Source organism: Burkholderia sp. 10_S31, assembly GCF_056930375.1.
The window spans coordinates 2,793,323-3,021,202 of record NZ_JBXOWK010000001.1; the positions used below are offsets into that span (position 1 = coordinate 2,793,323).

The window sequence follows — 227,880 nt, forward strand, 5'->3', positions numbered from 1 at the left end:
AACACGAATGCTTCTCATTTGCAATTAAATTACTTAGAATGCCACCTGAAAACAAATCGTAATAATTCCCGGCGGCATGCACAGTTCCGTAGCACACCGTCTCCGGGGCCACACTGCGAGGTCGAAGCGCACCATGAAGTCCCGTACCGAAGAGCCGAAGCTCGGCAAATTCACCACCTTGTGCAGCGTGCTCGCCGCGAGCCCGGCGTTCGCCGACGGCACGCCGCCGCCCGCCCCGGTCGGCACCGAGGGCCATCTCGCGCCGATCGAGATCCAGGGCAGGACAGAGCACAGCTACAAGGCCGACTTTTCCGCATCCGCGAAATTCACCGCCCCGCTCGTCGACACGCCGAAATCCGTCACCGTGATACCGCAGGAACTGATCCAGAGCAGCGGCGCGGCAACGCTGACCGAAGCGCTGCGCACCGTGCCCGGCATCACGTTCGGCGCCGGCGAGGGCGGCAACCCGCTCGGCGATCGTCCGTTCATCCGCGGCTACGACACGCAGGGCAGCATGTTCGTCGACGGGATGCGCGACACGGGCGCGACCACGCGCGAGATATTCAACACCGAGCGCGTCGAGATCACCAAGGGCTCCGACGGCGCGTACGGCGGCCGCGGCGGCGCGGGCGGCAGCATCAACCTGATCACGAAAGCACCGCACCTCGGCACGACCGCCGCCGCGAGCGCGGGCCTCGGCACCGACCGCTACCGCCGCTTCACCGCCGACGGCAACTGGCAGTTCGCCGATCATGCCGCGTTCCGCCTGAACCTGATGAGCCACAACAACGACGTCGCCGGCCGCGACGCCGTCAACAACGCGCGCTGGGGCGTCGCGCCGTCGATCGCGTTCGGCCTCGGCACGCCGACGCGCGTGACCGCGAGCTACTACCACCTGCAGACGGACGACATGCCCGACGGCGGCATTCCGTACTTCTACACAACGTCGAACAAGCCCGCGAACGTCGACACGATCTATCCGGCGCCCGTCGACCGCCACAACTTCTACGGCCTGATCGACCGCGACTTCCGCAAGACCACGTCCGACATCAGCACGATCAAGATCGAGCACGACATCACGCCCGGGCTGACGGTGCGCAACACCACGCGCTACACGGAATCGACGCAGGACTACATCTGGACGCAGCCGGACGACAGCCAGGGCAACGTAGTGAACGGCAAGGTCTGGCGCCGCAACAACAATCGCAACAGCTCGATCAACAGTCTCGCGAACCTGACCGAACTGTTCGGCGAATTCCGCACCGGCCCGTTCAAGCACGGCTTCACCACCGGCATCGAGCTGTCGCGCGAATGGGGCAAGCGCGATTCGTACACGGTCGCGACCGACAAGGGCACGATCTGCCAGAAAGGCATCGGCGCGCCGTCGGGCTACAACTGCACGAGCCTGTGGTCGCCGAACCCGAACGACCCGTGGGCCGGGTCCGTCACACGCAACAACGACTATGCGCATGCACGCACCACGACCAAGTCGATCTACGGCTTCGACACGATCGAGCTCACGCCGCGCTGGCAGGTGAACGCCGGCGTGCGCGTCGACGACTACTCGACCCGCTTCACCGACACCCGGGCGAACGGCGGGAAGACCACCACGCGCGACGACACGCTCGTGAACTGGCAGGCCGGCCTCGTGTTCAAGCCCGCGCGCAACGGCAGCCTCTACGCGTCGTATGCGACCTCGTCGACGCCGGCCGGCATGCTGCTCGGCGAAGGCAGCGAAACGCAGTCGCTCACGCCGGGCCGCGGCGGCGTCGGCCCGAACGCCGATCAGATGGCGCCGGAGAAAAACCGCAGCATCGAGCTCGGCACGAAGTGGAATGTGCTCAACGACAAGCTGTCGCTGACCGCCGCGCTGTTCCAGATCGACACGACGAATGCGCGCGTGACGCTGCCGAACAACCAGTACGCGATGGTCGGCAACAAGCGCGTGCAAGGTCTCGAACTCGGCGTCGCGGGCCAGATCACGAAGCAGTGGCAGGTGTTCGGCGGCTACACGTACATGAAGAGCGAGCTGCGCGACAACGGCAAGGACGCCGCCAACAACGGCCACCGCTTCCCGAACACGCCGAAGCACAGCCTGACGATGTGGTCGAACTACGACGTGACGCCGAAGTTCACCGTCGGCGGCGGTGCGTTCTACATGTCGGAAGTGTTCGGCGATCCCGCGAACCTGCGCGCCGTGCCGTCGTACTGGCGTTTCGATGCGATGGCGCAATACCGGATCAACAAGAAGCTCGACCTGCAGCTGAACGTGAACAATCTGTTCAACCGCACGTACTTCGATCAGGCGTATCCGGCGCACTACGCGTCGATCGCACCGGGCCGCTCGGCGTTCGTCACGCTGAACGCGCGCTACTGATCGATGGAAGCCGTATCGCTGAAGGCGCTGGCGTCGGTATCGCCGCGCGAGTTCGCCGCCATCCTGGCCGGGCCGCCCGAGCGTGCCGTCGCGTGGGTCGCGGCGGCGGCCGACCACGGCATCGTCGACGCGCAGGCCGTCTACGGACAGTACCTGCTCGACGGGCGCGGCGTCGCGCGCGATCCGGCTGCCGCATTCGGCTGGTTCCGGCATGCGGCGCAAGCCGGCCACCCGATGGCGATGAACATGCTCGGCCGCTGCTACGAGTTCGGCTGGGGTACGGCCGCGTGCGCGCCGGTGGCCGTGTACTGGTACCGGCTCGCCGCGCAGGCAGGGCTCGACTGGGGCATGTACAACTACGCGACGGCGCTCGCGCTCGGCAACGGCGTCGACGAGGATCGCGCCGCCGCGCTCGACTGGCTCCAGCGTGCGGCCGCGCTCGGCCATGCGAAATCGATCAACCTGATCGGCGGCTTCTACGAGGATGGCTGGGTCGTGGCTGTCGATACCGACATCGCGTTCGACCACTATCGCCGCGCGGCCGAGGCCGGCGACTTCCGCGGCCAGTTCAACTACGCCCGGCTGCTGGGCGAGCGCGGGCGCATCGACGATGCACTCATGTGGCTCGCGCGCGTGCCGGCCACCGCGACACCAGCGTTCGTCGCGAAGATGGTCGCGTATCTCGCGTCATCGCCGGTCGACGCTTTTCGGACGGCGGCAATGCAACTGCAGCCGCACGCCACGACCATGGAATCCGCAACATGATGCTTCACATCCCCGAGGTCTTGACCAAGGCACAGGTCGCGCAATGCCGCGACCTGCTCGATGCCGCCGAATGGATCGACGGCAACGCAACGTCGGGTGCGCAATCGGCGCTCGCGAAACGCAACCGGCAATTGCCGGAAAGCTCGCCCGTCGCGCGTGCGGTAGGCGATGCGATCGAGGATGCGCTGGCGCGACATGCGCTGTTCTTTTCGGCAGCGCTGCCGCTTAAGGTGTTTCCGCCGCTGTTCAATCGCTACGAAGGCGGCGAGACGTTCGGCACGCATGTCGACAACGCGATCCGGCTGCTGCGCGGCACGGATTTTCGCGTACGCAGCGATCTGTCGGCAACGCTGTTTCTCGAGGAGCCCGATGCGTACGACGGCGGCGAGCTGTGCGTGGAAGATACGTATGGCGTGCATCGCGCGAAACTGCCGGCAGGCGATCTCGTGCTGTATCCGGCATCGAGCCTGCATCGGGTGACGCCGGTCACGCGCGGCGAGCGCGTCGCATCGTTCTTCTGGATCCAGAGCATGGTGCGCGACGATGGCGACCGCACGCTGCTGTTTCAACTCGATACGCAGATTCAGGGGTTGTCTGCGGAAAAAGGCGCGACGGATCCGACGGTCATTTCATTGACGGGGATTTATCACAACCTGTTGAGGAAGTGGGCGGATGCGTAGGGTGAACCGGTAAAGCCGTTGCCGTCACGGAAAACGCCGGCCGAGACCGTCCCGCTCGTCGCTTGCATCAGGTCGCCACGCCGGCCTAAAATGACCATCGTCAAATGACCATGCTCATATCATGATGCCACACGCTCCCGTCTCCAAATCCGAATTCAAGGCTCGCGCACTCGAGTACTTCCGGCTCGTCGAGGCGTCAGGCGAAAGCCTCATCGTCACCGATCACGGCAAGCCGACGCTCGAGATCCGGCCGTACCACGCCCGCGAAGCTCAGCCGTTGGACATATTGCGCGGCTCGGTCATGCGCTACGACAATCCTCTCGATCCGATTGCGGATGATGATTGGGAGGCGTCGCGGTGATCGTGCTGGATACGCATGCATTGGTGTGGTGGGTGGCGGGCGATCCGTCGCTCAGCAAGAAGGCCAGAAGCGCGATCGATCGCGCGCGCAATGAGGGCACGCTCGCCGCGTCCGCGATCTCCGCATGGGAAATCGCGATGCTGGTGCGCAACGAGCGCCTCGCGCTGACGATGGACGTCGATGCGTGGCTCGCGACGGTCGCTCAGATCGATGGCATGCGCTTCGTGCCGATCGACGCCGACATCGCCGCAAAGTCCACCGCCCTGCCCGGCACGTTCCACAAGGATCCGGCCGATCGCATGATCGTTGCGACCGCACGGCGGCTCGGCGCGCCGCTGGTCACGCGTGACGAAAAGATCCGCGCTTACGCACACGTCAAGACACTTTGGTGACGGTCATATACGCGTCGGCCGAATCGCAACACGGGCACCCACGGCCGCAATTCGACAGGCGATTCGTCTGATCGAACCGAGTGCGATGGTCGCACGAAACCGTCAACTACCGCTCGGCGCTCTACCACGCACCTGTTTCACGAATTACGCGTCCGAACGGCGGCATTGGTCGTTCGGTAACCGCTATTGGGCCGCAATACAACGCGAATCGCACGCCGTTTACGGCCCAACCGACGAAAGCACGCGCACCGAAGCCCCCACCGACATTCTTTCCGGCTGCCATGCCCGCGCATCGGTAACATCCGCACTTGCCGATCCCCGCCCGCTCCCGCACAATCGGGCCACCTGCCTTCCTCCCCCGCGCCGATGTCCTATGCGTCACTCGCCACCGGCGTCCTGCTCGCCGGCGGTCTCGGTCAACGCTTCGACCCAAGCGGTCTGCACAGCAAGCTGCTCGCGCTGCTTCCCGACGGCACGCCCGTTGCGGTCGCGGCCGCGCGCCATCTCGCGGCGGCCACGGCCGACGTGATCGCCGTCGTGCGTCCCGGCGCCGAAAAGCTCGCGATCCTGTTGAACGAAGCCGGCTGCCAGGTCGTCTATGCGCTCGACGCGACGCGCGGCATGGGTGCAAGCCTTGCAGCCGGCGTGCGCGCCACGCCGGAAGCAACCGGCTGGCTGGTCGCGCTCGGCGACATGCCGTGGATCGCCGCGCCCACCTACGAAGCGGTCACGCGCGCCCTCGACGCCGACGACGCATCGATCGTCGCCCCCGTGCATCGCGGCATGCGCGGCCATCCGGTCGGTTTCGCCGCGCACCACTACGATGCACTCGCCGCGCTCGACGGCGATGCCGGCGCCCGTGCGCTGTTCGCCAGCGCGCCGGTGAACCTGCTCGACGTCGACGATCCCGGCATCCTGCGCGACGTCGATACGCCCGCGGATCTGCGCTGACATCGGCGCCCGCCAGCCGCATCGTGCATCGCGGATGCCTGTCGTCGCGCGAGCCGGCGCGACACCTGCAGAAGCTCGCATGTCGCCGCCAATCCGCATGCCGCCACGAGAATCGCGCTGCAAAGACCCGCCCGATTGCCTATAACGGAGACGAGGCGCATCCGCCGCGCCACCGCCGTCACGCATTGCGCGAGTTCCCCATGGACCACACGACCCCGATGCCCGAGCCCCCGGCCGACCCGAACCGCGATCCGGAAGACGATCCGCTGTCGCCACCGCCGCCGGGGCATCCTCACGACAACCCGCAGCAACCGGACGGACCGCCGAGCAAGGACCCCATTTAGCCGCGCATCGGCAGCCGTCGCATTGGTCGGCGCGTTCCCCAAACGGACGCGGAACCACGCGCCGGACGCGCCTGCCGCTACACCACCGCGCTTTCCCGCGCGGCGCGTACCTCGTACGTCTTCAGATGGTTGTACGCGATTCGCAGCAGCGACAGCGCATCCGCCGCCTGCGGGTCGCGGCGCGCGAGCAGGTCGCCGATCACGTGATCAGCCTCGACCCGCGCGCGGTTCTCGACGTCGCGCAGCATTGACGCGGTCAGCGGCGATGGCGTCAGCACCATCCGCTGCATCCGCTCGACCGCCGCCGGATCGGGCCGATAACCGTTGTGCGCGGCGATCGCATTGCATTCGTCGAGCATCGTCTCGAGCAGGCGTCGACCGTCCGGCGCGGCGAGAATGTCGCCGATCGAACCGCGAAACAGCGACGTGCTCGCCGCGAGCGTCGCGAGAAACACCCACTTGTCCCACATCCGCGCGGCAATGTCGTCGCTGAGCGTCGCATCGAAGCCCGCGCCGCCGAGCACGTCGGCCACCGCGCGCACGCGCGCCGATGCGCCGCCGGCGAGTTCGCCGAACGACAGCCCGTGCGTGTCGTTCAGGTGCACGATCCGCTGCTCGCGATCGAGCGTCGCCGCGATCACGCACAGGCCGCCCAGCACCTGCGCGGCACCGAACCGATCGCGCAGCACGTCGAGATGGCGCATCCCGTTGAGCATCGGCAGGATCAGCGTCGACGGCCCGACGAACGGCGCGAACGACGCAATCGCATCGTCGAGGCTGTAGGCCTTGCAGCTCAGCAGCACCAGGTCGAACGGCGCGGCCGCATCGCTCGCGCGCACCGTCTGCACGTTCGCGAGCGTCAGGTCGCCGCGCGGGCTGCGGATCAGGAGCCCGTCGCGCGCGAGCGCGGCCGCGCGGCCGTCGCGCACCAGGAACGTCACGTCGCGCCCCGCCGCCGCGAGCCGGCCGCCGAAGTATCCGCCGACCGCGCCGGCCCCCACCACCAGAATTCTCATCGATGCCTCCTTTCGGCTTTCGGGTTCGTTCGACGTCGCCGGCCCGCGCCCCGCCGTCCGGGCACGATGCGCAGCCGTCATCGCCCGACAGTATAGCGATGCTGCATATGTATATGCATAGATACCCATGGCGGGCTCGACGGTATCGCCCGGTTGCCCCCGGTTGACGTTTCTCAGGGATTTCCCGCCTACGGCAACGTGCGTTGCGCGCCGTCAAAGAGTTATCCCGTCACGCCGTCCCGGCGCGCTTGTTCGACCGACCAACCTCACTACCCATGCGCACCCTTTCCCTGAACCAGAAACTCGCCTCGATGATCGTCATTCTGTGGCTCGGCCTGCTCGTGATCGCCGGCATCGGCGCGTGGCAGACGCGCGCGTCGATGATCACGGATCGCCGCGACCAGCTTGCGTCGCTGGTCGCGCAGGCGACGAACGTCGCCGATCATTACTACAAGCTGTCGCAGCAGAATGCGTTGCCGGAAGCCGACGCAAAGCAGAAGGCGCTCGAAGCCATCGCCGCGATGCGCTACGGCACCGACGGCTACATCTCGATCAACGACTCGAAGCCGGTGATCGTGATGCATCCGATCAAGACCGAACTCAACGGCAAGGACGTGTCGAATTTCGCGGATCCGAACGGCAAGCACCTGTTCGTCGAGATCGTGAAGGCCGGCAACGAGGAAGGCGGCAAGGGCTTCGTCCAGTATCTGTGGCCGAAGCCGGGTGCCGACAAGCCGCAGGACAAGACCAGCGCGGTGCAGCGCTTCGCGCCGTGGGACTGGTATCTCGTGACGGGCATGTACATGGACGACGTACGTTCGGCCGTGCTCGCGAGCATCGGCCGCTGGTTCGCGATGACGGCCGTGCTCGGCGCGATCGCGACGGCCGTGATGGTGCTCGTACTGAAAAGCGTGCGCGCGAACCTCGGCGGCGAGCTCGAAGTCGCGCTCGACGCCGCACAGCGGATCGCGCAGGGCGACCTGACCGCGCGCGTGGACGTGAAGCACGACGATCGCGGCAGCCTGCTGCATGCACTGCAGACGATGCAGAGCGGGCTGATCGACATGGTGTCGCGCGTGCGGCTGGGCACGGAGAACATCAACGTCGGCGCAAGCGAGATCGCGTCGGGCAACACCGACCTGTCGCAGCGCACCGAGGAACAGGCGGCCGCGCTCGTGCAGACCGCATCGAGCATGGACCAGATGACCGCGAACGTGAAGCAGAACGCGGACAGCGCCGCCCAGGCCGCGACGCTTGCCAGCCAGGCCGCGCAGGTCGCGACGCGCGGCAGCGAAGTGGTCGACGATGTCGTGCGCACGATGAACGAAATCACCGACCGCTCGCACAAGATCGGCGACATCATCGGCGTGATCGACGGGATCGCGTTCCAGACCAACATCCTCGCGCTGAACGCGGCCGTCGAAGCGGCGCGCGCGGGCGAACAGGGCCGCGGCTTCGCGGTGGTCGCGGCCGAGGTGCGCTCGCTCGCGCAACGCTCGGCGACGGCCGCGAAAGAAATCAAGTCGCTGATCGTGTCGTCGAACGAGACCGTCGAGCACGGCGCGACGCTCGTCACGCACGCGGGCGAGACGATGGCCGAAATCGTGCAGTCGGTACGGCGCGTCAACGAGATCCTCGACGAGATCAGCCATGCGTCGCGCGAGCAGAGCGCGGGGATCGAGCAGGTCAACCGCGCGGTGGGCGAGATGGACCAGGTCACGCAGCAGAACGCGGCGCTCGTCGAGGAAGCCGCTGCCGCCGCGCATTCGCTGCGCGACCAGGCCGAAGCGCTGCGCGACGCGGTCACGCGGTTCGCATTGCCGGCCTGACATCAGCCGAGCCGAGCGAACTCCCCGCCTAACCCGGCGGAGTTCGCCTGGCGGGCCGACACCGCGCGGTGCCGGCCCCGGCCTGCGCCTCTCCCGCGCCTCTTTCGCACCTACCCCGCGCCGGTTGGCCGGCTCACGGCTTGGCGCCACCGAACCCCAGCCCCGCCGCCCGCTGGACCAGCTCGATATCGTTGGTCACGCCGAGTTTCTTCATCGCGCTGACCTTCTGCGCACTGACCGTCTGCTTGCCCTTGTTCAGCCGCTGCGCGATCGTCTTGATCGGCACGCCGGCCAGATAAAGGCGAATCACCTCGATTTCGCGCGTCGACAGTTTCACCGGCGGCTGATCGTGTTCGACGAGCGCATCGAGCGCGCGCCGGACGAGCGGCGACAGGTAGCGCCCGCCGCTGTAGCTCGAATGGATCGCGGTGACGATGTGGCCGACTTCGTCGAACTTGCTGACAAGGCTCGCGCGGCCTTGCGCGAGGATCGAGCGGAAGATCAACGGATTCTCGTTCCCGACCAGCGCGACGATCCCGATGTTCGGACGCGAGCGGCGCAACCAGTCGAACAGCGCGAGGCCGTCCATCTGCGTGTCGCGGCCGATCGCATAGTCGACCAGCGCGATATCGCAGTCGATGCTGCCCAGCGCCTCGACCAGTTCGCCCGGCGTCCGGGAGACGCCAACGAGATCGATCGCGCACATGCCGCCGGCAATGTGCTCCACGCCGGCCAGCGTCAGCGGCCAGTCGTATGCGAAAACTGTGCGAATACTGAATTTCCCCATGCGCAATTCCAGAAGGTTCGCCGGGCCGCGTGACGCGAAATGCGTGCGCGGCCGGATCGGCGTTGAATCGACAGTCGGGATATTTTTATCCCGACCGTTATTCTAGGAAGCGGCGCGCGGCCGGGATATCGGACGACGTATAGATTGGCCCGCAGGAACGTAATACGAGTTTGATATTTGCACCGGTCCGACCGATCGGCGGCAGCCTGAGTCGGCCGGACGGCCGACATCGCACGCGGCACGGGCCGCACGGACGGCCCACGGGGTAAAATTGCGGCCTTTGCATGCCACTCCGGGCGACCGGCCGCGCGCCCCGCCCGTTCGCCACGCTTCCTCCATGACCGAATCCGATCTGCAATCCGACGACACCACCATCCACGAAGACGGCCTCTGGCGCGACAACGGCTGGATGGCCCGCATCATCAAGAACGAAGACGACGACGGCTGGGCCGTCGAGATGATCAAGGACGGCGAAGCCGAGCCCGCGCTCGTCGGCCCGTGGACGATGGGTCGCGACAAGAAGAACCCGAAGCCGATGGACGCGAACGCGTTCCGCACGCTGGTAAAGACCGCGACCGAGGTGCTGATGCGTCACGAGCAGCAGCGCCGCGCGATGCTGCACAAGGAAGTGACGGTCCAGGACGACGACGGGCAGGATGTGTCGGTGACGCTCGACATCGTGCCGGACGAGTTCGAGCCGTATGCGCAACTGAAGGCGTTCGACCCATACGGCGAGCTGCTGGCCGACGCGAAGGTGTCCGCCGGGTTCAAGCTCAACAAGGCCAGCGCCGCACGCTGGGTCGAATCGGGCTTCGAACGGCCGGCCTGACGCCACGGGCCGGCGGCCGCGCGATGCGAGGCCGCGTGCCGCGCGGGCGCAACCGGCGTCAGTCGTGCAGGCCGTGCGCGATCATCAGGCGGTACAGCGTCGCGCGCGAAACCCCGAGTTCCGTCGCGGCGTCGGCATACTGGCGCCGATGCCGCAACAGCGTTTCCTCGATCGTGCGCCGCTCTGCCTGCCGGCGCGCGTCGACGAGCGTCGGCGGCCGGTGCGACGTGTACTGGTTCAGTTCGAGATCGACGGCCGAGATCAGCGGGCCGTTCGTCATCACGACCGCGAAGCGGATCCGGTTGATCAGCTCGCGCACATTGCCTGGCCACGCATAACTGTGGATCGCCTCGATCGCGCACGGCATGAAGCCGCGAATCCGGTGCGAGGCGTCGTCGCGATAGCGCCGCAGCACGTGGTCGGCGAGCAGCATGATGTCGCGGCCGCGCGCGCGCAGCGGCGGCTCGTCGATGCGCAGCACGCACAGGCGGTAATACAGGTCCGCACGGAATCGCCCCGCCTGCATCGCGGCCTCGAGATCGACGTGGGTCGCGGACACGATCCGCACGTCCACCGGAATCGACGCGTGCCCGCCGAGTCGCTCGATCTTGCCCTCCTGCAGGAACCGCAGCAGGCTCGCCTGGCTCTCGAACGGCATGTCGCCGATTTCGTCGAGAAACAGCGTGCCGCCGTGCGCGGACTCGATGCGGCCGATCTTGCGCTGGTGCGCGCCGGTGAACGCGCCGCGTTCATGACCGAACAGCTCGGCCTGCAGCAGCGTCGACGGGATGGCCGCGCAATTCACGGCGACGAACGGCGCGTCGGCGCGCGACGAATGCTGGTGGATCGCCGCCGCGGTCAACTCCTTGCCGGTGCCGGATTCGCCGGCGATGAACACCGTGGCCTCGGTGCTCGCGACCTTGCGGATCGTCGCGAACAGGCGGCGCATCGCGTCGCATGCGCCGATCATCGCACCGCCGGGCGGCGCGGCATCGGCATCCGGTTCGCTTTCCGCCAGTTTCAGCATCCCGTACGCATGGCCGACGAGATAGCCGATCGTCGTGTAGGCCGTCGCGTTGCGCACGTAGTCGAAGCAGCACTGGCGGATCAGGCGCGCGATGGTGGCGTCGCGCAGCCGCTCGTCATCGGCGAGCGCGACCCAGCCGATACGCGGATCGCGCAGCAGCGCCTCGAACGATGCGACGTCGGGTGACGCGAAATCGCCAAAATCGACGACGCCCGCATGCAGCCGGTTCGTCTTGACGAGATTGAGTGCGTCCGCAACGGACTTCGCGCGCCATACGTCCCAGCCGCGCGATGCGAGACAGTCGACGAGCTCCGCGTCGGGATGCTGCGACAGATAGACGAGCGGGCGCGACGGCGCGGTGTGGTGAGCCCGGACCGCGACGAACGGCGGCGCGCATGCGGCCCGTTCCCGCTCCTGCGGGCCTGACAGTCTGATCGGACAGCAATGGTTCACGATGACCTCATTGCATAGGGTTGTCCGGCGGAGTGGGCGGCGCGCTGCGCGGCGGGCCTCCCTGTCCGCGCTGCGCTGCCTGCGTGTCCGCTCGGGAACGTTTCGTTATCGGCAGAACACGACACGCTGCGTATAGATCTGCGGTTCGACGACGGGCCGCGCGGCCTGGTTGAGCTCTTCGCGGTAGGCACGGTAGGTCTTGCCGTTCACCGTCACTTCCGTCGCGGGCGCCGTCTCGATCGTGTTCAGCCCCTTGCGTTGCCAGTCGTCGACCCGCGCCGACGCGGACAGGCTCGACTCGCCGGCGATCTTCTGCGTGATCGCGCTGCTGTCGCTCCACGGCTGGGTCTGCATGTCCTCCGCGTGCTGCATCGCGCCGACCGTCTTGCCGGTCGGGGTCGGCCCGCGCTGCGCTTCGAACGGCGCGCCGCGGCCGTACACCGGCGATCGCCACGATGGCGCGTGTCCTTCCTCCGGCATCATGTAAATCATCTGCGGATCGCCGACCATCATCATCGGCACGCATGCCGTGTTGTCCGGGCGGCCGAGCGTCGTCAGCGCCTGCTGGACGCTCGCGGCGTTCGCGAGGGTCTGCTCGCTCAGGATGACAAAGACCGCAGGGTTCTGGAAAACCGACTGCGCGGCGGCTTGTGTGCCGCACAACAGCAGAGCGACCAAAAAGATCCTCATGATTGAGGCCTCCTTGTACCCTCGTCAGGCAAAAAGAGGTGTTGACCTCGGGGATGGGACCAACACCCGTCAAACTTGCGACGTGCGTCGCGCAGCGGATTCCGGCTACTCTCGTGCGACCGGCATGCCGATCGCACGAGAGCCGGGCCCGCAGGCTCACGACGACGTGCTCGTCGAGATGACGGTCGGGGCCGGCATCGCCGGTACGGCCGGGGTAGCCTGCTGGTCGACCGTAGCCGCCGCCGGATCGGACGCGGCCGGCATCTCGGCCGACGGTGCGGGCGCGGCAGCGGATTCGACCGCGTCCGTCGCCTTCGCGTCGGCGGCCGGCGTGTCGGCCGCAGCAGCCGCTGCGGCAGGCTGCGCGGCTTCCGGCGCGGGCGCTTCGGCTGCTGCCTGCGGAGCCGGTTCGGCAGCCTTCGCATCGATCGCGGGCGCTGCTGCGTCGGCAGCCTGCGGCGCGGCGTCGGTCGCGGCCGGTGCGGCTTGCGCGGTGTCCGGCGCCTTCGCGTCGGCATCCGGCGTTGCCGCGGCTTGCGCTGCGGTGTCGGCTGCAGCCGGTGCCGGTTCAGGCGCCTTGTCGGCAACTGCCGGCACGGGTTCCGGCGCCTTCGTGTCGACCGCCGGCGCCGCTGCCGCTTGCGCGGCGGCGTCGGTTGCGGCCGGTGCGGGTTCCGGTGCCTTGTCGGCAACCGCCGGTGCGGGCTGTTCCGGCGCCTTGTCGGCGACGGCCGGCGCTGCCACGATCGCGGCAGCAGGCACCGCGCTCATCGCGGCCGGTGCGGCGGCGGGCACGGCGCTCACCGCCGGTGCGGCTGCGGCAACCGGTGCGGCTGCGACAGCCGGTGCGGCGGCAGGCACGACGGCAGCGGCTTGCGACGCCTTCACGGCGGCTGCCTGCGTCGCGGCAGGCACCGCGCTGACGGCCGGCATGGCGATCGACGGCGCGGGCACCGGCACCGGGATCGGCGCCGTCTGGACCGCGGTCGTCGCCACCGGGCGCGTCTGCACCGGCGCGGCCGCGTCGAGCGGCGGCAGGCCCATGCGGTTGCGCACGATCGGATCGCGATACTTCACGTCGTCGGCCACGGTCGCTTCGGCGGAAGGTGCCACGTTCGAACGTGCGAGCGGCGCGGTCGTGCCCGGGCACAGGTGTCCGGTTGCCTCCACCGCGCGCCGGTTCGCATCGCTCTGGCAGAGCAGCGCGAGCGCGACGTCGGTCAGCCCCATCGCGCGGAATTCACGCGCATCGAGACGACGCACGCATGCCTGGTCGACCAGGGTCGTGCCGCCGGTCGCGCCGAACCCCGGGAACGACACGCCGACGCTCACCGAACCCATGCAGGTATCGGACAGCGTGGTCGTGAGGCCGGGCGCCTGGATCGCCGGGTTCGTCTTGATCGTCTGGGTACCCGAGTAGTTGACGTTTTCCGATGCCTGGGTGTTGTACGGGTTGGTGCCGGGCGAACCGGCCGACTGAAGCGCGCTCACGCCCTGCGGCGTCACGTTCGAGCCGCCGCTCGTGGAGGACGGCATCGTCAAGTTGACCTGCACGCTCGAATTGCCGCTGCTGCGAACCCCGCTGCTGCTGGTGGCATTGCCGCCGCGCGAGCTCGTCGTGTTCGTGTTCATGCTCGAGCCGCCGCCCTGGCTGATCGCAGTCGAACCGCTTGACGATTGCGAACTCGAGGTCGAATCCGCTGTTTGCGCTTGGGCACCGATCGTGGCCATCGCGAACATTGCCGCACATGCCACCCTGATCTTGTTGCTGTTCATTTCACTCTCCGGACGAGGTTTGACCTCCCACCCAGGCAACCGTACTAATTCCCCTGAATTCCTTCAGCTTTGCCCGCTTCCCCGAACTGCTTCCAGCCGCTACCCAGCTGGGACCATGAGCCGCCCGACATTCCCGGCCATGCCTGGGAGTCCGGTGTGCCGATGGCACTGCCCGACGAAAGCGTTTGTTGTTGTGACGGGTTGGTTGTAGGGTTTGACGTCTGCAAATTTGATTGCACGTCCTCGGCAGCACGGTCAGCGCCATATGCCGTCAGAGACGCGAGCATCAGAGCGGCGGCAATCAGTTTCTGCTTCATGCCAACTCCTTACTTGAACAAAAGCGCGAGAAAAGAGACCAGAGTCGCTGGGAAACTGGTCCCCCCGCACCTGTCTATTGACTGCTTCCGGTCGCGCTCGAACTGCCCTGGCTTCCGCCCGATGCGGACGGCGAGCCGGCCGGACCGGTACTCCACACGGTGGACGAGTTGATGTGATTCGAACCCGCGATCGCGCCGGACCCGCCCATGCCCGTCAACCCGGTGGCCCCAGCGTTGGCAATACCCTGGTCGTTCCCACCCGAGGCCGTGTAGTGGTTCGCGCCGAGTACGATCGTGGCGGTCACCCCTCCCGACAGCGCATTCGCGTTCTCGTTCGTGCTGCTGTTTCCACCGTACGAGCCTGCGGCACCGATACCGCCGCCTGCCGCGAACGCGCCCCCGTTCGAGCCCCAGCCGCTGGCCGTCGAAGTCGAGTTGTGAAAGGCGGTTGCCGTGCCGGTGGAACCAGCGGGTGTCACGGTACTTCCTGCATTCGCGCCAGCGACCGAATTCGAATTGCTCGTATAGCTGCCGGAGCCGATCAGTACCGAACCGGAGACACCCGCTGCAACGGATTGCGTCTGGTTGGTCGTGGTCGATCCGGCGGCCAGTACGGCCGACGATAGGACGGTAAGCGCTGTCGCTAAAATGACTTTGGCTTTCATAGCAATCCCTTGCTCTGAGAAGGTTCGGCGGTGGCGGAGCCGGGTCTGCCCCGATCGAGCGGAACCCGGCATCCGCGCCGCCAGCCAATGACGAACGCTACGCGCCGCGGCTTAGTGGTGATACGTCCAGCCGATCGAGCTGGCATTCGCACCGCTGTTGCCGCCCGCTTGTGCGCCGCCAAAGCCGAAGCCGCCCACCGTCGACGTTTGGGTGTGGTTCGTGTACGAGATCGAACCGCTGCCCGGGCCTCCGGCAATCGCGCCGGCTGCGCCGAGTGCGGCACCCGAATCGGTCGCAGTGAAGTGGCCGAACCCGGCGACCCCGGCCATCGTCGAACCGCCGCTCGACGAGCTGGTGCTCGACACCGTGCCGCTGCCGGCGAATGCTGCACCCGAAACTGCCAGCACTGCTGCTGCAATCAGAAGCTTCTTCATGGTCGACTCCATAACGGCGTGGACGGAACAAGCAAGGAAAGCTGCACGCCTTCAACTTCCCTGCCTTGAGCAATCCTCAAAAAATAAGGATCACTATCAAATTACAAAAAATAGATTCACCGATAATTCGATATACCGCAATTTCGGCCAGTCGAATTTTAGGTTCGTATTTTTTAGTTTTCCGAACTTTTTTATAGGTATTTTCGATAATTACTATCGATTTTTAGATTATCGGAAAACAAATTGCCTCTCACACCCGAAAACGTGCATTCGCCGTTCGGGATTAATTTTTTCGATATTTTGCTCACACGGAATGCCGGCACATGGCATCCGATTCAGCGATCGAAAATACGTGAATATGGTTTTGCACCGCAAATGCAGCGCCATCGAAAACATGCGAGTTATCGTGGCTATAACAGGCCTGCATTACAGTCAGGCGGCATCGCTTCTCCCTGAACTACCGACCAACGATCTGCCGGGCAATCCGGCCGACGAGCGTTCGAGCTAATCTGGACAGCGCCGGCATGCGCCCGGCGCAATCGATACGGCCCTGCACGGTCGAAGACGATTCGGCGTCAAGCTGTCCGGCACGAACAGCCCGGTCCTTCCGGACGAACCGAATGAAAGGAAGCACCGCTGTCGGCCGGTTGCCGTGCGGAGCGCGCGGATGTGGGGAAACCGGCAGCGACGAACCCGCGACGCTGGCACTGCATCGCAAGTCGTACCCCAAGCTGTCTGACTACCCCATGAGTGCGCAAGGAATGCGCGGATCAAGATACCGCTTCTGGTCTTCATTGCCGTTTCCCCGACTGCTTATTGACGAGTTGGCCGCCCCCCATCTTTGTTGCTTCAGGTCGACCGCTCGCCGGTACGTCCAATACCGCAAGCGGCATGCCACGCATGAATCCACCGACCTTTGCGCGTCGCGACCCGCCTGCGTCGCCCCGTCATCTCGCCGAAACCCGCGCTTTTTGTTTCAGGAATGTATCGCAACAACGGCCGGCGACATGCATCGATCCTTGAATGCCACGAAGCAATGCCGGAAAGGCCGTCGAATACGGTGCATCGGGCCTCGTGAAAGGCACAGTTGAACGGGTGTTTCAAACTTGAGAATGCACGTCGCATATTCCGGTCGATGCGCGTTTTTCCGCCCGCGAAGTGCCTGCTGTGCCCGATTCGACGGCGTTTCGGTGCCGCGCCGAGCACGCATCGAATCGCGCGACATCCGTTTTCGCACGCCGACGCGACGGGCATCGAGGCGCTGCCGGATGTGCGTACCGCACAGAGCCCGCCACGCGTTTGATTCATCCGTGAAAATACCGACGGGATCAAGCGTCGAGCGACAACGCGAACGAGCGACAAAAAAGCAGATTCAGTTCGGGCCAGCACGACTTTCATCCGCCCGCATATTTGTGAAAAACCTGTGACGCTTGCGCACCGCCCTTCAATACGCCTGGTCCATCTTTACTTTTCTCATTCGACTCGCCGACAGCCGATGCCGGCGACCGTCGCGTTTCAATGCGCAAATCCCGCTGGCTTCACGCCGGATCGGACGACGCGCGATACGCGGAGGAAACATTTCCGAATGGGGACATCGACCGCAATTCTCATCGCTGAAACATGCTCGTGCAACGCTGGATTTACCACTGGAAATCCGCCGTAATACGATTTTTTTGCGCATTTCGACAGGCCGCTTCGTACCGGGCCGAAAAATGCCGCATCCGTGCGCCAGATCGCAGGATTCATGCGTGAAACCGAAGCGCATGTGCAGCGCGGCTGCGCGGTATGCGGCCCGGATGCAGCATGCAATTGGCGTCCCTGGCATGCCGATTGCTCGAGATTCGATTTCGATGTGCGCCAGTGCGACCCGCGTGCGGGGCCACGAATCGCCGCGTCGTTCCGGAAAACGACCGCCATCGCAACATGGCCGACACCGCAGTTACGTGCCGAGCAGTTCCTTCTTGCGCAGGTGCACGACGTCGCGCATCGGCGGCGCACCGAACAGCCGGCTGTATTCGCGGCTGAACTGCGACGCGCTTTCGTAGCCGACGGTCGCGGCCACCGAACCGACGTCGCCGCCCTGCCGCAGCAGCAACCGCCGCGCCTCGTGCAGCCGCAACTGCTTCTGGTACTGCAGCGGGCTCAGCGTGGTCACGTGCTTGAAGTGATGGTGTAGCGACGACACGCTCATGTTGACCGCCTGCGCGAGCGTGTCGACGCGCATCGGCTCCGCGTAGTGATCGCGGATCCACTCGATCGCGCGCGCGATCCGGTGCGTCTGGCTGCCCGCGACGGCCATGTGCCGCAGCCGCGTGCCCTGCCCGCTCGTCATCAGCCGATACAGCAATTCCTTTTCGATCAGCGGTGCGACCACCGGAATGTCGGCTGGCGTATCGAGCAGCCGCAACAGCCGCAGCGCGGCATCGAGCAGCGGCGGCGTCAGCTCGGTAAGCGCGATGCCCTCGCCTTCGGGGCCCGCGTCGGGTTCCGGCAGCCGCATCTCGGCCGCGAGTTCGACGATGCGCTGCGGATCGAGCGTGAGCGACAGGCACAGATAAGGCGCGTCCGGCGACGCCTGCGTGACGCGCGAGAGAATCGGCAAGTCGATCGACGCAATCAGGCAATTCCGCGTGTCGTATTCGTAAGCCTGGCCGGCCACGATCACGCGCTTCGCGCCCTGCGCGGCGATCACGAGCGCGGCGCGCGACACGCCGCAACCGAGATCGACCGGATGCGTATGCCGGTGCAGCATCAGTGCCGGCACGGCCGTCGAGTGGGAGCCGTCCGCGGGCGCGAAACGGCCGATCAGCGATGCCAGCTCGCGCCGCCCGGATTCGCGCGACGCCGCGATATCGGTCATGTCCATGACGGATTCCTCGCTTGATTTCCCTGAATCGCGGGAGCATAGCGAATCGCTCGCCGCCGCGCCGGGGATTTGCAGGATTGTTCAATAAATTTGCAGGATTGGGTAGCCGTAAAGATCGACCGTTCGCGCACACTGCCACCTGATCCGGCGCATGCCGGGTTTTCCCCACGGAGACAAAAAATGCCCACCACGTTTGTCCTGAACGGCAAGAGCGTCACGCTCGACGCCGATCCGTCGATGCCCGTCCTCTGGGCGATCCGCGAACACGCGGGGCTGACCGGCACGAAGTTCGGCTGTGGCATGGCGCAGTGCGGCGCCTGCACGGTCCATCTCGAAGGCCAGGCCGTCCGCTCGTGCGTGCTGCCGCTCGCCGGCATCGCGGGCAAGCACATCACGACGATCGAAGGGCTGCAGAGCAAGCCCGCGCAGGCCGTGCAGGCCGCCTGGGTGAAGCTGCAGGTGCCGCAGTGCGGCTATTGCCAGTCCGGCCAGATCATGTCGGCCACCGCGCTGCTCGAACAGAATCCGAAGCCGACCGACGCCGACATCGATGCCGCGATGAACGGCAACATCTGCCGCTGTGCGACCTACGCCCGCATCCGGGCCGCGATCCACGACGCGGCCACGACGCTGGGAGCCTGACCATGACGATCGAACTCGACAATCCCGGTTCGGTACGACCGTCGCGCCGCACGTTCCTGAAGGCCGCGGGCGCCGCGGCCGCCGTCAGCCTGACGATCGGCTTCGAATGGGCCGGCCTCGGCCGCCGCGCGCTCGCCGCGACGGCACCTGCCGCCGATTTCGCGCCGAACGCGTTCCTGCGCATCACGCCCGACGGCGCGGTCACGGTCATCGCGAAGCACGTCGAGATGGGCCAGGGCGCATACACGGGCATCGCGACGATCGTCGCCGAGGAGCTCGACGCGGACTGGTCGAGCGTGCGCGTCGAAAGCGCGCCGGCCGATGCGAAGCGCTATGCGAACCTCGCGTTCGGCACGATGCAGGGCACGGGCGGCAGTTCGGCCATGTCGAACTCGTGGCAGCAGCTGCGCGAAGCGGGCGGCAAGGCGCGCGCGATGCTCGTGTCGGCCGCGGCGGCCCGCTGGAAGGTGCCGGCCGGCGAGCTGACCACCGCGAACGGCGTCGTCACGCATGCGAAGAGCGGCAAGACGGCCGCCTACGGCACGCTGGTTGCCGACGCATCGAAACTGCCGGTGCCCGACAAGGTCACGCTGAAGCAGCCGGCCGATTTCAAGCTGATCGGCCATCGCATTCCGCGCGTCGACGCGTCGGCCAAGTCGAACGGCACCGCGCATTTCACGCTCGACACCACGTTCCCCGGCATGCGCGTCGCGCTGTTGCAGCGCCCGCCGCGCTTCGGCGCGACGGTCAAGTCGTTCGACGCGACGGCCGCGAAGGCCGTGCCGGGCGTCGTGGCGGTCGTGCAGGTGCCGCACGGCGTCGCGGTCGTCGCGACCGGCTTCTGGGCCGCGAAACAGGGCCGCGACGCGCTGAAGATCGACTGGGACGAAGCGAACGCCGAAAAGCGCGGCTCGGACGAGATCATGCGCGAATACCGGCAGCTCGCCGCCAAGCCCGGCGCGTCGGCGCGCAAGGACGGCGATGCCGACGCGGCGATCGCGGGCGCCGCGCGCAAGGTCAGCGCGACCTACGAATTCCCGTATCTCGCACATGCGCCGATGGAGCCGCTCGACGCGGTCGTCAAGCTGACGGGCAACAGCTGCGAGATCTGGGCCGGCGACCAGTTCCAGACGGTCGACCAGGGCAACGCGGCCAAGGTTGCGGGCCTGAAGCCCGAGCAGGTGCAGATCCACACGCTGTACGCGGGCGGCAGCTTCGGCCGGCGCGCGAACGCGTGGTCGGACTACGTGGTCGAGGCCGTGTCGATCGCGAAGGCGCTCGGCGCGGACGGCAAGCCAGTCAAGCTGCAGTGGACGCGCGAGGACGACATCCAGGGCGGCTTCTATCGCCCGATGTACTTCCACAAGCTCGACGCGGGGCTGACCGCGGACGGCCGGCTGGTCGGCTGGCGTCATCGGATCGTCGGCCAGTCGATCCTCGCCGGCACGCCGTTCGAGCCGTTCATGGTGAAGAACGGGATCGACGCGACGTCGGTCGAGGGCGCGGCGAACCTGCCGTACGCGGTGCCGAACGTGTCGGTCGAACTCACGACCACCAAGGTCGGCCTGCCCGTGCTGTGGTGGCGCGTGGTCGGCAGCTCGCACACCGCGTATGCGGTCGAGGCGTTCATCGACGAAGCCGCGCACGCGGCCGGCAAGGATCCGTACCAGTTCCGCCGCGACCTGCTCGCGAAGGAGCCGCGGATGCGCGCGGTGCTCGAGCTGGTCGCGCAGAAGGCCGGCTGGGATCCGGCAAAGCCGCTGCCGAAGGGCCGCGGGCGCGGGATCGCGGTAGCCGAGGCGTTCAAGAGCTATGTCGCGCAGGTGGCCGAGGTGTCGGTCGACGCGGACGGCAAGGTGAAGGTCGAGCGTGTGGTGTGCGCGGTCGACTGCGGGATCGCGATCAACCCCGACATCGTCGCCGCGCAGATGGAAGGTGGCATCGGCTTCGGGCTCGGCGCGGTGCTGCACAGCGCGATCACGCTGAAGGACGGCCAGGTCGAGCAGCGCAACTTCGACGGCTACCACGTGCTGCGGATGGCGGAGATGCCGAAGGTCGAGGTGCATATCGTGCCGTCGGCGGAGGCGCCGACCGGCGTCGGTGAGCCGGGTGTCGCGCCGATCGGGCCGGCGGTCGCCAACGCGATCTTCGCGGCGACCGGCAAGCGGCATTACGTGCTGCCGTTCGATTCGGGCGATCACGCGAAGGCTTGACGGGCGGAAAGGCGGAACGCTGGGCCGGCCGCGTAACGGGAACGTTGCGCGGCCGGTTTTTTTGTATCGCGCGACCATCCGCCGCCCGGAATGCGATGCGACAGCCCGGATCGCTTACTCCTGTTCGACTTCCGGCCACAACCTAGGGAAAAGAAATCGAAGTGCCGCAAGCGGCAGCCCGAAGGAAAGCTCGCCGCGGTGAGAAGGAGAAGTCAGAAGCCCGAAATCGAGCAGCGATCGAACGATGCGGCGCGCCAGCACGTCGCTTACACCAAGCATCTGCGTGAATTCCGCGCGCGTGACGGCACGACGCAGCGCCACGAATTCCATGGCCAACGCTGCGGTTTCCGCCTTGATGACCGATTTTTCCGAGCGGATGCTCCAAGGATTGAATTCCAGGTAACGTAACAGGTCCAGCATACGCGCCGTCACGCCGTCGAACGCTGTCATATGGACCATGAATCCGACCTGATCCGCACAGCAGTCCAGAAAGAACCGGGCGAACTTGACGAGCCCTTCCTGCGACAAGTTGCCCCGTCCGTCCAGATCGTTGCGTCGAGTCTGATCGGCTTCGCTCAGCCTCGCGTAATACTGCTCATGCTCGCGCGCCAACCCGCGAAGCGGCGACCACAGCCCATGGGTGAGATCGGCGGCACGGAATCCAAGATGCGAATGCAGACGCGCCACCCGGCCGTTACCATCCATGAACGGATGCACCCATGCCAGGCGATGATGCGAGCAAGCGATCCCGATCACTTGATATTCCTTCGGACGGATACGCGCGTAACGTGCCGCCCAGGCCTGAAGCAACGGCTCGATCATCTCCGGCTCCGGCGCCAGATGGCGTCCGACCGTCACACGCGACCGCCGAAGCTCGCCGGGAACAATGATTTGTCCACCCTCGGCGAGTCGTTCATCCGCAGGCAAACAGGAAAAGAACCGCGCGTGGATGGCCGAGATTCGCGCGGGCTCGAACAGCGCGGCGACCGAAAGGGCTGCCCATTCTTCCTCGAGCGCCGCTTCCGTTGCGATATGCGCGACCGCGAAGCGTTGCTTCCTGCGCTCGACGATATCGGACGAGTAATCGCGATGAAGCGCGGCCTCGATCCTGGCCGGGGTCGTATGCTGGCCTTCGATCTTGTTCGTGTAGTACGAATTCATTGCGCGTAACTGGGGAACGAGCGCGCGGGCCAATGGCGTATCCCTCACTGCGAGCAATCGCTGCGACGCATCAACGAGTTGCCCGGCCTGGTCAAGCAGCGGATCGAGGACACGGTCCTCGGGAAACAGCGGTTCGAAGGTAGCAACTGTCGTCATGCTTCGCCGTAGGGTTCTATGTAGGGTTTGATGTAGGGTTTCAAGTCGCCAATTTTAGCAACTTATATCCATGATTTATATGAAATTTTCTCAATACCGAGTCGGGTTTTATGTAGGGTTCCATGTAGGGTTTTTTGCTGGAACGCGCAGCACGCGGCGCGGCGGGCCGGCGACTCGTCATCGGCTCGTCCCCACGTTACGCCCCCCGTAACGCCCGTAACGTTCCCCATCGATGCTACGTAACAATCCTTCAATATTGCTCCGACCCTTCCGAAGCCGGCCACGCGCCTCGCGTTAAAAATTCTTTTAGATTCAAGGCTGGCGCGCCGCCCGCCTCGTCACCCCGTCCTTCGTTTCCCCCCAGTCCATCCCTGGCCCGGAAGTTGCGGTACATGACCTGCAAACACTCCTTTACGGACATGCGAGGGCCAACATGGATTGCAAATACCTGTACATCGACAACATAAAAATCAACTTCGTGCGCCGCACGATCGAAATCGACAACAAAGTCGTCGACGTCACGCCGCGTGAATTCGATGTCGTCGAATTCCTGCTCGACAACATGAACAAGATCGTGCCGCGGCAAGCGATCCAGGAAGCGGTCTGGGGCCGCGAGCTCGGCGTGTCGTCGCGCACGCTCGACACCCACATCTCGCGCATCCGCTCGAAGCTGCAGCTCGATCACGACAAGAACCTGCGGATCATCCCGATCTATGCAGTCGGCTATCGCCTGGTGCTGTTCGGCGCGGCCATGACGCACGTCGAGCGCCACGACGTGGCGCCGATCCTGCGCGCCGCCCCGCAACTGGCGCTAGCCGCCGACTACGTGTAACGCGTAGCGACGCTCACCCGCGCGCCGCCTGCCCCTGCGCGGCGCGCCGGCAAGCCTCCCCTCGCCGCGCCGCGCATTCGACGTGCGGCGCCTCGCGGCCCGGCACGCCTGCCCGGCCGCGACACGACCGCCGCCTCCGGGCGGCGGTCGCATTTGGGCGGGCGACGCCGCACGCGGCCACGCCGCCGCGCAACTGCCTTCGTAGCTCGCCGCCGCTGGCGCGTCCGCCGGATGCGCGCGACTACGGATTCCGGCGCGGCGCGCGACCGGTGCCGTCCCTACAATCGACGCAGCAGCCGCGCGCCTTCCGCGCCGCCGGCCACAACAACCCGTCGAACCAACGCCGAATCCGCCCTGATCCCGCCCGTGCCTGCGCTGTCCCTGACGAATGCCGACGCCGGCGACGCCGCGAACCGGGCGCCGCCCGCCGCTGCCAGCCCGGCCGTCGCCGCGCCCGCCATCGCGCCCGCGCCCGCGCCCGCGCCGGTCGCGGTCGCGCTCGACGCGTCGCCCCACCTGCCGCGCCTGTCCGCCGCCGCCGCGCGCGGGCTGTCGCATGCATACGGCGCAACGGCCGCGGTGCCGGTCACGCTCGGCGAACACGCGTACGAGGTGCGCTGGCGCGTCGATGCCGAACCGGCCGCCGACGCGCATGCGTACCGCTTCGTCGTCGGCCCGGCCGCCGGCTCGCTGTGGATCGACCCGGTCGCGGAAGGCGAGTGGCTCGGCGACGCGGCCGACCCGGCCGTGCCGGCCGTGATCCGCGCGGCGCTGCTCGCCGACCTCGCCGCGCCGCTCGCGACCGTGCTGCAGGCCGCGACGCGGCAGCGCGTGGAATTGCTGCCACCTTCGGCGAGCGTGCCCGCGTGGCGCACCGCGCCGGCCGCGCTGCGCTTCGAGCTGCGTCGCGCCGACGGCGCATGGCGCTGCCATGGCGCCCTGCTGTTCGATGCGCCGGATGCGCTCGCGGTGTTCTTCGCGACGCCGGCCGCCGCGCGGCCCGATACGCGCGCCGCCTATGCGAGCCTGCCGGTGCCGCTGGTATTCGAGATCGGCCGGACCGAGCTGACGACGGCCGAGCTGGCCGACGTCGTCGGCGGCGACATCATCGCGATCGAGCGCTGGCGCGCGCACGAGCAGAACCTGCTGTGCGTCGCGCGGGTGCCGGCCGCGCCGGCATGGGAGATCACCGGACGGCCGTCGGGCAACCGGCTGACCGTCGAACGAATCAGGGAGATGCCTTTGGAACCGACCCGCACCGACACCCCGCCCGCGACCGCGCACGAAGCGTCGCCGGACGATGCGCCGCGCTCGCTCGACGGCCTCGCGGTCGACCTGCGTTTCGAATTGCCGCCCACGTCGATCCCGCTCGGCGAACTCGGCGCGCTGCAACCCGGCGCGGTGATCGAGCTGCAGCAGGGCATCAACCAGAGCGTGATCCATCTGGTCGCGAACGGGATGCTGATCGGCACCGGCCACCTGATCGCGGTCGGCCAGAAGCTCGGCGTGCGCGTCGTCACGCTGACGCAGCCCGCGCCGCGCGAGCGCTGAACGATGGGCAGCCTGCCGAATCCGGTCGCGCTGATCGCGGTGATCGCCGCGCTCGGCATCGCGCCGTTCGCGGCGCTGATGGTGACGAGCTATACGAAACTCGTGGTCGTGCTCGGCCTGCTGCGCTCCGCGCTCGGGATCCAGCAGGTGCCGCCGAACCTCGTGCTGAACGGCATCGCGCTGATCCTGTCGCTGTTCATCATGGCGCCGGTCGGGATGTCGATCCGCGACGCGCTGCAGTCCCGCCACTTCGACGCATCGGGGCAGCTGTCGACCGCCGATATCGGCGTGCTCGCCGATGCCGCGCTGCCGCCGATCAAGGATTTCCTGGTGTCGCATACGCGGCAGCGCGATCGCGAATTCTTCGTGCGCACCGCGACGTCGGTCTGGCCGAAGAATCGCGCGGACGGCATCAAGGACGACGACCTGCTCGTGCTGGTGCCGAGCTTCACGCTCGCCGAGCTGACCAAGGCATTCCAGATCGGTTTCGTGATCTATATCGTGTTCATCGTGGTCGACCTGCTGGTCGCGAACATCCTGCTCGCGCTCGGGATGCAGATGATCTCGCCGACGACGATCTCGGTGCCGTTCAAGCTGCTGCTGTTCGTCGCGCTCGACGGCTGGTCGCTGCTCGTGCACGGACTCGTGCTGTCGTATCGCGTGGCGGGGGCGGGATGAACGCGCGCGGCCGGCGCTCCGCCGTTGCGAGCCTGTGCGCGCTGATCGCGACGCTCGCACTGGCGCTCGCCGGGGCGGGCATGCAGCCGCGCAGCGCGCACGCGGCCGGCAGCGCCGCAGGCTTCGCGCAGCTCGCGCGCGCCTGCGCGCCGAACGTCGATCCCGACACGCTCGCCGCGCTGGTACGCACCGAGTCCGGTTTCAATCCGTATGCGATCGGCGTGGTCGGCGGCCACCTGACGCGCCAGCCCGCGTCGCTCGACGAAGCGCGCGCGACGGCGAGCGAGCTGGCCGCGCGCGGCTTCAGCTACAGCGTCGGCCTCGCGCAGGTGAACGAGCGCAATTTCGCGAAATACGGCCTCGACGACACGACGATGTTCGAGCCGTGCCGCAACCTGCGGGCGGGCGGCGCGATCCTGACCGAATGCTTCGCGCGTTCGTCGAACACCGGCCGCGCCGCGCAGGCCGCGTTGCGCGCGGCGCTGTCGTGCTACTACAGCGGCAACTTCACGACCGGTTTCTCGAGCGGTTATGTGAGCCGCGTCGTCGCGAGCGCGCAGCGCAACGCGCGCGAAGGCGGCGTCGAGCCGATTCCGGTGGTCAGCGATACGCCGCCGCCCGCGCGACAACGGCGCATGGACGCCGTCGCGACCACGCCGCCCGAGCGCGCGCGACGGCTCGCGTCGCCGGCGGCATCGGCCGACGCGCCGTCGTGCCATGCGCGCCCCGTCGTGATGATGTGCCGCGGGTTGCCGGCGAGCCAGGCGAAGCGGCTATGCGTACGGTGTCTCGATCAGTGACCGAATGATCGCGCGCGGCACCGCAGGCCCGCGTTCGTGCCGTTTTCAGGGGTCCGAACGACGCGGCGCGGCGGCACCGCCGCACCCCGCGCCCGTCTCGTAGCCCGCGCCGCGCCGGTACGCTGGCCGCCTCGCCCCGCTACGAAACAGCGGTATCTGCGCCGCAATGCGCGTCCGTACACTCGAACGATCGCGTCGCGACGTGCAGGGCGTCGTGCGTGCCGCGCATCGCGCGGTTCAACGGAGACGAGCATGCTGTTGATCGACGGATTGGGACTGGGTGTCAACTGGCAGCGCTTCCTGTCGGAAACGCTGAATCCGGTCGTCGCACCGCCGCCCCCGCCTCCCCCTCCGCCGAAGAAGGACGATCCGGCCGCGGGGCCGGCGAACCCCACCGCCGCACCGCCGATTCCCGTCAGCGCGTCGCTCGCCACCGATCCGTCGAAGCCGACCAACGCGGAGATCACGTCCGCGACGTCGCTGACCCAGAGCATGGCCGCGCAATATACGGCGCCGCCGCCCGACATCACCGTCGAGAACGACAAGACGCGCGCGGTGCAGAAGGCGATCCAGGACGCGCAGACGAAGTACGACAACGCGTCGCAGACGCTGCAGGGCGCCCAGAACGTCCTGCACCTGGTCAATCGCGACCCCGAGTCGACGGCTGACGACCGCAAGACCGCGCAAGCCGACTACGCGAAGGCGCGCACGTCGGCCGACACCGCGCAGCGCGAGCTGAACGTGACGACCGACGCCGGCTACATGATCCTGTACGGCGAACAGGCGAACGCCGACATGCCGGCCGGGATGAAGATCGACGATTCCGGCAAGGTGACGGACCCGGGCGACGCGCAACACGCGGCCGACCAGCAGTTCAAGACGCTGCTGGCGGCATTCCCCGATCACGCGAACGATCCGAACTGGGTGCCGCAGGCAAGCGACTGCAAGAACCCGCTGCAGATCCGGCTCTACGACGATTGGCAGACCGCGAGCGCGAAGGCGGCCGTCGGCGCGTCGAAGTACTACGCGGACGTCGCGAATTCGAACCTCGCGTATACGCAGTTCCAGTCCTATCTCGCCGATCCGGACTACCAGGCCGCGCTCGATGCGGGCGTCGGCCGGCTGAACGACGCGCTGCAGCCGCTGGAGCTGCAGGTCACGATGCCCGATGCGCCCGCTTCGCGGGACGACGCACAGCAGGCCGTCACGTCGGCCGCGAAGGATGCGAACTATGCGAATGCCGCGTACGGCGCGGCCAACGACAGCCTGACGCTCACGAACGCCCAGCAGCAATACGATTCGGCCCGCGGCAAGGAAGGGCCGACGGTGATCGTCCCGAATGCGGTGTCGAACGCGAAGACCGCGCTCGCCCGCGCGCAGACGGCCGCGAACACGAGCGGCGGCTATCTGCAGATGCTGTCCGCGCAGCGTCAGGTCGACACGCTGCAGGCCGACTATACGAACAAGCAGGACGCATCCACCGCGTGGCACAAGGACAATCCGCACGCGATGATCAAGGATCCGCAGGTCGATCTCGACCTCGGCGACGCGTATGCGAAGCTCGACCAGGCAAAGCAGCAGGCAAGCATCGCGCACGATGGCTTCGTCGCCGCGTACGGCGCGACGCTCGCGCAGCAGTACGACGATCAGGCATCGCAGATCAAGGCGCGGGTCGACGCGCAATCGCCGTTGACGAAGCCCACGCTCCCGTCGCTGCTGCTGACGCCGTCGCTGTCGACCGCGAGCGGCCGGCCGCCCCTGCCCGCGTCGTCGCCGTCGACGGCAGCGTCCGCCGCCCCCACCGGCACGCCGGCGCTGCCGAGTGCGTCGCCGCTGCAAGCGCCGATGTTGTCGAGCGCGAACGGCACGTCGTCGCTGCCTGCATCGCCGCTGCTCGACAGCCCGTTCCTGCTGCCGCAGTCCGCGCACCCGTCGGCCGCGCCGACCGGCCCGACGATGCTCGACGTGAAGCGCATGCAGGTGGCCGTGGGCGCGATCCGCGCGGCCGACAGCCGGTTGTCGGATTCGGTCAACGAGCGCGCGACCCAGGCCGCGCTGTCGCAGGCGCGTATCCAGCAGACGCAGGCGAAGAGCACGCTCGCGTCGGTGCAGCAGCAGTACGACGACTGGGCGGCTGCGAATCCGCCGCCCGTGCGCTTCCGCTATGTCGCGGGCGACGACATGATTCCGGCGCCGTCGATGCCGCGCCCGAACCTGTACCAGGACCAGCTGGACAAGGCGAAGGCGGCCGTCACGCAGACGGACAACGCGGTGCAGCGCCTGCAGTTGCTGAGCGAGACGTCGCACCAGCAGGTGCTGATGGACCAGTTCGACGCGGGGCTCGACGAACGGCTGCGCTACGCGGCGTCCGGCTCGGACGCCGAGAAGGACTACACGAAGGCGCTGCACGATTTCTACGAAGCGCATCGTGGCGAGTTGTCGAACTCGCTGCTCGACGCAGCGAGCGCGAGCACGAACAACGGCGGCACGATCGCGTTCGGCAAGCTGACCGACAACGAGCAGCGCAACCTGATCGGCGTCGCGCTCGGGATGCAGCCCGACGTCCAGAACGACGCATCGTCCGGCGACGGTTCTGATGCCGTATCGCCACTGAAGGACGACGTCGCGCGTTTCACCGACAAGGACAAGCTGTCGACGATCAACGGCGTGCGCGACAAGTTGCTGTCGATCGGCGGCGGCGCGACGACGCAGGTCAGCGTGCTGCCGATGGTGTATGCGGCGAAAGATGCCGGCATGACCACGAGCGCGCTCTTCAAGGTCAGCGGCAAGGACGGCACGCAATACGTCGACGAGACGGCGAGCACCTACGACGACATCAACGACTACATCGACAACAACGAGCTGTCGAAGGACGGGACCGTCGATATCGCGACCGGCCACAACGCGGACGGCACGCTGCAACTCGTGTCGAGGGCCGCGCATCATGAAAGCGGCTTCGACAGTTTCCTCAATACGCTGACCAGCACCGGCCTGAACATCGGCATGATGGTCGGCGGGATGGCACTCGAAGGTCTCGGCACGCTGCTCGACGGCACCGGCATCGGCGCGATCGTCGGCGTGCCGCTGAACATCCTCGGCGCGGGGATGATGTACACGGCGATCGGCGCGACGATGACGAGCGCCGGGCTCGACCTGGCAAACCGCGCGGAGCACGGGCGCAGCCTCAACCCGTTTACCGACGCGGGCGCGCGGGCGGACTTCATCAATCTCGTGCCGATGGGCGCGGCAGGCGCAGCGAAGCTCGCCGGCAGCAAGCTGTTCACGCGCGCGGTGACCGCGCTTACGCGCACGCCGAAAGTCGCGTCGGTGCTGGCCACGGGCGCGCGGACCACCGCCGTCGTGACGGGCGTGGGCGGCGCGGTCGAGGCGTTCGGCGAAGCCGGCTACGACTATTTCGTCACCGGCGACAAGAAGGCGGCCGGCGAGGAACTCAAGTCCGGGCTCACCAACGTCGCGCTGATGGCCGCGGGCGGCCTCAAGGAGCGCGCGGTGACGTCGGTGCGCACGCGCACCGGCCGGCCGGTGCCGATCCGCGGGACCGACGGCAAGACCGTCACCGTCGACAGCCAGACGATCGGCCGGATTCTCAACGGCGCCGACGCGTCGTCGCTCGCGGCCGGCCGCACCCGCGTGACGCTCGACGGCGAAGCCGTCAAGGTGTCGCCGGACGGCACGCTGCGCGTGGGCGACAAGGTGCTGACCTACGACAACAAGCCGATTCGCGTGCTCGACCGCGCATCGGCCAGGCGCTTGCCGCCCGGCGAATCGGTGGTGCTCGGCGAGGACGGCACGCTGTCCGTCGTGTCGGCGTCGCCGAAGAACTGGACCAACGGCACGCGCGTCGACGACGTGACCGGCACCGGCGAGCGCATGTCGTTCGGCCCCGAAGGCGAGATGAGCGTGACGCCGAAGATCGTCGCGAAAGCCCCGCTCGACATCCTGCAGCATGTGCTCGACCAGGCGAGCGACGCGTACCGGCAGACGGCCGCCAGCACGCAGGCGCCACGCCGCCTCGCGCAAACGGCGGCCGAAGGCGAGACCGCGAGCGTGTCCGCCGACGCACGCAGCACGCGACGCACCAGCGAGGCGCGCGCGCGCGTCCAGCAGCAGCGCGACGAAACCGATGCCGAACGCAGCACCACCGCGAGCACGAATCGGCGCAGCGCCGACACGCAATCGATGCGCTGGCGCCCTGTCGAGACCGACGACGCGACCGGCCCCGGCACGCGTGCGGAGCCGGACGGCGCGCCGCCGCGCGTCAACGCGAAGGTCATCGACCTGGCGGACGATGCGAGCGCCATGCGAACGGCGACGTCCGACCCGGCCGGCATCGCGGTGCCGCGCGGGCCGAGCGCCGAGCCGATGGAAGTCGGCGATCGCACGGTCTACGTCGTGCGCAGCGGCGCGACGCCTGACGCGCCCGGTGCGCGGCCGTCCGCGCCGCGCCCGCAGGATCTCGAGGAACCGGTGATCGTCGTTGCCGGCGAGCACGACGCGGCGCTCGCGGCCGAACTCGCGAACCGCTGGCAAAAGCCCGTCTATGCGGCCGCGCCCGACGCGTTCAACGCGGACGGCCAGTTGCACGCGCAGGCGCGCGTGCTGCGCTTCGATCCCGCACCGGAAACGGCCGCGGCGAACGAAACCGGCCTGCCGGCCGGCGTCGCGCCCGACGAAGCGTCGCCGTCGGCGCCGCGCGCCGCCGCCGCCGCCGCCGCCGCCGCCGCCGCCGCCGCCGCCGACAACACGGTGATCGTACTGGCCGGCAAGCGCGGCCCGAACGAACCGGCGATGCCGCGTACGGCCGCGCCTGCCGAGCCGGTCAATGCACTCGACGGCGTGTTCAGCGCGCCGAACCGCGTGCTCGTGCTCGTCAAGCCGGATCGCCCGGGCGCGCCCGAGCGCGCGGCGGAGCGCGACACGACCGCCGCCGATCGCGGCCCGCGCGCGCCCGGCACCGCCGACGGCAAGGCCGCGCGCGCGCCGGCGGGCGGCGAGCGTCGCACTGCGGCGAACGACGACATCGGCCTCGCCGCCGCGCACCCCGAAACGACGGAAACCGCACCGCCCGACCACGGGGCATCGAATCCCGGCTGGATCACGCGGATGCAGATGCGCTTCGGCGGCGCGGCGCTGCCCGAGGCCGCGCAGGCGCTCGCGATGCAGTCCGGCACGCTCGCGACGCAGTTGCGCATGCTGCAGGACGCCGGCTGGCGCGTGACGCTCGGCAAGCGCGGCGGCGGCAGCCGCATCAATCCGCGCAAGCGCCGCGTGACGATCGACGGCGCCCTCCAGCATCCTGGCAGCATCACGTACACGCTCGCGCACGAGGCACGGCATGCCGTCGAGGCAATGGCCGGCGTGCTGAACCTCGACTACGGCAACCGCAGCCGCTTCACGCGCAAGGCGCTCGAAGCCGAGGCGCGCGCGCAGATCAACGCGTTCGAGGCGCGCTACGAGATCCAGCTCGCGGGCGGCGGCGACATCGCCGCGCACGTGCGCCTGCCCGATGCGATCGAGCGCGAAGGCGCCGCATGGCGCGCGCCGTCACACGACTACGCGGGCACGGTCGGACGCCTCGTCGACGCCTTCGCCGATTCGCCGGTGTCGGGTCGCGACGGCGAGACCTACCGCGACTTCTACGACGACGTGTGGTCGCGCCAGAAGCGCCGCGGCGGTATCCCGCGCCGGATGCCGGCGCCGCAGACGCGCGAGACCGGCGACGCGCCGCGTGGCGTGCGCAGCTTCGACGACCGGGTCGCATGGAGCCGCGCGCATGCCGAATACGCATCGCCGTTCGGCGACGGGCCGGTGCCTGCCGTGGCCGACCTGCAGGCGGCCCGCAGCCGCCACTTCACGATGCTGCAGGACGAAGGCGTGCTGATGCTGCACGCCGACACGCTGCCGGACGGCACGCTGCTCGCCGGCGGGCGGCCGGCCGGCGTACACGAATACGCGCTCGACCAGGCGCCGGCGTTCCTCGTGCAGGACGGCTATTCGATCGTGCTGTCCGCGAAGCACGGCGGCGATGCCGCCGCCGCACAACTCGCGAACCTGTGGCAGCGCCCGGTGTATGCGCCGCCCGCGCACGCCGTGGGCGAGCGCGCGGCGCTGCTCGACACCGGCGTGTTCCGCCGCTACGACCCGGCGCCCGCGGCACCGCACGACCTCGGCCCGCTCGCGGCCGATGCCGAAGGCGTGCACGTCGAAGGCAGCCCGGCCGCGCGGATCGACGTCGAGCGCCACGTCGGCGAACTGCTCGGCTCGGGCGGCGAGAAAACCGTGTTCGCGCTCGGCCACGATGCCGCGCTCGCGGTCTACGACACCGGCCCGCATACGTCGGAAGGCCGCCAGATCGAAGCGGCAATCGACGAAAGCATCGCGCTCGACGACCTCGCTTCCTACGGGCTGAAGACCGTGGCGATGAACGGCCCGTTCTCCGCGCTGAACCGCGTCGCGGTGCTGTACCGGCCGCTCGGCGTGTTCCACAGCTTCGGCTTCGAGACGGGCGCGCTGCCGCGCGTGGTGTCGCGCGCGGCGCTCGAGCACATCCGGCAGATTCGCGACGTCGTCGAAAGCACGGGCATCGGCTTCGACCTGCAAGGCATGTTCACGCACGACGGCGATTTCCTGCTGAGCGACCCGGGCCCGATCGGCATGGGCGCGGGCGAGCACTTCACCGCGCTGCAGCGGCTCGCGGTGATCGAGCGCGCGCTGACGCAGGGCCTCGAGCGCGGCAACATCGAACTCGCGCATCCGCGGCTCGCCGAAACGCCGGCGCCCGATGCGTTCGTGCAGAAGCCGTCGGTCATCACGCGCGTGCGGATGCGCTTCGGCGGCGCGCCGCTGCCGAAGGAAGCGTACCGGCTGATCGACGCATCGAGCCTGCTGTCGCAACAACTCCGGCTCGGCGGCGAGGCCGGCTGGAAGGTCGTGCGCGGCAAGCCGGGCGGCGGCAGCAAGATCGATACACGGCGGCGGCGCGTCACGATCGACGGCGGCCTGCAGTCGGCGGGCTCGATGGTCTACGTCCTCGCGCACGAAGCACGCCACGCGGTCGAGGCCGCGACCGGCACGCTGGGGCTCGACTACGGATCGACGCAGCGCTACGTGCGCTCCGCGCTGCTCGCGGAAGCGCGCGCGCAAGTCAATGCCTTTGCGGTCCGTGACGAGATCCGCGCGAACCTCGGCATCGATATCGGCAGCCACGTCGCGCTGCCCGACGCGATCGCGAACGAATACGGCCGCGCGCGGGCCGGCGACGCCGCGTCGATCGCGCGCCTCGCCGACGCGTTCGAGCACGCACCCACGTCGCTCGACGGCGGCGTGACCTACGGCGAACTGTATCGACGCCAGGCGCAGGCCGCGCAGCGCGCCGGCGTCACGATGCCGGCCCCCGCGCGCGACACGGCCGCCACGCTTGCCGACGAAACGGCATGGTCGCGCGCGCGGCCCGTGAAGGCATCGCCGTTCGACGGCAAGGCGGCAGCCGGCGTCGACGCGCTGACGCTCGACCGCTCGGGCCCGCTGTCCTACGATCGCGACGGCGGCATCGTGATCGTGCATGGCGTCACCGACGCGCAAGGCCGCCTCGTCGATCCGGACGGCAAGCCGTACACGCCGGTCGAGGTCACGCTCGCGCACCGCTCGGTGCTCGGCCTGCCCGGCTCGTCCGTCATCCTGTCGGCGCGCAACGGTCGCGACGCCGCGGCATGGCTCGCGAACATCTGGCAGCGCCCCGTCTACGCACCGCCGACGATCGCGGTCGGCTTCGGCGCCGAAGCGCGGCTCGGCCACACGAACGCGTGGCTGCGCTACGATCCGGCGCCGCACCAGCGTCCGGACCTGGGCCCGCTCGACGTCGACGGCAACGGCGTCCACGCGAGCGGCGATCCGGGCGCGCGCCTGCCGGTCGAGCGCTTCACCGGCGCGGCAACCGGCGCGGGCATCGAGAAGACCGTGTTCGAACTGGGCCGGCACAACGCGATCGGCCTCTACCAGGGCACGGACAATCGCGCGATCCTCGGCCACATCGAATCGATCCGGCTCGAACAGGAAGGACTCGCGGCGCTGCGCGCGCACGGGCTGCGCACGCTCACGGTCGGCGGCCCGTTCGCGGCGTTCGATCGCGTGGCCGTGATGTACGCGCCGTTCGCGTCGCTCAGCAGCCACGACGTGATGGCCGGCGTGCTGCCGTCGCGGGTCACGCGCGACGCATTCGCGCAGCTCGACCGCGCACGCGACATCACCGCGCAGCACCGCCTCTACTACGACTTCGAAGGCGTGTTCGACGCACGCGGCGACTTCTATCTGAGCGACCCGTCGACGGTCATGGCCGATGCGCCGAAGCTGAACGTCGAAGGGATCGTCCGCGAGATCGGCACGCTGCGCGTGATGCTGGAGGACGGCATCGCGCGCGGCGCGATCGAGCTCGCGCATCCGGGCATCACCGAACACCTGCCGCCCGACGCGTTCGTGCAGAAGCCGTCCGTCATCACGCGGATCCGGATGCGCTTCGGCGGCGCGCCGCTGCCGAAGGCGGCGCATGCGCTGGTCGACCGCTCGAACCTGTTGCGCCAGCAGCTCGCGCTTGCGGACGAGGCCGGCTGGAAAGTCGTGGTTGGCCGCGCCGGACGCGGCAGCCGGATCGATACCGCGAAGCAGCGGATCGTGCTCGACGGGCAGTTCCACGGCACCGGCACGCTCGTCTACACGCTCGCGCACGAAGCACAGCACGCGGTCGAGACGATCACGCACCGGCTCGGGCTCGATCGCTCGTCTCCCGAAGCGCTGACCGACAGTGCGCTGATGGCCGAAGCGCGCGCGCAGGCGAACGCATTCGCGGTGCGCCGCGAGATCCTCGACGACGCCGGTATCGACATCGCGAAGGACGCACGCCTGCCCGACGCGATCGCGCGCGAGGCCGACCGCGTGACGCCTGGCGACGAAGCCGGGCTGCGCCGTCTCGCGGCCGCATTCGGCGACGTCGCACCATCCGTGCCGGGCCACGCGACTTATCGCACCTACTACGCGAGCCAGGCCGACACGATGCATGCAAGCGGCATGCCGCGCGAGATGCCGGCGCCCGCGCCGCAGCCGGCGTCGAACGCGCCGGTCCCTGCCGCGACGCCGGACGCCGCGAGCCGGCAGCATGCGCTCGATCATCTCGCGTCGCACGGCAAGCGCGACCTGATCCGTATCGACGGCTCGCAGCTCGCGTCGCTCGCGCAGATGAAGGACGCGTTCGGCACGAACGCGTACGTGCTGATCGCCGAGCATGAACAACGGCCGGCCGATGCGGTCGATGCAAGCCATCCGCAGCCGAAGTTCGTCGCGAGCCTGCGCACCGACGAGAACGGCACGTTCGTCGACAAGGCCTCCGCCGATCCGGCCGTGCCGATTCGGGACGAGGTCTATCGTGCGCTGAAGGACAACGGCACCGCGGAGCGCGCGGACGTCGATTTCTACGTGTCGCCCGTTCCGCTCGCGGAACTGCGCGAGTATGGCGGCGCCGCGCGCATCACGGCGCGCAGCGACGGCCGCGCATGGGAAGCCGAGCAGGCGGCGGCCGCGCCCGACGCGAACGTCGTCACGACGTTGAAATCGCTCGTCGATGCACCGCGCTTTCGCCGGCCGAAGCAGGCCGCGAAGGCAGCCGGCGACGGCGCGACGCTTTACGCGATCGACAAGAAGACCGGCAAGGTGCTCGGCTACGCGACGCGCGACGCCGCGCACGACTGGACCTATCACGAGTCGACGTCGCTCGGCGACGCGACGATCGCGCCGCGCGAACTGGGCGCCGCGTTCCGCAGGCGTGCGCGCGACCTGTCCGGCGGCCGGCGCGGCGTGCGGTTCGTCGTGACGGACGTCGCGCACGACACGGTCGAGCGCTACGGCGGCTTCGCGCCGGCGGAAATGCGCAAGGCGCTCGGCGACGAAAAGGCGCCCGTGCAGAAACTCGGCACGCGCGTGCAGCGCGGCCTCGCGAAAGCCGATCCCGGCGTGCGCCGCAAGATCGCCGAGATCGAGGGCGCCGACAGCCCGTTCCTGCCGCCGAAGCTCGTCCCCGACAGCGAGCAGCTCGCGGTCGACTTCAGCGGCGCGAACACGCTGCACCTGATGCGCGCGCTGGAGCTGAAGGCAATCCCCGGCGATCACTACGTGTACGTGTACGAGACCGACCATCCGGTCGCCGAATCGCTGCATACGCGTCGCGGCATCATCGCGATCCACGACGGCAATGCACGCTGGTACGACGACGCCGAGCAGCTTCGCGACCAACCGGATGCGGGCCGCCCGCTCGACGAGATGCCGCTCGGCCGTGGCCCGTTCGGCGCGAACCAGCACTTCCTGCTGTCGACGCTCAAGCCCGAAGCGTTCGACCCGCGCGCGATCGCCACGCAGAAGGCCGCGCTCGCGCAACGCCTCGCGCAGCTGCTCGACGAAAAGTCGTATTTCGACGCGCTGCCGCAGAAGTTCGACCTCGCGACGCGCTGGATCCGCACGCAGATCGCCGGCCAGATCGATCGCGTGAAAGCGGCGCAGGCCGACCTCGCCGCCGCCCAGCAAGCCGCGCGGCAGGCCGCGCAGCCCGCTGCCGGCGGCGCGGCCACCGGCCCCGCCGGCCGGATGCGCAATGCGATACGCGGCAAGGGCGGCAGGCTGCGCGGCCGCCGTGCGGCGAACCGCGCCGCCAACACGCCGGCCACGCCGAAGGCACCGAAGACGCCCGCAGCCAAGCCGCTGACGCTGCGTCCGTACCAGCCGAGCCTGGGTTCGAGCACGGTTGCGGAATGGGTGATGCGCTACGGCGCCGCGAAGGTGTCCGAATGGTTCCCGACGGTCGAGCGCGTGAAGGCGGTCGCCGCGCGCAAGCGCCAGCCCGATGCCGGCGGCCTCGCGCTGAATGACGAGCCGCAGACGATCCTGGCCGACGCGCCGATGTGGAAGGCGCTCGGCAACCGCATCGGTCTCGCGCGCGAGGTGTCGAGCATGCCGTCGCGCGGGCCGGTCGCCGATCCCGCCGGCGATCACAACCGGTTCGTGAAGTGGATGCAGGCGTACGCCACGCGCCACAGTGCTGCGCGCATGATCGACAAGCGCGTGATCCAGGCGTTCGTGCGCGCACCGGCCGAGATCCAGGACCGCGTCGCGCCGATGGCGCGCGCGTTCAACCTGCGCGACGATCCCGCGCTCGCGGTGCGCCAGATCGAGCAATACGGCGGCGCGATGCCCGTCGTGTCGATTCCGGTCGATCCGCACACGCTCGCCGCCGCGCGCGGCGGCAAGCACGATCCGGCGTTCATCCGGCGCGCGCGCCAGTTCGGCTCCCCGATCGGCGCGCGCTACAACGAGGCCGACGCCACGATCACGCGCGAGGCGCCGGACGGCACCACGCGCACGCTCGAACTCGACGACGTCGCGCATCTGCACCAATGGCTCACCGCGTCATCGCGCTACGGCTTCCAGCTTCGTCTCGAAGCGGCGTCGGGCCGCCCGCTCGTGTCCGCGGAGGACCGCCGCACGATCGCCGGCACGAACGACAGCTACGCCGAGTACGCGCGGCTCATGACGTCGTTCGAGACGTGGTCGCACGATCACGCCGGCGAGCCCGCGCCGAACGTGATGCTGAGCTTCCACGGTTGGGACGCCGTGCTCGAACCCGTTCCGGGCGCGGGCCACGTCGAGCTGCTCGATGCGCTGCTCGACCGCAAGGCGATCGACTGGCTGCATGTCGGGCTGTCGTACGGCACGCACGGCGCCGACTTCATCGCGAACCAGGATCTGACGCGCGCGCTGGCGGAACGGATCGTCGACTATTACCAGACCGACCATGACGGCAAATTCGCACGGCTGCACGGCGCCGACGCGCTCACGCGCGTGTTCGAACCGGTGAGCCCCGAGGCATTCGCGAACCAGCAGCAGGTGCTGTTCGCGGAGATCTCGCGTATCGGCAAGTCGAAAGGCCTGTCGGACGATACGCTCGCGACGCTGCGCGGCGAGCTGTACGAACGCAACACGACCGCGCTCGTCAACCAGGCGCGCAAGGCAACCATCGACCACGCGATGACGCAGTGGACAGCGGCGAATCACCCGCCCGCCACGCGCACCGAAAAGCTCGCCCGCCGCTTCGGCGAACGCTGGCTCGCCGACGCCGGCACTCGGGCTCCCGCGCGCGGCACCGTCGTGTCGACCGCCGATCCCGCGGGTCCGCTTGCCGGCAGCCGCGCGTACTGGCAATCGGTGGTCGAGCGCGAAGCGCTGAAGAACGACCCGTCGAAGCCGATCAGCGTCGGCCGGCAGATCGCGGCGAACCCGAAACAGGCGAAGGTGATCGAGGAAATGCAGGCGCTCGCGCAGATCAACGCACTGCGCGTGCACCGACCGTCGTTCCGCAAGGCGGAGCTGTGGAAGTCGATCGGCTTCAGCTCGCTCGTCACCGGTGCGGGTGCGCTCGTGATCGCCGATACGCTCGGCGCGACGCATCTGCTTCGGCAGGACATGCTGGGCAGCGCGACGTCGTCGTTCCTGCTCGGCTCGCGTCTGGGCCGCGTGTTCCAGGTGATGCACCAGGGTGCGGTGCGCAGCCTGCAGGCCGGCGACCCGAAGGCCGCGCAGGCGGTGCTCACGCGGCTCGAAGTGACGCTGTCGCGGCAACTGCGGTCGGGCGCGCACGACTATGGCCAGAACCGGCGCGCCCAGCTCGAGCAGGTATCGAACGAAGCGCGCACGCTGGCCGCGCAGTATGTCGAGCTGAATCGGGTCGGGCTGATGAGCTTCGACGATGCGACCACGCACATCAAGGCGCTCGCCGCGGACGTGCTCGCGCAGATGCAGGGCACCGTCGGCGGCACGTCGCTGCAGCAGCTCCATACCGGCAACCCGCGTCACCTGTTCGGGATCGCGGGCCGCGCCGGCGCCGCGATCACGTCGACCGCCACGCTCGCGGTCGGCATCAGCGGCGTCGTGCACGCGCACGGCGCGTTCGATCTCGCGTACGGCTCGGCCGCCATCGCGAGCGGCGCGTTCGGCGCCACCTATGCGGGGCTCGTCTACACGATCGGCGCGCACCGCGTGAATGCCGACAAGCGCAGCCGCATCGTACGCTTCACCGATTCGGCGAGCGACTTCATGGCTGTCGCGTACGGCGGCCTCGGCACCGGCGTGCAGTGGAGCGGCGGCCATTACGATCTCGCGATCGCGACCGGCGTATCGACCGCCCTGCTGCTCGGCGGGCGCCTGAACACGCATTTCCCGAACGCGACGCCATTGATCAAGAAAATCCCGACGGCCGTCGTGCTGATCCCGGTCGGTGCATTCGCGTACAAGCTGATCGAGAGCTTGTGGACGACGTTCTTCGGGGCGGGGTCCGGATCGTCGAATCAGCCGAAGTCGTCGCAGTCGAATCTCGCGCCCGGCGCATCGCCGAGTGCATCGCCGAGTGCGTCCCCAACGGCATCGCCGAGCGCCTCGCCGACCACCCCGGCGTCGCCGCCGGCCAGCGCCACGCCGTCGCCGTCGAGCACGCAACCGTCGCCGTCACCGCAGCCCTATATCGTCGTCGACGGCGACTCGCTGTGGGTGATCGCGGATCGCCACCGTCAATCGCTGCTCGATGCCGCTCACGTGTCGCGCGCCGACCAGCAGAAGATGTCGGTCGGCCAGCAGGACGTGGCCGCGTTCCGTGAGATCGTGCAGCTCAATCCGGCGGCCGCGGCGGATTCCGCGCACCTGCAGATCGGGTTGCCGCTGAACGTCGGCTGAGCGTCAACCGGCAGGCCGGCGATCCCGGCCGATCCGGCCGACGGCAGCGCGCCGCCTCATCCCGCGCGCTGCCCCTCCAGCCATGCCTGGAACATCAGCACCGTCCACAGCTGGTGCTGCCAGTTCATCCGGCCCGTCTGGTGCTGCCGCCACAGCCGCTCGACCGCCGCCGCATCGAAGAACCCCTCGTCGCGCAACCGCGACGGCTGCAGCAGCGCGTCGGCCCAGTCGCGCAACGCGCCGCGCAGCCAGTGATCGACGGGCGCGCAGAAGCCTTGCTTCGGCCGGTCGATCAGCGCCGACGGCACGTACTGGTCGAGCAGCCGGCGCAGCAGCGCCTTCGACTGTCCTTCCGGCAAACGCACCGACGCGGGCAGCCGCCACGCGAATTCGACGACGTGATGATCGAGGAACGGCATGCGCGTCTCGAGGCTCACTGCCATCGCCGCGCGGTCGACCTTCGCGAGGATGTCGGTCGGCAGGTACGTGAGCGTGTCGATCGCCATCGCCTGCTCGGCGAAGCTCAGGTTGGCGGGCCAGGCGGACACCGTATCGAGCGGCGTCGGCGGCTCCTGCCCGGCGAGCGCGATGCGCTCCGGATGATGCACCGACGACATCAGCAGCCGGTACAGCCCGATGCGGCTCTCGGCCGTCATCACGTGCCCGAGCTTGTGCAGCCGGTCGCCGATGCGGCTCGCCGAATCGCGCGCTTCCACGCCGCCCCATGCACCCTGCGCGACCGCCGCGAGCTGGTCCGCGTGATCGGGGCGCAGCGCGTGCAACGCGGCGGCGATCCGCGCGCGCACCGCCGCCGGCACGCGATGCAGCTTGCGCCACAGGCGCGGCGTCAGGAAGTAGCGCGTATAGCCGCCGAACAGTTCGTCGCCGCCGTCGCCGGACAGGCTCACCTTCACGTGCCGGCGCGTCAGCTCCGACACCAGGAAAGTCGGAATCTGCGACGCGTCGGCGAACGGTTCGTCGTAGATCGACGGCAGCTTCGGCACGATGCCGAGCGCATGATCGGCCGTTACGTAGAGCTCGGTATGCCGCGTGCCGAGATGGCGCGCGACCGCCTTCGCGTAGCCGGCCTCGTCGTAGCCGGCCTCGTGAAAGCCGATCGTGAACGTGTCGACCGGGTTCGCCGACTGCGCCTGCATCAGCGCGACGATCGCCGACGAATCGACGCCGCCCGACAGGAACGCGCCGAGCGGCACGTCGGCTTCCATCTGCCGCGCGACGGCCTGGCGCAGGATCGTGTCGAGCTGCCCGACGGCTTCGTCGGCGCTACCCTCGAACGGCTGCTCGCGGCCCGCCTCGATCGCCTGCTCGAGCGTCCAGTACGCGCGCAAGCGCGGCGTGTCGCGCGCATGCTCGAACTGGATGAAGGTGCCCGGCGGCAGCTTGCTGATGCCGCGATAGATCGTATGCGGCGCGGGCACGCTCGACTGGCGCAGGTACAGGCACAGCGCATCGCGATCGATCGTGCCGTCGAAGCCCGGATAGACGCGCAGCGCCTTCAGCTCCGACGCGAACACCAGTGCGTCGCCGATCCGGCCGTAGTAGAGCGGCTTTTCACCGATCCGGTCGCGCGCGAGCGTCAGCACCCGCGACGCGCGATTCCACAGCGCGAACGCAAACATGCCGGTCGCGCGCCGCAGCGCCGCGTCGACGCCCCACGCGGCGATCGCCGCGATCAGCACCTCGCTGTCGGAGTGGCCGCGCCACGCCGGTGCGCGGCCCGCGCGCTCGAGCTCCGCGCGCAATTCGCGATGGTTGTAGATTTCGCCGTTGAAGACCATGACGTAGCGGCCGCACACGGATGCCATCGGCTGCCGGCCGTGGACCGACAGATCGACGATCGCAAGCCGCCGGTGGCCGAGCGCGATACCCGCTTCCGGGTCGACCCAGAGGCCCTGCGCGTCCGGCCCGCGATGCGCGAGGCTCGCCGTCATTCGCGCGAGCGTGCCGCGCGCTGTCTCCTCATCGAAGGCGACGCTATTCAGAAAGCCGTCGATTCCGCACATTTGATTTGCCCGCCCCTGTTAACCTGTTCCGTCAGCGGCGGCGCAACTTCGTAGCCCGCCGTCCTGCTGACGGTCGAGCCATATTACGAAGAAATAAATCAGCAATAATTCGTGGGTGAACGCCAGCCGAAATCGAAAAATAAAGCGGCGTCAAGCACCGGCACGGCATCCAGGAAAAAACGCACGACCGACGCGCGACGCCGCGTCGTCCGAACCGGTAAGGGATCTGACCCCATCATGCGGCGATTTCAACTCGCGCCGGTCGCCCACTTGAGCAACTGCGCGACCTCGCGGAAGTGCTGCTGCTGGATCGTGCCGTTCTCGGGCGTCGTCTCGTACAGCGCCTGCGCGAGCCCGACGTTCGCGAGCGTCGGGCGCAGCGCGTCGCGCGCGTGCCGCACGATCCGCTCGGCCGCCTCGCCTTCGCCGCGCGCGAGCACCCACGGCAGCGTGCCGATCCCGCCGTAATAGAGCGCGACCGCCACGCGCGGCGAATAGACGACCACCGACGCGAAGCCGATCCGGTCGGGCAGCGACGCGAACTGCGCTTCGCGCGCGAGCTGCCGGCGCTTCGCCTCGATATGCGGATCGCCCTCGTCCTCCTTGTGCTCGCGCCGCACTTCGTCGATCGACATCTTCATCTTCTGGTTGAACTCGTGCCGCTGGTGCACGATGTCGATCAGCGCCATCACGACATAGATCAGCGCGGCCCAGCCGAACAGCAGCATCAGCAGCTTCACGATCAGCGCGAGGATCGACATCGGCCGCGTGAAGCCGGACTGCACCGACGGGTCGAGCGACTCGACGATCAGCCAGCCGAGCGTCGCGACCAGCAGCACGGTCTTCAGCAGCATCTTCGCGAGGTTCACGAGGTTGCGCATCGACCCCATGTTCTTCAGCCCCTCGGCCGGATTGAGCCGCGACAGCTGCGGCACGAGCCGGCTCCACGCCATCACGCCGCCCACCTGCACGAAGCCCGCGAGCAGGCCGGCCAGCAGCCCGGCCGCGACGATCTGCGCGGACAGCATGGCCCAATCGCGCGCGGCGCCGTCGATCAGCACCGCGAGCCGCGCGGACGGATCGGCCGCGCCGGCCGCGTCGAACACGAGCCGGAACAGCGCCTGCAGCCGCGCGAACAGCGTGCCGAGCCCCACCGCGAGCGCGACGCACACGCCCACGAAGAACGCCGACGAGATCGTCTCCGCGCTCTTCGGTACGTCACCTTTCTCGCGCGCCTCGCGCAGGCGCTTCGCGGTCGGCTGCTGGTTCTTTTCGGCCATGGTCGCTCCGGCTCCGGCGGATGCTCACGCGCCGCCGTGCGCGGCGAACAGCGCGCGCAGCAGCGCCATCAATCCGCTGTCGGGGCTCAGCAACGCATGCAGCGCCGCGTACACCACCGGCAGGAACAGCACCATCATCAGCACCGCGAGCGCGCTCTTCAACGGCTGCGAAAATACGAAGATGTTCAGCTGCGGCACCGCGCGCCCGACGAGGCCGATGCCGAGCTCGACGAGCACCAGCACGATGATCACCGGCGCGGCGAGCTTCACCATCCATTCGAAGATCGTGTCGGTCTGCCGCACGACGAAGGTTTGCAGCATCGACGAGAAATCCGGGCCGAGCGAGCCGATCGGCCACCACGCATACGACTGCGCGAACAGCTGCACGAGCACCTGCAGGCCGCCCGCGGTGACGAACAGCGCGATCGCGACGAAATTGAGGAAGCCCGATGTCGGGCCGCCCTCGTGCCCGCCCATCGGATCGAAGAACGCGGCGCTGCCGCTGCCGGTCTGGAAATCGATCAGGTAGCCGACGCCCTGGATCGCGAACAGCACCGCGCTGAACGCGCCCGCGAGCAGCATGCCGACCACCGCCTCCTTCGCGACGAGCAGGCACCACATCAGGAACGGCAGCGCGGCGACCTGGGCCGGGTCGATCACCGGCGCGACGAACGCGGCGATCACGACCGCGATCCCGTTGCGCACGAGGCCCGTGATGATCTGCTCGTTGAACACCGGCACGACGAACATGATCGGCAGCAGGCGCGGCATCACGTAGAGCAGCGGGCGCAGCGTGCCGGCGATGTCGTTGAAGTTCGCGGCGTGGTCTAGCATCGGCGCTCCGCGGCGGCGCGTGCCGTGTCGTCGGCGGGGGCGGTTGCAGCGGTTGCAGCGGATGCAGCGGATGCAGCGGCCGAGTCTATCGTGTCGGCGGCGTCAGTCGTGCCTGTGGTGCCTGTAGCGCCCGCGGTGTCCGCATCGGCCGGTCGCGACGCCATCTCCGCGTCGAACGCCGCGGCCATGTCCGGCTGCCCCGGCGCATGGCCCTCCACGTCGCCTGCCCACACGCCGGCCGTCGCGAAGCGCCGCACCGCGTGCGCGTCCGCGACTTCGTCGGCGTCGCGTTCGACCCGCGCGGCGCGCGCTTGCAGCGCCTTCTCGCCGGCCTTGTCGAGCTTGTCCTCCGCGGCCTTCGCCTTGCGCGCGGCGCGCTGCAGGTCGGCGAGTGTCGCCTCGTGATCGCGATGCACGTGCGTGGCCTCGCTGACCGACGCGTTCGCGACGCCGATATGCCGGTCGAACGTGCGCGTGTCGGCCGCCGCGTTCTGCAGCGCGCGCGCCTCGCGCACGTCGTCGGCGAGCCGCGTCTGGATCGCGGCCTTCGCGGCGACCTGCTGCGCGAGCTCTGCGTGCGCGGCGTCGAGCGCGCGACGGCTCTGCGCGGCGATGCCCTGCTGGCGCGCGGCCGCGACCCGCGCGATCTGGCTGCGCATCTCGCGCACGCGCTTCAGGCGGGCGAGCGTCGCGAGCACGAGACGATCGTCTGCTTCAGACATGGTCGTTCGCGAGTTTCGTCAGCTTCGCGAGCAGCGCGTCGAAGCGCACGTCGTCGTGCGACGCCTGCGCGCAAAATGCGCCGATGGCATCGCGCGCACGCAGCGCGAGATCGCCGAGCCGGTCGCTGCCTTCGCGATACTCGCCGATCTGCACGAGCAGCTCGATTTCCTGGTACTTCGCGATCAGCTCGCGCACGCGCGCGGCCGATTGCTGATGCGCGCGGCTCGCGACCAGCGGCATCACGCGCGACAGACTCGCGAGTACGTCGATCGCCGGATAGCGGTTCGCGAGCGCGATCTTGCGCGACAGCACGATGTGCCCGTCGAGGATCGAGCGCACTTCCTCGGCGATCGGATCGGATTCCTCATCGCCTTCGACCAGCACCGTGTACAGCGCGGTGATCGAGCCCGTCGCACCCTGCCCCGCGCGTTCGAGCAGGCGCGGCAGCACGGCGAACGTCGACGGCGGGAAACTGCGCCGCGTCGGCGGCTCGCCGCTCGCTAGGCCCACCTCGCGCTGCGCGCGCGCGAAGCGCGTCAGCGAGTCGACCAGCAGCAGCACACGCTTGCCCGCATCGCGGAAATGCTCGGCGATCGCGGTGGCGACCAGCGCGGATTTCACGCGCTCCATCGCCGGACGATCGGACGTCGACACGACGACGATCGAGCGCGCGCGCACCTCGGGCGACAGGCTGTGCTCGATGAACTCGCGCACTTCGCGGCCGCGTTCGCCGACCAGCGCGATCACGTTCACGTCGGCCTGCGCGCCGCGCGCGATCATCCCGAGCAGCGTGCTCTTGCCGACGCCCGACGGCGCGAAGATGCCGACACGCTGGCCGACGCCGAGCGTCATCAGGCCGTCGATCACGCGTACGCCGGTCGGAAACGGCGTGTCGATCATCTTGCGTGCGAGCGGATTCGGCGGATCCTGCTGCGTCGATACCCACGCGGCGCCCGTCACCGGCCCGCGATCGTCGAGCGGCCGGCCGAGCCCGTCGAGCACGCGGCCGAACAGCGCGTCGCCGACCGGGAACACATGCTCGCGCCCGGACGGCACGACGGTCGTCTCCGGCGACAGGCCGGCCACGTCGCCGAGCGGCGTGAGCAACGTGGTCTGCCGCGAGAAGCCGACCACTTCGGCGAGCAGCGTCGGCTGGTTCGGCGTGCGCAGCTCGCAGATTTCGCCGAGCCGCGCGCGGATGCCGGTCGCGTTGAGGATCTGCCCGACCGCGTGATTGACGCGGCCCTGCACCGACACCGGCGAGAAGAACGCGAGCCCCGCATCGAGGTCGCCGATGAGGCGGCCGCGATCGAGCGGCGCGGCATCGTCGTCGCTTTCGCGGCCGAACGGCAGCGGATCGTCGAGCGGCGCGTTCATCGCGGCGCGTCGCGACGGATCGCCTGGCGCAGCGCGTCGATCTGCAGATCGAGGCTCGCGTCGATGCGCCCGGACGGCGTCTCGACCGTGCATGCGTGACGTTCGAGCTGCGCGTCCTCGACGATGCGAATCCGTTGCCGGTTCGACTGGCCGGCGAACGCGCGGTCGAGCGCGTCGCGCATCTCGTCCTGCCGGCCGGGCGCGACCCGCACGATCAGGAACGCTTCGTCGCGCACGAGCGGCGCGATCCGTGCGAGCGCGGCCTCGTACAGCTTCTGCGTGCCCATCTCGCCGACGATCGCGCGCACGGCCTTCACGACGATGTCGGCCATCGAATCCTTCATCGACTCCATCGTGCGCGCGGCGGCCAGCGCCTGCGTGTAGGCCTGCGCCGCATGCTCGCGCTGCGCGCGGCGCATCCCTTCGTCGTAGCCGGCCGCCTGGCGCTTGTCGAATTCGCGCTGCGCGTCGGCGACGATGCGCGCGGCCTCGTCGCGTGCGGTCGCGATCACCGCCGATGCATCGAGCAGCGCCGCGTATTCGCGCTCCTTGAGCACCTTGCGCTCGGACAGCAGCTGCAGGTTGTCGCTCGTGATCAGAAAAGCCAGTCCCATGACGCAAGCCTCTCGGGAATCAGAAACAGGAACAGCAACTCGCCGAACTGGTCGCGCTGCGCGCGGTTCAGCCAGTACGGCGCTTCGTCGTCGATCGCGCGATTGAACTTCAGACGCGCGCGCCGCGCGACCGCGTCGCCCGCCACGCCGATGAAATCCGCGAGCAGCCGGCCGCCGCGCGCCCGGATCACGACCGGCAGCGCGGCCGGATCGGCACGCCACGGTTCGAGCGTTTCCGCGAGCGCGCCGAATTCCGGCGCGCGCTCGAGCGCGAGCTCCAGCGCATCGCCGCCGAGCTTCGCCGCGACTTCCGCGCGAATGCGCCGCACGGTGAGCGCTTCGCGCAGCCAGCCGCGATGCAGCAGCAGCCCCGCATACGACGCGAGCTGCTCGAGCGCCGCACCGGGCAGCAGCGCGAGCCGCGCGCACGGATTCGCGACGTCGAAGTCGTGATGGCCGGCCACGCCGTTCGCGTCGAGCAGGTGACGCGCGAGCAGCGTGCGGCCTGCCGGGCCGAACGCATCGGGCGAGCGATAGCGCGCAGGCCACTCGGCCGGCACGCGGGTCACGTGCAGATAGCGGTCCGGCCGCAGGTTGAACTCGCAGACGAGCGCGTGAAACGCCGCCCGCCGCCCGTCGGGCGGCGGTGCAAGCGGCTGCAGCCACGGCAGCGGCGTGGTGTCGGCTGCAGCGCCCGGCGGCAGCGCGTGTGGATCGTTCATGCACCGTCGCGCGCGCCGTCCGGCGTGCGCAGCCCGCCGCCGCCTGAACCGCTTGCGCCGCGCGCCGAGCCGAGCAGCCCGGCCAGCCGCGCGCCGAACATCCCGCGCCGCGCGGCCGACAGTGCGATCACCGCGCAGGTCAGCAGGATCAGCGCGAACACCAGCCAGCCGAGCGGCGAGCGCAGCCGCAGGATGTCCGACACCGCGCTGCCGATGCCGTCCACGCGCGTCGTGCGTGCGGCGGCCGGTTGCAGGAACAGCGATACGTTGTCGTACTGCAGCCCCTCGATGCTGTGCGCGACGAGATCCTTGACCATCGGCGCCATCGCGCGCAGGTCCACGCCGGGCCGGTAGCGAATGTACACCGCCGCCGACGACGGCTTGATCTTGTCCGCGAGCGGATCGTTCTCAGGAATCACGACCTGCACGCGCGCGACCACCACGCCCTCGATGTCCTGCAGCGTGCGCGACAGGTCCTGCGACACGCCATACAGGTAGCGCACGCGCTCTTCGGCCGGCGTCGACACGAGCCCCTGCTTCTGGAACAGCTCGCCGAGGCTCGCATAGCTCGGCTTCGGCAGCCCGTTCGCCTGCAGCACGGTCAGCGCCGGCTGCATGTCGCCGTCGGCGACGCTCACGAGCCACGCGTTGCGATCCGACGTGTCGCGTGCGTCGTTGTCTTTCGACGCGCTGATGCCCGCGTCGCCGAGCACGGCGACCATCTGGTTCGCGTCGCGCTCCGACAGGCCGGAGTAAAGCTCCTTCTGGCAGCCGGCCAGCAGCGCAAGCAGTCCCGCGAGCAGCACACGTGCCGCCCGGCTGCGCCACGCATGCATGCGCGGCGTCGAATCGATCGTCGTCATCGTTTGTCCGCTTCATCGCGCGCGGCCGTTGCCGGCCTGCGCGCTCGTCACTCCTGCGTCTTCAGCACCGTATGCGTGAAGCCGTTCGCCGCCTGCGCGACCGACAGGCTCAACTGGTATTCGGAAATCGTGGTGGTCGCCGTCCACTGGAAATCCATCGCCTGCACCATCGTCATCAACGGATCGCTGCGGTTGTCCGCCATCGACGTCAGCATCTCGGTGCGATGCCTGTCGATGTTCGCGTACCGCGTGTCGAGATCGTTGCCGTACGTGCGCAACCGCTCGACGAGCGACGAATGGTTCGCCTGTGCGGGTGTCGCGGGCGTCATCTGCACCGCCGGCGCCGCATCGGCCGGCGCGCGCGACATCGCGACGCCCGACGCCGACGGCGCGGCCGGCGTCGCGCCCGGCTGCATCAACGCATCGAACTGGCGCACCTGCGCCGGATCGGACGCCGTGCCCGCCTGCTGCGCGGCACCCGCGAGCGCGGCCGCGCCCGGCGGTGCCGCGCCTACGCCTGTTACAGACATGATCATGTCCTCCTTGACCGGCAGAGCCGGGAACGAGCCGGCCGGCACGCGCACACGCCCCGCCGGGTGCCCGACACGGGCGGCCCCGGCATCCGGCGTCGCGCGGCACGGCCGGCGACCGGCGTCATGCGCGGCCGGCGGAACTCAGGTGTTGCGCAACCTGGGCGTTCGCCGTCCCTTCCTGCGCGGTCACTGCGTTGCTGGTTTCGAACGTCGCGGTCGACTGCTGGACCTGGAAGTTGATCTTCGTCAGTTCGAGCTGCGTCTTGGTCAGGTCGTCGGCCTGCTGCTGGACCTGGTTCGTGTTGGTGGCACCGGTCGGGGGGGTACTCATGTTTCGCTCCTTTACGTGAACTGCGTCCCACTTCCGGCGGCGGCCCCATGCCCCGCCGGCGACGTGACGCGCCGCATGCTCGCGGCGTGTCGCGTAATGCGCGCACCGCGCGATACGCGATGCGCAAGTCCTGTCGCGGCGCTAGTGCGCCGCTGGCTTCGATGCGCCGGCGGCCGCAACAGCCGGCGTCGCCGGCGCATCCGGCAACAGCGTCGGCCCCGGCACCGGCTGCGCGACGCCGGCCGCCGCGCCACTCGCGAGCGGCGGCACGGGCGACGCCGGCGCCTGCTCGGGCGCGCTCGCGGACGGGCCGCCGAGCGGCATCGTGATGCGCTGCCCGTTGCGCTCGAACACAACTTCGTCCGGGCCGATCGACACGACGGTCGGCCCTTCCTTCAGCCGCGCACCTTCGAAATAGCGGCTGCCGTCGGCCGTCTCGATGTAGCGCTGGTCGCCGTCGCCCGCGAACACCGTCGTGATCTCCGGAATGCCCGCGACACCGCCAAGCGTCGTCGCCGTGCGCGGCGCGGCGGCATCGGCATCGCGCACGTGGTCGACCACCTCGAGCGCCGGGCGCGCATCCTTCATGTAGTTGCGGATGCGCGGCTCGATCTGCGCGCGCTCGGCCGCGCCCGTCAGCTCGATCCGGCCGCGGCCGAGATAGGTGACCGTCAGCGCCGTGTCGCTGAAATACGTCTGCGCGGTCGCGACGAGATCGCTGACCACGTAGAGGTTGCCGAGCGCCGCGTTGTCGACGCCCGCGACGATCTGCGCGACGCGCTCGCGCGCGGCCGGGTCGCTCACATAGCCCGACACGATCACGCCGTCGTCGTGCGGTGCGACGGCAAGTTCCGGATACGCATGCAGCAGCTGCTGCAACCGGTGCGTGCGCGCGAGCACCGATTCGTGCTGCCACGGCAGGCGCCCCGACCATGCGACGAAACCGTAGCCGAGCGCGCCGAGCAGCACGCCGACCCACAGCGCGACGACCGCGATCACGAGCCGCCGGCTGCCGAGACGGCGCAGCCCGCCCGTGAGCCAGCCGAGCCACGCGGCCTCGCGCGCGGCGTCCGGCGCATCGGCCTCGTCGGGCACCGCGACGCTCGCCTGCGCGTGACGCGCGATGCCGAGCTTGATCGAGCCGACCGTCACGACATCCTGCGGCGTCATCGAGCGGCGGCCCGCGCCGAGCGGCTCGTCGTTGAACAGCACCGGCGCGCCGCCGTCGCCGCCGTGGTTCTGCACCGTCACCGCGAGCGCGCCGACCTGCAGGCACACCTGTTTCGCGCCGATCTCGCGATCGGGCAGGATCACTTCGCAATCGGCCGCGGTGCCGACCCAGTTCGCGCCGCGCGCGAGCGACATCGTGCGGCCGTACATCGGCCCGCTGAGAAAGCACAGGTTCCACGGCGACGCGAGCGCGGCCGACCCGGCCGCCGCGCCGCCAGGCAATGCGCCGTCGCCGTGCGGGTCAATGATGGTCGTCGACATGGGTGGACGCTCCTGCGGTCGTCGCCGCGGGCTGCGACGCCGAATCCAACGGCTGCGGCAGCGCGGGCGGACCGAACTTCGTGCCGGGCAGCGGCGTCGGCGTCAGCGGTACCGCGATGTCGTTGTCCGGCGGACGATACATCGACGTGCCGTTCGGATCGGCCGGCCCGTCCGCGCCCGGGTTCACGGGCGAGCCGTCCGGCGCATACATCGACGCGGTCGTCACCACGCGCGGCGTCAGCAGGTAGAACCGCTCCATGTGGTTGCCCGACTTGTCGGTGTACTTGAACAGGTTGCCGATCAGCGGGATGTCCGACAGCCACGGCACGCCGCTCTTGTTCAGCCGCACCTCGTCGTCGTTGAAGCCCGCGATCAGCAGGCTCTTGCCTTCGTCGATCATCGTCTTGGTGACGATGTTGCGCTGCTGGATCACCGGCACGTTCGACACCGCCTGCCCCGGCACGATGTTGCCGTCCTGGATATCGATCGACATCATCACGCTCTGCGGATTGCCTGAGACGGCGGCCGCGTTGCGGATCGCCTCGTCGACGATCATCGGCGTCACCTTGATGCTGGTGCCGGTCGTCACGCTGTACAGCGACGAATCCTGGTAGCCCTGCACCTGCACGTAGAACTGCGTGAGGTTCTCGAGAATGGCCTCGGTATTGTCGAGCGCGAGCACCTTCGGCTTCGAGCGCAGCTGCGCCTGCCCCTTCTGCGCGAGCGCATTCACGCGCGTGAGCAGGTAGTTGCGCAGCGAGCCGCCGATCGACGCGGTCAGCGCGATGCCGGTCGGCATGAAGGTGCCGGTCTGCCCGGTCTCCGACGCGCCGATGCCGAACGTGAGCGGCGGATTGCCGGCGCCGTTGTACTGCGTGTTGCCGTTCAGCGGGTTCTGGCCGTTGCCGATCTGCACGTCGCCGTGCGTCGTGTGCAGGCGCCAGTCGATCCCGAGGCTGTCGAGCGAATCCTCGTTGATGTCGATGATCGTCACGTTGATCTCGACGATGCGCGGACGCTCGTCGAGCTGGTCGATCAGCGACTGGTAGCGGTACATGTTCTCCGGCAGGTCGCGCACGATCACCGCGTTGATCGCCGGATCGGCGACGATCTGCGGCAGCGTGTCGCCACCACCTCCGGCCGAGAACGGCGAGAAGCCGCCGGCAGCGCTGTCCGTGCCGCCATAGCCGCCCTGCCGCGGGCCGCCGGACATATCGGGGAAGTCGAGCCGCGGCACCGCGATCGTCAGCCCCGAGCCGAGCTTGACCTGGCGCGCGGCCTGCCCGAGCGGCGTGCTCGACGGCGGCGCATTCGTGCCGCCGCCCTTGCCGAACAGCCGGCGCAGGATCGTCGCGACGCCCGGCACCGTCACCTCTTTGCCCGAGCGATTGATCGTGAAGTCGGACGCCCAGCCGTACTTGAGCCGGAACGCGCGGATATCCGCATGCGCGCCGTTCGCCGACGGATCGCCGACCGAGCCGACCGCCTGCCGCACAAGTTCCACGTAGCGGCGCGGGCCGGCCACGTACACGCTGTTCGCGCGGTCGTTGATCACGAGCGTGTAGCGCTTGTCGGGAATCTGCATCGCCTGCAGCGCGCGGCCGATCTCGCCGGCCGCGTTCGGCGGGATCGGGATCATCTGCGTTTGCGACTGATCGGCCGGATCGACGTACAGGAACGAACCGTCGTAGTACCACGTGAGCCCGTAGGTCGAGCAGATCGTATCGAGCGTCTGCTGCGGCGTGCCCGAGAAGCGGCCGCTGATCACGCCGTCCACCTTCGGGTCGACCACGGCCGTCACGCCCTGCGACGACGCGAGCTCGCGAATGAAGTCGCCGATCTTCTTGCCGTTCGCGACGATCGTGAACGGCTTGTTGCGCCAGCGCAGGTCGGCCGCACGCGCCGGCTGCGCGACCGTCATGCACAGCGATGCCGTGAGCAGCGCGGTCGCGCACATGGCGAGCGCGGCCCGTTGCAGACGGTGCGGTTGAAACCGGATCGGGGCGACGCGTCGACGCATCAAAGCACTCCTGTGGAAGAAACGAACATGCGTTCCAGCGCCTGCTGCGCGAAGCGCAGCACCTCGCTGCCGAGCCAGCCGGACAGCAGCACGAGCGCGACCATCACGGCGATCAGCCGCACCGCGATGCCGATGTTGGCGTCCTGCACCTGCGTCACCGCCTGCAGGATCGCGACGACCAGGCCGGTGACGGTGGCGATCAGCACGATCGGCAGCGACAGCAGCAGCACCAGCATCAGCGCCTGCCGGGTCAGGTCGAGGATCGTCGAGCTCGTCATTGCACGACTCCCGGCGTGCGCACGCCGGCGCCCGCACCGAGCGTGCCGTCGTCCGGCGGGTTCTTCACCCACCCGACCGTATGAAGCTGCACGTCCTCCTCGACCTCCTGATACGACAGCACCGCGAGTTCGGGCAGCACCGGCTGCAGGATCGTCTTCACGTAGCGGCGCGCGCCGAGCGCGACCATCACCGCGAGGCGCGCGGTGCCTTGCGGGTTGCCGTGGCCGCCCGGGCCGGCCGTCTGTGTTGCCGTTGCGGCCTGCACGATCGCGCGCACCTGCTCGCCGATATCCTGCTTGATCGCGCTCGACAGCGCGAGGAAATTGCCCTGCTTGGTACGCATCACCGCGTTCTCGATCCGCTCCTGCAGGTTCTGCTCGAACAGCACGACGCGCAGCTGGCGCGCCGCGCCCGCATGCCGATCGGTGATCATCCGGCGCAGGTCGACGCGCACCAGCTCGACCAGTGCAATCACGTCGTCCGGCTCGTTCGGCGCCCACGTGATCAGGCTTTCGAAGATCACGCGCAGGTTGCGGATCGGCACCTGCTCGGCGAGCAGCCGGCGCAGCACCTCGGTCACGCGCTGCAGCGGCACGAGCCGCGTCAGTTCGCCGACGAGTTCGGGGTGCTCGCGGCGCACCAGATGCACGAGCGCCTGCGTCTCCTGGATGCCGAGCAATTCGTCCGCGTGCTGGCGCACGATCTGCTCGACGTGCGCGGCGAGCGCGCCTTCGCTCGTCAGCCACTTGCCGTCCGGCGCCGCGCCGTCGGGCTTGATCCACAGCGCGGTCGCGAACGGGCCGAACGCCTCGGCCGGCTGGCGTTCCGCGCGCTCCGGCAGCGGCGCGACGCCATCCCACAGCAGCCAGCCCGGCTTCAACGCGCCATGCGCGGCGAGCACGTCCTGCAGATAGATGCGGTACGTGCCGGCCGGCGCGCCCTCGTCGTCATTCAGCGTGATGCGCGGAAACACCGTGCCGATATCCGCGTCGACGCGCGCCTTCGCGCTCGACAGCGCGGCTTGCAGCTGCGCGAGGTTCAGCGTCGTGCGCAGGTCGTCCGACAGCGACACCGCGATCAGCGACGTGACGCCCGCCGCATGCGACACCTTCGCGGGCTGGCCGTCGTCGGCCGCGCCGACGCGTCCGGCGATATGAATCAGGTTGAAGCTCGGCGCGGTCGTCTTGCGCTTGAGCTGCGTGAACGCGAACACGCCGAGGCCGACAGCGATCAGCGCGAACGACCACTTCGGGAAGCCCGGCACGACGAGGAAGCCGGCCAGCACCAGCGCCGCGATCAACAGCGCACGCGGATGCGCGCCGAGCTGCTCGCCCAGCTGTTCGCCGAGCTGGCGCTGCCGCGCGTCGCGCGTCGCGACGCGCGTCGTCACGATGCCGGCCGCGATCGATACCAGCAGCGACGGAATCTGCGATGCCATCCCGTCGCCGACCGTCAGGATCGCGTAGCGCTGCAGCGCCTGGCCGATATCCATCCCGTGCATCAGCGTGCCGACCGCGATCCCCGCGACGATGTTGATGAACGCGATCACGAGGCCCGCGATCGCGTCGCCCTTCACGAACTTCATCGCGCCGTCCATCGCGCCGTGCATCTGCGATTCCTGCTCCAGCTTCTCGCGGCGCTCGCGCGCCTCGTCGGCGCTGATGATGCCCGCGCGCAGGTCCGCGTCGATGCTCATCTGCTTGCCCGGCATCGCGTCGAGCGAGAAGCGCGCGCCGACTTCCGCGACCCGCTCCGAGCCTTTCGCGATCACGATGAACTGCACGACGGCGATCACGAGGAACACCACGCCGCCCACCACGACGTTATTGCCGACCACGAGCCGCCCGAACGCATCGATCACGTGACCCGCGTTCGCGTGCAGCAGGATCAGCTTGCACGACGCGATGTTCAGCGCGAGCCGGAACAGCGTGGTGAACAGCAGCAGCGCGGGAAACGACGAGAAGCTGACCGCCGACGGCACGTAGGTGGACACCGTCAGCAGCACGACGCTCGCCGCGAGGTTCAGCGAGATCATCCCGTCGAGCGCGACCTGCGGCAGCGGCAGGATGAACAGCGCGACCACCGACACGATGAACGCGGCGAGAAACAGATCGGCGCGCGGCGATGCCCCGAGACGCCGCCCGGACACGCTGCGGCCGGCGGAAAAGATCCGCTGCCAGTCGCGAGGGAGCGCCTTCGGTTCTGCCATCGTGCCGTCGTCCTGTCGTTGTCGCCGGCGGGCGCGGGCCGTCATGCCCCGTGTCGCGCGGACCGTTGAATGGGACGAGTGTAGCGACGCGAAACCGCGTAAAAAGGGACGCGCCTCGTAGCGGCGCGGCGGTTTTCCCGCGACGATCGGATCGGACTACGAAACCCGGCGGCGCCTGCGCGCGCGCATCGCCGGAACCGCTTCCATCGCGCGGCGGGCGCCGCGCGGGCGCAACGGGTCAGGACTCCAGACGGCGTGCGGCGAGATACGCGAGCTGCGCGCGGTTCTGGACGTTGAAGAGTTTTTCGAGCGAACGGATATGGTGCCCGACCTTGTGCAGCGACGTGCGCAGCGCGCTCGCGATCTCCTGGTCGGACAGTCCGTGCACGAGGCGCTCGAGCACCTGCTGCTGCTCGTCGCCGAGCGCGAAGCCGCGCATGCGCGCGATGCGCGCCTCGAGAAACGGCAGCGCGACGCGATGCACGGCGAGACTCACCGACAGCGCGCCGCCGATCACGCGATCGTCGATCCACTCGGTGCCGTGTGCCTCCGAGGTGACGTTCACCGCGACGCGCAGGTCGAGCCGCGGCGCCGACAGGCTGAAGATCACGCCGCTGTTCATTGCATGCGCACGCAAATGGCCGGCCAGCGCGAGCACCTTGCGATCGCCGTTGCCCTGCGCGGCCGACTCGATCTCGTCGAGCCGCCACGCGACCGGAAAGCCGCTCTGCCGCACCTGCGCGAAACGCGGGTCGCTCTCGTAGAGCATCCCCTCGATATATGGCTGCATGAACGTCGCGGGCGCGAGATCGCGCAGCAAATGCGCACACAGGATGCGCCGTCCGATCATCTCGTACGCGCCGTAACCGAGCGTGCTGAAACCGATTTGCCGCAGTCGCGCATGGCATTGCGCAAAATCGACGGGATTCAGGTCGGATTTACCTGGCACAACTTGAATGCCGGTAAAAACGTCGCGATCGAATGCATGAATTTCTTTCGAATAAGCGGCAGCGGCCGCAATATCCGCTTGCGAGAACCACTCGACGCGTGGCGCGTCGTCAGCATAGGTCATGAGGAGCCCACCCTTCCCAATATGTGAACTTGCCCCGTCACGCTTTGGTCTTTTCTTTATGATTTTCTGGTCGTCTCTATAGCGTGGCGAATATGAACCTTTCGTCCGCATTAGTATTACGGCATATTACGCGCACACAGGCATTTTTGTACAATGCCCCCGCGTTTCGTCTGGATGACGATCGGCGCATAGCATAAAGATGCTCGATCGCATCGTCGCGGTGCCGTGCACGACACGGCTGCCGCCACGCGATGCGCGTCGATTCCGAGGGATGGCTCATGTCCGATATTGCATTGCATGAAGAAGCGGTCGCCCCAACCATGTCCCGCCCGCCCCGGCGGACGGTCGCCTGCACCGACGCGTCGAGAGAGCGCCCGGTGCAGGTCGTCTGGTGCGATGACGTCAAGCGCGGCGACATCGCGCAACCGAATGCGCCGAAGCTCGGCGTCGCCGATACGCTCGCGCACGCGCAGAGCACCGCGGAGCGCAACCGGATCGTCGCAAGCCTGCTGCACCTGACGGGCTTCTCGACGTTCGCGTACTTCGCGCTCGAATTCTCGCGGGAGCGCGTCGAAAGTCTCTACCTGCACGAGGCGTTCACGCCGACCACCTATCGCGGCGACTACGTGCGGCACAACCATCACGACATCGATCCGCGCACGCTCGACGCGCGCGTGTGCAACATGCCGATCGTGTGGGACCTGCAGCAGCTGCGCCGCGAACATCGCGAGCGCGACGACGGCCCGTGCGTGACGCCGGCCGCGCTCGACGGTTTCCTGCAGACGATGCAGGACGACGGCATGTGCAGCGGCATCATGTATTCGATGGCCGTGCCCGGCACGCGGCTGCATGCGTTCATGAGCTTCACCGCACCGCGCCGCACGCGCGAGTGGATCACGCCGGCGACGATCGAGCAGGCGCTGTCGATCGGGCTGTCGGTGCACAAGTTCGCGTCGCCGCAACTAATCGCGACGTCGCGCGAACGCGCCGTGAACGGGCTCACGCCGTTCGAGCAGGAACTGCTGCTGGGCATCGCGGAAGGCGCGTCGGACAAGGAGATCGGCCGGCGCCTCGACACCAGCGCGCACAACGTCGACTATCACCTGCGCAAGCTGCGCAAGCGCTTCGGCGTCGCGAACCGGATCCAGCTCACGTACCTGACGTCGAAGCTCGAGCTGATCTGACGCATGCCATTTGCCCGCGTAAACGCACATGCCGGCCTCGCGGGCCGGCATGTGCGCACTTCGACGGATGACGCCGTACGCCGTTACTTCAGCAGCGTCATCTGCACGACCTTGACGATCACGAGACCGACCGCGACCACCAGATAGCCGCGCAGCACGGCCATCCAGACGCGCGTGGCCACCGTCATGTTCTGCGGCTCGAGCGTGTCGAGCGGCGGCATGCGCCACGTGTCGCGCAGCGTGCGGTCGATGCCCGGCTCGACGACACGCTTGTTGCGGCGGATCAGCACCGTCGCGAGATAGCCCACGATCGCGAGCACCGTGCCGCCGACCAGCACGTCGACGATCGCTTCGCCGCTGATGTCCGGATACATCACCGATGCGGTCAGGATGATCGACAGCAGCACGAGCACCCAGACCACCGCGCCCGTGAACACGTTGAGCTTCGTCGAATTGACCCACGGGCCGAGCACCTGGCGATCATTGCAGAGCACGAGCAGGAACACCGTCGCGCTCGGCAGCAGCACGCCCGCGAGCGTCTGCACCGCTTCGGTCAGCAGGCCGAGCGGGCTGCCCGGAATCAGCACGAGCGCGGCAGCGGCCGCGACGATCCCGAAGTAGACGAGATAGAAACCCTTCGCATCCGACACACCGCGATGCAGCGAATGGCGGATCTTGAACACATCGCCGATCGCGTACGCGGTCGACAGCGACACCGCCGCCGCGCCGATGATGCACGCATCGAGCAGCGCGACCGCGAACAACGTCGCGCTCGTGCGGCCCGCATACTTCTCGAGGCCCGCGATCACGCCGCCCGCGTCGGTGAAGTTGCCTGCTTCCGAATGGCCGCCGAACAGCGCGGCGCTGAAGCCGATCATCGCGACCGCGCCGATCAGCACGAACGCGATGCCGATCCACAGATCGACCTTCTCGTACTTCATGAAGCGCGGCGTGATGCGCTTGTCGATCACATAGCTCTGCTGGAAGAACAGCTGCCACGGCGCGACCGTCGTGCCGACGATGCCGATCACGAGCAGCATCACGTCGGACAGCTTCGCATGCGCGGGCCAGTTCGGCACGAAGAAGTCGCGCGACATCTGCGACACCGGCGGGTGGATTGACACGAGCACCGGCACCAGCAGCAGGCTCAGCACACACAGCCCGATCGCGAACCGCTCGAAGCGCCTGAAGTCGCCGGTACTCACCGCGGCCATCGTCAGCGCGGCGGCCACGCACACGCCGGCAACCTTCGGGAGCCCGAAGAAAGCCAGCACGAACGTGATGCCGATGAACTCGGTGACGATCGTCAGCGCATTGAGCAGGAACAGGTCGATCACGCTGAACGCACCCCAGAACTTGCCGAAGCGCTCGAAGATCAGGCGCGCATGGCCGACGCCGGTGACCGCGCCGAGGCGCAGCACCATTTCCTGGTTCACGTACAGCACCGGCACGAGCAGCAGCAGCGTCCACAGCAGCGTCGTGCCGTAGTTCTGGCCGGCCTGCGTGTAGGTGCCGAATGCGCCGGCATCGTTGTCGCCGACCATCACGATCAGGCCGGGGCCGACGATCGCGAGCAGCGTGCGCAGGCGTGCCCACCATGTGCCGCGTGCGGCGGTGTCGTGATGCGAGATCGTGCCGAGGGCACCGCGGATGTCGCCCAGGTGGGCTTCGTCGAGCACGGCGCTGCGTTCGACGGCGATCGGTGGAGAGACGTTGGATGGCGTGGACATGATGAATTCCGTACGGCTGGTTTTTTTATCCGGCCAAGCGTGTGGCCTTGGCATACGCGCGCGGAACGGGCCCGCATGCGCATGCCGAGACGCGCTCGGCGTGTCGGTTCAGTCGAGCAGCGATTTCAACCGGGCGAACCAACGGGAGAACACGCGCGGACGCGCGTCGAGCATCAGCATCGCGTCGTAGTGCGGACGCGAGTGCGCGACCTGCGGGAGATTCGACAGCAGAAGGCCGAAGTTCATGGTCTGGCTCCTGGCGGCGACGGCATGCGTGCCGGCCGCGTGGTGGGCGCGGGGCCAGTCCGGGGCCTGAACGGCGTGTCAGGCTAGTCGGCCGGCGTGTCCCTGCGACCCGGGTTCAAAAGGGTCTGTTGGTGCAACGGGCATAAGGGACAACTGTCACTGTCGTTCATGGCGGCTCCTGTGCGGTGTTCCGGAGAACACGATTGGCCGCCGTCCGGCGCACGGACCGCTGTTCGGGTGCATGCGACACGCATGCGCGAACGCGGCCGCGCACCGGGCGGCGGCGAAACCGGACGGCGCATGCGCAAACGCATCACGCTAACCGGCGCGAATCAGGGTGCACGTAGGGAGTTGCTGCGAAATTGCTGCTGCGCGCACCGTTTGCCTGGGGGGACAAACGGCGGCTTCGATGAGGCGCGGACGTCGGTCGCTCAGGCGGAAACTTCGTTCGAAGATCGACTACTGCAGGCGTCCAAGGCGGCGGCCCCAAGAGTGAAGATGGCGGATTCTATGGACCGGCCGAAACGGAAGTCAACCCTTTGGAACGCCTTCCGGGGAATATTTTTTCGGGCACGCACGCGCTGAAAGATTTGCGCCCGGAATGACGCGCCGCAACCTTTCAACGCGCGAGCGGATGGGGAGCACCGATGCGTGTGAGCAACAGTCGCCGCGAGCCGGCGCCGGAAGGCTGTATTGCGCGTCGGCCGCCCCCCCGCTGCCGCTGCAATGCCGTCGCGATATGCGCAAGAACGACGTTTTTTGCTTGCACCGCAGCAAAACTCGCGACTACAATCCGCCCCGATTCATCAAGGGAGTCCCTCCGTGGACACATGCTCCAGTTGCAGTTCGATGCCGGTCCAGGCCGGCCAAGCCATCGCGAGATAGCAGCCAGCATGTCATTGCCGCTAGCTCGCATTCGTCGGGTTAGCGCGCTTCCTCCCGGGCCGGCATCGCCGGTTCGTCCGTCGCACGCTCCGTTACGTTCCAACCGCCGATCGCAGGCCGCGCCATGCGCCCGCGCTCGATCACGTCGTCCCGCATTCGCGGGACCGGACGGAGGTACGTCATGTTCTTTCAATCGTTCGCGGTCAGACTCAAGCAACTCGTACACGTCGCATGCGACCGCTCGGTCGTTTCGGCCCTGTCGCCGCTCGCCCGAACCTTCAGCAACTGGCGCGGCAGCGCGCTCGCGCACACGCCGGCGGCACCGCGCCCGCTCGACTGCGCGCTGGTCGGGGCGATGGCGGCCGCCGTCGCGCTCGTCGCGCTGCTCTGCACGGCCGCGTCGCGCCTCGGCTTCACGCAGGTATGGCGTATCGGCGGCTGGTTGCCGTAAACGTCGGCGCCAAGCGGCCGGGTATCCTCCGCGCCGCCCGTGCCTATGCCAGCGCCTCACGCCGTCCCTTATTTCGCCAGCCAGACAACCACACAATCAAACAACGGAGCCCGCATGAAACATCGCTTCGAACCCACGCCGCGCAAACCACGTCTCGATGCGCTCGCGACGCTTCTGCTGTCGCTCGCCGCCGCACCCGCATTCGCGCAATCGTCGTCGCCGGCCACTGCCGCCGAACCGACGGCCGGTGCCGGCGACACCGCCGCCGCCCCCGCACCGGCCGCCGATGCTGCCGCGCCCGCCCCCACCGGCTTTTGGGAGCGCTCGAACCTGCTCGGCAACATGGGCGGCCTGCGCGACGTGCTCGGCGACCACGGCGTCACGCTGAGCCTGCAGGAAACCGGCGAATACCTGTACAACGCGGCGGGCGGCACGAAGCGCGGTGGCGCGTACCAGGGCCTCACGCAATTCGGCTTCAACGTCGATACGGAGAAGGCGATCGGGCTGCCGGGCGGCACGTTCAACGTGTCGGGGCTGCAGATCCACGGCACCAACCTCACGCAGCGCTATCTGCAGACGCTGCAGACCGCGACCGGCATCGAGGCGAATTCGACCACGCGGCTGTGGGAGCTCTGGTACCAGCAGGCCTTTCTCGACGGCAAGGCCGACGTGAAGGTCGGCCAGCAGAGCGTCGACCAGGAATTCATGGTGAGCCAGTACGCGACGACGTTCATGAACGCGACGTTCGGCTGGCCCGTGCTGCCGGCAACCGACCTGCCGGCCGGCGGCCCTGCGTATCCGCTGTCGTCGCTCGGCGTGCGGCTGCGCGTGAAGCCGGCCGATGCGTGGACCGCGCTGGTCGGCGTGTTCGACGGCAACCCGGCCGGCCGCAGCGACGGCGACGCGCAGGCGCTGAACGCGCACGGCACCAACCTCAACCTGCGCAGCGGCGCGTTCGTGATCGGCGAACTCCAGTACGCGCTGAACGCGCCGCCCGCCGATCCGAAAGCGCCGCAACCCGCCGGCCTGCCGGGCACGTACAGGCTCGGCTTCTGGTATCAGTCGCAGCATGCGAACGATCCGCGCGTCGGCACCGACGGGTTGTCGCTCGCGAATCCTGCGAGCAACGGGATGCCCGCCACGCATCGCGGCAACTACGGTTTCTATGCAGTCGCGGATCAGATGGTATGGCGGCCGTCGGCCGACAGCCCGCGCTCGGTCGGCGTGTTCGCACGCGTGATGGGCGCGCCGGGCGATCGCAACGTCGTCGATTTCGCGGCGAATGCCGGTGTCACGCTGAAGGCGCCGTTCGTCGGACGCGACGACGATACGGCCGGCCTCGCGGTCGGCTACGCGAAGATCGGCTCGCATGCGCGTGCGCTCGACGGCGACACCGGCGCATACACGACGCCCGGCTATCCGGTGCGCCGCGCGGAAACGGTGATCGAGGCGACCTACCAGTACCAGGTCACGCCGTGGTGGCAGTTGCAGGCCGACCTGCAGCACTTCTTCCGGCCGGGCGGCGGCATCCCGAACCCGAATGCGGCCGGCGCGCGCATCGGCGACGAAACGGTGGTCGGCGTGCGCACGACGATCACGTTCTGACGCACCGCGCATGCGACGCGGGCCGGACTCCCGCTTGCGCGGCGATCCGGCCCGTTGCGCATTCACGTGCCCGCGTGCGGCGCACGCGGCCCGTCACTCGCCGTACAGCCCGAGCAGTTTCAGCGTGACGCCGTTGGTCCAGCCGAAGCCGTCCTGCAGCGGATATTCGCCGCCACCGCCGCCGCCCTCGCCGGCCCCCTCGACCACGTACTTCTCGACGAGCTTGCCTTCGGTCGCATACACATGCTTCACGTCGGTCAGGAAGCGCGTGCCGATGTCCTTCGCGAGCGCCGGTTCGCCGTAACGGCGCAGCCCGTCGAGCGCGATCCACTGCAGCGGCGCCCAGCCGTTCGGCGCGTCCCACTGCTGGCCCGTGTTCTCGGTCGTCGTCGCGAGGCCGCCCGGCTGCAGCAGCGTCTTGCGCACCTCGCGCGCGGTCGCCTTCGCGCGCTCGGGCCATGCGACACCGGTGAACAGCGGATACAGCGCCGCGGCCGTCACGCTGTCGCGCGGCTTGCGCAACTGCCAGTCGTAGTCGCCGTAATAGCCGCGACGGTTCCACAGATAGTGGTTGATCGCGGCCGCGCGGCGTGCCGCCCGTCCGGAAAAGTCCGCGACGCATGCAATGTCGTGCGTGACCGTGCAGCCCTTCACGATCGTCCTCTCGAGATGGAACATCAGGCTGTTCAGGTCGACCGGCACGATCGACGTCGTGCGGATCGTCGCGAGCGTCTTGCCGTCGCCGAACCAGCGCGAGCTGTAGTCCCAGCCGCTTTCGGCGCCCGCGCGCAGGTCGCGGTACACATCGTTCGCGGGGCGATTCGGCACGGCCTTCGCGGTCGTCACGTCCTCGAGGTACGACTCGTCGCGCGGCGTATCGCTCGCATCCCAGTAACGGTTCAGCACCGCGCCGTCCGGCATCGCGACCACGTGGCGCGCGGCTTGCCCGCGCGGCGTCGTGGTTTCGCCCTGCATCCAGTACGCATGCTCCTTGCGCAGCGCCGGCAGGTATTTCTGGTAGACCTTGTCGCCTTCGGCCTGCGCGGCGAGCGTAACCATGTATGCGAAGAACGGCGGCTGCGAGCGGCTCGCGTAGTACGTGCGGTTGCCGTTCGGGATGTGGCCGATCGTGTCGATCAGATAGGCGAAGTTGTCGAGCATGTCGTCGACGAGATCCTCGCGCCCCGACACCTGCAGTCCGAGCATCGTGAAATAGGTATCCCAGTAGTAGCCTTCGCGGAACCGGCCGCCCGGCACCACGTACGGCTTCGGCATCGGGATCAGCGAGCTGTATGGCGGCACCGTCGTGCTGGTACGCGTGAGCTGCGGCCACAGCCAGTCGATGTGCTCGCGCAGCGTCTGGTTCGCGGGCGGCGTGACCCCGCCTTGCGGCGGCGGCGTGAAGTGCTGGTCGACGAACGTCTTCAGCGAGAAGCCCGGCTGCGACTTCTGTTGCTGATACAACTGCACGATCGTCGCCGGATCGGTATCGGCCGTCGCATCGACGAAGGTCTTCTGGTCGGGATAGAGCTGCGCCGTTTGCACCGCGACGAACAGGTCGCCGTAGAGCTGGCTCGGCGGCGGCAGCGTGCTGCCGGAGGCCGGGTTCGCGAGCGCCGCCGACGCCGGCACGGCCGACTGCGCGGCCGCATGATTCGCGCTGTCGGCTTGCGCGGCGCAGCCGGCGACGGCCAGGTATGCGATGGCCATGACGGCGGCCCAGCGCAGGCGCGGTGCGACTACGGACACGGACGGATGCGAGGCAGGATGCGATGCGGTCGATGCGGCACGACGTGACGTCATGACGTGTCCCCTCCTTTCGATGGTAAGTGGATCGGCAGGGGTCTCGTTCGCGCGTGCGCTCGTCTCGATGGCCGTCGATCGATGCGCGTCGTTGTATTCCGCAGATGAGTTCCGACTGTCGCATGAAACGCGCATCGCACGCAAGTTTCGGTTCCGTGCCTGCCCGGCTGCGTCATATGTGACGTCATGCATTGCGACGGCATGGCAGTCGTCTCTTTTTGCCGGCGCGGCAACAGGAACGACTGTTGCAACATGCGGAACAAGCGTTGTCTCACGTGACGCGACGACCACATTGTGGGCATAATGGCGCCTTTACCGCGCGCCCTGCCCATGTCGCCCGTCTTTCTAGCACCGCTCATCGTTGCCTGTGCGTTGTTCATGGAAAGCGTCGACGCCAACATCATCGTCACCGCACTGCCCGCGATGGCGAGGGACTTCGGGCACAATCCCGTCACACTGAACATTGCGATCACGGCCTACGTGGTCGGCCTCGGCGTATTCATCCCGATCTGCGGATGGCTCGCCGACCGCTTCAGCGCACGCTCCGTATTCCGCACCGCGATCGGCATCTTCGTCGCCGGCTCGCTGATGTGCGCGGCCTCGAATTCCCTCGGCGTGCTCACGTTCGCGCGCTTCGTGCAGGGCGTCGGCGGCGCGATGATGGTGCCTGTCGGCCGGATCATCATCTTCCGCGCGGTGCCACGCTCCGATCTCGTGCGCGCGATGAACTACCTCGCGATTCCCGCGCTGTTCGGGCCCACGGTCGGGCCGCTCGTCGGCGGCTTCATCACGACCTACCTGCACTGGCGGATGATCTTCTTCATCAACGTGCCGATCGGCATCTACGGGATCTACCTCGCGAGCAAGCACATCGCGAACACGCACGAGCCCGATCCCGGCCCGCTCGACTGGTTCGGCTTCCTGCTGTCGGCGAGCGGCGCCGCGCTGCTGCTGATGGGCCTCACGCTGATCGACGGCTCGCTCACGTCGCGCACGAATGCGCTCGCGATGTGCGCCGCCGGCGCGGTGATGCTCGCACTCTACGTGCCGTACGCGCGCCGCAAGGAGCGGCCGGTGCTCGACCTCAGTTTCCTGAAGATCCCGACCTACCACGCGAGCGTGGTCGGCGGCTCGCTGTTCCGCATTGGCCTCGGCGCGGTGCCGTTCCTGTTGCCGCTGGCACTGCAGGAAGGCCTCGGGATGAGCGCGTTCCACTCCGGGCTGATCACCTGCGCGTCCGCGCTCGGCGGCGCGATGAGCCGCTCGACGGCCACCCATACGCTGCGCCGCTTCGGCTTTCGCACGGTGCTGATCTACAACGCCGCGTTCGCGGGGCTCGCGATCGCCGCTTACGGCCTGTTCCATCCGGGCATGCCGACCTGGGCGATCTGGACGATCGTGCTGGTCGGCGGCATCTTCCCCGCGCTGCAGTTCACGAGCCTGAATTCGATGATCTACGCGGATATCTCGCAGGCCGACGCGGGCCGCGCGACGAGCCTCGGCAGCGTCGTGCAGCAGATGTCGCTCGGGCTCGGCGTGACGGTCGCCGGCCTCGTGCTGCACGTGTCGCACTGGCTGCAGGGCCATCAAACGATGGTGTGGTCGGATTTCTGGCCCGCGTTCGTCGTGGTCGGGCTGTGTTCGTTCGCGTCGATTCCGATCACGCGGCGGCTGCCGCTCGGCGCCGGCGACGAAGTCGCGCGCGGCAAGCGGCAATGAACGAGCAAGGCCGGCGGGAAAAAACAGGCGGCTGAAAAAACCGGAAAACAAAAAAAATCAGCGGACATCCACACGGGGCCGGTGCACAGCCGCATGGATGTCCGCTCAGGGCTCCGGGTCTCTCGTTGGGGGTTGAGAATCCCGGATCTGCTTCCTGCGTGCCATGGACATATGTGCGTCGGAAGCGGAATCGTTGCGCGCACATTTCGTCGCGCCATGTCTGCACTATAGGGAAGGTCGCGCCGCGCATCTGTCAAGCATTGTCAGACGCGGTGCGTGCGCAGGTCGCACACGTGCGCCGCTTTCGCGCTAAAGTGGTGCCCGACCGCCACCCTCAGCCGCCGCTCCGATGCTTACGCTCTCGCCCGCCGCCGCCCGCGCGCTGCATCTCGCCGCTCAGGGCCTGCTGACCCCGCCCCGCCGCAAGGCCACCAAGGCCGACGTGCTCGACACGATCCGCCGGATGGCGCAGTTGCAGATCGATACCATTCACGTCGTCGCGCGCAGCCCGTATCTCGTGCTGTTCAGCCGTCTCGGCGACTTTGCCCCGCAGTGGCTCGACGAACATCTCGCCGAGGCACGCCTGTTCGAATACTGGTCGCACGAAGCGTGCTTCCTGCCGGTCGAGCAATTCGGGCTGATGCGCTACAAGATGCTCGATCCGTCGGGGATGGGCTGGAAATACGCGGCCGAATGGCACGCGCAGAACCGCGCGGACATCGAGCAACTGCTCGCGCGGATTCGCGACGAAGGCCCCGTGCGGTCGGCGGATTTCGCTCGCGAGGACGGTGTGAAAGGCAACGGATGGTGGGACCGCAAGCCCGAGAAAAAGCACCTGGAAGTGCTGTTCACGACCGGCGAGCTGATGGTGTCCGAGCGCCGCAATTTCCAACGCATCTACGACGTGCGCGAACGCGTGCTGCCGGGCTGGGACGATGCGCGCGACCTGCCGCCGCGCGATACGGTGCTGCCCGCGCTGCTCGACTACACATGCCGCGCGCTCGGCGTCGTGCGTGCGGACTGGGTGGCCGATTACTACCGCCTGCCGCGTCGTTCGTACCGCGCAGAGCTCGACCGGCTCGCGGACGCGGGCGAACTGATTCCCGTGGAAATCGCCGACTGGAAGGAGCCGGCCTACGTGCATCGCTCGTTCGAAGCGCTGCTGCCGGCCGCTGCGGCCGACACGCTGCGCTCGACGGTCACGACGCTGCTGTCGCCGTTCGATCCGGTGGTGTGGGACCGCCGGCGTGCGTCGACGCTGTTCGGCTTCGACTACACGATCGAGTGCTATACCCCCGCGCACAAGCGGCGCTTCGGCTATTTCTGCCTGCCGGTGCTGCATCGCGGCCGACTGATCGGGCGCGTCGACGCGAAAGCGCATCGCGCGCTCGGCACGTTCGAGTTGAAGGCGGTGCATGTCGAGCCGGGCGTGCGATTCGGCACCGGGCTCGCGGCCGACGTCGCGAAGGCCGTGAAGAAGCTCGCGGCGTGGCATGGCACGCCAGAGGTGACGGTCGCGCACGCGCCGCCCGAATTGACGAAGGCGCTGGCCGGCGCGTAAGCCGGTGGAATCGCGCCGAGCGGCGGCGATGCGCGGGCCGCTTGCTCATATCCAACAGCGCGCGCGTTGCCAGCCACGCTCTGCCGCTCTGCCGCTCAGTCGCGCAGCTTGCGAAACCGCGGGGTGCCGTCCGGCAGGTTCTCGTTGAACATCGCTTCCGGCCGCACCCACAGGCCACGCGCATGCGGCCACAGATGCTCGTACACGACCACCGATTCCTCGGTTTCGGAATGACGGGCGACGCCGATATAGCGATACAGCCCGCCCTTGTAGTGACGATGCGTGGCGAGTTGTTCGGCTTCCTGTTCGGTCATGATCTGCTTCCCTTCGGCAAAAACGAAAGCGCGTATTGTATGCGCTCGCCTGCACTCGCCGCGCGTCAGCGTTTCGCGTAGATATCGGGGCGCCGGATCTCCATCAGCCGCTCGGGGTCCGCTAACGGCCCGAAACCGACCGGCCGGTACAGCTCATGCGCGTCGGTCGTCACGAGCATGATGCGGCGCAGGCTTTGCACCATCGGCTGCGCGAACACATGGTCGATCAGCGCGCGGCCGTAGCCGTTGCCGCGTTCGGACGGCAATACGAACACGTCGCACAGGTACGCGAACGTCGCGTGATCGGTCACGAGCCGCGCGAACCCGACGAGGCGGTCCTCGACATACGCGCCGAAGCACAGCGAGCCGTCGATCGCACGCTCGACGACATCGCGCGGAATGCCCTGCGACCAGTACGCGTCGCGATGCAGGAAATCGAAGATCGCGTCGATGTCGAGTTCGCGCTTGTCGGTGGAAAATCTCAGCGTGGCGGGCGGGGCGTCGGGCACGTCGGCTCTCCGGGAGGATCGGGGCGGAGCAGCAACGATAGCGCGGTGTGGGGTGGGCCACAAGCGACGCCCAGCCCGACACGGGCAATATCCCGTACAACACATCCACCTGTGCCACACTTGTACGGCTTATAGTACAAGTGAGGAAAATCATGCGCACGATTCACTTTTCGGATGCCCGCGGCAATCTGAAGACGGTCATCGACCAGGTCGTCGACGACGCCGACGTGACGCTCATTACGCGTCGCGACGCGCCGAACGCGGTCATCATGTCGCAGGAATACTATGACAGCCTGATGGAGACGGTTCACCTGCTCCGCTCGCCGGCCAACGTCGCCCACCTCGAACGCTCGATTGCGCAATTGCGCAAGGGCAAGACGAAAGAGCACAAGCTGACGGGGGACGATGAATGAGCGTACGCCGCGTGCTCTTTACTTCCGACGCGTGGGACGACTACGTTTATTGGCAAGACCGCAAGACCGCAAGACGCTCAAGCGCATCAACCAGCTCATTCGCGAAGCCCAACGTGCGCCGTTCGAAGGCATAGGCAAACCCGAACCACTGAAGGCCAATCTGTCCGAGTTCTGGTCGCGCCGCATCGACGATACGAACCGTTTGGTTTACGAAGCGGACGATCTTCAGATCAGCATCGTGTCCTGCCGCTATCATTACGAGTAGCGTCAATCCTCCCGCCCTCTCGTCACCCGCTTACGGCGCCGGCAGCGGCCGGGACGCCACGCTCGCTTGCTCGTCGCTACCAGTCAGGCAACTGAACCCCGCGCGATGATCTTCGGCGGCGACTCAACTATCTCGCTTCGCCGCAGGCACAACTGATCTTGCAGCAACGGGGGGCCGATTCGGTGATATCGTCGCCTGCTCGATCAACCTCCCGCATCGCTTCATGCCCTATCGACTCATCGCGTTCGACTTCGACGGCACGCTCGCCGATTCGCTCGACTGCTTTCTCGCGGCGTTGACGGAGGCATCACGCATGCACGGCTTTCGCGATGCGACGCCCGAGCTGCGCCCTGCGCTGCGCGGCATGTCTGCACGCGAGATCATCCGCGCGCTCGAGGTGCCGATGTGGAAAGTGCCGCGCGTGACGATCGACATGCGGCGGCTGATGCGGCCGCGCATCGCACACGTGACGCTGTTCCCCGGCGTCGACGCAACCTTCGACGCGCTCGCCGCGCGCGGCATCCGCATCGCGATCGCCACGTCGAACACCGAGGACATCGTGCGCGACCGGCTCGGCCCGCACGCGAGCCGCTGCGTCGATACGTTCGCGTGCGGCATTCCACTGTTCGGCAAGGCGCGCCGGCTGCGCGCGCTCGTGCGCGAAGCGGGCGTGCAGCCCGCCGACGTGCTGTACGTCGGCGATGAAATCCGCGATGCCGAAGCGGCACGCCGCGCGCGCGTCGCGTTCCAGGGCGTCGCCTGGGGTTACACGGCCCCCGACGCGTTGCAGGCGCATTGCGCGACGCCATTGCTGCCGAGCCTCGACGCATTGCTCGATCGCGTGTGACGGTGCCGCGCGAATCGCTCGTTCGACTCGACGCGTCGTGAAGTAACCACGGATGCCCTGCACGCACGACGATGAAACGCCGATGACATGCGGGCACATCGCATCGGTTAAATACGCGTCGCGCACGCAAGAATTGCCGCCGCGATGCACGCGACAAGTACGCACTACCTGTCCGCACGCGCACGCATCGATTCGTCTTACCAACCGTTACACAAACCACAGCGCGGTTGCACCTGCTACCGGATCGCTCTCCTAGAATCAGTCGGGCCGGGAAACACTTCGAACGCCGCCGCGGCAGAGCGGCAATCGAGCCCGGCCCGGGCGCGCCCGGTCTCTCGCACAGCTGCGGATCACGCGATCCGCCCGTTAATCAGAGCCCCGATCGAAAGGAGGTCCCATGAACCGCTTTCCCCAAATCTCGCGCCTTGCACTGTCTGCCGCTGGCCTGCTTCTCGTCGCCGTGACGGCGACCGCGCAAACCGCGCAACCGGCGCCTTCCGCACCGGCCACCACCACGCAAACACGCATCCACGAAGCCGACCAGACGTTCATCACGGACGGCACGAAAACCGTGTCGACGCAGCACGACGCCGCGCGCATCGCCGATTCGCGCACGTCGGACAGCCAGGTGAAGGCATTCGCGCAACGCGTGTCGACCGACGATGAGAAGATCATCCAGGCGATGCGCGCGGCCAGCCCGCGCGGCATCGACGTGCCGGCCAACAATCCCGACACGACCGTGCTGGACAGCATCAAGAACCTGCGCGGCGCGGAATTCGACAAGGCGTACATCGAGCAGGTCGCGCTCGCCGGCCAGCAGAAGACGATCTCGGCATTCCAGGCCGAAATCGCGTCGGGCCGCGACACGAAGCTGAAGGAAGTCGCACGCCAGGCGCTGCCGATCCTGCAGGCGCACTACGCGGACGCGCAGAAGCTCGCGCAGCGTCATCACCTCGCATCGGCGCAGTAACGCGATGCACCGCCGCGCATCGTGCGCGGCACCCCGCTTCCCCCCGTCGCGTCGCCGTCCCCCTCTCCGGCGGCGCGACGCACATCCCGCACGCGATATGCGACCGACGTTACGTCGCGAGCTTCGCTTTCAATCGTTCGCTGACTTCCGGCCATTCGTCGTCGATGATGCTGAAGCGCACCGAATTGCGCTTGCGGCCGTCGGGCATGATCCGTTCGTGGCGCACGATCCCTTCCTGCTTCGCGCCGAGCCGCAGAATCGCCGCGCGTGATGTCTCGTTCAGCTCGTCGGTCGTGAACTGCACGCGCACGCAGTGCAGCGTGTCGAACGCGTATGCCAGCAGCAGCCATTTCGCTTCGGTATTCGCGTGCGTGCGCTGCGCCGATTCGCTCAGCCACGTGTGACCGATCTCTAGCTTGCGGTTCTTGCGGTCGATCTTCCAGAAGCGCGTGCTGCCGATCGCGCGGCCCGACGCACGCTCGACGATCACGAACGGCATCACGGTGTCGGCCGCGCGGCCTTGCAGTGCGCTGTCGAGATACGCGTCGACCGTGTCTTCTCCCGGCACGACCGTGACCTTCAGGTTCCACAATTGCCCGTCCGCGGCGGCATCGAGCAGCGCCTGCCGGTCGGATGCCTCGAGCGGCCGCAGTACGATGCGCTCGCCCGTGAGTGTCGGTTGTTCGACAGAAGATGAAGCGTCGGTCATGACGGGTTCCGTTTCCGTGAAGAGGAGGATGACGCTGCGCGCAGCGACACGCCATCATACGGCGAGCGTCAGCGCGGCAGCGCAGCGAGCCGCTCGCGAATCGCCTTCGCTTCGTCGCGCAGCGCATCGGCGAATGCGTCGACGAGCAGGCTCTTCGGCCGGTGCTCGGGCACGATCACGCTGACGCGGTATGGAAACGAGCGCGTGAGCGGCCGCACGTGCAGGTCGCGCCCGACGAAATCGAGCGCGGTCAGCGGATTGACGATCGCGGCGCCGAGCCCCTGCCGCACGAACGCGCACACCGACACGGCCGATGGCGTCTCGACCACCGAACGCGGCGCGACACCAAGCTGCGCGAACGCCTCGTCGATCAGGATCCGGTACGGGTCGTTCAGCGACAGGCTCACGAACGGACGATCGGCGAGATCCGCGAGATCGATCGCGCGCTGCGCGAGCAGCGGATGGCCGTCGGGCAGCACGCACACCTCGTCGACTTCGAGCAGCGGCGTGAGCACGGTACCGGCCGGCGCGACGTCGTGCTCGGTCAGCCCGAGATCGTAACGCTGCGCGGTCAGCCACTCTTCGAGCACCGGCGACTCCTGCGTCGCGACCGACACGCTGACACCCGCATGCGCGCCGTGAAAGCGCCGGCAGGCGCCGGGCAGGATCGCGTGCGAAAACGCCGGCAGCGCGATCACCGACAGCTGCCCGTCGCGAAACTCGCGCAGCCGCGCGGCCGTCGCCGCGACGCGCTCGAGCCCCACATACGCGAGCCGCACGTCGTCGAACAGCGTGAGCGCGGCCATCGTCGGCCGCAGCCGGCCGTGCGAACGCTCGAACAGCGCGAAGCCGACCACCTGCTCCATCCGCGCGAGCTCGCGGCTGATCGTGGGCTGCGACGTGTAGAGCATTTCGGCCGCTCGCGTCGTGCTGCCGGTGACCATCAGCGCGCGGAAGACCTCGATGTGCCGATGTGTGAGCATGATCTTCTATATCAGAAATGAATCGAATGTCGAAAAACATGCATTTTACTGTATAGGCGTTCAGGCGCATCATCACGCTATCCGTTCATTCGATCAGACTCATCCGCCATGTCCCTCGATTCCCGCCAGCTCGCGGCGCTCGCGCAGCAATACGGCACCCCGCTGTGGGTGTACGACGCCGACGTCATCCGCGACCGCATCGCCCAACTGCGTCAGTTCGACGTGATCCGCTACGCGCAGAAGGCAAACTCGAATCTGCATATCCTGAAGTTGATGCGCGACGAAGGCGCGTGCGTCGACGCCGTGTCGCTCGGCGAGATCGAGCGCAGCCTTGCGGCCGGGTTCAGTCCGGCAGGCGAGCCGGAAGGCGTCGTGTTCACGGCCGACCTGATCGACCGGCCGACGCTCGCGGCCGTGCTGAAGCACGGCGTGACCGTGAACGCCGGCTCGCTCGACATGCTCGCGCGCGTCGGCGAGCATGCGCCCGGCCATCGCGTGTGGCTGCGCGTGAACCCCGGCTTCGGCCACGGCCATAGCAACAAGACCAACACCGGCGGCCCGCAGAGCAAGCACGGGATCTGGATCGACGACGTGCCGCGCGCGATCGAGATCGTGCGCCAGTATGGCCTGAAGCTGGTCGGCATCCACATGCATATCGGCTCGGGCGTCGACTACGGCCACCTGTCGCAGGTGTGCGATGCGATGGTCGACCTCGTCACGTCGCTCGGCCACGACATCGAAGCCATCTCCGCCGGCGGCGGGCTGTCGATCCCGTATCGCGACGGCGAACCGCGCGTCGACGTCGGTCACTACTTCAGCCAGTGGGACGCCGCGCGCAAGCGGATCGAACGGCATCTCGGCCACGCGGTGCGCATCGAGATCGAGCCGGGCCGCTTCCTCGTCGCCGAGGCCGGCACGCTCGTTACCGAAGTGCAGGCCGTGAACCACCGGCCGAAGCACGACTTCGTGCTGATCGATGCGGGCTTCAACGACCTGATGCGTCCGTCGATGTACGGCAGCTACCACGCGGTGTCCGTGCACACGCACGACGGCGCGCTGCCCGCGGGCCGGCCGCTCGTCGACATCGCGATCGCGGGGCCGCTGTGCGAGTCCGGCGACGTCTTCACGCAGGACGCAGGCGGCGTGGTCACGCACCGCAAGCTCGCGCAACCGCAGATCGGCGACCTGCTGTTCCTGCACGATGCAGGCGCGTACGGCGCATCGATGTCCTCGAACTACAACAGCCGGCCGCTCGCGCCGGAAGTGCTCGTCGATCGTGGCACGCCGCGGCTGATCCGCCGCCGGCAGACGATCGACGAACTGCTCGCGCTCGAAACGTTCGAGTAACACGCGCCTACGCGCCGCGTCCGACGCACCGGACGCCAACGGCCAGGCTTGCCGCTACCGGCATGCCTGGCCGTTTTGCTTTTCGGCGGTTGCCCTCAGGGCAACCGCACGCGCATGGCGTAGCACCGGATGCTGCGCACCCCGTGCAACCGCAGCAGATCGCATGCATCGCACTCCAAGCAGGGAGAAAAACATTCCACGCCACGCGGAAAGTCCGTGCATTTTTGGAAGCACTTTCCTTTTTGACAAAACTAAGATTGCCCTCAGTCGTTCAGCATTTGCGTCGCCGGATACGCATCGACGATGCAGCCGGCCTACCCCACTCGCAAGCCGCACGGGCACTCATGAACACGATGCTTGAACTCTTCGCCGCGCACCGTTACGCCACCGCGCGCGAACGCCTGCCGTAACGCATCGCGGCAAACGGCTCGCGCCGTCTCTCGCCGCTCCCTTTCCCGCGCCGCATTCCACTGCGGCCCGCTTCCCGCCCACGGCGACGCCGCCCGTCGCCGCGGATACGTACGCCCAAAAATTTCGACAACGACGTTTCGACAACAACCCGGAGACAACCATGAAGCCCTTCACCCCGACGCTCAAGCAAACCCTCGCCGCAGCCCTCCTCTGCGTGGCCGCCACGGCATCGCATGCGGCGGACCTGCTCGACACCGTCAAGCAGGCCGGCGTGCTGAAGATCGCGCTCGAAGGCACGTACCCGCCGTTCGACTACCGCAACGCCGACGGGCAGCTCGAAGGGTTCGACGTCGACGTCGCGAAGGCGGTCGCCGCGCGGCTCGGCGTGAAGCCGCAATTCGTCACGACCGAATGGAGCGGGATTCTCGCGGGGCTGCAGGCCGGCAAGTTCGACGTGATCGTCAACCAGGTCGCGATCACGCCGTCGCGCCAGCAGGCGCTCGACTTCAGCACGCCGTACGTGTATTCGTCCGCGCAACTGCTGCAACGCCAGAACGACACGCGTGCGTTCAAGTCGCTCGACGAGCTCAAGGGCAAGAAGGTCGGCGTGACGATGGGCAGCAACTACGTCGATCTCGTGAAGACGGTGCCAGCGGTCGATCTGCAGGTCTATCCGGGCACGCCGGAGAACCTGCGCGACCTCGCGGCGGGCCGCATCGACGCGGCAGTGAACGACCGCCTGATGCTGAGCTACCTGATCAAGAACTCGCACCTGCCGTTGCGTCCCGGCTCCGTGCTCGCCGGCGGCGAGGACCGGATGGGCATCCCGTTCCGCAAGGGCAATCCGAAGTTCGCGAAGGCGATCGATGACGCGGTCGCGTCGCTGCGGCAGGACGGCACGTTGAAGAAGATCTCGATGCAGTGGTTCGGTGCCGACACGACGAAGCCGATCGCGCAATAACGCAACCATCACGCGCCCGCGCGCACGAACGCGCGGGCGGCCCGCCGACACCTCGGCGGCACACGACACACAATCAGGAGACACGCGATGGAAGCACTCGATCTGGTCATTCATACCCTGCCCGTGATGGTGAAGGGCGCGCTGCTCACGCTGAAGTTCGCGGTGGCGTCGATGGCGCTCGGCCTCGTCGTCGGGCTCGTGGTCGCGATCATGCGGATCGGCAGCAACCGGCTCGCGTCCGGTCTCGCGCAGGGCTACGTCAGCCTGATGCGCGGCACGCCGCTGCTCGTGCAGATGTTCGTCGTCTACTACGGGCTGCCCGATCTCGGCATCACGCTCGACCCGACGACGGCCGGCATCTTCACGCTGACGCTCAACGCCGGCGCGTACCTGTCCGAAAGCATGCGCGGCGCGATCCTCGGCATCAGCCGCGGGCAATGGGCGGCCGCGCACAGCCTCGGCCTCACGCACGTGCAGACGCTGCGCTACATCGTCTGCCCGCAGGCGCTGCGCCTCGCGGTGCCGAGCCTCGGCAACACGCTGATCAGCCTGATCAAGGATACGTCGCTCGTATCCGTGATCACCGTCACCGAGCTGCTGCGCTCGACGCAGGAAGTGATCGCCGCGACGTTCCAGCCGCTGCCGCTGTACCTCGCGGCCGCCGCGATCTACTGGGTGCTGAGCACGCTGCTCACACGGCTGCAGGGCCGCGTCGAGACGCGCCTCTCGCTGCCGTCCACGCATTGAGCATGCGTACGTCATCCAACCCGAACCTCAACCACGGAGAATCCATGATTACGCTCGACAACGTATCGAAGTGGTATGGCAAGCATCAGGTCCTTTCGGCATGCAGCGCGGCGGTGTCGAAAGGCGAAGTGGTCGTCGTCTGCGGGCCGTCAGGCTCCGGCAAGTCGACGCTGATCAAGACGATCAACGGTCTCGAGCCGTTCCAGAAAGGCAGCATCGTCGTCGACGGCACGCGGCTCGGCGATCCCGCCGCGAAACTCGCGCAACTGCGTGCGCGCGTCGGCATGGTGTTCCAGCATTTCGAGCTGTTCCCGCATCTGTCGATCACCGACAACCTGACGCTCGCGCAGGTCAAGGTGCTCGGCCGCCGCAAGGACGAGGCAATCGAGAACGCGATGAAGCTGCTCGATCGCGTCGGCCTGAAGGCCCATGCGAACAAGTATCCGGGGCAGTTGTCCGGCGGGCAGCAGCAACGCGTCGCGATTGCGCGCGCACTGTCGATGAACCCGGTCGCGATGCTGTTCGACGAGCCGACGTCCGCGCTCGACCCCGAGATGATCAACGAAGTGCTCGACGTGATGGTCGAGCTCGCGCGCGACGGCATGACGATGGTGTGCGTCACGCACGAGATGGGTTTCGCGAGGAAGGTCGCGCATCGCGTGATCTTCATGGACCAGGGCGCGGTGGTCGAGGATGCGGCGAGCGACGCGTTCTTCGCCGCGCCGCGCTCCGAACGCGCACGCGACTTCCTCGACAAGATCCTGCACTGACCGTGCGGCGGTCTCGCTCCGATTTGACTGACTTTCAAAGGACGACATCTTGAACCATCTGCATTCGACCGACACCCTGCTCGCTCACGAAGGCCGCTCGCACGGCCAGCCCGGCTCGCCGGTGAACCCGCCCGTGTATCGCCAGTCGACGCTGCTCTTTCACGGCACCGACGCGCTCGACGCGGTGCGCGGCACGCCGCTCGCATACGGACGTCACGGCAGCCCGACCACGCGGGCGCTCGAGAAGGCGCTCGCGCGCCTCGAAGGCGCGCACACTGCGCTGCTCACGCCGAGCGGGCTCAGCGCGATCACGACCGCGCTGCTCGCGGTGCTGAATCCCGGCGACCACTTGCTGATGGCCGATTCGGTGTACGACCCGACCCGCTCGTTCTGCGACGAGACGCTCGCGCGCCTCGGCATCGAGACGACGTACTACGATCCGTCGATCGGCGCCGGCATCGCGTCGCTGATGCGGCCGAACACGCGCGCGGTCTTTACCGAATCGCCGGGCTCGCTGACCTTCGAGGTGCAGGACATCCCCGCGATCTGTCGCGTCGCGCACCAGCACGGCGCGGTCGTGCTGCTCGACAACACGTGGGGCACGCCGCTGAACTTCCGCTCGTTCTCGCACGGCGTCGACGTGTCGATTCACGCGGCGACCAAATACATCGCCGGACACTCCGACGTGCTGATGGGCGTGATCCTGACGACCGAAGCGCTCGCGCAGAAAGTCACGCGTTGCTACCGGCAGCTCGGCATGACCGTCAGCGGCGACGATGCGTATCTCGCGCTGCGTGGCCTGCGCACGCTGTCGGTGCGCCTCGAGCGCCACCAGCGCAACGCGCACGTGCTGACCGAATGGCTCGCGCGACAGCCCGAAGTCGCGCAGATCCTGTATCCGGCGCGGCCAGGCGATGCCGGCCACGCACTGTGGCAGCGCGATTTCACGGGTGCATGCGGATTGTTCGGCCTGGTGCTGCAGCCGCAGCCCGACGAAGCGGTACGCGCGCTGCTCGACGGCATGACGTGCTTCGGGATGGGCTACAGCTGGGGCGGCTTCGAAAGCCTGATCATCCCGTCGAATCCGTCGCGCCACCGTACCGCGACGCAATGGCAGGCGGCCGGCCCGCTGCTGCGCATTCACGCGGGGCTCGAGCATCCGGACGACATGATTGCCGACCTCGACGCCGGTTTCGCCAGGATGCGCGCCGCCGTGGCCGCACTCGCGGAAGCCTGAAATCGGTCGACGCCAGCCGCGTCATCCCGCGCTCCCCTTTTTTTCAACGTTCGACCACCACTGATAGCGAGGCCATCATGAAAGACACGCTGTTCATTCTCCGTCCGGGCTTTTTCAAGGACTCCGAAGGTCCGTTCTACTGCGGCGACTCGGTTGCCGTCGAAGGGCTGCTGAGTTTCTATCCGCAACTGCGCGACGCCGTCGCGGTCGAGTATATCGACGCACCGCGGCCGCGCCAGCCGATCGTCGCGCTGATCGGCGAGGACAACCAGTCCGCGCCGGTGCTCGTGCTCGGTGATGCGCAGACGCCGAAGGACGACGCGGTCGCGATTCGCGAACACAACGGCCGTCGCTTCATCGATTCGCCGGCCGATATCCGGCGCTATCTGTCCTCGCAATACGGCGTCGCGCACGTCGCGTAAGCATGCCGGCGCCCGCTGTCGACGGGCGCCGCCGAACGGGACGCGCGGCCGGCGCGGCCCGTTCGCCGCTTCCGGTCCGCACGTCGCCACGCGCGCCATGTACTCGGCCACGCGGACTCACCGCTACCGATGATCGGCCCGGGCACCCCGCCCCCGGCCGGACGACCTTCAACGCAACACGACACCGGATGCCGGCACGCACCGGAGCCCGCCGCGGCCCGCGTCAGCCGGGCGAACTGCCGGCAGGCGCGAACGCGAATGCAGCCGGTTCGGACGGCACGTGGCGCGCGAGCCACAATGCGGCCTCGGTCCGGTTGCTCACGCCGATCTGGCGAAACAGCGCGTACAGATGGTTCTTGATCGTGCCTTCCGCGACGTTCAGCACGCGGCAGATCTGCTTGTTCGACTTGCCTTCGGCCAGCAGCCGCAGCACGTCGCGCTGGCGCGGCGTGAGGCGTTCGAACGCGCGATCGTCGCCAGCGGGCACACCGCCCGGGCGCGCCTGCGTCGCGCCGCCGTCGTTCGGCGGCACATAGATCGCGCCGGCCGCGACCCGGCCGAGCGCGTCCGCGAACTCGTCGGCGCTCGCATGCCGGTCGATGATGCCGGCCGCCCCTGCCAGCAGCGCATCGGCGATCGTGCGGCGGCACACGGCGGCCACCACGCACAGCCACGGCGCGCCGGCAAACGTCTCGTGCAGCAGGTGCGGCCAGCTCGGCCGCGCGGCGTGCTCGTCGCATTCGATCGTGATCGCCTCGACCGTCTCGGGCAGCAACGCGTCGCGCAAGCGCAAAACGTCCTCGGGACAGCGGGCCGACCACACATGCCAGTTGACATCGCGTTTACACAGTACGTCCGCCACGCCCGCGACGAACAACGGCGGGCTATCGATCATCAGAACGTTCATTGCGCGGTTTCCTCGAAATCGGGATGCTCGGTTTAGGTTTTTTTGCTTCCCTACCCGGCGTTTTTTTTACCGCTGTTTTCCGCACCGCGCACTAGGCCCGTCGCTCCGTGACGAATGGCCTAATTCGTCCACGCCGGACCCCGCCACGCATGCCGATGCCCGTCGCGGGCCGGCCCGGGCCGCCGGTCGTGACGGACGTCATATTTGGTAAACGTCTTCAATTTCCTAACGTGAATAACGACAGCGAATTTCCGTTGTCTTCGACACGAAGAGGAGTTTATTCATGGACGCGAATTTCATCGGTTCAGTGATTAACGCTTTACCCATGGACCAAATGATCGCCGGCCCGTTAAAAGCGATGATCAGCGCGCAGACGCAGGCTGCGAAGAGCTACGCGGATTTCCTGATGCAGGTCTGCATCCAGGGCGGCAAGGCGGTGGCCGTCCAGTTCGACTACGACGAGACGCTGGTCGACGAAAGCGGCGTATCGAAGGGTGTCGTGCAGAAGACCATGCGCATTCCGCTGCTCGCGGCGATCGTCCACCCGATCATCGCGATCGAGGAAGGCACGATCGACTTCGAGATGGAGATCACGCAGTCGGAGAAGTCGTCGTCGTCGACCGAGGCCGGCGGCGAATTCCAGGCGAAGCTCGGCTGGGGGCCGATCAGCGTGAGTGTGTCGGGGCGCGTGTCGCACAAGGCGGAGCAAACGCGCAGCACCGATACGCGCGCGAAATACTCGATCCATACGCAGGTGAAGCGCCAGTCGCCGCCCGAAGCGCTGATGCGCGTGATCGACTTCCTGACCGAAGCCGCGACCAAGCCGGTCGTCACCGAAGGCAACGCGAAGGACGTGAAGCCGCTGCCGGCGACGCCGACCGACGGCAAGCTGGTCGGCGATGCGTCCGGGTCGGACGCCAAGGCCGCCGCGTCTGCCGCCGGTGCCGGTGCGGATGCCCAGCAGCCGGCGCACGCGTAAGCGCGCGGGCCGGCCATGTTCAGGCTCTTCAGGCGGTCACGCCGCGCGGGCGGCGGCGGGCACGACGACGGGGACGCGCGTCCGGGCGGCGGCAACCCCCGGCAGGAACCAGACGGGCCGGTCCCGCCGACGGCCGCGCCGGCAGCGGGCAACGCCGGCGCGAGCGCGGATGCCGCCGCACCGGCGGCGATAGCCGCGGATCCGGCGCGCCGCGTGTCGCCGGATGGCGCTGGCGGGCCGGCCGGCGCCGCATCGGGCACGAGCGACACGCCGGGCGCCGAGCCCGACGCGTCCGCCGGCAGCTTGCCGCCCGCGCCTCCCGCCCCACCGGCGCCCCCGGCCCCTCCGCCCGGCGCGCCGGCCGACGATACGCGCCCGCCGCCGCGCGGCATCGCGCTCGACGAGATCGCACGCGGGATGCAGCATGCCGCCGCCGCCGCGAACCAGTTGCTCGCGCACCAGTACACGGCCGTGCTCGACCAGTTCTTCGACCTGCGCGACGACGGCCTGCTCGCACCGCGCGAGGTCACGGTCGCGCTCGACGCGGAGCACACGATGCCGGTGCCGCTCGTCGCGCTCGCCACGCCCCGCGGGCTCGCGCTCGACCGGATGGTCGTGCACCTGACCGTGCGCGGCGACTTCACCGAGGCGCTGCCGGCCGGCGGCGTCGCGGGTAACGACGACCAGCGCGGCCGCTTCTACGTGACGTTCGCGCCGCGTTCCGGGAAAAAGGACGCGCAGGGGACCACGCGGCAACGCGACACCGAGCACATCGACATCGAAATGCAGTTCGCGGCGCTGCCGCCGCCCGAAGCGATCATGCGCGTGATCGACGAATACACGCATCACCTGGTGCCGCGCGCACGGCCGGGCAGCAAGGAGAACGACGATGGCGACCCAGCCTGAACGCACCGGCGCGCAAGGCATCGCGCTGATCAAGCAGTTCGAGGGGCTGCGGCTCTCGCGCTATCTCGATGCGGTCGGCAAGCCGACGATCGGCTACGGGCACCTGATCCTGCCCAACGAGCGCTTCACGCGGACGCTTACGCCGGCCGAGGCGGAGGCGCTGCTGCGGCGCGACCTGCGCGGCGCCGAGCTGAACCTGCGCAAGCTGCTGCACGTGCCGGTCACACAGCAGCAATTCGATGCGCTGATGTCGTTCGTCTTCAATCTCGGCGCGGGACGGCTGCGCTCGTCCACGCTGCTGCGCTACCTGAACGCCGGCGCGAGCGCGCGCGCGGCCGACCAGTTCCTCGTCTGGAACAAGGCCGGCGGCAAGCCGCTCGCGGGGCTCACGAAGCGCCGCCGTGCCGAACGTGCGCTGTTTCTGTCATGAGCGCCGTGACGCCGCACCGGCCGAACGTCACGGGTCGCCGCGCATGTCGTTCGCGCCATTTCGCATGACGTCGGCTGCCCGTAAGCTGAAACCGTCGCTGAAATCTTGCCGCACCTGATCCGTTCCAATCATTCGTCATTTGCCACTCGTCACGACAGGAGTCCCGCATGAACGTCATTCGCTCGCCAGGCCCCACGATGCCGCCGCGCCTCGTCGTCTCGCATGCGACGCGCCGCACGCCGGGCGCCGCCTGCGTCGCCGTCGCCACCGCGGCAACGGCCGCGCCGCACGCCCTCGTTGCCGCCGCCCCGTTGCCCGCCTATGCGGCGGACCTGCAGCGCACGTCGGGGGCGGGGTTGCCGCGCGACGCACGCGGCACGCCCGATCAGGAGCAAATGTCATGAACATCAAGCTCCGCTTCATCAATCGCTCGAACGACTGCGGCAACAGCGAGGTCGTGCTGTTCCAGCGCGACGTGATCCCCGATCTCGACGCATTCGCGATCGCGTGGAAGGTGATCCGCTATTGCGGACGCGACTGCTTTCATCCGTTCGACTACTCGACCGATATCGACGTCGCGCTCGGCGACGAGCACGGCAACTTCTCGCCGCGCGTCACGGCACCCGCCGGCGTGCGCTTCGTGGTCGACGCGCAGCCGACCGGACGCGGCCGGCTCGTGCCCGACCCGGCCGACGCGCCGGGCGGCGACATCGAGGTCGTCAACCGGATGCGGCGCGGCGCAGTGAACGTCAACGCGTTCAGCGCGGGCCGGCTGATCGCGGTGAAGGAAGCGGTCGTGCCCGGGCAAAAGGCAGTGTTCCGCTTCACGCCGGCGCTATGGATCGGCGTGGCGTCGCAGGTGCAGGAAAGCCGCGCGCTGCACGCGGCGGTGATGTCGAGCGCGAACACGCTGCTGCCGCTGGCGGGCGTGGCCGCGGCCGACATCGTGATGATGGGCGGCGGCACCGGCACCGACGCGCAGCCGTTCGCGTTCGTGCTCGAACACATCGTGCGCGCATAGCGTCGCCCGACACGGCTTGGACCGGCTTGACGGCACGGCTTCACGGCCGGGCCGGCGGGAAAGGTGTGCGGCAGACCGACTGCCGTTTTTTCAAACTCAAGGAGCAACGACGTGGATATCCAACTGAACCTGATCAACCGCTCGAACGACGCGAACAACTCGAGCGTCGTGATCTTCCAGAAGAACGTGGCGACCGACTTCGACGAACTCGCGATTGCTTGGAAGGTGATCCGCAATTGCGGCCAGGGCGACAACCATCCGTTCAAGTTCCCGATGACGATGAGCGTGAGCGCGAGCGATAGCTGGGGCAACTACATGCCGCAGCAAATCGCGGCGAACGGCCAGGTGTTCCAGGTCGTGCGCTCCAGCTCGGGCGACGTACTGCAGCTCGGCAGCGACCCGGGCGCGAGCTCCGAGGTGCAGGTACGCAACGACCTGCCGGCCGGCGCGATCAACGCGACGATCTACAAGGACGGCAACGCGCTCGCGCGCAAGACGTCCGTCGCGCCGGGCCAGAAGGCCGTGTTCCAGTTCAAGCCGACGATCTGGATCGGCGTCGCGTCGCAGATCGAACAGGGCGCGCTGATGAACTCCGCGGTGATCTCCGACATCAACACCGAACTGTCGCTGCTCGGCATCGCGAGCGCCGACATCGTGATGACCGGCGGCGGCCCGGGCCCGCGCTCGATGCCGTTCACGTTCCGGCTGGAAAACGTGGTGATGGCGTAACGGCCCGTGCGCCGGCGATGCACGGCCGGCGCCCACTCAATCAGTTATCCAAAGCAAAGCAAGGTGACTCATGGACATCAATCTCAACTTCGTCAACCTGTCGAACGACGTCAACAACAGCCAGATCGTGATCTTCCAGAAGAACGTGTCGACGGACTTCGACGAGCTCGCGATCGCGTGGAAGGTCATCACCAACTGCGGACGCGGCGACAATCATCCGTTCGTGTTCCCGATGCTGACGACCGTCTCCGCGAGCGATGCCGACGGCAACTACATGCCGCAAAAGCGCGCGGACAACGGACAGGTCTTCAACGTGTCGCGCTCGACATCGGGCAACGTGCTCGCGCTGGCCGGCGCGGCGCCGACGTCGCGCGAGATCCAGCTGCGCAACGACCTGAGCCAGGGGGCGATCACCGCGTCGGTCTTCAAGGACAACCGGCTGCTCGCCAACAAGACGGGTATCGTGCCGGGCCAGAAGGCCGTGTTCGAGTTCAAGCCGACGCTGTGGATCGGCACCGCGTCGCAGATCGAACAGGGCGCGGTGATGAATTCGGCCGTGCTGTCCGACATCAACACCGAACTGTCGCTGCTGGGGATCAAGAGCGCCGACATCGTGATGACGGGCGGCGGCGGCGGCACCACCGCGACCGCGTACCAGTTCCGGCTCGCCAACGTGGTGATGGGGTAAACGGCGCGCGCGCGACGGCGAACGGGTCGCGCCCGTCGCGTCGTCGCGCGGGCGCGGTGCGTGAATCAGCCCGCGCGCTGCACGGGCGCCATCTTCGAGAAGTACTTCGCACCCGCGACGCAGCCGACGACCACGACCGTCACGACGAGCATCGACGGCGGCACCGTCTCGTGCAGCAGCCCGGCCGCGAGCAGGAAGCCGAAGAACGGCTGCAGCAGCTGCAGCTGGCCGACGCCCGCGATCCCGCCGAGCGCGAGACCGCGATACCAGAACACGAAGCCGATCAGCATGCTGAACAGCGACACGTACGCGAGCCCCCACAGCGCGGCGGCGTCGACGCCGTCGAACGTCGCGGGCCACGTGAACCACGCGAGCGGCAGCATCACCGGCAGCGACAGCACGAGCGCCCACGAGATCACCTGCCAGCCGCCGAGCTGGCGCGACAGGCGCGCGCCTTCCGCATAGCCAAGCCCGCACGCGACGATCGCGGCCAGCATCAGCGCATCGCCCAGCACCGCCGCGCTGCCGCCGTTACGCAGCGCGAACGCGGCCACCGCGCCGCTGCCGACCAGCGAGAAGATCCAGAACGGCAGCCGCGGCCGTTCGCCGCCGCGCCAGACGCCGAATAGCGCGGTCGCGAGCGGCAGCAGCCCGACGAACACGATCGCATGCGCGGACGTCACGTGCTTGAGCGCGAGCGCGGTCAGCAGCGGAAAACCGACCACGACCCCGAGCGCGACGACGATGAGCGACGCGGTTTCCGCACGCGTCGGCCGTTTCTGCTTCAGCGCGACGAGCAGGCTCAGGCCGAGCACGCCGGCGATCGTCGCACGCGCGAACGTGAGGAACAGCGGGTCGAGCCCCTGCACCGCGACGCGCGTCGCCGGCAGCGAGCCACTGAAGATGATCACGCCCAGCAAGCCGCTGAGCCATCCGTCGGTCGTCTTTTGCACGGTAAATCCTGGTCGAAAAAAGGTGGATGACCGATGATCCGCCGCCCGCGAAAAGCGCGTAAGCTACAGCCCAATACAATTCGGACAAACTGTACTGGACAACTGGCCGTACAGTTCCTTCTCGCCATGAACCGCTCCGTGCCGAACCCCGCTCCGCCCGCGCCGTCGCGCACGCGCGTGGAAACCGTGATGGACACGCTGCGCGCGCGGATCGCGAGCCGCGCGCTGATGCCCGGCGCGCGCGTGCCGTCGATCCGGATGATGGCCGACGCGCTGCACGTATCGAAATCGACCGTCGTCGACGCCTACGAGCGGCTCGCGAGCGAAGGCGCGCTCGTCGCGCGGCGCGGCTCCGGCTTCTACGTATCGGGCCACGCACCGCCGCTTGCGCTCGGCGAACTCGGCCCGCGCCTCGATCGCGAACTCGATCCGCTGTGGCTGTCGCGCCAGGCGCTCGAAGCCGCGCCGAGTTCCGTGAAGCCCGGCTGCGGCTGGCTGCCGTCGTCGTGGCTGCCGGACGAGAGCCTGCGCCGCGCGCTGCGCGCGGTGTCGCGCGACGAACCCGACGCGCTGACCGACTACGCGACGCCGCTCGGGCTGCCCGCGCTGCGCCAGCAGCTCGCGTGGCGGCTCGCGCAGCACGGCGTCCATGCGGAACCCACGCAGATCATGCTGACCGACGGCGGCACGCATGCGCTCGATCTCGTGTGCCGGCTGCTGCTCGAGCCGGGCGACACCGTCGTGCTCGACGATCCGTGCTACTTCAACTTCCAGGCGCTGCTGCGCGCGCATCGCGCACGGATCGTCAGCGTGCCGTACACGCCGAACGGCCCCGATCTCGCGCGCTTCGAACAGGTGCTCGCCGAACACCGGCCGCGGCTCTACATCACCAACTCGGCGCTGCACAACCCGACCGGCGCAACGCTCGCGCCGCCGGTCGCGCACCGGCTGCTGACGCTGGCGGCCGAGCACGGCCTGCTGATCGTCGAGGACGACATCTTCGCGGATTTCGAGAGCACGCCCGCGCCGCGCCTGGCGGCATTCGACGGGCTGTCGCGCGTGGTATCGATCGGCAGTTTCTCGAAGACGCTGTCGGCCGCGATCCGGTGCGGCTATGTCGCCGCGCGCCCCGAATGGATCGATGCGCTCGTCGACCTGAAGCTCGCGACGTCGTTCGGCAATGCGCAGATCGGCGCGAACGTCGTGCATCGGCTGCTGGTCGACGGCACGTACCGGCGGCATCTCGACAGCCTGCGGGCGCTGCTGGCCGATGCGATGGGCGAAACGATCCGACGGCTCGCGCGCGCCGGACTCGGAATCTGGACGGAACCGCGCGGCGGCCTGTTCGTGTGGGCCGAGCTGCCCGACGGGCTCGATGCCGCACGCGTCGCACGCCATGCGCTCGACCATGATGTCGTGCTCGCGCCGGGCGATGTGTTCAGCGCATCGCACAGCGCGACATCGTTCATGCGCTTCAACGTGTCGCGCTGCAAGGGGCCGGCGGTGTTCGATGCGCTTGCTCGGGCGATGGAGGCGGCGCGCCGCGCCGCGCGCGATACCGAAGCGCCGCCGGAGGCGACGCAATCGCACTCGAACCGCGTCTCACTCGATGTCACCGGCCGAATCTGACATGATCAGGCGCTCCGGCGCGCTCGCCCGTGCTCCGCGCGACGCGACGTAGTACAGCAGGCCCGGCACGACGATGCCGACGATCCACGACACGTCGACGCCACCCAGCGCGTCGACCCACAGCCCGGTATAGAACCCCGTCGCGACAAACGGCATCTGCACGAGTACGCCGATCGCGTAGACAGCGATGCCCACGGCGTTCCAGCGGCCATACCGTCCGTCAGGGTCGAACAGCGCCGGCACGTCGTAATGTTCCCGGGTGACGCAGTAGTAGTCGACGAGATTGATCGCGCTCCACGGCGTGAAGAACACGAGCAGAAACAACAGGAACGACGAGAACGCTTTCAGGAAATCATGCTGCCCGGCCAGCGCGATGCCGCTCGATGCGGCGACGCTCAGCAGCACGAACGCGATGCGGGTACGCGGCGAGATCTCGCGCCGCCCACCGAAGCCGGTCAGGATCGCTGCGACCGACATCACGCTGCCATACGCGTTGAGCGTCGTAATCGTCAGCTTGCCCAGCGCGATCGTGAAATAAAGCACGGCCGCGATGGCGCCCGTCGCACCGAGGCCGACGATGAAGGCGACCTCGTGTCCCGAGAAGCGGTCACCGGCGAGCGCGGCGGCCAGCACGCCGAACGTCATCGACACCTGTGCACCGATCACGGTGCCGCAGAACACGGCGGCAAAGGTTTTCGCCGGCGACGTCGTGCGTGGCAGATAGCGGGAGTAGTCGGCGACGTAGGGTCCGTAGGCGATCTGCCACGACGCGGACAACGACACTGCAAGCAGGAACGATGCGAGCGTGAAGTGACGATTCGCCAGCAACGCTGCGAACGCGTGTCCTTGCAACAGGCTCGCGAACAGATACAGGAATGCGAGCGTGCCGACGATGCTCGATACGCGCCCCATCGCATGAATCGTTCGGTAGCCGAGGCCGGTGAGCAGAACGACGAGCGCGGAGAAGATCAGGATCGCGCTGGTATGGCCAACGTTCAACAGTTCCGCAATCGCCTGCCCGGCGAGTACCGTTCCGCCCGCAGAGAATCCGACATACATCACGCAAACGAGCATGAGTGGCACGATCGCGCCGTACACACCAAACTGCACGCGGCTGGAGACCATCTGCGGCAGCCCGAGCTGCGGCCCTTGTGCGCCGTGCAGCGCCATCACCGCGCCGCCGAGTACCTGGCCTGCCAGCAAGCCAACCAGCGACCAGAACACGTCGCCGCCGAGCACCACAGCCAGTGCTCCGACAACGACCGCCGTGACCTGCAGATTCGCGCCGAACCACAGGGTGAACTGACTGAACAGGTTGCCGTGGCGCTCGGCTTCGGGGATATAGTCGATCGAGCGGCGCTCGATCAGCGATGTATTGGCGACAGGTAAAGCGGTACGTTCCATGCTCGGCTCCTGACCGGTGGAAAACTGCGCTTGTGGGTCGCTCGGACCGCCGACATCGGGCCAGGTCGACGGCATGCGATGACATGCCCGCATGCTCGTCGACGACGGCCGGCCGGTGAAGCGGACACGGTCCTTCGCGGGGGTTGCGCGCCAGTCGCGACGACACGGCGTGCGTGCAGGATCGGTCGATCCTGACGATTACGGAAATCAGACCGACGCGGTCAGCGCCGGAACAAGCTCGTTCAGGTCGCCGACCAGGCCGTAATCGGCCACGCTGAAGATCGGCGCTTCCGGATCCTTGTTGATCGCGACGATCACCTTCGAATCCTTCATGCCGGCCAGATGCTGGATCGCACCCGAGATGCCGACCGCGATGTACAGCTGCGGTGCGACGATCTTGCCGGTCTGGCCGACCTGGTAGTCGTTCGGCACGTAGCCGGCATCGACTGCCGCGCGCGAGGCGCCCAGTGCTGCCGACAGCTTGTCCGCCAGCGGCTCCAGCACCTTCGTGTAGTTCTCGCCGCTGCCGAGGCCGCGGCCGCCCGACACGATGATGCTCGCCGACGTCAGCTCCGGACGGTCCAGTTTCGTCACTTCACGGCTCACGAACTGCGACTTGCCGGCGTCGGCTGCCGCTTCGATCTTCTCGACCGATGCGCTGCCGCCTTCCGCTGCAACCGGATCGAAGCCCGTCGCACGCACCGTGATCACCTTGATCGGATCGCTCGACTGCACTGTCGCGATCGCGTTACCCGCGTAGATCGGGCGCTCGAACGTGTCGGCCGAATCGACCGCCGTGATGTCCGAGATCTGCGCGACGTCCAGCTTCGCGGCGATACGCGGCGCGATGTTCTTGCCGTAGGCGGTGGCCGGCGCGAGGATGTGCGAGTAGTCCTTCGCGATGTTCAGCGCGGTCGCTTCGACGTTTTCCGCGAGGCCCGCTTCGAGCTGCGGCGCGTCGGCCAGCAGCACCTTCGAGACAACCGCGATCTTTGCTGCGGCGTCCGCTGCGCCCTGTGCGTTGTGGCCCGCGACCAGCACGTGGATGTCACCGCCAATCTTCGCCGCCGCTGCCACCGTGTTCAGCGTCGCGGCCTTGATCGACGCGTTGCCCCCCAAGGGGGCTTCCTTCGGGGCGTCGCACTCTGCAATCACCAGAATCGTCATTTCTTTGCGCTCCCTCTTACAGCACCTTGGCTTCGGTCTTCAGCTTCTCGACCAGCGTCTTCACGTCCGGCACCTTCACGCCGGCTGCGCGCTTCGGCGGCTCGACCACCTTCAGCGTCTTCAGACGCGGCGCGACGTCCACGCCCAGGTCTTCCGGCTTCACCGTTTCCAGCGGCTTCTTCTTCGCCTTCATGATGTTCGGCAGCGTCACGTAGCGCGGCTCGTTCAGGCGCAGGTCGGTGGTGACGACTGCGGGCAGTTGAAGCGACAGCGTTTCCGCGCCGCCGTCGACTTCGCGCGCAACGGTTGCACGGCCGTCGGCGATCGTCACCTTCGATGCGAACGTCGCTTGCGGCAGGTTGGCCAGCGCAGCCAGCATCTGGCCCGTCTGGTTCGAATCGTCGTCGATTGCCTGCTTGCCGAGGATCACCAGCTGCGGCTGCTCCTTGTCGACCAGCGCCTTCAGGATCTTCGCGACAGCCAGCGGCTCGACGCTGTCGCTCGACTCAACGAGGATCGCGCGATCCGCGCCGATCGCCAGCGCCGTACGCAGCGTTTCCTGCGCTTGCGCGACACCGACCGACACCGCGATCACTTCGGTCGCCACGCCAGCCTCCTTCAGGCGCACGGCTTCTTCCACCGCAATTTCGTCGAACGGGTTCATCGACATCTTCACGTTCGCGATGTCGACACCCGTGTTGTCCGACTTCACGCGGATCTTCACGTTGTAATCGACCACTCTTTTCACTGCCACCAGCATCTTCATCATTCGTCTCCTTGTTCGGTTGCATTTGCCGTCACGCAAGCATCGTGCGGGCAATCACCGTGCGCTGGATCTCCGACGATCCTTCGTAGATCCGCAGGATGCGTGCGTCCCGCACCAGTCGCTCGATCCGCATTTCGCGCGTGAAGCCGTACCCGCCATGAATCTGCAATGCAGCATCGGTCACGAACGCCACCATCTCCGACGCATACAGCTTCGCCATCGACGCCATGTCCGTAAACGGCTCGCCGGCTGCACGCCGCGCCGCGGCCTGCAGCGTCAGCAGCCATGCAGCCTCGAGTTGCGTCTTCATGTCGGCGAAGCGCCATTGCAGCCCCTGCTTGTGCGCGAGCGGCTCGCCGCCGACGTGACGCTGCTTCGCCCAGTCGATCGCATCGCCAAGTGCCGCCTCGGCAATACCGAGGCTCGTCGCCGCGACATCGAGACGGCTGTTGTCCAACACCTTCATCGCCGTGCGGAAACCGCTCCCCTCGTCGCCGAGCCGGTTCGACGCCGGCACCCTGCAGTCGAACGCAACCTCGTGCGCGGGTGCGCCGTGAATGCCCATCAGCTTTTCCGGTGACGACACCGACACGCCGGGCGTATCGCGATCGACGATGAATGCGCTGATTCCGCGCGTACCGAGTTCCGGTGCGGTTTTCGCATAGACGACGATGAATTGGGCGGCATCGGCATTCGAGATGAAATGCTTGACGCCACGAATGCGATAGTGGTCGCCGTCGCGGACGGCCTGCGTCGTCATGCCGGCCGGATTGGAGCCGGCCTGCGGTTCGGTCAGCGCGAATGCGCCCAGCTTCGCGCCGCTCGCGGCATCCGGCAGATAGCGGGCACGCAACGTGTCGTCGCCACCGATCAGCACGGAGTCGGTCGCCAGATAGTGGGCGCCGATCATCGACGAGGTCGCCGCGCACGCGCTCGCGATCTCGGCCAGCGACAGGATGATCGCGGCAGGTGACGCGCCAATTCCGCCCCAGCGCTCCGGCAGGTTCATCCCCATCACGCCGAGCTCGGCCAGCGCCGGCATATAGCGTGTCGTCGACGTTTCGTCACGATCGACTTGCGCGGCGTACGGTGCGAGTTCGGCTTGCGCGAAGCGGCGGATCGCGTCGGCGATTTCGAGGTCGGCGTCGCCGACGCCCAGTCGTTTAAGCATCGTTCATCTCCTGATGGGTTTCGGTTTGTCGTGCAGACTCGGCAGCGCCGGTGACGACCGTTTCGGCTGCCGCGTGAACGACGCCGGCCTTCACGAGTGCGGAGATAGCCGCATCGTCGAGACCAAGCACCCGTCCAAGCACCGCGCGCGTATGCTCGCCGAGCTGGGGTGCACGCGTCGTACGCGTGTCGGGATAGGCGGAAAATTTCAGCGGCTGGGCAGGCAACCGGATCGGCGAGCCGTCGGCCGCGACCGTATCGACGAGCAGGCGTCGCGTGCGCGCCTGTTCGCTTTCGAGCGCTTCCTGGATGTTCCGGATCGGCGCGACCGGAATGCCCGCCGCGCCAAGCATCTCGTTGACCTCGTCGACCGAACGCGTCGCGCTCCACTGCTCGATGCACGCACGCAATGCCGCCTCGTGTTCGCAACGCAATGTGTCGGACGCGAAACGCACATCGTCGACCAGCGTCGGATGGCCGATCGTGTCGGCAAGCAGGCCGAACAGTTTGTTGTTGAGTACCGCGACGATGAAATGTCCGTCCGCCGCACGATAGGCGCCGAACGGCGCGGAAGTCGGATGGCGGTTGCCGACACGCCGCGGCGCCACGCCGGTGGTCGCGTAACGCGCGACGAGCGCAGCGGTCAGGCTCATCGTCGCATCGAACATCGACACATCGACGTGCGTACCCTGACCAGTACGATCGCGTGCGACGAGCGCGGCAAGCACGCCCCATGATGCAAATATCCCGCTGACCACGTCGGATACGGAATCGCCGACGAGCGTCGGCTCACCATCCGGCGCGCCGGTCGCGTCCATCAGCCCGCACATCGCCTGCAGGATGATGTCGTACGCCGGCCGGCTCGATTCGGGGCCGGTCTGCCCGAAGCCCGATACGCTCGCATAGACCAGCGCCGGGTTGCGCGCCGACAGTGCCGCGTAGCCGATCCCGAGCCGATCGGCCACGCCGGGGCGGAAATTCTCGACGACGACATCCGCATCCGCGCACAGCGATTGCGCAAGCGCCCGTCCGTCAGCCGTCTTCATGTCGATCACGACACTGCGCTTGTTGCGATTCATCGCGCCGAACAGCCCGCTCTCGCCGTTCGCGAACGGGCCGATTGCGCGGTAGTCGTCGCCGGCGGGCGGCTCGATCTTGATCACGTCGGCGCCGAGGTCGCCGAGCAGTGCCGAACACAGCGGCCCCGCCAGCACCCGGGAAAAGTCGATCACGCGTATGCCGTCGAGCGGCAGCCTGGACATAGTCACGGCATCTTTCTCCTGAAGGTCGGGCCGAGTCGGCCGATGCGGTGATTCTGTTCGAGCAAGGCAATCAGATAAAATATCGGAATAAATTAACACCTATAAGATTTTCATATGGGTAGGTCCGACATGGCTCTGTCGCTGAGACTGCTTCGCTATTTCGTCGCGGCCGCGGAAGCGGGCAGCACGACCGCGGCCGCGCTCCGGCTCAACGTGTCGCAACCGTCGATATCGGTGGCGATCCGCGAACTCGAAGCGCTGTTCGACGATCCACTGTTCACGCGCGGCGCGGGCACGCGGATGACGCTCACGCATTTCGGCGAGCGCAAGCTGGCCGAGGCACGTCAGTTGCTTGCATCGGCGTCGGCGTTCGCGACGGACGATGTCGGCGACGAGCCGGGCGGCGTCGTGCAGATCGGCATCTTCAGCACGATCGCGCCGGTCTATTTGCCGCGCGTGCTCGAGCTCGCGCAGCAGCGTCATCCACGCCTCGAGATCCGCTTCGTCGAAGGTGATCTCGCGCAGCTCGACATGGCACTGCACAAGCAGCAGATCGACTTCGCACTGATGTACGACGTCGGCTTGCCCGAAGACATCGAGCGCGAGTGTCTCGCCGAATTGCGGCCCTATGCGCTCGTGCCGGCCGGGTCGGTACTTGCCAAGCGCAAGCGTGCGATTTCATTGCGCGATCTCGCCTCTCAGCCGTTCATCCTGATCGACCTGCCGCATAGCCGCGACTTCCTGATGGCGCCGTTCTGGCAATGTGGCCTGTCGCCGAATGTCCGCTATCGCGCGGTGTCGATCGAACTCGTACGCGCGATGGTCGCAAGCGGGCTCGGCGTGTCGCTGCTGATCACGCAAAGCCCGGCGGTCACGCGCTCGCCGCTCGTCGTTGAATGCCCGATCCGGGAGTCGACCGTGATCCAGCCGCTGGTGATCGCCCGACTCGCGCGTGCGGCGCGGACCCGCGCGTCGGAAATCGCGGCGACCTGCGTACGCGACGCGGTCGCGGATGCGATGCGCACGCGCACCGGGCTTTGAAACGGGACTGCCGGCTGAGCGGCGCAACGGCATCGCAGCCGAACGCCCCTGTCGCAAGGGCGACGCGAACCTCCACCGCATCGCCCGCCGGCCCCGGCCTACGCCTCGCCGGCGTGCGCCCTCGCCCGCACCTCGGCGAACGTCGTATCGACCAGCATCCGTCCCATGTCGAACACTGTTTCGAGCGCATCGTCCCACTCGCCTTCGAGCACACGATCGTCCCACGCGACCGGCAGCGTCGCCGTCCGGTACTCGCCCGTGCGCCGATTGCGCAGCAACGTCAGCCGCCCCTTCTTCGAGCGCTTGCCCTGATCGGTGACCGGATCCTTGCGAACGTCGTGCCACACGCCGTCGCGCCGGATCGCCGAGCACTTCATCGCGAAGCGCTGCGTATCGCGGTTCACCTGCTGCAGCAACGCGCCGCCCATCCCGAACACGACGTTGCCGGCCGCATAGCCCGCGTCGTCGAGCGCGATGAGGATCGCTTCGATCGACCGCTCGTCGACGCCGTCGCCCTGAATCACGCGCACGCGGTTCAGCACGCGCCGCCCCTTGCCGTTCACGGTCGAGCCGAACGATGCATCGAGTGCGCGCACAGTCTGCAGCACGATCGTCACCGGGTCGCCAGAGTCGGGGCGCACGACGAGCGTCGCGCCCGAATCGATCACTGCCTGGCGCAGCGGCCCACCCCACATTTCAAGTGCGGCGAACAGATCGTAGGAGTCCGACACGACTGAAACGATCGCCCCAGGCAGCCCGAAGCGGGCGATCATGTTCCGGTATGCGTCGGCTTCACGCGCGCGCCCCCACGACGTGATCGTGCTGTGCTCGGCCGCCGGCACCGAATACGCGGCCATCGGCTCGCGATAGAAGCGGTTCGCGGCCAGCACGCCGAGCACCGTGTCCGAACCCATGAAGCTGACGAGGTGCGCCGCGCCGCCGATCGCGGCCGACTCCGCGCTCGACACGCCGCGCGCGCCGAAGTCGTGCAGCTTGAACGGCAACTGCGCGAGATCGTCGTCGGTCCTCTCGAGAAAGCGGCGGATCGTCTGCCGCAGGTGCCAGCTGCGCGTCGCGACCGTCACCGGATACCACACGCGCAGCAGCATCGTCTCCAGATACGACGCGAGCCAGAATACCTTCGGGTCGTCGCATTCGACGGTCATCAGCACGTTGTGCACGGGCACGATCGAACCTTCGGGCACCGCGCGGATCTTCACGGGCAGATAGCCGTCGTAGCGCTCGACGACATGACGCCACCCGTCCTCGTTGAACGGCTCGCCGTGCGCCGCGAAGAAATCGCGCGCGTCGTCGATCATCGCGTGCGTGACTGGCCGGCACAGATATTCCTTCAGCAGCATCTGCAGGCCGAAGAACAGCGTGCGGTCGTAGCGGCCGCCGCGCGATTCGACGTACGAGAACATCGCCTGCGCGTCGGGCGGATATTGCAGGAAGTGGGAAGCCTTGTACGAATCCGTGTTGAGGATCGGATTGGCGAGAACCGCGGCAAAGCCGCCGAGATCGTTTTGCATGGCTAGAGCTCCTCTAGGCCGTTGAAGTGCCGCCGCGTCTGTCGCAGCGGACCGGAATCCGGGGAATCAGCGGATCACAGTTTCCCCAGGAAGTGATACGCGATCTCGAAGTGATCCTCGAACATCACGTTGCGCATCTGCGCGAATTCGTTGAGCGGCACCCAGCGCGCCTTGTCGGCGTCGTCGCTGCCCTTCACGCGCGGCAATTCGCCCGTCGGGAAGTTGAACAGGCACGCGTGCGTGATCGTGCGGCCGCGCAGCGAGCGCGTCGGATGATCGAACACCTGGCGATCCTTGATCGAGCCGCGCAGCACGGGCTCCGGCAGCTTCAGGCCGGTCTCCTCGCGCAGTTCGCGAATGCACGCAGCATCGAGCCGTTCGTCCTGCTCGACGAACCCGCCCGGCAGCGCCCACAGGCCGCGGCCCGGTTCGCTGCGTCGGCGCACGAGCAGGATATGGCCCGAGTGCACGACCACCGCGTCAACCGTCACGAACGTGACCGGATACGGTGCAGCCGACCATGCCTTGCGATAGCCCGCAATGAATTCGGCTTCGGCCTTCAGCTGCGCGAATTCCGGCTGCGTGCGGAAACGCTCGAGCCAGCCGAACACGGGTTCCGGCACCGCCCATTGCACGAAGCTGTTGGTGCGTTCAGCGAAATACTGGTCGCGGATTTCGGTCGCGGAAATGTCCTCGGTCGCATCGACGTCGACAAGCTCCCATTGCGGGAACATCCGCAGGTAATACGAGGTGGCGTCCTTCTCGTGGCCGATCAACCCGACCTTGCGCTGCGCGACGTCGCCGAGCGCGGCGGCCACGGCATCCTGCACCCAGCGCACCCAGTCGCCGTCGTTGTACGTCGAATCCTGCACCGGCGCGATCGTCACGCGCTCGCGCTCGGACGCATCGAGCAGCGAAGCCAGCATCTGGCGGCGCTCGTCGAACGAGAACGGATCCTTGATGGTGCGGGGCTTGTCGGTCGAGCCGATCAGCACGCACACGCGTTCGGCCCGGCTCAGTGCCGACTTCAGCACGTTCAGGTGACCACGATGCGGAGGCTGGAAACGACCAATGAAAACGAGCGCGTCGAAGCGCCGGTTCTGTTGCGTACTCATGAGGCTCCCTCAAGAGATTGAAACGCTTCGGGTCTTTCCCGAAGGTATGGAATCGATCGTAGGGGAATTCCCCGAGAAGGTCAATCGAGCACCGGCTCGACTTGACGAAGTCTGAAGAATTGCGCGGCGCAGGCGGGTTACACTCGATTTCATTCCAATCCGCGCCGTTGCGCCCGCCATCATGAGGATCTCTGTCAGCCGGATCGTCGGCGTCGATCGCAGACGCCTCTTCACGTGGTCGCAGGACTACGCGCGGCGGCTCGTGTGGGACAGCTTCCTCGCCGACGCCTATCTGCCCGACGGGATGACGGCCGACGTCGGCGTCGACGCGTTCTGCCGCAGCCAGTCGGGCGCGACGATGGTGTCGCGCTACATCTCGTACCGTCCACCGCAGGTCGCGGCCGTCGAAATGGTCGACGGGCCGAAGGTGCTCGAGCGCTTCAGCGGCAGTTGGAACTTCACCGAGCGCACGCCGGGCACGACCGAAGTGAAGTTCACGTATCACTTCCGCGCGCAGCCGGCGTGGCTGCGCTGGCTGCTCGAACCGCTGATCGGCGCGTTCTATCTCGTGCAGACACGCCGGCGTCTCGACTCGTTCAAGCGCTGGGCCGAAGCCGAAGCGTTGCCGCACTGAGCGTCGCTCACGCGACGCCGCGCGCCACCTGCTGCCGGACCTGTGCATGCGTGCCGAGCGCGGCGGCGATTGCATCGACCGCATCGGCCGCGCGTGCGGCGCCGCACATGAATGCGTCGACAGCCGCGAAGCCGTGTTCGGGCCACGTATGAATCGTGATGTGCGATTCCGCCAGCAGCACGACACCCGTCACGCCATGCTCGCCGCCGAAATGATGGAAATGCGCGCCGATCACGCGCGCGCCGGCCTGCTGCGCGGCGTCGGTGAGCATCGTCTCGAGCCGCGCGGCATCGCGCAGCAGCGCCGCGTCGATGCCGGCGAGATCGGCCAGCACGTGCGAGCCGAGCGTCGCGCGCGGCGCCGCGACGCTGTCGCGTGCCGTCATTTGTGCGACCCGTACGACGAGTAGCCGCTGCGCGCCGACGAACTGCCCCAGCCGCTGCCGCCCGAACCGCTGCCGCCGATCGACGCGCAGCTGAACAGCGTAACGACGATCAGCCCGTAGATGCCGTAGAGGATATAGCGCATCACGCGTTGCCCCCGTCCGATGCGAAGCTCTTCCACAGCCATTCAGGCAGCCACAGCACGAGCAGGCCGACCAGCACGTAGACGGAGCGGCCGCTGAACGAGAACAGCGAACCCATGTTGAGAATCACGAGGATCGCGCTGAACACGAACGGCAGCGGCGCGAAGCTGTGCGGGTGCTTCGCGCCGAACAGGCCCGTCGACTTCCCGGCGGAACCCGTTGCGGGCGCAACCGCTGCCGCTGCAAGCGCAGGCGTGCCGAAGCGCTCGGCCAGCGCGCTGGCCGACAACGGCCGTGCACGCGACCAGACGATTTCCGCCGCGCTGCGCTCGCGCGTGAGCTTGTCCTTCTGCCAACCGTAGTCGACGATCGACGTGCGGTCGCCGACCTGCACGCGCCAGTTGAACGCACCGACCACGTAGACAACCTCCGAGTCGTATGCCTCGCGCAGTCGATAAGTCTTGCCGCCGTCGGTCACGTCGGACTCGACGCCGATCGTCGGCCAGTGATCGAGCACCTGCACGCGCTCCCAGCGCCCTTCGCTCTGCACGAGCCACAGGAACCCGCGCTTCGGGTTCAGCAGCAGGTATTCGTCCCACGTCTCGTCGTCGCCCGGCACGCGGCAGCGCATCATCCCGATCACCGTGTACTTCACGCCGTCGAACGTGCCGATCGCGCCGAGCTCCAGCGCGCCCTTCACCGCATCGAGCTTGCGCTGCGCGGCGAACACGGTCTGCTGCTCGGCCGTGCATTGCACGCCCGCGTGACAAGTGCCGCACACCACGTAGTCGGCCAAGTTCGGCGCATACGACAGCGACGCGCCACAGCTCGGGCACGCAAACGGCACCATCTCCGCACCGCGCTTCTCGCGCGTATCGTTCTCGGTATCGCGCAGGCCGGTGAACGCAAGCGCATCGAACTCCAGCGCTTCGCCCGTATAGACGGCCGGGCTCCCGCCGTTCGCTTCGGCGTCGGAATAGTCGTACGTCGCGAACGCGTTGCCGGTGCGCAGGTCGACGACGCGCGCCTCCCAGCCGGCATCGACGCGAAACGGCAGCTCGCCGTCGCCGCCCGTGCAGCGCGCGGTGCGCACGTCCGACACGAGATACGCGCGGCCGCCATGATCGATCCGCATGCCGGGTTCGAGCGTGCCGAACGCGGGCCAGGTGCCGCCTGACGCATCGTCGGGCTCGCGCACCGTGATCGCATACTGCCCCGACGCATCCGACAGCCAGCCGAACGTGCCGTCGTCGAACACGACATACCATTCGCTCCACGCGCCGGCGTCGTAGGTCATCTGGATGCGCCCGAGCACGGTGAACGTGCGCTTGCCGTAGCGTCCGGCCGTGCCGATCTGGATCGGCGACGCGTCGTCGAGCACCGTGGCCAGCTCGCCGATGCGTTCGACGTCGGCGCCGCGCTTGAGCAGCGTGCTGCGGCAGAACGCGCAGACGGCCATCACGGCCGCCGCCGAGCGAAACTCGACCGGCGCGCCGCACTGGGGGCACGAAGTACTGAACATGCGCGACGCTTACCGGGTGAGCTTCGCGAGGATTTCCGCCTTCGCGCGCGAATATTCGTCTTCGGTCACGAGGCCCTTGTCGAGCAGGGCCTTCAGCTGTTCGAGGCGCTGCACGTAATCGGTCGCTTCCGCCGGTGCGGCAGGTTGCGCAGCGGCGACCGGTGCCGCGACGGGCGCCGGAGGTGCGGGCGGTGCCGGCTGCGCGGCGCCCGCGATCTGGCCGGCCATCGCCTGCCCGATCGCAGCGCCAGCCGCGAGCCCCGCGCCGACACCCGCGATGCCGCCCGGGTTCTGCGCGGCAAGCGGGATCGCCTGAGCGGTCTGGTATTGCGTCGCGCGGGCGAGATCGCCGGCCATCCCCGCGCCGATCCGCAGGTCGAGCGCCTTCTGCAGCTCGGCCGGCAGCGACACGCTTTCGACCGCGAACGCATCGAGCGCGAGGCCGTAGCGCGTGAACACCGGCACCAGCGCCTCGGCGACGCGTTGCGACAGCAGCGTCTGGTTCGCGGCCATGTCGACGAACGGCACGTCGGCCGAGCCGAACGTCGTGCTCATCGCGGTGACGACCAGGTTGCGCAACTGCTGTTCGAGATCGTCGACCGTGTACTGCGCACGCGTGCCGCTCACCTCGCGGTGGAACGCGGCCGCATCGACGATCCGATACGAGTAGATGCCGAACGCGCGCAGCTGCACGAAGCCGAATTCGCGATCGCGGATCGTCACCGGCTGCGCGGTGCCCCAGCGCCGGCCGAGCTGCAGCCGCGTGCTGAAGAAGTAGACGTCCGACTTGAAAGGCGATTGAAAGAACTTATCCCAGTTCTTCAGGTACGTGAGCACCGGCAGCGTGCGCGTTTCCAGCTTGTACAGCCCAGGCTGGAACACGTCGGCGACCTTGCCTTCGTTGACGAAGATCGCGACCTGCGTTTCGCGCACGGTCAGCTGGCCGCCGTACTGGATCTCCTGGTCTTCCATCGGATAGCGCCAGGCCAGCACGCCGTCGGTGTCCTCCGTCCATTGCAGGACGTCGATGAACTGCTTGCGGATAAACGAACCCAGACTCATGTCGATCTCCTCGAGCGCGTGGCGCGTCAGGTCAGGCAGGCGGCATTGATGATGCCGACGACGAGCGACGCGGCGCCCATCAGGCCGCCCATCGCGACGTTGCGATCCTCGATCGCATGGTTCATGCCGGGAATCAGGCGGGTCAGCACCGCATAGGTGACAAGCTGCACGGCCATCGCGCCGACGGCCCACAGCATGACTTCGCCGAGCGTCGAGTTGTGCGCGATGCTGGAGGCGAGCGTCAGGCAGAACCCGATCAGCGCGCCGCCGAACGACAGCGTCGCGGCCGCGTTGCCGTCGCGGATCAGTGCCAGTTCGTCGAACGGGGTGACCTTCAGGTACACTGCCGCGAACACGAAAAGCAGCACGAACGCCGACAGTAAATGAACCGCATAAAGATAGGCACTATTCATTCTTTTCCTCGGATTTTGTGCTCGGTTCGCCGCCCCGTCGCCGGTCGGCCCACGCAGGGCCGCCGCTCGAAAATCCGCGCCAGTATATCCACATTGCCGAACACTGCACAACGGACGCGCCATGCTGCATAAGCGCGCGCTCGTCCTGTCGATCCTCGTGCTCGCGTCGTGCGGGCTCGGCTACGAACTGATCAGCAGCGCACTGTCGAGCTACCTGCTCGGCGATTCGATCCTGCAGTTCTCGTCGGTGATCGGCTGCTACCTGTTCGCGATGGGGATCGGCTCGTGGCTCGCGAAGTTCGTCGAGGACGACGACGTGCTCGACCGCTTCGTCGACATCGAGCTGCTCGTCGGCCTGCTCGGCGGCGTGTCGGCCGCGCTGCTGTTCGCGGTGTTCGCGTGGCTCGCCGCGCCGTTCCGTGCGGCGCTCTACGCGCTCGTGCTCGCACTCGGCCTGCTGATCGGGATGGAAATCCCGCTCGTGATGCGCGCGTTCCAGCAGCGCCGCCAGGCGTTCCGCCATACCGTCAGCGAGGTGCTGACCTTCGACTATCTCGGCTCGCTTGCCGTGTCGCTGATCTTCCCGCTGGTGCTCGCGCCGCGTCTCGGCCTGCTGCGCACGAGCTTCCTGTTCGGGCTCCTGAACGCCTTCGTCGCGCTGTGGACCACGCACCTGTTCCGCGACGAGATCCGCAACGTGCGCGGCAAGCTGATGCGCGCGTCGCTCGTGATCGGGCTGCTCGTCGCCGGCTTCGCGCTGTCGGACCGCATCACGCACTGGGCCGAGCACGGCGTGTACGGCGACGAGACGATCTATTCGGAAACGACGCCATACCAGCGCATCGTGCTCACGCAGTGGCACGACGACATGCGGCTGTACCTGAACGGTAACCTGCAGTTCTCGTCGCGCGACGAGCATCGCTATCACGAGGCGCTGATCCATCCGACGATCGAGGCGCTGCCGTGGGCGAAGCGCGTGCTCGTGCTCGGCGGCGGCGACGGCCTCGCGGTGCGCGAGCTGCTCAAGCACCGCAACCTCGAACAGATCACGCTCATCGATCTCGACCCCGCGATGACGAAGCTGTTCTCGACCTCGGCACCGCTCGTGAAGCTGAACCAGGGCTCTCTGAAGGACCCGCGCGTGCACGTGATCAACGCCGACGCGGTGCGCTGGCTCGAATCGAACGCCGACGTGTACGACGCGATCGTCGTCGACTTCCCCGATCCGACCAACTTCGGGCTCGGCCGGCTGTATTCGGTGCCGGTGTTCCGGCTGCTCGCGCGCCACCTGTCGGAGAACGGCTATGCGGTGATCCAGTCGACGTCGCCGTATTTCGCGCCGCACGCGTACTGGACCATCATCGCGACGCTGCACGAAGCCGGGCTCAACACGTGGCCGTACCACTGCTACGTGCCGTCGTTCGGCGACTGGGGGTTCGTGATCGCCGGCAAGCGCCGCGACTTCACCGTGCCGACGCATTACTCGGTGCCGACGCGCTGGCTCGACGTGCAGACGGCCGCCGAGATGTTCCACTTCCCGGCCGACATGCCGGCGCTGCCGATGTCGCCGAACGAACTCAACGACCAGCCGCTCGTGCGCCGCTTCGACGACGACTGGAAGCACGTGCTGCGCTGATGGATCGCCGCACGTTCCTCGTCACGTCCGCGGCCGCGTCGCTCGCCGCGTGCGGCCGCACCGGCTGGATCGAGACGACGCCGCGCGTCGGCTACCCCGGCATGCGCGAAGGCCATGCGCTGCGCGACCACGCGGCGCTGCCGCCACCGTCCGGCACGATCGAAACCGACGTCGCGATCCTCGGCGCGGGGGCCGCCGGTCTGTCGTGCGCGTGGCAACTCGCGCGCGCGGGCCACAAGCACTTCACCGTGCTCGCGGGCCCCGAATTCGGCGGCAATGCGGCCGGCGGCCGCTTCGGCGGGCTCGGCTATCCGAAGGGCGCGCACTACCTGCCGCTGCCGTCGCTCGAATCCGCGCACCTGCGCGACATGCTCGCCGATCTCGGCGTGATCGAGTCGGCGCCGTTCTCCGTGCAACCCGTGTACGACGAGCGCGTGCTCGTGCATGCGCCCGACGAACGGCTGTTCATCCGCGGCGAGTGGCAGGACGGCATCGTGCCGGCGACCGGCCTCGATACCGACGCGCTCGCGCAGCAAACGCGCTTCTTCGCGTACACGGACGGTCTGCGCACCGCGCGCGGCGCGGACGGCCGCAAGGTGTTCTGCATCCCGATCGCGGAATCGTCGCGCGACCCGCACTGGCGCGCACTCGACCGGCGCTCGTTCAAGCAGTGGCTGCTCGACGAGGGTTACACCGCGACCGCGCTGCACTGGTACCTGAACTACTGCTGCCGCGACGACTACGGCGCGGGCTACGAGCATGTGTCCGCGTGGGCCGGCCTGCACTATTTCTCGTCGCGCGGCGGCCATGCGCGCAATGCGAGCGACGGCGCGGTGCTGACCTGGCCCGACGGGCTGCATGCGATGGTGACGAAGCTGAGCGATTCGATCACCGCGCGCACCGGTTCGAACGCATGGTCGCGGGATGGCTTCGCCGTTCGCGCGACCGAACGCGCGGGCGGTGTGGACGTGCTGTGCGCGCGCATCGCCAGCGACGGTACGCTGTCGACCTTCACGCTGAAGGCGCGGCGCGTCGTCAGCGCGATGCCGCTGTTCGTCGCGGCGCGCGTGTTTGCGCAGCTTTACGCGTACGGTTTCGATCCCGCGCGCGACCTGCCGCCGCGCGCACCGTGGCTCGTATCCAACTTCCTGCTCGACGGGATGCCGGCCGAGCAAGCCGGCGTGCCGCTCGCATGGGACAACGTCGTCTATGACGGCGCGGGGCTCGGCTATGTCGTGTCGACGCACCAGCTGATCCGGATGTCGCCACCGACGCGCTCCGTGTTCTCCGCGTACCAGGCATTGAGCACACGCGCGCCGGACGACACGCGTCGCTGGCTCGCGCAGGCGAAGCCCGATGCGCTGCGCGAGCAGGCGGCAATCGACCTGCAGGCCGTGTACGGACGCGAGCTGTGGAAGCATGCGAGCGCGCTCGAGATCACCGTGCGCGGTCATGCGATGGCAACGCCCGACGTCGGCTTCCTGAGCCGGCCGGGGCTGCTCGCGTTGCGCGAGGCCGACGGCCCCGTCGTGTTCGCGCATGCGGACCTGTCCGGGCTGTCGCTGTTCGAGGAAGCGTCGTACTGGGGCATGCTCGCGGCGCGACGCGTGCTCGCCTGAGCGCCGGTTTGCGGCGCATGCGGCGGCGTGCATTCCGTCATTGCGGCGCCGCCGGCAACCGCTATAATCGCGCGACATTCCGACTGCATTGAGCAGGCCGGCGGTGCCGCGCCATTCGCGGCGCCGTATGCCCTCCTCGACAACAACAATGACACACCGAACCGTTCGACGCCTTCGCCCGTTCGCGCGCGCCGCCGCGCGCCTGCTCGCGTGCGCTCCGCTGCTGGGCACGCCACTGGCGCTGCATGCGGCCGATGCCGCAAGCCCCGACGCGCCGCCCGCCTCCGGCCGCTACATCGTCGTCGACACCGGCCATACGCCGGCCCATCCTGGTGCAACCGGCGCGAGCGGCCGCGTCGAATACCGGTACAACCTCGACCTGTCCACGGCCGTCTCCGAGCGGCTCGTCGCGCATGGCGATCGCGTGCTGCGCACGGCGGCCGACGGCCGCGAAATCACGCTCGACCAGCGTTCGACGCAAGCGCCCGACGCGAACCTGTTCGTGTCGATCCATCACGATTCGATGCAGCAGCAGTTCATCGACGCGGGCCGGCAACGCGAATTCCGCGGTTTCGCCGTGTTCGTGTCGGAGCGCAATCCGCACTACGCGGAAAGCCTGCGTTGCGCGAAGTCGATCGCCGAGCGGCTGGTCGCGGCCGGCGAACGGCCGTCGCTGTATCACGCGCAGCCGATCAAGGGCGAGAACCGCCCGCTGATCGATCCGCAGCTCGGCATCCATCGCTTCGACGATCTCGTCGTGCTGCGCACCGCGCCGATTCCGGCCGTGCTGGTCGAGGCCGGCGTGATCGTCAATCCCGACGAGGAAAAGCGTCTCGCGCAGCGCGAGACGATCCAGCGTCTCGCTACCGCGATCGCGGGCGGGATCGATGCGTGTACGGCGGCCAGGTAAAGGCTGGCGCCGGTCGGTTCAAACGGTTTTCACCCAGTGAGGAGCACTACCATGAAGAAGAAGAATCTGCTCGCATCCTGCGCACTGCTCGCGCTTGCCGTTCCGTTCGCCGCGCAGGCGGCCGGTTGCGGGAAGCCGCGCAGCGCGTTCGATCAGGTGTACTGCAGCAGCAACGAGTTCTCGCAGCTCGACCGCGAACTGAACGACGAGTACGGCCGCGTGCGCAAGCAACTGAGCGGCGACCAGCAGGCGAAACTGAAGACGGGCCAGCTTGCGTGGATGAAGCAGCGCGACGACCGCTGCAGCGAAACGCGCGACGACGGCTATCTCGTGAACCTCCAGTGCGCGATCGACGCGACGCAATCGCGCCTGTCGTTCCTGCGCGAACGCGAGCGCGAATGCTCGAGCACGGGGTGCGTGACGGCGAAGCTCGGCGAGTAAGCGCTGTTCGGGTGCCGTACCGTGAGTCGCCTCGCGGCGCGGCACCTTCCGTGATGCAATACATGGGTCCGGAAAGGCACGGACGAACCGCGCGACGCATCGCGAATAGCCCTCCCGGTGCCGCACCATCACAGAAACCACCGATACTCCCGCGCGCCGATCTCGTTGCGAAAATCCAGCTCCTCCTGCCGCTTGTTCTCGCAATACACCATCACAAACTCACTGCCGAGCCCTTCACGTACCGCCGCGTGATCCTGCATCGCCGCGACGGCCGACAGCATCTCCTTCGGAAAATCGATCCCGCTGCCGCGATCGTCGTTGAGCGGCGCGATCGGCTCGATCCGCGCATCGAGCCCGTGCTCCATCCCGGTCAGGATCGCCGCGAGCACCAGGTACGGGTTCGCGTCCGCGCTCGCGAGCCGATGCTCGATGCGCAGATTGCGCGCATCCGATTCCGGAATCCGGATGCATGCGTCGCGATCCTCGAAGCCCCAGCTTGCGCGGCTCGCCGCGTTCACCATCGATCCGTAGCGGCGAAACGCGTTGTGATTCGGCGCGAACACCGGCATGCAGTGCGGCAGCAGCGCGAGGCAGCCGGCCACCGCATGCCGCAGCGGCCGCTGCCCGTCCGCGGCGAGCAGGTTGCGGCCCGCGTCGTCGTACAGGCTCACGTGCACGTGCATCCCGCTGCCCGGCGCATGCAGGTACGGCTTGCCCATGAAGCTCGCGCGATAGCCGTGCTGCAACGCGACGCCGCGCGTGCTGCGGCAGAACAGTGCCGACCAGTCGGCCGCACGCAGCGCATCGTCGGTATGGCCGAAATTGATCTCGAACTGGCCGGGCCCGAGCTCGGCCGTGATCACCGTCGCGTCCACTCCCTGCTCGCACGCGGCCTCGACCATCTCGTGCAGCACGTCGGAAAACCGTGACAACCGTTCGATGTGCATGTTCGGCTGATCATCGCGGTCGTCGCTCAGGCGGTCGCGCGGATACTGCGGCATCCCGTCCGCGAGCTGCGCGGCGAACAGGTAGAACTCGAGCTCGAACGCGACGACCGGCCGGATGCCGCGCGCCGCGAACCGGCGCAGCACGCGCGCAAGCACCTCGCGCGGCTCGAACTCGATCGGCGCATCGGTGCCGTCGGAGCTGATCAGCATCTGCGCGAGCGGTTGCCACTCCCAGCGCACCGGCTTCAGCGTGCCGGGAATCAGGCGACGCGGCGCGTCGGGGTCGCCGTCGTTGAAACAGTAATCGCCGATCTTGTAGAGGCCGCCCTGCGTGCCGAGCAGCACGCAATTCTGCGGCAGCTTCAGCAGCGAGCCGGACGCGACCTTCTCGAGCGCATCGATCGGATAGCGCTTGCCGTAGAAGTGGCCCGGCAGGTCGAGACAGATCAGGTCGACATAGCGGATCTCGGGATGCGCCTGCCGGAATGCGCGGACCTCATCGACCAGCACGGGAACGACGTCAGCCATGTCTCATCCTTTCCATGTCTTGTATGGCGGTGCCGCGTCGCGGCGAACCGGACTCATCGGCATGCGGCACGTCACATGCCCGATGTCGATCACTACTGCAAACCGGCAACACGGCGCGACGGCCCGTCAGGCCGCCCCGCCGACAACTCAGGTGAACACCCAGATCACGCGCGTCGGCGCATCGCCCAGGTTCGCGTAACGAAACCGCTGGTGCGCGGGCAACTGGAACGCGTCGTTCGGGCCGAGCGTGACGGGCGTGTCATCGCCGTCGATCCAGATCGTCAGCTCGCCTTCGAGCACGAAGCCGCCCTGCTCGTCGCTGTCGTCGACGGAGCGCTCGCCGCTGCTCGCGCCGGGCGCGAGATGGCTCTCGAGGATCGAGAAGCGCGAACGCATGTTCGGCGACACGAGGATGTCCGTGATGCCGGCCGCGTAATACACGGTGCGCCGCTCGTCGGGCCGCGTGACCCACGGCACGCTGCGCGGCTTGCTCAGGCTGTAGAAATACGTGGTCGGCACGCCGAGCGCCTCGCCGATCGCGGTCAGGTCGGCGACCGTCGGGCGCGACAGCCCGCGTTCGACCTGCGACAGAAAGCCGACCGAGCGACCGATCCGTTCCGCGAGATCGTTGAGCGTGACCTTGCGATGCTTGCGCAGATCGCGGATCAGGATCGCCAGACTTTCTATCTCTTCCTGTTCGTTCATGATGGATTCCGGTGTGTCAGACGGTATCGCGCAAACGGTACCAGGCCTTGCCGATCGCCTCCAGCGGCGCGGCCAGGCGGTCGCCGCCGGGAAAGCGCGGATTGCGGATGCGCTGGTACTGCGCGAGCAGGCGGTCGTCGCCGAGCACGGCATCGGCGATCGCACGCGCACCGGCGAGCGTCGGCAGCACGCCGTGTCCCGAGAAGCCCTGCAGCCAGAAGCGCTGGCCGCGGCGGCCGATGTCCGGCGTGCGTCGCATGCTGATGTCGATGTGGCCGCCCCATGCATAGTCGAGCGGCACGCCGCTCAGTTGCGGGAACACCCGTTCGAGGTGCGGGCGCGTCGCCGCCGCGATGTCGGCAGGTATGCCGCCGAGATACGTGCAGCCGCCGCCGAACAGCAGGCGGTTGTCGGGGCTCAGGCGGAAGTAGTCGGGCACGAACTGGTTGTCGATCACGCAGCTGTTGCGCGGCAGCAGCGAACGCGCGACGTCCGGCGCAAGCGGCGCGCTCGCGACCTGGTAGGTGCCGACCGGCAGCAGCCGGCGCGACAGATCCGGATCGAGCCGGTCGACGTACGCGTTGCACGCGAGCACGAGCACGTCCGCGCGCACTTCGCCGTGCGCGGTGCGAGCGATATGGCCACCGGCCGTCTCGCGGCAGTCGAGCACGCGGCTCTGTTCGAAGATGCGGCCGCCGGCCCGCTCGATCGTCTGCGCGAGACCGAGCGCGAGCTTCAGCGGATTCAGATGGCCAGCCTCGGGATCGTAGAGCGCGGCGAGATAGCGCGCGCTGCCGATCCATTCCGGCATCTCGTCCTGCCCGATCACGCGCAGCCGGTCATAGCCCCAGCGCTGCGCCGCTTCGTCGCGGGCCTGCGCGAGCATCGCGACGCGGCGCGGCCGCACCGCGGCCCACAGGCTGCCGGGTCGGTAGTCGATGTCGAAGCCATGACGTGCAGGCAGTTCGCGCACTTCGGCCGCGGCCCAGCGCATGCTGTCCCACAGCACGCGCGCGCCGTCGCGGCCGAGCGAATCCTCGAGCGGCTGCATGTCGCACGACCAGCCGAGCAGCGCCTGTCCGCCGTTGCGGCCAGATGCAGCCCACGCGACGCGGCTCGCTTCGAGCACGACCACGCGCTTGCCCGCGAGCGCGAGGCGCAACGCCGTGTGCAACCCGCTGAAGCCCGCGCCGACGACCAGCACATCGGCATCGATGCGTTCATCCAGTTCCAGGCGCGGCGGGATCGGCGCCGGGTAGGTGCCGGCGTAGTAGCTTGCGACGTGACGGTCGGACTGCACGAACATGCGGGCTCCCGTGAAATTTTCGCCAATCAATTTCATGAAAAATTAGCACGGCAATTTCACGCGAGCAAGTAGAGGATCGCGCGTCGATTCGTCAGGAAAATGAAATATTCGATGTGCGCGCGTCGAACGTCTCATGTTGCGATGCGCCAACTTCCGGCCCATCGCCTCTCAAATCGGATTCCTGATCTTCTGAATGCCGGTGCGTCAATGCGCTACGAAATCGTCGGAAGCGATGTCGGATTGCCACCGACATCGTCGACGACGAGCCTCACTGGTTCGCTCATCTTGCTCTACACTACCGCGCCGAGCGAGACCCGCGTGCATCCGGGCACGGGAAACGACCCGCGCAACACCACGCCCCGCACCGCCGGCTCGCTCGCTCGCTCACAGCATCCAAGGAACATCATGAGCGATTTTCTGCGCGCCCTTTCATGGGACGACCTGCGCATCGTCAAGGCCATCGGCGAAAACGGCACCCTCGTCGCCGCGGCGAACTCACTCGGCTTGAACCACTCGACCCTGTCGCGTCGGCTGGCCGCCGTCGAGCGGACGCTGGATTCGGTGCTGTTCGATCGCCGCAGGGGCGGTTACCTGCCGACGGCTTCGGGCGCCAGTGTGATCGCGCTGGCCGAGCGCATGGAGAAAGAGATCGTCGGCGTCGCGCTCCGCGTGTCGGGGCGCGCGCAGGGTCATGAAGGCGAGTTGCGGATCACCACCAGCGATGCGTTGCTGCTGGACTTCCTGACCCCCGTCATCGCCGATTTCCGGGTGCGCAATCCGGGCGTGCACGTCGATGTGATCGTCGGCAACAGGTCGTTGAATCTCGCGCGCGGCGATTCCGACATCGCATTTCGGGCCACCATCGCGCCGCCCGAGAACCTCGCCGGCCGCAAGATCGCGAACGTCGCATGGGCCATCTACGGGCGCAGGATCGACTACGTCGGCTCGACGCTCGACGTCGACGCACTCTACCGGCGACACTGGATCTCGTACGGAGAAGGCCTGTCGGGGCTCCGCGCGTTCCGGTTCGTCGACGATCATGTCCGGCGGGAAAACATCGTCTACCGGAGCGATTCCGTGGCAGGCGTCGCGGCGGCCATCGCCGCGGGAATCGGGATCGGGTTCCTGCCGTGCATGCACGGCGACGTCTCGGAGAAGCTCGTCCGCATCAGCCCCGTCGAGCCTTCGGTTTCCGACGAGCTATGGGTGCTGACTCATCCGGATATCCGCAGATCCGAACGGGTTCTCGCGTTCATGCGGCATTGCGCCGAAGCGATCGCCGAGCATCGCGACCTCATCGAAGGCCACGGCCCGCGCTTCTGCCATACGCCGGACAGCGATCGATAGCGGACGGCGACGCTCACTCGACACGACGCGTGACCGGTTGCCGTTGCACGGCGATCGTGCCGTCATCCGCAAAAATGCGGAAATGATTCCGCGCCGATGCGTTCCTCCTCGCGAATGGCCGCTGCTAGAGTTTCGGTATGCCGACGACGCGAAGTCATTTCGCCGCCGTCGGCCTTCAGACCAACCATGTGCCATGGTCCGGCCATCTCCGTCATCCTCACCAGGAATGCGTCATGAGCGTCAAAGCGATTGCAAAACCCGCCAGTTCCCTCCTCAGCCCGCACGATCACGCATTGCTTCTGGTCGATCACCAGTCTCAAATGGCGTTCAACACGAAGTCGATCGACATCACCAGCCTGCGCGCCAACGCGGGCATCCTGGCGCGCGCCGCAAAGGGCTTCAAGGTGCCGACGATCATCTCGACGATCTCGCGCGACAGCTTCGCCGGCCCGCTGTTCGACGAGATCACCGAAGTCTTTCCCGATGCGGAAATCACCGACCGCACGACGTCCAACGGCTGGGAAGACGAGCATCTCGTCGCGCGCGTCAACGCCACCGGCAAGACCCGCCTGGTCATCGCCGGCCTGTGGACTTCGGTATGCGTCAACGGCCCCGTGCTGTCGGCGCTCGAGCAGGGTTTCGAAGTCTACGTGGTCACCGATGCCTGCGGCGACTGCACGTCCGAAGCGCACGAACGCGCGATCGAGCGAATGATCCAGGCTGGCGCCCGCCCGATCACGGCGCTGACCTACCTGCTCGAACTGCAGCGCGACTGGGCCCGCACCGAAACCTATGACCTCACGACGGGCATCGCGATGAAGCTCGGCGGCGCGTTCGGTGTCGGCATCCAGTACGCGAAAACGATGTTCGGCGCGCACGAGTCGCACTGATACCGAAGCGATTCCACGAAGCGAAGACGCCCGGATTCATGCCGGTCGCGCCCCATGCGGGCGCGATGCGCCGGCCCTCCGTTGCCCGAGGCGCGGCGCGATCGGTCGCGGTTCGGTCCTTCAAACCGTCCAGCGCCTCGCCCGACGCGGAACACCGCGGCACGCACCGCATGAAACCTATCTCTTGTCGCCAGGCGCCGGCCTCCTGGTTGGCCTCATCTATTCACTGCTCGGCATACGCTCGCCGGCGCCGCCCGCGATCACCCTCGTCGGCCTGCTCGGTATCCTCGTCGGCGAACAGGCCCTGCCGTATGTGAAGCAGCACGTTCATGTTTCTCCAGCCGCCACCGTGTCCTCCACTTCCCCCGCGAACGGCGCGTCAAAAACGCAGGATCACGAATCAATCAGGGAAGGTGGGCACACGCGGCGATGACACCGCGAGCGCAGGCCCATCGATTGCTGGCGCACCGGGTCGTGCCGCCATCTGTGTCTTTTCTCGAACCCGGTCCGGGCGGATAATGAGTGCTTGCATGCCTTGCCGTCGCGGTGCGGGCAACCCGCGCCACGACGGCAAGCGTACGCGGCATTGACGCAAGGAGGCTTCCGCATGACGCAGCCATTCAGACTGGGCGACCACGTCCGCTGGAATTCCGAAGCCGGGTACGTGACCGGCACGATCATCGCGATCCACACACAGGATTTCGACTACAAGGGGCATCGCCACCGCGCATCGCCCGACGATCCGCAATACGAGATCAAGAGCGATCGCACCGACCACATCGCCGCGCATCGCGGCCGCGTGCTCGAACGCATCGACGGCAAGGACGACGCGTGACACTCCCGTTCTACACGATCGGCCATTCGAACCGCACGCTCGACGAATTCGTCGAGATGCTCGATGCGGTCGATGTCGCGCTGCTCGCCGATATCCGGAAGATGACGCGCTCGCGCACGAATCCGCAGTTTAACGAAGCGACGCTCCCCGACGCACTCGCCGCCGTCGATATCGCGTACGAACACATCGCGGCGCTCGGCGGCCTGCGCGGCAAGTCGCGCGGCGTGCCCGACGAGGTCAACGATTTCTGGACGAACAGCAGCTTCCATCGCTACGCCGACTACGCACTGTCGCCCGAGTTTCGAGCGGGCCTCGACCAGCTGATCGCGCAAGGGCACGCGCAACGCTGTGCGATCATGTGCTCGGAAGCCGTGTGGTGGCGCTGTCACCGGCGCATCGTGTCCGACTACCTGATCGCGCGCGGCGAAACGGTGCTGCACATCATGGGCAAGAACCGCGTGGAGCCCGCGCGCCTCACGGCCGGCGCGGTGATCCGGGCGGACGGCACGATCGTCTATCCGGACGTCGAAGGCGATGCGGCAAAGGAAGAACCCGCCGCTCGACCGGACGCGTGACGCGGCATCCGATGCGCGCCCCACGCACGTTGGCGAAATAACGCCATGACGGCATGACGCCATGGCGGCGTGACGTGACGAGACCTGACGCGACAAGCCGCGCCGCCCGCCCCTTCGGCCCCTGGCCCCGCACATCCGACGCCCCGCGCTTGCCCCGATTTGCGCGTCGGCCATCCTGCATTACCATCGAGCGACCACCGCGCGTGCCGGCCCCCGGCATGCGAGCCTACCACCTCAGCACCCCCGCACCGATGCTCGCTCTCATCATCCTCGCCGGCCTCTGGGCCGGCCTGCAGAACGCCCTCGCGGGCGGCGGCTCGTTCGTCACGCTGCCCGCGCTGATCGTATCGGGGATGTCGCCGCTCGCGGCGAACATCACGTCGACGGTCGCGCTGTTCCCCGGCCAGGTCACGACGGGCTGGGCAAGCCGGAACATGGTGCGCGGCGCGGGCAAGCTGCCGTTTCGCGCGCTGTTCGCGATCAGCGTGGTCGGCGGCGCACTCGGCGGGCTGCTGCTGCTGAAAACGCCGTCGTCGATCTTCTCGCACCTCGTGCCGTGGCTCGTGCTGTTCGCGACGGTCGTGTTCGCGTGGGGCAGCTTCTTCCGCAAGCCCGGCGCGGGCACACAGCATCTCGGCCCCGTCACGGCCGCGATCGCGCAGTTCCTGATCGCGATCTACGGCGGCTACTTCGGCGGCGGCATCGGGTTCCTGATGATGGCCGCGCTGACGATGGCCGGCCTGTCGCCGCGTCACGCGATGTCGACCAAAAATGCACTCGCGGGCGTGATGAACGCGTCGGCGGTCGTGCTGTTCCTGAGCTCGCCGCACCTGCACTGGCAGGCGGCCATCGCACTTGGCGGCGGCGCGGTCGTCGGCGGCCTGCTCGGCGCGTGGGCGCTGCACCGCGTGAACGAGCGCGTGCTGCGGATCGCGATCGTCTGCATCGGCACCGCGCTGACCGTCGGGCTGTTCGTCAAGCCGATCTGACGCGCGCCGATCGCGCGCACGGCACGCACGCCGTCGGCCGCGACGCACGCGCAATCGATGGGCAGGCGTCCATGCGGTGAGCGATGGCGGTAATGCGCCCGCCTCGATGTCGCGACCGCCAGGGACGGGCTGGGCGCCCCGCTCGTCAATCCTTGCAGGCGAGCACGTTCAACCGAACGGCCGCACGCCGATCAGCGGCCCGTGCAGGAACAGCGCGAAGACGGCCCACACGACGAGCCCGGCCACGATCGTCACGGCATCGCCCGACAGCCTGCCGGCCGGATAGCGGACGCCGTCGCGGCGGTCGCGCGCGCGCCACACGACGAAATCGACCAGCGACCACACGAAGAATGCGCCGAACAGCACGACCGCATGCAGCGAGCCGTTCGCGAGCAGGTGCGCGATGGCCCACACCATCACGCCGGCCACCATCGGATGGCCGACGAGCGTCTTGATGCGGTTGCGCGGCACGTAGGACGCGGCGATCAGCACGAATGCGATCGCGGTCAGCATGCCGGTGAGGTGCCGCACGCCGGCGGGCGACACCCACAGCAGCGCCCCGCCCTGGCGCGCGATCCCGTAACCCCAGATGATCAGCACGAAGCCGACGATCGACGCGATCGCATAGGGGCCCTTCCAGCGCTTCTCGCCGATCCGCTCGACGGTCGCGGATCGCCAGCCGTCCGCGACGATCCGGATCGAGTGCACACCGAGGAAGATCGCTAAACCGAGAATCAGGACGAGCATCGGCTATCTCCGTCTGGAACGATGAGTGGGGAATCATTCGCGCGGCTTTCGATGCGCCGTTCGCGAGGCCGGCAGCGAGACCGGCTCGGGTTGCGCCGGGCACGGACGCAATCGCGCCGATCATAAACGCCGGGGCCGCCGTTGTGAAGCAGGCGGAATATGCGGTGCGTCAAGCCCGGCGCTTGCGCGCATCCAGCGTGGATCGAAAGAAAGGACGGGAAAAGCGCCGTCGTACGCTCGACGCTACGTGCGCTTGCGCGTCGCCTCCGGTTTCGGCGCCGGCTTCGACTTCGGCCGTGCCTTGCGCTTCGGCGCCCCGGCCAGCAACGCCGCGCGATACGCGCCGCGACACCAGTCGAACAGCGCGCCCGCGTCCTCGAGCACGTCGGCCGGCGTTTCGTAATAGCCCTCGAGCGCAACGGTGCGCGTGGGACGCTCGTACGAGAACGGGCCCATCCCCGCCGCGACGAACGCCGGACGGTTCACGTCGTCGACGCGCAGGAACAGCGACCCGCGCGACATGAAGCCGAACATCACGCCGTCGAGCCGCATCGCGGCGCCGCTGAAGAACCGCACGACTTCCGCCTTGCCGAGCGGCGCGAGCTGGTACGCGATCTCCTCGCCGTGCGCCTTCTCGGATTGCCAGCTCATGCGGGCTCCGTGCAGCGCTGCGTCCACACGTCGAGTTCCGCGTCGTCGAAGCCGACGGCCGCCGCGCTTTCGCGAATCTGCCGCCACGTCGCGCGATCGACCGGGATGCCGTCCGCGCCGCGCGCGGCGCGACTCGCCTCCTCCGGCTCGCCGGGCATCCGCACCGGCGCATCGCCCGCCTGCGGCGACGCCTTCGCCCACGCGACGAACGCATCGGCCTCGCGCTGCCCATCGGCCGCATCGAACGCGTTCGGGTCGATCAGCACCGACAGCATCCCGTTCACGATCGCACTCGTCTTCTGCAGCGTGTCGCCGTACGTCGTATGGCCGCCAACCAGCGCGCCGCCGAAGATCTCGCACATCGCGGCCAGTGCATAGCCCTTGTGCAGCCCGAACGGCAGCAGCGAGCCGAACGGCTGCTCGTGCATGACGGCCGGATCGTCGGTCGGCTGGCCGCGATGATCGATCAGCGACCCGGCCGGCACGCGCTTGCCCTGGTTATGGGCGACACGCGTCTTGCCGTATGCGATCGCGCTCGTCGCGAAGTCGAGCAGCAGCGGCGGCTGGCCCGCGCGCGGATACGCGGCGCAAAACGGATTCGTGCCGAAGCGCGGATCGGTGCCGTGCAGCGGCGCGACCAGCAGGTCGCCCGGCACATTGACGAAGTGAAACGACACGAGCCCCGAACGCGCGCACTGCTCAGCCCAGTGCCCGATGCGGCCGAGGTGATGCACGTCGCGCAGCCCGATCGCGCAGATGCCCATGCGGCGTGCGCGCTCGATGCCTTCGACCATCGCCTCGAACGCGATCACCTGGCCGAAACCGCGCCCGCCATCGACGGTGAGCACCGCGCCGCCGTCGCGGACGATCGACGCGTGCCCGTTCAACTGCAACTGCCCTTCCCGCCACGATGCGACGTAGTTCGGGATCATCCCGATCCCGTGCGAATCGTGACCCGCGAGATTCGCGCCGACCAGGTGATCGGCGACGAGCCGCGCCTCACGCTCGCTGCTGCCGGCCCGCTCCCAGAGTGCCGCGACGAACGCGTGCAGCGGTTCGGCGCGCATGCGCAGCGGTTCGGTATCGGGTGTCGGCAGCGCGGTCATCGGCAAGGCTCCGTCAGGTCGGGTCGAGGTGGGATGGGCAGCAACGGCGCTCAGCGCGCGGACGCGATCACGTCCGCTACCGCCGCGGTGAGCTTCTTCGCGTACGGCACGTGCAGGAACTCGTTCGGGCCGTGCGCATTCGACTTCGGCCCGAGCACGCCGCACACCATGAACTGCGCGGACGGGAAACCGGCCTGCAGCACGTTCATCAGCGGAATCGTGCCGCCGAGGCCCATGTACGCGCAGTCCGCGCCGAAGTGCCGGCGCGACGCGGCGTCGAGCGACGACGCGAGCCACGGCGCGAGATCCGGCGCGCTCCAGCCGGTCGCGGCGCCCGCGTCCGGCTTGAACGTGACCTTCGCGTTGTACGGCGGATCGAGTTCGAGCAGTTCCTTCAGTTGCTGCACGGCCTGCGCGGCGTCGACGAGCGGCGGCAGGCGCAGCGACAGCTTGAACGCGGTGCGCGGACGCAGCACGTTGCCCGCATCGGCGAGCGCCGGCAAGCCGGCCGCACCCGTCACCGACAGCGACGGACGCCACGTCGAATTCAGCAGCGCCTCGCGCGGATCGGTCGTGGTCGGCAGCACCGGCTTGCCGTCCATCCCGCATGCCCACGGCAGCCCCTTCCACACGGTGTCGCCGAGAATCGCGGCGGCGGCATCGGCTTCGCGCACGCGGCTGTCCGGAATCTCGCAATGGAACACGCCCGGCAGCAGGTTGCCGTTCTTCGCATCTTCCAGGCGTTCGAACAACTGGCGCATCACGCGGAAGCTCGACGGCGCGATGCCGCCGTACACGCCCGAATGCAGGCCCTCTTCGAGCACCTCGACCTGCAGGTCGCCGGACACGAGCCCGCGCAGCGACGTGGTGAGCCACATCTGGTCGTAGTTGCCGGCGCCCGAGTCGAGGCACACGACGAGCGACACCTGGCCGAGCCGGTCGCGCAGCGCGTCGACGTACGGCAGCAGGTCGTAGCTGCCCGATTCCTCGCAGGTCTCGATCAGGCCGACACAGCGCGGCCGCTCGATGCCCTGCTCGTCGAGCGCGCCGAGCGCCGCGAGGCTGGCGTAGATCGCGTAGCCGTCGTCCGCGCCGCCACGGCCGTACAGCTTGCCGTTCTCGAACTTCGGCGTCCACGGGCCGAGGTCCGCGCGCCAGCCGTCGAATTCGGGCTGCTTGTCGAGGTGGCCGTACAGCAGGATCGTGTCGGTGCTGCCCGAGCGCGTCGCGGGGGTTTCGAAGAAGATCACCGGCGTACGGCCGGGCAGACGCACGATCTCGAGCTTCAGGCCTTTCACCGGCTGGCGTTCGGCCCACTGCGCGGCATCGGTCACGACCCGTTCGAGATACCCGCGCTTCGCCCAGTCGGGGTCGAATGCGGGACTCTTCGCGGGGATCGCGATGTAGTCGGTCAGTGCGTGGAGGATTTCATCGTTCCACTTGCGCTCGACGAAGGTCACGAGCTTGTCATGGTCGAGGACGGGGGTAGTGTCGACGGAGGTCATGGTGGGGGTGCCTGGATAGGGCTGACGAAAAACCGGATGATACGCCGATGGCCCCGGCCCGGGGCCCTTTCCGCGCCGTTTTCAGGGTCGGTTTCGGGCCCGTTTTCCCTATTGCTCGAACGCGCTGCCGCGCAGCGGATTCATCACCCTATCCGCCCGGCATCCCGCTGCTGATGCCCGGAGAAAACGCGGGGCCGGCCGACGGCCCGCTGCTCGGCTACCTGGAGGCGCTCGAGCAGTACGACCTGCGCTTCCCCAGCTTCACGCACGACACGCACGGCGTCGAAGTCGAGGACGGCGTGTACCGGATCGCGTGCATCAAGGAAACCGCGCACGATACCGACACGCGCCGAGCATGCGCGTCGCGACGCCGCGCCGGCAACACGCGGCCGGCGGCGCGATGCATGAGGACCTGCCGGTTACGCCGGCAGCTGACCAACCCACGCGGCAAGCAGCGCTTCGCCTTCCTCGTCGAGCTTGCCCTTCAGCTCGCCGTACCACGGCGCGATCGCATCGGCCGGCTGCATGGCCTTCAGGATCTCGAGACTGTTCTCGAGGAATGCGGAAAAGAACGGAATGCCGCGCATGTAGAGGAACGTCGAATCGGTGATGCGCACGTGGCCATACACGTCGCGCACCCATGCGAGATGCGGCAGCGACTCGCGCAGGTGGCCGCTTTGCATCAGCGCCGAGATGAAGTTCACGCGCGCGGCGACATCCGACTGCTCGCGCGTGTCGTGATTGACCTCGGCGGCCTTCTGCATCCACGCTTCGCCGCGTTCCACTTCGTCGCACATCACGGAAGTCGTCGCGAGCTGCACCGCGTTGTGCGCGCTCGGCTCGTGCTGGAACAACGCGAGCCAGTACGGAAACGCTTCCGGGTAACGCTTCATCGCCGAGTACGACAGCGCGCACAGACGCGTCGCATCGGCCAGCCGCTCTGCATGCGGCGCGGCGGCCGCGATCGCGGTCTCGTGCCGGCCGGCCTGGAATGCCTTCAGCGCGGGTGCGAGTTCGGGCGCGATGTCGGGGCCATCCTGCCCGGCCGCGTCGGATGCTTCCGGAGCGTCTGGCGCACCGGTCGAAGGTACGGGCGACGCGGCTTCGTCGCGCGGTTTCTTTCCGAACAGCTTTCCCAGCAGGCCCATGGTGATTGTCCTTGTCCTTGTCGTTGTGAGGGATCAATGGCGGCTTCCCGCCGCGGCGCGCGGGATGGGCGGCATGCGTGGATCGGGTCGCCGCACGGCGACCGCCATCTTACGCGCGCTTGAAGTCGACAAGAAATGACCGACGGCCGGGCGCCGCCGATGCAGGGGAAGACGCGACGCTTACGCGTGCGGAGGCCGGACGCCGCGATCCATCCCGCGCCGGTACGCGGCGGGGCTCGTCGCCGCGACACGCCGGAAATGGCGGCGCAGCGACTCCTCGGAACCGAACCCCGAGCGCACGGCAATCTGCGCGAGCGACAGCGCGGGATGCGTTTCGAGCATGTCCTTCGCGACGTTCACGCGCTCGCGGATCAGCCACGCGAGCGGCGACATGCCCGTTGCATCCGCGAACTGGCGCTGCAGCGTGCGCGTGCTCATCGCGGCCTGCGCGGCCAGCGACGCGAGCGTGTGCGGCTCGGCCGCATGCGCGCGCATCCAGTCGATCAGCTTCGCGAGTCGGTCGCTGCCGCCCGGTGCGACCGGGCGCGGCACGAACTGCGCCTGGCCGCCGTCGCGATGCGGCGGCAGCACGAGACGTTGCGCGACGCGGTTCGCGATCGCGCCGCCATGATCGCGGCGCACGAGATGCAACAGCATGTCGAGCCCCGCGGCCGAGCCGGCCGACGTGACGATCTGCCCTTCGTCGACGTACAGCGCGTCGGGATTCACGCGCAGCGCCGGATAGCGCGCCTGCAGGCGCTCGGCATAACGCCAGTGCGTCGTCACGGTCAACCCGTCGAGCACGCCGGCCGCCGCGAGCACGAACACGCCCGAGCAGATCGAACAGAGCCGCGCGCCGCGGCGATGCGCGGCACGCAGCCTCTTCAGCAACGGCTCCGGCGGCAGTTCGTCCGGATCGCGCCAGCCGGGGATCACGATGGTGTCCGCGCGATCGAGCATCGCGAGCCGGTACGGCGCGGCGACCGTGATGCCGCCGGCCGCGCGCACGGGCCCCGGCTCGCTCGCGCAGACCGCGAAGCGATACCAGTCGACGCCGAGTTCCGGGCGTTCGAGCGCGAACAGTTCGACCACGCAGCCGAATTCGAAGGTGCAGAGGCGATCGTAGGCGAGCGCGACGACGAGATGATTATGCATGGCGTGATGTTACCGGAACTTGTCGATCGCGCCACTGCCGGAAAAGCCGGCGAACCGCGATACTGCCCTTCATTCCGGCGCATTCCGCGCCGTCCTTCAGGAGCGCCTTTCATGTCATACGTAACCGACGTCCCCGCCGCCGACAGCGCCGCCGCCCTCGCCCACTTCGAAGCGTCGCTGCGCTTCGAGACCGACTGCTGGGACGTGCATGACGCGTTCGCGTCCGGCGCGCCCGATTTCGTGCTGCTCGACGTCCGGAGTCCGGAACAGTTTGCCGCCGGCCACGTGCCCGGCGCGCGCAACCTGCCGCACCGCAAGATCGTCGCCGGCAAGCTCGCCGACCATCCGGCCGACACGCTGTTCGTCGTGTACTGCGCGGGTCCGCATTGCAACGGCGCCGCGCGCGCGGCGATCCGGCTCGCGCGGCTCGGCCGCCCGGTGAAGCTGATGATCGGCGGCGTTACCGGCTGGCTCGACGAAGGTTTCGTGCTGAGCAACGATGCGCAGCTGGAGGCCGCCGCCGCGCACTGATCGTCATTAAAAACGCAACAATCAATTGCCAGCACACAAACGGAAAAAGCGCGACAATCGGTCTCATTGCAGTTCGGACGGAGCAGCAACATGCAACACGCAGTCCTGATTCAGGTGGCCGGTTCGGTCGCAGCGATCGCGCTCTATTTTCTCCCGGCCGTCATCGCCGACCGGCGCGGCCGGCACGACAAGCTGATGATCGCGATGTTCAACGCCCTGTTCGCATGGACGGGCATCGGCTGGCTGATGACGCTGTACTGGGCATGCCAGCCGAACCCGCAAACCGACGTCGCGCAAACCATCCTCGCGAAGCGCCGCGGCATCAGCATGCGGACCTTCTCCACCGGTCTCGTCGAACGCGTGCAGCGCCGCGTCGCCGCCCAGGAGCAATGGGCCGAGAAGCAAGGTTGCCGTTAAGTCCCGCTTTTCCGCTTACCTCGCCACGCCGAACTTCGGCATCCTGACGTTGGTCGAGGCCCGGTAGTCCCACACCAGCCTGTCGCGCGGCGCGTTACCGCCCGCGTGCAACCATGCCCCGAACGCCCCCGCCGTCACTGCCCGCGCGATCCGCTCGCCCGGGCACGCGTGCGGCCCCGTGCCGAAGCCGAAGTTCGGCCCCGGCGCGCGATCCGGCAGCAGCCGATGCGGCTCGCGATGCACGGCCGGATCCCGATTCGCGGCCGCCAGCACGACCAGGATGACCGCACCGGCATCGACGGTCACGCCTTCGATCGTCGTGCGCGATGCGACGAAGCGGCGCGTGTTCTGTACCGGCGAATCGAATCGGCCAACCTCGGCGACGAAAGCATCGAGCACGGCGGCATCCGGCATCGCGCACTCGCCGCCTGCGCCGGCGGCCGTCGCACCGTCCCATGCGACCAGCACATTGCCGAGCCACGCCGCCGTGGCCTCGCACGTCTGCGACAACAAGCCGACGAGATTCGCGACCAGCGCACCGCTCGCGTGCCAGCCCGCGGCGCCGGCCGCCTGCTGAATCGCCGCAACCCATGAGCCGTCCTGCGCACGTGTATGCGCAACGCGCTCCGTCATCCGCTCGAGCAGTTGCCGCGCGGCTTCGCTTGCGCGGGCCAGCGCCGCGCCGTCGGACAGCGGCGACAGCGCCGCGACGAAGTCGACGACCAGCGCGGCGATGCCGTCGAGCTGCGCAGCGTCGAAACCGAGCAGATCGGCGACCGCGCAAACGGGCACGGTCAGACACCACGCGTTCAACGCATCGGCGTCATGCAACGCGCGCAGCCGGCTGCCGGCGAGCTGTGCGGCACGTTCGCGCAACACGTGGGCGTCGATCGGCGCGAACGCCGCGCGCAGCGCCTGCTTCGGCACGTCGTGCCGCAGTGCGCCATCGTTCATGCGCACCAGTTCGCCGAACAGCGCGCCTGCGGTCGTGCCGCGCAACGCGGGCGGCACCGGCATATCGAGCGGCCTGACACGGCACGCCGGATGGCCAAGCACCGCCGTCACGCTCGCGGCCCGGCTCGCGACCCACAGGCCGAGCGTGGCGTCGAACGCGAGCGGCGGCCCGTCGACGAGCGTCGCGTAGTAGGGATAGGGATCGCGGTGCGTGACCGCGGCAATCGGATCGGTCGGGTTCATGCGTCCAGTATCGGTGTGCCGGGCCGCCGCATGTTTCGGGCTGACGTGAAATGTCGTGGATATTGCGGTGGTGCCGGCACCGCTGCTGCATGGCAACATACGGGCGGCAAGCGGCGCCGCGCCGTAGCGAAGGCGGCGTCAGGCCGCCGACCGGTAGCGGTGCGCCTGCATGCGCACGCGGGCGCGCCCGGCGGAAATCGCGCGCGGCTCGAGCACCACCGTCTCGTGATGAAACATTTCCTGTCGGAAGTGGCCGCTGTCGTCGAACCACTGGCAGATCAGCCAGTCGGCATCGTCGAACACGACCGGCCCGGCATAGGTGACGGTCATGCGCGGCCCGCCGGTTTTCAGCGTCACGACATCGCCGACGCGAAAGCCACTGCGGTGATTGTCTCGGATCGTCATCGCTCTCTCGATATTTTATATATTCATTTTTTTGCGGCCCGCCGACACGGTCGTTTTGACGGTGCCGAAGATTACCAATTCGAAAAATAATCGGCAACTCCTTGAAACGGAAAGGATTCGGTCGAGGAATCGCAACCATAGGCAGGACCGGTGCATCTGGCTGATGATCGATCGCCGGAACCGACGCGGCTTGCGCGCCGGTTCCGGTCGAAAAGCCGGAATGCGGAGAATAAACGATGCAATTCTCGCCGTCGTCGGACTTTAAATGGACGGCGCTTTCGATTGATTACTGTCAATCAGTTTTCGGCTGGAAACGTTCCCATGTTTTATTAGCGGTCATTGTGCAAACGAAACGCGCGAATTGTCCGGCGCCGCAAACCAGCGATCGAGGTCGCGCCCCGACACCGCCGCTTGCGCGAACGTGAACGTGCCGTCGCGCGCCATTTCCGTCGCGGCGCGCAGGAACGCGCCGAGCGCGGCCCGCGCCAGTGCACCGCCGACGCTGACGCGCTTCACGCCGAGCGCCGCAAGCGCATCGAGGCTCAACAACCCGCCTTGCAGCCCCATCACGACGTTGACCGGCGCGCCGACCGCGCGGGTGACCGCTGCGATGTCGTCGGCATCGGTCAGGCCCGGCGCGTACAGCACGTCGGCGCCCGCGTCGCGGTACGCGACCAGCCGCGCGATCGTATCGGCGAGGTCGCGGCGGCCGTGCAGGTAGTTTTCGCAGCGCGCGGTCAGCGTGAACGGAAACGGCAGCGCGCGCGCCGCGTCGACCGCCGCCGCGATGCGCTCGACCGCAGCGTCGTGCGGATAGATCGGCGCATCGGCACGGCCGGTCGCATCCTCGATCGAGCCGCCCACCGCGCCGGCGCCGGCCGCGAGGCGGATCGTCTCGGCAACCGTGTCGGGTGCGTCGCCGAAGCCGTTCTCGAGATCGGCGCTGACCGGCAGGCCGCCCGCGGCGACGATCTCGGCGATGTGGCCGAGCATTTCGTCACGGCCGATCGCGTTGTCGGGCCGCCCTCTCGAATACGCGAAACCGGCGCTCGTGGTGGCAAGCGATTCGAAGCCGGCCATCGCGAGCAGCCGGGCGGAACCGGCGTCCCACGGGTTCGGGATGGTGAAGGCGCCGGAGCGCGCGTGCAGCGCGCGGAAGGCTTCGGCGTGGCGGAACTGCGCGTCGGAATCGGACATCGGTGTCTCCTCGGGACTGGAGACGCCAGCATACGCGCGCGCGGCACCGCGACGGTTCGCGGTGCGGTGAAATGTCGATGTGGATGCCAGGCCCTCGCGTGTGCGGTGCTGCGGTGCTGCGGTGCGTGCTGCGTGGTCCGGCGTGGTCCGGCGTGGTCCGGCGTGGTCCGGCGTGGCACGGTGCGGCACGGTGCGGCACGGCACGGCACGGTGCGGTGCGGTGCGGTGCGGTGCGGTGCGGTGCGGTGCGGTGCGGTGCAGCGTAGTGCGGCGTGGCCCGGTGCGGCGCGCCGCCGCTCAGGAACCAAGCTTCTTCGTCAGGAAAATGCGTGCATGCCTGGCCGGACAATCCGGCAGTTCCCCGAAGCGGATATAACCGCGCTTCTCATGGAACCACCGCGCTTGGCAGTCGAACGTATCGCGCCACGCGCTCTGACAACCGCATGCCCGCTACACGACATACGCCCCCTTCGCATGCAACTCCGCTTCCGTGCGCTCGAGCGCCGCAATCGCATCGCTGCCTTCGAGCGCGAGCAACTGCGCGACCAGCGCTTCGGCCATCGCATGCGCGGCGACCAGCGACGGAAAGAACGACGGGCTGTCGTGCGTGAAGATCAGCTGTGCGTCCGCATGCAGCGCGATCGGCGACACCGCGCTGTCGGTGATTGCGACGATCTTGCTGCCCTGCGCTTTCGCCGCTTGCGCGACGCGCGTCGCCTCCGCCGAATACGGCGCGAAACTGATGATCACGGTCACGCTCTGCTTCGCGATCGTGCGCAGCTCCATCTCGAGCGAGCCGGCGACGCCGTTGAGCAGCGACACGGTCGGCCGGAACAGCCGGTAGCCGTACACGAAACCGAACGCGACCGGATAGCACGACCGGAACCCCGCGACATGCACGTGCGATGCCTTGCGGATCAGCTTCGCGGCATCCGCGAGCGTGTGCTCGTTCTGTGCGGCGGTCGCGGCGAGATTGTGCTGCTGCGCGGCAAGCAGGTCATGCGAGAGCGACGCCTTAGCGTCGGGCTTCACGAGCGAACGCGCACGCTGCGTGAGCGGCTCGGGACGCGCGCGCACGCGCGCGACGCACAGGTCGCGCAACTCGTTCCAGCCGGGGAAACCGAATTGCTGCGCGAGCCGCACGAGCGATGCGGGCTGGACCTGCGCGCGCTGCGCGACCTTGCGCATCGACGAGGTGGCGACCTCGTCGGGATGATCGAGCAGAAATGCAGCGCCCGCCTGGAATTGCGGGCTCAGTTCGGAAAATTGCGCCCGGATCCGGGACGCGAGTTCATCGAAATTGGCAGCCATCTTGGTGGGAACGGGAACCGGTCGCCCATGGTATCACCGGCCCCGCGCACACCGGTCAGCGCAGCACTTCGACGTGGTCGGCGTCGAGCTTCACGCGGCCCGACCATTTGCGCTCGAACTCGCCAGTCACCTTCACTTCGTTCTTGTCGCTGACGGGCTGGCCGGCCGCCCACAGCTTGTGGTCGATCTCGACGTGGATCGTGCCCGTCGCATCGGCGAACTCGTAATCCTCGCCGCCGACGTGCTTGACGATGCGCCCCTGCAATTGCACGTGCTGGTCGTCCTTGCCGTTCGCGAGGAGTTCCTTCACGGTGGTCGTCGTCAGCGCGGACGGTCCGGTGTACTGCGCATGGACGGCGGCCGGCAGCGTCGCGAGCGCGACCGTCAGGATTCTGGCCAGGTGTTTCATGATTGCGTTCCTCTTCTTCGATGTGGTGTCGCGCCCCGTTGAACGCGACGAGCCAAGATTACAGACCGTAAGATTAAGCAACCCTGAAGGCGCGCCGAAGCGACACGGTGCCGCATTGGACAAGTACGAAAGCGCCACCGCCCGCCGGCCGTTAAGCTCGCCCTAAGACACCTGCGCTTATCATGGGAATCCCGGGCGCCCGCGCCCGCCAACAGACACGAATCCATGCGCGTACTGCTCGTCGAGGACGATCCGCTGATCGGCAGCGGGCTCGAACAGGGCCTCAAACAGGAAGGCTTCGCGGTCGACTGGGTCAAGGACGGCGACGCCGCGTCGCTCGCGCTGCGCTCCACCGGCTACGGCCTGCTGCTGCTCGATCTCGGGCTGCCGAACCGCGACGGCCTGTCGGTGCTCGCGTCGCTGCGCCGCCGCGACGAAACCCTGCCCGCGATCATCATCACCGCGCGCGACGGCGTGCCGGACCGCATCGCCGGCCTCGACAGCGGCGCCGACGACTACCTCGTCAAGCCGTTCGTGCTCGAGGAACTGCTCGCCCGCATTCGCGCGGTCAACCGCCGCCATGCGGGGCGCGCGCAAACGACGCTCTCGATCGGCCCGCTGCGGCTCGACCCGATCAAGCACCTGGTCTGGCTCAACGACGACGAAATCACGCTGTCGCCGAAGGAATTCGTGCTGCTGCACGAACTGATGCGCGACCCCGGCGCGGTGATCTCGCGCGAGCAGTTCGAGGAACGGCTGTACAGCTGGGGCGAGGAAATCGAGAGCAACGCGGTGCAGGTGCACATCCACAACCTGCGCAAGAAGCTCGGCCACGACATGATTCGCACGGTACGCGGCGTCGGCTACCGGATCGGTGACGGCGCATGACGAACCTGCAACGCGCGATCGCGCGCTGGCGCAGCGCGTCGCTGCGGCGGCGCCTGTTGACATGGCTGCTGCCCGCCGCATGCGTGATCGGGCTGGTCGCGAGCGCGGGCACCTACTGGGGCGCGCTGCGCGAGCTCGACGATCTTCTCGACGACCAGATGCGCAGCATGTCGAAGCAGATCGTCGTCGGCCCGAACGGCGAGCTGTCGTTCCGCAACCAGGGCGACGGCAAGCACGACTTCGAGGCCGGCGATCCCGACGCCGTACTGCTGCAAGTCTGGCGCAACGGCGCGCTGGTCTATTCGACCGATCGCAAATCGACGCTGCCGCCGCCCGCGCAAACGGGCGTCGCGAGCGTCAACGTCGGCGGCCAGCCCTGGCGTACCTACGTGACCGAACGCGGCGGCACGACGATCCGGCTCGCGCAGGCCCGCCATGCGCGCTGGGAAGCGATCGCCGGCATCGCGGTGCACCTGCTGTGGCCGGTATTCTCGATGCTGCCGGTGCTCGCGATCGGGTTGTGGTTCGGCATCGGCGCGGGGTTGCGGCCGCTGCGCACGATCGCATCCGGCCTGAAGCGCAGGAATGCGAACAATCTCGAACCGGTCGACGTCGCGTCGATGCCGAACGAGGTCCGCCCGCTCGCCGAAGCGATCAACGACCTGCTCGCGCGGCTCGACCGTTCGTTCACGCTGCAGCGCCACTTCATCGCGGATGCCGCGCACGAGCTGCGCACGCCGATCATGGGGCTGTCGATCCAGTCGCAATTGCTGCGGCGCGCCGCGACGTCCGAAGAACGCGAGCAGATCCTCGCGCAGATCCACGCGGGCACGACGCGCCTCGGCCACCTCGCCGAACAGTTGCTGACGCTCGCGCGCCTCGAACCCGATGCGCAGGCGTCCGCCGCGGCATCCACGCCCGTCGATCTCGCCGCGCTGTGCCGCTCGGTCGTCGCCGACCGCACGCGCGTCGCGGATGCGCACCGGATCGACCTCGGCGCGATCGTGTCGTCGCCGGTGATGGCCGCCGGCAATATCGACACGTTGCGCGTGCTGCTGAACAACCTCGTCGACAACGCGATCCGCTACGCGGGCGACGGCGCGCGCGTCGACGTGTCCGCGCGCCTCGACGGCGCGACGCCCGTGCTCGAAGTCGCCGACGACGGCCCCGGCATTCCGGAGGCCGAGCGCACGGACGTATGGGAGCGCTTCTATCGCGGCGAAGGCGCGCAGGCGGCCACGTCGTCGGGTAGCGGGCTCGGGCTGTCGATCGTCAAGCGGATCGCCGAACAGCATCGCGCGACGGTCGCGCTCGGCACGACGCAAGGCGGGCGCGGGCTGACCGTGACGGTGCGCTTTCCCGTGCCGGCCTGACGCGCGCCCGATGTGCGGCTTTTCCACAGATTGTGTTGGCAAGCTTGTGGACAACCCACCGCTAACGGCGACAAGCCATTGATCTGAAAGGATTTGCCGGTCGTGCGCAGCGAATGCGCCAGCCCATCGCACATCGCGTACCGGTCCTTCCCCTCCCGACCCGGTACTGTCCTCCCATTACGGCGACATGCGGCCAATTTGACAACCAGTTGTCTATTGCGTAAACTGGTTGTCAATTCATCGCACATCCCGACCATGACGAAACCCGCCAAGCTGACTGCCGTCGCGCTGTCCGTCTTCCGGCTGAACGGCCTGCTGATCGAATGGGGCAATACCTTTGCCGCGCCGCACGGCCTGACCAGCGCACGCTGGCAAGTGCTGGGCGCCATCTCGATGACGCCGGAAGCCCCGAACATCCCGCAGATCGCCGGCGCCATGGGCATCACGCGGCAGGCCGTCCTGAAACAGATCAACGTGCTGACGGAAGAAGGTCTCGTGCAGCCGCTGGCGAACCCGACACACAAGCGCTCCCCGCTGTATGCGCTGACCGCGCGCGGTGCTGCGGCCTATCAGGCGGTGGTCGAGCAATGGCAACAGCATGTCCGCGACATCTCCGGTCAGTTCAGTTCGGCTGACCTCGATGCGGCGATTCGTGTTCTGTCCGCGATGTCCGATGCGCATGCGCCGAACGGACAAACGTGATCGCACCACCAACCCACTACTCACAGGAGTGCCTGATGCCTCATTTCAAACCGATGGATCCGGCCTTTCCGATCCAGCAGCAGTTCGGCATCGACGCGGCCCCCGTCGTCCTCGTCAACGTCTTCACGCTCGATCCTGCCGATGAAGCCGATTTCCTGGCCGTGTGGAAGGACGACGCCGAGTTCATGAAACGGCAGCCGGGATTCATTTCGACGCAGCTGCATCGCGCGCTCGGCGACAGTCCGACTTACTTCAATTATGCGATCTGGGAGTCGACCGACGCGTTTCGCGCGGCCTTCACGCATCCCGAGTTCGTCGCGAAGCTCTCGGCCTATCCGTCGTCCGCCGTCGCGAGCCCGCACTTGTTCCAGAAAGTCGCCGTGACGGGCATTTGTACCGCGTGAGCCCACGCACGAACCGGGGCCGCGCACGGTTTGCATGCCATGCGTGCCGCCCGATCGCGACGCGGACTTCTCCACAGAAAATGTTGGCAAGCTTGTGGATATCCTGCGCACCGCAACGCTAAGCCCTTGATCCGACAGACTTTGGCACGCGTGATGCAGACGCGCCGCGCGCCGCACCGTCATACGCGCCGGTTCGCCGCACTTCGCATCACGATGCCACGTCGGTGCCCTGCCAATACGCCACGCGATCGTCGCGTCACTTACCCACAGATTTTGTTGGCAAGCTTGTGGATATCCTGAGCAAGCATCGGCTAACCCGTTGATCGGCCAGTGATTCATGCGCCGCGTCACCGTTGCGGCACCGCGCGGGGCCGCCTGCGTGTGCGGCCGGACGATCCGGCGCGACAGCGGCACCTGCCCGCACCTTGACGCCCGCACACGCGACGCGTCACGATCACACGAGCCGCACGCGGCCACGCAGCACGAGACTTCACGCGACGGCACCGCGGGCCGGCCGTTCCGCCCGCACCGGACAACGGCACATCATTCCGAGGAAGACCATGGAACACTTCACCGCAGCGCAGTTGCTCGTCTCGCTCGTGCTCGTCGCGATCGTCGTCTATCCGTATGTCCGCATCGTTCGGCGTACCGGACATTCGGGCTGGTGGATCCTGACGATGTTCGTCCCGGTCCTGAACTTCGTGATGTTGTGGGTGTTCGCGTTCGCGCGCTGGCCCGCCGTCGACGATCGGCAGGGCTGAACATCGAACGGGCGACCGCGCAGGCTTGTCCACAGATTGTGTTGGCAAGCATGTGGATAGCCTGCGCATACCGCGATCAAGCGCTTGATCCGAAAGGCTTTGTCCGCGCCGCTTCGAATGAGGCACGCGGCAGGCAACACGCCGCTCGCGCATCGTCACGCAACGCAACGGGTTGCGTATCGTGCGCGCCATGCCGCTTGTCCACAGATTGTGTTGGCAAGCGTGTGGATAGCCTGCGCATACCACGCACAAGCGCTTGATCCGAAAGACTTTGTCGGCGCCGCCTCGAACCGTGCAGGCAGGCCGGCGCAACGCGTGCCGCATGCCATCGCGGCGTTCGTTGCGCGATGAACGCGACCGCTTGCAGCCTTGTCCACAATTTGTGTTGGCAAGGATGTGGATATCCTGAGCATGTGTGACCTAAGTCGTTGATCGCACAACGTTTCGACCGGCTGGTCACGACTGCGGCACGGCATGCATCCGCCGCTTCATCCATCCATCCATCGCACACGCCGTACCGCCCGCTCAAGCGAACGTCGCGACCGCGATGCGCGCAGCGGCTGCGATCACGTCGTCCTTCGCCTTCGCATCGGCACGCGTTTGCGTGTAGTACACGACGAGCACGATCGGCGCGCGCGACGGCAGCCAGATCACGGCCGCGTCGTTCGTCGTCCCGTAGTCGCCGGTGCCGGTCTTGTCGGCCACCTGCGACCCGGCCGGCACGCCCGCGCGAATCCGCTTGTCGCCGACCTTGTTGCCGCGCAGCCATGCGACGAGCTGCGCACGCTGCGCGCTCGGCAACGCATCGCCGAGCGTGAGCACACGCATGCTCGCGGCCATCGCAGCCGGCGTCGTCGTGTCGCGCGGGTCGCCCGGCAACGCGGTGTTCAGTTCGGTCTCCCAGCGATCGAGCCGGAACGTGTCGTCGCCGATCGAGCGCGCATACGCGGTCACCGCCGACGGCCCGCCGATCAGCTTCATCGCCAGGTTCGCGGCCGAGTTGTCGCTGTACTGGATCGCCGCCTCGCACAACTCGGCAACCGTCATCCCGGTGCCGACATGCTTGCCCGACACCGGCGAGTAGTTCACGAGATCGGACTGCCCGATCATCACGCGCTGCTGCAGCAGCCCCGGACGCTCGACGCTCTGCGCGAGCACCGCCGCTCCCAGCATCGCCTTGAACGTGCTGCAGAACGGGAAGCGCTCGCTCGCGCGATGCTGCGCGCGCCGGCCGCTCGCGGTGTCGATCGCGCACACGCCGAGACGGCCGCCCGCCGCGCGCTCGAGCGCGACAAACGACGTTGCGGACGCAACGCCCTGCCCCGCGGCAGGCGACGACGCGCACGCGGTGACGGTCAGGACGAGCGGCGCCGTCGCGGCGGCCAGCAACAGGGTTCGACGTTGCGATGAGTAGGTCATGTCGTGTCTCTCGTGGTGGAATGGATGCAGAACGGCCGGCCGGCGAGACAGCACTATCGTGACTTTACGGTTGCCTGACAAGCAACGATAATTGAGCGCTGCCAAAAGAAATTCTTATGACCAAGCTCCGCCCTCATCTTCCGCTGAATGCGTTGCGCGCGTTCGAATCGTCGGCCCGCCACCTGAACTTCACGCGCGCCGGCCTCGAGCTGAGCGTGACCCAGGCGGCCGTGAGCCAGCAGGTGCGCTCGCTCGAGGAGCGGCTCGGCTGCGCGCTGTTCACGCGGCTGCCGCGCGGCCTCGGGCTCACCGACGAAGGACGCGCGCTGCTGCCGGTGCTCAGCGATGCGTTCAGCCGGATCGAGACCGTGCTCAAGCAGTTCGAGGGCGGGCGCTTCCACGAGGTGCTGACGCTCGGCGCGGTCGGCACCTTTGCCATAGGTTGGCTAATGCCACGGTTGAAGCGCTTCGGCGACACGCACCCGTTCGTCGAGTTGCGGCTGCGGACCAACAACAACGTCGTCGACCTCGCGGCCGAGGGCCTCGATTTCGCGATCCGCTTCGGAGAAGGCAACTGGCCGGCGACGCGCAACGAGCGGCTGCTCGACGCACCGCTCACCGCGCTGTGCGCGCCGGAGATCGCGCGGCGCCTCGCGCAGCCGGCCGATCTCGCGAACGAAACGCTGCTGCGCTCGTACCGCACCGACGAATGGCTCGGCTGGTTCGACGCCGCACAACTCGAACCGTGGTCGGTCAACGGGCCCGTGTTCGATTCGTCGCGGCTGATGGTCGAGGCCGCGATGCAGGGCGCGGGCATCGCGCTCGCGCCGGCCTGCATGTTCTCGCGCGAACTACAGTTGGGCCTGCTCGCGCGGCCGCTCGACATCGACGTGCGCGCGGGCGGCTACTGGCTCACGTCGCTGAAGTCGAAGCCGCTCACGCCGGCAATGACGCTGTTTCGCGACTGGATCGTTGCGGAGGCGGCCGACGCGGCACCGGCCGAATGACGGGACCGGTTTGTCCACAGATTTTGTTGGCAAGGATGTGGATATCCTGGGTACCCGGGACCTAACCCGTTGATCGCGCACGATTTATGGAGACGGTGCACACACCGGGCAGCCGGCGCGCAAGGGGGTCGACGTATCGGCCGCCGCACGCGGGATACTCAACCATCAAGAAGCAATCACGTCAGACTTATCCACAGATTTTGTTGGCAAGCCTGTGGATATTCCGCCAATGTGACACGTAACATCCTGATACAAAAGAAGATTCAGTAGATCAGGCCCCGCAGGTCAACGACGCGGCATCGTTTGCGACCGCGCAGCACGCACTGCGCGTCCAATTCGGGGCCAGCCAGTTCTCCACAGATTATGTTGGCAAGCGTGTGGATATCCTGCGCACCAGCCGGCTAACTCATTGAGCGCACGGGGTTTTGTGTGCGCCGCACAGGATTGGGCAGCACCGGCGCAGGCCATGCGGCCAACGCCGGCACCGCCGGTTCGTCAATGCCGGTCGAGCCCGCCGCGCAATTCGCTCGCCTTGTCGCGCAGCGCCTCGTAGCCCGAGCGCGCATGTTCGGGCAGGTCGGGATCGCCGATCAGCGCGCCGAGCGTTTCGATCAGGCTGAACAGGATGCCCTTCGCCGCGCCCACCGCGATGCTCTGCGACTCGATCGACTTGTGCAAGTGGTCGACCGCCGCTTCCAGATTCTCGAGCTTCTGCTCGCCGTCGTCGGGCCGATTGTCGGTCGTCATCGTAGGTGCCTCCGCCATCGTTCAAGGGTCATGTCACGATTCTATGCCGCTGCGCGCGGACGTGGCACGACATCGCGCAACGTCCGCGCAGCCGGCTACAGCACCGCGACCACCTTCACGCGCCCTGGCTGCGCCGCCGCCGCGACCACCTGCCCGTCGACGCGCCGGAACGTCAGCGACACGGTTTCGTCGCCGACCCGCAGGTCGTCGATGCGCAGCCAGTCGACGCCTTCAGGCAGCGCCGGGCGCTCGACGCGCACCTCGTGGCGTGCCGCGTCGACGCTCACGCCGAGACACGCCTGCAGCATCATGAACGGCGCACCGGCCGCCCATGCCTGCGGCAGGCATGCGACCGGATAGGCCGTCGGCGGTTCGCCGCGCCGCCGCGGGAACCCGCAGAACAGCTCCGGCAGCCGCATCTCGAAGCTCACCGCCGCCTCGAACAGCGCGCGCAACAGGTTCACCGCGGCCGTCTTGTCGCCGTAGCGCGCAAGCCCACGCGCGATCAGCGCATTGTCGTGCGGCCACACCGAACCGTTGTGATAGGCCATCGGGTTGAAGCGCGGCTGGCCGGCCGCGAGCGTGCGGATGCCCCAGCCGGTCTGGAACAGCGCCGAGCCGAGCACGCCGGCCACCGCCGCGCCGCGCTCCGCGTCGGGCAGCCCGAACGCGAGCAGATGGCCCGCGTTCGACGCGAACACGCGGCACAGGTCGCCGTGACCGTCGAGCGCGATCCCGTAGAACTGGCCTTCCGGCATCCAGAACAACGCTTCGACCTGGTCGCGCAGCGTCTTCGCGCGCAGTGCATAGCGCGTCGCATCGGCCGCGTGGCCGCGCCGGTGCGAGCACATCGACATCGCATCGAGCGCCGCGCACGCATACGCCTGCACTTCGACGAGCGCGATCGGGCCGTCGGGGAAGCGGCCGTCCGCGTGGAACACGGAATCGTGGCTGTCCTTCCAGCCCTGGTTCGCGAGACCGCGCTCCGATGTGCGCTGGTAATCGAGCAGCCCGTAAGGATTGCGGTCGCACTTGTCGATCACCCACTGCGCGGCGCGCTCGAGCGCGGGCCACAGTTCGTCGATCAACGCATCGTCGCCGGTGTGTTCGACGTACGCGCCGGCGAGCACGATGAACAGCGGGGTCGTATCGACACCGCCGTAATACAGCGCGAACGGCACCTCGCCCGTCGCGGCCATCTCGCTGCGGCGGAACTCGTGCATGATCTTGCCGGGCTCCGCATCGCGAAACGCGGACGTCTCGCGTGCCTGATGCTCCGCGAGAAAGCGCAGCACGCCGCGCGCGAGCGACGGCTGCAGCCACAGCATCTGCAGCGACGTGATCACCGCGTCGCGGCCGAACGGCGTCGAGAACCACGGAATGCCCGCGTACGGATACGGCCCGGTGTCGAGCTGCGTCGTGAGCAGCCCGAGATCCGCGAGCGACCGGTCGAGCCACGCGTCGAACAGCGGATTGCCGGTGTTGACGCGCGCCATCGACTCGCGTCGCGAACGCATCTCGCGATGCACGCCGACCAGCGCGGTGCGCAGCGCGACACGCCCGCACCCCGGGCCTTCGCCGTCGTGCGCCGGGCCGAGCGTCGCGTCGACGGTCAGGTAGATCGACACGCACGCCTGCGCGGCGATCGTCAGCGTGTAATCGGCACGATCGACCGACAGCGTGTCGGGCGCCGGCGAGAAATGCACGGTCACGTTGCGCTCGACCTTGTCGAGGCCGTCGTAGCGCAGCCGTACCGCACCGGCGTCGACGCGCGGCGCGACCACCGTGCCGCGCTTCGGGCGCTGCGTGCCGCGCACTTCGAACATGTCCTTGAAATCCGCCGCGAACGACAGCGACAGCGGCACCTCGGCCTCGCTCGCGCCGTAGTTCGTCAGCGTCAGCGCTTCATACAGCACGTCGCCCGCGAGCACGCGCATCCGTTCGATGTGGATCACGCCCTCGGGCGTCTCGTGGCCGCCGAGCGGCGGCAGCGGGCGGTTCGTCAGGTGCGCGGTGAACGACGCGTTGTCCGCGCTCGTCGCGCCCGACAGCAGCGACGGCGCGCGGCCGCCGAAGGTCAGACGCCATGTCGACAGCACGCGCATGTCGTCGACGAACAGGCCGTCATCGCGACCGCCGATGTCGCCGAGCGCGTCGCCGACCACGAACGCGTCGCCGGATTTCAGCACGTACTGGTTGTTGCGCGCGAGCGCCTGCGGATCGGCTTCGGGCGCGATGAATGCGGGACCGGACGCTTGGGTCGGGGGGACAGGTGCGACTTGCGGCGCCTGCGTCGTGGTGGCTTCGGCATGATTCGGCATCGATGCTCCTGTGTCGAGACGCAACGCGCAGCGCGCGTCGCGTGTTTCGCACAGGATAGGCCAGAACGGGCCACGTGCGCAGCGACGAAAAAGACGCGCCCCCATGCGGCATTGCCATCGCCGCATGGGGTCGCGAACACGCATATCAGGCGTCGGTCAGAACCTCCACAGGAGGTTGCCGAGCACCGCGTTGTCGCGCACGCCGCTGCCGTACTGGCCGCTGAACGTGAGGCCGAGCGTCAGGCGCCTGGTGATGTTCGCGTCGATACCCGCTTCGAGCACCGCGCTGTCGCGAGCAATCGGCACGCCCGACACCTGGAACGACGTGCCGCCATTCGCGAACGTGAACGCCGACGACGGCCGCACGTTGCCGAACGCATGCCGCCAGCCGACCGTTCCGCGTGCGGTGAACGTGCCGCTCGCGATCGTGCCGAGCTGCGACGCGGCGCGCAGGCCGAGTGTCGAGAAACCGACGTGGGTCGTCTGGCCACCGGCCTGCAGCGCGGCCGCACCGCCGCTTTCCGTATAGCCGTCGGTATGCAGGTTCACATAGGCCAGGCCGGCGAACGGTTCGAGCGCGACCGGCCCGACCGGCAGCGCGTAGCCGACTTCGCCGAACACTTGCGCGGAATTCGCGTTGTAGCCGGCCGAATCGTGATCGGAGAAGCCCGCGAAGCCCGGATAGCGGTTGCTATTGATCCGGTACCACGTGTACGACGCGCCGCCGCGCACGCCGAGCGCACCGTACTGGGCACCGCCGTACAGCGACAGGTAGTAGCTGTTGACCGACGCGGACGAACTCTGGTCGTTGTCGAGCGAGCTGTGCGTGACGCCCGCGGCCAGGCCGGCACGCCACTTGTCGTTGAGCGCCATGTCGGCACCGGCGATGAAGCCCGTCATGCTGCGGTTGATCGTCGACGCGTTGTCGTCGCCCGCGAGCCGGCTGCGGCCGCCGAACGCCTGCCCCCAGACCACCGGCTGATAAGGCGTGCCGCCGTAGCAGCCCTCGCGCGAGCCGATCCGGCGTTCCGGCGGCAGCGTCGGGTCGGCGACGCCGGCCGTGTTGTCGCCGCACAGCGCGGTGCCGCCCGACGACAGCGCGGCGAGCGGCCCCGATCCCGGCGCGAGACCCTGGCGCACGCGATCGGTCACCGCATCGCGCACGTAGCGGCTGTCGAGCAGCAGCATGCTCTTCAGGCTCGCCTGCAGTTCGCCGTCGAGCATCCCGTAGGCCCGGCGCGCGGTGGCCGCATCGGTCGTCAGCACCGTGTCGTACAGCGTGTTGCCCGCGCCGAGCCCGCCGATCGCGGTCGCGACCGCGCGCTGGTTCGGCGTCGTCGCGACATCGGGCAGCGACGTGCCGTTCGCGACGAGCCGCAGGTACACGTGGCCCGGATCGTAGCTGAGCGTCGGCATGAGGAACGCGTAGTTCGAACTCACCTGGCTGAACGTGCCCTGCACGCCCGACGATGCGCTGAGGATCGTGTACGTCGTGCTCGGCTGGTAGCTGGCCTGGTTCGCGAGCACCTGCACGGTGCCACCGTTCAACGTGGCCGTGCCGCTCGCCGCGATGCTGCCGCTCTGCTGCGGCGTGACCGCGACCTGCAGCGTCGAGCCCGGCTGGAACGTGACGTTGCCGGCGACGTTCAACGCCGCGCCCGGCTGCGACGCGGCCGCGAACGCACCGCTCTGGACCACGACGCCGCCGACGGTGCCGATACCCGTCAGCGTCGCGCCGTTCTGCACGGTCACGGTCGACTGGCCGAGCGAACCGTCGACGGCGAGCGTGCCCGCGGCGACGGTCGTCGGACCGCTCAGCGTATTGGTGCCGGTCAGCGTCAGCTGTCCGCTGCCGGCCTGGGTCAGCGAACCGGTGCCGGACAGCACGCTCGCGAGCGTCACGTTGGCGGACTGGTTGACGATCAGTGCGCCGTTGTCGACGACATTGCCGACCACGCTGCCCGACGTGCCGCCGTTGCCGAGCTGCAGCGTGCCGCCCGACGCGATCGTCGTGCCGCCCGTGTACGTGTTGCTGCCGGTCAGCGTCTGCGTGCCGGTGCCTGCGACCGTGAGGCCGCCGGTGCCGCCGATGACCCCGCCGAATGTGCCGTTGCCGCTGCCGTTCAGCGCCAGCGCGTTCGCGCCGAGATTCACGGTGCTGCCGGCCGCCCCCGACAGCGCGCCGATCGTCTGCGCGCCCGACGCGCCGCTCACGTCGAACGTCGCGCCCGTGCCCGCGAGATGCACCGCGCCTGTCGATGCAAGGCTGCCGCCCGAACCGAGCGCGAGCGTGCTGCCGCCGTTGATCGTCGTGCCGCCCGTATACGTGTTAGCGCCCGTCAGCGTTTGCGTACCGGTACCCGCGAGCGTCACGCCGCCAGTGCCGCCGATTGCACCGCCGAACGTGCTGGTGCCGCTGCCGTTCAGTGTCAGCGCGTTCGCGCCGAGGTTCACGGTGCTGCCTGTCGCCCCCGACAGCGCGCCGAGCGTCTGCGCGCCCGACGCGCCGCTCAGGTCGAACGTCGCGCCCGTACCCGCGAGGTTCACCGTGCTGCCCGATGCGAGGCTGCCCCCCGAACCGAGCGCGAGCGTACTGCCACCGTTGATCGTCGTGCCACCGGTATACGTGTTCGCGCCCGTCAGCGTCTGCGTGCCGGTGCCCGCGAGCGTCAGGCCGCCGGTGCCGCCGATTGCACCGCCGAACGTGCCGTTGCCGCTGCCGTTCAGCGTCAGCGCATTCGCGCCGAGGTTCACGTTCGTGCCGGCCGCGCCGCTCAGCGTGCCGAGCGTCTGCGCACCCGATGCGCCGCTCAGGTCGAACGTCGCGCCCGTGCCCGCGAGGTTCACCGTGCTGCCCGATGCGAGGCTGCCGCCCGCACCGAGCGCGAGCGTGCTGCCGCCGTTGATCGTCGTGCCACCCGTGTACGTGTTCGCGCCCGTCAGCGTCTGCGTACCGGTACCCGCGACCGTCACGGCACCCGTGCCGCCGATCGTCCCGCCGAACGTGCCGTTGCCGCTGCCGTTCAGCGTCAGCGCGTTCGCACCGAGGTTCACGGTGCTGCCTGTCGCCCCCGACAGTTCGCCGATCGTCTGCGTGCCCGCTGCACCGCTCACGTCGAACGTCGCACCCGCGCCGGCCAGGTTCACCGAGCCCGTCGATGCGAGGCTGCCGCCCGCACCCAGTGCGAGCGCGCTGCCACCATTGATCGTCGTGCCGCCGGTATAGGTGTTCGCCCCCGTCAGCGTCTGCGTGCCGGTGCCCGCGAGCGTCAGGCTGCCGGTGCCGCCGATCGCACCGCCGAACGTGTCGTTGCCGCTGCCGCTCAGCGTCAGCGCATTCGCGCCGAGGTTCACGTTCGTGCCGGCCGTGCCGGTCAGTGCGCCGATCGTCTGCGCACCCGACGCACCGCCCAGGTCGAACGTCGCACCCGCGCCGGCCAGGTTCACCGAGCCCGTCGATGCGAGACTGCCGCCTGCACCCAGTGCGAGCGTGCTGCCACCGTTGATCGTCGTGCCGCCCGTGTAGGTGTTCGCACCGGACAGCGTTTGCGTGCCGGTACCCGCAAGCGTCAGGCCGCCGGTGCCGCCGATGACGCCGCTGAACGTGCCGCTGGCGATCCCGCCCAGCGTCAGCGTATTGCCGCCGAGGCTAACGTTCGTGCCGGCCACGCCCGACAACGCGCCGAGCGTCTGCCCGCCCGACGCGCCGCTCAGGTCGAGCGTCGCGCCGGCCCCCGCGAGATTCATCGCGCCGGTCGCGGCAAGGCTGCCGCCCGTGCCGATCGCGAGCGTCCCCGCGTTGATCGTCGTGCCGCCCGTGTAGGTGTTCGCACCGGTCAGCGTGGTCGTCGCCGCGCCGTCCTTCACGAGCGCGCCCGTACCGGAAATCGCACCACTCAGCCCGAGTGCGTTGCTGCCGCCGAGCGTCAACGTCGCGCCCGTGCCGAGATCGATCGCGTTGGCGACCGACAGGCTCGCATTCGTATCGAGCGTCGCCGCGCCGCCGACCGTCACCGTGCCGGTACCCAGCGCCGCGTTGTTGCCGAGCACCACGGCACCGCTGTTCAGGTTCGTGCCGCCCGTATAGGTATTCGCGCCGTTCAGCGTCTGCGTGCCGGTGCCCGCGAGCGTCAGGCTGCCGGTGCCGTCGATGACCCCGCCGAACGTGCCGCTTGCCGTCCCGCCCAGCGTCAGCGCGTTGCCGCCCAGACTGATGTTCGTCCCCGCGACGCCGGACAGCGCGCCGAGCGTCTGCGCACCCGACGCAGCGCTCAGGTCGAGCGTCGCGCCGGCTCCCGCGAGATTCATCGTGCCGGTCGCGGCAAGGCTGCCGCCCGCGCCGATCGCCAGTGTCCCCGCGTTGATCGTCGTGCCGCCCGTATAGGTGTTCGTGCCCGTCAGCGTCGTGGTGGCCGCACCGTCCTTCACGAGCGCCCCCGTACCGGAGATCGCACCACTCAACCCGAGTGCGTTGCTGCCGCCGAGCGTGAGCGTCGCGCCCGTGCCGAGATCGATCGCATTGGCGACCGACAGGCTCGCATTCGTATCGAGCGTCGCCGCGCCGCCGACGGTCAGCGTGCCGGTGCCGAGTGCCCCATTGTTGCCGAGGACGAGGCTGCCGCTGTTCAGGTTCGTGCCGCCCGTATAGGTATTCGCGCCGTTCAGCGTCTGCGTGCCGGTGCCCGCGAGCGTCAGGCTGCCGGTGCCGTCGATGACCCCGCCGAACGTGCCGCTTGCCGCCCCGCCCAGCGTCAGCGCGCTGGCGCCAAGGGTCACGTTCGTGCCGGCCCCGCCCGACAGCGCGCCGATCGACTGTGCTCCGCCTGCGCTGATGTCGAGCGTGGCGCCCGGATTGACCAGGTTCACCGTCCCCGTGGACGACAGGCTGCCGCCCGCGCCGATCGCGAGCGTCCCGGCGTTGATCGTCGTGCCGCCCGTGTACGTGTTCGCACCCGTCAGCGTCGTGGTCGCCGCGCCGTCCTTCACGAGCGCACCGGTACCGGAGATCACGCCGCTCAGCCCGAGTGCATTGCTGCCGCCGAGCGTGAGCGTCGCGCTCGTACCGAGATCGATCGCGTTGCCGACCGACAGGTTCGTGGTCGTATCGAGCGTCGCCGCGCCGCCGACCGTCAGTGCCCCCGTGCCGAGCGCCGCACCGTTGCCCAGCACGAGGCCGCCCGCATTCAGCGTCGTGCCACCCGAGTAGGTGTTCGCGCCGGACAGCGTCAGCGTCGCCGCACCATCCTTCACGAGTCCGCCCGCGCCGGCGATCGTGCCGCCCAGCCCGAGATCGGTGCTGCCGGCGAGCGTGAGCGTCGTGCCGGTGGCGACGTTGATGTCGTTCGCGAGCGCCACGTTGGTGGTCGTATCGAGCGTCGACGAACCGTTGACGTTGACCGCGCCGAAACCCAGCGCCGTGTTGCTGCCGACGACGACGTTGCTGCTGTTCAGGTTCGTGCCGCCCGTATAGGTATTCGTGCCGGTCAGCGCCTGCGTGCCTGTGCCGGACAGCGTCAAGCCGCCCGTGCCGCCGATCGTGCCGCCGTAGGTCGTATTGCCGCTGCCGTCGAGCGTCAGCGCATTCGCGCCGAGGTTCACGTTCGTGCCCGCCGCGCCGGCCAGCGAACCGATCGTCTGCGCCCCCGTCGTACCGCTCAGGTCGAACGTCGCGCCCGCACCGGCGAGGTTGACGGTGCCCGTGGACGAGAGGCTGCCGCCCGCACCCAGCGCCAGCGTGCCGCTGTTGATCGTCGTGTCGCCCGTATACGTGTTCGCGCCGGTCAGCGTCGTGGTTGCCGCGCCGTTCTTCACGAGGCCGCCGGTGCCGCTGATCGTGCCGGCCAGGCCGAGATCGTTGCTGCCGCCGAGCGTCAGTGTCGCGCCCGTGGCGAGATTAACTGCGTTGCCGAGCGTCACGTTCGTGCTCGTGTCGAGCGTCGCCGACGCGTTGACGTTCAGCGCGCCCGAGCCGAGCGCCCCGTTGTTGCCGACCACGAGACCGCCGGCGTTCAGGTTCGTGCCGCCCGTGTAGGTGTTCGCGCCCGACAGCGTCAGCGTACCGCCGTCGTTCTTCGTCAGCGCGCCGCCGCCCGTCACCGTGCCCGACAGCGTGAGCCCGGTCGCGCCCTGCACCGTCAACCCGCCCGCGCCGAGATCCACGTTGTTGCTGACGTCGAGCCCGGCGGCACCCGCCTGCAGCGCACCGCCGGTGGCCGTGATCGTGCCCGTGCCGAGCGACGCGTTGTCGCCGATGATCGCGACGCCGCCCGACAGCGTCGCGTCCTGCGCGGACGATGCGCCATTGATCGTCCAGTTGCCGCTCGTGACGTCCAGGTGATTGAAGTTGATGTAGTTGTTGACCGCGATGGTGCCGTTTGCCGACGCGCCTTGCTGCAGCACCAGCGTGTTGTTGCCGCCGGCGCCGCCGTCGACGGTGCCGGTTGCCGCGACGCCGAGCGTGACCGGGCCGACCGTGATGTTGAACGCGCCGCCCGTGCCGCCCGCCGTGTTGACCGACGAGCCCGTCACGGCATTGAACGTGTTGGTGCTGTTCGCGCCCATCGACACGCTGCCGTTGATCGTGCCCGAGTTGGTAAAGGTATTGCCCTGCCCGGGCGTGCCGTTCGAACCGAGCGATACGCGGCCGGTGATCGTCCCGCTGTTCGACATGTTGACCTGGCCGCCGCCGTATGCGGCGACCACGGGCGCGTCCGCGCCGACCAGCGTTGCGCCGACCAGCGGGGTGGAGCCGATCGAACCGGTGTTCGTGATGTTGGAGACGCCGCCCGTGCCGTTCTGGACCGACAGCGCCATACCCGTCACGCCACTGATCGCGACACCGGTCGAGCCGTTCATCGTGCCGTTGTTGGTCACGGTCGTGGTGCTCGCCGCCGCGTTGCCGACCACCGTGCCGCTCGACAGCACGCCGAGGCCGCTGCCGAGCACGGTCGGATCGATGGTGCCGTTGTTGGTCAGCGTGACATTGCTGCCGGTCAGCGACATCGCGGTGCCGCCGACGCCGAGCAGCACGCCGACGCTCGCGCCGGGATTGACCGTGACGTTCAGGTTGTTGGCGCTGTTCGAATAGCTGGGCGCCAGCGGATTCGCGACACCCGAACAGGTCACCGTGGTGCCTGCCGCCGAGCAGAATGCGTACGCGGGAACGATGCCCGCGCCGGACAACGCAAGGAAAACGCCGGTCGGCAACAGGAATCTCGGAAACGACTCTCCACTCTTCTTCGAATGCGCGATATTCATCCTTCCCCCTCGGCATCGGCATGACCGCTGAATCGCGCGACGACTGCGGAAAATCCGGGGCAAAAGCGTGCCCTCCGGCGGTCGCGGTACGACGTCGGTTTATTCGTGAATGAACTACGAGTTAATCGATTCTCGTTTGCGAATGAAAAACTAGCCGGATGACACAACCCTGGCCCCTTATTATTTATGCAGTGATTTTCTGGTTGATTTGATTACCGCCCGCCTTTTGTCAGACAAGGCTAGTTCAAAAGAAGATGGTTTTCCAGTCGATATTCAGCGATTGGAGCCACGCCTGTGTGGTGCGTATTTTTTACTTGATTTTGTGCACCCACAATCGAATCCCGGGATATTCCGGTAATTTCGCGCGATTTCCGGAAAAGGTATCCGAGACTTGCGATCAGTGAAAACACCGATACTTCCACGGGGTCGACAGCAAGATTTGCGTTGCGCGATATGTGCAGGATCACGCCGCTGGCGCAGATAATCGCAGAACGTTTTGATGCGCCGCTCAGGAGCGGAGCATTTTCAAGATCCTGCAGATCACTTTCAAATCCGGCTGCGCCTGAAACCTGCAATCCCGATCGTCGCCATTTATTTGGCGACGACGGTACCGATCCCATCAACGGAGTGGCGCACTTGATGCAGCCTGAAACGGCGAGAAAATCCGAAGCGGGAAAGGATGCGGCATAGATAATCGAAACCCGGCCCGCGTGCGGCAGAAATCGGATAGGCAGCGGATGTTCGCGCGCACTTGCATGTCCAGATCTCGAGATCGAGATCGACATGACGTGCCAAGCGTATCCGGAGACATCGGACGACGTTCGGCATGCTGGAGGGTCGGGGTTCGAAAGACTTTCAAGGAACGTCAACGGGCCGGCGCGGCCGGCGTCAATCCACCGGACACATCGAAAGCCGCCCCATCGCCTCCCCGGCGCCGCGCACCGCGCAGGTGGCAGGCTCGTCGGCAATCCACGCGCTCAGCCCGGTCTCGTCGCGCAGCAGGCGTCCGAGATCTGCGAGCAATGCGCCGCCGCCCGTCAGCACCACGCCGCGCTCGTGCGTATAAATCCGCGTACTCGCTGTTCCAGGGTCGATCGCAACGGGTTGCGCAAACAACTTTCCGAACAGCGGTGTCGACATAGTTAGCTTTTTTGAACAAACCGGCCGGAGCGGCCAGGCCGCAACCCCGCGGCGCGCCTTTGCCGCCCGATCACGGACTTGGCGGCAAATCGTTCCGATGCTTTAGGTAATCCCGATGATTTTTTGCGAAGAAATTTCCGAAAACGCGTTCCGGCACGCGGGCGGCTACGCATCGCCCTCTCGCGTTGCGCTTGTAAAACACGGTAATCTCTCGGTCTTGCCTGCTCCCGGCAGGCGTTCGACGCCCGATCACGCCAGGTATTCCACCATGACAGCGACCGCTTCTCTCCGCTGGCCAGGGGTGCGCCAGCTCGGCACAACGCTCGTTGCGCTCTGGTGCTGCGCCGTTGCCGCGCAGCCCTTGCCGGCCGCCGACACCGTTACCCGCACCGCAACGACGTCCGCTGCCGCCGCACCGGCGGCACCCGCCACGACGGCTGCCGCCCCCGCCGCCACGCCCGTGCCGACCTGCAACGCCGACGGCGGTCCGGCCGGCCGGCCGTCGATCGGCCTCGTGCTGTCCGGCGGCGGCGCCCGCGGGTACGCGCACCTGGGTGTGCTGAAAGTGCTCGAGGAGAACCGCATCCCGATCGACTGCATCGCCAGCACCAGCATGGGCGCGGTGGTCGGTGGCCTGTATGCGAGCGGGATGGCCGCCGACGAGATGCAAAAGCGGCTGTCGGAGGTGAACCTGGCCGACATCGCGTTCGACGTGACGGATCGCGCGGACCTGCCGCAAAGCAGCCGCGAGGACGAGCGCCTGTACATCAACAGCCTGACGCTCGGCTTCGGCAAGAAGGGCGTGAAGGCGCCGGTCGGCCTCGTACAGGGCAACCGGCTGCAGGCGCTGCTCGCGAACTGGACGGCCGCCGTGCCGACCAACCAGCCGTTCGACCAACTGCCGATCCCGTATCGCGCGGTCGCGACCGACCTGCAGACGGGCCAGATGGTCGTGCTGGACCACGGCTCGCTGCCGCTCGCGATCCGCGCGAGCATGGCGATGCCCGGCCTGTTCGCGCCGGCCGAGATCAACGGCCGCGCGCTCGTCGACGGCGGGCTCGTCAGCAACCTGCCGGTCGATACCGCGCGGCAGATGGGCGCGAAGGTCGTGATCGCTGTCGACATCGGCTCGCCGCTGCGTCCGCTCGACGCGCTCGCGTCGCCGGCCGACGTGATGCAGCAGATGGTCGGCATCCTGATCCGCCAGAACGTGACGTCCCAGCGCAAGCAACTCGCCGCGAAGGACGTACTGCTCACGCCCGACCTCGGCGCGCTCGCGTTCACCGATTTCCAGAATGCGAAGCAGGCGATCGCCGCCGGCGCGGCCGCCGCGACCGCGGCGCTGCCGCGGCTCAAGCGCTTCGCGCTCACGCCGGAACAGTACGCGGCCTACCGGTCCGCGCATGCGCAGCCGCTGCCGCCGCCGATCCGCATCACGCGGATCGAGATCAAGACGACCGGCGGCGTGCCCAAGCGTGTCGTCCGCGACGCGCTGCACGTAAGGCCGGGCGACACCTACGATCCGGCGACCGTCAGCCAGGACCTGCTCGGGCTGACGACCGGCGGCAACTTCGAGAGCGTGACGCAGCAGATCGTGAGCCACGGCGACGAGAACGTGCTCGAGATCGATGCGCGCGAGAAATACTGGGGGCCGAATTTCCTGCTGTTCGGCGTCGGCATGTCGAGCAGTTCGACCGACGAGGGCGGCTTCCGCCTGCACGTCGGCTACCGGCGGCCGTGGCTCACCGAATCGGGCCTCGAATTCCGCGCGGATACGACGATCGGCAGCGACCTGCAGTCGGCGCGCGTCGAATTGCGCCAGCCGTTGCCGGCCGCATACGGTTTGTACATTTCGCCCTATGCGGAATATCAGCGCCGCTACGTGAACCTGTACGACAACAGCGGCGAGGTGAAGCTGAACCAGTACTTGATGCAGACGGCGCGCACCGGGCTCGACTTCGGCCTGCCGATCTCGCGACTCGGCGACTTCCGGATGGGTATCGGCTACGCGACCGGGCACGGCTCGCCGAACTACAACCTGCCGTTCCCGTTCGACGACGGCAGCTCGACGCTGATCTGGCCGAGCTTCACGTCGCAGGCGCTGACCGCGCGTGCGCGGCTCGTCATCGATCAGCTCGACGATCCGATGTTCCCGCGCCGCGGCTACTACGGTGAATTCCGTGTCGAACGCTCGCTGTGGTCGCACAACAGCCAGTCCGCGGAGGACCTCGCCGATACGTCCAACTCGCCTTACACCGAGCTCTACGGCAAGGCGATGATCGCGCAGCAGTTCGGCCGGCACAGCGTCAGTGCAACGATCGAGGGCGGCAAGAGCATCGGCGGCACCAACCTGATCAACGCGTTCAACTTCACGCTCGGCGGGTTCCAGCATCTGGCCGCGTATGCGGCCGACCAGCTGACCGGCAACGAACTCGCGTACGGCAACGTGACCTACATGAACCAGCTGATGACGTTCAACGCGTCCCCGATCAAGGCGCTGTCGGTCGGTGCCAGCGCGGAAGTCGGCAACGTATGGACGAGCGGCGTGAAGGTCGGCGGCGGCACGCTCAAGCAGAGCTATACGTTCTTCACGAGCCTGACGACCGCGTTCGGTCCGTTGTACATGGGCGTCGCGCTCGCGCCGGGCGGGCGGCGCAACATCTACCTGCAGCTCGGCCGCACGTATTGACCTCGGCGTGCGGCGGTCGCCGCGGCGCGGCGACCGCGCTGCCCGGTTGCGCCGGACAGGCGCTCAGATCGGCCAGCTGATCTCGAATCGCGCGCCGCCGAGCTCGACCGGATCGACGACCGCGATCCGGCCGTTGTGCGCGTGGAGCACCTGCCGCGTGATCGCGAGGCCGAGCCCGTAGCCGCCGGTGCGGCGGTCGAGGCGCACGAACGCGTCGAAGATCCGCTCGCGTTCGTCTTCCGGTACGCCCGGGCCATCGTCCTCGACGAAGATCGCGATGTTGCCGTGCTCGATCGCGATCCCGACGACGATCTGCGACTTCGCATACTTGCTCGCATTGCGCAGCAGGTTGCGCATCGCGTACGACATCAGCCGCCGGTCCATCTTCACGCGCAGGTCCGACGCGATCGCGATGCGCGACGCGATCGCGCGCTCCGGATACAGCAGCTGCGCATCGCTGACCTGATGCTCGAACCATGCGACGGGCGCGGTCGGCTCGAGGCTCGACTGCAGTGAACTGTATTCGAGCCGCGCATACGTGAGGCTCATGTCGATCAGCTCCTCGAGCTCGGTCACGTCCTGCGCGATGCTCTCCAGCGCACCGTGATATTCGGCGGCCGAGCCCGGTTCACGCAGCATCTCGAGCGCGAAGCGCACGCGCGCAAGCGGCGTGCGCAGCTCGTGCGAGATCCCGTTCGTCAGGTCGCGCTGCGCGGCGATCAGCCGCTCCATGCGCATCGCGAGCGCATTCAGCGTGCGCGCGAGCGGGCCGATGATCACGCTGTGCGACTCCCGCGCACGCGTGTTGAAGCGCCCGCCGGTGAAGTCGATCGCGCGCTCGCGCACCATCACGAGATCGGACCAGACCGGCCGCATCCATCGATATGCAGCGAGCGCGGGCGCGGTGAACACGAACGCGAGCACGATCCAGATATCGCCCGGCAGCGCGTCGAACGCGTGCCACACGACTTCCGGCGACAACACGACGCACAGCGCGAGCGCCGGCACGAGCGCGGTCAACAGTACGAGGCCGAGCAGGTGCAGGTAGGTACGCACGTACAGGCGCGACCAGCTCGGAATGCGGTCGGCGCGCGTGTCGGTCCACGCGCGGCGGAAATGCAGCCAGCGCCATTTGACGTAGCGCGGCGGCGAGAGCGGCGGTGCATCGGGGTGCGAAGGGGTACGTCGGATCATCGCGGCTTCCGGCTATCGTTCGATGCGGGGATCCAGCGGCCGACGGCGTCGCGCCGAGGCGGCGTCATTCCCACGCATGCTTGCTGAACTGGTAACCCTTGCTGCGGATCGTCTTGATCCGCTGCGGGTTGCCCGCATCGTCGTGCAGCTTGCGGCGCAGCTTCGAGATGCGCCCGTCGATCGTGCGGTCGAGGCCGTCGAATTCGACGCCGCGCAGTTGCAGCATCAGGTCGTCGCGGCTGACCACCTCCCCTGCATGGCACACCAGCACCCACAGCAGGTCGAACTCCGCCGACGTGAGATCGGGCGAGCCGCCGCCGGGCAGTACGACCGAGCGGTCGGTGCGGTCGATCGAGAACTGGCCGAACGTGTAGCGCTCCGGCTGCGACGCGGCGCCTTCGGCCGCGCGCGCGGGCGCGCGCCGCAACTGCGCCTTGATCCGCGCGAGCAGGATGCGCGGCTCGACCGGCTTGTGCACGTAGTCGTCGGCGCCGAATTCGAGGCCGAGCAGCTCGTCGAACGGCTCGTCGCGCGCCGTCACCATGATGATCACGCCGTCGTACGCCTTGCGTGCCTCGCGGCAGATCTCGAAGCCGTCCTTGCCCGGCAGGTTCACGTCGAGAATGACGAGATCCGGGCGCATGGACAGGATCGCCGGCACGGCGGCGTCACCATGCAGCACAGTGTCGACTTCATAGTCGTTCTTGCGCAGGTAGCCGGCGATCAGCGTGGACAGGCGGGTATCGTCTTCGACGAGCAGGATGCGAAAAGACATGGGCAACGGTCGGATCATACGGGGAGGCCGCCGCGGCGGCGGCAGGCTTGCGCCGGCTGCCGGCCATCGGCCGAAACGTACCGCATGATACTGCGCCCGCCGATTGCCTGTTTGCCGATCTAGAAAATAAGGGTGCGATGGCCGCCGTGCTTGACGAACCGGCGCCAAAACGGTTCCATACGGGCTCCCCGGAATCCGGGCCGCGCGCCCGCCCTGCCACACGTGATGAACTACCAGCCGATCCTCGAACGAATCCACACCGAACTCGCCCCCTGGATCGGCCAGGGACGCGTCGCCGACTACATTCCCGAGCTCGCGAAGGTGCCCGCCGACAAGTTCGGGATGGCCGTCGTGACGCTTGATGGAAACGTTTACACGGTCGGCGACGCGCATGAGCGCTTCTCGATCCAGAGCATCTCGAAGCTGTTCGCGTGCACGCTCGCGTTCCAGTTGCTCGGCGACGCGCTGTGGGATCGCGTCGGCCGCGAACCGTCCGGCAACGCGTTCAACTCGCTGGTTCAGCTCGAAAGCGAGCGCGGCAAGCCGCGCAATCCGTTCATCAACGCCGGCGCGCTGGTCGTCACCGACGTGCTGTGCCGCCGTTTCGTGAGAGCCGAGACCGCGCTCGTCGAATTCGTGCGGCGGCTGATCGGCGCGATCGACGTCGACTACGATTCGCGCGTCGCGCTGTCGGAGCTCCAGCACGCGGAACGCAACCGCGCGATGGCGCATTTCATGGCGAGCTTCGGCAACATGCAGATGCCGCCCGACACCGTGGTCGACGCGTACTGCCGCCAGTGCGCGATCGAGATGAACTGCGTCGAACTGGCGCAGGCCGCGCTGTTTCTTGCGAACGGCGGCGTCGCGCCCGTCACCGGCGAGCGGATCGTCGACGCGAGTTCAGCCAAGCGGCTGTCGGCGCTGATGCTGACCTGCGGCACCTATGACGCGGCAGGCGATTTCGTCTATCGCGTCGGCCTGCCCGCGAAAAGCGGCGTCGGCGGCGGGATCGTCGCGGTGCTGCCGGGGGAGATGGCCGTATGCGTGTGGGCGCCGGGGCTCGACGCGAACGGGAACTCGCTGGCGGGGACGTTGGCGCTCGAATGGTTGACGACTTATTCGGAGCGGTCGATCTTTTGAAGCGGCGAAGTCAAGCGTGCCTCGATCTGGCGCAACGGCGGCGGGGGAATATCGGCACGCTCGATGGAGAATTCGTCATTCGGCTGCAATCGACGGGTTGAATCCGCAGAGCACAACGGTCACTCGTTTCGAAGATCCGAAAGCTTGTCCTCCCTTAGCGGATCGGTTTCAGCGTTTCAGCAACTGAGCGCCCGGCGCACCACGCGACTGACCTGACTCTAGCCCCGCACCCAGCACGACTTGAGACCCCAATGGCAAGCAATGGTCAGAGATCTCCGCGCACTTCACCGGTTCCCAGCGCGCTCCGCTGCCGGTTGACCTCCGCCCAAAGCTCATCGCTGTCGTCATCGCGCAGCAGGACCATCCAGTCCAGTTGATTGTCGGTCACGCCGAAGTATTCCAGGATTTCCCGGCGAACCGCATCGACGAACTGCGCGTATTCCGGGGTTGCCTCGGCCTGCGCGTGCAAGGCGTCGTATGCTGCATCGTCCGCGTCGCCGCCGTGCTCGTCGATATAGCGCGAGATCCACTGATCTCGTTCGCGGTCGTAATCGGCCTCGGCGCGCATCGCTTGCACAGCCGTGTAGAAATCCAATTGGGCAAACGCGGCGATCGCCGCCGTTGTCGCCTCGTCGAATGTAGTCGTCATTCCATTTCTCATGTTGGTCATGGCACATCATCGCATGGGCCGCGCCCGGGCAGGTGCCGCGAATTCGGACGGTGCAGCACGGCGCCTGGCGCCGACGTTTGGCCCGTGCAAAGGCATCGTGATTGTGAGGTTCACGCGTTCGAGTGCGCCGCTCATCGGGGCCGCTCGGGCGACAGGACACTCATTTTGCTGCACTGCAAGTACAGCGATGGAAACAACCGGGCGCGGCAGATCGCAGAATAAGTTTCGAGCGTATCGACGCGAGCGTCACGCCGGCACTTAAGCGCCAATGTGGGCGCTGGTGGTGAATTGCTCATAAGGGCTGAATGGTCCGTTACCGGCTCACAACGACCCATTTCAGCCCCTCGACCCGGCGAAACCTCAACGGCAGCTTCCAAGGTACTCCGGCCTCTCGCGCAATCAAGCAAAACAGCCGCGGCGGCTTCGCACCGTTGTTGTCACTCGAGGCCTATTGCGTCCTGCATTGGACGAGTGACGACGCGTTTAACACCGCCGACACGATGCTTGATTCGTCGCCTTCCCCGTCGCGCCCAGGTCGATCCATGTCTCTAAAGCGCGGTGAAATCCCGGGCGCCCCGCGAGGGATAAACGGCGGCCACACGCTCGGCGAGCTTGGCATCGTAGCTCGAGTGCACATGCACACGCTTCTTGTCGGGAAACGCATAGACGTATGCTTTGCGCAGCGCGAGCGATGCCTCATGAAACCCGGACAGGATCAACTTCTGCTTGTTCGGGTAGCTGGCGATGTCGCCTGCCGCGAAGATGCCTGGCCGTGAGCTTTCGTAGTACGACGTATCAACGACGATCCGTCCGGCCTGTACGGCGATCCCCCAGTTGGCGATCGGACCGAGATCCGCGACAAGTCCGTAGAGCACGAGCAATTGATCTGCGTCGAGGCACACCGAGCCACCAATCTTGCGAACCTCGATCGATTCGAGTGTCCCCCCGGGCGCATTCAGCCCAGTAATCGTGCCAACCACGAAATCCATCTCGCCCGCCGCGACCGCCTGCTGTAACCGGGCGATGCTCGAGTCCGTCGCGCTGAAGCCGTTCCGTCGATGAACGAGCGTGACGCGCCGCGCGACCGAGCGCAGCGCCAGCGCCCAGTCGAGCGCCGAGTCGCCACCGCCCGCGACCACGACGGTTTTTCCGGCAAAGCCGTTCACGTCGGAAACGCTGTAATGGATGTACCGGCCTTCAAGGAATGCCGCCTCATCGAGTGCCAACCGTTGCGGCACAAACGCTCCGTTGCCTGCAGCAATCAAGATCGCCGCGGTGTCAAACGCATACCCTTTGTCGGTGCGAGCAAGCCATCGACCGCCCTCGAGCGGATCCAGCGTCTCAATACGCTGACCGAGATGCATCGGAGGATCGAAGGGCCGGCATTGCTCGACGAGGCGATCGACAAGATCGCGTGCAGTGCACGATGGTATGCCGGGGATATCGTAGATCGGCTTGTCCGGATATAGTGCGATGCACTGGCCACCGGGGTGCTCGATCCCGTCAACGATCCGGCACGAGAGGCCGATCACGCCTGCCTCGAACGCGGCGAAAAGGCCCACGGGACCTGCACCGACAATCAGCACGTCGGTTCTTAAAGGACTCGCAAGCGAGGAATTTTCCGGTGATGTCACGTGTCCTCCTCGTGAATGTCATGCGGGGCGCACCATTACGCCTGCTTTTTCCGTATCGAGCCGGTACAAACTCGCAACGACGCCATTACCGCACCCGTCGACTACTCAAAGATTCAAGGAGCACGGCCCAGCGGGCTCCAAGCCATCATCGCAAGTATCTATTTATATCATGACGTGATATATATGAGTATGTCGACGTGTAGCAAATCCCTCCGATTTCCTCTCGATACAGCGAGAGCGAGTGATCTATGACGCGATGTGACTGCCGCGGCACCTCCGGCGAAATAGATCCGCCCCGTTTTCCACATTGCGCCCAATTTTTCGCAGAACGGCCATGGTTGCTAGTGTTGGGGGCGCCCGACCAAGACGAACAATGAATGGGGCGCGCGGGTGACCGGATGCTCCGTCTGGAATGCCGTCGGTCTTCAATCGACAGGAACGAAGTGACGGGGAGATGGCGAGCGCGCGCCTGATACGCGATCCGTTCCACAAAGGAGGAACATCGTGAGTGAAACAAGGACGTTTGAAATATTCCGCTACGATCCAGACCGGGATCCCAAGCCGTACATGCAAACGTACGAGATCGAGGTGCCCTCTACTGACAGGATGTTGCTGGATGTCCTTGTCCGGCTCAAGGCACGGGACGAGACGCTCAGCTTTCGGCGTTCGTGCCGTGAAGGCGTGTGCGGCTCGGATGCAATGAACATTAACCGCAAGAACGGGCTCGCCTGCATCGCCAACCTCAACGACCTTCCCCGCCACACGGTCCTGCGTCCGCTGCCCGGGTTGCCGGTCGTTCGCGACCTGATCGTGGACATGACCGCGTTCTTCAAGCAATACCACTCGATCAAGCCCTACCTGATCAACGACACGCCCCCGCCTGAGCGGGAAAGGCGCCAGACGCCCGAGGAACGCGATCAGCTGGACGGTCTGTACGAGTGCATCTTGTGCGCGTGCTGTTCCAGCGCATGTCCCTCGTACTGGTGGAATCCCGATAAATATGTCGGTCCTGCCGGGCTCCTGCAGGCCTATCGCTTTCTGGTCGATTCCCGCGACGAGGGTACGGGTGAGCGGCTGGACAATCTTGACGATCCGTATCGCCTCTTCCGGTGTCGGACGATACTGAACTGCACGGACGTCTGCCCCAAAGGCCTGAATCCGGCCAAGGCAATCGGGGAGATTCGTACCATGCTCGCGCGCCGGACGATCTGAGTGACGCAACCTGACACTGGGATACGGTTATGGCAATGCCACGGGCGACACCGGGGGAATTGATCGACGTTCGACCGCATTCCATCACGCTGTTGCGTTAACCGGTTGAATCCGCAGCCGAACCCAGCCGCCGAAGGCGGCGTGGCACTTTCCCGCGCGGTCAGTGCCGGAGGGATTACATGTCAGTTTATATTGACGGAGTACCAGCACGTTGGCATTCGAGTGGTTGGCGACGTATACGGAGCGGTCGATTTTCTGAACACGCCGAAGTGACTCATGGGAGCGCATCAGTCATGCAACCGGAACACGCTTCAAATCTCGCAACGACTCACCACACAGGCGCGGACACCCGCCCGCACGCGCCGATTCCACCAATCGTGCCGGCGCAAACCGCGCTGGTCGTGATGCACTATCAGACCGACATCCTCGGGCTCTTTCCGTCGGTCGCCCCCGCCCTGCTCGCCAACACGCGCAGGCTGTGCGACGCGGCGCGTGCCGGCGGCATTCACGTCTGCTTCGCCAATCTCCATTTCAGCCCCGGCTATCCGGAAGTCAGTCCGCGCAACAAGAACGGACAAGGGATCAAGCAGCTTGGCCTGTTCGTCGACGACGGCCCGTGCCCCGAGCTCGGGCGGCTGGACACCGAATCGCTGATCGCCGCGCATCGCGCGAGCGTGTTCTTCGGCACCGGCCTGGAGGCGCGGCTCGTCGCGCAGGGTATCGATACGTTGATCCTGGTCGGAATTGCCTCAACTGGCGTCGTGCTGTCATCGGTTGCGCACGCCAGCGACGCGGATTTCCGGCTGTATACGGTGAAGGACTGCTGCTACGACCCGGATCAGGTCGTGCACGAGCATCTGTTCGCGACGGCGTTCGAGACACGCACGACGGTGCTGTCGCTCGCGGACGCGCTGCACTTGCTCGCATAGACGCGCAACGTGCACGCCGCGCGAGCCGGAACACTCCCGGCCCGCGCATCCTGCGCGATCTCCTGCGCGATCTCCTGCGCGATCTCCTGCACGACTTCGCGCGTTACTTCGCGATATACACGCCCGACGTCGGGCACGTCCCCTGCGTATTGCCGTCCGTCACGAGCGACGCCGCACTCGGAAACTGCGACGTCGCATTCGTCTTCACCGCGATCCACGCTTCCGTGAAATAGCTGACGCCGTTGGTCTTCGTGCACTTCAGCGACACCGCGCTGCGCGTATTGCTGCCGAACGCGCCTTCGAACGCGGACAGCAGCTGGTTGCGCGTCACCGTCTTGCCCGCGTTCGCCTGCAGGAATGCGTTGAACGACGTATTGCCGAGGCGGTTGATCATGCCGGTCGCCTGGTTCCAGTACGTGTCGGGCGATGCCGAATTCGAGCAGGTGCCGTGCTTGAACCATTCGTGCTTGTCGAGGCACGACGCCACGCCCGGCATGTACGTCGACAGCGTATTGCGGGTCGCGGTGCTGACCGGATACGCATCCATGCTGCACCACTGGTGCGCGTTGTCGAGATCGACGTCGCTCTGCGGCACGCCGCAGTAGAACGGCTGGTTGCCGTCGTACCGGTTCGGCCACAGGCCGTGCAGCGACAGGCTCGTCGCCGCATACGTGCCGGCGAGGTTCGTGCACTCCGGCGTGTCGTGCGACGCGCAGAAGCCGGGCTCCCACGAAGCCGCGAGCAACAGGTAGTCGTAGCTGGTCTGTGCGACGGCGTGCAGCGAGGCGGATGCGACGGCGAGTGCGGCCGCGGCGCGAGCGAGCGTCTTGAGCATGGCGTTTCCTCGGAAAAGGCTTGCGGTCGCGGGGCGCGCCGCAAGATTGTCGAATGTCTGCCCGCGATTGTTGCCGGCGCAACGTGGCATAACTATGAAGGCTAACGAAATATAACCGTCGTTCCGCAGCCCGTCGTTGCGGAACGCCGACACGGCGTCAGGCGCCACGCGACTATTTCACCGATGCGGCTTCCGATCCCCCCGGCGACAGCGCCGCGCTGTCCTGCTCGCGCCACGCCCGCCGCGACGCCATGATCGCCCTCACGGCCGAGCGCGCGACCTTCCACCACGCGAACGGCCGTGGATCGGCGAGCATGCTGAGCGCGCGTGCATAGTCGAGCGTGAGCCCGGGCGTCCACGCCATCGTCACCGCGCGCTTGCGAATCTGCGCGGCCACCCACAGCTCGGGCGTGAGCAACAGCCGGACGAATGCGCCCCACCCGGCCCGCGTGCCCTTGAGCCGCCACACCGCGCCGTCGAGTGTCGCTTCGAGGGCGTTCGACACGGTGCTCGAGCAGTTGCGGTGCGTGAGGTTGTACGTGACCGTCTGCCGATACGACGACCAGAATGCCTCCAGCTTCGCCGGATCGTAGTTGCGGATCCGCACGCGCACGGTCGACGGACACCACGCTTTCGACTCGGTCGCATAGTCGGGCTGGAACAGGCCCGGCACGTCGTTCTCGCGCGTCGCACGCAGGATCCGCGTGAATTCGTCCGGAGAACGATCGATCTCGACGGCCGGATACAGGCTGATATAGATACCCTCGGGCGACTCCAGCGCCGCATGGCCGGTCGAGATCACACCGTTGACGTCCACCGCGGCGATGTAGCGGTCGATCACCGGATAGCGCTGCGCTTCGGCCTTCGACGTGCCGGTCGGCGTCCACACGTGCACGGTGAGCGCATGCTCGTGGTCGGCTGGCGGGCCGTCCCATTCGGATTGCGTGAAGCGTGGGATGTCGGGCGCCGCGTCGACGTCGGGCACGATCGCCGGCGCCGGCGACGTGACGAATGCGGGGTTGCGCGTCAACCGCCGCACACGCGCGGCGAGGCTCAGCATGTGCATCCCGCCGAACATCAGCAGCAGGCCGAGGCAGTACGGCACGGTGCCCGCATAGTGGGTCGGGTACGGCTGATAGAAGAAGACCGCGAGCAGGATCTCGACGATGCCCCACGCGAACGCGACGTTCCAGCGCCGGTAACGCACCATCCATGCGGACGTGCACTGCAGCAGCCCGTCGACGAGGAACAGCGTGCCGAAGATCATCGACAGCAGGAAGTGGCCGTGATGATGGCCTGCGAACACGAGCCCGGCGGCCACCACGACCGCGATGCCCTTCACGTAGCGCAGGATACGCTGACCGCCGACGCCGCTGCCGGCCACCGCGAGCGTCGCGAGCCCCTCGACCAGGAACAGCCACGCGAATACTTCGATCGGAAAATGCAGCGCGCCGTCGAGCGCATCGATGAAGATGCCGACGCCCGCGGCGACCCATAGCCAGCCCAGCACGGTCAGCCCGCGCCAGCGCGTTCGCAGATATTCGATACCCAGCAGCAGCAAGACCAGTCGTACCATTGCGCCCTCGCATCGTTTTTTCGGGATACGCGCGAGTCACGCGTCTCCTTATATCGTGCCGACCGCACATCGTGCGATGCGGCAGTCGGAAGGCGGTAATGCTGACCGGCGCGTCATGCGTCGACATGACCGATGGCAGCCGGCGCGCGCCGCTCTGGCCGAATAATAAGATATGACGAAGCCAGTTGAAAGCCTCGCGAAAACCACTCGCGCACGGCGCCGACGGCCGCCGGCGCCCGGGCCTGCCACCGGATCCGGTACGCAAGCACGCCACTGCCGCGGCAGATTTCCCGTTCGACAACGCGTGCCGGATACGCGAGAATCGCCGTCCACGGTCGGCATGGGCTTGCGGCTCCTCGCGACGCCGGTCACGGTCGCCGCCGACGGCGTGCTCGTGCTGGGCGGCATCGTGCTCGTGCCGATCGCGGTGCCGGGATCAAGGCGAACGGCGGCCTGCGGATCATGTAACGGCCGCTGCCGACGGTGACGGTCGCCCGCCATGCCCGCATTCGCATCACGAACGCAAACCGGAGCATCGACATGACGCCCTCGCCGCTTCACACCTCGCCGCTCGGCCCGCAGCTGAAGCGCTGGCGCACGTTGCATCGCGTGAAGCAGAGCCATGCGGCCGAACTGTTCGGCGTCGCGCAATCGACGATCTCGCGCTGGGAAACCGGCATCCAGCAGATGTCGCCCGACGAGCGCACGACCGCCGAACGGCTGCTTGCCGCGCGCCTCGATTCGGCCGGCGACCATGCGCTCGCGCGGCTGATCGCGAGCAGCACGGCGCGCATGCATCTCGTGTGCGACCTCACGCATCGCCTGCTCGCGTGCTCGCCGTCGCGCGCGGCCGAGTTCTCGCGACCGCTGCCGGCGTTGCTCGGCACGTCGCTGTGGCGCTATGCGTCGCCGGAGATCGTCCGCATGGAAGCCGCGCTCGACCCGCTCGGCTGGCACGATCGCGCCGGCCCGCCGAGCGTCGAATTCGCGACTGGCGCCAATGCGTCGCGCGTCGTGCCGATCCGCGGCAGCACTTGCCGGTGGACGCGGATGACGCTGTCGGACGGCTCCGCCGCGCGGCTCGTCGAAACGCTGTAGCACGCGCGACCGTCGCCGGGCCCGGACGCGGCACGCATATTTCATGCGTGGACGCAGCGCGTGCGCACGGCGTACGCTTGACGGCTCGATTCAAGCAATCCCGTTGACCATGAACCTCGACACGATTCACGCAAGGCTCGATTTCCTGCGCGAAGCCGAACGCCTGAAAGACGTGCTGCGCAGCGGCCACACGTCGACGGGCCGCGCCGAAAGCACGGCCGAACACAGCTGGCGGCTGTGCCTGATGGCGCTCGTGTTCGCCGATGCGCTGCCCGGCGTCGACACGACGAAGCTGCTGAAACTGTGCGTCGTCCACGATCTCGGCGAAGCGCTGCACGGCGATATCCCCGCGATCGAGCAGGCCGCGCATCCGGACAAGAGCACGCACGAACGCGACGACCTGCTGACGCTGACGGCCGGGCTCGATCGCGCGCTGCGCGACGAGATCGTTGCACTGTGGGACGAATACGAAGCGGCGGCATCGCCGGAAGCACGCGCCGCGAAGGCGCTCGACAAGCTCGAGACGATCCTGCAGCACAACCAGGGCAGCAATCCGCCCGACTTCGACTACGCGTTCAATCTCGGCTACGGCCGGCGCTACACGGACTCGGCGCCGCTGTTCGGCGCGATCCGCGCGATCGTCGACGCGGACACGCAACGCAGAATCGATGCGCGCGGCGACGGCGCGTAAGCTCGCGAAACCGACCGCGCGGCACCGCGCGCGCCGATCGCACAGGACACGCTCACACCCATGAACAAATCGGGATCGACGCGATGCCCGCACTCGACGAGGAACGCAACCGGTCGATGATGGCGATCGTTGCCGCGCAGCGGCAACGACGCATCGCACGGCGCACGCATCATTCACACACCGTCGCCCTGCGCCGCGCCGGCGCGAACGCCACCGCGCTCGCGGTCGCGAGCACGGCCACACCAACCGCGCCATACACCATCACCCAACCAAACCCGTGCACCAGCGCCGCGTGCAGCGCCGTACCGCTCGGGTCTGCCTTGGCGAGCCCCGGTGCGATCGCCTGCGGAGCGTCGGTGCGGCCGGATGCGATCTCCTGCGCCAGCATGCGCAGCGCCTCCGCATCAATCGCCCCCGCGACCCCGGCCTTCAGACTCGCGACGATCCCCGCAACGAGCACGAAGCCCATCGTCGCGATGTTCAGCGCGAGCGAGATCATTCGCGCGCTCATGTCGATGCCCGACGCCATCCCGGCCCGCGAGTTCGGCACCGCGCCCGTCGTCGTGTTCGTGACCGGCGTGTTGGTGAGCCCGAGCCCGATGCCGGCGATCACGCAGCCGGGCAGCATCGTGAGCCAGCTCGCGTCGTCGAGGCCACTGCCGATCCGCATCAGCGCAAAACCGGCCGCGATCGTGAACAGCCCGCCCGGAATCACGACGCCCGGCCCGTAGCGCAGCGCGAGCCGTTCGCCGAACGGCGGCGCGACGAGCGTCGGCAGGGTGTACGCGAGCAGTGCGAGGCCGGCCGTCACGCTGTCGTAACCAAGCGCGACCTGGAACCAGATCGGCAGATAGATCATGAACGGCCAGAAGCTGAAGTTCATCCCCATCGAGCCGAAGATCGCACCGGTGAACGCGCGAATCCGGAACACGGAGAAGTCGAACATCGGCCGCGCGCTCACGCGCTCCGCGACGACAAAGCCGGCCGCCGCGAGCACGGTCGCGCCGAGCACGCCAAGGCCGGCCGTGCTCGCGAGCCCCAACTCCGCGCTTTGCGTGATGTAGAACGCGAGCCCGAGTACGGCGAGCGACAGCGTGACGATGCCCGCGACGTCGAGCGTGCCCGCATGCGGATCGCGCGACTCCTGCACCGCGCCGCCGATCAGCACGAGCGCGACGGCCGCGAGCGGCGCGTGGACGAGGAACACCCACGGCCAGCTCGCCAACGCGACGATCGCGCCGCCGACGATCGGCCCGAAGCCGAGACCGATCCCGAACACGATCCCCCAGATCCCGAACGCGCGACCGCGCTCGCGCCCTTCGCGGAACTGGTGCGACAGCACCGCGATCTGGCAGATCAGCATCGCGCCACCGCTCGCCCCCTGCAGCAGCCGGCCCGCGACCAGCACCGGCACGTTCGGCGCGAGCCCGCACAGCAGCGACGTCGCGCCGAACAGCACGGTGCCGATCACGTACACGCGCTTGCGGCCGAACCGGTCGGCGAGCGTGCCGGCCGCCATCAGTACGGTCGTGCATGCGATCGTGTACGCGTTCATGATCCACTGCATGCCGTTGAAGTCGCCGTGCAGCACGTGTTCGAGCGTCGGCAGGATCACCGGCACGCTCGAGATCTCGAGGCCGAACATCAGCGATGTGAGACAGACGGCCGCGAGCGCGACCGCATTCCTGCGGGGGTCGGATAGCGTCATGCGTATTGCGCGACGGGCCGCATCGGGCCGCGCGCCTCCAGGTGAGAAGGATTCGCCGCGTGCGGCCGGCGACGCACGCTGGGCGGGAGTCGGTACTATAGTGAGAATCCCTCTCCCCATTGACGCATCCATTTCTCCGAACTGGGGAATCACAGGACGCAATCGGCGCAACCCGCTATGACCGACAGACTCGACGGCGTGACGACCTTCGTGCAGGTAGTGGAATCCGGCAGCTTCGCGCTCGCCGCGGAACGGCTCGACATGACGCGCTCGGCGGTCGGCAAGGCGATCGCGCGGCTCGAGAAGCGGCTCGGTGCGCGGCTGCTGCAGCGCACGACCCGCAGCCAGAGCCTGACCGACGACGGCCAGGCGTACTACGATCGCTGCGTGCGCGCGCTGTCGGAACTCGAAGCGGCGGAAGCCGATCTCGATTGCGGCCGCAACGAAGCGCGCGGCAAGCTGCGGCTGAGCGTGCCGCTCGCGTTCGGACACCACTGCGTGACGCCGATCGTGCTCGATCTCGCGCGCAACTATCCGCATCTGCGGATCGACGTGTCGATCACCGACCGATTCGTCGACCTGGTCGAGGAAGGGATCGATCTCGCGGTGCGGATCGGCCCGCTCGCGGACAGCACGAGCCTCGCGGTGCGGCGGCTCGGCACGCAATACGGGAGCCTCGGCGCGGCGCCGTCGTATCTCGCGCGCTACGGGATGCCGCAATCGCTCGACGACCTGAGGAACCACCGGACGATCGCGTATTCGCGCTCGGGCGTCGCGCAGCCCTGGGACCTGCGCGCGCCGGACGGCTCGACGGTGCGCGTCGACATGCAGCACCAGCTCAGCTTCGACGACGTGCAGGCCATCGCGGCGGCCGGCGCATCGGGGTTCGGGATCGCGTGGCTGCCGAGCTGGCTGCTCGATCATTACGTGAAGCGCGGCGAGATGGTCGTCGTGCTCGATCGCTGCTTCGTCTGCGAAGGCGACATCCACGCGATCTGGCCGAAAACGCGCTACCTGCCGCGCAAGACGCGCTGCGTGATCGACGCGCTCGTGCAGGCGGTGCCGCCGATGATCGACCGCCAAGAGCACCCGAGCATAAAGAAGGTGGGTTGAAACCGACGCGCCGCACGGGCGCGTCGGGTCGTCACGACGCGATCACGCCGTGCCGAGATCCACAAGCGGATGCGCGAACAGCTTCCACGGCGACGTGAGGAAATGCCGCACGCGCTCGGCACGCAGCTCGACGAGCGACGCCGGTGCCCAGCGCGGCTTGCGATCCTTGTCGACGAGATGCGCGCGCACGCCTTCGCGGAAGTCGCCCTCCTCGATCGCGCGCGCCACGATGCCGAGTTCCATCCGGAACGACTCGGCCAGCGTCATCTGCCGGCCGCGCAGCAGCGCTTCGCGCGTCACGCACAGCATCGTCGGCGAATGGCCGCCGAGCGCATCGAGCGTCGCCTGCAGCCATTGACGATGTTCGCGCGCGAGCTCGTCGCGCGCGAGATCCTGCTTGAGCGTCGCGACGATCCGCTCGACGGTCGAGCGCCTGTCGAAGTGACGGACGATCCACGCCATCTGCGTATCGAGCGCCGCATGCGGCACGACGTTGCACGGCGGCTCGAACACCTTGCGCAGCGTCGGCAGCACGTCGCCGTCCCACTTGGCGCTCTCGATGCGCGTCTCGAACGTATCGAGCCACGACGACGGCACGCACAGGTCCGCGAGCTTCGCGCTCAGCGCATCGGCGCCCGACAGCATCGCGCCCGTCAGCCCCACGTACAGCTCGAGCTCGACCGGCATGCACGACAGGAAATGCGTCGCGCCGACGTCGGGCACGAGGCCGATGCGCGTCTCGGGCATCGCGATCTTGCTGCGCTCGGTCGCGACGCGCAGCGCCGCGCCTTGCGCGAGCCCCATCCCGCCGCCCATCGTCACGCCGTCCATCAGCGCGACCACCGGCTTCGGGAACGTATGGATCGCGTAGTCGAGCCGGTATTCGTCGACGAAGAACGGCAGCCAGGTCTCGCGCTGCGCGACCATCCGGTGCAGCGCGCGCACGTCGCCGCCCGCGCAGAAACCCTTCTCGCCCGCGCCGCGCAGCACGACCGCGACGATCTGGTCGTCGGTGCGGCAACGCTCGAGGAGCGTGGCCAGCCCGCCGATCATCGAATAGGACAACGCATTGAGCGCTGCCGGCCGATTCAGCGTAATGAGCGCCACGCGGTTCACCACGCGGAACAGCACCTCCGGCGCGGGTTGCGTGAAGCTGTCATGAGTCGTCACCGGCGTGCTCATCGTTGCGGCTCCCCATCGGTGTGCCATTGCGGCGCACGCTTGCCGAGAAACGCGGCCACGCCTTCGCGCGGATCGTTCGTGTCGAACAGGTCGACGAAGCGCTCGCGCTCGACCGCGAGCGCCGCGCTGCGCGGCACGCCGCGGCGCGCGAGGCCGATCAGCTCCTTGCTGTATGCCACCGCATGCGGGCTCTGCCGCGCGACGTTGCGCGCGAGCGCCAGCGCCGCATCGCGCGCCGCGCCGCGTTCGACCACGTCCTCGACAAGGCCGATCCTGAGCGCCGTCGCCGCGTCGACGCGCGTGCCGGCCAGGATGATCTTCTTCGCCCAGCCTTCGCCAACGAGCCAGGGCAGCGTCTGCGTGCCGAGCCCGCACGGCAGCAGCCCGACCGACGGTTCGGGCAGCGCCATCTGCGCGTGCGTCTCGGCGATCCGCAGGTCACATGCGAGCGCGCATTCGAGGCCGCCGCCCATCGCGTAGCCGTTGATCGCCGCGATCGTCACGACGCGCGCGTCGTGCAGCGCCTCGAACGCCGCGCCGAAACGCGCGGCCATCGCACGCGCAACCGCGCGGTCGCCGTCGGCGAACGTGTTCAGGTCGGCGCCCGCGCTGAAGAACTTCGGGCCGTCGCCGGTGATCACGAGCGCGCGCACGCGCGGGTTCGCATTCAAGGCGGCGACGGTTTCCTGCAGCTGCTGCAGCCCGTCGGCGGTAAAGGCGTTCGCGGGCGGACGCTTGAGCGTCGCGCACGCGATCGCGCCATCGTCGACGTAGTCCAGTTCGATCATGAGGCGTCCTTCTTCGTGGCCGGTTGGTACAGGCGGATCACCGCCGAGAAATCGAGTTGCCCGTCGCCGCGGCTGCTCATCGTCTGGTACAGCTGCTGCGCGAGCGCGCCGAGATAGACGGGCTGGCGCGCCTGCTTCGCGGCGTCGTTCGCGAGGCCGAGATCCTTCAGCATCAGGTCGGTGCCGAAGCCGCCGCTGTAGCCGCGCGACGACGGCGCGGTGTCGATCACGCCCGGATACGGGTTGTAGGTGTCCGAACTCCAGCAGCGGCCCGTCGACGTGTTGACGATGCCGGCCAGCACCTTCGGGTCGATGCCGAGCGCGACGCCGAGCGACATCGCCTCCGACACCGCCGCCATCGAGATGCCGAGCACGAGGTTGTTGCACACCTTCGCGACCTGGCCCATCCCCGTCGCGCCGCAGTGGACGATGTTCTTGCCCATGCCGGCGAGCACGGGCTTCACGCGCTCGAAATCGGCATCGCTGCCGCCGACCATGAAGGTCAGCGTGCCGGCTGCCGCGCCGCCGGTGCCGCCCGACACGGGCGCATCGACGAACGCGCCGCCGTGCTCGCGCACGAGCGCGCCGAACGCCTGCGCGCTCGCCGGATCGATCGTGCTCGAATCGATCACGGTCGCGCCGGCGCCGAGGCCGGCCAGCACGCCGTTCTCGCCGGCGAGCACCGAGCGCACGTGCGGCGCGGCCGGCAGCATCGTGATCACGAACGTCGCGCCCGACGCCGCGTCGCGCGGCGAGCCGGCCGCCTGCGCGCCGGCGTCCTGCAGCGCGCGCAATGCATCGGCGCTCAGGTCGAACGCATGCACTTCATGGCCGGCCTTCAAGAGGTTCAGCGCCATCGGCGCACCCATGTGGCCGAGTCCGATAAAACCGATCTTCATTGCGTGTCTCCCATCTCATGCTTCGCTCACGATCGGCACGCCGCGCCGATCGCATGTGTCGTCGTCAATGCAGCCGGATCGTCGTGTTCACCGGGCCGGCCGTCGTGTCGTCGTCGAACCAGCGCGCGGTGACCGTCTTCGTCTGCGTGTAGAACTGCACGACCTGCTTGCCGTACGGGCCGAGATCGCCAAGCTTCGAGCCGCGCGAGCCCGTGAAGCTGAAGAACGGCACCGGCACCGGAATCGGGATGTTGATGCCGACCTGGCCGACGTCGATCTCGCTCTGGAACTTGCGCGCGGCCGCACCGCTCTGCGTGAAGATGCCCACGCCGTTGCCCATCGGGTTCGCGTTGACGAGCGCGATTGCCTCGTCGAGCGTGTCGACTTCCATCACGACCAGCACCGGCCCGAAGATTTCATGTGTGTAGACCGTCATGTCGGGCGTCACGCCCGAGAAGATCGTCGGGCCGATGAAGTTGCCCTGCTCGAAGCCGGCGACCTTCACGTCGCGCCCGTCGAGTTCGAGCTTCGCGCCTTCCTTGATGCCCGCGTCGATCAGCGACAGGATGCGCGCCTTCGCGCCGCGCGACACGACCGGCCCGACGTCGGTGCCGGCTTCGGAGCCCGCGTTGACCTTCAGCGTCTTCGCCTTCGCGACGATGTCCGGCAGCCAGTCGCGTGCGCGGCCGACCAGCACCGCGACCGAGGTCGCCATGCAGCGCTGGCCGGCCGCGCCGAAGCCCGCGCCGACGAGTGCGTTGATCGCCTGCTCGCGGTTCGCGTCGGGCAGCAGAAGCGCGTGGTTCTTCGCGCCCATCATCGCCTGCACGCGCTTGCCGTGCTGGCTGCCGAGGTTGTACACGTGCGTGCCGACGGCCGTCGAGCCGACGAACGAGATCGCCTTCACGAGCGGATGCGTGCAGATCGCGTCGACGACTTCCTTGCCGCCGTGCACGACGTTCAGCACGCCCTTCGGCACGCCGGCCTCGATCGCGAGCTCGACGAGTTCCATCGTCGACATCGGGTCCTGCTCGGACGGCTTCAGCACGAACGTATTGCCGCACACGATCGCCATCGGGAACATCCACAGCGGGATCATCGCGGGGAAGTTGAACGGCGTGATGCCCGCGCACACGCCGAGCGGCTGGCGCAGCGTGTAGGTGTCGACGCCGCCCGCGACGTTCTCCGCGAACTCGCCGAGCTGCAGCGAACCGATCGAGCACGCGTGCTCGACCACTTCGAGGCCGCGGAAGATGTCGCCTTCGGCGTCGGGCAGCGTCTTGCCCTGCTCGGCCGTCAGCGTCTTCGCGATGCGCTGCTGGTTCGCGCGCACGAGATCCTGGAACTTCAGCATGATGCGCATGCGCGCGGCGATCGGCGTGTTCTTCCACGTCGCATACGCGGCGTGCGCGGCCTGCACGGCCGCGTCGACTTCGGCGACGGTTGCGAACGGCACGCGCGCGAGGACCTGCTGCGTCGCCGGGTTGACGATGTCGCGCCACTCGCTCGTGGTGGACTCGACGAAGGCGCCGTCGATCAGCAGCTTGACCGTCGGCACGTCTTGCCCCGTGCGGGGCGTCGGATTCGCGTTCATCGATGCTCTCTCCTTGCAGTGGGCCGTGTAGCGTCATGCGACGCGCGGCCGGTTCAGTTCAGTTGCGGACAACGGCCGCGGCATGCGGCGCGCGGCAGGTCATTTCAGTTCGGCGGCGAAATCTTCTTCCCAGTATTCGCCGGGCATCCGCGTCGTCGCATCGTCGCCGCGCTCGATCTCGCGGCGCCGCAGCTCGACGCGGCGAATCTTCCCCGAGATGGTCTTCGGCAGCTCCGCGAACTGCAGGCGGCGGATGCGCTTGTACGGCGCGAGCCTCTCGCGCGAGAAGCGGAAGATCTCCAGCGCGAGCGCGGGGCTTTCCTCGTAGCCCTGGCGCAGCGTGATGAAGGTCTTCGGCACCGACAGGCGCACCGGGTCCGGGCTCGGCACGACGGCCGCTTCCGCGATCGCCGGATGCTCGATCAGCACGCTTTCCAGTTCGAACGGGCTCAGCCGGTAGTCGGACGACTTGAACACGTCGTCCGCGCGGCCGATGTACACGTAGTAGCCATCGTCGCCGCGCATCGCGATGTCCGACGTGCGGTAATGGCCGTCGCGCATCGCGTGGGCCGTCGCGTCGGGATTGTTCGCATAGCCGGTCATCAGCCCGACAGGGCGCGTCACGTCGGCGCCGATCGGCAGCGCGACTTCGCCTTCGCCGACGGGCATGCCGTCCGGGTCGAGCAGCGCGATCCGGTAGCCGGGCAACGGCCACCCCATCGAGCCCGCGACGACCGGCTGGCCCGGCGTGTTGCCGATCAGGCAGGTCGTCTCGGTCTGGCCGTAGCCGTCACGAATCGTGATGCCCCACGCCTTCTTCACGCGCTCGATGATCTCGGGATTCAGCGGCTCGCCCGCGCCGACGATCTCGCGCAGCTTCACGTCGAACGACGCGAGCGGCTGCTGCACGAGCATGCGCCACACGGTCGGCGGCGCGCACAGCGTGGTCACCTGGTATTTGACGAGCGCGTCGAGCACCGCCTTCGGCTCGAAGCGCGCGTAGTTGAATACGAACACGCACGCCTGCGCATTCCATGGCGCGAAGAAGCAGCTCCACGCATGCTTCGCCCAGCCCGGCGAGCTGATGTTCCAGTGGATATCGCCCGGCTGCAGGCCGACCCAGTACATCGTCGACAGGTGCCCGACCGGATAGGTGCGGTGCGTATGCTCGACGAGCTTCGGCTTCGACGTCGTGCCCGACGTGAAGTACAGCAGCATCGGATCGCTCGCGTGCGTGACGGCGTCCGGCTCGAACGCGGCGCTCGCGGCGTAGCCGTCGTTCATCGCGAGCCAGCCTTCGCGCGATGCGCCGGCGACGATTTTCTGCTTGAGACCGAGATCGGCCTGTTCGAACTTCGCGGTTTCGTTCTCATCGACGATCGCATATTTCGCGCCGCCGATCTGCACGCGATCGCGCACGTCGTCGGCCGATAGCTGCGTGGTCGCGGGCAGCACGATCGCGCCGAGTTTCATCGCGGCGAGCATCGCGTCCCACAGCTCGACACGGTTCGGCAGCATCAGCAGGATCCGGTCGCCGCGCACGACGCCGATGCCGCGCAGCCAGTTCGCGATCCGCGACGAGCGCTCGGACATCTGCGCGAACGAATACGGGTCGCCCGTACCGGTTGCCGCGTCGACGATCCACAGCGCGGGCTTGTCGTTGCCGCGCGCCATCGGGTCGAAGTAGTCGAGCGCCCAGTTGAACGCATCGAGCACCGGCCATTCGAAATCGCGGTAAGCGGTTTCGTAGTCGGTGCGATGGCGCAGCAGGAAGTCGCGTGCGTCCAGGAATGCCTGTACCGTCATCGTGTCGTCTCCGTCTCCAGTCTCCATGCCCTGCGGTCGACCGGCGCATGTGCTGCAGCGCATGCCCGGTTCCCTGTTGCACGGCGCACGGTCACGTCGTTGCGTGCCGCGTTCGCCGCGCTGCCCTCGTGCCATGCTTGCTTACCTGCTGGTCTGTTTGCGTGATTTCCGATGGAGCGAGCGCGACGACTCAAAGCTGCCGCGCGATCACCATTCGCTGCACTTCGCTGGTGCCCTCGTAGATCTGCGTGATGCGCGCGTCGCGATAATGACGCTCGACTTCGTAATCGGCGAGGTAGCCGTAGCCGCCATGAATCTGGATCGCGTCCGAACACACGCGCTCGGCCATCTCGGACGCGAACAGCTTCGCCTGCGACGCCTCCGACAGGCACGGCAGCCCGGCCGTGCGCAGCTTCGCCGCGTGATGCACGAGCAGGCGCGCCGCGTTGATCTGCGTGGCCATGTCGGCGAGCTTTTGCTGGATCGCCTGATGCTCGGCGATCGGCTTGCCGAACTGCACGCGCTCGCTCGCGTAGCGGCGCGCCTTGTCGAATGCGGCGCGCGCGATGCCGAGCGCCTGCGCGGCGATGCCGATGCGCCCGCCTTCGAGGTTCGACAACGCGATCTTCAGCCCTTCGCCGCGATTGCCGAGCAGGTTCTCTTCCGGAATCGCGCAGTTCTCGAACGTGATCGCGCACGTGTCGGATGCGCGGATGCCCATCTTCTTCTCGGGCTTGCCGACGATGAAGCCCGGCGTATCGGTCGGCACCAGGAACGCGGAAATGCCGCGCTTGCCGGCTTCCGGGTCGGTCATGGCAAAAACGATCGCGACCCCGGCACGCTGGCCGTTGGTCACGAACTGCTTCGCGCCGTTCAGCACCCACTTGCCGTCGCGCAGTTCCGCCCGCGTGCGCAGGTTGTTCGCCTCGGAGCCCGCCTGCGGCTCGGTCAGGCAGAACGCGCCGATGATGCGGCCCGCCGCCATCTCGGCCAGCCAGCGATCCTTCTGCGCGGGCGTGCCGAAACCGAGGATCGGCCCGCAGCCGACGGAGTTGTGCACGCTCATCATCGTCGCGCACGCGGCGTCGCCGGCGGCGATCTCCTCCATCGCCAGCGCATAGGCGACGTAATCCGTATACGCGCCGCCCAGCTCCTGCGGCACGATCATCCCGAGCAGGCCGAGTTCGCCGAGCTGCGCGACGACGGCGTCGGGCAGGTGCGCGTCGTGGTCCCACTGCGCGGCGTTCGGTGCCAGCACTTCGGTGGCAAAAGCGCGCGCGGCGTCGCGGATCATCCGCTGGTCTTCGGTGTAAAGCTCGTCCATGGCGCTGCTGTCTCCCGCGGCCGCGTGCCGCGACCGACCTTCTGTTTCGATGCAACAAGTGTAGGCAAGCGCGCGCGACTGTTCGATGCTCGCGCCGCTCATTTACACTGAGCGTTTTTGCCATACCGGCGGCTTCGATGAAGCAGGAAGACAAGGGCACCGTCGCGATCAGCCTCGTCGCTTACAGCGTCGCGCTCGCCACCCGGCGCGGCGTGGCGGCCGAGCCGCTGCTCGCGCAGGCCGGCATCGCGCCCGCGCTGCTCGCGCAGCCGCGAGCGCGGGTTTCCGCACAGCAATACGGCGCGTTGTGGAACGCGATCGCGCGCGCGCTCGACGACGAGTTTTTCGGGCAGGATCGCCACCCGATGCGCAGCGGCAGCTTCATCGCGATGAGCCAGGCCGCGCTGTCCGCGCAGGACGGACTGCACGCGATGGCGCGCGCGGTGAATTTCATGCACTGCGTGCTCGACGACCTGCACGCGGAGCTCGACGCCAATCCGCAGCGCGTGCGGCTGCGCTTCGTGCACCGCAACAGCGCCGCCGCGCCCGCGATGTTCACGTACGCGACCTATTTCATCATCGTGTACGGGCTCACCTGCTGGCTGATCGGGCGGCGCATCCCGGTGCTGCACGCGAGCTTCCGCTGCGACACGCCGCCGACCGATCACGAATATCCGTCAATGCTGTGCGACGACATGCGGTTCAACCAGCCCGATTCGTATGTCGATTTCGATCCCGAATTCGCGACGCTGCCGGTCGTACAGAACGCGAAGACGCTGAAGACGTTCCTGCGCAACGCGCCGGCCAGCTTCATCGTCAAGTACCGCAACCCGAACGCGCTCGCGCAGCGCGTGCGCACGGTGCTGCGCGGGATGCCGCCCGCCACGTGGCCGGGCGCGGGCGGGATGGCCGCTCGACTGCACGTGGCCGAGGCGACGCTGCGCCGCAAGCTGCACCAGGAAGGCCACGCATACCAGTCGATCAAGGACACGCTGCGGCGCGACCTCGCGTTCGAGGCGCTGGCCGATCCGTCGCGCACGATCGCCGACGTCGCGGCCGCCACCGGTTTCGCGGAACCCAGCGCGTTCTATCGCGCGTTTCGCAAATGGAGCGGGCGCAGCCCGGCCGAGTACCGGGAAGAAGCGCTCGCGCGGGGCGGCGGCGCCGGCTGAACGCGCGGCCGGCGGCCCCGCCTTCGCGCTTTCCGCCGAAACCGCCTAATCTTCAAGCATCGGGCCAACGCCCTTTCCGCGAGCCGGACGGCGTGCGGCCGCGCGCCGCCCGGACGCCTCGATGCGTATTCACCGTCATGGGCCGACGTCGACATCTGCATCGCTCGACGGCCGCCCCCGTCACCCGCTGTCCGCGCGGGTCGCGCGCGCCGCGCTGTTCGCGGCGCTGCTCGTCGTATGCGCGGCGGTTGCCGCCCCGCCTCCCGCCGCTGCGCCGGCCGCCGTGCCGCCGGTCGTCGTGATTCCGGTCAATGGCGCGATCGGGCCGGCCAGCGCCGACTTCATCGTCCGTTCGCTCGACCGCGCGGCGCGCGAGCACGCGCCGCTCGCGATCCTGCAGCTCGATACGCCCGGCGGGCTCGACACGTCGATGCGGCAGATCATCAAGGCGATCCTCGGCTCGCCGGTGCCGGTCGCCGCGTTCGTCGCGCCCGGCGGCGCACGGGCCGCGAGCGCGGGCACCTATATCGTCTACGCGAGCCACATCGCCGCGATGGCGCCGGGCACCAATCTCGGCGCGGCGTCGCCGGTGCAGTTCGGTATCGGCGGCGGCGCGCCGGGTATGCCGGGGGCGACGAAGCCGTCGCCGGCCGGGGCATCGGGGGCGGCCGGCGCATCCGCGACGCCCGCCGAACTGCCCAACGACACGCAGTCGACCGAGATCCGCAAGGCGACCCAGGACGCCGCCGCGTACATCCGCGGCCTCGCGCAGCTGCGCGGACGCAATGCCGAATGGGCCGAGCGCGCGGTGCGCGAAGCCGTGAGCCTGTCGGCGAACGAGGCGCGCGCGCAGCATGTCGTCGACCTGATCGCGCAGGACCCGGCCGACCTCGCGCGCCAGCTCGACGGCCGCACCGTAACGACGAGCGCCGGCACGCTGCACCTCGCGACCGCGCATGCGCCGCTCGTCGTGCTCACGCCCGACTGGCGCAGCCGCTTCCTGGCGATCATCGCCGATCCGAACGTCGCGCTGATCCTGCTGACCATCGGCATCTACGGGCTGTTCTTCGAATTCGCGAATCCCGGCTTCGTGCTGCCGGGTGTCGCCGGCACCATCTGCCTGCTGGTCGGGCTGTTCGCGATGCAGTTGCTGCCGATCAGCTATGCGGGCCTCGGGCTCGTGCTGCTCGGTCTCGGCTGCCTCGTCGCCGAGGCGTTCCTGCCGACCTTCGGCGTGCTCGGTTTCGGCGGGATCGTCTCGTTCACGATCGGCGCGCTGATGCTGATCGACACCGACGTGCCCGGCTACGGGATTCCGTGGCCGGTGATCGCGGGCCTCGCGTTCGGTGGCGCGCTGCTCGTCGGCGGCGTGTCGAGTGTCGCGCTGCGCGCGCGGCGGCGGCCGGTCGTGACGGGCGCCGAGGCGATGCTCGGCAGCATCGGCGAAGTGCTCGACGACGGCCTGCATCCGGACCAGCCGCATGGCGCCGCCAGCGCCGCGCCGTCGGCCGCCGGCTGGGCGCTCGTGCACGGCGAGCGCTGGCGCGTGGCGAGCAGCGAGCCGCTCGCCGCCGGCTGCCGCGTGCGTGTCACCGGTCGCCACGGACTGCTGCTCACCGTCGCGCCGCTCTACGACGTGCCGACGCAGGAACAACAACAGCAGGGAGAACCAACATGATGGGTTACACGTTCGGCTTCAGCAGCGTCCTGATCCTCTTCGTCGTGGTGCTCGTCGCATCGTCGATACGCATCTTCCGCGAGTACGAGCGCGGTGTGGTGTTCATGCTCGGCCGGTTCTGGAAAGTGAAGGGGCCGGGGCTTGTGCTGATCATCCCGATCGTCCAGCAGGTCGTGCGGATCGACCTGCGCACCGTCGTGTTCGACGTGCCGCCGCAGGACGTGATCACGCGCGACAACGTGTCGGTGAAGGTGAATGCCGTCGTGTATTTCCGCGTCGTCGATCCGGAGAAGGCCGTGATCCAGGTCGCACGCTTCTTCGACGCGACGAGCCAGCTCTCGCAGACGACGCTGCGCTCGGTGCTGGGAAAGCACGAGCTCGATGCGCTGCTCGCCGAGCGCGAACAGTTGAACGCCGACATCCAGAAGACGCTCGACGCGCAGACCGATGCGTGGGGGATCAAGGTGTCGACGGTCGAGATCAAGCACGTCGACCTGAACGAAACGATGATCCGCGCGATCGCGCGGCAGGCCGAAGCCGAGCGCGAGCGACGCGCGAAGGTGATTCACGCGGAAGGCGAACTGCAAGCGTCGGAGAAGCTGCTGCAGGCCGCGCAGCGGCTCGCGCAGCAGCCGCAGGCGATGCAGCTGCGCTACCTGCAGACGCTGACGACGATCGCGGCGGACAAGAATTCGACGATCGTGTTTCCGCTGCCGATCGATCTGCTGGGGGCGTTGCTGGAGCGGCTGGGGGCCAAACCCGGACAGTGACGGTCGCGCCGATCGCCGTCGTGCGAAATTTCCGAATCACCGGTTCGGAAATCCGGCGCCCCCGCCAGCCGCGGATATCCTGGCCCATACCCTGGGGATTGGCGCATTGGTCGCCACATCCCCCGCTCTAGAGCTCCTCCTCCATTTCCCGCTTCTATTAGGACAAGTCCTCACCTCCCGGTACGCGGAACCGTCTATGATCATTACATTGATCAATGATACATTAAATGCTGACTGAATAACCCGTGACGGCGACGTCGGCGGGCACGTTCCGGATCAGCGCCCCCGCGAAGCATGGGGCCGGAGTAAGCGCTAAAGCGCTAACTCCGGCCGACATTGGAGACGCATCATGACCGACCACCCGCTGCCGGAAGTCCACCTCGACGAACTGCCGCAATTCCGCGCGGTCCAGCAGCTTGCCTACCGCTGCGTCGAGACCGTCGGCGCGATGCTCTACCCCGGCATTACCGAAAAGGAAGCCGCGCGCCTCCTGACCGAATGGCTGCAGGACAACGGCGTGCACGACTGGCTGCACAAGCCGTTCGCGTGGTTCGGCGAGCGCACCGCGTTCGAAGGCTTCTCCGGCGTGAAGCACATGGGCGGTTTCAACCTCGCGTTCTTCCCGAGCAACCGCCAGCTCGAGACCGACATGCCCGTGATCCTCGACGTCGCGCCCGTGCTCGACGGAATCGTCGCGGACGTCGGCTACGCGCACTGCCTCGGCCACAACCCGATCCTCGAACAGCTGCAGGACGACCTGATGGACCATCGCGCCATGATCGTGCGGCTCGTGAAGGAGCGCCGCCCGATGGCCGAGGTCGCGCAGGCGGTCGACGCGCTGTGCCGCCGCCAGGGCGTCGAGCCGCGCCACAAGGCCTATCCGTTCAAGGTGCTCGCGCATCGCGTCGCGAAGATCCACAAGCTGTCGAAGCCGCGCTTCGTCGCGCGCTTCGGGCTGAATGCGACGCGCAACCTGCTGCTCGACCAGGGCCGCGCGGCGAAGCAGCAGGGCTGGTCGCCGCTGTGGTCGATCGACCGCCGCTCCGAACATGCGCCGGTGCCGGGCCTGTGGGCCGTCGAGCCGCATCTCGGCTTCGCCGGCGTCGGTGCGAAATTCGAGGAACTGCTGGTGATCACCGACGACGATGCGTATTGGCTCGACGACGACCTGCCGCACGTGCGCCGCTGGCAGCGCCGCCAGGCCGAACGCGCGCAGGCCGTCGCGGACGTGCCGGCTGCGGCCTGACGCGCACGCGTCGGTCCTTCCCCCCGACTCCCCGCCCCCGAATCCCCTGAACGACGGACTCACGATGCAGCCTCTTTCCGACGAAGCGCCGCTGGCCCTGTTCGAATCGGTTCACAGCGAGACGGCCGTGGCCTCCGGCGACCTGACGCTCGCGGTCAGGACCTGGGGCGACCCGGCCCGCTCGCCGGTCGTGCTCGTGCACGGCTACCCCGACGACAGCAGCGTCTGGCAGCAGGTCGCGCCGCTGCTCGCGCGCAAGCACTACGTGATTGCCTACGACGTGCGCGGCGCGGGCCTGTCCGGCGTGCCGAAACGCACGGCCGACTACCATCTCGCGAAGCTGACCGACGATTTCATCGCGGTGATCGACGCGCTCTGCCCCGGCCGCGCGGTGCACCTGATCGCGCACGACTGGGGCTCGATCCAGGGCTGGGAATTCGTCACGGACCCGCGGCTCGCCGGTCGCATCGCGTCGTACACGTCGTGCTCGGGGCCGTGCCTCGACCACGTCGGCTTCTGGCTGCGCGAGCGCGTGCTGCATCCGACGCCCGCGTCGCTGGCCAGGCTCGGCGGCCAGCTCGTGCGCTCGTGGTACGTGTACCTGTTCCATTTGCCGTTCATCCCCGAGCTGAGCTGGCGGCTGTGGCTCGGTCGCGCATGGCCGGGCCTGCTGCGCCGGGTCGAGAAGACGCCCGCCGCGCCGCGCCCGACGCAGGCCGACGATGGCGCACGCGGTGTGCGCCTCTATCGCGCGAACTTCATCCGCTGCCTGTTCGCGCCGCGCGAGCGCTACGCGCACGCACCGGTGCAGACGATCGTGCCGCTCGGCGACAAGTACGTGAGCCCGGCGCTCTCGGAAAACCTGTCGCGCTGGGTGCCGCAGTACTACCGCCGCGAAGTCGCGGCCGGCCACTGGCTGCCGCTCGCCGATCCCGCGCGCTTCGCGGGCCTCGCCGAGCAGCTGATCGACGCGGTCGAATCGGGCGAAGAGCCGCCCGCGCTCGCGAACGCACGCCGCCGCGCGACCAGCGGCCGCTTCAGCGGCAAGGTCGCGGTCGTCACCGGCGCGGGCAGCGGCATCGGGCGCTGCGCGGCGCTCGCGTTCGCCCGCGAAGGCGCGACCGTCGTCGCGTGCGACATCGATCTCGCAAGCGCCGAGCGCACCGCGCTGCTGCTCGGGCTCACCGGTGCGCAGGCACACGCGAAACGCGTGGACGTCGGCTCCGCCGACGAGATGGAAGCGCTCGCGGCGTGGGTCGGCAGCGAACTCGGTGGCGCGGATGTCGTGATCAACAACGCGGGCATCGGCATGGCCGGCGGCATGCTCGACACGAGCGAGCGGCACTGGGAGCGCATCCTGCACGTGAACCTGTGGGGCGTGATCCACGGCTCGCGGCTGTTCGCGCAGCAGATGGCCGCGCGCGGCACCGGTGGCCATATCGTCAACACCGCGTCGGCTGCCGCGTTCGGGCCGTCGCGCGACCTGCCCGCGTACGCGACGACGAAGGCTGCCGTGCTGATGCTCAGCGAATGCATGCGTGCGGAGCTCGCGGAGAAAGGCATCGGCGTGACGGCCGTGTGCCCGGGCTTCGCGGAAACCGGAATCATGGCGTCGACGCAATACGCGGGCGCCAACGCGCAGGACGAGGCGCGGCTGCGCAAGCGCGCGACGAAGCTGTACCAGATGCGCGGCCTGAAGCCCGAGACCGTCGCACAGGCGATGATCGACGGCGTGCTGCGCAACCGGCCGATCGTGGCGGTCGGCACCGAGGCGCATGCGCTGCGCTTCGTCGCCCGCTTCATGCCGTGGCTCGGCCGGATGCTCGCCCGCGTCAGCATGGCATCGCATTGACGGCACAGGCCGCCGCACAGGAACGGAGACACAGATGACCGATACCGCCGCCTATCACAAGATCAAGGCCCGGCACGTGAAGTTCGACTTCAGCGACACGCCGATCACCTGGGTGCCGAACGACCCGGGCAGCACGCACATCATCAACACGCTGAACCTGCTGTTCCCGGAAGGCGAGCTGTGGTTCTGCCGCGTGTACAACAAGGCGCTGCCGCACATCACCGACGCGCGCCTGCGCGACGAGGCCGAAGGCTTCCTGCGCCAGGAAGCCGTGCATTCGCGCTCGCACGGCGGCGTGCTCAAGCATTACTACGACCGGCACGGGATCGACACGAAGCCCTTCACGCAGAAGCTGAACTGGCTGTTCACGCGCGTGCTCGGCGAGGCGCCGTTCGGCCTGAAGATCGGCCACACGCGCTTCTGGCTGCGGCAGCAACTCGCGGTGATCGCATCGCTCGAGCATTTCTTCGGCTATCTCGGCAACTGGGTGCTCAACGCGCACGGGCTCGACGAAGGCCGCGCCGACCCGACGATGGTCGACCTGCTGCGCTGGCACGGCGCGGAGGAAGTCGAGCACCGGACCGTCGCGTTCGACATCTACAACCACATGGGCGGCAACTATCTGGAGCGCTGCGTGCACATGGCGTTCGTGATCGTGCTGCTGCTCTACTTCATCACGAGCGGTGCGCGGTTCATGTACCGGCGCGACCCGGCCGCCGGCCGCTATCCGGGTTTCGTGCGCGCGTGGTGGAAGGGTTCGCGGCGCGGCCACCTGCCGTCGTTCTGGAAAGTGATCGGCGCGGCGCTGCGCTATTTCAAGCCGGGCTATACGCCGCACCACGAAGGCTCGACCGAGCAGGCGCTCGCGTATCTGGCGCGCTCGCCGGCCGCGCAGGCGGCCGCGCACGGCGGCAACTGGGGCACGACGAAGGGCGCGTGACGGGGTTCACAAGCGGGTTCACAAGCGGGTTCGCAAACGGGTTCGAGACGGATTCGGCGGGCGGCGCCCGCCGAAATGCGTACAATCGCGGCTTCATTTCCCGGAGGTGCCGCGATGGCCATGAAGAAAACCGATCTAGAAAAGAACAAGGCGCTGAAGCTGACGCACGCGCTGAAGCAGTCGAGCTCCGCGCGCTTCGGCAAGGGCGCCGAGGAAGCGGCGAAGCTCGACCGCCGCGCGCAGCGCAAGCTCGACCAGGAACAGGGCCTCGTGCCGTTCGCATGCAAGCTGAACGCCGAACTCGTCGAACAGCTGAAGGCACGCGCCGCCACGCATCCGAACGGGATGACGGGCCTGCTGTCCGAACTGCTCGTGAACGGCCTCGCGCAGCGCGACGCGTGACTCGCCACGTATCTCGAAAATAGTCGTTGACAACGCCGCACGACATCGACAAACTCGTTCGCATGCCTACGTTCAAGCTCATCGCCATCGCGAATCATTGCCCGGTGAACATTCGAAAGAATGGATCACGGGAGGCGCTTGTGCGTTAGCATCCGAGCAGTACCGCATGTCCCACAAGGCCTCACCGGAAACGGATGAGGCCTTTTTGTTCTGGTGCGCGTCATCCGTCCGGCTCAACGAATGGAGCAGACGATGGACCAGGCAAGCCCGTTGTTCGACTGTCCCGAATCGCGCCGCGTCGGCGCGATCACGTTACCGACCGTCGTGATCCGTTTCGCGGTTGCGCCGCGCACGACATTGACCTGGCGCGCGCCGAGCGATGCGGAAATTCGTGCGCACGGCGCGCCGCTGTGGATCACGCGTCCACCGAGCATCGACGATTACTGGGTGCAACCGGGCGACGTGCTGCGCATCGCGCGCGGCGATCGCATCTGGCTCGGCACCGATGACGACCGGCCGGCCGAAGCATCGATCACGACGGCTTACGTGCGGCGCGGCGAACGGCTGAGACGCACGCTCGCGCGCATGCAACGTTTGCTCGTCGGACGATGGCGAAGAAGGGATTGACGATGCGCGGCGACGCGCGCAACGGGATACCGGAACGCGCGCAATCACCGCGTCCGGAAACGGACGCACCCGCGGCGCAATGCGTCGCAGGTGCGCATCGAATGACGCGGCACGCATATGCGTGCCGCGAGCGATCGCGCGCCGTGCGCAACCGTCACATGCATCGCATGCATCAGGTGCTGGCGGCGAGACGTGGGCCCGTGCTGCGGGGAATGGAATCAAGGTCGGGGCGTTGCGCCGCCTGCGAGGTCACCCAAGGGTCGATGCCTTGCTTCTGCACCTCCTCGAGAAATGACACCCGTGTGCGCCAGTAGTCCGCCTGTAATTTCGCATCGATGACGCGCTGTTCGGCTGCGAACAGTTCCATGCGCGCCGTCACGAGCATCGACGCAGCGGTTTTTTCCGGCGTGGGGGCGTGCCGCATCGCCCAACGGCTGATCCAGTTCAACATGCTGACCTCCGTGATTACGGACGAACCCGCATCGGGCAATCGCAATCGGTCGCGCCTGCCCGAATGCGCAACGACCGTCACCGCACTTCACCGCCTGCCCTGCACGGACTGCGACTCCCCCGCGTCGGCAACAACCGGCCGGCGTGTGCGCGCGGTGTATCTATCCTAGAAAGACTTGCCGGTTTACGCGATGACGTCTTGCAATCTTTTACACAGAAACCACAGTCGGGCCCGCATCGCGATATGACAGTTGCGGACGGGACGGCTTCGGCGCAGGATAGCCCGTTATCCGCAACCGGCTGGACTGACGAATGGCCGCTGCACGCCGCTGCGCACCGGCGTCGGTCATGCGCGCACGCGCTGCAACCGCCCGGCGCCCGTCCAGCATGCGGGTGCGTCATGGCATTCATATGTCGTCGTGCGTGGCGCCCGCGCGCTGCGCGTCCGGCATGCCGTTGCGCCCGCATCGGCCGGCACGGCCCGCCCGTCGTCGAATCGTTTCCATCGTTTCTACCTGCCCGCTTCGTCCGAACCGGTAAAATGCGCGCCTTCCTCGCGCGGCCGGCCTGTCCGACCGTTCGCGCGAACGCAGCCGATCGTGCCCCGCAACTATATCGTCGGCGCTATCCGCGCTATTACAATCCGCCGATAGCGTGGCAATAGTGGCTGGTTACAGTAGGCCGGCCGCGCGCTGCCTTTACAACAATTCGGCCCAAACAACAAGCAACACGACAACCCGACCGGAGAAACGCCTACATGGAATCCATCAAGCGGTATTTCGGCTTCGCTGAAGCCGGCACCGACTTCCGCACCGAAATACTCGCGGGCGTCACCACCTTCCTGACGATGGCCTACATCATCTTCGTCAACCCCGCGATCCTCGGCGACGCCGGCATGCCGAAGGAATCCGTGTTCGTCGCGACCTGCCTCGTCGCGGCGCTCGCGTCGATCATCATGGGGCTGTACGCGAACTACCCGATCGCCTGCGCGCCCGGCATGGGCCTGAACGCGTATTTCGCCTATACGGTCGTCAAGGGGATGGGCTTCACGTGGCAGGCCGCGCTCGGCGCCGTGTTCATTTCCGGCTGCCTGTTCCTGATCGTCACGCTGTTCCGCGTGCGCGAGGCGATCGTCAACGGCATTCCGAAATCGCTGCGCATCTCGATCACCGCAGGCATCGGCCTGTTCCTCGGCATCATCTCGCTGAAGACGTCGGGCGTGATCGTCGGCAACCCGGCCACGCTCGTCACGCTCGGCGACCTGCACAAGCACGACACGATCCTCGCGATCATCGGCTTCTTCACGATCGTCACGCTCGACCACCTGCGCGTGCGCGGCGCGATCCTGATCGGCATCATCGGCGTCACGATCCTGTCGTTCTTCTTCGGCGACAACCAGTTCCACGGCGTGTTCTCCGCGCCGCCGTCGATCGATGCGACGCTGTTCAAGCTCGACATCGGCGCCGCGCTGTCGACCGGCATCATCAACGTGATCCTCGTGTTCTTCCTCGTCGAGCTGTTCGATGCAACCGGCACGCTGATGGGCGTCGCGAACCGCGCGGGCCTGCTCGTCGAAGGCAAGATGAACCGCCTGAACAAGGCGCTGCTCGCCGACAGCACCGCGATCGTCGCGGGCTCGGTGCTCGGCACGTCGTCGACCACCGCGTATATCGAAAGCGCGTCGGGCGTGCAGGCCGGCGGCCGCACGGGCGTGACGGCGATCACCGTCGCGGTGCTGTTCCTCGCGTGCCTGTTCATCGCGCCGCTCGCCGGCGTCGTGCCGGCCTACGCGACCGCCCCCGCGCTGCTGTACGTGTCGTGCCTGATGCTGCGCGAGATGGTCGACGTGCCGTGGGACGATGCGACCGAAGCCGTGCCGGCCGCGCTGACCGCGCTGCTGATGCCGTTCACGTACTCGATCGCGAACGGCGTCGCGTTCGGCTTCATCGCATACGGCGGCCTGAAGCTGCTGACGGGCCAGGGCCGCACGGTCAAGCCGATCGTGTGGGTCATCGCGGCCGTGTTCCTGTTCCGCTTCTTCTATCTCGGCAGCGAGTGACGCACGCGCCCCGGTGCGATGCACGATGATGAAACGCCACCTTCGGGTGGCGTTTTTGTTGATGCAGGCGCGTGGTGCGGGCAGCGTTCGGTCACGTCTGCACCTGCCGAAGCACCCAGCGTGCGAAGGTCTGCAGCGGGCCGTCGCCCAGTTCCAGCACTTCGGGCAACACCAGGCAGAAGCGCTTGACCACGCCTCGACCGTCGGGCCAGGGCGCGGCGAGCAACCCTTGCGCGATCTCGGCGTCGACGTAGAGCCGCGGCACCAGCGCGACGCCCAGCCCGGTCAGGGCCGCCGCGATCAGCATCGAGTAAAGATCGTAGCGCGCGCCGGCGGCCGGATTGCTCACCGGCAACCCCGTTTCCTGCACGTACGCCGACCACGCATCGGGCGTCTGGCGCTTGTGCAGGCGCGGCAGCGTGCCCAGCAGCGCATCCGGATGCCCGCCCGCGAGCAGCGACGGATGGCAGACCGGCACCAGCACCTCCTCGCACAACCGGTACGTATGCATGCCGGCCCAGGCCGGATGCTCGAAGTGAATCGCCGCATCGAATCCGCTGCCGGCCAGCACGAACGGCTCGGCGCGATCGGCGAAATGCACGGTGATGTTCGGATGCTGCGCCTGGAAACCCTTGAGCCGTGGAATCAGCCAGCGCGTCGCAAAGGTCGGCGTCACGGCGATATCGACGCTGCCGCCGTCGCCGGGCTGCCCCATCATGTACTGGCTGTCGCGCTCGAGCCGGTCCAGCACTTCGCGAACCTGCGCGGCATAGCGCGCGCCGTTCGGCGCAACCCGAACGCGGTTGCCGACCCGCTCGAACAACGATACGCCCAGGAACGCCTCCAGCCTGCCGATCTGCCGGCTGATCGCGCCTTCGGTCAACGCCAGTTCGTCGGCGGCGCGCGCGAAGCTCCCATGGCGCGCCGCGGCCTCGAATGCCATCAAGGCCGAATTGCTCGGAATCCTGCGTCGCGTCACGATTGCTCCCGGTTCGACCGGCGTCGGTCATAACTTGATCAAACATCAATGAACGGTGACGAATCGTCGTTTTTCACGCATTCAACGGCTAATTATCATGACAAAAACTCAACCCGTCGAGCGGCGATCAATCCCGAAGGCCGCTTGCCATCCCGTGGAGATGTGATGATCTATGCCGTTGAATGCAGCATCGCCGAGCCCGCCGCCGAAGCCGAGTGGAACGACTTCTACAGCCGCGTCAAACTGCCGGCGCTGATCTCCGTGTCCGGCTTCCGCACGTCGCAACGCTTTCGCGCCGTCGGTGGCGACGGCCCCGTCTACCTTGCGCTGCATACGATCGACAGTCCCGACGTGCTGACGTCGGCCGAGTACCGCGACAAGGGCGGCGGCAATTTCGCGCGCTGGCAGCCGCATATCGTCGAGTGGCGCCGCAACGTGTACGACAGCGCCGCACCGGCGCCGGCTGTCTCCGGCGATCAATGGCTGGCCGTTTGCGACGACGCTGCCCCGTTCGCGCGAGCGGGAATCGCTGCCACGGCCATGTATGCGATCGCGCTGGATTGCCTGCCCGCGGCTCGCTGGCTGGCCGTCCTGGATCGGGCTCAGGCGCGGCTCGCGTCCGGCGCCGCCATCCGGCTCTACGCGCCGATGGGCGCCCAACTCGTCAGCACGCCGGCAGCGGCGGCCGCACGCTGACAGGAGCCCGGTCATGCCCAGCGTCACGATTTTCATCCCCGAGGCGAGCATGCCGGCGAACGCGGCGCTCGATGCGCTGTCGTCGGCCTGCGAGACGCTCTGCACCGATGTGCTGAGAGCCGCGCCCGGCACGGTTCACGTCATTTACGTTCCGGTCCGGCACGGCTGCGGACATCCGGTCAGCGCGGAAATCCGCTTTCGCATCGCATCATTTCGCATGACTGAATTGATGGATCGGTTCATGGCCGCGCTGGATCGAGAGATTCTCCGCCACACCGGATGCGTCGCACGCATCCGCTGCTTCGGCTACGACACCGCACACCTTCACGCCCGACATTGACCCATGAACGCCCCCATTCCCAGCCTTTCGTTTCCACACCGTCAGATCGGCGATTTCTCGGTGACCGCGGTCAGCGACGGCACGCTGACCGCCGGCCTCGACCTCCTGTCGAACATCGAGATCGACGACGCGACCGGCATCATGCGCCGCGCCGGCGTACATGCACCGTCGGACGTCAACATCAACTGCTACGTGATTCGCGGGAACGGCCGCATCGTGCTCGTCGACACCGGGGCCGGCGGCATCCGGAACTGGGGCGGCCGGCTGCGTCCGTCGCTGGCGCACGCCGGCATCGATGCGCGCGACATCGACACGATCCTGCTGACGCACGCGCATCCCGACCACATCGGCGGCCTGCTCGACACGGACGGGCAGCCGGTCTTTCCGCAAGCGCAGGTGCTCATTCATGAACGGGAACGCGCGTTCTGGCTGGACGACGACGCGTACGCACGAGCGACCGAACGAGCCCGTGCCAATTTCCGGATCGCACGGCGCACCTTCGACGTTTATCAGGCACAACTGCGAACCATTGGGGCAGGCAACGTGCTGCCCGGCATCGTCGCGGTGCCGCTGCCGGGGCACACGCCAGGACACACCGGCTATCGCGTCGAATCGCAGGGCGAGCGCCTGCTGATCTGGGGCGATCTCGTGCATTTCGCGCCGATCCAGGTCGCCCGCCCCGACGTGTCGATCGCGTTCGACCACGATCCGTCGCAAGCGTGTGCGACACGCACGGCCACGCTCGCCGAAGTCGCTTCGGACAACGTGTTGATTGCGGGCATGCACCTCGCCGACACGGGTTTCGCCCGCATCGCGCGCGCGAACGGCGTAACCGGCGGCGCCTATGCACTCATCGGGGCAGATTAAGGGAAACGGAACACCGGCACGCCATCGCGCCGCACGATGCTCGAATCGTGCCGCGCATCATCCCCCGCGCGAGCGGAGCACCGGACGAGCATGCGCCGACACGACACGGGCGCCGGTATTCGGCGCCCGCTCCGTCGCTGCCCGGTCGTCCGGCTCAGCGCCAGTTCGCCTCGTAGAAGCGCACGTAGCCGCTGCGCAGCGTCACGCATTGCGCGCGAGTCTCGGACAACAGCCGCCGCGCGGCCGCCTCGATGCGCTCGCGGTGCTGATCGTACGCACCGACCATGTCCTCGAAGCGCGGCGACGCCGCACCGAAATGGTCCTCCAGCGCCTCGGCGGTAATCTGACATTGGACGCGCTCGCCATTGACCAGCGCCGTGAATCCAAGCATCAAGTCGCGCCCCGAATATTCAGGCTTCTCGTTCGTGAAATGGATCTGCATGGGAGCCGCCTATCGTCCGGTAGAAAGCAAATGACCGCGTTCGTCGTCCGCTACCGGCCGAACGAATGTGTACGCGGGCTCGCCGGCAGAGGCACGATCCACGGGGGTATGGCGCGGACAATGCATGCCGGTTGCATTCCACTTTAGACGGTTTCGCGCAGGAGGCAAAATTTGCGATGTGCGTCGTTCCGACGCGCATTTCCTCTGACCAGAACGACATCCGGCACCGTTTGGCGAATGGCGTCAATGAGGATCGGTGGGCCAGATATTCAGCGAGATCGCGGCGGTCGTGGCGCCCACCGCAATCGCGGCTGCCCCGTATTGCACCGCGTCGGTCAGGTCGAACAGCAGACCGTGGATCGCCACGGCAATGCCGCCCAGCATGATGAAGGTGGCGATGGCCGCCAGCACGACTCTCAGTTCCGTCCGAACCATGATGCTTCTCCCGAACGGATGCATGTCACGTCGCATGCATGTTGCGATGCGGAACACGGCGCGTGCGTGCTCCATTTCCATCATTGCAGGCGGGCGCTTAAAAGCAAGGGGTTTTTGTACGCGGTCGCACAACGCGCGCCGCGCTTGTATGATGAGGCGATATCGATCGCGGCGGCCCGGGTGGCGGATGGTGCGGTGCAAGGCGTTTAGGTGGGGCGACCGCGGTGCATGGGGTCCAACCTAGTGCTAAAGCGCTAATTGAACCGGCCGCGAAGCATGGGGCCCCAGTAAGCGCTAAAGCGCTAACTGGGGCCGACCGCGAAGCATGGGGCCCCAGTAAGCGCTAAAGCGCTAACTGGGGCCGACAGGAGACAAGACATGCCTCAATCTTTCGTGCTGCCCGCCACCGCGGGCCGCAACGACCTGCTCGCGCAGGCGCATGCCCGTTCGACCGCGGTCGGCCTGCGCGCAAACGAGCGCCCCGATTTCTCGCCGCTATCGCGACTCGCGCTGCGCGAACTGCTCGACACGAACCACGCACTGTTCGCGCACGCACGCCCCGTGATGGAGAACCTCCACGCGCAGATCGCCGACACGCAAAGCCTCGTGCTGCTCACCGATGCCGATGGCGTGATCCTGCACAGCATCGGCGACGCGGACTTCATCGAGAAAGCCAACCGCGTCGCACTGTGCACCGGCGTATCGTGGGCCGAAGGCGCACGCGGCACGAACGCGATCGGCACCGCCCTCGCATCGGGCCAGGCGGTCGCCGTGCACGGGTCCGAACATTTCCTGCGCGCGAACCATATCCTCACCTGCTCGTGCGCGCCGATCATCGACCCGTTCGGCCGCACGCTCGGCACGCTCGACGTGAGCGGCGACCCGCGCGGCTTCAGCCCCCATACGCTCGCGCTCGTGCGGATGTCCGCGCAGCTGATCGAGAATCATCTGTTCGCGAACCAGTGCGCGGAAGCGCTGCGGCTGCGCTTTCACGCACACGAGGATTGCGTCGACTCGCTGTTCGCGGGGCTCGTCGCGTTCGGCCCCGACGGCGGGCTGATCGCCGCGAACCGCAGCGCGCAATTCCAGCTCGGCGCGACGTTCGATGCATTGCAGCATCAAGGCTGCGATGCGCTGTTCGGGATGCACTTCGGCCAACTCGCACAGCAGGCGGCCCGCGCGCCCGGCGCACCGTTTCGCCTCACGCTGTCGACCGGCGTGCGCGTGCTCGCGCGCTGCGAATTCGCGGAAACGCACAAGACGGCCGTCGCCGTCACGCCGCCTGCCCCTGCCGTGCACACGCGGGCGCCGGACCCCGACGCGATCACGTTCGCAACGCTCGATACCGGCGATGCGCGAATGGCCGCCGTGCTCGAACGCGTCGCGAAGATCCGTGGACGCGACCTGCCGCTGCTGATCCTCGGCCAGACCGGCACCGGCAAGGAATGGCTCGCGCGTGCGCTCCACCAGGCTTCGCCGCGCGCGGACGGCCCGTTCGTCGCGGTCAACTGCGCGGCGCTGCCGGATTCGCTGATCGAAGCCGAACTGTTCGGCTATGAAGACGGCGCCTTCACCGGCGCACGCAAGCGCGGCAGCCCCGGCAAGATCGCGCAGGCCGACGGCGGTACGCTGTTTCTCGACGAAATCGGCGACATGCCGCTCGCGCAGCAGGTCCGACTGATGCGCGTGCTGCAGGAGCGCGCGGTGATGCCGCTCGGCGGCGCGCGCGCGGTGCCGGTCGACGTGCGCGTGGTCTGCGCGACCCATCGCGACCTGCGCGCGATGATCGCCGAAGGCACGTTTCGCGAAGACCTGTTCTACCGGATCAACGGACTCGCGGTCACGCTGCCGGCGCTCGCCGCGCGTACCGACCTGCCCGCGCTCGTCGAGCGGATCCTCGCGCGGCTCGCGCGCAGCGAACCGATGCCGACCCGCCTCGCGGCCGACGTGCTCGACGCGTTCATGCGACACCGCTGGCCCGGCAACCTGCGGCAAATGACCAACGTGCTGCGTACGGCCGGCATGCTCGCCGAAGACGAAGCCGAGATCACGCTCGCGCACCTGCCCGACGATTTCTGGCTCGACTGCGACGACGCGACTTCAGCGCAAGCCGCACCGGCCGACACGCGCGAAGCGACGACGCTGCAGAGTCACCAGGCCGCGGTGATCGATGCGGTGCTCGCGCGGCACGGCGGCAACGTATCGGCCGCCGCGCGTGAGCTCGGGCTCGCGCGCAACACCGTGTACCGCTACCTGCGGCGACACTGACCGCCGGGCCGGCCGCCCGGCGGGCGCCGGCCGCAGGCGGCTTCGGGTATGCTTGGCGCTCGCCTTGCCGCCGCTTCGCCGCCCGTTTCGACCCATGACCGATTCCGACCACCCGCCCCTCGTGCGCATCGAGCCGCTCGGCGCGACGTTCGACGCCCCCGATTCGCTGACACTGCTCGAGGCCGCCGCGTTCGCGCACGTCAGGCTGCCGCGCTCGTGCCGCAACGGCACGTGCCGAAGCTGTCTGTGCAGGATCGTCAGCGGAAGCGTACGCTACACGATCGAATGGCCGGGGCTGAGCCGCGAGGAAAAGGCCGACGGCTACACGCTGCCGTGCGTGGCCGTCGCGACCTCGGATATCGTGCTCGACGTGCCCGACGCGGAGATGATCGACTAAAGACTGATCGCGGCGTGCGACCGCGCGCCGTCCTGCAACGATGATGCCTGCCTGGAGAACGTCATGACCCAGCCAACCGATCCCATCGAGAAACAAGCCTTGCTCGCCGCGCCGCTCGCGCGCGTCTGGGAAGCCGTCAGCAATGCCGGGGAATTCGGCACCTGGTTCGGCGTGACGTTCGACGGGCCGTTCGTGGCCGACCAGCCGCTGTTCGGCCGCATCACGCCGACGCGCGTCGACGACGACGTCGCCAAGGCACAGGAGCCGTATGGGGGCACTGTGTTCGAAATCGTCGTCGATCGCGTCGAGCCGAAGCAACTGTTCTCCTTTCGCTGGCACCCGTTCGCGATCGATCCGAACTTCGATTACGCGTCCGAGCCGATGACGCTCGTCACCTTCACGCTTGCGGAAACCAACGGCGGCACGCTGCTGACGGTCACCGAGACGGGTTTCGACCAGTTGATCGAAGCACGCCGTGCGAAGGCGCGCGAGATGAACGATCAGGGCTGGGCCGCGCAGATGATGTTGATCACGAAATATCTGGCGAAGCACGCATAGCGCGCTGCAACGCCGCACGCCCCAGCCGACATGCGCATTGACGCGCATGGCATAATCCGCCCCATTGCCGTCCACACGCCGCCGCGTATCGCATGCTGAGTCGCCGCCTCCGGAAGATCGTCAGTCTGATCGGGATGCTTGCCATCCTGATGACGGCGCTCGCGCCGACGATCTCGCAGGCGCTGACGACGCAAGACCGCGTCGACGCGCTGCTTGCCGGTTACTGCACGGCTGCGCCGGCTGGCAGCGACCATGCCGGCGATTCGTCGTCGAAGAGCCTGCAGGCCCATCTGCAGGCTTGCGGTTATTGCAGCCTGCTTGCCCATACACCTGCCCTGCCCGCGCCCGAACTCACGTTCGCGGCCAACATTCATCCCCTCCAGCATCGCGAAGCAACCCGCTTCGAAAGCCTGCGCCGCACGCTGCCGCTCACGGCCGCGCAACCGCGCGCCCCGCCGTTCGCGTCCTGATTCGTCGTCACTGTGCGTGATGCCGTAGCGCATCGCGCCGTCCGCATGCGCGCTGCGCGTGCATGCCGTGTCACGTTTCGAAGGACGATCATGTTCGACTGTATTGCTCGCGGCTCCATGCCGTGCGTGTGCTCGCCCGCTTCAGGCAATCGCGCGCACGCGAATGCATGGCCGCGTGTCGAATGCATCGTTCTCCTTGTCATTCCCAACCGGATCATCCCGTCATGAAAACCACTGCTTTCCTCCGCGGCGCGCTCGTCGCACTCGGCTTCGTCGTCGCACAGGCCGCTCACGCACACGCGCATCCGAAAACCCTCGAACCCGCCGCCAACGCCACGTTGTCGAGCGCACCGCACGCGGTCACGATCGACTTCAGCGAAACGCTCGAACCTGCATTCAGTTCCATTGCCGTCACCGACAGCAACGGCCAGTCGGTCGTCGACGGGAAATCCGTCGTCGACGCCGGCAACCGGAAACGGATGCACGTCGCGCTGGCGAACCTGGCACCCGGTGCGTACACGGTCACATGGGTTGCAGTGGCGAGCGACGGCCATCGCACGCAAGGCCGCTATACGTTCACGCTGAAGTAACCCGCACGATACCCACGCGGCAATCTTCCTTCCGACCAGGAACACACTCGATGAAACGCTCGATTCCAACCAGCCTGCTGTTTGCCCTGCTCGCGCTGCAGGCACCGGTCACGTTCGCCGCGCCGACCGTACAGGCCAATGCGTGCTGGATCCGCGCGATGCCGGCGACGGTGCCGTCGTCCGGCTACTTCACGCTGAAGAACGACGGCGACAAGCCTGCCACGCTCACGGGCATCGATACGCCCGCGTTCGGGATGGCGATGATCCACGAAACGCAGACGGCCGGCAGCACTGCGAAGATGGTTCACGTCGATGCGGTCAACGTGCCTGCGCACGGCACGTTGACGTTCAAGCCGAAGCGCTATCACGTGATGCTGGAGGAGCCGCGCCAGCCGGTCGCGCCCGGCGCGAAGGTGCCGTTCCGGCTGCATTTCGCCGACGGCTCGACGGTGTCCGTGAGCTGCGACGCGAAGGCGCCTTCCCATACCGGCCTGTAATGCCGCAACCGCACCGACCGATGGAGACGAACATGAACAAGGAACGCCTGCCGCTGGCCGATCTGATCGTCCGCTACCGGACGCCGCTGAATGTCGCCGCGTTGATCGTCTGCGGGTTATGGGCGGCGTGGATCGCCTGGATGACGCGGCCGGCCGCGATCGATACGCCGTCGTCGATCGCGACCTACTGCGTGCGCGACGCGAACTGACGCGCCGCCACGGTTCCGGCGGATGCCTGCGCCGTTTTGGCGTGGCATCATCACTTCATCCCGACCGCCGGAACCGCCTCTCGGAGCGACGCATGGCCATTCAGACCTGGATGCTGTTTGCCGCAGCCTATCTCGCGACGACGCTGTCGCCCGGGCCCAACGTATTGCTCGTGATTCGCAACACCGTGCGCTACGGCACGCACGGCACCGCCGCGACGATCGCGGGCAATCTCGTCGCGCAGGCCGTGGTCGTGATGCTCGTCGCGCTCGGCGTCGGCGCGGTGCTCGCCGCGATGCCGCCGCTGTTCATCGCGATGAAGATCGTCGGCGCCGCGTATCTGATCTTTCTGGGCATCCGGCAACTGCGCGGCGACCGGAAGGCCGCTACGTCGACCGGCGCAGCGCAGATCGCCGTGCCCGATCGCAGAAAGCTGTTCCGCGAAGCGCTGTTCGTGTCGGGCAGCAATCCGAAGACGATGATCTTTCTGTCGGCGTTCATGCCGCAGTTCATCGTGCACGATCGCCCGCTCGCGATGCAGTTCGTCGTGATGTACGCGACGATCGCATGCACCGTCATCGTCGTGCACAGCGTCTATTCGTTCGGCGTGCGCCGGCTTCATCGCGGCTTCGGCGTCAGCCCGTGGGTTCGTGCGGCCAAGCGCGCCAGCGGGCTGCTGTTCGTCGGGCTCGGGATCAGGCTGCTGACCGCGCGGCAAGCGTAACGGTCCGCACGGCGAGCGCCCGCGCCGCGACGGAACGCCGTCACGCCTTCGACGCCGCCAATACGGCCGATACCTCGCCGAACGACGGCCGCGCGTCGACATCCTCGTTCAGACACGCAGCCGCCAGCGCATCGAGTGCGTGCGAACCTTCCCGCGCACGCGGCTCGCATCGCGCCAGCAATTCGCCGAGCAGATAACCGAACGCCCTGACTTCGAGCCGTTCGAGCCGCGCTGCGCGCACGTGGTCGTTCACGTCGTAGACCGACGCCGCGCCGAAATCGCCGAGCAGCGCACCGCCCTCGCCGTCGTGCAGGATGTTGTGCGCGTACAGGTCGCCATGCATGATGCCGCGCGCGTGCAGATGCGCCGCGACCGACGCGATGCCGAGCGCGATTCGCGATGCCGCGGCCGGCTCGAATCGCGCGTCGGCCGCATACACGTCGCGCGTACAGGACGCGAAGCTCGGCGGCCCGGCGAGGTTCGTCAGCGCCGGAGCGACCAGTTCCATCACGAGGCCGTGCGTGCCGTCCGGATGACCGCGCACCTTGCCGATCACGGGAATCATGTTCGGGTGGCGCCCGGCGTGCAGGCAAGCGGCCATTTCGCAATCGGGCAGGCCATCGCTCGTGACCGCGCCCTTGAACAGCTTGACCGCGACCGCTCGCGGCGCGTGGCCGTCCGCGCGCCACTGCGCGCGATGGATGACGCCCGATGCGCCTTCGCCGAGCTTCTGATCGCAGGTGAGCGACGTCCAGTCGATGTCGGCGACGCCCGGCTCGGCCGAAGCCGCTGCCTCCGGCGCGGCGCCGAACGGATTGCCGGCGGACGCGAGCCACGCGAGGCGCGGCAGGCGCAGCAGCCACTCCGGCAGCGCGTCGAGCCGGTTCGCCGACAGCCGGACCAGTTCGAGTGCACGGCAGGCTGCCATTTCGGCGGGCAGCGCACGCAGCCGGTTGCCCGCGAGCATCAGCTTCTGCAAGCGCGAACAGTCGCCGATCTCGGCCGGCAGTGCGTCGATGTCGTTGTCGGTGAGGATCAGCCAGCGCAGCGCGCGCGGCAGCGAATGGCGTGGCACGGTACGAATCCGGTTCGCCTTGAAGCCGATCATGTCGAGCTGCTCACACGTGCCGAGGACTTCCGGGAATTCGGTGAAGCGATTGCCGGACGCGAACAGGATGCGCAGGCGCTGCAGCCGCGACAGGTCGTCCGGCAGCGCGGACAGCGCATTGCCGGACAGGTCGAGTACTTCGAGCGTGTCCGCCAGATCGAAGATCTCGCGCGGAAATTCGGTCAGCCCGCACGCGAGCTTGAGTTGCCGGGCGCCCGACAGCTGGCCGGACTGCAGTTGTTCGAGGGTCGTCGTCACGGGGAGAAAACGGGTTGCGGTTGCGATGATCGTCGGATCGATCCGACGAATTTTACCGGGATCGCTTCCGCCTCCCTCACCACCGTGTCACGCCCCCTTCACAAACGCGCAAGGTGACGCTAGAATTGCGGCCCTGCAGTGCCGACGTGGTGAAATTGGTAGACACGCTATCTTGAGGGGGTAGTGGCGAAAGCTGTGCGAGTTCGAGTCTCGCCGTCGGCACCAGACACGGTTTCTTCGTGTTTCGTGCAAGTGCAAAAAACCGCGACAGCGCAACGCTTCGCGGTTTTTTTGTTTGTGCAGTGTTCACCGCGATGTCATTCGAATTCGGGAATACACAGGGTATCTCGACACGAGAGACTGTCCGCTGATCAGGTTGGACTGCCGAGTTGCCGGCTTCTCCAGCGATCACGCAATAGCCCTCCCCCGTCTTCACAGCACCGGCAACACCGCCCGAATATGCTCCGCAAACGCCGCCGTCAGATGCGACGGCCGCTTCCGGTCGAACCTCAGCGTAATACCCACCGCCGGCAGCGGCGGCAGCCCGCGATCGCCGGCGAGAATCGCCAGATCCGCAGGCACCGCCGTCTGCGTCATCACCGCGAACGCCTGCCCTGAACGCACCAGCGCGGTCAGCCCCGCCAGGCTGCTGCTCGCATACGCAACGCGATAATCGCGGCCCGCACGCTGCAACGCATCGCAGGCCGCGATGTGATCGAGCGTATCGGGATCGGACAGCGCGAGCGGCAACGGATCGAACTGCGCGGCGTCCAGCCCCGGATAGCCGATCCAGACCAGTTGCTCGCGGCGGATGAAATCGTCGGTCGCCCCATCGTCCGGCAATGAAATCATCGCGAGATCGACCGACCGCTTGTCGAGTTGCTCAAGCAACCGCGGCGTCGGCCCGCACACGACCTCGACGATCGCCTGCGGATGCTGGCTCGAGAACTGCCGCAGCAGCGACGGCAGGAACACGGCCGCGTAATCGTCCGGGCAGCCGAACCGGATGGTGCCCGACAACCCGGTGCCGCACAGATCGGCCATCGCCTCGTCGTGCTGCCGCAGGATGCGCTGCGCATGCAGGAGCAACCGCTCACCGGGATGCGTCAGCAGCACGCCGCGGCCGGTGCGCTGGAACAGCGGCTGGTCGACGCTCTCCTCGAGCCGCCGCATCTGCTGGCTGAGCGCGGACTGCGTGCGGCCGACCCGCGCCGCCGCACGGCTCAACGAACGCACTTCGGCGATGACGACGAACGAGCGCAGCAGGTCGATTTCAAGCGAGCGTCCCAAGGTATTAGCTCCTTTTCTACCTTGCATAAGAACTATTCGTTTCCATAAAACCAGACCGCCGCCTAGACTGCAAGCGATCCCTGCCCTTGTCCGGAGAAGCCCGATGTCCCTGAACGACGACGCAACCTTCTGGCACAACGCCAGGCAGCACCTGATCCGCTACGGCGGCACGTTCGAGCCGATGATCATCGAGCGCGCGCAAGGCAGCTTCGTCTACGACGCCAACGGCCGCGCGATCCTCGATTTCACGTCGGGGCAGATGAGCGCGGTGCTCGGACACAGCCACCCGGAAATCGTCTCCGTCATCACCGAATACGCGGGCAGGCTCGATCACCTGTTCAGCGGAATGCTGTCGCGCCCGGTCGTCGATCTCGCGACGCGCCTCGCCGACATCACGCCGCCGGGGCTCGATCGCGCGCTGCTGCTGAGCACCGGCGCGGAATCGAACGAAGCGGCGATCCGGATGGCGAAGCTCGTCACCGGCAAGTACGAGATCGTCGGCTTCGCGCAGTCGTGGCATGGCATGACGGGCGCGGCGGCGTCCGCCACGTATAGCGCCGGCCGCAAGGGCGTCGGCCCGGCCGCCGTCGGCTCGTTCGCGATTCCGGCGCCGTTCACGTACCGGCCGCGCTTCGAGCGCAACGGCACCTACGACACCCTCGCCGAACTCGACTACGCATTCGACCTGATCGATCGCCAGTCGAGCGGCAACCTCGCGGCGTTCATCGCGGAGCCGATCCTCAGCTCGGGCGGCATCATCGAACTGCCGGACGGCTACATGGCGGCGCTCAAGCGCAAGTGCGAGGAACGCGGGATGCTGCTGATCCTCGACGAAGCGCAAACCGGCATCGGACGCACGGGCACGATGTTCGCGTGCCAGCACGACGGCGTGACGCCCGACATCCTCACGCTGTCGAAGACGCTCGGCGCCGGGCTGCCGCTTGCGGCCGTCGTCACGTCGGCGCAGATCGAGGAGCGCGCGCACGAACTCGGCTACCTGTTCTATACGACGCACGTGTCGGACCCGCTGCCGGCCGCGGTCGGCCTGCGCGTGCTCGACGTGGTGCAGCGCGACGGCCTCGTCCAGCGCGCGAACGTGATGGGCGACCGGCTGCGGCGCGGGCTGCTCGACCTGATGGAGCGCTTCGACTGCATCGGCGACGTGCGCGGGCGCGGACTGTTGCTCGGCGTCGAGATCGTCAAGGATCGCCGGACGAAGGAACCGGCGGACGGCCTCGGCGCGAAGATCACGCGCGAATGCATGAACCTCGGGCTCAGCATGAACATCGTGCAGTTGCCCGGCATGGGCGGCGTGTTCCGGATCGCGCCGCCGCTGACCGTCAGCGAAGCGGAAATCGATCTCGGGCTGTCGCTGCTGGAACAGGCGATCACACGCGCGCTGTAACAGAACGACAAGCGCAACGCCGCACGCAAACAGCGGGCGGGAAGATTCGAGCAGGACGAGGCGTGCCGCGCCGCACGCCTCGTAACCTAGCCATGCCTTCCGATCCGAAACACGCTGCGCAACTCGTCGTGATTGTGTACGTTGAGCCTGCGATAGATCTTGCGAACATGATCGACGACCGTGCTGTCGCGCAGCGCGAAGCCACGCGCAATCTCGCTGTGCGATCGGCCCAGCACGAGTTGCTCGCAGAGTTCGCGCTGCCGTTCGGTCAGGCCGAACGCGAAGCCGAGCCGTTCGATCGTCAGCTTGAGCGGCGGAAAGTGCTCGATATAGATCACGATCGCGAAATCGTGTTGCAACGCGGCCGTGTCGGTACATCGATAGGCCATGAACCGGAAGCGGCCCGCATTGTTGCGACGCTCGAACGTCGGGGGCTGCGCCGGATAGCCGCGCCAGATCCGGTTGATGTTCGACCGAAGCGGCGTGAGCCAGTCCGGCAAGCGTTCGTGACGGTAGAACGCGAGCGGCTCGCCGGCCGCGAGCGACAGCATCCGGATGCTGTCTGCGTTGTACAGCAGGAGCCGGCCATCGTCGTCGACCACCACGATCGCGGACAGGCTGCATTCCGATTCGTGCAGCGACGGCTGCACGGGCCGCGATAGCGCGTGAGCGAGATGCCGCGCCACGGGTTCGATGTCGCGGTGATTCTGTTCCGAGAACGGACGACAGCCTGATGCGCGAGACAGCAGCAGGCTGCCCCAGCCGCGTGTGCCGTCTGTCGCGGTCAGCTCGAGACAATGACGCATCGAAACCGGCCGCCACAGATCCGCATACATCTCGCTCGACAGCAGTTTATCGTCGTAGTGCGCGCTGTTGTCGAAACCGCGCCCACGGCGCATGGCATCGGAAAACGTGACGCCCAGCACCTCCTGCCGGGAGGTGTTGTGGATATTCGCGAAATACGTCGGCAATAACGTGTAGACCGTGTCGTTTTCGCTGCACACGTCCGACACTGCGTAGTGCTCGTCGGCATAGAAGAACATGCCCCAATCGGCACCGACGATGTGCCGGGCCGCCTCAATCACATGAGGAATGACGAGATGCGGCTCGACGGTGAGCGAACAGAGCCGACGAATATGACTGGTCAGCGCGACGTGCTTGTCAGACATGAATGCGCTCCTCGAGCGTACGCCGGATTCATTCACACGTTCCGCGATATCCATCCAGCTTAGACATTCCACATGACAACTACGGCAATTACCCCCTTTCAAGAGGGCGTCAATCCGGCACGCGGGTTCTATCATTCCGCCATTCCGGTTGCAGGTGCGTGACGAACCCATTGCCGCGTTCGGCATCCGGAATTTGTCCGACGCAATGCAATTGCGGCTGAAGTATCCGATTCGCGATACGACATAACGCCCGAGCAAGACGACTCGACACGCACGACCAGGCCGCGGCGCGAAGCCGCGCATGCCGATGCGCCAGTCACGGGAAAACCTTGGGGAATCGCCGGGGGGAATCGACGTTACGAATGTGGGCGTGGACAGACGCAGGTCTGTCGACCGTGGATGCTGGCACGTCGCGCATCACGATGCAGATGAGCACGCCGGAAGCAGCCTCACGCATGCGGAGTGTCGAAATATGCGGACGATGCGGAATCCGCGTCGGTCGCGCTGTTGTTGCAGCGCTTTTTCATGTGAGGTGCCACGATGAAGAGCATGTACAAGGCGGCACTGGCCGTCATCTGTGTGCTGGGTGCGTCGAGTCTCGCCCAAGCACAGGACGAAGGCGCCGCGGCGGCGTCGAACAAGCCGTCCGACTCGGCGATCAGCGCGACATCGATGGGCAGCATGCCCAGCGCGGGTTCGCAGGCGGGGGCGCGGATCGGAATCACGCGCGCGCAAGTCAAGGAGGAACTCCTGCGTATGCAGAAGTCTGGGGAACTCCAGCGTATCAACGAGCTGTACGGCGGCGGCCAGTAGCAGTGGGGGTCCGGCTCGGCATGGTCGCCCGTGTATCGGGTGGGGGTCGTGATGGTGCGACCATGCACGGCCGACGGGAAGACGTCGAGCAGCAGCCCACCCGGCGTTTTTCCGTGCCGAGCGCGACATACTGAAACGCTCATGCCGCATCAGTCCGTGGTGCCCGTCAACGTGCGTGCCTGCAATAGTGCCGCCTGCCCGTTGCAGGCCGGCGGCATCCTGCACCGCTCACGCAAACAAACCTGCTTGATTCGATCGTAGGCAAGCAGGCTCGCCCCCATATCGACGAGCCTCAGCCCGCTTCGGCCGCTCACGCTTCGGCATCGGCGCCGGCCGAAATGCGCATCGGGCACGACAGACCAGACGCTCGACCGCCTGCCGACGAAAGTTCGGAGAAGATGCGGCGGAGCGAGGTTCGCCTGGATCCACGCAGAACGACTCGGCATGCGTGGCCGAGGCGACCTGGCCGCGATCGAGGCTCGGTCATGAAGGAGGAGCGTCGCGCCGCCGACGGATACGCACCGGCGGCGCGAGCAACGGTCAACCGCCGAGATACGCCTGCTTGATCCGGTCGTTCGCGAGCAGGTTCGCGCCCGTATCGGCGAGCACCACGCGCCCCGTTTCGAGCACGTAGCCGCGATCGGCCACGCCCAGCGCCTTGTTCGCGTTCTGCTCGACCAGGAACACCGTGACGCCTTCGTCGCGAATCGTCCGGATGATGTCGAAGATCTGCGCGATCACGAGCGGCGCGAGACCGAGCGTCGGTTCGTCGAGCAGCAACAGACGCGGCTTGCTCATCAGCGCGCGGCCGATCGCCAGCATCTGCTGCTCGCCGCCCGACATCGTGCCGGCCCGTTGCGCCGCGCGCTCCTTCAGGCGCGGAAACAGCTTGAACACGTGCTCGATGCCGTCGTCGATCTCGTGACGGCTCGCGAAGAAGCCGCCCATCTTCAGGTTCTCGAGCACCGTCAGACTCGGAAACACGCGCCGCCCTTCCGGCGAAATCGCCATCCCCTGCCGCATGATCTGGTGCGTCGACATCGCGGTGATGTCCTTGCCCTCGAACAGCACGCGGCCCGACGACGCGCGCGGCGTGCCGCACACGGTCATCATCAGCGTCGTCTTGCCGGCGCCGTTGCTGCCGATCAGCGTGACGATCTCGCCCTTGTTCACCTCGATCGACACGCCCGCGAGCGCCTCGACCGCGCCGTAGTGCGTATGGACCTGTTCCAGCTTCAGCATCACTCTTCCCCCAGATACGCCTTGATCACGCGCGGGTCGTTGCGCACCGCTTCCGGCGTGCCGATCACGATCGGCCGGCCGTGCTCCATCACGAGGATGCGGTCCGACACGCCCATCACGAGGCTCATGTCGTGTTCGATCAGCAACACCGATACGCCGAACTCGCGGCGCAGCTTGTCGATCAGGTGCTGCAGCTCGATCTTCTCCTGCGGGTTGAGGCCGGCCGCCGGCTCGTCGAGCATCAAGAGGCGCGGCTCGGTGATCATGCAGCGCGCGATTTCCAGACGCCGCTGGTGCCCGTACGACAGCGTGCCGGCCTGCCGGTTGGCGACCGACGTCAGCCCCATCCGGTCGAGCCACACCGCCGCGCGTTCGAGCGCTTCCTGCTCGGCGCGACGATACGCGGGCGTCGAGAAGAGGCCCGGCAGCAGCCCCGACTTCACCTTGCGATGCTGCGCGACGAGCAGGTTCTCGACGACGGTCAGCGACTTGAACAGGCGGATGTTCTGGAACGTGCGCACCAGGCCCTTCAACGCGATCTTGTGGCTCGGCAGCCCCGCGATCGCATGGCCGTCGAGCACGACGTCGCCGCCGGTCGGCTTGTAGAAGCCGCCGACGCAGTTGAACACCGTGGTCTTGCCCGCGCCGTTCGGCCCGATGATCGCGAACACCTCGTTGCGGCGCACGTCGAAATCGATGCCGTCCACCGCGAGCAACCCGCCGAAGCGCATCTGCAGCCCGGCCACCTTCAACAGTTCTGCATTCGCGCTCATTGCGGCAGCTCCACGTGGGGACGGCTCGCGGGCAGCAGGCCCTGCGGACGCCACATCATCATCAACACCATCACCAGACCGAAGATCAGCATCCGGTACTCGGCGAAGCCGCGCGCGACTTCCGGCAGCACGGTCAGCAGGATCGCCGCGAGAATCACGCCGAGCTGCGAGCCCATCCCGCCGAGCACGACGATCGCGAGGATCAGCGCCGATTCGATGAAGGTGAACGATTCAGGATTCACGAGGCCCTGACGCGCCGCGAAGAACGCGCCGCCGATGCCCGCGAACGCCGCGCCGAGCGTGAACGCCGACAGCTTGATGCGCGTCGGGTTCAGGCCGAGCGAACGGCATGCGATCTCGTCGTCGCGCAGCGCTTCCCACGCGCGGCCCATCGGCATGCGGATCAGGCGGCTCGTCACGAACAGCGTGAAGCCGACCAGCACCAGCGCGATCAGATACAGGAAGATCACCATGTGCTCGCCGCTGTATTCCAGCCCGATCAGTTCATGGAAGGTCTTCGCGCCTTCGACGCTCGCGCTGCGCGCCATCTCGAAGCCGAACACCGTCGGTTTCGGAATGCTCGAGATGCCGTCCGGGCCGCCGGTGAGGCTCGTCAGGTTGTTTGCGAGCAGGCGGATGATTTCGCCGAAGCCGAGCGTCACGATCGCGAGATAGTCGCCGCGCAGGCGCAGCACCGGGAAGCCGAGCAGGAAGCCGAACGTCGCCGCGGCAATCGCCGCGATCGGCAGGCACTCCCAGAACGACAGCCCGAAATACTGGTTCAGCATCGCGTACGTATAGCCGCCGACCGCGTAGAACCCGACATAGCCGAGATCCAGCAGCCCCGCGAAACCGACCACGATGTTCAGCCCGAGGCCGAGGATCACGTAGATCAGCGCCAGCGTCGCGACGTCGACGGCGCCGCGCGAGCCGAAGAACGGCCACACGAGGCCGACCGCGAGCAGCACCCAGATGATCGCGCGCTGCTGCTGCGCGCCCATCGCGGGCATCGCCGGCAGCTTCACCGCCGATTTCGCGCGCACGAGCCACGGCTTGAACAGCTGGAACAGGAACACGGCCGCGACCGCGATCCACACCGGACGCCAGTGCGGCGTCAGCACCACCTGATAGCCGTCCAGCTTCAGCTGCAGGCCGAGCACCGGAATCGTGAGGATCGCCGTCAGGAGCGCGGCGGCCGCGGCATTCTTCAGCGCCTGGCCGACCGATGCGTCGGCGGCCGGGCGGCGAACGGAAATGACTTGACTCATCTGCGTCTCCCTCAAACCTTTTCGATGTCCGACTTGCCGAGCAGGCCGGTCGGGCGGAAGAGCAGGATCAGCACGAGCAGGCCGAACGCAACGACGTCCTTGTACTCGGCCGGCATGTAGCCTGCGGCGAAGGTTTCCGCGAGGCCGAGCAGCACGCCGCCGAGCATCGCGCCCGGGATGCTGCCGATCCCGCCGAGCACCGCGGCGGTAAACGCCTTGATGCCCGCGACGAAGCCGATATACGGGTTCAGCTTGCCGATCGTCAGCCCGATCAGCACGCCGCCGACGGCGGCCAGCATCGCGCCGAGCACGAACGTGAACGAGATCACGCGGTTCGTGTCGATGCCGAGCAGGTTCGCCATCTTCATGTCCTCGGCGCATGCGCGGCACGCACGGCCCATCCGCGAATGCGAGATGAACAGCGTGAGCGCGATCATCAGCACGAGCGTCACGCAGACGATCATCAGGCGCGAATACGGGATGGTCACGTCGAAGTCGCCGCCGAGATGGATGTCGAACGCGCCGGAGATCAGCACGGGCACGGACACGTCGCGCGCGCCCTGGCCGATCTGCACGTAGTTCTGCAGGAAGATCGACATGCCGATCGCGGAGATCAGCGGCACGAGGCGCGGGCCGCCGCGCAGCGGACGATACGCGACGCGCTCGACCGCGAAACCGTACAGGCCGGTGACGATCACCGACACGATCAGCGCGGCGCCGAGCACGAGCGGCAGCGGATAGCCGGCGGAGATGCCGATGGCAGTGAGGGTCACGAGGCCCACGTAGGCGCCGATCATGTAGATCTCGCCGTGGGCGAAGTTGATCATGCCGATGATGCCGTAGACCATCGAATAGCCGATGGCGATCAGCGCATAGATCGCACCCAGCGTCAGGCCGTTGACCAGCTGCTGGGCGAATTGGGGAAAGAAGTCTGTCATGTGCGGGAAGCTCCCGTTGGCGCTGGGTCGCATGCCGTCGCCGGATCACGGCGTTCGGCCGCGCGCAACGCACGGTGTCGTCTCGGGCCGCCCCTTGGCCGCGCAACGGCCAAATGCGCACGCGCCCTGCCCGGGTGACGGGCAGAGCGGGTGCGCGGGGCGGGTACTCCGTATTACCGGGCGGCGGTCTTCGTCGCGTCCTTGTGCCACGTGTAGACGACGAACTTGAACGCCTTCAGGTCACCCTGTGCGTCGTACGCGACCTTGCCGATCGGCGTGTCGAACGTCGTCTTGTGCATGTACGCGGCGACCTTCGTCGGGTCGGTCGTCTTCGCGCCCGAGATCGCGTCGGCGATGATCTTCACCGCTGCGTACGACGGCATCTGGAACGGGCCGTTCGGGTCGCGCTTCTTGTCCGCGAAGGCCTTCACGAGGCCTGCGTTGGCCGGGTCCGCCGAGAAGTCGGCCGGCAGCGTGACCAGCATGCCTTCCGAAGCCGGGCCGGCGATCGCCGTCACGTCCTTGTTGCCCACGCCTTCAGGCCCCATGAACGTGGCCTTCACGCCCTGCTCGCGCGCCTGGCGCATCAGCAGGCCCATTTCCGGGTGGTAGCCGCCGAAGTACACGAAATCGACGCCTTGCGACTTCAGCTTCGTGATGATCGCCGAGTAGTCCGAATCGCCGGCGTTGATGCCTTCGAACAGCACGACCGGGATCTTCGCGGCTTCGAGGTCCTTCTTCACCGACGACGCGATGCCCTGGCCGTACGACTGCTTGTCGTGCAGGATCGCGACCTTCTTCGGCTTCACGTTGTTGATGATGTAGTGCGCGGCGGCCGGGCCTTGCTGGTCGTCACGACCGATCGTGCGGAAGATGAAGTGGCGCTTCTTGCCTTCCGTCAGCTGCGGCGCGGTGGCCGACGGCGTGACCATCACGATGCCTTCGTTCTCGTAGATGTCGGAGGCGGGGATCGTCGAACCCGAGCACACATGGCCGATCACGTACTTGATCTTCTGGCTGACGATCTTGTTGGCGACGGCGACGGCCTGCTTCGGCTCGCAAGCGTCGTCCATCATCACGACTTCAAACTTGTTGCCGCCCGCACCGCCTGCCGCGTTGATCTGTTCGATCGCGGTCAGCGCGCCGGCCTTCACCATGTCGCCGTATTGGGCGACCGAGCCGCTCATCGGACCGGCGATGGCGATCTTCACGGTGTCCGCTTGCGCGGCGGCGGCGCCGGCGGCGAACAGCACGGCGGCGACGGAAATGGACGTAAGACGGGACAGCGTCATCTGGGAGCTCCTCGATGTTGTTTAGTCATACGGGCAAAGGCGGCATGACTTGCGCAATCGAACAGCACCCGGGGCGAGGACATGGGACACGCCCGAGACACATGAAGACGGACCTGCGGATAGATGTTGCGTAGCGGGGCCCGGCTCTTGCAGTCCCCCAAAGGGGACGTCTGGTTCGGAAAGACATCGTGATGCGTCTTGCATTGCGCAAGCGTTTCGCCTGCCCCGCTTGCCAACCGCTTGGTCGGAGGGATGGTCCGACAGCTGTTGGCAAGGCAGCCGAAATTATATGGGGGTTTTTTAAATGTCTGTCAAAAATGCCGGCGTTATGAGGGAAAACACGGAGAAACTTGCTGGGTCCTGGGTGGCGATTGGGGAGCAACTGGGTGGGGGTGGCAACGTTTGCGGTGGGTGCAATTGGGTTGCGATTTTGGGTGGGTTGGTGGCGTAGTGGCTTGTGGGATAAGGTCCACGGCGATTTTCGGATGGACGATGTGCGATCTTCTCGTTTTATAGGGTTCGATCTATTTAAATCAATTGACTGATGATTGCGCTGACCTGCGCCGTTGCGGGGCGTTGGGTTGGGGTGGCAAATCATTCCGTATGCTGACGCTTTTGCCATGCACGAAAGCTTGTTGTTATTTTTATGAAATAATTCGAACTCGCTTCTGCAATCCAGCCAGCCTTCCTGCGTGTCGCGTCCGCCGCGCCTCGTAGTCGCTTCAGGGCCGCTTCGACGCCCATCCGTCGCACAGCCGCCAGCCAGTGATCTGCCGTTTTTTCTCATCGCTTATCACCTGGTTCGGAGCCTGATGAATCATCCTCTTCGCTTTTCTTCTGCCGCTGCGCTTGCTTGTGCGCTTTCTGTTTCTGCATTCGACGCTTCAGGCCGCGATTCGCTGGTCGATCGTTCGGGCAGTGCCAATGTGTTTCGTTCGGAACGTCGGGCTGTGGCTCGTGATGAGGGGCGGGCGGCACGGACGACGCGGCGTGTGAAGTACGCTGCGCCGGTTGAACGTAGTCCGTTCGATACGCCTGATACGCGGCCGTTGAGGGTTGCGGGCGATACGCTTAAGCCGCAGCCTTCGGCTGAACATGGATCTCGCGATTATGTTTGGCCGTCGAATCGCGTCGAACTCGGTGCGGGTGGGAGCGATAGCTTCGGTCGCGCGTTGCCGAGACACGAACAGCGGGAACTGAACTGGAATGAATATCTGCGGGCCAATGGGTCACATGCTCCAGGTAGCGGGAACTCGTATGCGCCGACGCGGCCTTTCGATGCCGCACGCGGGCCGCACAGTGCGCCGAATCCGTACGATCCGTCAGTGCCGCAACCGGAGACGCGGACGTTCTATGACAACGGCGCGGGTTCGCATTGCACAGCTACGGGCGGTGCGGGGACGGCGCGATCGTCTTGCAATATCGCCTGGTGATGTTTGGTGGTGGCCGGCGGCGGCTGCCCTACCCGGCTTGATGTGCGGCTTTGCGCGGCACAGTCGCACGCTGTGTTGGGGTTCGCATTTGCGCGAGTTGAAATTCGACTAGGCCGCGCGGTGCTGTCTACGCGGCCTTTCCTATCGCCGGTTCAACGGCGGTCGCGGGCTGGATGTAGTTGTTCGCGCCACACTAGCCGATCGGCTTATCCGCCTCCAGACGAATCGCGCCGATGTGCTTGCGCGGCTGCCGTATCTCACATCGCCGTAATGATCAGCCTTCCCGGCTCGACAGCTATCCGCACCCTTTTGCCCGGATCGAAACCCACGTCATTGATCAGCCACATTCCGCCTATCTTCATATACGGAAAGAACGTCTTCGGTTTGGTGCCGAAGCTTTTTGGAACACCCCACAGTTGCTGGACCGTCACGTAGCGTTCCGTGATCGGGGGACGTGCTTTATCATTCGCCTTAGCCATGGGCAACTCCTGCTTAGTTGGCTGTGGTTAGCGGGTCGTGAGTGTTGGTAGCACTTGCGGCCCGCGCTCGTTTACTGCGGTGTATTTTTGTTCGGATTCCTCCCTTTCAACTGCCTCGATGAAACAATCCTTCGACGAGGTTTACCGGCTGGGGCCGAAGAGCTGTGGGAAGAGCAACTCCAAACGCTTCTAGCGGCCATGCCGACGTTGGACCTCTGGTTTGATGCAGGGACTGGTATGTATCACTATGTCGCACCATTCCTTTCCAAGTTCAGCTGGAAAGGGGGCGCTGTCGGCGTTCGCTTGCGACTGGAACCGGCAACCAGCGTTGACGAGCTGAAACAGCTGGCCTGGACGTATTGCGAGGCGCGGTCACCTGTAAAGGACACCCGTTCACCTAGTGATGATCGAGGAGCCTGAGGCGCACCTTCATGTTCAGGTGCAACGCATCTTTCCCGACAAGGCGTACAAGCTCATCAGTCCCACCGAGAAAGATGCGTCGGCACTGAAGAGCCAGCTACTTATTAGTACCCATTCGAGCCATCTTGCTCATGCGGAGAATTTTGACCGGCTTCGGTACGTTCGCCGCGTCGCGAAGACCGTGGCGAACTCCATGCCAACGACGGAAGTCGTCAACCTTGGACAGGTTTTTGGTGACGACAAGAAGACCCGCCAATTTGCAGAGCGCTACTTCCGCGTTCAGCACACCGACCTGCTGTTTGCCAACGCGGCTATTTTCGTTGAGGGCGTTGCAGAACGCATGCTAGTACCGCTTTTCATTGAGCGGGACTTCAAGGCACTGAACAGCCGCTACGTGTCCTTTCTTGATATTGGCGGGAGCCATGCCCACCGACTCAAGCCACTGGTTGAGAGGCTTCGGATTGCAGCCGTTCCAACGGCAGGTTTTTCCGCTCACTGAACGATAGGTTGTGGCCGACAGCGACTGCCGCGCGGACGACGCATACAGCATCGCACCGTTGGTCTGCGTCGCCAGCCGTTGCTTAAAATCAATCTAAATCTGGATATATTTCACGCAAACCCTCGAATCGATTAGCTCTCGACCACACCGCACGCCGCCAACTAATTTCACCATTTTTCAAAATCAACCTAACCTCATCCTCAAATTCAGCACATAATTTGCTACCCGACTCGACACAGATATCGATAACATGATTTTCGTCACATAAAAATTTTCCAAGCCGATCAATTCTATCAATAACTTTTATGGAAAACTCATGTCCATGCCACTCCGCGAAATATCGACCCTTCCTATCTTCTACAACGAGATACGCAACGAATGCCACCTCAATTTTTTTGATAAGATAAAAAAAATCTATATCATCCAAAATAATCACACTCAAACACCGCCCGCCATTAGCCATTACAACAACCCTCGAGAACGCCTCGTGTTAATAATTAATTTTCTATTTTAAAAACCATGAGCATCTTCACTCTGGATACCGTTGCACTCGGATCCACCGATGAAACGCTCAGATCAGTGAATATATCTATTGCGATAGAAAAAGCGTCCGGCACTGCTGCCTTCATGCGTCCCGAATCTCGCCAGAAGACTGCGATTTTCTCTCCCTGCGCCTCATCCAAACCCGACCAAAGCGAGTCAGCCAAAGCGTCCCAGCTTCGATTACTATGCAATGACGGATCTAGCGGACAATTGCTGCAAATCGCATCGTAAAACTGATTCTTAGATGCGGCTCCTTCGGGCACGAAAATAACTAATCAACCGCCGCGACTGCATTCTTCCGCAATGCGTTTCGCCCCGATCGAATCGACCACATAAATTCCAGGCTTATCCAGCATCACGAATCACCCGATCCGGACAAATACAAGACCTTCCATTCAAATATTACATTGACACTAGTCTCCAGGCCTTTCCCAAACCTTAATACTCTCCACTGCCCTCTCAATGTCATCCGACGCATGCTGCAAAAATATCACTATCACTCCAATGAGATGGAACCTCCGTCTTCCCGGGCTTTCCGGCACCATATCTATGGCGATTCAAAATATGATCCTTTCTGTGCTCGGCTAGATCGCAAGATAACCCTAGAGGATCAATCCACGTGACCGAATTCGGTGCGTACTGATAGAGGTTCACTCCCCCCATCAATCCGATCGGATCCGGGTTGATGAACCGCCCGAGATCCGGATCGTAGAACCGGAAAGTGTTGTAGTGCAGCCCCGTCTCACGATCCAGATACTGCCCTGGAACCGCAGGTTCTGTGACCGCGGCGCACGAGTCTGCGCTGGTGCGGCCGCGGACACTTCGTCCCAAGACGGCGTCGCGCGCTGAGGTGCACGCGCGATCCACTCCTCCTGCACCGCGTTGCCCCACACCTTGTAGCGTGCCTGCCAAACCAGCTCGCCATCGGCGTCAGTCAGTTCCTCCGGCAGCCCCGAAACGTCGTTGTGGAAGTAGTAAACCGCATCCCCTACATCCGCATCGTCAGCCGCCGCCTTCCCTTGATCAATCTGATCAAGCGGCACGCAACTATTGGACTCGTACAAATACGTCAGCGCTTCCCCACCCTGACGATCGTGATACGCCTCCTGTACCACCGCATACCGTCCCACAGGAAATCCGTGCGCGCGCAACTGCCATTGAGCTTCCGAATCCACCGGCCGAACGCGTCGTACTCGAAATGCGTTGTCGTCTCGTCCTCCATCTTCGCGGCAAAATTACGTGATTTCCACATCCTCTATATTATCTCCGCGCACCACCCACTTCCGCCCCGAACTTGACACGAACGCAACTCCATCGTGAATCTTCTCTAGAGATACAAAAGGCTCAGAATCCAAAGACATCAACGCCCAATCAAGAACATCATTAGTTTTTTTATAAAAGAAACCACACGACCCATGAGCAGATGCCTCACCACCGACGTAGATCGAACCCGCAATAGTCACAGCGAAATTCTGAAATACGTCAGTCAAATCATCCTCTGACACATGAATTGATCTATCCATTTCTGGCTGACCATCTTTTATTCTGTATCCAACCACATCAGATTTTCCAATGACAACACAATCGGCGTAAAAGAACCGCTCCCCAAGCAAAATATCGTGAAGAATATCAACAACCAACTTTATCTCTCCTATTTCTAACAACTCGCGCTTGGCCATCCGCCTTACCAATGACAGGCCGTTCTGAAGTCCCATACTTCCCGAGTCCATTTCTTCCTAATCGCTCATCGAAAGCATCATTCCACGACTTTCCTGTTGTCGATTTCGGATATGGGCTCTCTCCATCAACAATATTTACTGGAACCTTATCAACCTTATTTTCCAACGCAGCATCAAGGCGTCGATTATCAAAGCTTACCATTTGACCATCGCGAATCATTACATTTAAAGGATCGCCGAACCATCCCTTTTGATCCATGACTGCAGCGTAGTCGTTTGGACTAACCCACGATTGACTGAAATTTATCAATCTTGGATCGACCATAATGGGACTTAGCCCCCAAGGGTCGATCCACGTGATCGAGTTAGGTGCAAATTGATAGAGGTTCGCTCCCCCCAGTAATCCGATCGGATCGGGATTGATGAATCGCCCAATGTCTGGATCGTAGAACCGGAAAGTGTTGTAGTGCAACCCGGTCTCACGGTCCAGATACTGTCCCTGAAAGCGCAGGTTCTGTGGTCGTGGCGCGTGTATCGACGTCGGCGCGGCCACCGACACTTCACCCCATGTGGCTGTCGACCTCTGCGGCGCCCGCGCGATCCACTCCTCCTGCACCGCGTTGCCCCAAACCTTATAGCGTGCCTGCCAGACCAGCTCACCATCGGCGTCGGTCAGTTCCTCCGGCAGCCCCGAAACGTCATTGTGGAAATAGTAGACCGCATCCCGTACATCCGCATCGTTAGCCGCCTGCTTCCCTTGATCAATCCGAGCAAGCGGCACATAACTATTGGACTCGTACAAATACGTCAGCGCCTCCTCCCCCTGACGATCGTGATACGTCTCCTGCACCAACCGCATGCCGTCCCACAGGAAATCCGTACTCGCATAACTGCCATTGAGCTTCCGAACCCTCCGGCCAAACGCGTCGTATTCGAAATGCGTCGTCCCGATGCCAAGCCGGTCCTTCGTCACAACCGACTTCAACTGGTTCCAATCGTCATACTCAAGAATCAGCTCTTTAGCAGGCCCATGCCCACTCAGCTTGCGAACGAGCCGCCCATACGAGTCATACTCAAAGCGCTTGTCCTCAAACATCTTGAGCCGGTTGTGCTCAACGAACCCGCCCGGGTGATCGCTAGACACCAGATTGGCCGCCGCATCCCAGCGAAACACTTCCGACGGCAATCCCGGCCCCGCCGCCTGTTCGATGCGCCCCGTCGGGTCATACCGATAGCTCGTCGTGCCATAACGCTGATCACGCTTCAGGATCACGTCGCCTGCTGCATCGTATTGCCACTGCTTCGCAAGCAACTCGCCGCCCGCCCTGCCACGCTGTGCAGCGTGCCGCGCACGACGACCCACCGCGTCATACCCGAAATGACTCGTCAGCTTGCCCTGCGTCCGTAGCACCTCGCGATGCAGATCATCCCGTTCGATGTCCGCAACTGCGGCACCATCGAAACGAATCTGGTGCACGTGCCCCGAACCGTAATGCAGCCAATCGATCGTGCGCTCGCCGGAAATCGTCGTGCTGACGCGATTCCCAAGCTCGTCGTAGGTATGTGCGAGCCAGCCAGTCGGCGTGTACTCCTCGACGACCTCACCACGCGCGTCGTATTTCAAGCTGACCCGATTCTTCAGCGACGGCCCACGCGCGGCAAGCGTGTACAACTCGGCCGATGTGATTCGGCCTGCCTTGTCATACAGGTATTCGCAACGCTCATGCGCGGCTTGTTTCGCGGTCAGTTGCCCGATCGCGTCGCGTTCGTATCGCGTCTCGATCTGCCCATCGCGCACGATCGTGCCTTGACCGCACACGTCGTACTCGTACGTACGCTTGTGGCCATCGAGGCCAATCTGCGTGGAAACCAGATCGCGACGGTCATACTGAAAGCGATACGTCTCACGATTTTCGTTGGTCAAACTCTCGAGCCTGAACGCATCGTCGTAGCCTAACCGCACGACACGATCAGCCGTATCCGTGCGTGACAACAACAATCCACGCGGATCGAGTTCATAACGCGTGCTGCGCTGATTCGCATCAACAACTTCAACGAGACGCCCTGCCGCGTCGTAACGAAACGTCTGACGCGCACCATCAGCCGTCCCGATCCCCGTGACCCGCCCCATCGCATCCGTTTCGTACACGGTGGCGTGGCCGGCGGCATCCGTCACCCGCGCAAGCGCACCGCGTGCGTCGTACGCAAACCGCGTGACCTTGCCGGAACAATCGGTATACGAGGTCAACTGCGCCCGACCATTCCATTCGAGGAACTTGTACCCCCCACGCGCATCGCGAATCGTATGCACGAGCCCGCGCTCATCGCGGTAATACTCCGTCGCGAAGCCCGCCGGATCGCGCGTCATCGTCAGGTTGCCGCGATCGTCGTATCGGTAGATCCAGCGCGCATTGGCCGGATCGGTTTCAGCAACGGGCAGATCGTAGTGCCCGTTCCACTCGGTGCGCTCGACCTGACCAAGCGCATCGATACGCTGCATCTGCCGCCCGCGCTCATCGTATTCGAAACGGGTCGTGTTACCGGCCGGGTCGGTCGTGCTGACCAACTGCCGCATCGCATTCCACTCGAGTTGCCACACGTGACCTTCGGCATCCGTGTGACTCGTCGGCTGCTGGTCCTCGTTCCACGTCCACTGCGTAACGCGACCAATCTGGTCGGTGATCGTCACCGTACGCTGCGCGAGGTCCGCATCGAACGTGTACGCTTCGCCGTCGTCGGTCCAGTGGCGCACGACACGCGCATCGCGACCGACTCCCTGCCACGCATAAAAGCACTTCAAGCCACCGCGCAACGTATGCTGGACCATCAGTCCGCGCTCGTATGCGAAGCGACGCGCGGTGTGGCCGCCGCGATCGGTGACGGCCACCAGTTCGCCCGCATCGTTGTATGCGTAACGCACTAGCGTGTCGGGCCGTTCGCCGTCGACGCCGCGGCTCAACTCGATCGCGGCAACGCGTCGGGGATGCAATCTTTCATAGACCAGCGTCAGCATGCGTCCGGCGCTGTCATGCAGCCGCGCGGGCCGCACGACCCCATCGGCCGCTTCTTGCTCGACCTCGATCCAGTTGCCGTTGCGATCCTCGAGCCGCCACAGCTTGAGCGTCTCGCTGTCCGCATCGCTACGCGCGCGGCCGAAATCGCGATACCCCCCATCGACCGTTTCAACCACGTAGTGGCCGCCTTCGGTGCAAATCAGGTAAATCCCTTCCGGCACGCTGAAATGACTCTCACCGGGCGGCACGGCCGGGAACACGATGTCGCGCCCCTGCTCATCCCAATACGTGATCGACGTGACCTCGCCACGCTCACGCGCGAGCCGAAGCTCAACGCTGATCGGCACGCTCCATCCCGCCCCGAACAGGCTGTCCGCGCGATCATCGTGGCTACTGTAGAAACGCCGCCACACGATCGGCAGCGGCCCGGGCAAAGCGAAATCGGTGTCGTCCGTGCCGTCGAGAATCTTGCCGCCGGAAATGACGTTGACCGGGTGGCCGGCTGATGGCCTCGCCAGGCTACCGAGCCACGTACCGAAAGCACCGGCCGCAAAATTAATCGCAAGACACGGCACCTTGCTCTTCAGAAACTGCCCCCAGCTCATCTTGCCGCGACCGCAGACCGCCAGCGCAATACCAAGCGCAGCGCCCAGCCATCCGAGCCGCGTGGCCGACTTCACATCCCGCACCCGCTGCGTGCCGCCGCCGATGAAGACGTTGTCGGAACCTTCGGCGATCGTGCCGTCGCAAGTCGTCTTGTCGCCAACCCGCGCCGCCGGCTGATCGTTGATGTAAACGCTCCCCGAACCATCGGCGATCATCTGCGGCCCGGGATGGTCCGTGCACGCGACGGTATCGAGATCCCCCGGCTGTGCCGCCCGCGCGGCCGGCTTGTCGTTGACGTAGACGTCCCCCGAGCCGCTCGCGATCTTGCCTTTGATCTCGGGCGGCGCGATCGCGTCGGCCAGCGCCTTCGCGCCGTCGTCGATGGCTTCGTTCATGCCGCTCGCTTCCATCAGCGCGCCCGAGCCGACCGCCACACCGACACCGATCGCGATCACGAGCGGCGTCGCCAACCCGGCCGTGCCGATTTCGAGCGCGGCGAGGCCGACGAACACCAGCCCCTCCATCGCCTCCGCCACCAACGCACCGACGACGGCACCGCCAATCACCGACCCGACCGTGCCGACCAGCTCACCCCAGAACGACGTGTGCTGGATCGGGTCTTCGAAGCGCGCGGCCGCGAAGTGTTCCGCGCTCACGACGCGTCACCCGCCCCGAGCAGGGTCGGTCCGGTGCCGCGCGGCTGGAAACTGGCGAGCATGCGGTCGGCGATCGCCTGCTGTTCCTCGGTCAGCGGTGCCGCGCTGGTCAGCGTCATCACGAGCACGCGTCCGGCATCGTCCGACGGGAACATGGTCTGCATTTGATGCCACAGCCGGCCGTCGCGCTCGTGCGTCGAATCGATCTGAATACCCGCACGCCCGCCGACCGTGACGGGCCGGCGCGCCTTCTCGGTCAGCATCCGGGCATCGCGCGACGCCACTTCCCATTCGCGCGCGACGAACGCGGCGAGATTCTCCCCGTCGCGGAACCGCCCGCGGGCGATCACGAGATTGAGGCCACCGGGGCCGACGTTCATCATCAGGATGTTGACGGTGCGGTCGAGCGCGGCGTCCGGCAGTTCGAAGGTGCCTTCGTGGATTGCGTAGTGCATGGCTGGTGTCGTTTGAATTATTTGTTGAGATCGATGCGCTTGCCGTTGACCATCACGCCGTCGTCGGTCATCAGGATCACGGAGCCCTTGTGCTCGAGGCGGATGCCTTCCGGCGCGAGCGAGATCGAGCTGTCCTGCACCTTCAGCAGAATGCCGCGCTCGGCCACGTAGGCTTGCGTCCCGCCGCCGCCATCCTTGGCCGGCGTCGTCACCTCGACGGTGGTCGCGGTCGTGGCGCGCTTCTCCGCGATCGTCTCGGTCAGGTTGCCCTGCGGAATCTGCTTCTCTTCGCTGCCGGTCGCCACGAGGACGGTACGCATCGGCCCCAGCACCTTGTGCGTCTCACTGTTCTCGACGACGGTGTTCATGTCCTTCTGCGCATGCATGAAGAATTCCTGCATGCCGTTCGTGTCGGTCATGCGGATTTCGTTCGACCCCTGCCCCTTGTGCGTCTGGCTCTTGATCCCCATCGTCTGCCCGGCCGCACCGTGATACGGGTTGCCTTGCTCGCCGTTGAACACGCGGCCGACGATCACCGGGTTGTCCGGATCACCCTGATTGAACGCCACGAGCACTTCCTGCTTGATCCGCGGAATCGCGGCCGCCCCCCAGCCATCACCCGCCCACGGTTGCGACACGCGCACCCACATCGAGTCGGACCCATCCTTCTTGCCGCGCCGGTCCCACGGAAAGTGCACCTTCACGGCGCTCCCGTTCGTATAGATTTCCTCGCCCTTCGGACCGACGACGATCGCCGACTGCGTGCCATGGATCACCGGCTTCGGCGTCGCACGCGGCGCGCGATACGGAATCTTCTTCGGCAACAGCGCGAAGCTGTTGCGGTACGGCAGCTTTGCGCTGTGCTGCGTGTAGTCGTTCACGGCCTCGTGACGCACGTGCAGGATCACGTATTCCTGGTTGTTTTCGAGCACCGGGTGATTGGCCACGGTCACCGCGCCGGCCGTCGTCATGCGCCATGCGTAGCCGCCACCGGTGTAGCGATGGGCCTGTACCTCTTCGGCCTCCATCGCGAAACGCGCGTAGCGGTTGCCGTCGTCGCCATGGTCGTACAGCGACTGGTGCTCGAACCGTTCGGTCGCGTCGAGCCGCGCGTGCTTGAGGTTCTGCGGCTCGGCCTCCACCAGCATCAGCGGCGACGACGGGTTCTGGTAGTTGAAGTCGCGAAACGTGACCTTGCCGACACCGAAACGCCGTCCTTCGTGTAACTGATCAATACCGCTGTCCTCACTCGCCTCGGTCGCGGCGAACGGCACGGTGGCCAGCCCGTTGATCGGACGGAACAGCAGGTTCGTGTCGCCGATCACGAGAAAGTGCTTGTCCTTCTCGTAGCGATGCGTCCAGACCAGCCCCTCCTGCTCCATCAACCGCGCGCAGAAGTTGTAGTAGGTCTCCTGATACATCACGACGTACTCGAGCGGCTTCTGGCTCGTCCGGATATCGAACACGAAATCGGAAAACTCGTGCTCCTGGAAAATCTCGGTGAGAATGTCCTGCGCGGTCTTGTTCTGGAAGATCCGGCAGTCGGTCGAGCGCGTCAGGAACCAGAACCACGGCACGGCCGTCAGGTGATACTGGGTGACGTTCCCGGGGTTGCCGGCCCGGTCGAACGACGCAACGTAGCCGTCGAAGTAACGATCGTTATCGCCGGTGCCGGATGCGACGACGCGCTCGAGCGTCGACAAGCGGGCCTGCTGGTCGAACCGGATCTTGACCTGCTGGCCGATCAGGTCGTCCGGGCGCAGGTCGTGGCGATGCGACAGTAGGTCGAGATGGATTTCCGGCAACCGGTTCACGTACTCGTCGACGACGGCCGCGCTGACCAGCAGCACGTCGGGCCCAAGCGGCGTATCGAGCGTCACGTAACGATTGAGCTGGGTCAGGCGCGCGGGGTTGGCGGCGCCGTTGATCGCCTCGGCAATCGCGCCGGGCGTCTTGTCCATCAGCGAAAAGCCGGTTTGCGCGAGCTGCATCGCGCGCTGGACGGTGTCGACGTGCCCGGCCAGGCCGGCAAGCGGCCCGAGGCTTCCGGCCACACTCGACGCGATCGGCGCGGCAAGGCCGCCAAGCGCACTCAGGGAGCCAAGCGCACTGCCGCCCAAACCGTTGGGAATACCCCCGTTCGGAGCGAAACTCATTCTTGTTCCTTGCTTATGTTCTCAGGTTCTATCGGCCGGTTTCCCGGCCCGAGGCCTCGATAATGTAGGTCAAAACCCCTCGGTGCGAAAGACGTCGCGCAAACGTTTTCGTTTGCACCCCGATAATCGAAATCTAGACCAGCGGCTGGACGCCGGGACGCGGTTGTCCGCGCCGAAGCAGCGCACCGGTCTGAGCCGAAAACAGCACGACCTGCACGAAGCTGGTGACCGGCACGTACGGCGCGAAAAACCAGTCCATCACGTGCGCGAACCCGCACAGGCTGAACCCGGCGAAACGCTGCTCGTCCACGACCAATCGCACTTCCAGCCCCTGCACGAACGCCGACGCCGGCTTGCCGGGCAGCCAGCACCGCACGCGGGCGGTCGACAACGAGACGAGCGCATCGAAGCGCCGCCCGGCGTCGACGGAGTCTTCCGCCCAGCGCGCGCACAGCCGCCTGAGCTGGGTCAGGCCGCCCTTGTCCAACCGGATCGCCTGCGGCACGAGAAGCGACAGCAGATCCCACAGCGCCCCGTAGCGGAAAGCCGGCGCCCGGCTCCGGGTCGGCCGGTTCAGCAGCATGATCGTTCCCACCGGGTCGCCTTTCGCCAGCGCCAGCTCGCGCGCCTGCATCCCGGACAGGTCACCCTGCGTACACGAAAGCCGGATCGCCAGTTTGCGCTTGCCCGGATCGGCAGGTCGGCCGTCCCGATCGGTCAATTGGAGTTCGACGCCGTGGAGCGGTTCTGGCGTGTCGTCCGAGGCTGGGGCCGGCGTCGGTGCCTTGTCCGCCTGTTTGGCGTCGGAATCGACAGGCTTCTGCTTCGGTGCCCGCCTGGCCTCGTCGCGCAATACCGTCCAGAACAACCCCGGACGGCCGTCCATGCCGTGCCGTAGCGAATGGAATGGCGCGAGGGTGGATGGTCCCGCGTCGGAAACCTGACGAACGGCGTCGATCGACCAGATGTCCGTCTGCGACGTACCTGCTTGTGCAAGCGCCTTCACCGGGTAATACGCGCAACCGGCGTGCGTCTCGATCGGCGCGGCATCGTCCGGAAACAGGTTGATCACCGGCGTACAGAACAAGCGCACATGGTCGGCCGTCGCGGCGGCCAGGCGCCGGGCGCGATGCGAGTCGGGATGCACACCGGCGATCGCGAGATGCAGCGCGACGCGACGACTGGCGCCGGCGGCCCGCTTGAGCGGTCGCATGTCGACGTCGACAAAGTCGAAACGCTCCGGAACAGCGCAGTACTCCATCAGCAGGTGAAACGGCCCGAGGGCGTCATCAGGCGGCATGTCGAGCAGCGCATCGGTCGGCTCGAGGCCGACGGCCGTCAATGCCGCGCCCGGAAGACGCTTCCAGCGACCGGAATCGCCGGCTTCGGCGAAACTTCGTACGGCAAGCAGGAGCGCGGCGTCCGTGAGCGCCGCGACGACCTCGCGCGCGCCGGAGAAGTGCAGACGCAACGTGTCCGGCACGATCGCGAAGGTCGCTTCCGTCGATGTCAGCTCGAACGTGACGGTCAGCAACCCGGTCGTTTCCGGGGGCAACGCCGCGTCTCGCGGCGCGATCGCCGACGTCGCGTAACGCACCGCCGCAACAGTCAGCGGCACGATCGTGACGTCATCCGACGTACGAAATACTTCCAGGCCGGCGGGTGCGATCAATCGATCACCGCGACAGATGACGCGAGGTGCAGTCTGCTTGTCGGTCCAGTCACCATGAAATTGCGCGATCGCGCAGGAGGGAAACGGGCGCAGGAACGCGCCGTGCAGCGATTCGAGCAGGGCGTGCGTAAACGCCGGCACATCATCGTCGAGGCGGATGTCGTGAGCCGCCGCCATCAACGCGAACGACTGCAGCAGACGCTCGACATGCGGGTCTTCCGAACGCTCGCCGGTAATCGCCAGGCGTGCCGCGATCTTGGGGTAACGCTGCGCGAAGGTCTGCATCGAACGGCGCAGCAGCGCGATCTCGCGTTCGAAGTGCGGAAGCAGATCGTTGGGTTCGAGGGCCATACACGTTCCGGTGGCCGCTGCGCTCGCCGATTGGCCATGCAGCGTTAAAAAAATGCGGAACGATTCTATTCAGGCAATTGAAAATCGCGTTTCGAATTTACCGGGCAGCTTCCGGTCACGCATGACGGTTTCACCACGCCTGTCCGTCCCGGACGCCATAAACATCAAGGTCCGCCACGTGTGATCAGACGCTCCGGCATCTGCGTGGCAATGGTGGCAAACCGTTACAGCCGAACGCATCAAGACATTCCAATGTCCATGCATTCAGCGGCAGACCGGGCGGATTGCGTATCGGCAGGCGACGACTCGCAATTGCTGCGCGCGAATGCCCGATGCGCCCCCTCACCTCGGCGAAACCACGATCGCCGCTCGCCGATTCTGCGCCCGCCCGGCTACGGTCCGGTTGTCCCCGACAGGATCGCTCTTCCCCTTGCCGACAACCGCAATCTGCTTCCGATCCAACCCCACGTCCACGAGCTCGATCGCCACCACCTCCGCCCGCCGCCTCGACAACTCGAGATCGTAGGCAGCCTCCCCCTCCTCGTCCGAGTACCCGTAAACCCGCACGCCATTGATCCCTGCCGACCTCAATGTCCTTCCGATCCGCTCGACAATCCGCCTGACATCCGGCCGGAGGTTATACCGATCGAAGTCGAACAAAATTGGCCCGGTCGACCCGAACTCGAACCCCTGCTCGGTTTCCTGGAACCCGGCCGACTTCAGCGCCGTGACCTGCGTCTGCGTGAGCCCCCGATGAAGCGGCGGCGGCGTATTGCATCCGGCAAGCAGCAAGCACAGCAGCACCGCGCTCCCGACGCACATCCGCCCAATGCTCACAGGCAACGAGTTTTTCATCATCGACCCCTTCGTATGCGCCCGCGTCGCGTGCGCTTCTTATCCCGCCGCCGCGGCCTCGCCCGCAGCGCGAAACGATGGACATCAAACCGGCCCGGCAACGCCCTCCGCCAACTGCCACGACCCCGGCCGCGCACGCTTGGCGCGGTACATCGCGGCATCCGCCGCGCGCAGCAAGCCGCTCGCGTCCGACGCATGATCGGGATACAGCGCTACACCGGCACTCATCATGGTGGCCACCATGCGTCCGTCGGACAGCTCGATCGACGGCACCATGCCGGACAAGATCTCATCGGCAATCCGGCACACGCTGTCCGTTTCGCGCACAGCGCCCAGCATCACCGCAAACTCGTCGCCGCCCAGGCGCGCGACCAGGTCGGTCTCGCGCACCTGCGTGCGCAGCCGCGCCGCGACACCGACCAGCACCGCGTCGCCGGCATCGTGGCCAAGGCAGTCGTTGATCTCCTTGAAGCGGTCGCAATCCAGATACAGGATCGCGACTCGCTGCCCCGTCACCACGGCGTCGCACAGGGCAAGCGACAGACGCGACTCGAACTGCGCGCGATTGGGCAGCCCCGTGAGCGCATCGTGCGTCGCCTTGTGTTCGAGCGACGCGTTCTCGTCGCGCAGCGTATTCTGCCAGTCTTCGAATTCGTCGAGCAGCGCGTTGAAGTCGTCGCCGAGCTGGTTCAGCTCGGCGATCATCGCGGGCTCGACGCGCCGCGCGAACGCACGCTCGCGCCGCACGGCATGTGCGACGCCGGCGAGCGCACGCAGCGGCGCAACGATATTGCGCAGCAGACGCTTCGAGCTGACATACGCGCCGAGCACGCTGACGGCCAGGCAACCGAGAATACCGCCGATACCGCCGAGCAGGAATCCGAAAAATTGATGCCCGCGGCCACGCACGATGACCTGGCCGACGACGATACCGTCGTGCGTCACCGGGATGGTCACGGGCCCGGGCAGCGCGAGATCGGCGACGCCACGCTCGAGCCAGGCAATCCGGCCTGCGGCGGGCAGCTTCCAGGTCGCGAACAACTGGCCTTTGCCGTCGGTGACCACCACCTGTGCAACGTCCTCGTCGTTCGCGATCGTCGCGATTGCCTCGTTCGCCGCGACGCGGTCGCCGAACACGAGCGCCGCCTCGACCGTATAACCGAGCGAGCGGGCCAGCAGGTTCAGGTTGTTGCCGGCATACGCACGCAACGCGATCACGGCGACGACGATCAGCGACACGGCGGCCATCGCAACCGCGACGAAGGCCAGGCGCAAATGCGCGCGGCGCAGCACGCTTTGCAGCGTCGGGCGCGGCATGCGTGAAGACGAAATGGACGGCGCGGAACGTGTCATGGCGTCAGCGGCCGTCGCGCGAGATTGAGGACATTGGGATGCACGCGCACGCCACTGCGTGCGACGGCGTCGAGATTGATGTCGAACGTGACGTGTGCGCCATCGACCGTGAGGCAGAACATCGCGCCAGCGGTGCAGGACTCGTCGTGTTCGGCGATCGTCAGCACCGGATGGCCGGCCAGCGCAGCCCTCACCCGGGTTCGTTCATCGTTGCCGAGGGCGCCGAGATAGACGACGTCGCATGCAATGCCGAGCCCGGGATCGTCGAAGCGCACGCGCTGCACGTCGAGCACGGTCGAGCCGGCCTGCAACGTGTCGGTCAGGCCGGCCGCGTAGTCGGGCCGGCCGGTCACGCACAGATGCAGGCGAACGGGAGTCGTCGGCCAGCGCGTAAAACTGACGATGCCGAGCACGACCTGACGCACGGAGGAGTCGTGTGAAGAAATCGCGGGACTGGCCGGATTGGCGGGACTCGCGGCGGCGGCGATCTGCACCGTATCGAACGGAACATCCGCTTCGGCGGGAACCCCGGCGAGGACCATCGGCGCAACGCTCAGAACGCAAACGATTGCGATGAACGCATGGCGCAACGAGGCGACTCGGCCCGACCGGCCGGACGCCGTCCGCGCGACGATTGCCGCCGCGCCAGCTGGCGTCGATACGGTCGCATGATTCGCGACCGCCGCGCACACACTTGCATCCATGATGGAAACATCTGTTGCAGTCGTTCCCGGCGCTGCCCTGCTTGCCATGCGCGTGCCGGCACCGTATCACACGCACGATTGCTTCCATCTTAGGTAAAAATTCGTATCCCAAACCAGTGGGATACACCCGCGATTTACGTCATACAGTACGCAGAAACGAGGCGCGACGATGTACGCAAACGCACGCGCGGCATATCCGCCACGCGCGGGTGTCGAGTTACCACTTGTCGGCTTCCTCGACGAAGATTTCGAACCATGCGTTCACGACGGCCCGGAAATCCACGGGATCGAGTCTGGTCGGATTCTCGTGCCGCCAGAGCCGTCCTGTCGCGCTGCCATCGCCGGCACTGTCGCGCAGATCGAGGCACCGATAGTCGCCGCTGCCGTTCTGAAATGCCGTCCACACGAGATCCGTGCTCGACCGTGTACGGATACAGCAGCATGACGTCGCCATCGTCGCTGCAGAACACGGCTGGCCGCGCGAGCTTGTCGCGAAAGAATTGCGCAACCGCCGGCAGACGATCGATGACATCGGTCCACATCTGCGCGAGCGCGTCGGCAACCCGATCATCCGAAGCAGTCAGCAACGCGCCCCACGCCGCCGGCACCTCGGCGCCGGCCGGAATCTCGTCCGCCGCGAGCCACACGCTGCCGGTTGCCCGGAAGCGCTGCAACGCCGCTGCGTACGCGTGTGCGGTCGACTCGAGCATCGCGCGTCACTCCACAATGCCGGAACCCATGCACGCTACTGCCCCGCCTGATCGCGACGATCGCGAATCGTCGCGCGCGGGCCATCCACACTGTGTCGGCCACGCGTGCCCTCTTGGTGCACCGTGCCGCCACGAGTATGCTTGCGGTTCGAACGATATCCAACCAGGGCGCACATTCCGCACCGCGGCCAGGCGCCCCGCCAACGGCCACTTACACGATGGACTTCGACGTAATCGTTCTGGGCGCAGGCATCGTCGGCGTGTCCGCCGCATTGCACCTGCAGGATCGCGGCCGCAAGGTGGCCCTCGTCGACCGCGGCGCGCCCGGCGAAGGCACGAGCTTCGGCAACGCCGGGCTGATCGAGCGCTCGTCGATCGAACCGTATCCGTTTCCGCGCAGCCCGTTCACGCTGATGCGCTACGCGCTGAACCGCTCCACCGATCTCTACTGGCACAGCACGTCGCTGCCCGCGTTCGCGCCGTGGCTCGCGCGCTTCTGGTGGGAGTCGGCACCGATGCGTCACGCAGCCGCCTCACGCGACATGCTGCCGCTGATCGAGCGCTGCATCGTCGAGCACGACGCGCTGATCGCGCGCGCCGGCGCAGGAGAGCTGGTGCGTGCCAGCGGCTGGATGGAAGCGTTTCGCACGCCGGCCGCGTTCGAACGCGCGGCTGCCGATGCGGGGCTCACCGCGCGTCGTCACGGGCTCGGCATCACGCCGCTCGATGCCGCGGCACTTCGGGCGCAGGAACCGAGCCTCGCGGCCGGCTTCTGCGGCGCGCTGCACTGGCTCGATCCGAAAAGCGTCGTCGACCCGTCCGCGCTGGTCAAAACCTACGCGCAACTCTTCGTGCAAGGCGGCGGCACGCTGCTCACCGGCGATGCCGCGAGCCTCGACGCGCTCTCGCCAGGCTGGCAGGTCACGACGGAAGAAGGCAGGATCGCGGCGCCGGCCGTGGTCGTCGCGCTCGGCCCGTGGTCCGACACGGTGTTCGGCAAGTTCGGCTACAGGATTCCGCTGCGCGAGAAACGCGGCTATCACATGCATTACGCGCCCTCCGAACGCGGCGCGCCGTCAGCACCGATCGTCGATCGCGAATACGGCTACGTGATCGCGCCGATGCGGCGCGGTTTGCGCCTGACCACCGGCGTCGAGATCGCGCGGCGCGGCTTGCCGCCGACGGGCGTGCAGCTCGATCGCGCGGAACGCGTCGCGCGCCCGGTGTTCGGCTTCGGCGAGCGGCTCGATCCGCAGCCGTGGCTCGGCTTCCGGCCGTGCACGCCCGACATGCGGCCGGTAATCGGCCCCGCGCCCGCACATCGCGGGCTGTGGTTCTCGTTCGGGCATAACCATCACGGGCTCACGCTCGGGCCCGTCTCCGGGCGCCTGCTGGCCGAGATGATGACGGGCGAGACGCCCTTCACCGATCCGACGCCCTACCGCGCCGACCGCTTCTGACCACGCGCGCTCAGTCGAGCGCGCGGCCGAAGATCCGGATCACTTCGTCGAGATGCTCGGCCATCGCGCGGCGCGCGGCCTCGGGGTCGCGCGCGCGGATCGCGTCGAGGATCGCGCGGTGTTCGAGCTCCGAGCGATGCGGCATGTCGTTCGGCATGTACAGCGACTGCAGCCGCTGGAACATCAGGTCGTACTTGTGCGCGAGCAACTGCTTGATCATCAGCGCATAAGCCGGGTTGTCGCTCGCTTCCGCGATGCGGATATGGAACAGCCGGTCGCCCGGATGCGTGAGCGAGCCGCTGCGGTTGTCTTCCTGGTTGCGCAGGAACGCCTCGTAAATCCCTTCGATCTGCGTGTCCGAGCCGTGTTTCGCCGCAAGCGATGCGGCTTCCGGCTCGATCAGCCTGCGCGCCTGCAGCAGCGCGAACGGCGGGATTTCGGTATCGAGGTCGAGCGCGATGCCGAGTTCGGGATCGATCTCGACGATCGAAAACGGCGCGACGGTCGTATCCGGCTGCGGTTCGGGTACGGCAGCCGCTTCGGGCTGGCGCACCTTCACGCCGTCGCCGACACGCACGCTGACGAGCCCGTTCACCTCGAGCGCGATCAGCGCCTCGCGCACCGACGTGCGGGACACGCCGAATCGTTCGGCCAGTTCGCGCTCGGGCGGCAGATAACTGCCCGGCGGGAAATCGCCGGACTCGATCATCGCGCTGAGCTTGTCGGCGATCTGCTGGTACAGGCGGCGGTTCTGAATCGGCTGGATGGACATACGTTGATACAGGTAAGCGGTTGCGTTGCGGACGGTCTGACGAATGAAGCATCAGGCCGTTCGCGCCTATTCTATATGCCGGGCTTCGTATCGCGCGCCACCGCATAGCAACGCGCGGCCGTGCCGCCCCACAACGCGTTGCGCTCGGCTGCGGACAACCGCGCCTCGGCCCAGCGCTCGATCAGCGACGCCACTTCGTCATACGACGCCGCGAGCAGGCACACGGGCCAGTCCGACCCGAACATCAGCCGCTGCGGGCCGAACGCATCGAGCGCCGCATCGAGGCATTGCTCGATGTGCCGGATGTCCCGGCCGCGCAGGCCGCGCCGCCAGTCGGTCTCGGTCACGAGACCCGACAGCTTGCAGACGACGTGCGGCAGCGCGCCCAGCTCGCGCAGCCCGGCACGCCAGCGCGCGAGCGCCGTAGCGTCGCGGTCGAACTCGGCGAGCGCGGGCTTGCCCGCATGATCGAGCACGAGCCAGTGCGCGTCGTGCCGCGCGCAGAACGCGTGCACGTTGGGCAACTGGCGCTCGAACACGAGCACGTCGTACACATAGCCGTTCGCCTGCAGCCACGCGACGCCGCGATTGAACGCGGGATCCGCGACGAACGCGCCGACATCGGCTTCGTCCTGCACCTGGTGACGAAAGCCGCGCAGTTTCGGGCTGCGCCATTCGGCGATGCGATCGGCGAGCGCCGGCGCACCGAGGTCCTCCCAGCCGACCACCGCCGCGATGCGCGCGTCGTCGCAGGCAAGATCGAGCAGGAACGCCGTCTCGTCACGCCCGGCGCGCGCCTGCACCGCGATCGACGCGCCGAGCGCCTGCGCATGCATCAGCGGCCACAGCGCGTCGGGCAGGTAGTCGCGGGCAAGCAAGCCCATTCCGGGGCCGATCCACGGATAGTCGGCCGCGCGGTAACGCCAGAAGTGCTGATGGGAATCGATACGCACTGCGCCCATGGTGTCCTCGTGGTTCGCTCTCGCCCGCAGCATCACATCACGTCACGCTCAGTCGTACAACACCGCCGCGATCTTCGGGTCGTCGATATTGGTCTTGTCATACCAGTAGAAACCGGTATCGATGACCTTCGGCAGCTTCTCGCCCTTGATCGCCTTCACGGCCGCCTCGACGGTCTTGTAGCCGATTCCGATCGGGTTCTGCGTGATCGCGCCGGCCATCAGCCCGCTGCGGATCGCGTCCTTCTGCTGCTTGCCCGAATCGTAGCCGACGATCACGACCTTGCGCTTCATCTCGCGCACGCCGTTCACCACGCCGATCGCCGAGCCTTCGTTGGTGCCGAACAGGCCCTTGAGCTTCGGATACGCCTGCAGGATCGACTTCGTCACCTCGGTCGACTTCAACTGATCGCCTTCGCCGTACTGCACGGTGACGATCCGCACCTTCGGGTGCGCCGACTTCATCCGTTCGAGAAAGCCGTCGCGGCGATCGATGCCGGTGCGGCTCGTCTGGTCGTGCGCGACCACGGCCACCTCGCCTTCGTCGCCGATCAGCGCGGCGAGCTTGTCGGCGGCGAGCGCGGCGGCAGCCTTGTTGTTGGTCGCGGCCGTCGTGACCGGGATGTCGCTGTCGACGCCCGAGTCGAATGCGATCACCGGGATCTTCTCGGCCTGCGCCTTCTTCAGGAGCGGCAGCGCGGCCTTGCTGTCGAGCGCCGCGAAGCCGAGCGCGGCCGGCTTCTTCGCGATCGCGGCGGACAGCATGTCGATCTGCTTGTCGACCATCGCCTCCGTTTCGGGGCCTTCGAACGTCACCTTCACCTTGTAGTCCTTCGCGGCCTGCATCGCGCCCGCTTTCACGGCCTGCCAGAACTGATGCTGGAAGCCCTTCGAGATCAGCGGGATGTAGGTTTCCTGCGCCTGCGCGCCGGCCGTCATGCCGACGGCGAACGTCAGCCCGACGATCGCGTTCAACACCTTGCTCCTGATCACTTCGCGTCTCCTTGGTTGGTATCGAATGTATCGAATGAAATGCCGGCCCGGCCGGCGGTGAAGCGGATGCGTATGTATGTTCGTGCGTCAGCGGCGGCGCCGGCGCAGGATATCCACGTAGACGGCGAGGATGATGATCACGCCGGTCACGACCGTCTGCCATTCCTGCGCGACCGACATGATGCGCAGGCCGTTGGTCAGCACGCTCATGATGAACGCGCCGATGATGGTGCCGACGATGCTGCCCGCGCCGCCCGACAGCGACGTGCCGCCGATCACGACGGCCGCGATCGCATCGAGCTCGTAGCCCTGGCCGAGCGCCGGCTGCGCGGAATTCAGCCGCGACGCGATCAGCAGCCCGGCGATCCCGCACACCGCGCCGCTGAACGTGTAGACGGCGATCTTCCATGCGTCGACGTTCACGCCGGACAGCCGCAGCGCTTCCTCGTTGCTGCCGAGCGCGAACGTGTAGCGGCCGAAGAGGGTGCGGTTCAGCACGATCGACGCGCCGATCGCGACGAGGAACAGGATCAGCACCGCGTTCGGAATCGGCAGCGCGGGAATCAGGTTGCCGATCAGCGAATCCTGCGCGATCGACGTGAAGCCCGGCGTGTCGTTGAAGTAGATCGGCCGCGTGCCCGAGATCACGAGCGACAACCCCTTGAGCAGCATCATCATGCCGAGCGTCGCGATGAACGGCGGCACCTTCATCTTCGCGATCACGAAGCCCGACACGCTGCCCGACAGCGCGCCGAACAACAGCGCGGCCAGGATCCCGAGCGGCAGCGGCATGCCCCAGTTCGTCAGCACGACGCCGGCCATGACCGCACAGAACGTCATCAGCGTGCCGACCGACAGATCGATGCCCGACGTGATGATCACGTAGGTACAGGCGACGGCCAGCACGCCGTTCACGGCGGTGGCCTGCAGGATCGATACCAGGTTGTCGACATCGAGGAAGTTCGACGACGCGAAGCTGAAGAACACGATCAGCAGCACGAGGCTCGCGAGCGCGAGCAGCTTCTGCCTCGCGGCGGGGTTGAAGAAGCGCGACTTCAGGCTCGATGCGGCGGCCGGCGTGTCGCCGGAAGCAAGGGGCGGAACGGAATGCGTATCGTTGGACATGATCGGGTAAGCGTCTGAATCAGGACAATACGGTCGACTCGCGCTGCGTCGCGAGCTGCATGATCTTTTCCTGCGTGGCGTCGGCCGCGCGCAACTCGCCGGTCACGCGCCCTTCGCACATCACGAGAATCCGGTGGCTCATGCGCAGCACCTCGGGCAACTCCGACGAGATCATCACGATCGCCTTGCCGTCGGCGGCAAGCGCGTCGAGCAGCTTGTAGATCTCGCTTTTCGCGCCGACGTCGATGCCGCGCGTCGGCTCGTCGAAGAACAGGATGTCGCAGTCGCGCAGCAGCCACTTCGCGATCACGATCTTCTGCTGGTTGCCGCCCGACAGCAGGCGCGCCGGCTGCGCGACCGACGGCGTGCGGATCGCGAGCTGGCGCACGTACGACTGCGCGGTGTCGCGCATCTTGCGTGCATCGAGGAACAGGCCGCGGCGCACGAAGCGCCGCATGCTCGACAGTGCGATGTTGTTCTGCACATCCATCCCGACCGCGAGCCCGAAGTGCTTGCGGTCCTCGGACAGATAGCCGATCCCGTGCGCGACCGCATCGGCCGGCGTGCGGATCGTCACGGTCTTGCCGTGCACGCGGATCTCGCCCGTGTCGACCGGATCCGCGCCGAACACAGCGCGCGCGACCTCGGTGCGGCCCGCGCCCATCAGCCCCGCGAAGCCGAGGATCTCGCCGCGACGCAGCGTGAAGCCCACGTCGCGGATCGCGCGGCCACGCGACAACCCGCGCACTTCGAGTGCGACGTCGTTGGCCGACGTATCGGGCGGCGCACGAAACGCCGTATCGAGCTGACGGCCGACCATCATCGCGATGATCGCGTCCATCGACGTGTCCGCCATCGGCACGGTCGCGACGTACTTGCCGTCGCGCATCACCGTCACGCGATCGGCGATCTGGCGCAGCTCGTCCATCTTGTGCGAGATGTAGACGATGCCGACGCCGTGCGCGCGCAGGTCGCCGATGATGCGGAACAGCTCGGCGATCTCCGCGTTGTTCAGCGCGGCGGTCGGCTCGTCCATGATCAGCACGCGCGAATCGAACGACAGCGCCTTCGCGATCTCGACCATCTGCTGCTTTGCAACGGTCAGCCGGCCAACCGGCGTGCGCGGATCGAGATCGAGCCGCATCCGCACGAAGATCGCGGCCGCGTCGCGGTTCAGCTTGTCTTCATCGACGAACACGCCGAAGCGGCCGCGCGGCTCGCGGCCGATGAAGATGTTCTGTGCGACGCTCAGGTGATTCATCAGGTTCAGTTCCTGATGGATGATGCCGATCCCGAGCGCCTGCGCGGCGCGCGGATCGTCGATCTCCACCGCGCGGCCGTCCATCCGGATCTCGCCGCCGTCCTTCTGGTACACGCCGGCAAGGATCTTCATCAGCGTCGACTTGCCGGCGCCGTTCTCGCCCATCAGCGCGTGTACTTCGCCGGCGCGCAGGTCGAACCGGCAATCGTCGAGCGCCTGCACGCCCGGAAAGCGCTTGCTGACGCCGCTCAAGGCAATCAGCGGCGGCGCGGTGTTCAGGTTCGGGTCGGGTTGCATGGATCGCCGTCCTCAGCCGATCGCGCGATCGAGGTGCGTATAGCCGCCATCGACGAACAGCCATTGGCCCGTCGTGTGCGATGCGCGCTCCGACAGCAGGAACACGGCCGTGTCGGCAATCTCGTCGGCTGTCGTGAAGCGCTTGCCGAGCGGCACCTTGTCGGCGATTTCCGCAAGCTTCGCGTCCGGATCGTCGAAGCCGGCGATCCAGTTCTGGTAGAGCGGCGTCATCACCTCGGCCGGGATCACCGCGTTCACGCGCACGCCGTCGTTGCGCAGTGCGATCGCCCATTCGCGTGTCAGTGCGAGCTGCGCGCCCTTCGATGCGCAATAGCCGCTCGTGTTGCCCTGCCCGGTGACGGCCGTCTTCGACGAAATGTTGACGATCGCGCCGCGCGTTGCCTTCAGATGCGGCACGCAGTAGTGCGCCATCACGTAGTAGTGGATCAGGTTGCGCTCGAGCGATGCGACGAACGCATCGCGCCCGGCATCGAGACCGATGCTGTCATTGATGCCCGCGTTGTTGACGAGGCCGTCGATGCGACCGAAACGCGTGATGGCCTGCGCAACCGCGTCGCGGCACTGCGCGTCGTCCTGCAGCTCGACGGACATGCACGCGGCGCGCGGCTGCTTCTGCGTGAGCGCGCGCCAGAAGCCATCGTCCGGCGTGTGACGCGCGAACACCACCGGAATCGCGCCTTCGCCGGCGAGCCGCATCGAGATCGCGGCGCCGATGCCCGATGCGCCGCCGGTCACGATCACGACCTTGTCTTGCAGATTCAAATCCACTTCACGTCTCCGTCGTTCATGTTGTCGCCGCGCGGGCCATGCGCGGCCATCTTGCCGTGTGCGTCAGCCGCGGAACCGATACCGCTCCAGCGATTCCGGCTTCATCTCGATCGAGAAGCCGGGCGCCGTCGGCGGCATATACGCCGCGCCGCGCACGACGCACGGCTCGACGAAATGCTCGTGCAGGTGATCGACGTACTCGGTCACGCGCCCTTCCTTCGTGCCGGAAATGCACACGTAGTCGATCATCGACAAATGCTGCACGTACTCGCACAGCCCGACGCCGCCCGCGTGCGGACACACCGGCAGCCCGTACTTCGCGGCCAGCAGCATCACCGCGAGAATCTCGTTCACGCCGCCGAGCCGGCACGCGTCGATCTGCACGACGTCGATCGCACCGCGCTCGATGAACTGCTTGAACAGCACGCGGTTCTGGCACATCTCGCCGGTCGCGACCTGCACCGGCGCGATCGCCTCGCGAATCTTGCGATGCCCTTCGACGTCGTCGGGGCTCGTCGGCTCCTCGATGAACCACGGTTTCGCAAACGCGAGCTCGCGCACCCAGTCGATCGCCTCGTCGACTTCCCACACCTGGTTCGCGTCGATCATCAGCTTGCGATCCGGGCCGATCGCTTCGCGCGCGATCGTCACGCGGCGAATGTCGTCCTCCAGGTTCGCGCCGACCTTCAGCTTCACGTAGTCGAACCCGGCGTCCACCGCCTCGCGGCACAGCCGGCGCAGCTTGTCGTCGCTGTAGCCGAGCCAGCCCGCCGACGTCGTGTAGCACGGGTAGCCTTCGCGCTCGAGTGTCGCGATCCGCGCGGCCTTGCCCGGCACCTGCCGGTGCAGCAAGTCGAGCGCCTCGTCCTGCGTCAGGCAGTCGGTCAGGTAGCGGAAATCGATCGCGCGCACGATTTCCTCGGGGCTCATGTCGGCGACGAGCCGCCACAGCGGTTTGCCAACCGCCTTCGCCCACAGGTCCCACACCGCGTTGACGACGGCGCCCGTCGCCAGGTGGATCGCGCCCTTGTCGGGGCCGATCCAGCGCAACTGGCTGTCCGACGTCACGTGCCGCCAGAAGCGGCCCATGTCTTCGCGGATCCAGTCGAGGTCGAGGCCGACGACGAGGTGACGCATCGCGTCGATCGCCGCGCAGCAAATTTCGTTGCCGCGCCCGATGGTGAACGTGAGTCCGTGGCCTTCGAGCCCGTCGTGGTCGGTTTCGAGCACGACGTACGCAGCCGAATAATCGGGGTCCGGATTCATCGCATCGGAGCCGTCGAGCTGGCGCGAGGTCGGGAAGCGCACGTCGAGGACGCGCATCGATCGAATGATAGGCATGACGAACGGTCCGTTAAAGGGAATCAGGCCTGCACGGTGCGCTGACGCTGCTCGCCGAGCCCGTCGATGCCGAGCGTGATCACCTGCCCGGCGCGCAGATAGACGGGCGGCTTCTGGCCGAGCCCGACGCCCGGCGGCGTGCCGGTCGAGATCACGTCGCCCGGCTGCAGGCTCATGAAGCGGCTCAGGTAGCTGATCAGGTGCGGCACGCGGAACACCATGGTGGCGGTCGTGCCGTTCTGGTAGCGGTGGCCGTCCACTTCGAGCCACAGCCGCAGCGCGTGCGGATCGGGCACTTCGTCGGCCGTCACGAGCCACGGGCCGAGCGGGCCGAACGTGTCGTTGCCCTTGCCCTTGTCCCACGTGCCGCCGCGTTCGAGCTGGTATTCGCGCTCCGACACGTCGTTCACCACGCAGTAGCCGGCGACGTGCGACAGCGCATCGGCTTCGTCGATATAGCGGCCGCCCTGGCCGATCACGACGCCGAGCTCGACTTCCCAGTCGGTTTTCTCCGAGCCGCGCGGAATCTCGACGTCGTCGTTCGGCCCCGAGATCGCGCTTGTCCATTTGCCGAACACGACCGGCTCCGTCGGGACTTCCATCCCCGATTCGGCCGCATGGTCGGAATAGTTGAGCCCGATGCAGATGAACTTGCCGACGCGGCCGACGCACGCGCCGAGCCGCGGCGTGCCCTCGACCAACGGCAGCGACGACGGCTCGATGTCGCGCAGCCGCGCGAGCGACGCAGGCGTCAGCGCATTGCCGGCGATGTCGTCGATCACGCCCGACAGGTCGCGGATCTTTCCCTGCGCATCGAGCAGGCCCGGTTTCTCATGATGTTTGTCGCCAAATCTCAGCAGTTTCATATCGTTTAAGCGGAAACGGAAAGTGAATAGGGATGCGTAGTCAATGGGAGAGGGTCAGTTGGACCAGCCGCCATCGATCAGGTGAATCGCGCCGGTGGTAAACGACGCTTCGTCGGACGCGAGATACAGCGCGAG

The 227,880-nt window shown here is 67.1% G+C and carries 205 protein-coding genes, 1 tRNA gene and 3 pseudogenes (1 of these 209 running past the window's edge); 94 read left to right on the forward strand and 115 right to left on the reverse strand.

The genetic code is table 11. The features are described from left to right. Positions 1–133: 133 nt before the first annotated feature. From AC1Z3W_RS12545 to AC1Z3W_RS12575, 7 genes are all read left to right on the forward strand, one after another. Positions 134–2,377, forward strand: a complete 2,244-nt coding sequence (locus AC1Z3W_RS12545; protein ID WP_057928827.1) for a TonB-dependent receptor — start codon at positions 134–136, stop codon at positions 2,375–2,377. Positions 2,378–2,380: 3 nt separating this feature from the next. Then, positions 2,381–3,142 carry a tetratricopeptide repeat protein gene (locus AC1Z3W_RS12550; protein ID WP_483507691.1) on the forward strand — a complete coding sequence of 254 codons (762 nt, stop codon included), beginning with the start codon at positions 2,381–2,383 and terminating at the stop codon, positions 3,140–3,142. Further along, positions 3,139–3,822 carry a Fe2+-dependent dioxygenase gene (locus AC1Z3W_RS12555; RefSeq protein ID WP_057928829.1) on the forward strand — a complete coding sequence of 228 codons (684 nt, stop codon included), beginning with the start codon at positions 3,139–3,141 and terminating at the stop codon, positions 3,820–3,822. The genes AC1Z3W_RS12550 and AC1Z3W_RS12555 overlap by 4 nt, the downstream gene beginning before the upstream one ends. Positions 3,823–3,943: 121 nt before the next feature. Further along, positions 3,944–4,183: a type II toxin-antitoxin system Phd/YefM family antitoxin gene (locus AC1Z3W_RS12560; protein ID WP_057928830.1), complete on the forward strand. Its 240-nt coding sequence runs from the start codon at positions 3,944–3,946 to the stop codon at positions 4,181–4,183. Then, a complete protein-coding gene (locus AC1Z3W_RS12565; RefSeq protein WP_057928886.1) occupies positions 4,180–4,575 on the forward strand; it encodes a type II toxin-antitoxin system VapC family toxin in 396 nt (131 codons plus the stop codon). The genes AC1Z3W_RS12560 and AC1Z3W_RS12565 overlap by 4 nt, the downstream gene beginning before the upstream one ends. Positions 4,576–4,941: 366 nt before the next feature. Then, positions 4,942–5,526, forward strand: coding sequence for a nucleotidyltransferase family protein (locus tag AC1Z3W_RS12570; RefSeq protein WP_124834373.1), 585 nt, complete (start codon positions 4,942–4,944; stop codon positions 5,524–5,526). Between the two features lie 200 nt (positions 5,527–5,726). After that, the gene (locus AC1Z3W_RS12575) at positions 5,727–5,870 is read left to right on the forward strand and encodes a hypothetical protein (protein WP_162840573.1); all 144 of its coding nucleotides are present in this window, start codon (positions 5,727–5,729) and stop codon (positions 5,868–5,870) included. A 77-nt stretch (positions 5,871–5,947) separates the two neighbouring features. Here the strand turns inward: AC1Z3W_RS12575 and panE are convergent, their stop codons facing one another. Further along, on the reverse strand, positions 5,948–6,886 hold the full coding sequence (gene panE / locus AC1Z3W_RS12580; protein ID WP_057928887.1) for a 2-dehydropantoate 2-reductase: 939 nt from the start codon (positions 6,884–6,886) through the stop codon (positions 5,948–5,950). Between the two features lie 275 nt (positions 6,887–7,161). On the opposite strand from panE, the gene AC1Z3W_RS12585 reads away from it, so the two are divergent. Continuing rightward, complete coding sequence (locus AC1Z3W_RS12585) at positions 7,162–8,715, forward strand: methyl-accepting chemotaxis protein (RefSeq protein WP_057928832.1); 1,554 nt, start codon at positions 7,162–7,164, stop codon at positions 8,713–8,715. A gap of 133 nt (positions 8,716–8,848) precedes the next feature. Here AC1Z3W_RS12585 and AC1Z3W_RS12590 read toward each other — a convergent pair whose 3' ends face one another. Next, positions 8,849–9,502: a LuxR C-terminal-related transcriptional regulator gene (locus tag AC1Z3W_RS12590; protein WP_124834372.1), complete on the reverse strand. Its 654-nt coding sequence runs from the start codon at positions 9,500–9,502 to the stop codon at positions 8,849–8,851. Between the two features lie 337 nt (positions 9,503–9,839). Here AC1Z3W_RS12590 and AC1Z3W_RS12595 point away from each other — a divergent pair, with 337 nt between their 5' ends. Next, positions 9,840–10,331 (forward strand): hypothetical protein, encoded by a 492-nt coding sequence (locus tag AC1Z3W_RS12595; protein WP_057928834.1) that lies wholly within the window; start codon positions 9,840–9,842, stop codon positions 10,329–10,331. A 58-nt stretch (positions 10,332–10,389) separates the two neighbouring features. On the opposite strand, the gene AC1Z3W_RS12600 is transcribed toward AC1Z3W_RS12595, so the two are convergent. The 6 genes from AC1Z3W_RS12600 to AC1Z3W_RS12625 form a co-directional block, all read right to left on the reverse strand. Then, the gene (locus AC1Z3W_RS12600) at positions 10,390–11,811 is read right to left on the reverse strand and encodes a sigma-54 dependent transcriptional regulator (protein WP_057928835.1); all 1,422 of its coding nucleotides are present in this window, start codon (positions 11,809–11,811) and stop codon (positions 10,390–10,392) included. Between the two features lie 105 nt (positions 11,812–11,916). Next, positions 11,917–12,501, reverse strand: coding sequence for a hypothetical protein (locus AC1Z3W_RS12605; protein WP_057928836.1), 585 nt, complete (start codon positions 12,499–12,501; stop codon positions 11,917–11,919). Between the two features lie 156 nt (positions 12,502–12,657). Next, complete coding sequence (locus tag AC1Z3W_RS12610; protein WP_483507692.1) at positions 12,658–14,277, reverse strand: chemotaxis protein CheA; 1,620 nt, start codon at positions 14,275–14,277, stop codon at positions 12,658–12,660. Positions 14,278–14,321: 44 nt separating this feature from the next. Beyond that, positions 14,322–14,594: a hypothetical protein gene (locus AC1Z3W_RS12615; RefSeq protein WP_082664857.1), complete on the reverse strand. Its 273-nt coding sequence runs from the start codon at positions 14,592–14,594 to the stop codon at positions 14,322–14,324. A 74-nt stretch (positions 14,595–14,668) separates the two neighbouring features. Further along, complete coding sequence (locus AC1Z3W_RS12620) at positions 14,669–15,259, reverse strand: hypothetical protein (protein WP_082664858.1); 591 nt, start codon at positions 15,257–15,259, stop codon at positions 14,669–14,671. Between the two features lie 111 nt (positions 15,260–15,370). Next, positions 15,371–15,694 carry a hypothetical protein gene (locus AC1Z3W_RS12625; RefSeq protein ID WP_057928888.1) on the reverse strand — a complete coding sequence of 108 codons (324 nt, stop codon included), beginning with the start codon at positions 15,692–15,694 and terminating at the stop codon, positions 15,371–15,373. Here AC1Z3W_RS12625 and AC1Z3W_RS12630 point away from each other — a divergent pair. After that, entirely contained in the window at positions 15,693–16,202 is a 510-nt protein-coding gene (locus tag AC1Z3W_RS12630; RefSeq protein WP_483507693.1) for a hypothetical protein, read from the forward strand. The two genes, AC1Z3W_RS12625 and AC1Z3W_RS12630, sit on opposite strands and share 2 nt — an antisense overlap. A gap of 1,431 nt (positions 16,203–17,633) precedes the next feature. Here the strand turns inward: AC1Z3W_RS12630 and AC1Z3W_RS12635 are convergent. Beyond that, positions 17,634–18,560 carry an AraC family transcriptional regulator gene (locus tag AC1Z3W_RS12635; protein WP_057928838.1) on the reverse strand — a complete coding sequence of 309 codons (927 nt, stop codon included), beginning with the start codon at positions 18,558–18,560 and terminating at the stop codon, positions 17,634–17,636. A 180-nt stretch (positions 18,561–18,740) separates the two neighbouring features. On the opposite strand from AC1Z3W_RS12635, the gene AC1Z3W_RS12640 reads away from it, so the two are divergent. Beyond that, positions 18,741–19,202 (forward strand): (2Fe-2S)-binding protein, encoded by a 462-nt coding sequence (locus AC1Z3W_RS12640; RefSeq protein ID WP_057928839.1) that lies wholly within the window; start codon positions 18,741–18,743, stop codon positions 19,200–19,202. Between the two features lie 2 nt (positions 19,203–19,204). Next, the gene (locus AC1Z3W_RS12645) at positions 19,205–21,415 is read left to right on the forward strand and encodes a xanthine dehydrogenase family protein molybdopterin-binding subunit (RefSeq protein ID WP_124834367.1); all 2,211 of its coding nucleotides are present in this window, start codon (positions 19,205–19,207) and stop codon (positions 21,413–21,415) included. 114 nt (positions 21,416–21,529) lie between these two features. Here AC1Z3W_RS12645 and AC1Z3W_RS12650 read toward each other — a convergent pair whose 3' ends face one another. Further along, positions 21,530–22,732, reverse strand: coding sequence for a Fic family protein (locus AC1Z3W_RS12650; RefSeq protein WP_057928841.1), 1,203 nt, complete (start codon positions 22,730–22,732; stop codon positions 21,530–21,532). Positions 22,733–23,165: 433 nt separating this feature from the next. On the opposite strand from AC1Z3W_RS12650, the gene AC1Z3W_RS12655 reads away from it, so the two are divergent. The 5 genes from AC1Z3W_RS12655 (at position 23,166) to AC1Z3W_RS12675 (ending at position 40,375) form a co-directional block, all read left to right on the forward strand. Continuing rightward, positions 23,166–23,564, forward strand: coding sequence for a winged helix-turn-helix domain-containing protein (locus AC1Z3W_RS12655; RefSeq protein ID WP_057928842.1), 399 nt, complete (start codon positions 23,166–23,168; stop codon positions 23,562–23,564). A 366-nt stretch (positions 23,565–23,930) separates the two neighbouring features. Next, complete coding sequence (gene sctQ / locus AC1Z3W_RS12660; protein ID WP_483507694.1) at positions 23,931–25,115, forward strand: type III secretion system cytoplasmic ring protein SctQ; 1,185 nt, start codon at positions 23,931–23,933, stop codon at positions 25,113–25,115. A gap of 3 nt (positions 25,116–25,118) precedes the next feature. Continuing rightward, the gene (gene sctR / locus AC1Z3W_RS12665) at positions 25,119–25,793 is read left to right on the forward strand and encodes a type III secretion system export apparatus subunit SctR (RefSeq protein WP_057928844.1); all 675 of its coding nucleotides are present in this window, start codon (positions 25,119–25,121) and stop codon (positions 25,791–25,793) included. After that, on the forward strand, positions 25,790–26,593 hold the full coding sequence (locus AC1Z3W_RS12670) for a lytic transglycosylase domain-containing protein (protein WP_175825665.1): 804 nt from the start codon (positions 25,790–25,792) through the stop codon (positions 26,591–26,593). The genes sctR and AC1Z3W_RS12670 overlap by 4 nt, the downstream gene beginning before the upstream one ends. 252 nt (positions 26,594–26,845) lie before the next feature. Next, the gene (locus AC1Z3W_RS12675) at positions 26,846–40,375 is read left to right on the forward strand and encodes an LWXIA domain-containing protein (protein ID WP_483507695.1); all 13,530 of its coding nucleotides are present in this window, start codon (positions 26,846–26,848) and stop codon (positions 40,373–40,375) included. Between the two features lie 56 nt (positions 40,376–40,431). Here the strand turns inward: AC1Z3W_RS12675 and asnB are convergent, their stop codons facing one another. The 15 genes from asnB to AC1Z3W_RS12750 all read right to left on the reverse strand — a co-directional run bounded on the left by asnB (position 40,432) and on the right by AC1Z3W_RS12750 (position 56,747). After that, positions 40,432–42,399, reverse strand: coding sequence for an asparagine synthase (glutamine-hydrolyzing) (asnB, locus tag AC1Z3W_RS12680; protein ID WP_483507696.1), 1,968 nt, complete (start codon positions 42,397–42,399; stop codon positions 40,432–40,434). A 248-nt stretch (positions 42,400–42,647) separates the two neighbouring features. Next, positions 42,648–43,679: an EscU/YscU/HrcU family type III secretion system export apparatus switch protein gene (locus AC1Z3W_RS12685; RefSeq protein ID WP_057928848.1), complete on the reverse strand. Its 1,032-nt coding sequence runs from the start codon at positions 43,677–43,679 to the stop codon at positions 42,648–42,650. Between the two features lie 24 nt (positions 43,680–43,703). Next, entirely contained in the window at positions 43,704–44,513 is an 810-nt protein-coding gene (gene sctT / locus AC1Z3W_RS12690) for a type III secretion system export apparatus subunit SctT (protein ID WP_057928849.1), read from the reverse strand. Then, positions 44,507–45,235 (reverse strand): hypothetical protein, encoded by a 729-nt coding sequence (locus AC1Z3W_RS12695; RefSeq protein ID WP_483507697.1) that lies wholly within the window; start codon positions 45,233–45,235, stop codon positions 44,507–44,509. Before AC1Z3W_RS12695 ends, sctT begins: the two co-directional genes overlap by 7 nt. Then, on the reverse strand, positions 45,228–46,613 hold the full coding sequence (gene sctN / locus AC1Z3W_RS12700) for a type III secretion system ATPase SctN (protein WP_483507698.1): 1,386 nt from the start codon (positions 46,611–46,613) through the stop codon (positions 45,228–45,230). Before sctN ends, AC1Z3W_RS12695 begins: the two co-directional genes overlap by 8 nt. Further along, positions 46,610–47,227: a type III secretion system stator protein SctL gene (sctL, locus tag AC1Z3W_RS12705; RefSeq protein WP_124834361.1), complete on the reverse strand. Its 618-nt coding sequence runs from the start codon at positions 47,225–47,227 to the stop codon at positions 46,610–46,612. Before sctL ends, sctN begins: the two co-directional genes overlap by 4 nt. Further along, complete coding sequence (locus AC1Z3W_RS12710) at positions 47,209–47,949, reverse strand: SctK family type III secretion system sorting platform protein (protein ID WP_483507699.1); 741 nt, start codon at positions 47,947–47,949, stop codon at positions 47,209–47,211. The genes sctL and AC1Z3W_RS12710 overlap by 19 nt, the downstream gene beginning before the upstream one ends. Then, positions 47,946–48,812: a type III secretion system inner membrane ring lipoprotein SctJ gene (sctJ, locus tag AC1Z3W_RS12715; protein WP_057928854.1), complete on the reverse strand. Its 867-nt coding sequence runs from the start codon at positions 48,810–48,812 to the stop codon at positions 47,946–47,948. The genes AC1Z3W_RS12710 and sctJ overlap by 4 nt, the downstream gene beginning before the upstream one ends. A 47-nt stretch (positions 48,813–48,859) precedes the next feature. Continuing rightward, positions 48,860–49,342, reverse strand: a complete 483-nt coding sequence (locus tag AC1Z3W_RS12720) for a hypothetical protein (RefSeq protein WP_057928889.1) — start codon at positions 49,340–49,342, stop codon at positions 48,860–48,862. Positions 49,343–49,466: 124 nt separating this feature from the next. Then, a complete protein-coding gene (locus tag AC1Z3W_RS12725) occupies positions 49,467–49,676 on the reverse strand; it encodes a hypothetical protein (protein WP_057928855.1) in 210 nt (69 codons plus the stop codon). A 141-nt stretch (positions 49,677–49,817) separates the two neighbouring features. Then, positions 49,818–51,167 carry a type III secretion system inner membrane ring subunit SctD gene (gene sctD, locus AC1Z3W_RS12730; RefSeq protein ID WP_483507700.1) on the reverse strand — a complete coding sequence of 450 codons (1,350 nt, stop codon included), beginning with the start codon at positions 51,165–51,167 and terminating at the stop codon, positions 49,818–49,820. After that, positions 51,148–53,187, reverse strand: a complete 2,040-nt coding sequence (gene sctC, locus AC1Z3W_RS12735) for a type III secretion system outer membrane ring subunit SctC (protein WP_483507701.1) — start codon at positions 53,185–53,187, stop codon at positions 51,148–51,150. The genes sctD and sctC overlap by 20 nt, the downstream gene beginning before the upstream one ends. Beyond that, a complete protein-coding gene (gene sctS / locus AC1Z3W_RS12740) occupies positions 53,187–53,465 on the reverse strand; it encodes a type III secretion system export apparatus subunit SctS (RefSeq protein ID WP_006751731.1) in 279 nt (92 codons plus the stop codon). Before sctS ends, sctC begins: the two co-directional genes overlap by 1 nt. After that, positions 53,462–55,675, reverse strand: a complete 2,214-nt coding sequence (gene sctV / locus AC1Z3W_RS12745) for a type III secretion system export apparatus subunit SctV (protein ID WP_057928890.1) — start codon at positions 55,673–55,675, stop codon at positions 53,462–53,464. Before sctV ends, sctS begins: the two co-directional genes overlap by 4 nt. A 238-nt stretch (positions 55,676–55,913) precedes the next feature. Next, entirely contained in the window at positions 55,914–56,747 is an 834-nt protein-coding gene (locus AC1Z3W_RS12750; RefSeq protein ID WP_483507702.1) for a helix-turn-helix transcriptional regulator, read from the reverse strand. Positions 56,748–57,025: 278 nt separating this feature from the next. Here AC1Z3W_RS12750 and AC1Z3W_RS12755 point away from each other — a divergent pair, with 278 nt between their 5' ends. Next, complete coding sequence (locus tag AC1Z3W_RS12755) at positions 57,026–57,931, forward strand: helix-turn-helix transcriptional regulator (RefSeq protein ID WP_057928891.1); 906 nt, start codon at positions 57,026–57,028, stop codon at positions 57,929–57,931. 83 nt (positions 57,932–58,014) lie between these two features. Here AC1Z3W_RS12755 and AC1Z3W_RS12760 read toward each other — a convergent pair whose 3' ends face one another. Then, positions 58,015–59,661 carry an NRAMP family divalent metal transporter gene (locus AC1Z3W_RS12760; protein ID WP_124834357.1) on the reverse strand — a complete coding sequence of 549 codons (1,647 nt, stop codon included), beginning with the start codon at positions 59,659–59,661 and terminating at the stop codon, positions 58,015–58,017. A gap of 108 nt (positions 59,662–59,769) precedes the next feature. After that, positions 59,770–59,907 carry a hypothetical protein gene (locus AC1Z3W_RS12765; RefSeq protein WP_162840574.1) on the reverse strand — a complete coding sequence of 46 codons (138 nt, stop codon included), beginning with the start codon at positions 59,905–59,907 and terminating at the stop codon, positions 59,770–59,772. A gap of 1,066 nt (positions 59,908–60,973) precedes the next feature. Between AC1Z3W_RS12765 and AC1Z3W_RS12770 the strand changes: the two genes are divergently transcribed. Further along, complete coding sequence (locus AC1Z3W_RS12770) at positions 60,974–61,243, forward strand: hypothetical protein (protein ID WP_057928860.1); 270 nt, start codon at positions 60,974–60,976, stop codon at positions 61,241–61,243. Between the two features lie 114 nt (positions 61,244–61,357). Continuing rightward, positions 61,358–62,848 (forward strand): carbohydrate porin, encoded by a 1,491-nt coding sequence (locus AC1Z3W_RS12775; RefSeq protein WP_175825627.1) that lies wholly within the window; start codon positions 61,358–61,360, stop codon positions 62,846–62,848. A 93-nt stretch (positions 62,849–62,941) separates the two neighbouring features. Here the strand turns inward: AC1Z3W_RS12775 and treA are convergent, their stop codons facing one another. Then, positions 62,942–64,651 (reverse strand): alpha,alpha-trehalase TreA, encoded by a 1,710-nt coding sequence (treA, locus tag AC1Z3W_RS12780; protein WP_483507703.1) that lies wholly within the window; start codon positions 64,649–64,651, stop codon positions 62,942–62,944. Between the two features lie 330 nt (positions 64,652–64,981). Between treA and AC1Z3W_RS12785 the strand changes: the two genes are divergently transcribed. Together AC1Z3W_RS12785 and AC1Z3W_RS12790 are read left to right on the forward strand one after the other, a co-directional pair. Continuing rightward, a complete protein-coding gene (locus tag AC1Z3W_RS12785) occupies positions 64,982–66,370 on the forward strand; it encodes an MFS transporter (RefSeq protein WP_057928863.1) in 1,389 nt (462 codons plus the stop codon). Between the two features lie 349 nt (positions 66,371–66,719). Then, positions 66,720–67,931: a DNA glycosylase AlkZ-like family protein gene (locus AC1Z3W_RS12790; RefSeq protein ID WP_175825622.1), complete on the forward strand. Its 1,212-nt coding sequence runs from the start codon at positions 66,720–66,722 to the stop codon at positions 67,929–67,931. 95 nt (positions 67,932–68,026) lie between these two features. Here AC1Z3W_RS12790 and AC1Z3W_RS12795 read toward each other — a convergent pair whose 3' ends face one another. Together AC1Z3W_RS12795 and AC1Z3W_RS12800 are read right to left on the reverse strand one after the other, a co-directional pair. After that, positions 68,027–68,245 carry a DUF1653 domain-containing protein gene (locus AC1Z3W_RS12795; RefSeq protein ID WP_006751720.1) on the reverse strand — a complete coding sequence of 73 codons (219 nt, stop codon included), beginning with the start codon at positions 68,243–68,245 and terminating at the stop codon, positions 68,027–68,029. Between the two features lie 65 nt (positions 68,246–68,310). Beyond that, positions 68,311–68,754 carry a GNAT family N-acetyltransferase gene (locus AC1Z3W_RS12800; protein WP_057928866.1) on the reverse strand — a complete coding sequence of 148 codons (444 nt, stop codon included), beginning with the start codon at positions 68,752–68,754 and terminating at the stop codon, positions 68,311–68,313. Positions 68,755–68,906: 152 nt separating this feature from the next. Here AC1Z3W_RS12800 and AC1Z3W_RS12805 point away from each other — a divergent pair, with 152 nt between their 5' ends. The 4 genes and pseudogenes from AC1Z3W_RS12805 to AC1Z3W_RS12820 all read left to right on the forward strand — a co-directional run bounded on the left by AC1Z3W_RS12805 (position 68,907) and on the right by AC1Z3W_RS12820 (position 71,249). Beyond that, positions 68,907–69,167, forward strand: coding sequence for a type II toxin-antitoxin system Phd/YefM family antitoxin (locus tag AC1Z3W_RS12805; RefSeq protein ID WP_057928892.1), 261 nt, complete (start codon positions 68,907–68,909; stop codon positions 69,165–69,167). Then, positions 69,164–69,432: pseudogene (locus AC1Z3W_RS12810) on the forward strand (Txe/YoeB family addiction module toxin). The gene AC1Z3W_RS12805 and the pseudogene AC1Z3W_RS12810 overlap by 4 nt, the downstream one beginning before the upstream one ends. Positions 69,433–69,655: 223 nt before the next feature. Continuing rightward, the gene (locus AC1Z3W_RS12815) at positions 69,656–70,279 is read left to right on the forward strand and encodes an HAD hydrolase-like protein (protein WP_057928868.1); all 624 of its coding nucleotides are present in this window, start codon (positions 69,656–69,658) and stop codon (positions 70,277–70,279) included. 397 nt (positions 70,280–70,676) lie between these two features. Beyond that, positions 70,677–71,249: a DUF4142 domain-containing protein gene (locus tag AC1Z3W_RS12820; RefSeq protein WP_057928869.1), complete on the forward strand. Its 573-nt coding sequence runs from the start codon at positions 70,677–70,679 to the stop codon at positions 71,247–71,249. A 109-nt stretch (positions 71,250–71,358) separates the two neighbouring features. Here AC1Z3W_RS12820 and AC1Z3W_RS12825 read toward each other — a convergent pair whose 3' ends face one another. Together AC1Z3W_RS12825 and AC1Z3W_RS12830 are read right to left on the reverse strand one after the other, a co-directional pair. Next, positions 71,359–71,958, reverse strand: a complete 600-nt coding sequence (locus AC1Z3W_RS12825; protein ID WP_483507704.1) for a GNAT family N-acetyltransferase — start codon at positions 71,956–71,958, stop codon at positions 71,359–71,361. A gap of 68 nt (positions 71,959–72,026) precedes the next feature. Further along, positions 72,027–72,941, reverse strand: a complete 915-nt coding sequence (locus tag AC1Z3W_RS12830) for a LysR family transcriptional regulator (protein WP_483507705.1) — start codon at positions 72,939–72,941, stop codon at positions 72,027–72,029. Positions 72,942–73,049: 108 nt separating this feature from the next. On the opposite strand from AC1Z3W_RS12830, the gene lysA reads away from it, so the two are divergent. From lysA to AC1Z3W_RS12865, 7 genes are all read left to right on the forward strand, one after another. Continuing rightward, positions 73,050–74,288, forward strand: a complete 1,239-nt coding sequence (gene lysA / locus AC1Z3W_RS12835; RefSeq protein ID WP_059600097.1) for a diaminopimelate decarboxylase — start codon at positions 73,050–73,052, stop codon at positions 74,286–74,288. 143 nt (positions 74,289–74,431) lie between these two features. Continuing rightward, the gene (locus AC1Z3W_RS12840) at positions 74,432–74,698 is read left to right on the forward strand and encodes a hypothetical protein (protein ID WP_483507706.1); all 267 of its coding nucleotides are present in this window, start codon (positions 74,432–74,434) and stop codon (positions 74,696–74,698) included. Between the two features lie 161 nt (positions 74,699–74,859). Then, the gene (locus AC1Z3W_RS12845; RefSeq protein ID WP_057928873.1) at positions 74,860–75,660 is read left to right on the forward strand and encodes a transporter substrate-binding domain-containing protein; all 801 of its coding nucleotides are present in this window, start codon (positions 74,860–74,862) and stop codon (positions 75,658–75,660) included. An 87-nt stretch (positions 75,661–75,747) separates the two neighbouring features. Then, on the forward strand, positions 75,748–76,407 hold the full coding sequence (locus AC1Z3W_RS12850; protein ID WP_483507707.1) for an amino acid ABC transporter permease: 660 nt from the start codon (positions 75,748–75,750) through the stop codon (positions 76,405–76,407). Positions 76,408–76,451: 44 nt separating this feature from the next. Then, positions 76,452–77,177: an amino acid ABC transporter ATP-binding protein gene (locus AC1Z3W_RS12855; RefSeq protein WP_057928875.1), complete on the forward strand. Its 726-nt coding sequence runs from the start codon at positions 76,452–76,454 to the stop codon at positions 77,175–77,177. Between the two features lie 49 nt (positions 77,178–77,226). Beyond that, the gene (metC, locus tag AC1Z3W_RS12860; RefSeq protein ID WP_175825613.1) at positions 77,227–78,414 is read left to right on the forward strand and encodes a cystathionine beta-lyase; all 1,188 of its coding nucleotides are present in this window, start codon (positions 77,227–77,229) and stop codon (positions 78,412–78,414) included. A gap of 77 nt (positions 78,415–78,491) precedes the next feature. Further along, positions 78,492–78,836, forward strand: a complete 345-nt coding sequence (locus AC1Z3W_RS12865) for a DUF3088 domain-containing protein (RefSeq protein ID WP_057928877.1) — start codon at positions 78,492–78,494, stop codon at positions 78,834–78,836. Positions 78,837–79,059: 223 nt separating this feature from the next. Here AC1Z3W_RS12865 and AC1Z3W_RS12870 read toward each other — a convergent pair whose 3' ends face one another. After that, the gene (locus tag AC1Z3W_RS12870) at positions 79,060–79,743 is read right to left on the reverse strand and encodes a helix-turn-helix transcriptional regulator (RefSeq protein WP_057928878.1); all 684 of its coding nucleotides are present in this window, start codon (positions 79,741–79,743) and stop codon (positions 79,060–79,062) included. 283 nt (positions 79,744–80,026) lie between these two features. On the opposite strand from AC1Z3W_RS12870, the gene AC1Z3W_RS12875 reads away from it, so the two are divergent. The 7 genes from AC1Z3W_RS12875 to AC1Z3W_RS12905 all read left to right on the forward strand — a co-directional run bounded on the left by AC1Z3W_RS12875 (position 80,027) and on the right by AC1Z3W_RS12905 (position 84,496). Then, positions 80,027–80,722, forward strand: coding sequence for a DUF2589 domain-containing protein (locus AC1Z3W_RS12875; protein WP_057928879.1), 696 nt, complete (start codon positions 80,027–80,029; stop codon positions 80,720–80,722). A gap of 213 nt (positions 80,723–80,935) precedes the next feature. Continuing rightward, a complete protein-coding gene (locus AC1Z3W_RS12880; protein ID WP_260428304.1) occupies positions 80,936–81,628 on the forward strand; it encodes a DUF2589 domain-containing protein in 693 nt (230 codons plus the stop codon). Then, complete coding sequence (locus tag AC1Z3W_RS12885; RefSeq protein ID WP_483507708.1) at positions 81,612–82,058, forward strand: lysozyme; 447 nt, start codon at positions 81,612–81,614, stop codon at positions 82,056–82,058. The genes AC1Z3W_RS12880 and AC1Z3W_RS12885 overlap by 17 nt, the downstream gene beginning before the upstream one ends. A gap of 167 nt (positions 82,059–82,225) precedes the next feature. Then, positions 82,226–82,462, forward strand: a complete 237-nt coding sequence (locus tag AC1Z3W_RS12890) for a hypothetical protein (protein WP_057929400.1) — start codon at positions 82,226–82,228, stop codon at positions 82,460–82,462. Beyond that, complete coding sequence (locus tag AC1Z3W_RS12895; protein WP_057929401.1) at positions 82,459–83,079, forward strand: hypothetical protein; 621 nt, start codon at positions 82,459–82,461, stop codon at positions 83,077–83,079. The genes AC1Z3W_RS12890 and AC1Z3W_RS12895 overlap by 4 nt, the downstream gene beginning before the upstream one ends. A gap of 111 nt (positions 83,080–83,190) precedes the next feature. Further along, the gene (locus tag AC1Z3W_RS12900; RefSeq protein ID WP_057929402.1) at positions 83,191–83,808 is read left to right on the forward strand and encodes a hypothetical protein; all 618 of its coding nucleotides are present in this window, start codon (positions 83,191–83,193) and stop codon (positions 83,806–83,808) included. Positions 83,809–83,878: 70 nt separating this feature from the next. After that, the gene (locus tag AC1Z3W_RS12905) at positions 83,879–84,496 is read left to right on the forward strand and encodes a hypothetical protein (protein WP_057929403.1); all 618 of its coding nucleotides are present in this window, start codon (positions 83,879–83,881) and stop codon (positions 84,494–84,496) included. 65 nt (positions 84,497–84,561) lie between these two features. Here the strand turns inward: AC1Z3W_RS12905 and AC1Z3W_RS12910 are convergent, their stop codons facing one another. After that, on the reverse strand, positions 84,562–85,449 hold the full coding sequence (locus AC1Z3W_RS12910; protein WP_483507709.1) for a DMT family transporter: 888 nt from the start codon (positions 85,447–85,449) through the stop codon (positions 84,562–84,564). Positions 85,450–85,575: 126 nt separating this feature from the next. On the opposite strand from AC1Z3W_RS12910, the gene AC1Z3W_RS12915 reads away from it, so the two are divergent. Continuing rightward, positions 85,576–87,078, forward strand: a complete 1,503-nt coding sequence (locus AC1Z3W_RS12915; protein ID WP_483507710.1) for an aminotransferase-like domain-containing protein — start codon at positions 85,576–85,578, stop codon at positions 87,076–87,078. Here AC1Z3W_RS12915 and AC1Z3W_RS12920 read toward each other — a convergent pair. The 5 genes from AC1Z3W_RS12920 to AC1Z3W_RS12940 all read right to left on the reverse strand — a co-directional run bounded on the left by AC1Z3W_RS12920 (position 87,052) and on the right by AC1Z3W_RS12940 (position 92,847). Further along, positions 87,052–88,482, reverse strand: a complete 1,431-nt coding sequence (locus tag AC1Z3W_RS12920) for a purine-cytosine permease family protein (RefSeq protein ID WP_483507711.1) — start codon at positions 88,480–88,482, stop codon at positions 87,052–87,054. The genes AC1Z3W_RS12915 and AC1Z3W_RS12920 overlap by 27 nt on opposite strands. 207 nt (positions 88,483–88,689) lie before the next feature. Beyond that, complete coding sequence (locus AC1Z3W_RS12925) at positions 88,690–89,649, reverse strand: electron transfer flavoprotein subunit alpha/FixB family protein (RefSeq protein ID WP_057929407.1); 960 nt, start codon at positions 89,647–89,649, stop codon at positions 88,690–88,692. 16 nt (positions 89,650–89,665) lie between these two features. Further along, the gene (locus tag AC1Z3W_RS12930; protein ID WP_057929456.1) at positions 89,666–90,415 is read right to left on the reverse strand and encodes an electron transfer flavoprotein subunit beta/FixA family protein; all 750 of its coding nucleotides are present in this window, start codon (positions 90,413–90,415) and stop codon (positions 89,666–89,668) included. Between the two features lie 31 nt (positions 90,416–90,446). Continuing rightward, complete coding sequence (locus tag AC1Z3W_RS12935; RefSeq protein ID WP_175825589.1) at positions 90,447–91,586, reverse strand: acyl-CoA dehydrogenase family protein; 1,140 nt, start codon at positions 91,584–91,586, stop codon at positions 90,447–90,449. Further along, positions 91,579–92,847: a CaiB/BaiF CoA transferase family protein gene (locus AC1Z3W_RS12940; protein WP_483507857.1), complete on the reverse strand. Its 1,269-nt coding sequence runs from the start codon at positions 92,845–92,847 to the stop codon at positions 91,579–91,581. Before AC1Z3W_RS12940 ends, AC1Z3W_RS12935 begins: the two co-directional genes overlap by 8 nt. Positions 92,848–92,976: 129 nt before the next feature. Here AC1Z3W_RS12940 and AC1Z3W_RS12945 point away from each other — a divergent pair, with 129 nt between their 5' ends. Beyond that, on the forward strand, positions 92,977–93,888 hold the full coding sequence (locus AC1Z3W_RS12945) for a LysR family transcriptional regulator (RefSeq protein WP_057929409.1): 912 nt from the start codon (positions 92,977–92,979) through the stop codon (positions 93,886–93,888). Positions 93,889–93,986: 98 nt separating this feature from the next. Here the strand turns inward: AC1Z3W_RS12945 and AC1Z3W_RS12950 are convergent, their stop codons facing one another. Beyond that, the gene (locus AC1Z3W_RS12950) at positions 93,987–95,420 is read right to left on the reverse strand and encodes a nicotinate phosphoribosyltransferase (RefSeq protein WP_483507712.1); all 1,434 of its coding nucleotides are present in this window, start codon (positions 95,418–95,420) and stop codon (positions 93,987–93,989) included. A 74-nt stretch (positions 95,421–95,494) separates the two neighbouring features. After that, positions 95,495–96,535 (reverse strand): bifunctional nicotinamide-nucleotide adenylyltransferase/Nudix hydroxylase, encoded by a 1,041-nt coding sequence (locus AC1Z3W_RS12955; RefSeq protein WP_483507713.1) that lies wholly within the window; start codon positions 96,533–96,535, stop codon positions 95,495–95,497. A gap of 181 nt (positions 96,536–96,716) precedes the next feature. On the opposite strand from AC1Z3W_RS12955, the gene AC1Z3W_RS12960 reads away from it, so the two are divergent. Beyond that, positions 96,717–97,169, forward strand: coding sequence for a type II toxin-antitoxin system RatA family toxin (locus AC1Z3W_RS12960; RefSeq protein WP_057929413.1), 453 nt, complete (start codon positions 96,717–96,719; stop codon positions 97,167–97,169). A gap of 7 nt (positions 97,170–97,176) precedes the next feature. Here the strand turns inward: AC1Z3W_RS12960 and speD are convergent, their stop codons facing one another. From speD to AC1Z3W_RS12985, 5 genes are read right to left on the reverse strand one after another with little or no spacing between them, the layout of a single operon-like run. Beyond that, entirely contained in the window at positions 97,177–97,554 is a 378-nt protein-coding gene (gene speD / locus AC1Z3W_RS12965; protein ID WP_057929414.1) for an adenosylmethionine decarboxylase, read from the reverse strand. After that, positions 97,551–97,697, reverse strand: a complete 147-nt coding sequence (locus AC1Z3W_RS12970; protein ID WP_162840577.1) for a hypothetical protein — start codon at positions 97,695–97,697, stop codon at positions 97,551–97,553. The genes speD and AC1Z3W_RS12970 overlap by 4 nt, the downstream gene beginning before the upstream one ends. Next, positions 97,697–99,217: a DUF4178 domain-containing protein gene (locus tag AC1Z3W_RS12975; RefSeq protein ID WP_483507714.1), complete on the reverse strand. Its 1,521-nt coding sequence runs from the start codon at positions 99,215–99,217 to the stop codon at positions 97,697–97,699. Before AC1Z3W_RS12975 ends, AC1Z3W_RS12970 begins: the two co-directional genes overlap by 1 nt. Positions 99,218–99,226: 9 nt before the next feature. Then, entirely contained in the window at positions 99,227–100,279 is a 1,053-nt protein-coding gene (locus tag AC1Z3W_RS12980; protein ID WP_057929416.1) for an SPFH domain-containing protein, read from the reverse strand. A gap of 26 nt (positions 100,280–100,305) precedes the next feature. Continuing rightward, positions 100,306–100,692 (reverse strand): DUF350 domain-containing protein, encoded by a 387-nt coding sequence (locus AC1Z3W_RS12985; RefSeq protein ID WP_057929417.1) that lies wholly within the window; start codon positions 100,690–100,692, stop codon positions 100,306–100,308. 121 nt (positions 100,693–100,813) lie between these two features. On the opposite strand from AC1Z3W_RS12985, the gene AC1Z3W_RS12990 reads away from it, so the two are divergent. From AC1Z3W_RS12990 to AC1Z3W_RS13005, 4 genes are all read left to right on the forward strand, one after another. Then, complete coding sequence (locus AC1Z3W_RS12990; protein ID WP_057929418.1) at positions 100,814–102,328, forward strand: polyamine aminopropyltransferase; 1,515 nt, start codon at positions 100,814–100,816, stop codon at positions 102,326–102,328. After that, positions 102,328–103,947: an FAD-dependent oxidoreductase gene (locus AC1Z3W_RS12995; RefSeq protein WP_057929419.1), complete on the forward strand. Its 1,620-nt coding sequence runs from the start codon at positions 102,328–102,330 to the stop codon at positions 103,945–103,947. The genes AC1Z3W_RS12990 and AC1Z3W_RS12995 overlap by 1 nt, the downstream gene beginning before the upstream one ends. Positions 103,948–104,095: 148 nt before the next feature. Continuing rightward, on the forward strand, positions 104,096–104,857 hold the full coding sequence (locus tag AC1Z3W_RS13000; RefSeq protein WP_057929420.1) for an N-acetylmuramoyl-L-alanine amidase family protein: 762 nt from the start codon (positions 104,096–104,098) through the stop codon (positions 104,855–104,857). Positions 104,858–104,908: 51 nt separating this feature from the next. After that, a complete protein-coding gene (locus AC1Z3W_RS13005) occupies positions 104,909–105,298 on the forward strand; it encodes a lysozyme inhibitor LprI family protein (protein WP_057929421.1) in 390 nt (129 codons plus the stop codon). A gap of 128 nt (positions 105,299–105,426) precedes the next feature. Here the strand turns inward: AC1Z3W_RS13005 and AC1Z3W_RS13010 are convergent, their stop codons facing one another. The 3 genes from AC1Z3W_RS13010 to AC1Z3W_RS13020 all read right to left on the reverse strand — a co-directional run bounded on the left by AC1Z3W_RS13010 (position 105,427) and on the right by AC1Z3W_RS13020 (position 108,784). After that, on the reverse strand, positions 105,427–106,773 hold the full coding sequence (locus tag AC1Z3W_RS13010) for a glutamine synthetase family protein (RefSeq protein ID WP_124834684.1): 1,347 nt from the start codon (positions 106,771–106,773) through the stop codon (positions 105,427–105,429). 147 nt (positions 106,774–106,920) lie between these two features. After that, on the reverse strand, positions 106,921–107,478 hold the full coding sequence (locus tag AC1Z3W_RS13015) for a helix-turn-helix domain-containing protein (RefSeq protein WP_124501348.1): 558 nt from the start codon (positions 107,476–107,478) through the stop codon (positions 106,921–106,923). Positions 107,479–107,494: 16 nt separating this feature from the next. Beyond that, positions 107,495–108,784: an NAD(P)/FAD-dependent oxidoreductase gene (locus AC1Z3W_RS13020; RefSeq protein WP_057929424.1), complete on the reverse strand. Its 1,290-nt coding sequence runs from the start codon at positions 108,782–108,784 to the stop codon at positions 107,495–107,497. A gap of 207 nt (positions 108,785–108,991) precedes the next feature. Between AC1Z3W_RS13020 and AC1Z3W_RS13025 the strand changes: the two genes are divergently transcribed. After that, a complete protein-coding gene (locus tag AC1Z3W_RS13025) occupies positions 108,992–110,131 on the forward strand; it encodes a LysR family transcriptional regulator (protein WP_221624181.1) in 1,140 nt (379 codons plus the stop codon). 62 nt (positions 110,132–110,193) lie between these two features. Here the strand turns inward: AC1Z3W_RS13025 and AC1Z3W_RS13030 are convergent, their stop codons facing one another. Further along, positions 110,194–110,442 (reverse strand): hypothetical protein, encoded by a 249-nt coding sequence (locus AC1Z3W_RS13030; protein WP_185734554.1) that lies wholly within the window; start codon positions 110,440–110,442, stop codon positions 110,194–110,196. Here AC1Z3W_RS13030 and AC1Z3W_RS13035 point away from each other — a divergent pair. From AC1Z3W_RS13035 to AC1Z3W_RS13055, 5 genes are all read left to right on the forward strand, one after another. Next, complete coding sequence (locus AC1Z3W_RS13035; RefSeq protein ID WP_057929425.1) at positions 110,365–111,021, forward strand: hydrolase; 657 nt, start codon at positions 110,365–110,367, stop codon at positions 111,019–111,021. The two genes, AC1Z3W_RS13030 and AC1Z3W_RS13035, sit on opposite strands and share 78 nt — an antisense overlap. Before the next feature lie 184 nt (positions 111,022–111,205). Next, positions 111,206–111,454, forward strand: coding sequence for a XapX domain-containing protein (locus AC1Z3W_RS13040; protein ID WP_260428340.1), 249 nt, complete (start codon positions 111,206–111,208; stop codon positions 111,452–111,454). 174 nt (positions 111,455–111,628) lie between these two features. Continuing rightward, on the forward strand, positions 111,629–111,856 hold the full coding sequence (locus tag AC1Z3W_RS13045) for a hypervirulence associated TUDOR domain-containing protein (protein WP_057929426.1): 228 nt from the start codon (positions 111,629–111,631) through the stop codon (positions 111,854–111,856). Further along, a complete protein-coding gene (locus AC1Z3W_RS13050; protein ID WP_124834686.1) occupies positions 111,853–112,431 on the forward strand; it encodes a DUF488 domain-containing protein in 579 nt (192 codons plus the stop codon). The genes AC1Z3W_RS13045 and AC1Z3W_RS13050 overlap by 4 nt, the downstream gene beginning before the upstream one ends. A 251-nt stretch (positions 112,432–112,682) precedes the next feature. Next, positions 112,683–113,420, forward strand: coding sequence for a sulfite exporter TauE/SafE family protein (locus AC1Z3W_RS13055; RefSeq protein WP_057929428.1), 738 nt, complete (start codon positions 112,683–112,685; stop codon positions 113,418–113,420). 168 nt (positions 113,421–113,588) lie between these two features. Here AC1Z3W_RS13055 and AC1Z3W_RS13060 read toward each other — a convergent pair whose 3' ends face one another. From AC1Z3W_RS13060 to AC1Z3W_RS13075, 4 genes are all read right to left on the reverse strand, one after another. After that, entirely contained in the window at positions 113,589–114,167 is a 579-nt protein-coding gene (locus AC1Z3W_RS13060; protein WP_483507715.1) for an NnrU family protein, read from the reverse strand. A 243-nt stretch (positions 114,168–114,410) separates the two neighbouring features. Continuing rightward, the gene (locus AC1Z3W_RS13065) at positions 114,411–114,818 is read right to left on the reverse strand and encodes a TfoX/Sxy family protein (protein ID WP_124834688.1); all 408 of its coding nucleotides are present in this window, start codon (positions 114,816–114,818) and stop codon (positions 114,411–114,413) included. Further along, entirely contained in the window at positions 114,815–115,924 is a 1,110-nt protein-coding gene (locus AC1Z3W_RS13070) for a malate/lactate/ureidoglycolate dehydrogenase (RefSeq protein ID WP_483507716.1), read from the reverse strand. Before AC1Z3W_RS13070 ends, AC1Z3W_RS13065 begins: the two co-directional genes overlap by 4 nt. A 50-nt stretch (positions 115,925–115,974) precedes the next feature. After that, positions 115,975–117,429: a M20 family metallopeptidase gene (locus AC1Z3W_RS13075; RefSeq protein ID WP_483507717.1), complete on the reverse strand. Its 1,455-nt coding sequence runs from the start codon at positions 117,427–117,429 to the stop codon at positions 115,975–115,977. A 146-nt stretch (positions 117,430–117,575) separates the two neighbouring features. Between AC1Z3W_RS13075 and AC1Z3W_RS13080 the strand changes: the two are divergent. Beyond that, positions 117,576–117,779 (forward strand): annotated as a pseudogene (locus AC1Z3W_RS13080) (Orn/Lys/Arg family decarboxylase); the annotation flags it as partial. A 69-nt stretch (positions 117,780–117,848) separates the two neighbouring features. On the opposite strand, the gene AC1Z3W_RS13085 reads toward AC1Z3W_RS13080, so the two are convergent. Both AC1Z3W_RS13085 and ftrA read right to left on the reverse strand, forming a co-directional pair. Next, a complete protein-coding gene (locus tag AC1Z3W_RS13085; RefSeq protein WP_483507718.1) occupies positions 117,849–118,577 on the reverse strand; it encodes a hypothetical protein in 729 nt (242 codons plus the stop codon). 180 nt (positions 118,578–118,757) lie between these two features. Further along, entirely contained in the window at positions 118,758–119,732 is a 975-nt protein-coding gene (gene ftrA, locus AC1Z3W_RS13090; protein WP_483507719.1) for a transcriptional regulator FtrA, read from the reverse strand. Positions 119,733–119,843: 111 nt separating this feature from the next. Between ftrA and AC1Z3W_RS13095 the strand changes: the two genes are divergently transcribed. Beyond that, positions 119,844–120,263, forward strand: a complete 420-nt coding sequence (locus tag AC1Z3W_RS13095) for a rhodanese-like domain-containing protein (RefSeq protein ID WP_124834691.1) — start codon at positions 119,844–119,846, stop codon at positions 120,261–120,263. Between the two features lie 90 nt (positions 120,264–120,353). Continuing rightward, a complete protein-coding gene (locus AC1Z3W_RS13100; RefSeq protein WP_057929435.1) occupies positions 120,354–120,680 on the forward strand; it encodes a superinfection immunity protein in 327 nt (108 codons plus the stop codon). Between the two features lie 15 nt (positions 120,681–120,695). On the opposite strand, the gene AC1Z3W_RS13105 is transcribed toward AC1Z3W_RS13100, so the two are convergent. The 5 genes from AC1Z3W_RS13105 to AC1Z3W_RS13125 all read right to left on the reverse strand — a co-directional run bounded on the left by AC1Z3W_RS13105 (position 120,696) and on the right by AC1Z3W_RS13125 (position 125,199). Further along, the gene (locus AC1Z3W_RS13105) at positions 120,696–121,877 is read right to left on the reverse strand and encodes a cytochrome P450 (protein ID WP_483507720.1); all 1,182 of its coding nucleotides are present in this window, start codon (positions 121,875–121,877) and stop codon (positions 120,696–120,698) included. 138 nt (positions 121,878–122,015) lie between these two features. After that, a complete protein-coding gene (locus tag AC1Z3W_RS13110; RefSeq protein WP_057929437.1) occupies positions 122,016–122,282 on the reverse strand; it encodes a YodC family protein in 267 nt (88 codons plus the stop codon). A gap of 336 nt (positions 122,283–122,618) precedes the next feature. Continuing rightward, positions 122,619–123,479, reverse strand: coding sequence for an isocitrate lyase/PEP mutase family protein (locus AC1Z3W_RS13115; protein ID WP_483507721.1), 861 nt, complete (start codon positions 123,477–123,479; stop codon positions 122,619–122,621). A 450-nt stretch (positions 123,480–123,929) separates the two neighbouring features. Further along, a complete protein-coding gene (locus AC1Z3W_RS13120; protein WP_057929439.1) occupies positions 123,930–124,790 on the reverse strand; it encodes a MurR/RpiR family transcriptional regulator in 861 nt (286 codons plus the stop codon). A gap of 55 nt (positions 124,791–124,845) precedes the next feature. After that, positions 124,846–125,199 carry a NirD/YgiW/YdeI family stress tolerance protein gene (locus tag AC1Z3W_RS13125; protein WP_124834695.1) on the reverse strand — a complete coding sequence of 118 codons (354 nt, stop codon included), beginning with the start codon at positions 125,197–125,199 and terminating at the stop codon, positions 124,846–124,848. A 225-nt stretch (positions 125,200–125,424) separates the two neighbouring features. On the opposite strand from AC1Z3W_RS13125, the gene AC1Z3W_RS13130 reads away from it, so the two are divergent. The 5 genes from AC1Z3W_RS13130 to AC1Z3W_RS13150 all read left to right on the forward strand — a co-directional run bounded on the left by AC1Z3W_RS13130 (position 125,425) and on the right by AC1Z3W_RS13150 (position 129,327). Continuing rightward, positions 125,425–126,087 (forward strand): response regulator, encoded by a 663-nt coding sequence (locus AC1Z3W_RS13130; protein WP_057929441.1) that lies wholly within the window; start codon positions 125,425–125,427, stop codon positions 126,085–126,087. Beyond that, positions 126,084–127,460, forward strand: coding sequence for an ATP-binding protein (locus AC1Z3W_RS13135; protein ID WP_057929442.1), 1,377 nt, complete (start codon positions 126,084–126,086; stop codon positions 127,458–127,460). Before AC1Z3W_RS13130 ends, AC1Z3W_RS13135 begins: the two co-directional genes overlap by 4 nt. A gap of 255 nt (positions 127,461–127,715) precedes the next feature. After that, positions 127,716–128,162 carry a MarR family winged helix-turn-helix transcriptional regulator gene (locus tag AC1Z3W_RS13140; protein WP_175825735.1) on the forward strand — a complete coding sequence of 149 codons (447 nt, stop codon included), beginning with the start codon at positions 127,716–127,718 and terminating at the stop codon, positions 128,160–128,162. Between the two features lie 35 nt (positions 128,163–128,197). Continuing rightward, positions 128,198–128,566 carry an antibiotic biosynthesis monooxygenase family protein gene (locus AC1Z3W_RS13145; RefSeq protein ID WP_057929444.1) on the forward strand — a complete coding sequence of 123 codons (369 nt, stop codon included), beginning with the start codon at positions 128,198–128,200 and terminating at the stop codon, positions 128,564–128,566. A gap of 560 nt (positions 128,567–129,126) precedes the next feature. Continuing rightward, the gene (locus AC1Z3W_RS13150; protein ID WP_057929445.1) at positions 129,127–129,327 is read left to right on the forward strand and encodes a DUF805 domain-containing protein; all 201 of its coding nucleotides are present in this window, start codon (positions 129,127–129,129) and stop codon (positions 129,325–129,327) included. A 525-nt stretch (positions 129,328–129,852) separates the two neighbouring features. Here the strand turns inward: AC1Z3W_RS13150 and blaPEN-bcc are convergent. Next, a complete protein-coding gene (gene blaPEN-bcc, locus AC1Z3W_RS13155) occupies positions 129,853–130,746 on the reverse strand; it encodes a PEN family class A beta-lactamase, Bcc-type (protein ID WP_483507722.1) in 894 nt (297 codons plus the stop codon). A 116-nt stretch (positions 130,747–130,862) separates the two neighbouring features. On the opposite strand from blaPEN-bcc, the gene penR reads away from it, so the two are divergent. Next, a complete protein-coding gene (penR, locus tag AC1Z3W_RS13160) occupies positions 130,863–131,753 on the forward strand; it encodes a beta-lactamase transcriptional regulator PenR (protein WP_057929447.1) in 891 nt (296 codons plus the stop codon). Positions 131,754–132,248: 495 nt separating this feature from the next. On the opposite strand, the gene AC1Z3W_RS13165 is transcribed toward penR, so the two are convergent. The 5 genes and pseudogenes from AC1Z3W_RS13165 to AC1Z3W_RS13185 all read right to left on the reverse strand — a co-directional run. Beyond that, positions 132,249–132,500: a hypothetical protein gene (locus AC1Z3W_RS13165; RefSeq protein WP_034180596.1), complete on the reverse strand. Its 252-nt coding sequence runs from the start codon at positions 132,498–132,500 to the stop codon at positions 132,249–132,251. Positions 132,501–132,595: 95 nt separating this feature from the next. Further along, the gene (locus tag AC1Z3W_RS13170) at positions 132,596–134,821 is read right to left on the reverse strand and encodes an amylo-alpha-1,6-glucosidase (RefSeq protein ID WP_483507723.1); all 2,226 of its coding nucleotides are present in this window, start codon (positions 134,819–134,821) and stop codon (positions 132,596–132,598) included. A 156-nt stretch (positions 134,822–134,977) separates the two neighbouring features. Beyond that, the gene (locus AC1Z3W_RS13175) at positions 134,978–142,078 is read right to left on the reverse strand and encodes an autotransporter-associated beta strand repeat-containing protein (RefSeq protein ID WP_483507724.1); all 7,101 of its coding nucleotides are present in this window, start codon (positions 142,076–142,078) and stop codon (positions 134,978–134,980) included. A 239-nt stretch (positions 142,079–142,317) separates the two neighbouring features. After that, a complete protein-coding gene (locus AC1Z3W_RS13180; RefSeq protein WP_124834698.1) occupies positions 142,318–142,863 on the reverse strand; it encodes a hypothetical protein in 546 nt (181 codons plus the stop codon). Positions 142,864–142,966: 103 nt separating this feature from the next. Further along, positions 142,967–143,134: pseudogene (locus AC1Z3W_RS13185) on the reverse strand (rod shape-determining protein); the annotation flags it as partial. Between the two features lie 352 nt (positions 143,135–143,486). Between AC1Z3W_RS13185 and AC1Z3W_RS13190 the strand changes: the two are divergent. Then, positions 143,487–145,907, forward strand: a complete 2,421-nt coding sequence (locus AC1Z3W_RS13190; protein WP_483507725.1) for a patatin-like phospholipase family protein — start codon at positions 143,487–143,489, stop codon at positions 145,905–145,907. Between the two features lie 63 nt (positions 145,908–145,970). Here the strand turns inward: AC1Z3W_RS13190 and AC1Z3W_RS13195 are convergent, their stop codons facing one another. Together AC1Z3W_RS13195 and AC1Z3W_RS13200 are read right to left on the reverse strand one after the other, a co-directional pair. Then, a complete protein-coding gene (locus tag AC1Z3W_RS13195; RefSeq protein ID WP_483507726.1) occupies positions 145,971–147,101 on the reverse strand; it encodes an ATP-binding protein in 1,131 nt (376 codons plus the stop codon). Between the two features lie 64 nt (positions 147,102–147,165). Continuing rightward, positions 147,166–147,876, reverse strand: a complete 711-nt coding sequence (locus AC1Z3W_RS13200; protein ID WP_057929452.1) for a response regulator — start codon at positions 147,874–147,876, stop codon at positions 147,166–147,168. A 225-nt stretch (positions 147,877–148,101) separates the two neighbouring features. Between AC1Z3W_RS13200 and AC1Z3W_RS13205 the strand changes: the two genes are divergently transcribed. Beyond that, positions 148,102–149,016 (forward strand): glutaminase, encoded by a 915-nt coding sequence (locus AC1Z3W_RS13205; protein ID WP_057929453.1) that lies wholly within the window; start codon positions 148,102–148,104, stop codon positions 149,014–149,016. Positions 149,017–149,281: 265 nt separating this feature from the next. Here the strand turns inward: AC1Z3W_RS13205 and AC1Z3W_RS13210 are convergent, their stop codons facing one another. Then, a complete protein-coding gene (locus tag AC1Z3W_RS13210; RefSeq protein WP_057929454.1) occupies positions 149,282–149,665 on the reverse strand; it encodes a hypothetical protein in 384 nt (127 codons plus the stop codon). 569 nt (positions 149,666–150,234) lie between these two features. Then, positions 150,235–151,320, reverse strand: coding sequence for an NAD(P)/FAD-dependent oxidoreductase (locus AC1Z3W_RS13215; RefSeq protein WP_124834699.1), 1,086 nt, complete (start codon positions 151,318–151,320; stop codon positions 150,235–150,237). Between the two features lie 504 nt (positions 151,321–151,824). On the opposite strand from AC1Z3W_RS13215, the gene AC1Z3W_RS13220 reads away from it, so the two are divergent. After that, entirely contained in the window at positions 151,825–152,532 is a 708-nt protein-coding gene (locus AC1Z3W_RS13220) for a succinate dehydrogenase iron-sulfur subunit (RefSeq protein ID WP_057929540.1), read from the forward strand. A gap of 293 nt (positions 152,533–152,825) precedes the next feature. Further along, positions 152,826–153,461 (forward strand): cysteine hydrolase family protein, encoded by a 636-nt coding sequence (locus tag AC1Z3W_RS13225; protein WP_124834700.1) that lies wholly within the window; start codon positions 152,826–152,828, stop codon positions 153,459–153,461. Between the two features lie 103 nt (positions 153,462–153,564). On the opposite strand, the gene AC1Z3W_RS13230 is transcribed toward AC1Z3W_RS13225, so the two are convergent. Next, positions 153,565–154,296, reverse strand: coding sequence for a ribonuclease T2 (locus tag AC1Z3W_RS13230; RefSeq protein ID WP_483507727.1), 732 nt, complete (start codon positions 154,294–154,296; stop codon positions 153,565–153,567). Between the two features lie 172 nt (positions 154,297–154,468). Next, a complete protein-coding gene (locus AC1Z3W_RS13235) occupies positions 154,469–155,872 on the reverse strand; it encodes an HdeD family acid-resistance protein (protein WP_483507728.1) in 1,404 nt (467 codons plus the stop codon). A 540-nt stretch (positions 155,873–156,412) separates the two neighbouring features. Here AC1Z3W_RS13235 and AC1Z3W_RS13240 point away from each other — a divergent pair. Both AC1Z3W_RS13240 and AC1Z3W_RS13245 read left to right on the forward strand, forming a co-directional pair. After that, positions 156,413–156,970 carry a helix-turn-helix domain-containing protein gene (locus tag AC1Z3W_RS13240; protein ID WP_483507729.1) on the forward strand — a complete coding sequence of 186 codons (558 nt, stop codon included), beginning with the start codon at positions 156,413–156,415 and terminating at the stop codon, positions 156,968–156,970. Positions 156,971–157,079: 109 nt separating this feature from the next. Beyond that, positions 157,080–157,661, forward strand: coding sequence for an HD domain-containing protein (locus AC1Z3W_RS13245; protein ID WP_175825732.1), 582 nt, complete (start codon positions 157,080–157,082; stop codon positions 157,659–157,661). Between the two features lie 169 nt (positions 157,662–157,830). On the opposite strand, the gene AC1Z3W_RS13250 is transcribed toward AC1Z3W_RS13245, so the two are convergent. Further along, on the reverse strand, positions 157,831–159,369 hold the full coding sequence (locus tag AC1Z3W_RS13250) for an MFS transporter (protein ID WP_483507730.1): 1,539 nt from the start codon (positions 159,367–159,369) through the stop codon (positions 157,831–157,833). A 177-nt stretch (positions 159,370–159,546) separates the two neighbouring features. Between AC1Z3W_RS13250 and AC1Z3W_RS13255 the strand changes: the two genes are divergently transcribed. After that, the gene (locus AC1Z3W_RS13255) at positions 159,547–160,482 is read left to right on the forward strand and encodes a LysR family transcriptional regulator (protein WP_057927445.1); all 936 of its coding nucleotides are present in this window, start codon (positions 159,547–159,549) and stop codon (positions 160,480–160,482) included. Positions 160,483–160,524: 42 nt separating this feature from the next. Here AC1Z3W_RS13255 and AC1Z3W_RS13260 read toward each other — a convergent pair whose 3' ends face one another. The 6 genes from AC1Z3W_RS13260 to AC1Z3W_RS13285 form a co-directional block, all read right to left on the reverse strand. After that, entirely contained in the window at positions 160,525–161,664 is a 1,140-nt protein-coding gene (locus AC1Z3W_RS13260) for an enoyl-CoA hydratase/isomerase family protein (RefSeq protein ID WP_483507731.1), read from the reverse strand. After that, entirely contained in the window at positions 161,661–162,452 is a 792-nt protein-coding gene (locus AC1Z3W_RS13265; RefSeq protein ID WP_057927447.1) for an enoyl-CoA hydratase, read from the reverse strand. The genes AC1Z3W_RS13260 and AC1Z3W_RS13265 overlap by 4 nt, the downstream gene beginning before the upstream one ends. Further along, positions 162,449–163,351, reverse strand: a complete 903-nt coding sequence (gene mmsB, locus AC1Z3W_RS13270) for a 3-hydroxyisobutyrate dehydrogenase (protein ID WP_057927448.1) — start codon at positions 163,349–163,351, stop codon at positions 162,449–162,451. The genes AC1Z3W_RS13265 and mmsB overlap by 4 nt, the downstream gene beginning before the upstream one ends. 64 nt (positions 163,352–163,415) lie before the next feature. Beyond that, on the reverse strand, positions 163,416–164,945 hold the full coding sequence (locus tag AC1Z3W_RS13275) for a CoA-acylating methylmalonate-semialdehyde dehydrogenase (RefSeq protein WP_483507732.1): 1,530 nt from the start codon (positions 164,943–164,945) through the stop codon (positions 163,416–163,418). A 99-nt stretch (positions 164,946–165,044) separates the two neighbouring features. Continuing rightward, a complete protein-coding gene (locus AC1Z3W_RS13280; RefSeq protein WP_483507733.1) occupies positions 165,045–166,751 on the reverse strand; it encodes an AMP-binding protein in 1,707 nt (568 codons plus the stop codon). A 190-nt stretch (positions 166,752–166,941) separates the two neighbouring features. Continuing rightward, a complete protein-coding gene (locus AC1Z3W_RS13285) occupies positions 166,942–168,075 on the reverse strand; it encodes an acyl-CoA dehydrogenase family protein (RefSeq protein ID WP_057927617.1) in 1,134 nt (377 codons plus the stop codon). 137 nt (positions 168,076–168,212) lie between these two features. Here AC1Z3W_RS13285 and AC1Z3W_RS13290 point away from each other — a divergent pair, with 137 nt between their 5' ends. The 8 genes from AC1Z3W_RS13290 to AC1Z3W_RS13325 all read left to right on the forward strand — a co-directional run bounded on the left by AC1Z3W_RS13290 (position 168,213) and on the right by AC1Z3W_RS13325 (position 176,762). Then, the gene (locus tag AC1Z3W_RS13290) at positions 168,213–169,247 is read left to right on the forward strand and encodes an AraC family transcriptional regulator (protein ID WP_057927451.1); all 1,035 of its coding nucleotides are present in this window, start codon (positions 168,213–168,215) and stop codon (positions 169,245–169,247) included. 121 nt (positions 169,248–169,368) lie between these two features. Beyond that, positions 169,369–170,925: an NfeD family protein gene (locus AC1Z3W_RS13295; RefSeq protein WP_124834711.1), complete on the forward strand. Its 1,557-nt coding sequence runs from the start codon at positions 169,369–169,371 to the stop codon at positions 170,923–170,925. Beyond that, a complete protein-coding gene (locus AC1Z3W_RS13300) occupies positions 170,922–171,695 on the forward strand; it encodes a slipin family protein (protein WP_483507734.1) in 774 nt (257 codons plus the stop codon). The genes AC1Z3W_RS13295 and AC1Z3W_RS13300 overlap by 4 nt, the downstream gene beginning before the upstream one ends. Before the next feature lie 349 nt (positions 171,696–172,044). Then, positions 172,045–172,941: a M24 family metallopeptidase gene (locus AC1Z3W_RS13305; protein ID WP_057927454.1), complete on the forward strand. Its 897-nt coding sequence runs from the start codon at positions 172,045–172,047 to the stop codon at positions 172,939–172,941. 64 nt (positions 172,942–173,005) lie between these two features. Continuing rightward, the gene (locus AC1Z3W_RS13310; protein ID WP_057927455.1) at positions 173,006–174,793 is read left to right on the forward strand and encodes an SDR family oxidoreductase; all 1,788 of its coding nucleotides are present in this window, start codon (positions 173,006–173,008) and stop codon (positions 174,791–174,793) included. 34 nt (positions 174,794–174,827) lie between these two features. Then, positions 174,828–175,733, forward strand: a complete 906-nt coding sequence (locus tag AC1Z3W_RS13315; RefSeq protein ID WP_057927456.1) for a metal-dependent hydrolase — start codon at positions 174,828–174,830, stop codon at positions 175,731–175,733. Between the two features lie 114 nt (positions 175,734–175,847). Beyond that, complete coding sequence (locus AC1Z3W_RS13320; protein WP_175825490.1) at positions 175,848–176,135, forward strand: hypothetical protein; 288 nt, start codon at positions 175,848–175,850, stop codon at positions 176,133–176,135. A 252-nt stretch (positions 176,136–176,387) separates the two neighbouring features. Then, a complete protein-coding gene (locus tag AC1Z3W_RS13325; protein ID WP_057927618.1) occupies positions 176,388–176,762 on the forward strand; it encodes a DUF2917 domain-containing protein in 375 nt (124 codons plus the stop codon). A 172-nt stretch (positions 176,763–176,934) separates the two neighbouring features. Here AC1Z3W_RS13325 and AC1Z3W_RS13330 read toward each other — a convergent pair whose 3' ends face one another. After that, complete coding sequence (locus AC1Z3W_RS13330; protein ID WP_057927458.1) at positions 176,935–177,213, reverse strand: hypothetical protein; 279 nt, start codon at positions 177,211–177,213, stop codon at positions 176,935–176,937. Positions 177,214–177,969: 756 nt separating this feature from the next. Here AC1Z3W_RS13330 and AC1Z3W_RS13335 point away from each other — a divergent pair. Then, the gene (locus AC1Z3W_RS13335; RefSeq protein WP_057927459.1) at positions 177,970–179,271 is read left to right on the forward strand and encodes an NCS2 family permease; all 1,302 of its coding nucleotides are present in this window, start codon (positions 177,970–177,972) and stop codon (positions 179,269–179,271) included. 91 nt (positions 179,272–179,362) lie between these two features. Here the strand turns inward: AC1Z3W_RS13335 and AC1Z3W_RS13340 are convergent, their stop codons facing one another. Next, positions 179,363–180,214, reverse strand: a complete 852-nt coding sequence (locus AC1Z3W_RS13340; protein ID WP_483507735.1) for a LysR substrate-binding domain-containing protein — start codon at positions 180,212–180,214, stop codon at positions 179,363–179,365. 201 nt (positions 180,215–180,415) lie between these two features. Between AC1Z3W_RS13340 and AC1Z3W_RS13345 the strand changes: the two genes are divergently transcribed. Genes AC1Z3W_RS13345 through AC1Z3W_RS13355 form a run of 3 tightly spaced genes read left to right on the forward strand, consistent with a single transcriptional unit; the run spans position 180,416 to position 182,153 of the window. Beyond that, on the forward strand, positions 180,416–180,946 hold the full coding sequence (locus AC1Z3W_RS13345; RefSeq protein ID WP_483507858.1) for a sugar ABC transporter: 531 nt from the start codon (positions 180,416–180,418) through the stop codon (positions 180,944–180,946). A 13-nt stretch (positions 180,947–180,959) separates the two neighbouring features. Then, positions 180,960–181,286 carry a hypothetical protein gene (locus AC1Z3W_RS13350; RefSeq protein WP_057927462.1) on the forward strand — a complete coding sequence of 109 codons (327 nt, stop codon included), beginning with the start codon at positions 180,960–180,962 and terminating at the stop codon, positions 181,284–181,286. Between the two features lie 3 nt (positions 181,287–181,289). Continuing rightward, positions 181,290–182,153 carry an MBL fold metallo-hydrolase gene (locus tag AC1Z3W_RS13355; protein WP_483507736.1) on the forward strand — a complete coding sequence of 288 codons (864 nt, stop codon included), beginning with the start codon at positions 181,290–181,292 and terminating at the stop codon, positions 182,151–182,153. A gap of 154 nt (positions 182,154–182,307) precedes the next feature. Here the strand turns inward: AC1Z3W_RS13355 and AC1Z3W_RS13360 are convergent, their stop codons facing one another. Further along, positions 182,308–182,595, reverse strand: coding sequence for a DUF1488 family protein (locus tag AC1Z3W_RS13360; protein ID WP_014898618.1), 288 nt, complete (start codon positions 182,593–182,595; stop codon positions 182,308–182,310). A 243-nt stretch (positions 182,596–182,838) separates the two neighbouring features. Next, a complete protein-coding gene (locus AC1Z3W_RS13365) occupies positions 182,839–183,030 on the reverse strand; it encodes a DUF2964 family protein (protein ID WP_057927619.1) in 192 nt (63 codons plus the stop codon). 378 nt (positions 183,031–183,408) lie between these two features. Between AC1Z3W_RS13365 and AC1Z3W_RS13370 the strand changes: the two genes are divergently transcribed. From AC1Z3W_RS13370 to AC1Z3W_RS13405, 8 genes are all read left to right on the forward strand, one after another. After that, positions 183,409–185,298, forward strand: coding sequence for a sigma-54-dependent Fis family transcriptional regulator (locus AC1Z3W_RS13370; protein ID WP_175825480.1), 1,890 nt, complete (start codon positions 183,409–183,411; stop codon positions 185,296–185,298). Positions 185,299–185,392: 94 nt separating this feature from the next. Then, entirely contained in the window at positions 185,393–185,695 is a 303-nt protein-coding gene (locus AC1Z3W_RS13375) for a 2Fe-2S iron-sulfur cluster-binding protein (RefSeq protein ID WP_057927465.1), read from the forward strand. A 63-nt stretch (positions 185,696–185,758) separates the two neighbouring features. Beyond that, on the forward strand, positions 185,759–186,253 hold the full coding sequence (locus AC1Z3W_RS13380) for an SRPBCC family protein (RefSeq protein WP_483507737.1): 495 nt from the start codon (positions 185,759–185,761) through the stop codon (positions 186,251–186,253). 92 nt (positions 186,254–186,345) lie between these two features. After that, complete coding sequence (locus AC1Z3W_RS13385; RefSeq protein WP_124834716.1) at positions 186,346–186,723, forward strand: DUF2946 domain-containing protein; 378 nt, start codon at positions 186,346–186,348, stop codon at positions 186,721–186,723. A 224-nt stretch (positions 186,724–186,947) separates the two neighbouring features. Continuing rightward, entirely contained in the window at positions 186,948–187,313 is a 366-nt protein-coding gene (gene copC, locus AC1Z3W_RS13390) for a copper homeostasis periplasmic binding protein CopC (protein WP_057927468.1), read from the forward strand. A 50-nt stretch (positions 187,314–187,363) separates the two neighbouring features. Next, positions 187,364–187,810, forward strand: a complete 447-nt coding sequence (locus AC1Z3W_RS13395; RefSeq protein WP_483507738.1) for a copper chaperone PCu(A)C — start codon at positions 187,364–187,366, stop codon at positions 187,808–187,810. 32 nt (positions 187,811–187,842) lie between these two features. Further along, a complete protein-coding gene (locus tag AC1Z3W_RS13400; protein ID WP_185734551.1) occupies positions 187,843–188,019 on the forward strand; it encodes a hypothetical protein in 177 nt (58 codons plus the stop codon). A gap of 92 nt (positions 188,020–188,111) precedes the next feature. Beyond that, positions 188,112–188,741, forward strand: a complete 630-nt coding sequence (locus AC1Z3W_RS13405) for a LysE family translocator (protein ID WP_483507739.1) — start codon at positions 188,112–188,114, stop codon at positions 188,739–188,741. Between the two features lie 40 nt (positions 188,742–188,781). Here AC1Z3W_RS13405 and AC1Z3W_RS13410 read toward each other — a convergent pair whose 3' ends face one another. Further along, entirely contained in the window at positions 188,782–190,107 is a 1,326-nt protein-coding gene (locus AC1Z3W_RS13410) for a leucine-rich repeat-containing protein kinase family protein (RefSeq protein ID WP_483507740.1), read from the reverse strand. Between the two features lie 140 nt (positions 190,108–190,247). Here AC1Z3W_RS13410 and AC1Z3W_RS13415 point away from each other — a divergent pair. Further along, positions 190,248–190,332, forward strand: a tRNA-Leu gene (locus AC1Z3W_RS13415). A 207-nt stretch (positions 190,333–190,539) separates the two neighbouring features. Here the strand turns inward: AC1Z3W_RS13415 and AC1Z3W_RS13420 are convergent. After that, the gene (locus AC1Z3W_RS13420; protein ID WP_483507741.1) at positions 190,540–191,424 is read right to left on the reverse strand and encodes a LysR family transcriptional regulator; all 885 of its coding nucleotides are present in this window, start codon (positions 191,422–191,424) and stop codon (positions 190,540–190,542) included. 76 nt (positions 191,425–191,500) lie between these two features. Between AC1Z3W_RS13420 and AC1Z3W_RS13425 the strand changes: the two genes are divergently transcribed. Then, positions 191,501–192,802: a class-III pyridoxal-phosphate-dependent aminotransferase gene (locus AC1Z3W_RS13425; RefSeq protein ID WP_175825475.1), complete on the forward strand. Its 1,302-nt coding sequence runs from the start codon at positions 191,501–191,503 to the stop codon at positions 192,800–192,802. Positions 192,803–192,888: 86 nt separating this feature from the next. Here the strand turns inward: AC1Z3W_RS13425 and AC1Z3W_RS13430 are convergent, their stop codons facing one another. Further along, complete coding sequence (locus tag AC1Z3W_RS13430) at positions 192,889–193,971, reverse strand: helix-turn-helix transcriptional regulator (protein ID WP_057927620.1); 1,083 nt, start codon at positions 193,969–193,971, stop codon at positions 192,889–192,891. Positions 193,972–194,511: 540 nt separating this feature from the next. Between AC1Z3W_RS13430 and AC1Z3W_RS13435 the strand changes: the two genes are divergently transcribed. Continuing rightward, complete coding sequence (locus AC1Z3W_RS13435) at positions 194,512–194,784, forward strand: hypothetical protein (protein ID WP_057927475.1); 273 nt, start codon at positions 194,512–194,514, stop codon at positions 194,782–194,784. A 540-nt stretch (positions 194,785–195,324) separates the two neighbouring features. Here the strand turns inward: AC1Z3W_RS13435 and AC1Z3W_RS13440 are convergent. The 6 genes from AC1Z3W_RS13440 to AC1Z3W_RS13465 all read right to left on the reverse strand — a co-directional run bounded on the left by AC1Z3W_RS13440 (position 195,325) and on the right by AC1Z3W_RS13465 (position 202,209). Beyond that, positions 195,325–196,026, reverse strand: coding sequence for an ABC transporter ATP-binding protein (locus AC1Z3W_RS13440; RefSeq protein ID WP_011354263.1), 702 nt, complete (start codon positions 196,024–196,026; stop codon positions 195,325–195,327). Continuing rightward, the gene (livG, locus tag AC1Z3W_RS13445; RefSeq protein ID WP_483507742.1) at positions 196,026–196,799 is read right to left on the reverse strand and encodes a high-affinity branched-chain amino acid ABC transporter ATP-binding protein LivG; all 774 of its coding nucleotides are present in this window, start codon (positions 196,797–196,799) and stop codon (positions 196,026–196,028) included. Before livG ends, AC1Z3W_RS13440 begins: the two co-directional genes overlap by 1 nt. Continuing rightward, positions 196,796–198,067, reverse strand: coding sequence for a high-affinity branched-chain amino acid ABC transporter permease LivM (locus AC1Z3W_RS13450; protein ID WP_044846847.1), 1,272 nt, complete (start codon positions 198,065–198,067; stop codon positions 196,796–196,798). Before AC1Z3W_RS13450 ends, livG begins: the two co-directional genes overlap by 4 nt. An 11-nt stretch (positions 198,068–198,078) precedes the next feature. Beyond that, a complete protein-coding gene (gene livH / locus AC1Z3W_RS13455) occupies positions 198,079–199,005 on the reverse strand; it encodes a high-affinity branched-chain amino acid ABC transporter permease LivH (RefSeq protein ID WP_041493199.1) in 927 nt (308 codons plus the stop codon). A gap of 173 nt (positions 199,006–199,178) precedes the next feature. Beyond that, a complete protein-coding gene (locus AC1Z3W_RS13460) occupies positions 199,179–200,297 on the reverse strand; it encodes a branched-chain amino acid ABC transporter substrate-binding protein (protein ID WP_057927478.1) in 1,119 nt (372 codons plus the stop codon). Positions 200,298–201,987: 1,690 nt separating this feature from the next. Next, positions 201,988–202,209, reverse strand: a complete 222-nt coding sequence (locus tag AC1Z3W_RS13465) for a SymE family type I addiction module toxin (protein WP_483507743.1) — start codon at positions 202,207–202,209, stop codon at positions 201,988–201,990. Positions 202,210–202,612: 403 nt separating this feature from the next. On the opposite strand from AC1Z3W_RS13465, the gene AC1Z3W_RS13470 reads away from it, so the two are divergent. Further along, positions 202,613–203,128, forward strand: a complete 516-nt coding sequence (locus tag AC1Z3W_RS13470) for an ATP-dependent nuclease (RefSeq protein ID WP_483507859.1) — start codon at positions 202,613–202,615, stop codon at positions 203,126–203,128. 88 nt (positions 203,129–203,216) lie between these two features. On the opposite strand, the gene AC1Z3W_RS13475 is transcribed toward AC1Z3W_RS13470, so the two are convergent. The 13 genes from AC1Z3W_RS13475 to AC1Z3W_RS13535 form a co-directional block, all read right to left on the reverse strand. Next, positions 203,217–203,570, reverse strand: coding sequence for a hypothetical protein (locus AC1Z3W_RS13475; RefSeq protein ID WP_483507744.1), 354 nt, complete (start codon positions 203,568–203,570; stop codon positions 203,217–203,219). Positions 203,571–203,625: 55 nt separating this feature from the next. Then, positions 203,626–203,934: a barstar family protein gene (locus AC1Z3W_RS13480; protein WP_483507745.1), complete on the reverse strand. Its 309-nt coding sequence runs from the start codon at positions 203,932–203,934 to the stop codon at positions 203,626–203,628. Positions 203,935–204,136: 202 nt separating this feature from the next. Further along, positions 204,137–204,424, reverse strand: coding sequence for an RHS repeat-associated core domain-containing protein (locus AC1Z3W_RS13485; protein WP_483507860.1), 288 nt, complete (start codon positions 204,422–204,424; stop codon positions 204,137–204,139). Then, the gene (locus AC1Z3W_RS13490) at positions 204,334–204,846 is read right to left on the reverse strand and encodes an RHS domain-containing protein (protein ID WP_483507746.1); all 513 of its coding nucleotides are present in this window, start codon (positions 204,844–204,846) and stop codon (positions 204,334–204,336) included. The genes AC1Z3W_RS13485 and AC1Z3W_RS13490 overlap by 91 nt, the downstream gene beginning before the upstream one ends. Before the next feature lie 60 nt (positions 204,847–204,906). After that, positions 204,907–205,350, reverse strand: coding sequence for a hypothetical protein (locus AC1Z3W_RS13495; protein WP_483507747.1), 444 nt, complete (start codon positions 205,348–205,350; stop codon positions 204,907–204,909). Further along, positions 205,301–209,626, reverse strand: coding sequence for an RHS repeat-associated core domain-containing protein (locus tag AC1Z3W_RS13500; protein ID WP_483507748.1), 4,326 nt, complete (start codon positions 209,624–209,626; stop codon positions 205,301–205,303). The genes AC1Z3W_RS13495 and AC1Z3W_RS13500 overlap by 50 nt, the downstream gene beginning before the upstream one ends. Continuing rightward, positions 209,623–210,081 (reverse strand): DcrB-related protein, encoded by a 459-nt coding sequence (locus tag AC1Z3W_RS13505; RefSeq protein WP_124833904.1) that lies wholly within the window; start codon positions 210,079–210,081, stop codon positions 209,623–209,625. Before AC1Z3W_RS13505 ends, AC1Z3W_RS13500 begins: the two co-directional genes overlap by 4 nt. A 17-nt stretch (positions 210,082–210,098) precedes the next feature. Next, positions 210,099–212,237, reverse strand: coding sequence for a type VI secretion system Vgr family protein (locus AC1Z3W_RS13510; RefSeq protein WP_483507749.1), 2,139 nt, complete (start codon positions 212,235–212,237; stop codon positions 210,099–210,101). A 133-nt stretch (positions 212,238–212,370) separates the two neighbouring features. Continuing rightward, positions 212,371–214,260: a type VI secretion system baseplate subunit TssF gene (tssF, locus tag AC1Z3W_RS13515; protein WP_124833902.1), complete on the reverse strand. Its 1,890-nt coding sequence runs from the start codon at positions 214,258–214,260 to the stop codon at positions 212,371–212,373. Positions 214,261–214,602: 342 nt separating this feature from the next. Then, positions 214,603–215,115: an outer membrane lipoprotein YfiB gene (yfiB, locus tag AC1Z3W_RS13520; protein ID WP_057927621.1), complete on the reverse strand. Its 513-nt coding sequence runs from the start codon at positions 215,113–215,115 to the stop codon at positions 214,603–214,605. Positions 215,116–215,199: 84 nt separating this feature from the next. Beyond that, positions 215,200–216,468 (reverse strand): diguanylate cyclase DgcN/YfiN, encoded by a 1,269-nt coding sequence (dgcN, locus tag AC1Z3W_RS13525; RefSeq protein ID WP_124833901.1) that lies wholly within the window; start codon positions 216,466–216,468, stop codon positions 215,200–215,202. Then, positions 216,465–217,172 (reverse strand): regulatory sequestration protein YfiR, encoded by a 708-nt coding sequence (yfiR, locus tag AC1Z3W_RS13530; protein ID WP_483507750.1) that lies wholly within the window; start codon positions 217,170–217,172, stop codon positions 216,465–216,467. Before yfiR ends, dgcN begins: the two co-directional genes overlap by 4 nt. Positions 217,173–217,306: 134 nt before the next feature. Next, entirely contained in the window at positions 217,307–217,882 is a 576-nt protein-coding gene (locus AC1Z3W_RS13535) for a hypothetical protein (RefSeq protein ID WP_483507751.1), read from the reverse strand. Between the two features lie 218 nt (positions 217,883–218,100). On the opposite strand from AC1Z3W_RS13535, the gene AC1Z3W_RS13540 reads away from it, so the two are divergent. Continuing rightward, positions 218,101–219,342: an NAD(P)/FAD-dependent oxidoreductase gene (locus tag AC1Z3W_RS13540; protein ID WP_057927493.1), complete on the forward strand. Its 1,242-nt coding sequence runs from the start codon at positions 218,101–218,103 to the stop codon at positions 219,340–219,342. Between the two features lie 10 nt (positions 219,343–219,352). On the opposite strand, the gene AC1Z3W_RS13545 is transcribed toward AC1Z3W_RS13540, so the two are convergent. From AC1Z3W_RS13545 to AC1Z3W_RS13585, 9 genes are all read right to left on the reverse strand, one after another. Continuing rightward, on the reverse strand, positions 219,353–220,114 hold the full coding sequence (locus AC1Z3W_RS13545) for a FadR/GntR family transcriptional regulator (RefSeq protein ID WP_057927494.1): 762 nt from the start codon (positions 220,112–220,114) through the stop codon (positions 219,353–219,355). A gap of 71 nt (positions 220,115–220,185) precedes the next feature. After that, positions 220,186–221,076 carry an L-fucono-1,5-lactonase gene (locus tag AC1Z3W_RS13550; protein ID WP_483507752.1) on the reverse strand — a complete coding sequence of 297 codons (891 nt, stop codon included), beginning with the start codon at positions 221,074–221,076 and terminating at the stop codon, positions 220,186–220,188. Positions 221,077–221,124: 48 nt separating this feature from the next. Further along, on the reverse strand, positions 221,125–222,066 hold the full coding sequence (locus AC1Z3W_RS13555; RefSeq protein WP_057927495.1) for an ABC transporter substrate-binding protein: 942 nt from the start codon (positions 222,064–222,066) through the stop codon (positions 221,125–221,127). An 87-nt stretch (positions 222,067–222,153) separates the two neighbouring features. Next, positions 222,154–223,191, reverse strand: coding sequence for an ABC transporter permease (locus AC1Z3W_RS13560; RefSeq protein ID WP_124833897.1), 1,038 nt, complete (start codon positions 223,189–223,191; stop codon positions 222,154–222,156). A 19-nt stretch (positions 223,192–223,210) separates the two neighbouring features. Next, entirely contained in the window at positions 223,211–224,749 is a 1,539-nt protein-coding gene (locus AC1Z3W_RS13565) for a sugar ABC transporter ATP-binding protein (protein WP_483507753.1), read from the reverse strand. A 12-nt stretch (positions 224,750–224,761) separates the two neighbouring features. Next, positions 224,762–225,538 carry an SDR family oxidoreductase gene (locus AC1Z3W_RS13570; protein ID WP_057927498.1) on the reverse strand — a complete coding sequence of 259 codons (777 nt, stop codon included), beginning with the start codon at positions 225,536–225,538 and terminating at the stop codon, positions 224,762–224,764. 63 nt (positions 225,539–225,601) lie between these two features. Then, positions 225,602–226,879, reverse strand: coding sequence for an L-fuconate dehydratase (locus tag AC1Z3W_RS13575; RefSeq protein ID WP_057927499.1), 1,278 nt, complete (start codon positions 226,877–226,879; stop codon positions 225,602–225,604). A gap of 23 nt (positions 226,880–226,902) precedes the next feature. Further along, complete coding sequence (locus AC1Z3W_RS13580) at positions 226,903–227,745, reverse strand: ureidoglycolate lyase (protein WP_483507754.1); 843 nt, start codon at positions 227,743–227,745, stop codon at positions 226,903–226,905. Positions 227,746–227,799: 54 nt separating this feature from the next. Further along, positions 227,800–227,880, reverse strand: the end of a protein-coding gene (locus tag AC1Z3W_RS13585) for an SDR family oxidoreductase (RefSeq protein WP_057927501.1). Its footprint extends 684 nt past the window's final position; only the last 81 of its 765 coding nucleotides appear in the window; the start codon falls outside the window, past its right edge — the gene reads right to left on this strand; the stop codon is at positions 227,800–227,802.

Bases quoted from the DNA above. Each gene is read 5' to 3' on its own strand.
- AC1Z3W_RS13145 (WP_057929444.1), top strand. From the start codon at position 128,198: ATGCCTCATTTCAAACCGATGGATCCGGCCTTTCCGATCCAGCAGCAG.
- asnB (WP_483507696.1), bottom strand. From the start codon at position 42,399: ATGTGCGGAATCGACGGCTTTCTGAATAGCGTCGCCTTCGATGAGGAG.
- AC1Z3W_RS13510 (WP_483507749.1), bottom strand. From the start codon at position 212,237: ATGAGTTTCGCTCCGAACGGGGGTATTCCCAACGGTTTGGGCGGCAGT.
- AC1Z3W_RS13130 (WP_057929441.1), top strand. From the start codon at position 125,425: ATGCGCGTACTGCTCGTCGAGGACGATCCGCTGATCGGCAGCGGGCTC.
- AC1Z3W_RS12555 (WP_057928829.1), top strand. From the start codon at position 3,139: ATGATGCTTCACATCCCCGAGGTCTTGACCAAGGCACAGGTCGCGCAA.
- AC1Z3W_RS12545 (WP_057928827.1), top strand. From the start codon at position 134: ATGAAGTCCCGTACCGAAGAGCCGAAGCTCGGCAAATTCACCACCTTG.
- AC1Z3W_RS13545 (WP_057927494.1), bottom strand. From the start codon at position 220,114: ATGTCCATCCAGCCGATTCAGAACCGCCGCCTGTACCAGCAGATCGCC.
- lysA (WP_059600097.1), top strand. From the start codon at position 73,050: ATGTCCCTCGATTCCCGCCAGCTCGCGGCGCTCGCGCAGCAATACGGC.
- AC1Z3W_RS12950 (WP_483507712.1), bottom strand. From the start codon at position 95,420: ATGCAAAACGATCTCGGCGGCTTTGCCGCGGTTCTCGCCAATCCGATC.
- AC1Z3W_RS13420 (WP_483507741.1), bottom strand. From the start codon at position 191,424: ATGCAAGGTAGAAAAGGAGCTAATACCTTGGGACGCTCGCTTGAAATC.
- AC1Z3W_RS12550 (WP_483507691.1), top strand. From the start codon at position 2,381: ATGGAAGCCGTATCGCTGAAGGCGCTGGCGTCGGTATCGCCGCGCGAG.
- AC1Z3W_RS13325 (WP_057927618.1), top strand. From the start codon at position 176,388: ATGGACCAGGCAAGCCCGTTGTTCGACTGTCCCGAATCGCGCCGCGTC.
- AC1Z3W_RS13075 (WP_483507717.1), bottom strand. From the start codon at position 117,429: ATGACCTCCGTCGACACTACCCCCGTCCTCGACCATGACAAGCTCGTG.
- AC1Z3W_RS13020 (WP_057929424.1), bottom strand. From the start codon at position 108,784: ATGTTCGTGCAGTCCGACCGTCACGTCGCAAGCTACTACGCCGGCACC.
- AC1Z3W_RS12635 (WP_057928838.1), bottom strand. From the start codon at position 18,560: ATGGACATGACCGATATCGCGGCGTCGCGCGAATCCGGGCGGCGCGAG.
- AC1Z3W_RS13460 (WP_057927478.1), bottom strand. From the start codon at position 200,297: ATGACGCTGTCCCGTCTTACGTCCATTTCCGTCGCCGCCGTGCTGTTC.
- yfiR (WP_483507750.1), bottom strand. From the start codon at position 217,172: ATGGATGCAAGTGTGTGCGCGGCGGTCGCGAATCATGCGACCGTATCG.
- sctJ (WP_057928854.1), bottom strand. From the start codon at position 48,812: ATGACGACGATCGATTCGACGCCGCGCATGCATGCGTGGCGCAGCCGG.
- AC1Z3W_RS12710 (WP_483507699.1), bottom strand. From the start codon at position 47,949: ATGAACGATCCACACGCGCTGCCGCCGGGCGCTGCAGCCGACACCACG.
- speD (WP_057929414.1), bottom strand. From the start codon at position 97,554: ATGACGGCACGCGACAGCGTCGCGGCGCCGCGCGCGACGCTCGGCTCG.
- AC1Z3W_RS13170 (WP_483507723.1), bottom strand. From the start codon at position 134,821: ATGCCGAATCATGCCGAAGCCACCACGACGCAGGCGCCGCAAGTCGCA.
- AC1Z3W_RS12830 (WP_483507705.1), bottom strand. From the start codon at position 72,941: ATGCTCACACATCGGCACATCGAGGTCTTCCGCGCGCTGATGGTCACC.
- AC1Z3W_RS13180 (WP_124834698.1), bottom strand. From the start codon at position 142,863: ATGTCGATCTCGATCTCGAGATCTGGACATGCAAGTGCGCGCGAACAT.
- AC1Z3W_RS13350 (WP_057927462.1), top strand. From the start codon at position 180,960: ATGCCCAGCGTCACGATTTTCATCCCCGAGGCGAGCATGCCGGCGAAC.
- sctC (WP_483507701.1), bottom strand. From the start codon at position 53,187: ATGCGTCGACGCGTCGCCCCGATCCGGTTTCAACCGCACCGTCTGCAA.
- AC1Z3W_RS13315 (WP_057927456.1), top strand. From the start codon at position 174,828: ATGACCGATACCGCCGCCTATCACAAGATCAAGGCCCGGCACGTGAAG.
- AC1Z3W_RS13435 (WP_057927475.1), top strand. From the start codon at position 194,512: ATGAAGAGCATGTACAAGGCGGCACTGGCCGTCATCTGTGTGCTGGGT.
- livH (WP_041493199.1), bottom strand. From the start codon at position 199,005: ATGACAGACTTCTTTCCCCAATTCGCCCAGCAGCTGGTCAACGGCCTG.
- AC1Z3W_RS13450 (WP_044846847.1), bottom strand. From the start codon at position 198,067: ATGAGTCAAGTCATTTCCGTTCGCCGCCCGGCCGCCGACGCATCGGTC.
- AC1Z3W_RS12815 (WP_057928868.1), top strand. From the start codon at position 69,656: ATGCCCTATCGACTCATCGCGTTCGACTTCGACGGCACGCTCGCCGAT.
- AC1Z3W_RS13165 (WP_034180596.1), bottom strand. From the start codon at position 132,500: ATGACGACCGACAATCGGCCCGACGACGGCGAGCAGAAGCTCGAGAAT.
- AC1Z3W_RS13305 (WP_057927454.1), top strand. From the start codon at position 172,045: ATGACCGACCACCCGCTGCCGGAAGTCCACCTCGACGAACTGCCGCAA.
- AC1Z3W_RS13005 (WP_057929421.1), top strand. From the start codon at position 104,909: ATGAAGAAGAAGAATCTGCTCGCATCCTGCGCACTGCTCGCGCTTGCC.
- AC1Z3W_RS12870 (WP_057928878.1), bottom strand. From the start codon at position 79,743: ATGAACGTTCTGATGATCGATAGCCCGCCGTTGTTCGTCGCGGGCGTG.
- AC1Z3W_RS12755 (WP_057928891.1), top strand. From the start codon at position 57,026: ATGTCCGATATTGCATTGCATGAAGAAGCGGTCGCCCCAACCATGTCC.
- AC1Z3W_RS13195 (WP_483507726.1), bottom strand. From the start codon at position 147,101: ATGATCCGACGTACCCCTTCGCACCCCGATGCACCGCCGCTCTCGCCG.
- AC1Z3W_RS12610 (WP_483507692.1), bottom strand. From the start codon at position 14,277: ATGAACAGCAACAAGATCAGGGTGGCATGTGCGGCAATGTTCGCGATG.
- panE (WP_057928887.1), bottom strand. From the start codon at position 6,886: ATGAGAATTCTGGTGGTGGGGGCCGGCGCGGTCGGCGGATACTTCGGC.
- AC1Z3W_RS13255 (WP_057927445.1), top strand. From the start codon at position 159,547: ATGACCGACAGACTCGACGGCGTGACGACCTTCGTGCAGGTAGTGGAA.
- AC1Z3W_RS13070 (WP_483507716.1), bottom strand. From the start codon at position 115,924: ATGACCGCGCTGCCGACACCCGATACCGAACCGCTGCGCATGCGCGCC.
- AC1Z3W_RS13240 (WP_483507729.1), top strand. From the start codon at position 156,413: ATGACGCCCTCGCCGCTTCACACCTCGCCGCTCGGCCCGCAGCTGAAG.
- AC1Z3W_RS12865 (WP_057928877.1), top strand. From the start codon at position 78,492: ATGAAAGACACGCTGTTCATTCTCCGTCCGGGCTTTTTCAAGGACTCC.
- AC1Z3W_RS12940 (WP_483507857.1), bottom strand. From the start codon at position 92,847: ATGTCCAGGCTGCCGCTCGACGGCATACGCGTGATCGACTTTTCCCGG.
- AC1Z3W_RS12805 (WP_057928892.1), top strand. From the start codon at position 68,907: ATGCGCACGATTCACTTTTCGGATGCCCGCGGCAATCTGAAGACGGTC.
- AC1Z3W_RS13150 (WP_057929445.1), top strand. From the start codon at position 129,127: ATGGAACACTTCACCGCAGCGCAGTTGCTCGTCTCGCTCGTGCTCGTC.
- dgcN (WP_124833901.1), bottom strand. From the start codon at position 216,468: ATGACACGTTCCGCGCCGTCCATTTCGTCTTCACGCATGCCGCGCCCG.
- AC1Z3W_RS13275 (WP_483507732.1), bottom strand. From the start codon at position 164,945: ATGAACGCGAATCCGACGCCCCGCACGGGGCAAGACGTGCCGACGGTC.
- AC1Z3W_RS12795 (WP_006751720.1), bottom strand. From the start codon at position 68,245: ATGACCGAACAGGAAGCCGAACAACTCGCCACGCATCGTCACTACAAG.
- AC1Z3W_RS13045 (WP_057929426.1), top strand. From the start codon at position 111,629: ATGACGCAGCCATTCAGACTGGGCGACCACGTCCGCTGGAATTCCGAA.
- AC1Z3W_RS12975 (WP_483507714.1), bottom strand. From the start codon at position 99,217: ATGTTCAGTACTTCGTGCCCCCAGTGCGGCGCGCCGGTCGAGTTTCGC.
- ftrA (WP_483507719.1), bottom strand. From the start codon at position 119,732: ATGCATAATCATCTCGTCGTCGCGCTCGCCTACGATCGCCTCTGCACC.
- livG (WP_483507742.1), bottom strand. From the start codon at position 196,799: ATGAGCGCGAATGCAGAACTGTTGAAGGTGGCCGGGCTGCAGATGCGC.
- AC1Z3W_RS12995 (WP_057929419.1), top strand. From the start codon at position 102,328: ATGGATCGCCGCACGTTCCTCGTCACGTCCGCGGCCGCGTCGCTCGCC.
- AC1Z3W_RS12890 (WP_057929400.1), top strand. From the start codon at position 82,226: ATGAACGTCATTCGCTCGCCAGGCCCCACGATGCCGCCGCGCCTCGTC.
- AC1Z3W_RS12920 (WP_483507711.1), bottom strand. From the start codon at position 88,482: ATGGAACGTACCGCTTTACCTGTCGCCAATACATCGCTGATCGAGCGC.
- AC1Z3W_RS12990 (WP_057929418.1), top strand. From the start codon at position 100,814: ATGCTGCATAAGCGCGCGCTCGTCCTGTCGATCCTCGTGCTCGCGTCG.
- AC1Z3W_RS12820 (WP_057928869.1), top strand. From the start codon at position 70,677: ATGAACCGCTTTCCCCAAATCTCGCGCCTTGCACTGTCTGCCGCTGGC.
- AC1Z3W_RS12605 (WP_057928836.1), bottom strand. From the start codon at position 12,501: ATGAGGATCTTTTTGGTCGCTCTGCTGTTGTGCGGCACACAAGCCGCC.
- sctL (WP_124834361.1), bottom strand. From the start codon at position 47,227: ATGGGACTGGCTTTTCTGATCACGAGCGACAACCTGCAGCTGCTGTCC.
- treA (WP_483507703.1), bottom strand. From the start codon at position 64,651: ATGACGTCACGTCGTGCCGCATCGACCGCATCGCATCCTGCCTCGCAT.
- AC1Z3W_RS12970 (WP_162840577.1), bottom strand. From the start codon at position 97,697: ATGCGCTATATCCTCTACGGCATCTACGGGCTGATCGTCGTTACGCTG.
- AC1Z3W_RS13400 (WP_185734551.1), top strand. From the start codon at position 187,843: ATGAACAAGGAACGCCTGCCGCTGGCCGATCTGATCGTCCGCTACCGG.
- AC1Z3W_RS12885 (WP_483507708.1), top strand. From the start codon at position 81,612: ATGGCGACCCAGCCTGAACGCACCGGCGCGCAAGGCATCGCGCTGATC.
- AC1Z3W_RS13380 (WP_483507737.1), top strand. From the start codon at position 185,759: ATGACCCAGCCAACCGATCCCATCGAGAAACAAGCCTTGCTCGCCGCG.
- AC1Z3W_RS12785 (WP_057928863.1), top strand. From the start codon at position 64,982: ATGTCGCCCGTCTTTCTAGCACCGCTCATCGTTGCCTGTGCGTTGTTC.
- sctV (WP_057928890.1), bottom strand. From the start codon at position 55,675: ATGGCAGAACCGAAGGCGCTCCCTCGCGACTGGCAGCGGATCTTTTCC.
- sctS (WP_006751731.1), bottom strand. From the start codon at position 53,465: ATGACGAGCTCGACGATCCTCGACCTGACCCGGCAGGCGCTGATGCTG.
- AC1Z3W_RS12825 (WP_483507704.1), bottom strand. From the start codon at position 71,958: ATGACCGACGCTTCATCTTCTGTCGAACAACCGACACTCACGGGCGAG.
- AC1Z3W_RS13355 (WP_483507736.1), top strand. From the start codon at position 181,290: ATGAACGCCCCCATTCCCAGCCTTTCGTTTCCACACCGTCAGATCGGC.
- AC1Z3W_RS12645 (WP_124834367.1), top strand. From the start codon at position 19,205: ATGACGATCGAACTCGACAATCCCGGTTCGGTACGACCGTCGCGCCGC.
- AC1Z3W_RS13395 (WP_483507738.1), top strand. From the start codon at position 187,364: ATGAAACGCTCGATTCCAACCAGCCTGCTGTTTGCCCTGCTCGCGCTG.
- AC1Z3W_RS13505 (WP_124833904.1), bottom strand. From the start codon at position 210,081: ATGCACTACGCAATCCACGAAGGCACCTTCGAACTGCCGGACGCCGCG.
- AC1Z3W_RS12850 (WP_483507707.1), top strand. From the start codon at position 75,748: ATGGAAGCACTCGATCTGGTCATTCATACCCTGCCCGTGATGGTGAAG.
- AC1Z3W_RS13100 (WP_057929435.1), top strand. From the start codon at position 120,354: ATGCAACACGCAGTCCTGATTCAGGTGGCCGGTTCGGTCGCAGCGATC.
- AC1Z3W_RS12925 (WP_057929407.1), bottom strand. From the start codon at position 89,649: ATGACGATTCTGGTGATTGCAGAGTGCGACGCCCCGAAGGAAGCCCCC.
- AC1Z3W_RS13115 (WP_483507721.1), bottom strand. From the start codon at position 123,479: ATGTCCGATTCCGACGCGCAGTTCCGCCACGCCGAAGCCTTCCGCGCG.
- AC1Z3W_RS12790 (WP_175825622.1), top strand. From the start codon at position 66,720: ATGCTTACGCTCTCGCCCGCCGCCGCCCGCGCGCTGCATCTCGCCGCT.
- AC1Z3W_RS13250 (WP_483507730.1), bottom strand. From the start codon at position 159,369: ATGACGCTATCCGACCCCCGCAGGAATGCGGTCGCGCTCGCGGCCGTC.
- AC1Z3W_RS13120 (WP_057929439.1), bottom strand. From the start codon at position 124,790: ATGGCTGCCAATTTCGATGAACTCGCGTCCCGGATCCGGGCGCAATTT.
- AC1Z3W_RS13345 (WP_483507858.1), top strand. From the start codon at position 180,416: ATGATCTATGCCGTTGAATGCAGCATCGCCGAGCCCGCCGCCGAAGCC.
- AC1Z3W_RS13550 (WP_483507752.1), bottom strand. From the start codon at position 221,076: ATGGGCGCAGTGCGTATCGATTCCCATCAGCACTTCTGGCGTTACCGC.
- AC1Z3W_RS13300 (WP_483507734.1), top strand. From the start codon at position 170,922: ATGATGGGTTACACGTTCGGCTTCAGCAGCGTCCTGATCCTCTTCGTC.
- AC1Z3W_RS13265 (WP_057927447.1), bottom strand. From the start codon at position 162,452: ATGATCGAACTGGACTACGTCGACGATGGCGCGATCGCGTGCGCGACG.
- blaPEN-bcc (WP_483507722.1), bottom strand. From the start codon at position 130,746: ATGACCTACTCATCGCAACGTCGAACCCTGTTGCTGGCCGCCGCGACG.
- AC1Z3W_RS12750 (WP_483507702.1), bottom strand. From the start codon at position 56,747: ATGACCTATGCTGACGACGCGCCACGCGTCGAGTGGTTCTCGCAAGCG.
- AC1Z3W_RS13065 (WP_124834688.1), bottom strand. From the start codon at position 114,818: ATGAGCTGGCAATCCGAGAAGGCGCACGGCGAGGAGATCGCGTACCAG.
- AC1Z3W_RS12625 (WP_057928888.1), bottom strand. From the start codon at position 15,694: ATGAAGAAGCTTCTGATTGCAGCAGCAGTGCTGGCAGTTTCGGGTGCA.
- AC1Z3W_RS13560 (WP_124833897.1), bottom strand. From the start codon at position 223,191: ATGTCCAACGATACGCATTCCGTTCCGCCCCTTGCTTCCGGCGACACG.
- AC1Z3W_RS12725 (WP_057928855.1), bottom strand. From the start codon at position 49,676: ATGAGTACCCCCCCGACCGGTGCCACCAACACGAACCAGGTCCAGCAG.
- AC1Z3W_RS13440 (WP_011354263.1), bottom strand. From the start codon at position 196,026: ATGCTGAAGCTGGAACAGGTCCATACGCACTACGGCGCGGTCGAGGCG.
- AC1Z3W_RS13535 (WP_483507751.1), bottom strand. From the start codon at position 217,882: ATGCTCGAGTCGACCGCACACGCGTACGCAGCGGCGTTGCAGCGCTTC.
- AC1Z3W_RS13095 (WP_124834691.1), top strand. From the start codon at position 119,844: ATGTCATACGTAACCGACGTCCCCGCCGCCGACAGCGCCGCCGCCCTC.
- AC1Z3W_RS13055 (WP_057929428.1), top strand. From the start codon at position 112,683: ATGCTCGCTCTCATCATCCTCGCCGGCCTCTGGGCCGGCCTGCAGAAC.
- AC1Z3W_RS12595 (WP_057928834.1), top strand. From the start codon at position 9,840: ATGACCGAATCCGATCTGCAATCCGACGACACCACCATCCACGAAGAC.
- AC1Z3W_RS12655 (WP_057928842.1), top strand. From the start codon at position 23,166: ATGGATTGCAAATACCTGTACATCGACAACATAAAAATCAACTTCGTG.
- AC1Z3W_RS12905 (WP_057929403.1), top strand. From the start codon at position 83,879: ATGGACATCAATCTCAACTTCGTCAACCTGTCGAACGACGTCAACAAC.
- AC1Z3W_RS13175 (WP_483507724.1), bottom strand. From the start codon at position 142,078: ATGAATATCGCGCATTCGAAGAAGAGTGGAGAGTCGTTTCCGAGATTC.
- AC1Z3W_RS13225 (WP_124834700.1), top strand. From the start codon at position 152,826: ATGCAACCGGAACACGCTTCAAATCTCGCAACGACTCACCACACAGGC.
- AC1Z3W_RS13330 (WP_057927458.1), bottom strand. From the start codon at position 177,213: ATGTTGAACTGGATCAGCCGTTGGGCGATGCGGCACGCCCCCACGCCG.
- AC1Z3W_RS13310 (WP_057927455.1), top strand. From the start codon at position 173,006: ATGCAGCCTCTTTCCGACGAAGCGCCGCTGGCCCTGTTCGAATCGGTT.
- AC1Z3W_RS13430 (WP_057927620.1), bottom strand. From the start codon at position 193,971: ATGTCTGACAAGCACGTCGCGCTGACCAGTCATATTCGTCGGCTCTGT.
- AC1Z3W_RS12695 (WP_483507697.1), bottom strand. From the start codon at position 45,235: ATGTCTGAAGCAGACGATCGTCTCGTGCTCGCGACGCTCGCCCGCCTG.
- AC1Z3W_RS12960 (WP_057929413.1), top strand. From the start codon at position 96,717: ATGAGGATCTCTGTCAGCCGGATCGTCGGCGTCGATCGCAGACGCCTC.
- AC1Z3W_RS13290 (WP_057927451.1), top strand. From the start codon at position 168,213: ATGAAGCAGGAAGACAAGGGCACCGTCGCGATCAGCCTCGTCGCTTAC.
- AC1Z3W_RS13010 (WP_124834684.1), bottom strand. From the start codon at position 106,773: ATGGCTGACGTCGTTCCCGTGCTGGTCGATGAGGTCCGCGCATTCCGG.
- AC1Z3W_RS13280 (WP_483507733.1), bottom strand. From the start codon at position 166,751: ATGACGGTACAGGCATTCCTGGACGCACGCGACTTCCTGCTGCGCCAT.
- AC1Z3W_RS13360 (WP_014898618.1), bottom strand. From the start codon at position 182,595: ATGCAGATCCATTTCACGAACGAGAAGCCTGAATATTCGGGGCGCGAC.
- penR (WP_057929447.1), top strand. From the start codon at position 130,863: ATGACCAAGCTCCGCCCTCATCTTCCGCTGAATGCGTTGCGCGCGTTC.
- mmsB (WP_057927448.1), bottom strand. From the start codon at position 163,351: ATGAAGATCGGTTTTATCGGACTCGGCCACATGGGTGCGCCGATGGCG.
- AC1Z3W_RS13375 (WP_057927465.1), top strand. From the start codon at position 185,393: ATGACCGATTCCGACCACCCGCCCCTCGTGCGCATCGAGCCGCTCGGC.
- AC1Z3W_RS12760 (WP_124834357.1), bottom strand. From the start codon at position 59,661: ATGTCCACGCCATCCAACGTCTCTCCACCGATCGCCGTCGAACGCAGC.
- AC1Z3W_RS13015 (WP_124501348.1), bottom strand. From the start codon at position 107,478: ATGAACGAACAGGAAGAGATAGAAAGTCTGGCGATCCTGATCCGCGAT.
- AC1Z3W_RS13245 (WP_175825732.1), top strand. From the start codon at position 157,080: ATGAACCTCGACACGATTCACGCAAGGCTCGATTTCCTGCGCGAAGCC.
- AC1Z3W_RS12650 (WP_057928841.1), bottom strand. From the start codon at position 22,732: ATGACGACAGTTGCTACCTTCGAACCGCTGTTTCCCGAGGACCGTGTC.
- AC1Z3W_RS12620 (WP_082664858.1), bottom strand. From the start codon at position 15,259: ATGAAAGCCAAAGTCATTTTAGCGACAGCGCTTACCGTCCTATCGTCG.
- AC1Z3W_RS13060 (WP_483507715.1), bottom strand. From the start codon at position 114,167: ATGCTCGTCCTGATTCTCGGTTTAGCGATCTTCCTCGGTGTGCACTCG.
- AC1Z3W_RS12770 (WP_057928860.1), top strand. From the start codon at position 60,974: ATGTTCTTTCAATCGTTCGCGGTCAGACTCAAGCAACTCGTACACGTC.
- tssF (WP_124833902.1), bottom strand. From the start codon at position 214,260: ATGGCCCTCGAACCCAACGATCTGCTTCCGCACTTCGAACGCGAGATC.
- AC1Z3W_RS12845 (WP_057928873.1), top strand. From the start codon at position 74,860: ATGAAGCCCTTCACCCCGACGCTCAAGCAAACCCTCGCCGCAGCCCTC.
- AC1Z3W_RS12585 (WP_057928832.1), top strand. From the start codon at position 7,162: ATGCGCACCCTTTCCCTGAACCAGAAACTCGCCTCGATGATCGTCATT.
- AC1Z3W_RS12640 (WP_057928839.1), top strand. From the start codon at position 18,741: ATGCCCACCACGTTTGTCCTGAACGGCAAGAGCGTCACGCTCGACGCC.
- AC1Z3W_RS13285 (WP_057927617.1), bottom strand. From the start codon at position 168,075: ATGGACGAGCTTTACACCGAAGACCAGCGGATGATCCGCGACGCCGCG.
- AC1Z3W_RS13495 (WP_483507747.1), bottom strand. From the start codon at position 205,350: ATGGCCAAGCGCGAGTTGTTAGAAATAGGAGAGATAAAGTTGGTTGTT.
- AC1Z3W_RS13335 (WP_057927459.1), top strand. From the start codon at position 177,970: ATGGAATCCATCAAGCGGTATTTCGGCTTCGCTGAAGCCGGCACCGAC.
- AC1Z3W_RS13365 (WP_057927619.1), bottom strand. From the start codon at position 183,030: ATGGTTCGGACGGAACTGAGAGTCGTGCTGGCGGCCATCGCCACCTTC.
- AC1Z3W_RS13405 (WP_483507739.1), top strand. From the start codon at position 188,112: ATGGCCATTCAGACCTGGATGCTGTTTGCCGCAGCCTATCTCGCGACG.
- sctR (WP_057928844.1), top strand. From the start codon at position 25,119: ATGGGCAGCCTGCCGAATCCGGTCGCGCTGATCGCGGTGATCGCCGCG.
- AC1Z3W_RS12630 (WP_483507693.1), top strand. From the start codon at position 15,693: ATGGTCGACTCCATAACGGCGTGGACGGAACAAGCAAGGAAAGCTGCA.
- AC1Z3W_RS13385 (WP_124834716.1), top strand. From the start codon at position 186,346: ATGCTGAGTCGCCGCCTCCGGAAGATCGTCAGTCTGATCGGGATGCTT.
- AC1Z3W_RS13125 (WP_124834695.1), bottom strand. From the start codon at position 125,199: ATGAAACACCTGGCCAGAATCCTGACGGTCGCGCTCGCGACGCTGCCG.
- AC1Z3W_RS13540 (WP_057927493.1), top strand. From the start codon at position 218,101: ATGGACTTCGACGTAATCGTTCTGGGCGCAGGCATCGTCGGCGTGTCC.
- AC1Z3W_RS13135 (WP_057929442.1), top strand. From the start codon at position 126,084: ATGACGAACCTGCAACGCGCGATCGCGCGCTGGCGCAGCGCGTCGCTG.
- AC1Z3W_RS13295 (WP_124834711.1), top strand. From the start codon at position 169,369: ATGCGTATTCACCGTCATGGGCCGACGTCGACATCTGCATCGCTCGAC.
- AC1Z3W_RS13235 (WP_483507728.1), bottom strand. From the start codon at position 155,872: ATGGTACGACTGGTCTTGCTGCTGCTGGGTATCGAATATCTGCGAACG.
- AC1Z3W_RS12980 (WP_057929416.1), bottom strand. From the start codon at position 100,279: ATGAGTCTGGGTTCGTTTATCCGCAAGCAGTTCATCGACGTCCTGCAA.
- AC1Z3W_RS12895 (WP_057929401.1), top strand. From the start codon at position 82,459: ATGAACATCAAGCTCCGCTTCATCAATCGCTCGAACGACTGCGGCAAC.
- AC1Z3W_RS12575 (WP_162840573.1), top strand. From the start codon at position 5,727: ATGGACCACACGACCCCGATGCCCGAGCCCCCGGCCGACCCGAACCGC.
- AC1Z3W_RS12570 (WP_124834373.1), top strand. From the start codon at position 4,942: ATGTCCTATGCGTCACTCGCCACCGGCGTCCTGCTCGCCGGCGGTCTC.
- AC1Z3W_RS12930 (WP_057929456.1), bottom strand. From the start codon at position 90,415: ATGAAGATGCTGGTGGCAGTGAAAAGAGTGGTCGATTACAACGTGAAG.
- AC1Z3W_RS12590 (WP_124834372.1), bottom strand. From the start codon at position 9,502: ATGGGGAAATTCAGTATTCGCACAGTTTTCGCATACGACTGGCCGCTG.
- AC1Z3W_RS13025 (WP_221624181.1), top strand. From the start codon at position 108,992: ATGCGCTACGAAATCGTCGGAAGCGATGTCGGATTGCCACCGACATCG.
- AC1Z3W_RS12955 (WP_483507713.1), bottom strand. From the start codon at position 96,535: ATGAGTACGCAACAGAACCGGCGCTTCGACGCGCTCGTTTTCATTGGT.
- AC1Z3W_RS13575 (WP_057927499.1), bottom strand. From the start codon at position 226,879: ATGCCTATCATTCGATCGATGCGCGTCCTCGACGTGCGCTTCCCGACC.
- AC1Z3W_RS12915 (WP_483507710.1), top strand. From the start codon at position 85,576: ATGAACCGCTCCGTGCCGAACCCCGCTCCGCCCGCGCCGTCGCGCACG.
- AC1Z3W_RS12685 (WP_057928848.1), bottom strand. From the start codon at position 43,679: ATGGCCGAAAAGAACCAGCAGCCGACCGCGAAGCGCCTGCGCGAGGCG.
- AC1Z3W_RS13035 (WP_057929425.1), top strand. From the start codon at position 110,365: ATGAGCGTCAAAGCGATTGCAAAACCCGCCAGTTCCCTCCTCAGCCCG.
- AC1Z3W_RS12945 (WP_057929409.1), top strand. From the start codon at position 92,977: ATGGCTCTGTCGCTGAGACTGCTTCGCTATTTCGTCGCGGCCGCGGAA.
- sctN (WP_483507698.1), bottom strand. From the start codon at position 46,613: ATGAACGCGCCGCTCGACGATCCGCTGCCGTTCGGCCGCGAAAGCGAC.
- copC (WP_057927468.1), top strand. From the start codon at position 186,948: ATGAAAACCACTGCTTTCCTCCGCGGCGCGCTCGTCGCACTCGGCTTC.
- AC1Z3W_RS13565 (WP_483507753.1), bottom strand. From the start codon at position 224,749: ATGCAACCCGACCCGAACCTGAACACCGCGCCGCCGCTGATTGCCTTG.
- AC1Z3W_RS12560 (WP_057928830.1), top strand. From the start codon at position 3,944: ATGATGCCACACGCTCCCGTCTCCAAATCCGAATTCAAGGCTCGCGCA.
- yfiB (WP_057927621.1), bottom strand. From the start codon at position 215,115: ATGAAAAACTCGTTGCCTGTGAGCATTGGGCGGATGTGCGTCGGGAGC.
- AC1Z3W_RS13140 (WP_175825735.1), top strand. From the start codon at position 127,716: ATGACGAAACCCGCCAAGCTGACTGCCGTCGCGCTGTCCGTCTTCCGG.
- AC1Z3W_RS12875 (WP_057928879.1), top strand. From the start codon at position 80,027: ATGGACGCGAATTTCATCGGTTCAGTGATTAACGCTTTACCCATGGAC.
- sctT (WP_057928849.1), bottom strand. From the start codon at position 44,513: ATGCTAGACCACGCCGCGAACTTCAACGACATCGCCGGCACGCTGCGC.
- AC1Z3W_RS12985 (WP_057929417.1), bottom strand. From the start codon at position 100,692: ATGAATAGTGCCTATCTTTATGCGGTTCATTTACTGTCGGCGTTCGTG.
- AC1Z3W_RS13110 (WP_057929437.1), bottom strand. From the start codon at position 122,282: ATGACGATCCGAGACAATCACCGCAGTGGCTTTCGCGTCGGCGATGTC.
- AC1Z3W_RS12855 (WP_057928875.1), top strand. From the start codon at position 76,452: ATGATTACGCTCGACAACGTATCGAAGTGGTATGGCAAGCATCAGGTC.
- AC1Z3W_RS13425 (WP_175825475.1), top strand. From the start codon at position 191,501: ATGTCCCTGAACGACGACGCAACCTTCTGGCACAACGCCAGGCAGCAC.
- AC1Z3W_RS13205 (WP_057929453.1), top strand. From the start codon at position 148,102: ATGAACTACCAGCCGATCCTCGAACGAATCCACACCGAACTCGCCCCC.
- AC1Z3W_RS13320 (WP_175825490.1), top strand. From the start codon at position 175,848: ATGGCCATGAAGAAAACCGATCTAGAAAAGAACAAGGCGCTGAAGCTG.
- AC1Z3W_RS13340 (WP_483507735.1), bottom strand. From the start codon at position 180,214: ATGGCATTCGAGGCCGCGGCGCGCCATGGGAGCTTCGCGCGCGCCGCC.
- sctD (WP_483507700.1), bottom strand. From the start codon at position 51,167: ATGTCGACGACCATCATTGACCCGCACGGCGACGGCGCATTGCCTGGC.
- AC1Z3W_RS13210 (WP_057929454.1), bottom strand. From the start codon at position 149,665: ATGACGACTACATTCGACGAGGCGACAACGGCGGCGATCGCCGCGTTT.
- AC1Z3W_RS13465 (WP_483507743.1), bottom strand. From the start codon at position 202,209: ATGGCTAAGGCGAATGATAAAGCACGTCCCCCGATCACGGAACGCTAC.
- AC1Z3W_RS12765 (WP_162840574.1), bottom strand. From the start codon at position 59,907: ATGAACTTCGGCCTTCTGCTGTCGAATCTCCCGCAGGTCGCGCACTCG.
- AC1Z3W_RS13470 (WP_483507859.1), top strand. From the start codon at position 202,613: ATGATCGAGGAGCCTGAGGCGCACCTTCATGTTCAGGTGCAACGCATC.
- AC1Z3W_RS12935 (WP_175825589.1), bottom strand. From the start codon at position 91,586: ATGCTTAAACGACTGGGCGTCGGCGACGCCGACCTCGAAATCGCCGAC.
- AC1Z3W_RS13260 (WP_483507731.1), bottom strand. From the start codon at position 161,664: ATGAGCACGCCGGTGACGACTCATGACAGCTTCACGCAACCCGCGCCG.
- AC1Z3W_RS12615 (WP_082664857.1), bottom strand. From the start codon at position 14,594: ATGAAGCAGAAACTGATTGCCGCCGCTCTGATGCTCGCGTCTCTGACG.
- AC1Z3W_RS12775 (WP_175825627.1), top strand. From the start codon at position 61,358: ATGAAACATCGCTTCGAACCCACGCCGCGCAAACCACGTCTCGATGCG.
- AC1Z3W_RS13190 (WP_483507725.1), top strand. From the start codon at position 143,487: ATGACAGCGACCGCTTCTCTCCGCTGGCCAGGGGTGCGCCAGCTCGGC.
- AC1Z3W_RS12720 (WP_057928889.1), bottom strand. From the start codon at position 49,342: ATGTCTGTAACAGGCGTAGGCGCGGCACCGCCGGGCGCGGCCGCGCTC.
- AC1Z3W_RS13370 (WP_175825480.1), top strand. From the start codon at position 183,409: ATGCCTCAATCTTTCGTGCTGCCCGCCACCGCGGGCCGCAACGACCTG.
- AC1Z3W_RS13085 (WP_483507718.1), bottom strand. From the start codon at position 118,577: ATGGGCCTGCTGGGAAAGCTGTTCGGAAAGAAACCGCGCGACGAAGCC.
- AC1Z3W_RS13000 (WP_057929420.1), top strand. From the start codon at position 104,096: ATGACACACCGAACCGTTCGACGCCTTCGCCCGTTCGCGCGCGCCGCC.
- AC1Z3W_RS12670 (WP_175825665.1), top strand. From the start codon at position 25,790: ATGAACGCGCGCGGCCGGCGCTCCGCCGTTGCGAGCCTGTGCGCGCTG.
- AC1Z3W_RS13580 (WP_483507754.1), bottom strand. From the start codon at position 227,745: ATGAAACTGCTGAGATTTGGCGACAAACATCATGAGAAACCGGGCCTG.
- AC1Z3W_RS13105 (WP_483507720.1), bottom strand. From the start codon at position 121,877: ATGAACCCGACCGATCCGATTGCCGCGGTCACGCACCGCGATCCCTAT.
- AC1Z3W_RS12675 (WP_483507695.1), top strand. From the start codon at position 26,846: ATGCTGTTGATCGACGGATTGGGACTGGGTGTCAACTGGCAGCGCTTC.
- AC1Z3W_RS13200 (WP_057929452.1), bottom strand. From the start codon at position 147,876: ATGTCTTTTCGCATCCTGCTCGTCGAAGACGATACCCGCCTGTCCACG.
- AC1Z3W_RS13230 (WP_483507727.1), bottom strand. From the start codon at position 154,296: ATGCTCAAGACGCTCGCTCGCGCCGCGGCCGCACTCGCCGTCGCATCC.